Origin of the sequence: Acidisoma silvae, from assembly GCF_020618775.1 — a bacterium.
Lineage (GTDB): Bacteria > Pseudomonadota > Alphaproteobacteria > Acetobacterales > Acetobacteraceae > Acidisoma > Acidisoma silvae.
In genome coordinates this window covers 506993-731650 of the sequence record NZ_JAESVB010000001.1, presented here as the reverse complement: position 1 = coordinate 731650, position 224658 = coordinate 506993, and the positions used below count along the sequence as shown (strand labels likewise).

At 64.4% G+C, this 224658-nt stretch carries 217 protein-coding genes, 1 tRNA gene and 1 other RNA gene (2 of these 219 only partly in view); 123 read left to right on the top strand and 96 right to left on the bottom strand.

Translation table 11 applies throughout. The features are described 5' to 3' along the window. The 4 genes in view from ASILVAE211_RS03500 to ASILVAE211_RS03485 are tightly spaced (at most 11 nt apart) and all read right to left on the bottom strand, a layout consistent with a single transcriptional unit that may run on beyond the window. Positions 1-514: the 5' portion of an ATP-binding SpoIIE family protein phosphatase gene (locus tag ASILVAE211_RS03500; RefSeq protein WP_227319884.1), read on the bottom strand. It extends 491 nt beyond the left edge of the window; 514 of the gene's 1005 nt are visible here — the first part of the coding sequence; its start codon is at positions 512-514; its stop codon lies beyond the left edge, outside the window. A gap of 4 nt (positions 515-518) precedes the next feature. Beyond that, the gene (locus ASILVAE211_RS03495) at positions 519-923 is read right to left on the bottom strand and encodes an ATP-binding protein (protein WP_227319883.1); all 405 of its coding nucleotides are present in this window, start codon (positions 921-923) and stop codon (positions 519-521) included. Next, positions 904-1323 carry an STAS domain-containing protein gene (locus ASILVAE211_RS03490; RefSeq protein ID WP_227319882.1) on the bottom strand — a complete coding sequence of 140 codons (420 nt, stop codon included), beginning with the start codon at positions 1321-1323 and terminating at the stop codon, positions 904-906. The genes ASILVAE211_RS03495 and ASILVAE211_RS03490 overlap by 20 nt, the downstream gene beginning before the upstream one ends. An 11-nt stretch (positions 1324-1334) precedes the next feature. Then, a complete protein-coding gene (locus tag ASILVAE211_RS03485; RefSeq protein ID WP_227319881.1) occupies positions 1335-2210 on the bottom strand; it encodes an STAS domain-containing protein in 876 nt (291 codons plus the stop codon). A gap of 246 nt (positions 2211-2456) precedes the next feature. On the opposite strand from ASILVAE211_RS03485, the gene ASILVAE211_RS03480 reads away from it, so the two are divergent. From ASILVAE211_RS03480 to ASILVAE211_RS03465, 4 genes are all read left to right on the top strand, one after another. Further along, on the top strand, positions 2457-3335 hold the full coding sequence (locus tag ASILVAE211_RS03480) for a phytanoyl-CoA dioxygenase family protein (RefSeq protein ID WP_227319880.1): 879 nt from the start codon (positions 2457-2459) through the stop codon (positions 3333-3335). Positions 3336-3440: 105 nt separating this feature from the next. Continuing rightward, a complete protein-coding gene (locus ASILVAE211_RS03475) occupies positions 3441-4367 on the top strand; it encodes an ABC transporter substrate-binding protein (protein WP_227319879.1) in 927 nt (308 codons plus the stop codon). A 57-nt stretch (positions 4368-4424) separates the two neighbouring features. Beyond that, positions 4425-5633, top strand: coding sequence for an anhydro-N-acetylmuramic acid kinase (locus ASILVAE211_RS03470; protein WP_227319878.1), 1209 nt, complete (start codon positions 4425-4427; stop codon positions 5631-5633). Between the two features lie 95 nt (positions 5634-5728). After that, the gene (locus ASILVAE211_RS03465; protein WP_227319877.1) at positions 5729-6802 is read left to right on the top strand and encodes a LacI family DNA-binding transcriptional regulator; all 1074 of its coding nucleotides are present in this window, start codon (positions 5729-5731) and stop codon (positions 6800-6802) included. Here ASILVAE211_RS03465 and ASILVAE211_RS03460 read toward each other — a convergent pair. Next, positions 6774-7658, bottom strand: a complete 885-nt coding sequence (locus tag ASILVAE211_RS03460; RefSeq protein WP_227319876.1) for a LysR family transcriptional regulator — start codon at positions 7656-7658, stop codon at positions 6774-6776. The two genes, ASILVAE211_RS03465 and ASILVAE211_RS03460, sit on opposite strands and share 29 nt — an antisense overlap. 93 nt (positions 7659-7751) lie before the next feature. On the opposite strand from ASILVAE211_RS03460, the gene ASILVAE211_RS03455 reads away from it, so the two are divergent. Genes ASILVAE211_RS03455 through ASILVAE211_RS03445 form a run of 3 tightly spaced genes read left to right on the top strand, consistent with a single transcriptional unit; the run spans position 7752 to position 11491 of the window. Beyond that, positions 7752-9017 (top strand): MFS transporter, encoded by a 1266-nt coding sequence (locus ASILVAE211_RS03455; protein ID WP_227319875.1) that lies wholly within the window; start codon positions 7752-7754, stop codon positions 9015-9017. 53 nt (positions 9018-9070) lie between these two features. Next, a complete protein-coding gene (locus ASILVAE211_RS03450) occupies positions 9071-9847 on the top strand; it encodes a bestrophin-like domain (protein WP_227319874.1) in 777 nt (258 codons plus the stop codon). Positions 9848-9856: 9 nt separating this feature from the next. After that, positions 9857-11491 (top strand): NAD(P)/FAD-dependent oxidoreductase, encoded by a 1635-nt coding sequence (locus ASILVAE211_RS03445; protein WP_227319873.1) that lies wholly within the window; start codon positions 9857-9859, stop codon positions 11489-11491. A gap of 107 nt (positions 11492-11598) precedes the next feature. Here the strand turns inward: ASILVAE211_RS03445 and ASILVAE211_RS03440 are convergent, their stop codons facing one another. Together ASILVAE211_RS03440 and phaR are read right to left on the bottom strand one after the other, a co-directional pair. Beyond that, on the bottom strand, positions 11599-12312 hold the full coding sequence (locus ASILVAE211_RS03440) for an SDR family oxidoreductase (protein WP_227319872.1): 714 nt from the start codon (positions 12310-12312) through the stop codon (positions 11599-11601). Between the two features lie 69 nt (positions 12313-12381). Next, positions 12382-13038 (bottom strand): polyhydroxyalkanoate synthesis repressor PhaR, encoded by a 657-nt coding sequence (gene phaR, locus ASILVAE211_RS03435; RefSeq protein ID WP_227319871.1) that lies wholly within the window; start codon positions 13036-13038, stop codon positions 12382-12384. A 110-nt stretch (positions 13039-13148) separates the two neighbouring features. Here phaR and ASILVAE211_RS03430 point away from each other — a divergent pair, with 110 nt between their 5' ends. The 5 genes from ASILVAE211_RS03430 (at position 13149) to ASILVAE211_RS03410 (ending at position 18691) form a co-directional block, all read left to right on the top strand. Continuing rightward, positions 13149-13685, top strand: a complete 537-nt coding sequence (locus ASILVAE211_RS03430) for a hypothetical protein (protein ID WP_227319870.1) — start codon at positions 13149-13151, stop codon at positions 13683-13685. Then, positions 13573-14706, top strand: coding sequence for an alpha/beta fold hydrolase (locus tag ASILVAE211_RS03425; protein ID WP_227319869.1), 1134 nt, complete (start codon positions 13573-13575; stop codon positions 14704-14706). The genes ASILVAE211_RS03430 and ASILVAE211_RS03425 overlap by 113 nt, the downstream gene beginning before the upstream one ends. 135 nt (positions 14707-14841) lie before the next feature. Continuing rightward, a complete protein-coding gene (locus ASILVAE211_RS03420) occupies positions 14842-16014 on the top strand; it encodes an acetyl-CoA C-acetyltransferase (RefSeq protein ID WP_227319868.1) in 1173 nt (390 codons plus the stop codon). 101 nt (positions 16015-16115) lie between these two features. Continuing rightward, complete coding sequence (locus tag ASILVAE211_RS03415) at positions 16116-17318, top strand: pyridoxal phosphate-dependent aminotransferase (protein ID WP_227319867.1); 1203 nt, start codon at positions 16116-16118, stop codon at positions 17316-17318. A 164-nt stretch (positions 17319-17482) separates the two neighbouring features. Beyond that, positions 17483-18691 (top strand): pyridoxal phosphate-dependent aminotransferase, encoded by a 1209-nt coding sequence (locus ASILVAE211_RS03410; RefSeq protein WP_227319866.1) that lies wholly within the window; start codon positions 17483-17485, stop codon positions 18689-18691. Positions 18692-18893: 202 nt separating this feature from the next. Here ASILVAE211_RS03410 and ASILVAE211_RS03405 read toward each other — a convergent pair whose 3' ends face one another. Then, complete coding sequence (locus tag ASILVAE211_RS03405) at positions 18894-19094, bottom strand: GNAT family N-acetyltransferase (protein ID WP_227319865.1); 201 nt, start codon at positions 19092-19094, stop codon at positions 18894-18896. Between the two features lie 235 nt (positions 19095-19329). Here ASILVAE211_RS03405 and ASILVAE211_RS03400 point away from each other — a divergent pair, with 235 nt between their 5' ends. Beyond that, positions 19330-19743 carry a VOC family protein gene (locus ASILVAE211_RS03400; RefSeq protein ID WP_227319864.1) on the top strand — a complete coding sequence of 138 codons (414 nt, stop codon included), beginning with the start codon at positions 19330-19332 and terminating at the stop codon, positions 19741-19743. Positions 19744-19749: 6 nt separating this feature from the next. On the opposite strand, the gene ASILVAE211_RS03395 is transcribed toward ASILVAE211_RS03400, so the two are convergent. The 7 genes from ASILVAE211_RS03395 to ASILVAE211_RS03365 all read right to left on the bottom strand — a co-directional run bounded on the left by ASILVAE211_RS03395 (position 19750) and on the right by ASILVAE211_RS03365 (position 25367). Beyond that, on the bottom strand, positions 19750-20901 hold the full coding sequence (locus tag ASILVAE211_RS03395) for a GNAT family N-acetyltransferase (protein ID WP_227319863.1): 1152 nt from the start codon (positions 20899-20901) through the stop codon (positions 19750-19752). A 50-nt stretch (positions 20902-20951) separates the two neighbouring features. Next, positions 20952-21197, bottom strand: coding sequence for a hypothetical protein (locus ASILVAE211_RS03390; RefSeq protein WP_227319862.1), 246 nt, complete (start codon positions 21195-21197; stop codon positions 20952-20954). 11 nt (positions 21198-21208) lie between these two features. After that, positions 21209-21454, bottom strand: coding sequence for a hypothetical protein (locus ASILVAE211_RS03385; protein ID WP_227319861.1), 246 nt, complete (start codon positions 21452-21454; stop codon positions 21209-21211). Between the two features lie 106 nt (positions 21455-21560). Further along, positions 21561-22025: a RidA family protein gene (locus ASILVAE211_RS03380; protein ID WP_406566006.1), complete on the bottom strand. Its 465-nt coding sequence runs from the start codon at positions 22023-22025 to the stop codon at positions 21561-21563. Beyond that, entirely contained in the window at positions 22025-22357 is a 333-nt protein-coding gene (fdxA, locus tag ASILVAE211_RS03375) for a ferredoxin FdxA (protein WP_227319860.1), read from the bottom strand. The genes ASILVAE211_RS03380 and fdxA overlap by 1 nt, the downstream gene beginning before the upstream one ends. A gap of 128 nt (positions 22358-22485) precedes the next feature. Then, on the bottom strand, positions 22486-22842 hold the full coding sequence (locus tag ASILVAE211_RS03370; protein WP_227319859.1) for an RNA-binding S4 domain-containing protein: 357 nt from the start codon (positions 22840-22842) through the stop codon (positions 22486-22488). Beyond that, positions 22839-25367 (bottom strand): helicase-related protein, encoded by a 2529-nt coding sequence (locus tag ASILVAE211_RS03365; RefSeq protein WP_227319858.1) that lies wholly within the window; start codon positions 25365-25367, stop codon positions 22839-22841. Before ASILVAE211_RS03365 ends, ASILVAE211_RS03370 begins: the two co-directional genes overlap by 4 nt. 178 nt (positions 25368-25545) lie before the next feature. Here ASILVAE211_RS03365 and htpG point away from each other — a divergent pair, with 178 nt between their 5' ends. The 4 genes from htpG to ASILVAE211_RS03345 all read left to right on the top strand — a co-directional run bounded on the left by htpG (position 25546) and on the right by ASILVAE211_RS03345 (position 29701). After that, complete coding sequence (htpG, locus tag ASILVAE211_RS03360) at positions 25546-27462, top strand: molecular chaperone HtpG (RefSeq protein WP_227319857.1); 1917 nt, start codon at positions 25546-25548, stop codon at positions 27460-27462. Next, a complete protein-coding gene (locus ASILVAE211_RS03355; RefSeq protein WP_227319856.1) occupies positions 27462-28868 on the top strand; it encodes a leucyl aminopeptidase family protein in 1407 nt (468 codons plus the stop codon). The genes htpG and ASILVAE211_RS03355 overlap by 1 nt, the downstream gene beginning before the upstream one ends. Positions 28869-29085: 217 nt before the next feature. Beyond that, entirely contained in the window at positions 29086-29463 is a 378-nt protein-coding gene (locus tag ASILVAE211_RS03350; protein ID WP_227319855.1) for a MarR family transcriptional regulator, read from the top strand. Between the two features lie 162 nt (positions 29464-29625). Then, a tRNA-Lys gene (locus tag ASILVAE211_RS03345) sits at positions 29626-29701 on the top strand. A 160-nt stretch (positions 29702-29861) separates the two neighbouring features. Here ASILVAE211_RS03345 and ASILVAE211_RS03340 read toward each other — a convergent pair. From ASILVAE211_RS03340 to fzlA, 4 genes are all read right to left on the bottom strand, one after another. Next, positions 29862-30428, bottom strand: a complete 567-nt coding sequence (locus tag ASILVAE211_RS03340) for a fasciclin domain-containing protein (protein ID WP_227319854.1) — start codon at positions 30426-30428, stop codon at positions 29862-29864. Positions 30429-30619: 191 nt separating this feature from the next. After that, positions 30620-30928, bottom strand: coding sequence for a hypothetical protein (locus tag ASILVAE211_RS03335; protein ID WP_227319853.1), 309 nt, complete (start codon positions 30926-30928; stop codon positions 30620-30622). Between the two features lie 102 nt (positions 30929-31030). Further along, positions 31031-31906 carry a Rossmann-fold NAD(P)-binding domain-containing protein gene (locus ASILVAE211_RS03330; RefSeq protein ID WP_227319852.1) on the bottom strand — a complete coding sequence of 292 codons (876 nt, stop codon included), beginning with the start codon at positions 31904-31906 and terminating at the stop codon, positions 31031-31033. Positions 31907-31914: 8 nt separating this feature from the next. Further along, positions 31915-32583, bottom strand: a complete 669-nt coding sequence (gene fzlA / locus ASILVAE211_RS03325; protein ID WP_227319851.1) for an FtsZ-binding protein FzlA — start codon at positions 32581-32583, stop codon at positions 31915-31917. Here fzlA and fdhD point away from each other — a divergent pair. Then, positions 32582-33457: a formate dehydrogenase accessory sulfurtransferase FdhD gene (fdhD, locus tag ASILVAE211_RS03320; protein WP_227319850.1), complete on the top strand. Its 876-nt coding sequence runs from the start codon at positions 32582-32584 to the stop codon at positions 33455-33457. The two genes, fzlA and fdhD, sit on opposite strands and share 2 nt — an antisense overlap. Here fdhD and mobA read toward each other — a convergent pair. Together mobA and mobB are read right to left on the bottom strand one after the other, a co-directional pair. After that, entirely contained in the window at positions 33341-34060 is a 720-nt protein-coding gene (mobA, locus tag ASILVAE211_RS03315; protein WP_227319849.1) for a molybdenum cofactor guanylyltransferase MobA, read from the bottom strand. The genes fdhD and mobA overlap by 117 nt on opposite strands. Next, positions 34044-34544, bottom strand: coding sequence for a molybdopterin-guanine dinucleotide biosynthesis protein B (mobB, locus tag ASILVAE211_RS03310; protein WP_227319848.1), 501 nt, complete (start codon positions 34542-34544; stop codon positions 34044-34046). Before mobB ends, mobA begins: the two co-directional genes overlap by 17 nt. A gap of 93 nt (positions 34545-34637) precedes the next feature. Between mobB and ASILVAE211_RS03305 the strand changes: the two genes are divergently transcribed. Continuing rightward, positions 34638-34862 carry a hypothetical protein gene (locus tag ASILVAE211_RS03305; RefSeq protein WP_227319847.1) on the top strand — a complete coding sequence of 75 codons (225 nt, stop codon included), beginning with the start codon at positions 34638-34640 and terminating at the stop codon, positions 34860-34862. A gap of 90 nt (positions 34863-34952) precedes the next feature. Further along, positions 34953-36041, top strand: a complete 1089-nt coding sequence (locus ASILVAE211_RS03300) for a sensor histidine kinase (RefSeq protein WP_227319846.1) — start codon at positions 34953-34955, stop codon at positions 36039-36041. A 6-nt stretch (positions 36042-36047) separates the two neighbouring features. Here ASILVAE211_RS03300 and ASILVAE211_RS03295 read toward each other — a convergent pair whose 3' ends face one another. Then, positions 36048-36854 carry a class I SAM-dependent methyltransferase gene (locus ASILVAE211_RS03295; RefSeq protein WP_227319845.1) on the bottom strand — a complete coding sequence of 269 codons (807 nt, stop codon included), beginning with the start codon at positions 36852-36854 and terminating at the stop codon, positions 36048-36050. A 170-nt stretch (positions 36855-37024) separates the two neighbouring features. Between ASILVAE211_RS03295 and ASILVAE211_RS03290 the strand changes: the two genes are divergently transcribed. Together ASILVAE211_RS03290 and ASILVAE211_RS03285 are read left to right on the top strand one after the other, a co-directional pair. Further along, the gene (locus ASILVAE211_RS03290) at positions 37025-37981 is read left to right on the top strand and encodes a metallophosphoesterase family protein (RefSeq protein WP_227319844.1); all 957 of its coding nucleotides are present in this window, start codon (positions 37025-37027) and stop codon (positions 37979-37981) included. An 11-nt stretch (positions 37982-37992) separates the two neighbouring features. After that, a complete protein-coding gene (locus tag ASILVAE211_RS03285; protein ID WP_227319843.1) occupies positions 37993-38313 on the top strand; it encodes a cupredoxin domain-containing protein in 321 nt (106 codons plus the stop codon). Between the two features lie 354 nt (positions 38314-38667). Here the strand turns inward: ASILVAE211_RS03285 and ASILVAE211_RS03280 are convergent, their stop codons facing one another. After that, complete coding sequence (locus ASILVAE211_RS03280) at positions 38668-39267, bottom strand: RecX family transcriptional regulator (protein WP_227319842.1); 600 nt, start codon at positions 39265-39267, stop codon at positions 38668-38670. An 83-nt stretch (positions 39268-39350) separates the two neighbouring features. Between ASILVAE211_RS03280 and ASILVAE211_RS03275 the strand changes: the two genes are divergently transcribed. From ASILVAE211_RS03275 to ydiK, 7 genes are all read left to right on the top strand, one after another. Beyond that, entirely contained in the window at positions 39351-40559 is a 1209-nt protein-coding gene (locus tag ASILVAE211_RS03275) for an aspartate aminotransferase family protein (RefSeq protein WP_227319841.1), read from the top strand. Continuing rightward, the gene (gene argF / locus ASILVAE211_RS03270) at positions 40556-41524 is read left to right on the top strand and encodes an ornithine carbamoyltransferase (protein ID WP_227319840.1); all 969 of its coding nucleotides are present in this window, start codon (positions 40556-40558) and stop codon (positions 41522-41524) included. The genes ASILVAE211_RS03275 and argF overlap by 4 nt, the downstream gene beginning before the upstream one ends. A 1-nt stretch (position 41525) precedes the next feature. Continuing rightward, on the top strand, positions 41526-42362 hold the full coding sequence (locus ASILVAE211_RS03265) for an SDR family NAD(P)-dependent oxidoreductase (protein WP_227319839.1): 837 nt from the start codon (positions 41526-41528) through the stop codon (positions 42360-42362). A gap of 290 nt (positions 42363-42652) precedes the next feature. Next, entirely contained in the window at positions 42653-44101 is a 1449-nt protein-coding gene (locus ASILVAE211_RS03260; RefSeq protein ID WP_227319838.1) for an NAD(P)-dependent oxidoreductase, read from the top strand. Continuing rightward, positions 44098-44697, top strand: coding sequence for a DUF2059 domain-containing protein (locus tag ASILVAE211_RS03255; protein WP_227319837.1), 600 nt, complete (start codon positions 44098-44100; stop codon positions 44695-44697). Before ASILVAE211_RS03260 ends, ASILVAE211_RS03255 begins: the two co-directional genes overlap by 4 nt. A 104-nt stretch (positions 44698-44801) precedes the next feature. Next, entirely contained in the window at positions 44802-49331 is a 4530-nt protein-coding gene (gene gltB, locus ASILVAE211_RS03250) for a glutamate synthase large subunit (protein WP_406566010.1), read from the top strand. A gap of 19 nt (positions 49332-49350) precedes the next feature. Continuing rightward, a complete protein-coding gene (gene ydiK / locus ASILVAE211_RS03245; protein WP_227319835.1) occupies positions 49351-50559 on the top strand; it encodes an AI-2E family transporter YdiK in 1209 nt (402 codons plus the stop codon). Between the two features lie 137 nt (positions 50560-50696). Here the strand turns inward: ydiK and mgrA are convergent, their stop codons facing one another. From mgrA to ASILVAE211_RS03230, 3 genes are all read right to left on the bottom strand, one after another. Next, positions 50697-51728, bottom strand: coding sequence for an L-glyceraldehyde 3-phosphate reductase (gene mgrA, locus ASILVAE211_RS03240; protein ID WP_227319834.1), 1032 nt, complete (start codon positions 51726-51728; stop codon positions 50697-50699). A 112-nt stretch (positions 51729-51840) separates the two neighbouring features. Then, positions 51841-53325: an MFS transporter gene (locus ASILVAE211_RS03235; RefSeq protein ID WP_227319833.1), complete on the bottom strand. Its 1485-nt coding sequence runs from the start codon at positions 53323-53325 to the stop codon at positions 51841-51843. 4 nt (positions 53326-53329) lie between these two features. Then, the gene (locus tag ASILVAE211_RS03230) at positions 53330-56188 is read right to left on the bottom strand and encodes an ATP-dependent DNA helicase (protein ID WP_227319832.1); all 2859 of its coding nucleotides are present in this window, start codon (positions 56186-56188) and stop codon (positions 53330-53332) included. Between the two features lie 51 nt (positions 56189-56239). On the opposite strand from ASILVAE211_RS03230, the gene ASILVAE211_RS03225 reads away from it, so the two are divergent. Beyond that, on the top strand, positions 56240-57805 hold the full coding sequence (locus ASILVAE211_RS03225; protein WP_227319831.1) for a lysine--tRNA ligase: 1566 nt from the start codon (positions 56240-56242) through the stop codon (positions 57803-57805). A gap of 221 nt (positions 57806-58026) precedes the next feature. Here ASILVAE211_RS03225 and ASILVAE211_RS03220 read toward each other — a convergent pair whose 3' ends face one another. Together ASILVAE211_RS03220 and ASILVAE211_RS03215 are read right to left on the bottom strand one after the other, a co-directional pair. Beyond that, positions 58027-58974, bottom strand: a complete 948-nt coding sequence (locus ASILVAE211_RS03220) for an SDR family oxidoreductase (RefSeq protein ID WP_227319830.1) — start codon at positions 58972-58974, stop codon at positions 58027-58029. A gap of 33 nt (positions 58975-59007) precedes the next feature. Beyond that, positions 59008-59481 (bottom strand): hypothetical protein, encoded by a 474-nt coding sequence (locus ASILVAE211_RS03215; RefSeq protein ID WP_227319829.1) that lies wholly within the window; start codon positions 59479-59481, stop codon positions 59008-59010. Positions 59482-59592: 111 nt separating this feature from the next. On the opposite strand from ASILVAE211_RS03215, the gene ASILVAE211_RS03210 reads away from it, so the two are divergent. The 4 genes from ASILVAE211_RS03210 to ASILVAE211_RS03195 are packed head-to-tail and all read left to right on the top strand — an operon-like array spanning position 59593 to position 63789. Next, complete coding sequence (locus ASILVAE211_RS03210) at positions 59593-60171, top strand: YqaA family protein (protein ID WP_227319828.1); 579 nt, start codon at positions 59593-59595, stop codon at positions 60169-60171. Between the two features lie 9 nt (positions 60172-60180). Beyond that, entirely contained in the window at positions 60181-61236 is a 1056-nt protein-coding gene (locus tag ASILVAE211_RS03205) for a DMT family transporter (protein ID WP_227319827.1), read from the top strand. A gap of 25 nt (positions 61237-61261) precedes the next feature. After that, positions 61262-61918, top strand: coding sequence for a glutathione-regulated potassium-efflux system oxidoreductase KefF (gene kefF / locus ASILVAE211_RS03200; protein WP_227319826.1), 657 nt, complete (start codon positions 61262-61264; stop codon positions 61916-61918). Further along, positions 61915-63789 (top strand): monovalent cation:proton antiporter-2 (CPA2) family protein, encoded by a 1875-nt coding sequence (locus tag ASILVAE211_RS03195; protein WP_227319825.1) that lies wholly within the window; start codon positions 61915-61917, stop codon positions 63787-63789. The genes kefF and ASILVAE211_RS03195 overlap by 4 nt, the downstream gene beginning before the upstream one ends. A 160-nt stretch (positions 63790-63949) precedes the next feature. Here the strand turns inward: ASILVAE211_RS03195 and ASILVAE211_RS03190 are convergent, their stop codons facing one another. The 4 genes from ASILVAE211_RS03190 to ASILVAE211_RS03175 form a co-directional block, all read right to left on the bottom strand. Then, a complete protein-coding gene (locus ASILVAE211_RS03190) occupies positions 63950-64705 on the bottom strand; it encodes a molybdopterin-dependent oxidoreductase (RefSeq protein WP_227319824.1) in 756 nt (251 codons plus the stop codon). After that, positions 64695-65351 carry a cytochrome b/b6 domain-containing protein gene (locus ASILVAE211_RS03185; protein WP_227319823.1) on the bottom strand — a complete coding sequence of 219 codons (657 nt, stop codon included), beginning with the start codon at positions 65349-65351 and terminating at the stop codon, positions 64695-64697. The genes ASILVAE211_RS03190 and ASILVAE211_RS03185 overlap by 11 nt, the downstream gene beginning before the upstream one ends. 55 nt (positions 65352-65406) lie before the next feature. Further along, positions 65407-66012: a hypothetical protein gene (locus ASILVAE211_RS03180; RefSeq protein ID WP_227319822.1), complete on the bottom strand. Its 606-nt coding sequence runs from the start codon at positions 66010-66012 to the stop codon at positions 65407-65409. 201 nt (positions 66013-66213) lie between these two features. Next, positions 66214-67584 (bottom strand): MFS transporter, encoded by a 1371-nt coding sequence (locus ASILVAE211_RS03175; protein WP_227319821.1) that lies wholly within the window; start codon positions 67582-67584, stop codon positions 66214-66216. A gap of 136 nt (positions 67585-67720) precedes the next feature. Between ASILVAE211_RS03175 and ASILVAE211_RS03170 the strand changes: the two genes are divergently transcribed. Continuing rightward, positions 67721-68650 (top strand): LysR family transcriptional regulator, encoded by a 930-nt coding sequence (locus tag ASILVAE211_RS03170; RefSeq protein WP_227319820.1) that lies wholly within the window; start codon positions 67721-67723, stop codon positions 68648-68650. A 47-nt stretch (positions 68651-68697) separates the two neighbouring features. Next, positions 68698-70893 carry an amylo-alpha-1,6-glucosidase gene (locus ASILVAE211_RS03165; protein ID WP_264478642.1) on the top strand — a complete coding sequence of 732 codons (2196 nt, stop codon included), beginning with the start codon at positions 68698-68700 and terminating at the stop codon, positions 70891-70893. A 142-nt stretch (positions 70894-71035) separates the two neighbouring features. Here ASILVAE211_RS03165 and ASILVAE211_RS03160 read toward each other — a convergent pair whose 3' ends face one another. Genes ASILVAE211_RS03160 through ASILVAE211_RS03150 form a run of 3 tightly spaced genes read right to left on the bottom strand, consistent with a single transcriptional unit; the run spans position 71036 to position 73213 of the window. After that, the gene (locus ASILVAE211_RS03160) at positions 71036-71566 is read right to left on the bottom strand and encodes a chromate transporter (protein WP_227319818.1); all 531 of its coding nucleotides are present in this window, start codon (positions 71564-71566) and stop codon (positions 71036-71038) included. Then, entirely contained in the window at positions 71563-72228 is a 666-nt protein-coding gene (locus ASILVAE211_RS03155) for a chromate transporter (RefSeq protein WP_227319817.1), read from the bottom strand. The genes ASILVAE211_RS03160 and ASILVAE211_RS03155 overlap by 4 nt, the downstream gene beginning before the upstream one ends. Continuing rightward, positions 72203-73213 carry a phospholipase D-like domain-containing protein gene (locus ASILVAE211_RS03150; protein ID WP_227319816.1) on the bottom strand — a complete coding sequence of 337 codons (1011 nt, stop codon included), beginning with the start codon at positions 73211-73213 and terminating at the stop codon, positions 72203-72205. The genes ASILVAE211_RS03155 and ASILVAE211_RS03150 overlap by 26 nt, the downstream gene beginning before the upstream one ends. A 165-nt stretch (positions 73214-73378) precedes the next feature. On the opposite strand from ASILVAE211_RS03150, the gene ASILVAE211_RS03145 reads away from it, so the two are divergent. Next, entirely contained in the window at positions 73379-73558 is a 180-nt protein-coding gene (locus tag ASILVAE211_RS03145) for a hypothetical protein (RefSeq protein WP_227319815.1), read from the top strand. On the opposite strand, the gene hutI is transcribed toward ASILVAE211_RS03145, so the two are convergent. From hutI to ASILVAE211_RS03115, 6 genes are all read right to left on the bottom strand, one after another. Further along, positions 73559-74785 carry an imidazolonepropionase gene (hutI, locus tag ASILVAE211_RS03140; protein ID WP_456304480.1) on the bottom strand — a complete coding sequence of 409 codons (1227 nt, stop codon included), beginning with the start codon at positions 74783-74785 and terminating at the stop codon, positions 73559-73561. It lies immediately after the preceding gene. Positions 74786-74818: 33 nt separating this feature from the next. Continuing rightward, positions 74819-75088, bottom strand: a complete 270-nt coding sequence (locus ASILVAE211_RS03135; RefSeq protein WP_227319814.1) for an HU family DNA-binding protein — start codon at positions 75086-75088, stop codon at positions 74819-74821. A gap of 240 nt (positions 75089-75328) precedes the next feature. After that, positions 75329-76171: an ABC transporter ATP-binding protein gene (locus tag ASILVAE211_RS03130; protein ID WP_227319813.1), complete on the bottom strand. Its 843-nt coding sequence runs from the start codon at positions 76169-76171 to the stop codon at positions 75329-75331. Then, a complete protein-coding gene (locus tag ASILVAE211_RS03125; protein ID WP_227319812.1) occupies positions 76164-77198 on the bottom strand; it encodes a taurine ABC transporter substrate-binding protein in 1035 nt (344 codons plus the stop codon). Before ASILVAE211_RS03125 ends, ASILVAE211_RS03130 begins: the two co-directional genes overlap by 8 nt. A 35-nt stretch (positions 77199-77233) precedes the next feature. Further along, positions 77234-78007 (bottom strand): ABC transporter permease, encoded by a 774-nt coding sequence (locus ASILVAE211_RS03120; RefSeq protein ID WP_227319811.1) that lies wholly within the window; start codon positions 78005-78007, stop codon positions 77234-77236. Next, entirely contained in the window at positions 78007-78801 is a 795-nt protein-coding gene (locus ASILVAE211_RS03115) for an ABC transporter permease (protein WP_227319810.1), read from the bottom strand. Before ASILVAE211_RS03115 ends, ASILVAE211_RS03120 begins: the two co-directional genes overlap by 1 nt. A gap of 184 nt (positions 78802-78985) precedes the next feature. On the opposite strand from ASILVAE211_RS03115, the gene gorA reads away from it, so the two are divergent. From gorA to ASILVAE211_RS03030, 16 genes are all read left to right on the top strand, one after another. Beyond that, positions 78986-80371: a glutathione-disulfide reductase gene (gorA, locus tag ASILVAE211_RS03110; protein WP_227319809.1), complete on the top strand. Its 1386-nt coding sequence runs from the start codon at positions 78986-78988 to the stop codon at positions 80369-80371. Positions 80372-80493: 122 nt separating this feature from the next. Further along, positions 80494-81912: a class II 3-deoxy-7-phosphoheptulonate synthase gene (locus ASILVAE211_RS03105; RefSeq protein WP_227319808.1), complete on the top strand. Its 1419-nt coding sequence runs from the start codon at positions 80494-80496 to the stop codon at positions 81910-81912. A 21-nt stretch (positions 81913-81933) separates the two neighbouring features. Then, on the top strand, positions 81934-83082 hold the full coding sequence (locus ASILVAE211_RS03100; RefSeq protein ID WP_227319807.1) for a nicotinate phosphoribosyltransferase: 1149 nt from the start codon (positions 81934-81936) through the stop codon (positions 83080-83082). Positions 83083-83203: 121 nt separating this feature from the next. Continuing rightward, positions 83204-84916: a methyl-accepting chemotaxis protein gene (locus ASILVAE211_RS26280; protein ID WP_319799526.1), complete on the top strand. Its 1713-nt coding sequence runs from the start codon at positions 83204-83206 to the stop codon at positions 84914-84916. An 86-nt stretch (positions 84917-85002) separates the two neighbouring features. Next, positions 85003-86349: a glutamate--tRNA ligase gene (gene gltX / locus ASILVAE211_RS03085; RefSeq protein WP_227319806.1), complete on the top strand. Its 1347-nt coding sequence runs from the start codon at positions 85003-85005 to the stop codon at positions 86347-86349. Positions 86350-86416: 67 nt separating this feature from the next. Continuing rightward, positions 86417-87109: a TIGR02466 family protein gene (locus ASILVAE211_RS03080; RefSeq protein ID WP_227319805.1), complete on the top strand. Its 693-nt coding sequence runs from the start codon at positions 86417-86419 to the stop codon at positions 87107-87109. Positions 87110-87114: 5 nt separating this feature from the next. Next, positions 87115-87903 carry a DeoR/GlpR family DNA-binding transcription regulator gene (locus tag ASILVAE211_RS03075; protein WP_227319804.1) on the top strand — a complete coding sequence of 263 codons (789 nt, stop codon included), beginning with the start codon at positions 87115-87117 and terminating at the stop codon, positions 87901-87903. A gap of 124 nt (positions 87904-88027) precedes the next feature. After that, positions 88028-89584: a glycerol-3-phosphate dehydrogenase gene (gene glpD, locus ASILVAE211_RS03070; RefSeq protein ID WP_227319803.1), complete on the top strand. Its 1557-nt coding sequence runs from the start codon at positions 88028-88030 to the stop codon at positions 89582-89584. After that, positions 89581-90684 carry an ABC transporter ATP-binding protein gene (locus ASILVAE211_RS03065; protein ID WP_227319802.1) on the top strand — a complete coding sequence of 368 codons (1104 nt, stop codon included), beginning with the start codon at positions 89581-89583 and terminating at the stop codon, positions 90682-90684. The genes glpD and ASILVAE211_RS03065 overlap by 4 nt, the downstream gene beginning before the upstream one ends. A 12-nt stretch (positions 90685-90696) precedes the next feature. Then, positions 90697-91782, top strand: coding sequence for an ABC transporter ATP-binding protein (locus ASILVAE211_RS03060; protein WP_227319801.1), 1086 nt, complete (start codon positions 90697-90699; stop codon positions 91780-91782). Next, positions 91779-92669 (top strand): carbohydrate ABC transporter permease, encoded by an 891-nt coding sequence (locus tag ASILVAE211_RS03055; RefSeq protein WP_406566005.1) that lies wholly within the window; start codon positions 91779-91781, stop codon positions 92667-92669. The genes ASILVAE211_RS03060 and ASILVAE211_RS03055 overlap by 4 nt, the downstream gene beginning before the upstream one ends. Continuing rightward, complete coding sequence (locus tag ASILVAE211_RS03050) at positions 92669-93472, top strand: carbohydrate ABC transporter permease (RefSeq protein WP_227319800.1); 804 nt, start codon at positions 92669-92671, stop codon at positions 93470-93472. The genes ASILVAE211_RS03055 and ASILVAE211_RS03050 overlap by 1 nt, the downstream gene beginning before the upstream one ends. 12 nt (positions 93473-93484) lie before the next feature. After that, positions 93485-93763: a DUF2160 domain-containing protein gene (locus tag ASILVAE211_RS03045; protein WP_227319799.1), complete on the top strand. Its 279-nt coding sequence runs from the start codon at positions 93485-93487 to the stop codon at positions 93761-93763. Positions 93764-93849: 86 nt separating this feature from the next. Further along, entirely contained in the window at positions 93850-95589 is a 1740-nt protein-coding gene (locus ASILVAE211_RS03040; RefSeq protein WP_264478641.1) for an ABC transporter substrate-binding protein, read from the top strand. A gap of 87 nt (positions 95590-95676) precedes the next feature. Beyond that, the gene (glpK, locus tag ASILVAE211_RS03035; protein ID WP_227319797.1) at positions 95677-97176 is read left to right on the top strand and encodes a glycerol kinase GlpK; all 1500 of its coding nucleotides are present in this window, start codon (positions 95677-95679) and stop codon (positions 97174-97176) included. 8 nt (positions 97177-97184) lie between these two features. Beyond that, a complete protein-coding gene (locus ASILVAE211_RS03030) occupies positions 97185-97913 on the top strand; it encodes a hypothetical protein (RefSeq protein WP_227319796.1) in 729 nt (242 codons plus the stop codon). On the opposite strand, the gene ASILVAE211_RS26275 is transcribed toward ASILVAE211_RS03030, so the two are convergent. The 5 genes from ASILVAE211_RS26275 to ASILVAE211_RS03005 all read right to left on the bottom strand — a co-directional run bounded on the left by ASILVAE211_RS26275 (position 97881) and on the right by ASILVAE211_RS03005 (position 101358). Further along, positions 97881-98501: a tetratricopeptide repeat protein gene (locus ASILVAE211_RS26275; protein ID WP_227319795.1), complete on the bottom strand. Its 621-nt coding sequence runs from the start codon at positions 98499-98501 to the stop codon at positions 97881-97883. The two genes, ASILVAE211_RS03030 and ASILVAE211_RS26275, sit on opposite strands and share 33 nt — an antisense overlap. A 172-nt stretch (positions 98502-98673) precedes the next feature. Next, the gene (locus ASILVAE211_RS03020) at positions 98674-99552 is read right to left on the bottom strand and encodes a GNAT family N-acetyltransferase (protein WP_227319794.1); all 879 of its coding nucleotides are present in this window, start codon (positions 99550-99552) and stop codon (positions 98674-98676) included. Then, a complete protein-coding gene (locus ASILVAE211_RS03015; protein ID WP_227319793.1) occupies positions 99488-99970 on the bottom strand; it encodes a hypothetical protein in 483 nt (160 codons plus the stop codon). Before ASILVAE211_RS03015 ends, ASILVAE211_RS03020 begins: the two co-directional genes overlap by 65 nt. A gap of 2 nt (positions 99971-99972) precedes the next feature. After that, on the bottom strand, positions 99973-100836 hold the full coding sequence (locus ASILVAE211_RS03010; protein ID WP_227319792.1) for a hypothetical protein: 864 nt from the start codon (positions 100834-100836) through the stop codon (positions 99973-99975). Between the two features lie 153 nt (positions 100837-100989). Continuing rightward, a complete protein-coding gene (locus ASILVAE211_RS03005; RefSeq protein WP_227319791.1) occupies positions 100990-101358 on the bottom strand; it encodes a DUF6481 family protein in 369 nt (122 codons plus the stop codon). Positions 101359-101594: 236 nt separating this feature from the next. On the opposite strand from ASILVAE211_RS03005, the gene ASILVAE211_RS03000 reads away from it, so the two are divergent. Both ASILVAE211_RS03000 and ASILVAE211_RS02995 read left to right on the top strand, forming a co-directional pair. After that, positions 101595-101798 (top strand): cold-shock protein, encoded by a 204-nt coding sequence (locus ASILVAE211_RS03000; RefSeq protein ID WP_227319790.1) that lies wholly within the window; start codon positions 101595-101597, stop codon positions 101796-101798. A 110-nt stretch (positions 101799-101908) separates the two neighbouring features. After that, on the top strand, positions 101909-102238 hold the full coding sequence (locus ASILVAE211_RS02995) for a hypothetical protein (protein WP_227319789.1): 330 nt from the start codon (positions 101909-101911) through the stop codon (positions 102236-102238). A gap of 179 nt (positions 102239-102417) precedes the next feature. On the opposite strand, the gene ASILVAE211_RS02990 is transcribed toward ASILVAE211_RS02995, so the two are convergent. The 3 genes from ASILVAE211_RS02990 to ASILVAE211_RS02980 are packed head-to-tail and all read right to left on the bottom strand — an operon-like array spanning position 102418 to position 106912. Then, positions 102418-102591, bottom strand: coding sequence for a hypothetical protein (locus ASILVAE211_RS02990; protein WP_227319788.1), 174 nt, complete (start codon positions 102589-102591; stop codon positions 102418-102420). 48 nt (positions 102592-102639) lie between these two features. Then, positions 102640-103533: a response regulator gene (locus ASILVAE211_RS02985; protein ID WP_227319787.1), complete on the bottom strand. Its 894-nt coding sequence runs from the start codon at positions 103531-103533 to the stop codon at positions 102640-102642. A gap of 1 nt (position 103534) precedes the next feature. After that, positions 103535-106912: a hybrid sensor histidine kinase/response regulator gene (locus ASILVAE211_RS02980; RefSeq protein ID WP_227319786.1), complete on the bottom strand. Its 3378-nt coding sequence runs from the start codon at positions 106910-106912 to the stop codon at positions 103535-103537. Between the two features lie 200 nt (positions 106913-107112). On the opposite strand from ASILVAE211_RS02980, the gene urtA reads away from it, so the two are divergent. The 6 genes from urtA to urtE all read left to right on the top strand — a co-directional run bounded on the left by urtA (position 107113) and on the right by urtE (position 113431). Further along, positions 107113-108495 (top strand): urea ABC transporter substrate-binding protein, encoded by a 1383-nt coding sequence (urtA, locus tag ASILVAE211_RS02975; protein WP_227319785.1) that lies wholly within the window; start codon positions 107113-107115, stop codon positions 108493-108495. A 214-nt stretch (positions 108496-108709) separates the two neighbouring features. Continuing rightward, positions 108710-110368, top strand: a complete 1659-nt coding sequence (urtB, locus tag ASILVAE211_RS02970) for an urea ABC transporter permease subunit UrtB (protein WP_227319784.1) — start codon at positions 108710-108712, stop codon at positions 110366-110368. Further along, positions 110365-111540 (top strand): urea ABC transporter permease subunit UrtC, encoded by a 1176-nt coding sequence (gene urtC / locus ASILVAE211_RS02965; protein WP_227319783.1) that lies wholly within the window; start codon positions 110365-110367, stop codon positions 111538-111540. Before urtB ends, urtC begins: the two co-directional genes overlap by 4 nt. After that, entirely contained in the window at positions 111537-112301 is a 765-nt protein-coding gene (urtD, locus tag ASILVAE211_RS02960) for an urea ABC transporter ATP-binding protein UrtD (RefSeq protein WP_227319782.1), read from the top strand. The genes urtC and urtD overlap by 4 nt, the downstream gene beginning before the upstream one ends. 58 nt (positions 112302-112359) lie before the next feature. Then, positions 112360-112650 (top strand): GIY-YIG nuclease family protein, encoded by a 291-nt coding sequence (locus ASILVAE211_RS02955; RefSeq protein WP_227319781.1) that lies wholly within the window; start codon positions 112360-112362, stop codon positions 112648-112650. A gap of 85 nt (positions 112651-112735) precedes the next feature. Then, a complete protein-coding gene (gene urtE, locus ASILVAE211_RS02950) occupies positions 112736-113431 on the top strand; it encodes an urea ABC transporter ATP-binding subunit UrtE (protein ID WP_227319780.1) in 696 nt (231 codons plus the stop codon). 6 nt (positions 113432-113437) lie between these two features. On the opposite strand, the gene ASILVAE211_RS02945 is transcribed toward urtE, so the two are convergent. Together ASILVAE211_RS02945 and relB are read right to left on the bottom strand one after the other, a co-directional pair. Beyond that, on the bottom strand, positions 113438-113713 hold the full coding sequence (locus ASILVAE211_RS02945) for a type II toxin-antitoxin system RelE/ParE family toxin (protein ID WP_227319779.1): 276 nt from the start codon (positions 113711-113713) through the stop codon (positions 113438-113440). Then, on the bottom strand, positions 113713-113880 hold the full coding sequence (gene relB / locus ASILVAE211_RS02940; RefSeq protein WP_227319778.1) for a type II toxin-antitoxin system RelB family antitoxin: 168 nt from the start codon (positions 113878-113880) through the stop codon (positions 113713-113715). Before relB ends, ASILVAE211_RS02945 begins: the two co-directional genes overlap by 1 nt. 94 nt (positions 113881-113974) lie before the next feature. Between relB and ASILVAE211_RS02935 the strand changes: the two genes are divergently transcribed. From ASILVAE211_RS02935 to ASILVAE211_RS02900, 8 genes are all read left to right on the top strand, one after another. Next, positions 113975-114832 (top strand): urease accessory protein UreD, encoded by an 858-nt coding sequence (locus ASILVAE211_RS02935; RefSeq protein ID WP_227319777.1) that lies wholly within the window; start codon positions 113975-113977, stop codon positions 114830-114832. An 18-nt stretch (positions 114833-114850) separates the two neighbouring features. Next, entirely contained in the window at positions 114851-115153 is a 303-nt protein-coding gene (locus tag ASILVAE211_RS02930) for an urease subunit gamma (protein ID WP_227319776.1), read from the top strand. 11 nt (positions 115154-115164) lie between these two features. Next, positions 115165-115476 (top strand): urease subunit beta, encoded by a 312-nt coding sequence (locus ASILVAE211_RS02925; RefSeq protein WP_227319775.1) that lies wholly within the window; start codon positions 115165-115167, stop codon positions 115474-115476. A 4-nt stretch (positions 115477-115480) separates the two neighbouring features. Further along, positions 115481-117187 carry an urease subunit alpha gene (gene ureC, locus ASILVAE211_RS02920; RefSeq protein WP_227319774.1) on the top strand — a complete coding sequence of 569 codons (1707 nt, stop codon included), beginning with the start codon at positions 115481-115483 and terminating at the stop codon, positions 117185-117187. Positions 117188-117347: 160 nt separating this feature from the next. Next, positions 117348-117839, top strand: a complete 492-nt coding sequence (locus tag ASILVAE211_RS02915; RefSeq protein WP_227319773.1) for an urease accessory protein UreE — start codon at positions 117348-117350, stop codon at positions 117837-117839. Beyond that, positions 117769-118506, top strand: coding sequence for an urease accessory protein UreF (locus ASILVAE211_RS02910; RefSeq protein ID WP_227319772.1), 738 nt, complete (start codon positions 117769-117771; stop codon positions 118504-118506). Before ASILVAE211_RS02915 ends, ASILVAE211_RS02910 begins: the two co-directional genes overlap by 71 nt. Beyond that, a complete protein-coding gene (gene ureG / locus ASILVAE211_RS02905; protein WP_227319771.1) occupies positions 118503-119129 on the top strand; it encodes an urease accessory protein UreG in 627 nt (208 codons plus the stop codon). The genes ASILVAE211_RS02910 and ureG overlap by 4 nt, the downstream gene beginning before the upstream one ends. A gap of 30 nt (positions 119130-119159) precedes the next feature. Then, positions 119160-119528: a cupin domain-containing protein gene (locus ASILVAE211_RS02900; protein ID WP_227319770.1), complete on the top strand. Its 369-nt coding sequence runs from the start codon at positions 119160-119162 to the stop codon at positions 119526-119528. Between the two features lie 54 nt (positions 119529-119582). Here the strand turns inward: ASILVAE211_RS02900 and ASILVAE211_RS02895 are convergent, their stop codons facing one another. Both ASILVAE211_RS02895 and ASILVAE211_RS02890 read right to left on the bottom strand, forming a co-directional pair. Further along, a complete protein-coding gene (locus ASILVAE211_RS02895; protein WP_227319769.1) occupies positions 119583-121082 on the bottom strand; it encodes a sensor domain-containing diguanylate cyclase in 1500 nt (499 codons plus the stop codon). Between the two features lie 189 nt (positions 121083-121271). Next, positions 121272-121610: a TIGR02300 family protein gene (locus ASILVAE211_RS02890; protein ID WP_227319768.1), complete on the bottom strand. Its 339-nt coding sequence runs from the start codon at positions 121608-121610 to the stop codon at positions 121272-121274. A 116-nt stretch (positions 121611-121726) separates the two neighbouring features. Here ASILVAE211_RS02890 and aroA point away from each other — a divergent pair, with 116 nt between their 5' ends. The 15 genes from aroA to ASILVAE211_RS26440 all read left to right on the top strand — a co-directional run bounded on the left by aroA (position 121727) and on the right by ASILVAE211_RS26440 (position 134161). After that, complete coding sequence (aroA, locus tag ASILVAE211_RS02885; protein WP_227319767.1) at positions 121727-123088, top strand: 3-phosphoshikimate 1-carboxyvinyltransferase; 1362 nt, start codon at positions 121727-121729, stop codon at positions 123086-123088. Next, the gene (cmk, locus tag ASILVAE211_RS02880) at positions 123085-123744 is read left to right on the top strand and encodes a (d)CMP kinase (RefSeq protein ID WP_227319766.1); all 660 of its coding nucleotides are present in this window, start codon (positions 123085-123087) and stop codon (positions 123742-123744) included. The genes aroA and cmk overlap by 4 nt, the downstream gene beginning before the upstream one ends. 267 nt (positions 123745-124011) lie before the next feature. Further along, positions 124012-125730, top strand: coding sequence for a 30S ribosomal protein S1 (gene rpsA, locus ASILVAE211_RS02875; RefSeq protein ID WP_227319765.1), 1719 nt, complete (start codon positions 124012-124014; stop codon positions 125728-125730). A gap of 97 nt (positions 125731-125827) precedes the next feature. Beyond that, positions 125828-126742, top strand: a complete 915-nt coding sequence (gene sppA / locus ASILVAE211_RS02870) for a signal peptide peptidase SppA (protein ID WP_227319764.1) — start codon at positions 125828-125830, stop codon at positions 126740-126742. 89 nt (positions 126743-126831) lie between these two features. After that, entirely contained in the window at positions 126832-127137 is a 306-nt protein-coding gene (gene ihfB / locus ASILVAE211_RS02865) for an integration host factor subunit beta (protein ID WP_227305188.1), read from the top strand. Positions 127138-127145: 8 nt separating this feature from the next. Beyond that, complete coding sequence (locus ASILVAE211_RS02860; protein ID WP_227319763.1) at positions 127146-127394, top strand: hypothetical protein; 249 nt, start codon at positions 127146-127148, stop codon at positions 127392-127394. 163 nt (positions 127395-127557) lie between these two features. Continuing rightward, positions 127558-127926, top strand: a complete 369-nt coding sequence (locus tag ASILVAE211_RS02855; RefSeq protein ID WP_227319762.1) for a lipopolysaccharide assembly protein LapA domain-containing protein — start codon at positions 127558-127560, stop codon at positions 127924-127926. A gap of 5 nt (positions 127927-127931) precedes the next feature. Then, a complete protein-coding gene (gene pyrF, locus ASILVAE211_RS02850; RefSeq protein WP_227319761.1) occupies positions 127932-128642 on the top strand; it encodes an orotidine-5'-phosphate decarboxylase in 711 nt (236 codons plus the stop codon). Beyond that, on the top strand, positions 128639-129328 hold the full coding sequence (locus ASILVAE211_RS02845; protein ID WP_227319760.1) for a phosphoribosylanthranilate isomerase: 690 nt from the start codon (positions 128639-128641) through the stop codon (positions 129326-129328). The genes pyrF and ASILVAE211_RS02845 overlap by 4 nt, the downstream gene beginning before the upstream one ends. 20 nt (positions 129329-129348) lie before the next feature. Further along, positions 129349-130560, top strand: coding sequence for a tryptophan synthase subunit beta (gene trpB / locus ASILVAE211_RS02840; protein WP_227320121.1), 1212 nt, complete (start codon positions 129349-129351; stop codon positions 130558-130560). Then, entirely contained in the window at positions 130557-131387 is an 831-nt protein-coding gene (trpA, locus tag ASILVAE211_RS02835; RefSeq protein WP_227319759.1) for a tryptophan synthase subunit alpha, read from the top strand. The genes trpB and trpA overlap by 4 nt, the downstream gene beginning before the upstream one ends. A gap of 37 nt (positions 131388-131424) precedes the next feature. Continuing rightward, positions 131425-132321, top strand: a complete 897-nt coding sequence (accD, locus tag ASILVAE211_RS02830; RefSeq protein ID WP_227319758.1) for an acetyl-CoA carboxylase, carboxyltransferase subunit beta — start codon at positions 131425-131427, stop codon at positions 132319-132321. A 14-nt stretch (positions 132322-132335) separates the two neighbouring features. Further along, a complete protein-coding gene (locus ASILVAE211_RS02825) occupies positions 132336-133643 on the top strand; it encodes a bifunctional folylpolyglutamate synthase/dihydrofolate synthase (RefSeq protein WP_227319757.1) in 1308 nt (435 codons plus the stop codon). Positions 133644-133699: 56 nt separating this feature from the next. After that, positions 133700-133879: a hypothetical protein gene (locus tag ASILVAE211_RS02820; protein ID WP_227319756.1), complete on the top strand. Its 180-nt coding sequence runs from the start codon at positions 133700-133702 to the stop codon at positions 133877-133879. 3 nt (positions 133880-133882) lie between these two features. After that, complete coding sequence (locus tag ASILVAE211_RS26440; protein WP_227319755.1) at positions 133883-134161, top strand: type II toxin-antitoxin system RelE/ParE family toxin; 279 nt, start codon at positions 133883-133885, stop codon at positions 134159-134161. 18 nt (positions 134162-134179) lie between these two features. Here ASILVAE211_RS26440 and ASILVAE211_RS02810 read toward each other — a convergent pair whose 3' ends face one another. Genes ASILVAE211_RS02810 through ASILVAE211_RS02800 form a run of 3 tightly spaced genes read right to left on the bottom strand, consistent with a single transcriptional unit; the run spans position 134180 to position 137931 of the window. Next, entirely contained in the window at positions 134180-135502 is a 1323-nt protein-coding gene (locus tag ASILVAE211_RS02810) for a cytochrome c (protein WP_227319754.1), read from the bottom strand. Between the two features lie 11 nt (positions 135503-135513). Beyond that, complete coding sequence (locus ASILVAE211_RS02805) at positions 135514-137292, bottom strand: GMC family oxidoreductase (protein ID WP_227319753.1); 1779 nt, start codon at positions 137290-137292, stop codon at positions 135514-135516. Positions 137293-137295: 3 nt separating this feature from the next. Continuing rightward, entirely contained in the window at positions 137296-137931 is a 636-nt protein-coding gene (locus ASILVAE211_RS02800) for a gluconate 2-dehydrogenase subunit 3 family protein (protein WP_227319752.1), read from the bottom strand. A gap of 276 nt (positions 137932-138207) precedes the next feature. Between ASILVAE211_RS02800 and ASILVAE211_RS02795 the strand changes: the two genes are divergently transcribed. Further along, positions 138208-139101 (top strand): LysR family transcriptional regulator, encoded by an 894-nt coding sequence (locus tag ASILVAE211_RS02795; protein WP_227319751.1) that lies wholly within the window; start codon positions 138208-138210, stop codon positions 139099-139101. Between the two features lie 21 nt (positions 139102-139122). On the opposite strand, the gene crcB is transcribed toward ASILVAE211_RS02795, so the two are convergent. The 4 genes from crcB to ASILVAE211_RS02775 all read right to left on the bottom strand — a co-directional run bounded on the left by crcB (position 139123) and on the right by ASILVAE211_RS02775 (position 141984). Beyond that, positions 139123-139518 (bottom strand): fluoride efflux transporter CrcB, encoded by a 396-nt coding sequence (gene crcB, locus ASILVAE211_RS02790; RefSeq protein WP_227319750.1) that lies wholly within the window; start codon positions 139516-139518, stop codon positions 139123-139125. Between the two features lie 18 nt (positions 139519-139536). Continuing rightward, on the bottom strand, positions 139537-140403 hold the full coding sequence (speE, locus tag ASILVAE211_RS02785; RefSeq protein WP_227319749.1) for a polyamine aminopropyltransferase: 867 nt from the start codon (positions 140401-140403) through the stop codon (positions 139537-139539). 102 nt (positions 140404-140505) lie between these two features. Then, positions 140506-140967 carry an adenosylmethionine decarboxylase gene (gene speD / locus ASILVAE211_RS02780; RefSeq protein WP_227319748.1) on the bottom strand — a complete coding sequence of 154 codons (462 nt, stop codon included), beginning with the start codon at positions 140965-140967 and terminating at the stop codon, positions 140506-140508. A 177-nt stretch (positions 140968-141144) separates the two neighbouring features. Then, positions 141145-141984, bottom strand: a complete 840-nt coding sequence (locus ASILVAE211_RS02775; RefSeq protein ID WP_227319747.1) for an alpha/beta fold hydrolase — start codon at positions 141982-141984, stop codon at positions 141145-141147. 240 nt (positions 141985-142224) lie between these two features. Between ASILVAE211_RS02775 and ASILVAE211_RS02770 the strand changes: the two genes are divergently transcribed. The 3 genes from ASILVAE211_RS02770 to ASILVAE211_RS02760 all read left to right on the top strand — a co-directional run bounded on the left by ASILVAE211_RS02770 (position 142225) and on the right by ASILVAE211_RS02760 (position 145891). After that, positions 142225-144549 carry a penicillin acylase family protein gene (locus ASILVAE211_RS02770; protein ID WP_227320120.1) on the top strand — a complete coding sequence of 775 codons (2325 nt, stop codon included), beginning with the start codon at positions 142225-142227 and terminating at the stop codon, positions 144547-144549. Continuing rightward, positions 144546-145013, top strand: coding sequence for an RDD family protein (locus ASILVAE211_RS02765; RefSeq protein WP_227319746.1), 468 nt, complete (start codon positions 144546-144548; stop codon positions 145011-145013). Before ASILVAE211_RS02770 ends, ASILVAE211_RS02765 begins: the two co-directional genes overlap by 4 nt. A 65-nt stretch (positions 145014-145078) precedes the next feature. Beyond that, positions 145079-145891: an arginyltransferase gene (locus ASILVAE211_RS02760; RefSeq protein ID WP_227319745.1), complete on the top strand. Its 813-nt coding sequence runs from the start codon at positions 145079-145081 to the stop codon at positions 145889-145891. Positions 145892-146012: 121 nt separating this feature from the next. Here ASILVAE211_RS02760 and ASILVAE211_RS02755 read toward each other — a convergent pair whose 3' ends face one another. The 6 genes from ASILVAE211_RS02755 to ffs form a co-directional block, all read right to left on the bottom strand. After that, positions 146013-146477 carry a CsbD family protein gene (locus tag ASILVAE211_RS02755; protein WP_227319744.1) on the bottom strand — a complete coding sequence of 155 codons (465 nt, stop codon included), beginning with the start codon at positions 146475-146477 and terminating at the stop codon, positions 146013-146015. 122 nt (positions 146478-146599) lie between these two features. Next, complete coding sequence (locus tag ASILVAE211_RS02750; protein ID WP_227319743.1) at positions 146600-147061, bottom strand: glycine zipper family protein; 462 nt, start codon at positions 147059-147061, stop codon at positions 146600-146602. A 132-nt stretch (positions 147062-147193) separates the two neighbouring features. Next, a complete protein-coding gene (recR, locus tag ASILVAE211_RS02745; protein ID WP_227319742.1) occupies positions 147194-147787 on the bottom strand; it encodes a recombination mediator RecR in 594 nt (197 codons plus the stop codon). A 25-nt stretch (positions 147788-147812) separates the two neighbouring features. Then, positions 147813-148136 carry a YbaB/EbfC family nucleoid-associated protein gene (locus tag ASILVAE211_RS02740; protein WP_227319741.1) on the bottom strand — a complete coding sequence of 108 codons (324 nt, stop codon included), beginning with the start codon at positions 148134-148136 and terminating at the stop codon, positions 147813-147815. Further along, positions 148136-150130, bottom strand: a complete 1995-nt coding sequence (locus ASILVAE211_RS02735; RefSeq protein ID WP_227319740.1) for a DNA polymerase III subunit gamma/tau — start codon at positions 150128-150130, stop codon at positions 148136-148138. The genes ASILVAE211_RS02740 and ASILVAE211_RS02735 overlap by 1 nt, the downstream gene beginning before the upstream one ends. 92 nt (positions 150131-150222) lie before the next feature. Next, an RNA gene (ffs, locus tag ASILVAE211_RS02730) (signal recognition particle sRNA small type) lies at positions 150223-150320 on the bottom strand. 71 nt (positions 150321-150391) lie between these two features. On the opposite strand from ffs, the gene nudC reads away from it, so the two are divergent. Beyond that, positions 150392-151336 carry an NAD(+) diphosphatase gene (gene nudC / locus ASILVAE211_RS02725; RefSeq protein WP_227319739.1) on the top strand — a complete coding sequence of 315 codons (945 nt, stop codon included), beginning with the start codon at positions 150392-150394 and terminating at the stop codon, positions 151334-151336. A 1-nt stretch (position 151337) separates the two neighbouring features. On the opposite strand, the gene ASILVAE211_RS02720 is transcribed toward nudC, so the two are convergent. Then, positions 151338-151940, bottom strand: a complete 603-nt coding sequence (locus ASILVAE211_RS02720) for a hypothetical protein (RefSeq protein WP_227319738.1) — start codon at positions 151938-151940, stop codon at positions 151338-151340. A 143-nt stretch (positions 151941-152083) separates the two neighbouring features. Here ASILVAE211_RS02720 and lptF point away from each other — a divergent pair, with 143 nt between their 5' ends. Genes lptF through rsmA form a run of 5 tightly spaced genes read left to right on the top strand, consistent with a single transcriptional unit; the run spans position 152084 to position 158888 of the window. Beyond that, entirely contained in the window at positions 152084-153256 is a 1173-nt protein-coding gene (gene lptF, locus ASILVAE211_RS02715; protein WP_227319737.1) for an LPS export ABC transporter permease LptF, read from the top strand. A gap of 5 nt (positions 153257-153261) precedes the next feature. After that, positions 153262-154374 (top strand): LPS export ABC transporter permease LptG, encoded by a 1113-nt coding sequence (gene lptG, locus ASILVAE211_RS02710; protein WP_227319736.1) that lies wholly within the window; start codon positions 153262-153264, stop codon positions 154372-154374. 11 nt (positions 154375-154385) lie between these two features. Beyond that, positions 154386-156683 (top strand): LPS-assembly protein LptD, encoded by a 2298-nt coding sequence (locus tag ASILVAE211_RS02705; RefSeq protein WP_227319735.1) that lies wholly within the window; start codon positions 154386-154388, stop codon positions 156681-156683. Between the two features lie 34 nt (positions 156684-156717). Beyond that, complete coding sequence (locus tag ASILVAE211_RS02700) at positions 156718-158028, top strand: peptidylprolyl isomerase (protein WP_227319734.1); 1311 nt, start codon at positions 156718-156720, stop codon at positions 158026-158028. Beyond that, a complete protein-coding gene (gene rsmA, locus ASILVAE211_RS02695) occupies positions 158025-158888 on the top strand; it encodes a 16S rRNA (adenine(1518)-N(6)/adenine(1519)-N(6))-dimethyltransferase RsmA (RefSeq protein WP_227319733.1) in 864 nt (287 codons plus the stop codon). The genes ASILVAE211_RS02700 and rsmA overlap by 4 nt, the downstream gene beginning before the upstream one ends. On the opposite strand, the gene ASILVAE211_RS02690 is transcribed toward rsmA, so the two are convergent. After that, positions 158879-159682 (bottom strand): DUF4142 domain-containing protein, encoded by an 804-nt coding sequence (locus tag ASILVAE211_RS02690; protein ID WP_227319732.1) that lies wholly within the window; start codon positions 159680-159682, stop codon positions 158879-158881. The two genes, rsmA and ASILVAE211_RS02690, sit on opposite strands and share 10 nt — an antisense overlap. A gap of 211 nt (positions 159683-159893) precedes the next feature. Here ASILVAE211_RS02690 and ASILVAE211_RS02685 point away from each other — a divergent pair, with 211 nt between their 5' ends. The 6 genes from ASILVAE211_RS02685 (at position 159894) to ASILVAE211_RS02660 (ending at position 166474) form a co-directional block, all read left to right on the top strand. Next, complete coding sequence (locus ASILVAE211_RS02685; protein ID WP_227319731.1) at positions 159894-161786, top strand: transketolase-like TK C-terminal-containing protein; 1893 nt, start codon at positions 159894-159896, stop codon at positions 161784-161786. A 38-nt stretch (positions 161787-161824) separates the two neighbouring features. After that, positions 161825-162838 (top strand): type I glyceraldehyde-3-phosphate dehydrogenase, encoded by a 1014-nt coding sequence (gene gap / locus ASILVAE211_RS02680; RefSeq protein ID WP_227319730.1) that lies wholly within the window; start codon positions 161825-161827, stop codon positions 162836-162838. Positions 162839-162874: 36 nt separating this feature from the next. Next, positions 162875-164062 carry a phosphoglycerate kinase gene (locus ASILVAE211_RS02675; protein WP_227319729.1) on the top strand — a complete coding sequence of 396 codons (1188 nt, stop codon included), beginning with the start codon at positions 162875-162877 and terminating at the stop codon, positions 164060-164062. A 2-nt stretch (positions 164063-164064) separates the two neighbouring features. Next, positions 164065-164754 carry a fumarylacetoacetate hydrolase family protein gene (locus ASILVAE211_RS02670; RefSeq protein ID WP_227319728.1) on the top strand — a complete coding sequence of 230 codons (690 nt, stop codon included), beginning with the start codon at positions 164065-164067 and terminating at the stop codon, positions 164752-164754. Between the two features lie 170 nt (positions 164755-164924). Further along, entirely contained in the window at positions 164925-165734 is an 810-nt protein-coding gene (locus ASILVAE211_RS02665) for an exodeoxyribonuclease III (RefSeq protein WP_227319727.1), read from the top strand. Further along, complete coding sequence (locus ASILVAE211_RS02660) at positions 165731-166474, top strand: SDR family oxidoreductase (protein ID WP_227319726.1); 744 nt, start codon at positions 165731-165733, stop codon at positions 166472-166474. Before ASILVAE211_RS02665 ends, ASILVAE211_RS02660 begins: the two co-directional genes overlap by 4 nt. Here ASILVAE211_RS02660 and ASILVAE211_RS02655 read toward each other — a convergent pair. Next, the gene (locus ASILVAE211_RS02655) at positions 166471-167184 is read right to left on the bottom strand and encodes a helix-turn-helix transcriptional regulator (RefSeq protein ID WP_227319725.1); all 714 of its coding nucleotides are present in this window, start codon (positions 167182-167184) and stop codon (positions 166471-166473) included. The genes ASILVAE211_RS02660 and ASILVAE211_RS02655 overlap by 4 nt on opposite strands. A gap of 91 nt (positions 167185-167275) precedes the next feature. On the opposite strand from ASILVAE211_RS02655, the gene ASILVAE211_RS02650 reads away from it, so the two are divergent. After that, positions 167276-167674 (top strand): VOC family protein, encoded by a 399-nt coding sequence (locus ASILVAE211_RS02650; protein ID WP_227319724.1) that lies wholly within the window; start codon positions 167276-167278, stop codon positions 167672-167674. Here the strand turns inward: ASILVAE211_RS02650 and ASILVAE211_RS02645 are convergent, their stop codons facing one another. From ASILVAE211_RS02645 to secD, 3 genes are read right to left on the bottom strand one after another with little or no spacing between them, the layout of a single operon-like run. Next, entirely contained in the window at positions 167675-169213 is a 1539-nt protein-coding gene (locus ASILVAE211_RS02645) for a tetratricopeptide repeat protein (RefSeq protein ID WP_227319723.1), read from the bottom strand. Between the two features lie 42 nt (positions 169214-169255). Continuing rightward, positions 169256-170230 carry a protein translocase subunit SecF gene (gene secF, locus ASILVAE211_RS02640; RefSeq protein WP_227319722.1) on the bottom strand — a complete coding sequence of 325 codons (975 nt, stop codon included), beginning with the start codon at positions 170228-170230 and terminating at the stop codon, positions 169256-169258. A gap of 11 nt (positions 170231-170241) precedes the next feature. Then, entirely contained in the window at positions 170242-171819 is a 1578-nt protein-coding gene (secD, locus tag ASILVAE211_RS02635) for a protein translocase subunit SecD (protein WP_227319721.1), read from the bottom strand. Between the two features lie 229 nt (positions 171820-172048). Here secD and ASILVAE211_RS02630 point away from each other — a divergent pair, with 229 nt between their 5' ends. Then, the gene (locus tag ASILVAE211_RS02630) at positions 172049-173032 is read left to right on the top strand and encodes a Gfo/Idh/MocA family protein (RefSeq protein ID WP_227319720.1); all 984 of its coding nucleotides are present in this window, start codon (positions 172049-172051) and stop codon (positions 173030-173032) included. On the opposite strand, the gene lpxB is transcribed toward ASILVAE211_RS02630, so the two are convergent. The 5 genes from lpxB to ASILVAE211_RS02605 are packed head-to-tail and all read right to left on the bottom strand — an operon-like array spanning position 173014 to position 176540. Then, a complete protein-coding gene (gene lpxB, locus ASILVAE211_RS02625) occupies positions 173014-174192 on the bottom strand; it encodes a lipid-A-disaccharide synthase (protein ID WP_227319719.1) in 1179 nt (392 codons plus the stop codon). The genes ASILVAE211_RS02630 and lpxB overlap by 19 nt on opposite strands. Further along, the gene (locus tag ASILVAE211_RS02620) at positions 174189-174647 is read right to left on the bottom strand and encodes a GNAT family N-acetyltransferase (RefSeq protein ID WP_227319718.1); all 459 of its coding nucleotides are present in this window, start codon (positions 174645-174647) and stop codon (positions 174189-174191) included. The genes lpxB and ASILVAE211_RS02620 overlap by 4 nt, the downstream gene beginning before the upstream one ends. Next, entirely contained in the window at positions 174647-175519 is an 873-nt protein-coding gene (locus ASILVAE211_RS02615) for a carbon-nitrogen hydrolase family protein (RefSeq protein ID WP_227319717.1), read from the bottom strand. Before ASILVAE211_RS02615 ends, ASILVAE211_RS02620 begins: the two co-directional genes overlap by 1 nt. Then, a complete protein-coding gene (locus tag ASILVAE211_RS02610; protein WP_227319716.1) occupies positions 175516-176133 on the bottom strand; it encodes a GNAT family N-acetyltransferase in 618 nt (205 codons plus the stop codon). The genes ASILVAE211_RS02615 and ASILVAE211_RS02610 overlap by 4 nt, the downstream gene beginning before the upstream one ends. Further along, on the bottom strand, positions 176130-176540 hold the full coding sequence (locus ASILVAE211_RS02605; RefSeq protein WP_227319715.1) for a hypothetical protein: 411 nt from the start codon (positions 176538-176540) through the stop codon (positions 176130-176132). The genes ASILVAE211_RS02610 and ASILVAE211_RS02605 overlap by 4 nt, the downstream gene beginning before the upstream one ends. Before the next feature lie 58 nt (positions 176541-176598). Between ASILVAE211_RS02605 and ASILVAE211_RS02600 the strand changes: the two genes are divergently transcribed. The 4 genes from ASILVAE211_RS02600 to ASILVAE211_RS02585 all read left to right on the top strand — a co-directional run bounded on the left by ASILVAE211_RS02600 (position 176599) and on the right by ASILVAE211_RS02585 (position 178629). Then, positions 176599-177180, top strand: coding sequence for a Uma2 family endonuclease (locus ASILVAE211_RS02600; protein WP_227319714.1), 582 nt, complete (start codon positions 176599-176601; stop codon positions 177178-177180). 114 nt (positions 177181-177294) lie between these two features. Beyond that, entirely contained in the window at positions 177295-177615 is a 321-nt protein-coding gene (locus tag ASILVAE211_RS02595) for a Tse2 family ADP-ribosyltransferase toxin (protein ID WP_227319713.1), read from the top strand. 22 nt (positions 177616-177637) lie between these two features. After that, complete coding sequence (locus ASILVAE211_RS02590; RefSeq protein WP_227319712.1) at positions 177638-177979, top strand: hypothetical protein; 342 nt, start codon at positions 177638-177640, stop codon at positions 177977-177979. A gap of 23 nt (positions 177980-178002) precedes the next feature. Then, positions 178003-178629, top strand: a complete 627-nt coding sequence (locus tag ASILVAE211_RS02585; protein WP_227319711.1) for a LysE family translocator — start codon at positions 178003-178005, stop codon at positions 178627-178629. A 12-nt stretch (positions 178630-178641) separates the two neighbouring features. Here ASILVAE211_RS02585 and ASILVAE211_RS02580 read toward each other — a convergent pair whose 3' ends face one another. From ASILVAE211_RS02580 to ASILVAE211_RS02540, 9 genes are all read right to left on the bottom strand, one after another. Next, the gene (locus tag ASILVAE211_RS02580; protein WP_227319710.1) at positions 178642-179406 is read right to left on the bottom strand and encodes an SDR family NAD(P)-dependent oxidoreductase; all 765 of its coding nucleotides are present in this window, start codon (positions 179404-179406) and stop codon (positions 178642-178644) included. A gap of 74 nt (positions 179407-179480) precedes the next feature. Next, positions 179481-180491: an EF-P lysine aminoacylase EpmA gene (epmA, locus tag ASILVAE211_RS02575; protein WP_227319709.1), complete on the bottom strand. Its 1011-nt coding sequence runs from the start codon at positions 180489-180491 to the stop codon at positions 179481-179483. Positions 180492-180494: 3 nt separating this feature from the next. Then, a complete protein-coding gene (locus ASILVAE211_RS02570) occupies positions 180495-181880 on the bottom strand; it encodes an FGGY-family carbohydrate kinase (protein WP_227319708.1) in 1386 nt (461 codons plus the stop codon). A 4-nt stretch (positions 181881-181884) separates the two neighbouring features. Next, a complete protein-coding gene (gene rhaM / locus ASILVAE211_RS02565) occupies positions 181885-182199 on the bottom strand; it encodes an L-rhamnose mutarotase (RefSeq protein WP_227319707.1) in 315 nt (104 codons plus the stop codon). A 10-nt stretch (positions 182200-182209) separates the two neighbouring features. Continuing rightward, positions 182210-183214 carry an ABC transporter permease gene (locus ASILVAE211_RS02560; protein ID WP_227319706.1) on the bottom strand — a complete coding sequence of 335 codons (1005 nt, stop codon included), beginning with the start codon at positions 183212-183214 and terminating at the stop codon, positions 182210-182212. Next, positions 183211-184209 (bottom strand): ABC transporter permease, encoded by a 999-nt coding sequence (locus ASILVAE211_RS02555; protein WP_227319705.1) that lies wholly within the window; start codon positions 184207-184209, stop codon positions 183211-183213. Before ASILVAE211_RS02555 ends, ASILVAE211_RS02560 begins: the two co-directional genes overlap by 4 nt. Continuing rightward, a complete protein-coding gene (locus ASILVAE211_RS02550) occupies positions 184202-185686 on the bottom strand; it encodes a sugar ABC transporter ATP-binding protein (RefSeq protein WP_227319704.1) in 1485 nt (494 codons plus the stop codon). Before ASILVAE211_RS02550 ends, ASILVAE211_RS02555 begins: the two co-directional genes overlap by 8 nt. 107 nt (positions 185687-185793) lie before the next feature. Beyond that, positions 185794-186801 carry a rhamnose ABC transporter substrate-binding protein gene (gene rhaS / locus ASILVAE211_RS02545; RefSeq protein WP_227319703.1) on the bottom strand — a complete coding sequence of 336 codons (1008 nt, stop codon included), beginning with the start codon at positions 186799-186801 and terminating at the stop codon, positions 185794-185796. A gap of 64 nt (positions 186802-186865) precedes the next feature. After that, positions 186866-187687, bottom strand: coding sequence for a DeoR/GlpR family DNA-binding transcription regulator (locus ASILVAE211_RS02540; protein WP_227319702.1), 822 nt, complete (start codon positions 187685-187687; stop codon positions 186866-186868). Positions 187688-187879: 192 nt separating this feature from the next. Here ASILVAE211_RS02540 and ASILVAE211_RS02535 point away from each other — a divergent pair, with 192 nt between their 5' ends. The 6 genes from ASILVAE211_RS02535 to ASILVAE211_RS02510 all read left to right on the top strand — a co-directional run bounded on the left by ASILVAE211_RS02535 (position 187880) and on the right by ASILVAE211_RS02510 (position 195012). Further along, on the top strand, positions 187880-189988 hold the full coding sequence (locus ASILVAE211_RS02535) for a bifunctional rhamnulose-1-phosphate aldolase/short-chain dehydrogenase (RefSeq protein ID WP_227319701.1): 2109 nt from the start codon (positions 187880-187882) through the stop codon (positions 189986-189988). A gap of 5 nt (positions 189989-189993) precedes the next feature. Continuing rightward, positions 189994-191307 (top strand): L-rhamnose catabolism isomerase, encoded by a 1314-nt coding sequence (rhaI, locus tag ASILVAE211_RS02530; RefSeq protein WP_227319700.1) that lies wholly within the window; start codon positions 189994-189996, stop codon positions 191305-191307. A gap of 116 nt (positions 191308-191423) precedes the next feature. Further along, positions 191424-192278, top strand: a complete 855-nt coding sequence (locus tag ASILVAE211_RS02525; protein WP_227319699.1) for a fumarylacetoacetate hydrolase family protein — start codon at positions 191424-191426, stop codon at positions 192276-192278. A 9-nt stretch (positions 192279-192287) separates the two neighbouring features. Continuing rightward, positions 192288-193031, top strand: coding sequence for a (Fe-S)-binding protein (locus ASILVAE211_RS02520; RefSeq protein ID WP_227319698.1), 744 nt, complete (start codon positions 192288-192290; stop codon positions 193029-193031). Further along, the gene (locus ASILVAE211_RS02515; RefSeq protein ID WP_227319697.1) at positions 193028-194434 is read left to right on the top strand and encodes a lactate utilization protein B; all 1407 of its coding nucleotides are present in this window, start codon (positions 193028-193030) and stop codon (positions 194432-194434) included. The genes ASILVAE211_RS02520 and ASILVAE211_RS02515 overlap by 4 nt, the downstream gene beginning before the upstream one ends. Further along, entirely contained in the window at positions 194398-195012 is a 615-nt protein-coding gene (locus tag ASILVAE211_RS02510; protein WP_227319696.1) for a LutC/YkgG family protein, read from the top strand. The genes ASILVAE211_RS02515 and ASILVAE211_RS02510 overlap by 37 nt, the downstream gene beginning before the upstream one ends. Positions 195013-195018: 6 nt before the next feature. Here ASILVAE211_RS02510 and ASILVAE211_RS02505 read toward each other — a convergent pair whose 3' ends face one another. The 3 genes from ASILVAE211_RS02505 to ASILVAE211_RS02495 all read right to left on the bottom strand — a co-directional run bounded on the left by ASILVAE211_RS02505 (position 195019) and on the right by ASILVAE211_RS02495 (position 196654). Next, positions 195019-195417: a type II toxin-antitoxin system VapC family toxin gene (locus tag ASILVAE211_RS02505; protein ID WP_227319695.1), complete on the bottom strand. Its 399-nt coding sequence runs from the start codon at positions 195415-195417 to the stop codon at positions 195019-195021. Continuing rightward, positions 195414-195671 (bottom strand): type II toxin-antitoxin system prevent-host-death family antitoxin, encoded by a 258-nt coding sequence (locus ASILVAE211_RS02500; protein ID WP_227319694.1) that lies wholly within the window; start codon positions 195669-195671, stop codon positions 195414-195416. Before ASILVAE211_RS02500 ends, ASILVAE211_RS02505 begins: the two co-directional genes overlap by 4 nt. Positions 195672-195757: 86 nt before the next feature. Further along, on the bottom strand, positions 195758-196654 hold the full coding sequence (locus ASILVAE211_RS02495) for a LysR family transcriptional regulator (RefSeq protein ID WP_227319693.1): 897 nt from the start codon (positions 196652-196654) through the stop codon (positions 195758-195760). A 96-nt stretch (positions 196655-196750) separates the two neighbouring features. Here ASILVAE211_RS02495 and ASILVAE211_RS02490 point away from each other — a divergent pair, with 96 nt between their 5' ends. Then, positions 196751-197485, top strand: coding sequence for an SDR family oxidoreductase (locus ASILVAE211_RS02490; protein ID WP_227319692.1), 735 nt, complete (start codon positions 196751-196753; stop codon positions 197483-197485). 9 nt (positions 197486-197494) lie between these two features. Here the strand turns inward: ASILVAE211_RS02490 and ASILVAE211_RS02485 are convergent, their stop codons facing one another. Further along, positions 197495-202114, bottom strand: coding sequence for a Hint domain-containing protein (locus ASILVAE211_RS02485; protein ID WP_227319691.1), 4620 nt, complete (start codon positions 202112-202114; stop codon positions 197495-197497). 143 nt (positions 202115-202257) lie between these two features. After that, positions 202258-204354 (bottom strand): elongation factor G, encoded by a 2097-nt coding sequence (fusA, locus tag ASILVAE211_RS02480; RefSeq protein ID WP_227319690.1) that lies wholly within the window; start codon positions 204352-204354, stop codon positions 202258-202260. Between the two features lie 212 nt (positions 204355-204566). Here fusA and ASILVAE211_RS02475 point away from each other — a divergent pair, with 212 nt between their 5' ends. From ASILVAE211_RS02475 to ASILVAE211_RS02445, 7 genes are all read left to right on the top strand, one after another. Further along, positions 204567-205805 (top strand): M20 family metallo-hydrolase, encoded by a 1239-nt coding sequence (locus ASILVAE211_RS02475; RefSeq protein WP_227319689.1) that lies wholly within the window; start codon positions 204567-204569, stop codon positions 205803-205805. Between the two features lie 262 nt (positions 205806-206067). Then, positions 206068-208329 (top strand): peptidase domain-containing ABC transporter, encoded by a 2262-nt coding sequence (locus ASILVAE211_RS02470; protein ID WP_227319688.1) that lies wholly within the window; start codon positions 206068-206070, stop codon positions 208327-208329. Then, entirely contained in the window at positions 208292-209683 is a 1392-nt protein-coding gene (locus tag ASILVAE211_RS02465) for an HlyD family type I secretion periplasmic adaptor subunit (protein ID WP_227319687.1), read from the top strand. Before ASILVAE211_RS02470 ends, ASILVAE211_RS02465 begins: the two co-directional genes overlap by 38 nt. Positions 209684-209802: 119 nt before the next feature. After that, positions 209803-211635: an SEL1-like repeat protein gene (locus tag ASILVAE211_RS02460; protein ID WP_227319686.1), complete on the top strand. Its 1833-nt coding sequence runs from the start codon at positions 209803-209805 to the stop codon at positions 211633-211635. A gap of 2 nt (positions 211636-211637) precedes the next feature. Continuing rightward, on the top strand, positions 211638-214679 hold the full coding sequence (locus ASILVAE211_RS26270; protein WP_227319685.1) for a glycosyltransferase: 3042 nt from the start codon (positions 211638-211640) through the stop codon (positions 214677-214679). 125 nt (positions 214680-214804) lie between these two features. Further along, positions 214805-215764, top strand: a complete 960-nt coding sequence (locus ASILVAE211_RS02450) for a hypothetical protein (protein ID WP_227319684.1) — start codon at positions 214805-214807, stop codon at positions 215762-215764. Positions 215765-215852: 88 nt separating this feature from the next. Next, positions 215853-217133 (top strand): glycosyltransferase, encoded by a 1281-nt coding sequence (locus ASILVAE211_RS02445; RefSeq protein WP_227319683.1) that lies wholly within the window; start codon positions 215853-215855, stop codon positions 217131-217133. On the opposite strand, the gene ASILVAE211_RS02440 is transcribed toward ASILVAE211_RS02445, so the two are convergent. Beyond that, positions 217130-218515, bottom strand: coding sequence for an MATE family efflux transporter (locus tag ASILVAE211_RS02440; RefSeq protein WP_227319682.1), 1386 nt, complete (start codon positions 218513-218515; stop codon positions 217130-217132). The two genes, ASILVAE211_RS02445 and ASILVAE211_RS02440, sit on opposite strands and share 4 nt — an antisense overlap. 404 nt (positions 218516-218919) lie before the next feature. On the opposite strand from ASILVAE211_RS02440, the gene ASILVAE211_RS02435 reads away from it, so the two are divergent. Beyond that, positions 218920-219981 carry a hypothetical protein gene (locus ASILVAE211_RS02435; protein ID WP_227319681.1) on the top strand — a complete coding sequence of 354 codons (1062 nt, stop codon included), beginning with the start codon at positions 218920-218922 and terminating at the stop codon, positions 219979-219981. Positions 219982-219996: 15 nt separating this feature from the next. Here ASILVAE211_RS02435 and ASILVAE211_RS02430 read toward each other — a convergent pair whose 3' ends face one another. Together ASILVAE211_RS02430 and gndA are read right to left on the bottom strand one after the other, a co-directional pair. Beyond that, positions 219997-221496, bottom strand: coding sequence for a DHA2 family efflux MFS transporter permease subunit (locus ASILVAE211_RS02430; protein ID WP_227319680.1), 1500 nt, complete (start codon positions 221494-221496; stop codon positions 219997-219999). A 4-nt stretch (positions 221497-221500) separates the two neighbouring features. Beyond that, a complete protein-coding gene (gene gndA / locus ASILVAE211_RS02425; RefSeq protein WP_227319679.1) occupies positions 221501-222946 on the bottom strand; it encodes an NADP-dependent phosphogluconate dehydrogenase in 1446 nt (481 codons plus the stop codon). 236 nt (positions 222947-223182) lie between these two features. On the opposite strand from gndA, the gene ASILVAE211_RS02420 reads away from it, so the two are divergent. Then, a complete protein-coding gene (locus tag ASILVAE211_RS02420) occupies positions 223183-223530 on the top strand; it encodes a 4a-hydroxytetrahydrobiopterin dehydratase (protein WP_227319678.1) in 348 nt (115 codons plus the stop codon). Here ASILVAE211_RS02420 and ASILVAE211_RS02415 read toward each other — a convergent pair. After that, positions 223514-224086, bottom strand: a complete 573-nt coding sequence (locus ASILVAE211_RS02415; protein ID WP_227319677.1) for a TetR-like C-terminal domain-containing protein — start codon at positions 224084-224086, stop codon at positions 223514-223516. The genes ASILVAE211_RS02420 and ASILVAE211_RS02415 overlap by 17 nt on opposite strands. 112 nt (positions 224087-224198) lie before the next feature. Between ASILVAE211_RS02415 and ASILVAE211_RS02410 the strand changes: the two genes are divergently transcribed. Next, positions 224199-224519 carry a DoxX family protein gene (locus ASILVAE211_RS02410; protein ID WP_227319676.1) on the top strand — a complete coding sequence of 107 codons (321 nt, stop codon included), beginning with the start codon at positions 224199-224201 and terminating at the stop codon, positions 224517-224519. A 19-nt stretch (positions 224520-224538) separates the two neighbouring features. On the opposite strand, the gene ubiM is transcribed toward ASILVAE211_RS02410, so the two are convergent. After that, on the bottom strand, positions 224539-224658 hold the 3' end of the coding sequence (gene ubiM / locus ASILVAE211_RS02405; protein WP_227319675.1) for a 5-demethoxyubiquinol-8 5-hydroxylase UbiM. 1071 nt of this gene lie beyond the right edge of the window; only the last 120 of its 1191 coding nucleotides appear in the window; its start codon lies off the right edge, out of view — the gene reads right to left on this strand; the stop codon is at positions 224539-224541.

Genomic DNA, 224658 nt, shown 5'->3' with positions numbered 1-224658 from the left:
CGAGCTTGTAGCCGCGCGCATGGGTGACACGAGACCAGGCATCGCCGCAGACATCCTCCCCCGTCTTGGGCAGGTTGATCGCGCCGACACGCGGCATGGATGACACCAGACCCGGTACCGGTCGTCCCTCCCGAAAGCGCACGAGAATGGCCGTGCCTGAGCCCATTGGCGCGAAGACGTCAACCTGATGGGAATTGCGGGCGATGGCACCCAGCCCGCTGCCCTGGCTGCCAGCAGTGGAATAACCATCCCGCGACGCGGCTTCGAAATCGCCAATGCCCGGCCCTTTGTCGAGGGCAAGGCATTCGACACCATTGCCCGTGCGGTCGCTATAGGAACCGACCAGCAATTCGCCACCGCCGCCATGCTTGATGAGGTTGGTGGCAAGCTCTGTCGCGACAATGGCGACACGACCGGCATCCTCCTCTCCGAAGCCGACGGCTTTCGCGACCAGGACCGCAGTGCGGCGTGCTTCAGCCACCTGAGAGACGTCTTTGACGGCGATGGCCCGCATGAGGCTATTTCCACCGGGCAATGGTGATACGCGTGCCTTCGCCGACGACGGAATGGATGTCGAATTCATTCGACAGCCGTTTGGCGCCGCTCAGGCCAAGGCCAAGGCCGCCCCCTGTCGTATAGCCGTCGGTCAGAGCAAGCTGCAGGTCCGGAATGCCCGGCCCCTTGTCTTCAAAGGTCAGCCGCAGGCCTTTGCGCGCACCGTTCTGCACCAGTTCCAGCCGCGCCGTACCGCCACCGCCATAATCAAGCGTGTTGCGGGCCAATTCGCTGGCAGCGGTTATGATTTTTGTCTGGTCAACAATACCGAACCCCGCCGCTATGGCCTGGACACGAACTTCCTTTCTGACCCTGACGACGTCTTCGGATGTGCGGATGGGAAGCGTATCATCCTTCAACACGGCCATCGGTGTCCTCCGACCCGACTCCGTCGTCATCCGCACCGTCATGGGCGCCGAAACCCGTCCCGATCAGCGCCATGCCACGGTCCACGTTCAGCGCGGTCTTCACGCCGGTCAGCGACAATCCAAGTTCGACCAGGGTGATGGCCACCGCCGGCCGCATGCCGACAACGACGGTATCGGCATCCAGCAGGCGCGAGACGGCGGCGATATTGTCCAGCATCCGCCCCATGAAGGAATCGACGATCTCGAGACCGGAAATGTCGATAAGCACGCCACGGGCATTGGTGGCGACGATTTTTTCCGACAGGTCTTCCTCGAGCGCCATGGCCAGGCGGTCATGCATATCGACCTGAACCGTGACAAGCAGCGCACGCCCAAGTTTCAGGATGGGGATACGATCCACGGCGAGCGGCCTTAGTGAGAGGTCGTGGAAGCGATGGGTGTCTTCACCCGCACCACGGCCCGGCCAGTGCGGGTCAAAGCCAGCGCCAGCGCATCCGCAAGCGAGGCCTTGGAAACGACATTGAGCTCCACGCCGAGGTGAACCATGGTCTGCGCGATCTGCGGGCGGATGCCCGAGACGATGCAATCGGCGCCCATGAGGCGCGCGGCGGCGATGGTCTTGAGCAGATGCTGGGCGACCAGCGTATCCACGGTCGGCACGCCGGTAATGTCGATGATGGCGATCTCCGCGCTCTGGTCGACGATCGACTGCAGCAGGGTTTCCATCACCGTCTGGGTGCGGGCGGAATCGAGCGTGCCGATCAAAGGCAGCGCCAGAATGCCATCCCAAAGCTTGACGACCGGCGTCGACAGCTCGGCGATTTCATCCTGCTGCCGGGCGACCACTTCTTCCCGGCTTTTCTGGTAGACTTCGGTTGTAAACAGGCCCAGTTGATCCAGCACCTGCGTCACCCGCCAGCTTTCGTCAGCCAGGGTCAATGCATCCTGGCTGAATTGCCGCAGCAATTCGAAAATCGGCTGCTTGAGGGAAAAGACGAAGGTCGCCGTTTCGGACGGGCTGAAGCCCTGGATCGCGCGCGAGCGTGAGACGTCGGACAGCAAGTCACGGACCCGCTCGAACGTATCGCTCTGAATATCGGTATCGCCACCCATATCGGCCGCCAGAGCTTGACGCAGAGCGGTCAGAAACTCCCGGCACTGCGCCTTGAGTTCGGCTTCCTTGATGCGTCCGCCGCCTGCGTTGGCGGAGGTCAAAAGCAGTTCCAGCCACTTCGCCAGAACGCCGCTTTCGTTGGTCTCAAGAATATTGGCCAGTGCCGACACCATGATCTACCCCTCGCCAGCGCAGTATTGCCCGGGCCACTGGCCCGTTTAGCACGGCTGCGGTTTTTGTCCTATCCGAAGCGCCCCAAAAACGAGGCGCTCCGGGGGCGTTTCAAATCCCGAGTTCCGTCCACTAAGCCACCGAACTTCGTGACGCTTGATCGCGGCTAATCGATTCGCTAGACTTGCCAAATCGATTAGCCGACGAGACAGACCGGCGTCGCAAGAAAAAGAACTCAGGAGGCTCAAATGTACACAAAACAGGCATTGCGTGAGCTTGGCGTCCCTTCCGGCAGTTTCACCAGCGCGCAGCAGGACGCTCTGGACAAGCAGGGCTTTTTTGTCGTGCCCGGCGTATTTTCGCGTGAGGACTGCCTGCGCATGGGCGCGGAATTCGACCGGCTGAGCAGCCTGGAACACGGTCAGGGCGGTCATGAAGTGCATGTCGAGCCCGGCGCGCCGCGCGTCTCCAATATCTTCAATAAAACCGAGGTCTACGATAGCTGCCTCAACTGCGCGCCGCTGCTGGCCGCCGCGCATTACTTGCTGGGCGAAGTCAAGCTGCATGGCGCCAATCTGCGCGAGCCCAATAAGGGCCAGGGCCACCAGAGCCTGCATACCGATGTGCCCAAGAAGTTCGACGATGACTGGTGGGTTCTGAATGCCTTGGTCCTGTTCGACGACATGACTTTGACGAACGGGCCGACACGCATGATCCCCGGATCGCATCATTGGGCGCCGCTCAACGTCGCCCATGTCAATATGGGCGATTGGGTACCGCAGCCTTTGTCTGCGGAAGATCAGGCGCGCGTGCCGGCCGACCTGGCTGCCCCCTATACGGGCGAGATCTATCTGACGGCGCCGGCGGGGTCCGTCGCCATCATGAATTCCTCCGTCTGGCATGGTGGCACACGCAATACGGACGGCGAACGCCGCCGCGTCCTGCATCTTACCTACACGCGGCGCGACCTGGCGCAGCAGTTGACGCAGCGGGACTATGTGACCGAGGCGCTTTATGAACGCATGAGCCCGGCACAGCGGTTTTTGATGGATATCGAGCCGCTGGGGGCCAGCGACGTCGTCATCCGTCAGCCAGAAAAACCCAAGAATGCGAGTTGGTGGAACTAAATTTCCTCTCACTCTCCCGCCTCACGCAGCACCGCCGGCAAAAAGCCGGCGGCCTAACAAAACTACCGTGCCACATAAGAAGCGCGGATAAAGAAAGTGAGTGCCATGAAGAACGCATTATTGCTGGCGTTGCCTTTGCTTGCGCTTGCAACTGTCTCCGCCCGTGCGGAGCCGCTGCAAGTCGGCATCTCCGTCGGCTCGCTCGGCAATCCCTTCTTCGTCGCGGCGAAGAACGGCGCCGTGACGGAAGCGCGGCTGGCCGATCCCAATGCCCAGATCACGACGGTCTCATCCGACTACGATCTGAACAAGCAGATCAACCAGATGCAGAATTTCATCTCCTCCGGAGACAAGATCATTCTGCTGAACGCGGCCGATCCTGAAGCCATCGCGCCGGCTGTCGCGAGTGCGAAGGCGCAGGGTATCGTCGTCGCGGCCTTCGACGTCGCGGCCAAGGGTGCGACGGTCACCGCCATGACGGATAACATCAAGGCCGGCGAAATGTCCTGCCAGTATCTGGCGGATAAGCTGGGCCACAAGGGCGATATCGTGATCATCAACGGCCCGCATGTCAGCTCGGTCATCGATCGCGTGAAAGGCTGCGAGCAAGTATTCGCGCAATATCCGGCGATGAAAGTGCTGAACGACAATCAGGACGCCAAGGGCTCGCGCGACGGCGGCTTTGCCGTGGCGCAGACCCTGCTCACCCGCTTCGGCCATATCGACGGCATGTTCGTCATCAATGAAGAGGAAGCTTTGGGCACCGATCTGGCCGCGCATCAGCAGGGCCGCCATGAGATGATCATCACCACCGTCGACGGCTCGCCCGCCGGCGTCGAAGCGCTGAAATCCTCGACCAGCCTGATCGTCGCGACAGCGGCGCAAAATCCCTTCGAAATTGCGCGTACGGCGCTGCGCCTTGGCCTGGACGTGCTGCATGGCAAGCCGCCCGCGCAGACAACCGTCCTGCTGCCGCCCGCGCTTGTGACCCGCGACAATGTCGCAAGCTACAACGGTTGGGTGAACAACTGACCGCAATAGGGCCGCGCCTTGGCGTCGCCCTACCTGCCCGCATCAGTGGAGAGAATAATGGTTCGCGTATTGGGCCTGAACAGCGGGTCATCCTTCGACGGCATCGATGTCGTTCTTGTCGATATCCAGAATGGCGCGGACGGCTATCCATCCCGCCCGACCTTCATCGCCGGTGAAAGCTATGACTGGCCGGAAGCGGTGGCCGAGCAGGTGCTGCGATCCTTCGAAAATCAGGTGAGCATTTTCGAGCTTTGCCGCCTCAACTATCTGGCCGGCGCCGTCTATGCCGAATCTGCCCGGTCCTTCATGCGCAAGCACAAGCTTGCGCCCGGCGATGTCGAAGTCATCGGCTATGACGGACAGACGATCTATCAGGAACCGCCGGACCATGCGCGGCTGAAGGACTATGCGGACGACACCGATCTCGTCGGGCGCTGGCTCAACGGTCCCTTCGGCTGTGGATTGCAGATCGGGGAACCGTCCATCGTCGCCGCCGCCTGCGAGACGCCGGTCGTGACGCAGTTCCGCCCCATGGACCATGCGCTCGGCGGCACCGGCGCGCCGCTGATGCAATATCTGGATTACGTCGCCTTCCGCGATATCGGGCCGGTTCTGACGCTCAATATCGGCGGCATTGCCAATTGCCAGCTGGCGGAGGCGGATCGCGGACGGATGATGGCCTTCGACACCGGGCCGGGCAATGTCATGCTGGATCATGTCGCGCGCCTCCGGCTCGGCAAGCCTTATGACGCCAATGGCGAAACCGCGGCACGTGGGCGCATCCATCAGCCCTTGCTGGATCAGGTGCTGGCGCATCCTTATTTCCATCGACCGGTTCCCCGCAGCGCCTGGCGGCTGGATTTCGGCTCGGCCTATGCCGATTCCCTGCTGGACGCCTATGCCACGCTGTCGACCGAGGATCTGCTGGCAACCTTCACGGAATTCACGGCCATCGCGATTACCCGGTCCATCACCGACCATGTCGAAAGGCTTCGCGACATCTCGGTGCTGATCGCGAGCGGCGGTGGCACGCGCAACGCCTTCCTGCTGGACAGGCTGCGGGCGTATCTGCCCGCATCGCTAAGGCTGGCGATATCGGATGAATTCGGGATGCCGCCGCAATTTAAGGAGGCGATCAAATTCGCGACCCTCGCCCATGCGACCGTAAACAGGCTGGCCAATAATATCCCGGCGGCGAGCGGTGCCACGCGCTTCGGCATTCTGGGCAAGCTGGTTCTGCCCCCAGGCCTGGCGCAAGGCATCTGACGCTACAGCGCAGGGGCAGCCTGCCGGTTGACCCCTGCCGTCGCGCCGGACCATGGTCGGGCCAAGATCCCGAACGCAATGGTATTCCAGGCCGCATGACGAACCGCCCGCCCGCGCCGACGATGAAGGATGTCGCCCAGCAGGCGGGCGTGTCCACGGCCACCGTCTCGGCCGTCATCAATGACAGCAGCTTCGTCAGCGAGCCGCTGAAGGCAAAGGTGCGGGCCACGATTGCCGCGCTGAACTACGCGCCGTCGCGGCTGGCGCGCAGCCTGCGCACCCAGACGACAGGATTGGTCGGGCTGATCGTTGCCGATATCACCAATCCCTATTTCACCCAGCTCGTCCGGTCGGTCGGCGCCCTGCTGCAAGGCGAAGGCTACAGCCTCCTGCTTTGCGAAACCGATCATGATCCGGTCCGTGAAACCGAGGCCTTGCAATTGCTGGCCGCCCAAGGCGTCGATGGCGTCATTCTGGCGCCGACAGCGCCAGCCGAGACCTATGCGCGCGGTATCGCGCGAGACTTTCCGCGTCCCATCGTCATGGTGGACCGGGCTTTGCCGAAACTGCCCTTCGATTCCGTTGTCATCGACAATCGCGCGGCGGCGATGGAGATTACCGACTACATCCTGTCTCTGGGGCATCGGCGCGTCGGCATCGTCTCGGGCGGGTTGCATCTGGCAGCGATGGAGGAGCGGCTGGAAGGCTTTCGGGCCGCGCTGACCGCCAAGGGCATCGGCCTGCTGCCGGACGACATCATCTATGCCGATCTGCGGCAGGAAGGCGCACGCATCCTGTGCCGGGAACGCCTGGCCGGGCCGGACCGGCCTTCCGCGCTTTTCGTGTCGAACAACCATATGGTGATCGGGGCGATGCGGGCGCTGGCCGATCTCGGCCTTCACTGCCCGGATGATATCTCGGTCGCGGCCATCGACGATTTTCCCTGGACCGAAGCCTTCGCGCCCCGGCTGACGGTGCAGGCGCAACCGATCGAGGACATCGCGGACCATGCCGCGCGGCTATTGTTGCGGCGCATGTCCTCTCCACGCGGCCAGCCACCCGCACCCGAACGCGTCGTGCTGCAAGCGCGGCTGATCATCCGGGATTCCTGCGCGCGCCTGAAAACGGCAGACAAGCTCCCTATAAAGCGCCGTTCAGCGTCTGGATAAGGTTGCGCAGCAAAGCCGGCTCACGCCCCATGCGCGTTGCCAAGGCAAGGCGCGCGACCGGCACCACGTCGGTGATGCGGCGATAGGCGATGCCCGGCACGCCGATGGCGGCGATGGATTGCGGCACGATGGCGATGCCGAGTTCAGCCGCGACCAGGGCCAGGCCCGAGGAAATCTGCGGCGCGATCTGGCTGGTGATAGGGTCGAACCCCGCCATGCGGCAGGCCGACAGCACCTCATGATACAGGCTCAGGCCGATGGCGGGCGGAAACAGGATCAGCGGCTCCTGCGCCAGTCCGGCAAGCGTGATGCTGCGTGCCTTCGCTAATGGATGCGCTTTCGGGATGGCCGCGACCATCGGCTCATCCGGCAGGCGATGCAGGTGCAGCCCCTCCAATTCCTCCAGGCCCGGCCGCAGGAAGATGGCGTCCAGTTCTTCCCGCCGCAGCATCTCCAGCAGCCGCATGGTGTTCAGTTCTTCCAGCACCACCTGCACCTTCGGGTAGCGCCTGCGGAAATTGCGGATGGTGCGGGTGACGATAGGGTGGAAAGCGGCCGACCCGGTGAGGCCCAGCGTCAGCAGCCCCGCCTCCCCCCGTGCGGCGCGCTGGGCCGCGACCCGCGCGCGTTCGGCGGCGGCGATGACGCTCTCGGCCTCCACCAGAAAGGCTCGCCCCGATTCCGTCAGTTCCGCGCCATGCGGCAGGCGATGAAACAGCGGCGCACCCAGCTCCGTTTCCAGCTGCCGGATCTGCTGGCTGAGCGGCGGCTGGCCGATGCCCAGGCGCGCTGCCGCGCGGGTAAAATTCCGCTCCTCAGCGACGGCCAGGAAGTAGCGGATGTGGCGCAGCTCCACCGGTATCTCCAAAACATATCAAGATCGACAGCACCATATATTGGACAAATGGAGGCAGCCTGACCAGTTTGCCTGGCGAAGGATTGCCGCCCCATGCTCAAGACAGCCGAAACCGCCCCGATCGGAGACACTGCCATCCGGCCCGATATGCCGCCCCAGAAGGTGCGCCTGGGTACACCGGATTACCGGCGCATTTCCCTCGCTTTGTTCCTGGCGGGTTTCGCGACCTTCTCGCTGCTGTATTGCACCCAGCCGCTGCTGCCGCTGTTCTCGCATCATTTCCATATTACCCCGGCCTCCAGCTCCCTGGCCCTGTCGCTGTCCACCGGCGCGCTGGCCGGCGCCATCATGCTGGCGGCCGTGGTGTCTGAGACCTCCGGGCGGCGCGCGCTGATGTTCGTCTCGATGACGGCAGCCTCGGTGATGAATATCGTCGCTGGGCTCGCCCCAAGCTGGCCACTGCTGCTGATCGCCCGCGCGCTCGAAGGCTTCGTGCTCGGCGGCGTGCCGGCGGTCGCCATGGCCTATCTGGCGGAGGAGATCGAGGGCAAAAGCCTGGGCCTCGCTATGGGCCGCTATGTCGCAGGCACCGCTTTCGGCGGCATGTCCGGCCGTGTCGCGGAAGCCTTCCTGGCGGAATTCGTGGGCTGGCGGGCGGCGCTCTGCACCATGGGCGTATTGGGCGTGCTGGCCGCCCTCGCGTTCTTTTTGCTGCTGCCGCGCTCACGCTATTTCGTGCGCAAGGATGGGTTCGATCCGGGCTTCCATTTTCGCGCCTGGGGCGGCCATCTGACATCCCGCGCGCTGCCGCTGCTGTTCGCCATCGGCTTCCTGGTCATGGGCGCCTTCGTGACGATCTATAACTATGCCGGCTTCCGCCTGATGGCCGCGCCCTATCACCTCAGCCCGACCGTGATCGGCCTTGTCTTCACCGTCTATCTCTTCGGCATTCTGGCGTCTTCGATGGCCGGGTCGGCCGCGGACAGGCTCGGCCGCGCGCGCGTACTGCCGATCGGCCTCATCCTGGCGCTGGCAGGGGCAATCTGCACCCTCTCGCCAGCCCTGCCGGTGATCATCCTCGGCATCATTCTGCTGACGGTCGGTTTTTTCGTCTCCCACTCCGTCGCCAGCGGCTGGGTCGGGCGGCTGGCGGCGGGGTCCAAAGGCCATGCCTCATCCCTCTATCTGCTGGCCTATTATCTGGGCTCCAGCCTGGCAGGCACGGCCGGTGGCTGGTTCTGGTCCCATTGGGGCTGGCATGGCGTCGTCGGTTTCGCCGGGACGTGCCTGACGCTCGCCTTGCTCTGCGGCATCGGCGTCGGCCGGCTGAGCCGCCAACAGGTGGCAGAAACCCGCTGACCGCCGCCGCTTTCGGCTGACGGCGGCGGCTCCGTCTGCTAAGGGCTGCGGCCATGTCCCTGTCCGTCGCACTTGCGATCGTCCTGGCCGCCACCCTGCTGGCCGGCATCGTCAGCCTGCTTGTGCATCGCTACGTGCATGTGGAATTGCGCCGCCGCCACAATGAAATCGGCACGGCGGTGTTTCTGCAACTGGGCGTGATTTTCGCCGTACTGCTGGCCTTCGTCTTCGGCGAGGTCTGGAGCGACTACAATAACGCGGGCAATGCCGTGCAGCTGGAATGCAGCGCCCTGCAAGGCGCGGCGGTCCTGGCCAGCGCCCTGCCCAAGGCCGAGGCATTGCCGATCCTGCAAGCGGAGCGGCATTACATCGACGGCGTCGTCCATCAGGAATGGACGACCATGAGCCTGTCGCGGGATGAGGATTCGGCCGTCGCCGAACGGCTTGCGAAGCTCATCCAGTCGGTGGCCCAGATGAAACCCGCCGATATGGCCGATCTTGGCACAAGGCAGCAGATTCTTACCTTCCTGGAAGACGCCAATACCGACCGATCGACCCGCCTGTTCCAGACCGGCAGCGGCGTGCCGGTGCTGCTCTGGTGTCTGCTGATCGGCTTCGGCGGGATCCTGGCGCTCTTCGTGACGCTGGCCGGCGTCGATCACCGCATCGCTCTGGTCAGCTTCTCCATTACCTTCGCGGTGGCCGTGGCCGCCATTCTCGTTCTCATCCATCTGCTCGATTATCCCTTCGAAGGCGCGCTTGCCATCGGCCCGCAGCCCTTCATGGTCGCGGCAGCGAAGGTGCAAGCCATGATCCAGATGGTGCGCTAAGGTCAGGCCATGTTACGCGTCACTGAAATCAAACTCCCCCTCGATCATGATCCGGCGGCCCTGCCCGCCGCCGTTGCCGGCCGGCTGCATCTGACGCCCGAGCAATTGGGTTCGCATGAGGTCATCCGCCGCGGCTATGACGCGCGGCGGCGGACCCGGATCGAACTGGTCTATACCGTCGATGTCGCGGTGCCGGATGAGGCCGGTGTGCTGGCGCGCGTGCAGGACGATAAGCATGTCGTCCGCGCGCCCGACATGGGCTACCGGCTGGTGGCGCAGGCGCCCGCCAATCTGCCGTCGCGTCCCATCGTCATCGGCGCCGGACCCTGCGGTCTGCTGGCAGCGCTCACTCTGGCGCAGATGGGTTTCCGCCCCATCGTTCTGGAACGCGGCAAGGTCGTGCGCGAACGCACCAAGGACACCTGGGCGCTGTGGCGGCGCGGCGTGCTGACGCCGGAATCGAATGTGCAATTCGGCGAGGGTGGCGCCGGCACCTTCTCGGACGGCAAGCTCTATTCCGGCATCAAAGACCCGCTGCATCTGGGCCGCCGGGTGCTGTCGGAATTCGTCGCCGCCGGTGCGCCGGACGAGATCATGTATGTCAGCAAGCCGCATATCGGCACCTTCCGTCTGGTGACGGTGGTGGAAACCATGCGCCGGCAGATTGAGGCGCTGGGCGGCGAATACCGCTTCGAAAGCCGGGTCGAGGATATCGAGATTGCGGAAGGCGCAGGCGGCGCTCGGCAGGTGACGGGCGTGGTGCTGGCCAATGGCGAGCGGCTGGCGACGAACCATGTTGTGCTGGCGGTCGGGCATAGCGCGCGCGATACCTTTCCCATGCTGGAAGCGCGCGGCGTCGCCATGGTCGCGAAGCCCTTCTCGCTCGGCTTTCGCATCGAGCATCCGCAGGCGCTGATCGATACCTGCCGCTTCGGCGCCCATGCCGGAAATCCGATCTTGGGCGCGGCCGATTACAAAATCGTCCATCACGCCAAGAACGGCCGGTCGGTCTATAGCTTCTGCATGTGCCCCGGCGGGCAGGTGGTGGCCGCGACCTCGGAACCCGGCCTGGTCGTCACCAACGGCATGAGCCAGTATTCGCGCGCCGAGCGGAATGCCAATGCCGGAATCGTCGTCGGCATCACGCCCGAGGATTATCCCGGCGGCCCGCTGGCCGGCATCGCCTTTCAGCGCCATTGGGAACGCCAAGCCTTCATCGCCGGTGGCGGCGACTATCGCGCCCCCGCGCAATTGGTGGGGGATTTCCTGGCGGGCCGCGCGTCCACCACGCTCGGCAGCGTCACCCCATCCTACAAGCCTGGCGTCACGCCCACCGACCTGTCGACCTGCCTGCCGGATTACGCCATTGCCGCGATCCGCGAGGCGCTGCCGGCCTTCGACCGGCAGATCAAAGGCTTTTCGATGAATGACGCGGTGCTGACGGGGGTGGAGACGCGCACGTCATCGCCCTTGCGCATCAGCCGGGGCGAGACCTTCCAGAGCATCAATACGCAGGGCCTCTATCCGGCCGGTGAAGGTGCCGGTTTCGCGGGCGGCATTCTGTCGGCGGGCGTGGACGGTATTCGCGTCGCGGAAGCGGTGGCCCTCTCCATGACCAGCACGGTCGCTACGCCGGCCCTATAATCAGCTTCCACAGCCAGACGAGCAGGCGCCACCAGGCCCAGAGCACGGAGCGGCGAGACGGGTCATCCGACGGCTTGGCCATAGGCTTGATCTCTGCCGTTCAGCCGTCACTCGGCATAGATCATCTTCCGCGTCATGCCGCCGTCGACGATGAATTCCGAACCCGTCACGAAGCGGCTTTCGCCCCCGGCCAGCCAGGCCGCCAGGCTGGCGATATCCTCCACGCGCCCGACGCGGCCGGCCGGATGCTGGGCGTGATCCTCTGCCGATAGCGTGCCGCCATGGGTGTCGATCCAGCCCGGGCTGATGCAATTGACGCGGATATCAGGCCCCAAACTGACGGCGAGCGCATGGGTCAGCGCCAGGATGCCGCCCTTGGACGCCGCATAGCTTTCGGTATCGGGCTCGGACTGATGCGCGCGGGTGGAGGCGATGGTGACGATGGCGCCCTTGGCCTGCCGCAGCAGCGGTGCTGCCGCGCGGGCCAGCAGGAAGGCGCTGGTCAGATTGGTGCCGATGACCGCTTGCCATTCGGCAAGGCTGAGCTGTTCCAGCGGCTTGCGGATCATGAAACCGGCATTGCAGATGAGCGCGTCCAGCCGTCCCTCGCCAGCCGCCACGCTATCGACCAGGGCCGCGACGGCGGCCTCATCCGAGACATCGATTTCCAGGAAGCGATGCGCGAAGGGCAGCGGCTCGGCCGGTGCGGCACGGTCTGCAATGACGGCACGCCATCCCTGTCCGACCAGATGCGCGGCGATGCCGCGCCCGATGCCACGGGCGCCCCCGGTGATAAGGACGACGGGGTCCGCTGCGGTCATGACGTCTCTCCAATTCGGGCCGGACCTAGATATCGCCCGAACCGGAGAAAGACCAGTTGGTGCGGCCGCTTAATCGGCGGCGCTGCGGCCGTCCAGCTTGGTTTTGGGGGCCGGCTGATCGGCCAACTGGGCGCGGGTCTCGCCCAATTCCTTCTGCAAACGCGCCAGTTCGCCGCGCAACAGCGTCAGCTCATGCTCGACATTCGGATGCTTGGCAGGGGCTTCCGCCGCCGGTTCGGCCGCAGGATAGAAGGGCGTGAACATGGACATCGCGCGTTCCATCATCGCCATGTTCTGGCGGCTGACTTGCTCGATATCGAAAGGAAACAGTGTACCCACCGTCTGCTGCATGGCCTGGCGGACCTGCTGCTGTTGCTGGGTGAAATTGGCCATCGACTGCTCAAGGTAACGGGGCAGCGCGCCCTGCATGCTGTCGCCGTAAAAGCCGATGAGATTGCGCAGGAAAGCGGTCGGCAGCAGCGCACTGCCCTTGCTTTCCTCTTCGACGATGATCTGGGTGAGCACGCTACGCGTGATATCCTCGCCCGATTTCGCGTCATAGACGATGAAATCCCGGCCTTCCCGTACCATCGTGGCGAGGTTGTCCAGCGTGATGTAGCTGGAACTCTCGGTATTGTACAATCGCCTATTGGCGTATTTCTTGACGACGACGGGAGGCTTGGCCGGTGCTTCAGGCGCCCCGGCAGGCATTTCACCTTGCGACATCATTCACTCCACTACCGGCTTGTCATTGGACGGTAGCATGACCATGCATACCCCGCGATAGTCGCCGATTCCTGTTCACTATAAAGCTGATCTGCGGCGAAGGACAGGATTTGTCGGCGGCTCTGGGGTATGACGACGGCATGGATGAGCGTGACGACAAGCGACAGGGCGAAGCGGCGGCCGACAGGCCTGCGGCGGCGGATGCGGATTTTCAGGCCCTTGCCGAGGATTGGATTGCCATATGGCAAAGCGAACTGACCGCCTATCTGACGGACCCCGAGAGCCAGGCGCATTGGGTGGCCATGCTGGCGCTGTGGGGCGAGGCCGCGCAGGCGATGACACGCGCCATGCCGCATCCCCCCGGCTTTGCACCCGGCTCTGCGCCGGGTTTTGCTGCGGGCTTCGCTCCCGCGCATGAGCATCGGAGATCCGCCAAACCCGCCGCCGCGCAGCAACCCGCCGGGGCCGATGCTGCGGCGCGGCCCGCGCCCGCTGCTGATGCATCTGGGTCTCGCGATGATGAGGTCCGGCGCCTTGAACAGCGCGTGGCCGAGCTGGAACGCCGGCTGGCCGCAGACAGCACCAGCAAGCGCGGCGCCGCTGGCGCAGATCGCGGCCCGCGTCGCGGCAGCCGGGCCCGGGGCTGAAGCCAGCTTCGCCGAGACCATTCTGCGGCAGGTCTGGGCGCAGGACCGCGCCTTTCTGGCCGGCATCGCCCGCTACCGCCGCCATTCTTATCAGCGCAATGTCGCGGAACCACCCTGCCTCTGGCAGGAGGGGAACAGTCGGCTGCTGGATTATGCGCCCGATAGCACCGATCCGGTGGTGCTGGTGGTACCCAGCCTGGTCAACCGCGCCTATGTGCTGGATCTGAAGCCGCAGACATCGCTGCTGCGCTTCCTGGCCGGCGCGGGCCTGCGGCCATTGCTGCTGGACTGGGGCGACCCCGGCGCGGTCGAAAAAAGCTTCACGCTGACCGATTACATCGCCGGCCGGCTGGAGCGTGCGATCACGGCCATCGGCAAGCCCGTCATTCTGGCCGGCTATTGCATGGGCGGCTTGCTGACGCTCGGCGCCGCGCTGCGCCGCCCCGAGGCCGTCCGAGGTCTTGCCCTGCTCGCCACCCCCTGGGATTTTCATGCCGAGGATGCCGCCCGCGCACAGTCCCTGGCCAGGCTGCTGCCGGCGCTGGAACCGGCCATGCACGTCACCGGCACTCTGCCGACCGATCTGCTGCAAATGCTGTTCACCTGCCTTTCCCCTTTCGAGACGCCCGCGAAATACCGCGCCTTCGCGAAACTGGACGAGGCCGGCGCCTCGGCCGAACGTTTCGTCGCCTTGGAAGACTGGCTGAATGACGGCGTCCCCCTCGCGGCCCCCGTCGCCCGCACCTGCCTTGGCGAATGGTATGGCGAGAACCGGACTGCGATCGGCCTATGGACGGTGGCCGGCGCCCCGGTTGTGCCTGAAACCCTCAATGTGCCGAGTTTCGTCGCCATCCCGAACAAGGACCGCATCGTACCGCCGGCCTCGGCCCTGGCGCTGGCCAATGCCCTGCCCGGCGCCGTGATCCACCGGCCGGCGGCCGGGCATATCGGCATGGTCGCCGGCCGCCGCGCGGAAGCCGAATTGTGGCGGCCGCTGCGCGACTGGTGCCTGACGCTGTGACGCGGGCCCTCTGACGCGGGACTGTCATCGGCCTTGCCTATGGTGCCGATCAGGGTGACGCGCCTAGATTATGCCCGGTTCGACTAAGCTTACGACATCGAGACAAGGGACCGGCAAGGTCCAGGGAGCACAGCCATGGATGACATCGTCATCGTCTCCGCCGCCCGCACGCCCGTCGGCAGCTTCAACGGCGCCTTCGCGACCGTGCCGGCCCATCAGCTGGGCGACATCGCCATCCGCGCCGCGCTGGAACGTGCGAAGCTTTCGCCCGAAGAGATCGACGAGGTCATTCTGGGTCAGGTGCTGACCGCGGGCCAAGGCCAGAACCCGGCGCGCCAAGCCGCCATCCTGGCCGGCATCCCCGAAAGCCGCACGGCCTTCGGCATCAATCAGGTCTGCGGCTCCGGCCTGCGCGCCGTCGCCCTCGCCGCCCAGCAGATCCTGACCGGGCAGAGCGATATCGTGCTCGCCGGCGGGCAGGAAAGCATGACGCTGTCGACCCACTGCGCCTATCTGCGCGCCGGCACCAAGATGGGCGATCTCGGCCTGGTGGATACCATGATCAAGGACGGGCTGTGGGATGCCTTCAACGGCTATCACATGGGCATGACGGCCGAAAACGTGGCCCGGGAATTCCAGATTTCGCGTGAGCAGCAGGACGCTTTCGCGGTCGGCTCGCAGAACAAGGCTTCCGCCGCGCAGAAGGCCGGGCGCTTCAAGGATGAGATTGCCCCGGTAACGGTGAAGGGCCGCAAGGGCGATGTCGTGGTCTCGGACGACGAATATATCCGCCACGATGCCTCGCTGGAGACCATGGCCAAGCTGCGCCCGGCTTTCGCCAAGGACGGCTCCGTCACCGCCGCCAATGCCTCCGGCCTCAATGACGGCGCTGCCGCGCTGATCGTCATGTCGGCCAAGGAAGCGGCCAAACGCGGGCTTACGCCGCTGGCGCGCATCGCATCCTTCGCGACTGCCGGCGTCGACCCCAAGGTGATGGGCGCCGGCCCCATTCCCTCCTCCACCAAGGCGCTGGCCCGCGCGGGCTGGAAGGCCGCCGATCTCGACCTGATCGAGGCGAACGAGGCCTTCGCCGCCCAAGCCTGCGCCGTGAACCAGGAAATGGGCTGGGATACGGCGCGGGTGAACGTCAATGGCGGGGCAATCGCCATCGGCCATCCCATCGGCGCGTCCGGCGCGCGGGTTCTGACCACGCTGTTGCATGAAATGGGCAAGCGCGACGCCCATAAGGGCCTCGCCACCCTCTGCATCGGCGGCGGCATGGGTGTGGCCATGTGCGTGGAGCGATAAACGCTCTCTCCTTGGGCTTCTGCCTTGCGCAGCCTGCGTTTGAAACGGTGCGGCCACCCGGCCTAGGGTTCCGCACCGTTTCTACAAAGGTGTATTGAGCCGTGAGCCTGACTGCCGAACGACTGGACCGCGTGAGCCCCAGCCAGACCATCGCCATCACTTCCAAGGCCCGCGCCTTGAAAGCGGCCGGCCGGGACATCATTAGCCTGTCAGCCGGTGAGCCGGATTTCGATACCCCCGACAATATCAAGGCCGCCGCCATCCGCGCCATTGAGAATGGCGAGACGCGCTATACGGACGTGGCCGGCACCCCGGCGCTGCGCCAGGCGGTTGTCGCCAAGTTCAAGCGCGACCACGGGCTGGACTATGCCGTGAACGAAGTCATGGTCTCCACCGGCGGCAAGCAGGTCATCTTCAATGCGATGATCGCCACGCTGAATGCCGGTGACGAGGTCATTATCCCCGCGCCGTGTTGGGTGAGCTATCCGGATATCGTGGCGCTGGCCGACGGCAAGCCCGTCATCGTGCCCTGCGGCCAGAACAGCGGCTTCAAGCTGACGCCGGCCGATCTGGAAGCCGCCATCACGCCGAAGACGAAGTGGCTGATGTTGAACAGCCCCAGCAACCCCACGGGCGCCGCCTATTCGGCCGCCGACCTGAAGGCCCTGGCCGATGTGCTGCTGCGCCATCCGCATGTCTGGGTGATGTGCGACGATATCTACGAAAAGCTCGTCTATGACGATTTCGAATTCGCGACCATCGCAGAGGTCGAGCCGCGCCTGAAGGATCGCACGCTGACCTTGAACGGCTGCTCCAAGGCCTATGCCATGACCGGCTGGCGCATCGGCTTCGCCGGCGGCCCGGCCGCGCTGATCAAGGCCATGGACAAGCTCCAGAGCCAGTCGACCTCCAACACCTCCTCCATCTCCCAGGCCGCTGCCGTGGAAGCACTGAACGGTCCGCAGGAATTCCTGAAGGACTGGGTTGCCACCTACAAGGGCCGCCGCGATCTGGTGGTGGAGATGCTGAACAAGGCCGAGGGTCTGCATTGCCTGACGCCGGAAGGCGCTTTCTATGTCTTCCCGTCCATCGCGGGCTGCATCGGCAAGACCAGCCGCACCGGCATCGAAATCAAGGACGACGAGGCTTTCGTGACGGCGCTGCTGGAAGAAGAAGGCGTGGCCGCCGTGCATGGCGCGGCCTTCATGTTTCCCGGCTATTTCCGAATCAGCTACGCGACCGATACGGAATCTTTGACCAAGGCTTGCCAGCGCATCCAGAATTTCTGCGCCGGTTTGAAGTAAGACTACCTCACCAACAGGCGAAAGCCGTCATCCCCGGGCTTGGCCAGCCGCGCTTGTCCCGGGGATCTACCCGCTGGGCACCGCAACGGGTATATGCGCGGCATGAAGCCGCGCATGACGACTTCTAAATTGAACGCGGTGTCCAAAATAATCCGGTGATCTGAATGCCCGCTTTGTCGCAAAGGCTTGGCCGCGCCGAAACCGCCGCCGCGGTCGTGATGTCCACCCGCGCGCGGGAAATGCGGGCGGCCGGCCATAACGTCATTTCGCTGGCCATCGGCGAACCGGATTTCGCGACGCCGGATGTCGCGATCGAGGCTGCCGCCAAGGCGGCCCGCGACGGGCTGACGAAATACCCGCCTGTCGACGGCCTGCCCCTTCTCAAGCAAGCCATTCAAAGAAAGTTCGCCCGCGACCAGAAGATCGATTTCGCGCTCAACGAAATCATGGTCTCCAACGGCGGCAAGCAGGCGATCTTCAATGCCTTCGCCGCGACCCTGGATGAAGGCGATGAGGTCGTCATTCCCTCGCCCTATTGGTCGAGCTACGCCTTGACCGCGCAATTCCTGGGCGGCGTCGCAGTGCCCGTCTCCTGCCCCGAGAATAACGGCTTCCGGCTGCGCCCCGAAGATCTGGACGCGGCCATTACGCCGCGCACGAAATGGGTGGTGCTGAACGCGCCGAACAATCCGACCGGCGCCGCCTATTCAGCGGAGCAGTTGCGGGATCTGGCACAGGTGCTCGACAGGCATCCGCATGTCTGGATCTTCTCGGACGAGATCTACGAACATCTGCGCTATGACGGTCTCGGCTCGATCAGCATCGCCGCCGTCGCGCCGCAGCTGCGCGACCGCACACTGGTCATGTCCGGCGTTTCCAAGACCTATGCCATGACCGGCTGGCGCATCGGCTTCTCGGGCGCGCCCGCCACACTGACACGGGCGATGACGGTGGTGCAAAGCCACGCGACCGCAGGCATTTCGACCGTAGGCCAGGCGGCGGCGGCCGCCGTGCTGGACGCGCCGCAGGATATGGTGGGTGAGATGGTGGCCGCCTATCACCGCCGGCGGGATATGGTGGTTGCCATGCTGCGCCGCGCGCCGGGCCTGACCTGCGCCGTGCCGGAAGGCGCCTTCTATGTCTTCCCCTCGGTCGCCGGCTGCATCGGCCGCACCAGCGCCGGCGGCCGCCCGATCGCGACCGATAAGGATTTTGCGTTTGCATTGCTGGAAGAACAGCATGTGGCGCTGGTGCATGGCGCGGCCTTCGGCATGAGCCCGCATGTCCGCATCAGCTACGCGACGGATGATGCGTCCCTGGAAGAAGCCTGCAACCGCATCATCCGCTTCTGCGAGGGCCTAAGCGCCGGCTGAGGCAAAGGTCTCTGCTGCCTGCGCGACCCCGTGATATGTACGAAACCGAACGTCTCCGCGCCCGCAGTCGAACCAGGATTAGCCGGCTAGAGCTTGTCAGGTTTAGGGGGGGAAAACTCTCTACCGTCATGCCCGCGAAAGCGGGCATCTTGTCCTGGCGCTTGACCCAGAAGATACCCGCTTTCGCGGGTATGACGGTATTTCAATCAAAACCTAACGAACTCCGAGACCCGATTGTGCGCCGCTCCACAAAGGATCGATGCGCGTCCGGATCATCCCAGGGGCCTGCGACATGACGGATGACGCCCGGCGCCCGGTCCATCACCAGACAAGCGTCCGTATCGGCCAGTGACCTTGGCGCAAGGCGCAGCCGGGGCGTTTCAAAATCCGGTAGACCCGTCATCTTTCTCCCGCCTCGACACCGCACGACATCACCGGGAGGCAAAGCCGCGCCGAAGCCGCTTGCCTGCGGCCCAATATTTTCGCAACCTCTCGCTCCGTGCCATGCGCATGAGACAAAGCGATTGAAAGGGGCTCCATGCCCGACCGAGCCCCAGCGGCCTCCGCGCCGTATAGCCTAGCCTGCCCCAAGAAGACCGAGGCCGGAAAACCGGCCCGAACCGCCATCGGAGGCTAAGATGGATTTCAGTCAATTGCAGTCGATCAGCGATATCTGCCTGCTGGTCCAGGACCTGGACCGCTCGGTCGTTTTCTATACCGAGAAGCTGGGCTTCACGGTGACACGGCGGACGGAAGGCTTTGCGGCCTTCAACAGCCGCAGCGTCAGCCTGGTGGTGTGGCAAACGAACCATGTGCCGGACGAGCCGCGCGCGCCCAGCCTGACACCGGCTCTCCGCGAGGAGCACAAGGCCTGCCTGTCGGTGAAGCTGCCCTCGGCCGCCGAGGTCGATGCTTTATATGCGGGGCTTTCCGAACGCGGCATTCCCTTCACGCGGCCGCCCGCCGATTACCCCTGGGGGGCGCGCTGCTGCTATTTCACCGACCCCGACCACTATATGTGGGAAATCTATTCCGACATTCCGGCCGGCTGAGGGCGCTCAGCCTTCGTCCTTGAAGGGGGACAATTCGGACAGCTCTTCCATATGCTGCAATATGGAAGGGCGTTCTTCTTCCAGGAAGGATGCGACAGCCTGCCGCAGTCCGGAATGGGTGAGCCAGTGGGCAGAGAAGGTCGGTACCGGCAGATAGCCGCGCTGGATCTTGTGCTCGCCCTGAGCGCCCGCCTCGACCCGGGCGATACCGTGTTCGATCGCAAAATCGATCGCCCGGTAATAACAAAGCTCGAAATGCAGGAAGGGCCAGTCGCCGTCGCAGCCCCAGTTGCGGCCGTAAAGCGCATCCGCGCCGACGAGGTTGAGGGCGGCGGCCACCGGCTTGTCGCCGTTGAAGGCCATCATCAGCACCACCCGGTCACCCAGCCGCTCGGACAGCATGGGGAAAAAGCGCCGGGTCAGATAGGCGCTGCCCCATTTGCGGTCGACGGTCGATTGATAGAAGCCGAAGAACGCGTCCCATAGCGGCCGGGTGATCTCGGCCCCGCGCAGCGTGCGGAAGGTAAGGCCGGCCGCCTGCGCGTCCCGCCGTTCCCGCCGGATCGATTTCCGTTTCCGGGACGACATAGCCCCCAGAAAATCATCGAAACTGCCATAGCCGGCATTGGTCCAATGGAATTGCGTGCCGATGCGCTGTAGCCAGCCGGCCTGACCCAGCGCCTGCCAATCCTCCTGCTCGCAGAAGGTGACATGGACGGAGGAGAGGTCCAGTTCCTCGCAGGCCTGGACCAGCGTCTGGGCCAAAGCCGCCGCCGGCACCGTGGAGCCCGGCCGGCGCAGCAGGCGCGGCCCCGGCACCGGGCTGAAGGGTACGGCGGCCTGCAGCTTCGGGTAATAGCTGCCGCCCGCGCGCTCGAAGGCGCTGGCCCAGCCGTGATCGAAGACATATTCGCCGTAGGAATGCGACTTGGCGTAGAGCGGCACGATGCCCTGAATGACATTCGCCTCGTCCCGCAGCACGGCATGCTGGGGCAGCCAGCCGGTGCGGCTGCCGGCCGAGCCGCTGTCTTCCACCGCGCTCAGGAATTCGTGGGAGACGAAGGGATTGTCCGCGCCCGCGCAGGCATTCCAGTCCCGTGCGTCGATATCATGGATGGAGCTGTGAAGGCTGAGGGAGAAGCTGGGACTATCCGTCATGAAGCCAGGATACTGCACCGCAACGCGAAATGCGATGCCGGCCTCGCGGATCAGGCTTCGATGAGACCCAGCCGGCGCTCGATGCGGTCCAAACGTTCATCAACACGATCGAAACGGAGGCCCATGAGCGCCACGGCTTCCGCGTCACTGGCCTGATCCCGGCGAAGCCCTGCCATCCCGATTTCAATTCGGGCGAGACGATGACCATGCTCAGTCAGGATTTCGTTCGTCCTCGCGTTCTCGGCACGGATGGCACGGAGCAGTTCGAGAACAAGATTGTCCGGTGCGTCAGACATGTCGTGCTGTCCTAAACCTCGATCAGTCCAAGCCGTTTTTCGATGCGGTCGAGGCGCTTATCTGCCCGGTCCAGGCGGACGCCAAGCAGAGCGATACCCTCCGCATGTTGCACCATATCGCGACGCAAACCCACGAGTCCGAACTCAAGCTGACTCAGATGACTTGAATGCTCAGTTTGCACGTCGATCACCCGGTCGAGCTTTTCATCGAACCGGCGCATATAGGCGAGAAGGATGTTATCAGGCGCGTCGGACATGATGGCCTCCTGCGGCCACAGTATGCCTGACAAATGGTGACGAATTCACCAAAGAAAAAGGCGCCCGGATGGGGCGCCTTTTTTCAAAGCTCATGACCATCGCGCATCAAGCGATGGCGAAAAGCCCTTCGACCTCGACGGCCGCGCCCAAAGGCAGGCCGGCGACGCCGACGGTGGAGCGCGCATGGCGGCCGACATCGCCGAAAACCTCGACCGCCAGATCGGACGCGCCGTTCATGACGCCGGCATGGGCCGTGAAATCAGGTGTGGAAGCAATGAAACCGCCCAGGCGCAGCACGCCCGTCACGCGATCCAGATTGCCGCCGGTCGCGGCCCGCAGCTGCGCCAGCAGATTGATGAAGCAGAGGCGCGCGGCATAGCGGCCGGTATCGGCGTCGATCTCGCCGCCCAGCTTGCCGATGGCGAAAATCTTGCCGTCCTGCAACGGCAGCTGGCCGGAGATGGTCACCAGCCCGTTATGGGTGGTGAAGGGCACGTAATTGGCCACCGGTACCGCAGGTTCCGGCAGCACGATGCCGAGGGCGGCGAGACGGTCGTCGATCTTGCTCATCAGGGCGTTCCTGGCTCGGGGGAAAACAGCGCTTCCTTGCCGGGCTTGTCCTTCCACTCATCGGCATCGGCCGGAGCGGTACCCTTGCGGCTGATATTGGGCCAAGAGGCGGAGAAGCTGCGATTGCGCTCGGCCCAGGCGGTGGCGCGGTCGTCGCTGTCCGGGAAGATCGCCTCGGCCGGGCATTCGGGCTCGCAGACGCCGCAATCGATGCATTCGTCGGGATTAATCACCAGCATGTTCTCGCCGACATAGAAGCAGTCGACGGGGCAAACCTCGACGCAGTCCATGTATTTGCAGCGGATACAGTTCTCAGTGACGATGTAACTCATGCAATGCTCCTGGTGCGGTCATCGCGGCTGGCCAGGCGTGTCACTCCGCCCCGCTGCGACTGCCGATCTCACGGCTCTTTCTGGAAAAGGCCGGAGTCCGGCACTTCATCGGGGCCTTCCTATGCCGCTCAGTCGTCTTTCGCGCAAGGCCCGGAGCTTCCATCACCAGCCTCGATCGCGTCGTTTTCCAGCACTTCCTCGTAAAGCAGGCGCGCTTCCGGCGCCGGGCCGCGACGGCTGGCCAAAGCCCGCACGCGCCACACGCGCACCTCGCCGCGCAGTGCCAGGGTCAGCACATCCCCCACGCGCAGCTTGGCATGCGGTTTCAGCGTCGGCTGCCGGTTAAGGCGCAGCGCCCCCTCCTCCACCAGCTTCGCGCAATCGGATCGCGCCTTGCCGGCGCGCGCGCACCACAGCCACATATCCAGACGCTGGAAGGCGATTCCCTCGACCTCCCCGCCACTTTTCGGGGCCTTGCCGTTCATCGCCGGCCGCCACCCGCTTTGGCCCTCGCCAGCCGGAACTGCGCGAGCGACGCGAAAGGACTGTCGGGTCGCGGCTCGGGCGCACGCGGCTCGGCTTCCGCCCGGCCACGGGCGCGGCCGGGGCTGAGCGGGGCCAGCATGGGCGGCACCGGCGGACCGTATTCCCCGGCCGTCAGGCCCGGGCTCGGGATCAGCCGGAAGCCGAGGCTGCGCAGCACCACCGGCAGCGCTTCAGCCTTCACCGAAAGGCGGGACGACAGCCCGCGCGGCAGCAGCATCCGGCCGCCCAAAGCGCGCGCGCCTCGGCGGAGTTCCTGCGTCAGCTTCTCGGCGACATCCAGGCGCAGCATGACCGGACCGGCGGAAACCCAGCCCAGGGCTTCCGCGAAACCACGCGGCCAGGGCTGCTCGGCCGGGATGGCCGTCAGGCTCGGCGTCGGCAGGCGCGGCACCGGCACGCCGATGGACAAGGCCAGCAAGGCCGCCCGCAGCGCGGCGGGCTGAGGCTTGAGCAGCGCGGGCAGGAACCAGGCCGTGCCGCCACCTTCCAAGCGCACCGGCCCTGCCTTCGGCTGGTCATCCGGCTCGGCACGGGCGATGCCCATGCCCTCACCCAGCCGGTGCAGCAAACCACGGCCGGCCGGCGCGGTACGACCGGCTTCCAGTGCCGCCAGCAGCGGCGCGAAACCGGTCGCGATCTCGGCATCGATAAAGGCCTGGCAGCGCCGGCGCACACGCTCACGCAATGGCCCGTCCAGATAATCGCTCGCGATCACCTCCACCTGAGGCCGCAGCACGGAATGGCCGGGGCGGAGCTTTGCCACCGGCTGATCCTGCCACAGCAGCCGATGCTGATCGGTGCGGGTGATCTCGCTGTCCGGCGCCGCCTCGAACTGGCCGACGCGGCGCGGCATCTCCTCCCCCAGCGCGCGACGGGCGGCGCGCATGACCATGCGCTTCTCGTCGCCGACGGCCGACGGATCGGGCAGGAAGGCAAAGGCCGCGACATGCCCCACGGAATGGCCTTCGACCACGACCTCCCCCCGGCCGGTGACGGCGGAGAGCAGATCCTGGCCTTCCTTCTCCTCCAGCCGGCGCATCAGCAAGGCCGCGCGGCGGTCGACGAAGCGCTGCATCAGCTTTTCATGCAGGCTGTCGGAGATCATGTCCTCCACGGCGCGCGCCCGGCCCTGCCAATGCGCGGCGTCGCGCACCCAGTCGTCCCGCGCCACGATATAGGACCAGATCCGCACGCCCGAGAGGCGCTGCATCAGCGTATCGATATCGCCTTCGACCTTGGCCAGCCGGTCGATCTGGCCGCCGATCCAGTCAGCCGGCAGATGGCCGTGTTCCACGACATGGCGAAACACCCGCGCGCAAAGCGCCGCGTGACTGTCATCCGCGATTTTGCGGAAATCCGGAATTTGGCAGGCATCCCATAGCTGGCGCACGCGCCGGCGCCCGATCGCACGGTTGCGCACCTCGATATCCCGGGCCAGGGTCATCAGCGTTTCGAGGTCAGAGGCGTCATTGCCGCGCACCAGCCCCCGGCGCGGCGGGGCGGCCAGAAGACTGGCCAGCAGCGCGTCGATGGAGGTGAAGTCCAACTCGCTATTGCGCCAGCAGATCTGGGCGATCGACTCGAAATCATGGCTCTCGACGGCACGCACCATCTCATCCGGCAGCGGCGGGCAGTCACCCGTGCTGCCGAAGGTGCCGTCGCGCATGCCGCGCCCGGCGCGCCCGGCGATCTGGGCGGCTTCCGGCGCCGTCAGCCGTCGCAGCTTATGGCCGTCGAATTTCGAAATGCCGGCAAAGGCGACATGATCGACATCCATATTGAGGCCCATGCCGATGGCATCGGTCGCCACCAGGAAATCGACTTCCTTTTCCTGATAGAGCGCCACCTGCGCATTGCGCGTGCGTGGCGACAGGCGGCCCATGACGACCGCGCAGCCGCCGCGCCGCCGGCGGATCATTTCGGCAATCGCATAGACCTCGGCCGCCGAGAAAGCGACAACGGCGCTGCGCGGCGGCAGGCGCGTCAGTTTGGCAGGGCCGGCGTGATGGAGTCGCGACAGGCGCGGCCGGGTTTCGATCACCGCGTCCGGCACCAGTTGCTCGATGAGCGGCCGGATCGTTTCGGCGCCCATAAACATCGTTTCCACCATGCCACGTGCACGCAGAAGCCGGTCAGTGAAAATATGGCCGCGATCGGGATCGGCACAGAGCTGGATTTCATCCACGGCGACGAATTCGACATGCCGGTCGAGCGGCATGGCCTCCACCGTGCAGGCAAACCATCGCGCCTCTGGTGGAATAATTTTCTCTTCACCAGTGATCAAACCAACCAGACGAGCCCCTTTTTGGGCCACCATCCGATCATAATTTTCTCTGGCCAGGAGTCGCAACGGGAAACCGATGATCCCTGACGCATGCGCCAGCATCCGTTCCAAGGCCAGATGCGTTTTGCCCGTGTTGGTCGGTCCCAAGACCGCCTTCACGCGCGGGGCGAATCCCTGCATGCGAGAAATGTCAGCGCTGGGTCGAACAAATGCAAGAGGCATTGCGCATTTGGCCATTGCATGCCCTTTTTGGTTCGTTGCAATTAACTGACTCGGTGACACATACGGGATTGCAACGGCCTGCCGCCCATTTGGGGGCACCGGCCTTTGGATTAACGTGACCGACGGGATTATGGACATGGATCAGACAGCTCCCACCGCCCCTCACGCCAATACGGAAACCAAGGAGTTTAGCGCCGAAGTCGGCCGCCTTCTCGACCTTGTCGTCAATGCCCTCTATTCCGAGCGTGAAATTTTCCTCCGCGAACTGGTCGCCAATGCGGCGGACGCCGTCGACCGTCGCCGCTTTCTGGCGCTGACGGACTCCAGCCTCGCTTTGCCGCCGGATGCCGGCGTCATCATCACGCCCGACAAAGATACGCGTCAGATCACCATCAGCGACGATGGGCTGGGCATGACGCGCGATGAACTGGTCGCCAATCTGGGCACCATCGCCCGATCCGGCACCCGCGCCTTCGGTGAGACCGTGCAGGACGCCAAGCCGGAAGAACGGCCGAGCCTGATCGGCCAGTTCGGCGTCGGCTTCTATTCCGCCTTCATGGTCGCCGAGCGCGTCGAGGTCATCTCGCGCCGCGCCGGCAGCGAGGAGGCCTGGAGCTGGCGCTCGGCCGGACGCGGCAGTTTCGATGTATCGCCCGCGACGCGCGAGACGGTGGGCACCGATATCATTCTCCATATCAAGGCCGACGCGGACGAGTTCCTGGAACCCATGCGTCTACAGACCATCATCCGCAAATGGGCCGACCATATCAGCGTGCCCATCAAGCTGGTGCGCGACGGCAAGGCCGAGGCCGCCAACGAGGGTACGGCGCTGTGGCGCAAGTCCAAGTCCGAAGTGACGCCGGCCGAGTATGAGGATTTCTATCGCCATCTGGGCCATTTCTTCGACAAGCCCTGGACCACGATCCATTGGAAGGCTGAAGGCGCGCTGGAATATTCGGCGCTTCTCTTCGTCCCCGAGCAGCCGCCCTTCGATCCTGTCGAAGGCGAGCGCCGCTCCAAGGTGCGCCTGCATGTGCGGCGCATGTTCATTACCGACGAGGCCGATCTGCTGCCGCCCTGGCTGCGCTTCGTGCAGGGCGTGGTCGATACGGAAGACCTGCCGCTGAATGTCAGCCGTGAAATGCTACAGACCACGCCGGTCATGGCCCGCATCCGCAAGGCCGTACAGAACCGCGTGCTGACCGAGCTGAAATCCAAGGCGAAAGAGGAAGCGAAGGCCGAGGCCGCCCCCGTCGCCGCCGAGGGCGAGGACGCCCCCGCCGCTGATACGGCGAAGGACGGCTATATCCGCTTCTGGGAAAGTTTCGGCACTGTCCTGAAAGAAGGATTGTGGGAAGACGCCAGCGCGCGGGCCGATATCGCGCCGCTGCTGCGCTTCCACTCCTCGACCGAAGACGGCTGGACCTCGCTCGCCGATTATGTCGGGCGGATGAAACCTGACCAGACGGGAATTTATTTCCTGGCCGGCGACAGCCTGGAGCAATTGCGTCATACGCCGGTGCTGGAAGGCTATCGCGCGCGCGGCTTCGAGGTCCTGCTGATGACGGACTCGATCGACGCTTTCTGGCCCGAACGCATGGAAAGTTTCGAAGACAAGCCGCTGCGCAACGCGCGCCAGTCGCTGGCGGATCTCGGCGATACGGCCGAAGCACCGGAGACGCTGAAGCCGCTGATCGACGCCCTGAAGGCGGCGCTGGCGGAAGACATTGCCGAAGTGCAACCCGCGGCACATCTCAGCGAAAGCCCCGTCATGTTGGTGTCAGGCGCGGAAGGCGCTGACCTGCATATGCAGAAGCTGCTTCGCCGTGCCGGCCGCCCGGCTTGGGGCGGCAAACCGAATTTGACCATCAATCCGCGCCACCCGTGGATCGAGGCTTTGGCGGCACGTGCCGCAGAGGGTGAATCCGTGGAAGACGAAGCACGCCTGTTGTTGGATCTTGCCCGCGTGCAGGAAGGGGAAGGTCCGGTGGACGCCTCGGCCTTCGTCCGTCGCGTTGTCGGCGCAATTACGGCTGGCCGGACCGCCCGCTGATGCGCGAGATAGACTGCCTGTTCGATCTTCTGGCCGCCGCCGATAGCGGCCAGAAGACCCACAGCATCCACGCGGTCTCGGCGGACGGTCTGAGCGCTTTCCTGGCCGATCTTCCGGCCGTGCAGCGGGAGTACCTGACCTTCACCGGCTTCGCCGCCAAGGCGGGAGCGGTGGTCCTGCTGCCGCCCGCCGGGGACGGGCCGAAGGACGCGGTCCTCGGCCTGGGCAAGGACGACAGTCACGCCCCATACGGTGCCCTGCCCTATGCGCTGCCGGCCGAGACGCTGTGGCAGATCGTCACCCCCGGCATCGACATGGCGCAGGCGACGCTCGGTTTTTGCCTTGGCGCCTATCGTTTCAATGACTTGAAAGGTAGCGCAACCAAGCCGGCGCGGCTCGCGAAAGTGGATACAGCGCAAAATGCCGTCGATCAGGCCTGGGCCGCCTGGATGGGCCGCGATCTCATCAATCAGCCGGCCAATCTTCTGGGGCCGGCGGAACTGGCGGAGTCTGTTTCGTTTCTTGCGCAACGCTTTCACGCGACATGCGATATCAGTCGCGACGAGGCGCTGACACGGAACTATCCGACGATCGCGGCCGTCGGCCGGGGCTCGGCACGCCCGCCGCACGTCGCCATTCTGCGCTGGTCCGGCAGCGACGCCGATGTCGACGCGCCGCTGGTCTCGCTCTGCGGAAAAGGGGTCTGTTTCGACTCGGGTGGCTATGACCTGAAGCCCTCGGCCGGAATGTTGCGCATGAAAAAGGATATGGGCGGTGCCGCCGCCATGATGGCGCTGGCCGCGCAGATCATGGCGGCGGATCTGCCCATCCGGCTGGTGCTGCGTGTGGGCTGTGTCGAGAACAGCGTATCGGGGGACGCCATGCGCCCGCTCGACGTCATCCGCACGCGCAGCGGCAAGACTGTCGAGATTGGCAATACCGATGCGGAAGGCCGCCTGGTTCTGTGCGATCTGCTGGATGAGGCCGCTGCCGAGCAACCGGATATTCTGATCGACGCGGCAACGCTGACGGGTGCGGCGCGCACCGCGCTCGGCCCCGAACTTCCTGCGCTGTTCTCAAACAATCTCGAATGGTCCAACGCCGTCGTCGCGGCGGGCACTGCCGTTCATGACCCGGTCTGGCCGCTGCCGCTGTGGGCCGGATACGATCATTGGCTGGACAGTCCCATCGCGGATTCGAATAACGTATCGACCAGCGGCTTTGCAGGCGCCATTACTGCCGCCCTCTTTTTGCAACGGTTTGTTACTTCCACGCAAAATTGGATTCACTTGGACCTCTATGCCTGGAATGATCGCACACGCCTCGCATCCCCCGAAGGCGGCGAAGTTCAAGCTGCACGTGGGCTCTTTCAAGCGTTGCGTAAACGGTACAAATTTGCGTTATAGGCGTTTTGACCCGACTTCGTGACGTTTTGTTACCACGAACCCTGTATATTTAAGGCCATCAGCGCAGTAATGACCTATATCGTTGTATCGTTGTCTCGATTTATGCGACAGGTATGTCCCGATACGGTTCGACCAGGAAAAATCTAAGTATTTAGACTTAGATTTTGACCTCGTCACAGTGTTTACCGTGATTTCTAATCCGAAAGGAGAAAGCCAAATGGCGAATTCAGCTGCTACAGATCAACTTGTGGGTGTCCTGCGTGATACCATCGTTGCCCTCGTCCGCCGCGACGGTCCCGATCTTTCCGCGCGCCAGCTCGGAGTCTTCCTGACCTGCTATCTAAACGAGAAGGCCCATACCGTGCGCGGGCTGGCCGCCGATCTGGAAGTCTCCAAGCCCGCCATCACGCGCGCGCTTGACCGTCTGTCCGAATTCGAACTCGTGCGCCGCAAGGTCGATCCCGCCGATCGCCGCAGCGTCCTCGTTCAGCGCACGCTGAAGGGCTCCGCCTTCCTGCGCGAGTTGCGCTCGATCATGTCCGAAGCCGGCGCCGGCAAGCTGGTCGAAGCCGGCAGCCGTCGCGCTGCGAGCTAATAGGAACGCTGCCTGACCTGCGACGCGGTGGCGGAGGCGCATGCCTTCCCCCGCGAGCAGCGTTAGGCGCAGACCTCCCCTGCTGAACCCCCGCCTCGTCTAAAATCTGTCATAGGGGGCTTCACAGAGCGATCAGGGGTCGGTATACGCCGGTCCCACGGAGGGCGCATAGCTCAGTTGGTAGAGCAGCTGACTCTTAATCAGCGGGTCGTAGGTTCGAATCCTACTGCGCCCACCACCTCCGCTTTCCACCATGACGGTGCGATCCGATAGCGTTCAGCTTGGATCAGACGAATTCCCGACGATACAATCTCATCGACGCGTTTGCGGCCGCCAGCGGCGCGGTTTCCCGCGCCGCAATGACGGCCGCATTGTCATGATGGCAGGCTGATCAAGCCTCAGGCGCCAGGCATCAGAACCTTGTCGATGACCTGAATAACGCCGTTCGACTGCGTGACGTCGGCGATGGTGATATCGGCCATATTGCCCTTGGCATCATCGACCATAATGTTGCTGGAACCGTTCATGGTGAAGGTCAGCATGCCGCCTTCCAAGGTCTTCAGCTCGGCCTTGCCGCCACCAGCCAGGATCAGAGCCCGCAGCTTGGTGGTGTTATAATCGCCCGGGACGACGTGATAGGTCAGGATCTTGGTCAGCGTCGCCTTGTTCTCAGGCTTCACCAGCGTGGCAACGGTGCCGGCCGGCAGAGCGTCGAAAGCTTCATTGGTGGGCGCGAAGACCGTGAAGGGGCCAGGGCCACTCAGCGCGCCAACCAGGCCGGCAGCCTTCACGGCGGCGACGAGCGTCGTGTGGTCGCCGGAATTGACGGCATTCGCGACGATGCTTTTGGACGGATACATGGCCATGCCGCCGACCATGACCGTGCTCGATTGCGCGAAGGCCATGGATGCCGGAAGCACGCCGAGAGCGGCCGCGACGAGCGCGACTTTAAGGGACTTGGACATTATTTATTTCCCACGCATGAAGCGATCTTGCTGACCGCTCCTGTCTTCGCGGGATAAACGCGGCGCGGATGCGCGCCGGGCCTGGGCCGAGACCGATTGGCCCCTTTTCAAAGGGTCACTTTAACGTGCTGAATTCAAACGGAAATTTCTAAAGCATTCTTGCATCCGGCAGAGAGCCGGCGGCGTAATGATCAATTGCCGCCGCTCACCTGCGGGGCACCGGCCGGCACTTTGGGCAGCGGATCGTTCATCAGCTGCTGGTCCAGCTTCTGTAGCTTATGATTGATCTTGTCCTGCTGCTTCATCGTGCCCTGCGGCACATCCGCTTCGGTCGGCTGATGGTCAGCCCCGCCCCAGACATTCCCCTCAGCGGACGGCACGGTGCCGTTGACCGTCGCGGCCGGGTTGGTGCTGCTGCTTTGCGCGAAGGCCGCAGGCGCCGTGGCCAGAGCCGTTCCGAGAAGGGCGGCGCCCGCCACCCGCATCATCGTCTGCAACATGATCGGTATCCTTCTCCGCCGCCGGCCTGACGGTTCCGAAAACTTAGGCACGGCCGGGGCTGCTGTCACGGGGAAGGATCAATGACAGAAACCGGGATCGTGTCAGGGCTGACCTGTCTCGGCAGCAAAGATGGCGGCGAGGCCCTCGCGATAGGTCGGGTAACGCCAGCGGCGGCCCAGCGCCTGCTGTGTGGCCGCGCTGGAGACGCGGCGGCTTTCCGCCCAGAAACTGCGGCCGATCGGGGTCATGCCCGGCGCCACATCCGCGAAGGCGATCAGCGGCGGCGGCGCGACATCCAGCAGCCGCGCGGCCTCCATAACGACATCGGCGGGTTCGGCCGGCAGATCATCGTTGAAATTCAGCGCCCGTAGGCCGAACAGGCTGTCCGCCTGCTTCATGGCCGCGACCGTACCCTCGGCGATATCCTGCCGATGGATGCGGCCGAAAGCATGGCCGGGCTTGTCGATCCGCCGCGCGCGTCCGGTGCGCAGATCATCGAAAACCGAGCGCCCCGGACCGTAGATGCCGGCAAGACGGATGAGGTCGACCGGCACGCCCCGTGCGGCGCCCGCCGCCGCCCAGGCCAGTTCGGCATCGCGCCGGGCGGTGGCCCGCAGCGACGTCGGGCGCGGTTCGCTGCTTTCATCCACCCAGCCGCCACCCCGGTCGCCATAGACGCCGGTGGAGGACAGGAATCCGATCCAGCCCAGCCGCGGTGCGACGGCAATCGCCGCCGCATAGCGCGCGAGGGCAGGATCGCCGTGTTCGGCAGGCGCTGCCGTCGGCACGATATGGGTGGCGGTTGCGATGGCGGCTTCCGCCGCATCGAAGGGAATAAGGGTGGCGCCCGGCGGCGGCGGCAGGCCCGGACGGCGGCTGGTGCCCGTCACCCGGAAGCCGGCGGCCAGTGCCGCCTCGGCAATCGCCGCCCCGCTATAGCCGAGTCCGAAAATCAGCAGATGGCCCGTCTCCGCCATCCTGCCGCTCAGAAGTCGAGATCGGCGTAATGCGCCGGGGGCGTCACGCCGCCCATACGGTCCGCCAGAATCGGGCGGAAGCTGGGGCGTGACTTGATGCGCGCATACCAATCCTTGGCCGGAGCCGAGATCGACCAGTCGACCTCGCCTGCGAAATCCAGCGCCGAGAGATGCGCGGCCGCCGCGAAATCCGCGAGGGAGAGATTGCCGCCCGCCAGCCATTTCCGGCTCTCGGCCAGATAGCCGAGATATTCCAGATGGCCCTTGAGATTGGCATAGCCCACGCGCAGCGCCCCGGTATCGGGCTGGCCACGACCGGCCACGCGCTTCATGATCTTCTCGCCCAGCAGATGGCGCGTCACATCATGATTGAATTTGAGATCGAACCAGGAGACCAGGCGGCGCACTTCCACCCGCTCGGCCAGCGTGCGGCCGATCAGCGGCACGTCCGGATAGGCTTCATCCAGATATTCGCAGATCGCCGAGGATTCGGAGATGATCAGCCCGTTCTCATCGGCCAGAACCGGCACGGTGCCGGCGGGGTTGAGTTCCAGAAACTCCTCCCGCCGTTCCCAGGTCTTTTCGACCCGCAGTTCAAACGGCAGGCGCTTTTCAGCCAGCACAAGACGGACTTTGCGGGAGAAAGGCGAGTGCGGGAGATGGTATAACAGTCGCATGTCTGCCGATTATCCCATTCCTCCGCCGCGGGCCAGCGCCGAAAGCCCCGAAGCGCATGATTTAACGCATGATTTTCCGGCACCTTTCGGTGACGTGCAGGCGTCCACCTGGCGTGAGGGCAGTTTCGCGCCTCGCCCGCGCGCCTTGCCCGAGGAAACGCCGGTCGCCATCACCTATAATCGCCTGTCGCATGCGGTGATGATGGCGACACCATCGGATCTGCGCGACTTTGCGCTTGGCTTCACCTTGAACGAGCGCATCGTCGAAGACCCCTCAGAGATAGAGGAGATCGAGATTGTGCCCGCACCGCGCGGCGCGGTGGAATTGCGGCTGTGGATTGCGCCCGCACGGATGGACGCTTTGGACCATCGCCGCCGCAACCTGACGGGAGCGATGGGCTGCGGTCTGTGCGGGCTGGACAGCCTGGAGGAGGCGATGCGCCCGCTGCCGCAAGTCGGTTCGACGCTGACCCTTTCCGCCGCGGACATTATGGCGGCGGTCGCCAGCCTCTATCCGGCGCAGACACTCGCGCAGACAACGCGCGCCGTTCACGCCGCCGGCTTCTGGCGGAAGGGTGCGGGATTGGTCGCCATTCGCGAGGATGTCGGCCGTCACAATGCGCTGGATAAGCTGACGGGCGGCTTGCGGCAGTTGGGGGAGACGCCGGCTGACGGTGTGCTGGTGATGACCAGCCGCATCTCCATCGAACTTATCCAGAAAGCCGCCGTCATGGGCGTTTCGGTGCTCGCCGCCGTCTCAGCCCCCACCCTGCTCGCTATCCGCGAGGCCGAGGCAATCGGCCTGACGTTGATCGGCATCGCGCGGGATGACGGGTTCGAGGTTTTCACGGGCGGCGATCGCATCCTCGGCTAAGGCGAGATCGGCCGGCGTATTGATATTGAAGAAGGGGTCCATCGCACCCGCCGGAACGCCGGCCACCGGAAAATCGCGGAAGGCATGCGAATAGGCTTCATAGAAACGGCGGACGGAGAGATCGGCGCCGGCCGCGACGACAGCGGCCAGATCGTCATGGAGTGAAATATCCCAGAGCGCTGCCGTCGGATGCGCCTGCCCGGCCGACCGAGCGATGACGACACGAGCCTCCACAGCACCCTCTAGCAGTATGGCGATCAGATCGGTCGGCACGAAAGGAGAGTCGACCGGCAGGCTGACCAGCCAGCGGCAACCCAGCGCCCCCGCCCAGGCCATGCCGGCCAGAATGCCGGCCAGCGGGCCGCGCCGGTCATCATGCGCGTCGGCCAGCAGCGGAAAGCCGAGCGCCAGTTGCCCCACTGCCAAGTCATTCGCGCTGATGGCGATGGCGCCGGTCTGAGGTGCAAGTCGCGCTAGAACATGGGTCAGCAGCGGCTGCCCCGCCAAAGGCAGCCGCGCCTTCAGCGCGCCACCCATGCGGACGCCCCGGCCCCCGGCCAGAATGATGGCCGCCGTGGCCGCGACGTCAGAGCCGCTGGGCATGGCGTTCCGCGAAGGTCGAAATGACCGCGACGTCGTCCAGCGGCAGAACCGGCCGCCCGCTGTCCGGGAAAGGCGTATCGCTGGCGATGGCGACGATGCTGCCGTCCTCGGGATGCAGTGGCGCCTTGCCGTTCGCGGCCCGAAACACCTCCATCTTTGGGAAGGCAATGCGCTTGAACCCTTCCACCAGCACAAGATCGGCGGGGGCCAACTTGCCGATCAGCTCAGGCAGGCTCGGCTCCGCCGCGCCGCGCAGCTCATGCATCAAGGCCCAGCGGCGGTCGGAGACGACCAGAACCTCGGCGGCCCCGGCCTGCCGATGCTCCCAGGAATCCTTGCCCGGTTGGTCGATATCGAAGTCATGATGGGCGTGCTTGATGGTGGCGACGCGCAGGCCCTGCCCCACCAGCCGCGCAATCACCTGACGAATGAGCGTCGTCTTGCCCGCCCCGCTCCAGCCCGCAAAGCCGAAAACTTTTGTCACCCGCCGCCCTCGCCTATCCAGCCGCGCTCGCTTGCGGCAGGCGCCAGGAAGACCCAAATATAGATCCACCACAAGAAGACGCGGAGCCGACCCATGACCTGCTGCCCCTGGCTGAAAGAGCACGGCTTCACCTGCGCGGGCGCCAGCCGCTTCGTCGACGAGCATGTGATACCCTGCGTCACAACGGCTTTCGAAAAGACGGATATCGCGGTGCAGGACCTGCGCGAGGAAGTGCGGGAAAGGCCGATCCGCGCGCTGGCCATTGCCGGGCTGGCCGGCCTGATTCTGGGCGTCAGCATCGCGGCCGCCCGCCGCTAGGCCGCTCGCCGCTAATAGCCCCTGATCTTTCGGGGAAGGTCTGCTAGGCTTGGGGACTAGGCACAATCCACCTGCAAAGTTCCCCGATCCATGTCTTCCGCCGAGCCCAATGCCGACAAGATCGAGACGCTGCTCTCCACCCCCGATCTGGCCCATGCGCTGGAAAGCGAGCATTTCCGCCGCTTTTTGGATCAGATCCCGATTGCCATCGCCGTCAGCGAAATGCAGACGGCCGAACCGATCGTCTATGCCAATCCGGAATTCGAGCGTCTGACCGGGCGGGAGACCGCCGGGATGGTGGGACGCTCCTGGGCGGCCATTGGCAATCTGGGACAGGCGGTGGACCGCGACCTGGGGCTCGGCCAGGCGATCCGGACCGAGAGCGATTTCATCGGCACTTTCCGGATCACACGGGGCGATGAGGCGGTCGTTATCGACGCCTATTCCAATGTCATCGAGGATGAGGACGGCAGACCCGCCTTTCGCCTTGCCGCTCTGGTGGATGTCACCGCGCATCAGGATAACGAGCCGAACACACTCGCTTTGCAGTTGCGGGAGAAGGACACGCTGCTGCGCGAGGTGCAGCACCGGGTCAAAAACAACCTGCAGATGATCACGGCGCTGATCCGCATCGAGGCACGGAACGCCCGACCGCAATCGGCGCCTGAGGCTTTCGAGCGTCTGGCCGGGCGGATTGAGGCCATCCGACTGCTCTACAGCCTGCTGTCGGACAATGTGACGGAGCAGGAAATCGACCTCGGCATCTATGTCAGCCAGGTCGCCGCCGCCGTGCTGCAGGCCCAGGGCAGCACCGGCATCCGGCTGGATATGAAAGTCGATATCTTCCCGGTCTCGGTCAATGTCGCTATGCCGACCGGCCTCGTGATTAACGAGTTGCTGACGAATTCGCTAAAACATGCCTTCGCCGGCCGCGACGGCGGCACCATCACCCTGCACAGCCTGGTCGACGAGCACGGTTGCCGCATCATCATCGCCGATGACGGCATCGGGCTGGCCGATGGTGCAACCTGGCCGCAGCCGGGCAAGCTCAGCTACGCCATCATGCAGTCTCTGAAGGAGAATGCGAAAGCGCAGGTGGAGGTGACGAACCAACCGGGTGAAGGCATGCGCGTCACCATTCTGTTCGCACGATCCAATGCGGCGGTCGCGGCAGAATAGGCGCGCCTACCAAGGAAAGCTCGGCTTCACCGCTATCGGCATAAAGGGATAGAACCACAGCGGCAGGTCCGGCCAGTCCAGGCAATTCCCGGTATCGAGCGGCGTCGGGTAATAGGTCTGCGACGGCGCGGGCCGCACCAGATCGCTGCGGATATAGGTCACCTCCAGCGTCTGTGGCACCGGAAAGCCGCTGACATTGGCGATGTGGCCGAAATTATTGGCGTGGACATGGCAAAGCGTGAAGGCCGAGGAGAGCGAGGCAAGCGCCCGCCAGACGAGGCCGCGAAAGCGCGCATCTTCCAGCTTTTCCAAGTCGTGCAGTTCCAGCACGATCTGTTCAAAACGGCGCATGACCAAGCTGGAAGTCTCGGTCAGCACGTCCCATTCCGCGCCTTCCACGTCCATCTTCAGGATCGGCGCCTCACTGGCTGGCGGCAGCTTGGCCATATGGTCGGCCAGGGTATGGAGTTGCCGCGCCGCATCGGCCTGCCCCGCGACACCTTCGGCGAACCAGGTGAAGCCCGCATGGTCTTCCGGCAGCCGGGCGATGGTGTGGTCGAACAGCAGAACCGGATGCCCGCGCCGGGCGAGGTCACGGTCAAAGCTGACATTGGGACCGACGCCGAAACTCATGACCGGCTGGCCGGGCCGAAGCCGATCGACCAGCACATAGCCGCCGTCACCGGGGTCACCGACACGGATCTTCCTGTCATCCGGCAGGTCCAGCGGGGTCAACAGCGCCAGCGCCTCGAAGACACCGCGCTGGCGGGCGATGCCGACGTCCAAAGGCTCTGTCACGGGGCGGAAGGTCATTGCGGCGGTCCGTCCTGAATAAGAACAAATTCGTTACTTGGTGAGCCAATCCCGTTCCGCCAGAGCGGAGAGAGCGTCCCCCGGCGAACCGGCAAAAATATTTGGCCCGAGCGGGAATAAATGGACGAAAGGTCCGGTCTTGGCAGGGTCACACAAGAAGGCCCAGGCCCATGCGGACGACAAGACCAGAGACGACAGAGACCGAAGGCGCCCCCCTCGACCGCCGCAGCGTCATGGAATGTGCGGCCTGGATCGGCACCGGATTGCTTTGGACCGTGGTGGGCGGGGTGCCGCGAACCCTCGGCCTGATCGGTACTGCCGAGGCGGACAGCGTGCAGGGCGGATTCACCTTCCTGCAAATGAGCGATAATCACATCGGCTTCAAAGCGGGGCCCTATCAGGATGTCCCGGGCACCCTGCAGGCAGCCATCGGCACGGCGCGCGCTTTGCCGCATCGGCCGTCAATGATGCTGCATACCGGCGATATCAGCCATTTCGCCAAGGAAGAGCAGTTCGACACCGCTGACGCCATCAATGCCACGCTGGGCGTCGATATCCATCATGTGCCCGGCGAGCACGATATGCTCGATCCCGGCCGTAAACTCTATCTGGCGCGCTATGGCAAAAAGACGAAAGGCGACGGTTGGTACAGCTTCGACGACCACGGCGTGCATTTCATCGGCCTGTCCAACGTCACTCATAACGGACCGGACGGGCAATGGCTGCTGGGCGCCGACCAGATCGCCTGGCTGGCCGACGATCTGCGCGCGGTCAGGAATTCCACGCCCATCGTCGTCTTCGCGCATGTGCCGCTATGGACGATTTACGCCAAATGGGGCTGGGGCACAGGCGATGCCAGCGCCGCTTTGCCGCTGTTCCGCCGTTTTGGATCCGTCACGTTTTTGAACGGCCATATCCATCAGATCGTGCAGAAGGTGGAAGGGGCAATCGTCTATCATACAGCGCGCTCCACGGCTTTTCCGCAGCCCGCACCGGGAACGGCAGCGCATGGAGGCCCGGTCATGACGATTCCGGCGGGTGACGTCGGCGGCTATCTGGGCATTACAACCGCGACGCTGTACCGCACGACTACGCGCCTTGCCGTCACCGATATCACACTCGGCTGAAAGAACCCGTCATGTTGAAACCCCTGGTTTTCGCAGCCGCAATGCTGACTGGCGCTCTGGCCATCCCGCTGGCGCAGGCGGCGACCGTCACCGTCACGGTTGATGACTATACCTTCTCGCCGGCCAGCGTCACCATCCATCCGGGCGATACGGTGACATGGCAGAACAAGGACTCCGTGCCGCATACGGCCACGGCGCTGGATGGAAAAAGTTTCGATTCAGGTACAATCGACCCCGATGCGAGCTGGAGCTTTTCATTCAAGGCTCCAGGCAGCTACCCGTACCGCTGTTCCATCCATCCCGATATGCGCGGCGCCGTTAACGTCCAATAAACCCGATCGCCATGAAGACCGATGACCCGTCATGTACAACAATTATTAACAATTGCTAGTACAAATCGTTTCGTGCAGTGCCGATTGTCGAAATTATCACGTTTTGTCATAGCACGCATTCGTGATGCGTTGATTGCACGACGACGGCACGCGACTCCTTTCTTGGCAGGTGATTAGCCGCAAAGGATGATAGCGTTACCTTCCATCAACCGATTGGGTAGGAAGCCAGGCCTACGCATTCCGTGTCATATCAATTGTCCGACGAATTGAGGGGCCTGCGCTAGGCGCGGAATGCGAGTTTCGACAGGGTGCAATGCCCAGTGGCTCCACCAATTCCTGGCACTGCGAGCGGCGTCAGCCGCCGCTGGTCTGGCGGTTTGCGAGCAACAGCTGCTCCGCCTCTTCCCGATCATAGGCAAGGATACGGCGCGCGACCGCGCCACTGAAACCGGCACGGCCGAAAGCCGCCAAAACCCGCGCCGCCTGCTCCGGCGGCAGTTCATCCTCATGGACGGAAAACGGCCCAACCCGCCGCCGGCGCGCAAAAGCCAGGGCAGCGGCCAGTTCCGCCGCATCATCCTCCGGCACCGCCGCGCCGGCCTTATCGGCATCGACCCCCTTAGCCGCGAGATGCGCCAGCACCGCCCGGCGTGACCGCCCGGCCCTGCGCAGCCGCCGCGCGCGGCTTTCCGCGAAGGCCTGATCGTCGACCGCCCCCAGATCGGTCAGCGACGCGACCACTTTCGCGGCCTGCCGCCTCAGTATGGCCGCCTGCGCGCCAATCGCCTCACGATCCGCGCCCTCCAGGGCCAGATGCGCCTCAGCCCAGCGACGGATGCGCCGATCCAGCGCCCGCGACAGGGCCGCCTGCGTGCCGCCATAGCGCGCGACATAGGCCAAAGCAGCCTCGCGCAGCGCCGCGTCCGTCAGAGTTGCGGTTTTTGCCTGCGTCATCTGTGTGATGCTTTGTCCTCATTCATTGACGCGACCGGCCAGAGTTTCCATACATCACTGCTTTCCTTGACTGGAAGGCCAGTATGATCTCCGCCCTTATGCCGAACTACAACCGCGCCGACCTCGCTTTTGAGCGGGGCGAAGGCGCATGGCTGTATTCGACGGACGGCCGACGATTCCTGGATTTCGGGGGCGGCATCGCCAGTTCCTCGCTCGGCCATGGCCATCCGGGGCTGACGCGCGCCATTGCCGAACAGGCGGCGAAGGTCATGCATGTCTCCAACCTCTACCGGGTGCCGCAGGCGGAAAAGCTGGCGGCCCGGCTGGTTGAGAACAGCTTTGGCGACAGTGCCTTCTTCTGCAATTCCGGTGCGGAAGCGAATGAGGGCATGGTCAAGATGATCCGCAAATACCAGGCGGAGAACGGCCACCCGGAGCGCTGGCGCATCATCTGCTTCGACGGCGCCTTCCACGGCCGCACGCTGGCCATGATCTCGGCCACCGGCAACCCCAATTACATCAAGGGTTTCGGCCCGGCGGTGGATGGGTTCGACCATGTGCCGTTCAATAACCTGAACGCGCTCCGTGCCGCCATCACGCCCGAGACCGCCGGCATCATCCTGGAGCCGATCCAGGGCGAGAGCGGCATCCGCTCGGCGAATGACGACTTCCTGCCCGGCCTGCGCGCCGCCTGCGACGAATTCGGCCTGCTGCTGGGCGTGGACGAAATCCAGACCGGCATGGGCCGCACCGGCAAGATGTTCGCCTATGAGTGGTCCAGCGTCGAGCCCGATGTCATGTCCTTGGCCAAGGGCCTGGGCGGCGGCTTCCCGATCGGCGCTGTCGTCGCCCGCGCGGCGATCGCCGAGAATATGAAGCCCGGCACGCATGGCACCACTTTCGGCGGCAACCCGCTGGCCTGTGCGGCCGGCAATGCCGTGTTGGACGTGCTGCTGGAACCCGGCTTTCTCGCTCAGGTCAGCGCCCGCAGCGCCCTGCTGCGCGGCGAACTGGCGAAGCTGTCCCGCGAATTCCCCGATGTCGTGCAGGACATTCGCGGGCGCGGCCTGCTGATCGGCATCAAGCTCGGCGTCCCCAACACGGCCATGCAGGCGGCTTGCCTCGCCCATGGGCTGATGACGGTCGCGGCCGGCGACAATGTTCTGCGTCTGGTGCCGCCCCTGACCATCACCGAGCAAGACTGCCACGACGCCATCCGCCTGTTGCGGCTGGCGGTGCAGGACTTGGCCGCCCCCAAGGTCGCGGCTCAGCCGGTAGACGCGGCCCGATGAAAGACGTGACGGACGATCTGAATGACCTTGCCATGACCGATACCCCGAAAGCCCCGCGCCATTTCCTGGACATCCGCGACCTGGATGCGGCGACGCTGCGCGATATCCTGACGACGGCCGCCGTCTGCAAGGCCCATCGCCGGGACCATGCGCGTCCGCTGGAAGGCAAGTCGGTCGCGCTGATCTTCAGCAAGCCCAGCACGCGCACCCGCGTCAGTTTCGAAGTCGGTATCCGCGAAATGGGCGGCAATCCGGTGGTGCTGTCGGCCCAGGAAATGCAGCTCGGCCGGGGCGAAAGCATTGCGGACACGGCGCGCGTCCTGTCCCGCTATGTCGATGCCATCATGCTGCGCACGGATCGCGCCTCCAATCTGGAGGAACTGTCCCGCTTTGCCACCATCCCCGTCATCAATGGACTGACGGAAGCCTCTCACCCCTGCCAGATCATGGCCGATATCCTGACCTTCGAAGAGCTGCGCGGGCCGATTACCGGGCAGATCATCGCCTGGGTGGGTGACGGCAATAATGTCGCGCGCAGTTGGATCGAGGCGGCGGCGCGGTTCGACTTCACGCTGCGCCTGGCCTGCCCGGCGGAACTGGAACCGCCGGCCGCGATCCTGGCCTGGGCGAAGGCCGAGGGCGCAAAGGTTGAGGTGGTGCGTGACCCGCGCGCGGCCGTGCGCGGCGCCCGCTGCGTCGTGACCGATACCTGGGTCAGCATGTCCGACCCTGACGGTGAAAGCCGCCACAATATGCTGGCCCCCTATCAGGTCACCGCCAAGCTGATGGCGGAAGCCGCACCGGACGCGCTGTTCATGCATTGCCTGCCCGCCCATCGCGGCGAGGAAGTGACCGCCGAGGTGATCGACGGGCCGCAATCGGTCGTCTTCCAGGAGGCGGAAAACCGCCTGCACGCGCAAAAGGGCGTGCTGGCCTGGGTCTTCGAAACAGACGGCAAGAACTGACATGACGAACCCGGTGACACCGCTTCATGCCGTCGTCACCGGGGCCACCAGCGGCATCGGCCGCTGGATCGCGCGCGGGTTGGCGCAATCGGGCTTTTCCCTGACGCTCATCGCCCGCGATGACATGCGGGCGGACAGGGCCAGGCGCTGGATCACGGCGACCGTGCCGGATGCCGCGATCGACATCATCCGCGCCGACCTCTCCTCCCTGAAGGAGACGCGGGCGGCGGCGGCGGCCATTCTGTCCGCGCATCCCCGCATCGATCTCCTGGTCAATAATGCCGGCCTGCTCAGCCATGACCGTCAGGTGACGGCCGAGGGGCGGGAGAAGACGCTGGCGACCAATCTTCTGTCCCCGCTGGCGCTGACCGAGGCGCTGCTGCCGGCGATGCCGGCGACGGGGCGCATTGTCATGATTGGGTCATCGAGCGCCGACCGTGCGCGGATCGACCCGGATGACCTGGAACTCAAGCAGCATTGGCGCATGGCCCGCGCCTATGCGCGTTCGAAGCTCGCCTTGCTCATGATGAGCCGGAATCTGGCGGAAACGCTGAAGCCACGCGGCGTGACGGTCAATATCGTCCATCCCGGCCTGGTCGCCACCAGCATCGTGCGCCATGGCGGGATCGACGAATTTGTCTGGCAGCTGCTGGGCCGTTTCGCCCTTACCCCGGAACAGGGTGCGCAGACGCCGCTTTACGCCTGCCTCTCGCCCGATCTGGCCGGTCGCACCGGCCTCTATCTCAAGCGGCGGCGAGAGGCGAAGCCCAATGCCCTGGTCTTCGACAGGGCATTGGTCGCCCGGGTGGAAACGGCCGTGACCCGTCTGCTGGGCTGACAGGCACTCTCCTGCCAGACGTCATTACGCGACATCCCATTCCAAAGGTGTTTTCGTTCAATAGCCTATGGTCTGACATTGCGATTTTACCAAAAGTCTCAATTCGGTCCTATTTTCTTGCGAATTACTCGCAACTAGAGGTGGCGAGCGCCGACATGCAGGTGAAATAGGTCAGCATTGCTGTTTGTCTTTCGGATTGTACTTCGCATAAGGACAAAATCACGCTAGAGACCCAATTCAATCCATGGTCGCTCCCTCAGAGCGTCCGCATCCTGCAGGAGGACCGTTCCATGGCCGAGCGCATGCTGAAATTCGTGCACACGCCCCAGAAAATCCCGCAGAAGCGCACAGCCGACATGCGCGTTCAGGATTTCGACGAAATCTACAACCGCTTCGAGACGAACCGCGCGGCCGAACAGGCCAGCCGTTGCAGCCAATGCGGCGTGCCCTTCTGTTCCGTCCATTGCCCGCTCGGGAATAACATCCCCGACTGGCTGCGCCTGACGGCCGAAGGGCGTTTGCAGGAAGCCTATGAGGTCTCCTCCGCCACCAACAGCTTTCCCGAAATCTGCGGCCGCATCTGCCCGCAGGACCGCCTGTGCGAAGGCAATTGCGTCATCGAAAAGGGCTTCGAGAGCGTCACGATCGGCGCGGTCGAGCGCTATATTACCGACACCGCCTTCGAGAACGGCTGGGTGCAGCCGATCCAGCCGATAGCCGAACGCTCGGAATCCGTCGGCATCGTGGGCGCCGGCCCCGGCGGCCTTGCCGCCGCCGAACGCCTGCGCCGCCTCGGCTATCAGGTCCATGTCTATGACCGCTATGACCGGCCGGGCGGATTGATGATCTACGGCATTCCGGGCTTCAAGCTGGAGAAGGACGTCGTCCTGCGCCGCTGGAAGTATCTGGAAGATTGCGGCGTTCAGTTTCACCTGAACTGTGCCATCGGCGACGGCGCCGATGACACCATGTCCTTCGCCGAACTGCGCCAGACGCATGCGGCCGTGATCATCGCAACCGGCGTCTACAAGGCGCGCGACATCGGCGGCCCCGGCGCGGGTCTGGCCGGCATCGTGCCGGCGCTGGACTACCTCACGGCCTCGAATAAGCGTGGCCTGGGCGAGAGCGTGGCCGATTTCGACAGCGGTCTGCTCAATGCCGAAGGCAAGCGCGTCGTCGTCATCGGCGGCGGCGACACCGCCATGGATTGCGTGCGCACCGCCGTCCGCCAGGGCGCGACCTCGGTGCAGTGCCTCTATCGCCGCGACCGCGCCAATATGCCGGGCTCGCTGCGCGAGGTGAAGAATGCCGAGGAAGAAGGCGTGGATTTCGTCTGGCTCTCGGCCCCCGAGGCCTTCCTGGGCGACGATCATGTGACGGGCGTCCGCGCCGTGCGCATGCATCTGGGCCTGCCCGACACCTCCGGCCGCCAGTCGGTGGAGCCGTTGGCCGGCAGTCATTTCAATCTGGACGCCGATCTGGTCATCAAGGCTTTGGGTTTCGACCCCGAGGATCAGCCGAAGATGTTCGCGGAAAAGGGGCTGGAGATCAGCCGCTGGGGCACGCTGAAGATCAATCACCGCACCTTCATGACCTCGGTTCCGGGTGTCTTCGCGGCCGGCGATATCGTGCGTGGCGCCAGCCTCGTTGTCTGGGCCATCAAGGACGGCCAGGACGTGGCCGCCCAGGTGCATGACTTCATCAGCCAGCCGGTGCCTGTCGCGGTCGCAGCGGAATGAGCAGCCTTTTTTCCGTCATCCCCGGCCTTGTGCCGGGGATCCATACGACGCGGCGCCTCGACGGGTTGATCCGCGGGTCAAGCCCGCGGGTGACGAAAAAAATCCTGCTCGCCTTGGTGGCAAGCGTGGCGTTGGCGCCCATGGCCCACGCCGATACCGCGCCGCCGGCGCTGACCACGGATCAGATGCAGCTTGCCATGCAGGTGGTCCAGGCCATCGGCATCCAGCAGGTCGCGGATTCTGCGGTCGACGGGTTGAAGATCGTTCTGGTGCAAAGCCTTGCCGCCAATAGCAAGCAGACGCCGGAGAAGGTCGAGCCCATCGTCGATGCGGTGCTGATGCCCGACATCCGCGCGTCCGAGCCGCAATTCGTGGCGACCGTCGCCACGCTGTACGGCCAGGCGTTTACCGTGCCGGAAATGCAGCAGATCCTGGCCTTTTACCAGACGCCGGTCGGGCAGAAGCTGCAAGGCATCACGCCGGCGCTGACGCATCAGATGGTCGAAGCGGGCCACGCCTGGATCGGCCAGATCGGCGAGCAGGTGCTGAGACTGGATGCCGACAAGCTCACAGCCCAAGGGCTGAAAGTCGATTGAGATGATGCCGCCCTCATGGGGCGGCGCCCGGCCTGCTGACCCAGGCCGCTGACGAGGAGAGTGCCATGACCGACGGGATCGAAAGCCAGGCCCTGCCCAGCGAAATGCTGGAAACGGGCGCCGACTTCCTGAACGACTGGGCCCGCAACACGGAAGCCCTGGCGGGGTCGTACGACTTCAGCCAGGAGCATGACGCCTGCGGCGTCGGCATGATCGCGGCGCTGGACGGCAAGCGCCGCCGCGACGTGGTGCAGGCCGGTATCGATGCGCTGAAGGCCGTCTGGCATCGCGGCGCAGTCGACGCCGACGGCAAGACCGGCGACGGCGCCGGCATCCATATCGAAATCCCGCAGGATTTCTTCGCCGCCGCCGTCGAGCGCAGCGGCGCGTTGCTGCGCCCCGGCCCTATCGCGGTCGGCCAGGTCTTCATGCCCAAGACCGATCTGGGCGCGCAGGAACGCTGCCGCGAAATCGTGGAAACCGAAATCCTCGCCCTCGGCTACGAAATCTATGGCTGGCGTCAGGTACCGATCAACGTCGCCTGCATCGGCGAAAAGGCCAATGCGACGCGGCCCGAAATCGAGCAGATCATGCTGTGGAACGCGCGCGGCGTGTCCGAGGAAGAATTCGAGCGCGACCTGTATGTCATCCGCCGCCGCATCGAAAAGCAGACCATCGCCGCACAGATCGCTGATCTCTATTTCTGTTCGCTGTCCTGCCGGTCCATTGTCTACAAGGGCATGTTCCTGGCCGAGAGCCTGACGGAATTCTATCCGGATCTGCTCGACCCGCGCTTCGTCTCGCGCTTCGCGATCTATCATCAGCGCTATTCCACCAATACCTTCCCGACCTGGAAGCTGGCGCAGCCCTTCCGCTCGATCGCGCATAATGGCGAGATCAACACGATCAACGGCAATATCAACTGGATGAAGAGCCACGAGACGCGGCTCTCCTCCGATCTGCTCGACGCCTATATGGAAGACGTCAAGCCGGTCGTGCAGGCCCAGGGGTCCGACACGGCGTCGATGGACAATGTCTTCGAACTGCTGATCCGGTCGGGCCGCGATGCCGCCATGGTCAAGGCGATGATGATCCCGCCGTCGATCGGCGCGACCGCCTTCATGCCGGAAGCCCATCGCAGCATGATCGAATATTGCAACGCGGTGATGGAGCCGTGGGACGGCCCGGCTGCTGTGACGGCAACCGACGGCCGCTGGCTGATCGCGGGCCTGGACCGCAACGGCCTGCGCCCGCTGCGCTACACGGTCACCAGCCACAACATGCTCGTCGTCGGCTCCGAAACCGGCATGGTGAAGTTCGACGAATCGATGATCGTCGAGAAGGGCCGCGTCGGCCCCGGCCAGATGATCGCGGTCGATCTGGAAGAGCCGCGTTTCTATGACAACACGGCCATCATGGACCTGCTCTCCGCCCGCCACCCCTATGGCGACTGGGCGCAGCGCATCGTCAAGATCGACGAGATGGTCAAGGCCGATGCGGTCGAGCCCTGCACCTACGGCACCGAGGATCTGCGCCGCCGCCAGCTCGCTATCGGCATGACTCTGGAAGAGATGGAAGCGATCCTGCAACCGATGGTGGAGGACGCGAACGAGGCCACGGGCAGCATGGGTGACGACACACCCATCGCCGTGCTGTCGGATCGCTATCGCGGCCTGCACCACTATTTCCGCCAGAACTTCAGCCAGGTGACGAACCCACCCATCGACAGCCTGCGCGAAACCCGCGTGATGTCGATCAAGACGCGCCTCGGCAATCTCGGCAATGTGCTGGAGGAAGGCGAGCATCAGTTCGACATCCTCCAGCTCAACAGCCCGATTCTCTCGACCGGCGAATTCACCGCCATGCGCGAGAAAATGGGTTCGGCGGTCGTCGCCATCGACGCCACCTTCCCGCTGGCTGACGGCGAAACCGGCCTGCGCCGTGGCCTGGACCGTATTCGCCGGGAAGCGGAAGACGCGGTTCGCGCGGGTGCCACGCATCTCATCATCAGCGATGAAGCGATGGGGCCTGGCCAGGTGCCGATTCCGATGATCCTGGCGACGGGTGCGGTGCATACGCATCTGGTCCGCATGTCGCTGCGCACCTTCGCCAGCGTCAATGTGCGCACGGCGGAATGCCTGGACGTGCATTACGTCGCTGTCCTGGTCGGCGTCGGCGCCACCACCGTGAACCCCTATCTGGCGCAGGAATCGATTGCCGACCGCCAGCGGCGCGGCCTCTTCGGCGATATGAGCGTGAAGGCCGCCATCGGCCGCTACAAGAAGGCGCTGGACAAGGGCCTGCTCAAGATCATGGCGAAGATGGGCATCGGCGTCCTCTCCTCCTATCGCGGCGGCTATAATTTCGAAGCCATCGGCCTGTCCCGCGCGCTGGTGGGCGAGTTCTTCCCCGGCATGCAGTCGCGCATTTCCGGCATTGGCCTTTCGGGCATCGCGCGGAAGGTGCTGGAACTGCACAAGGTCGCTTGGGCCGAAGGCGTGCTGACGCTGCCCGTCGGCGGCAGCTACAAGATGCGCCGTGGCGGTGAGACGCACGCTTTCGACGGCAGCCTGATCCATGTGCTGCAAACGGCCGTCGGCACCGACAGCTACACGATGTTCCGCAAGTATTCGGAAGCCGTCCGCCGCCTGCCCCCCGTGGCTCTGCGTGACCTGCTCGACTTCCGTACCGACGGGCTGACGCCCATTCCGGTGGAAGACGTGGAAAGCATCACGGAAATCCGCAAGCGGCTGATCGCGCCCGGCATTTCGCTGGGGGCGCTTGGGCCGGAGGCGCATGAGACGCTGTCCATCGCCATGAACCGCATCGGCGCACGGTCCGACAGCGGCGAAGGCGGCGAAGACCCCGAGCGCTTCAAGCCGCGCCCGAACGGTGACAACGCATCCTCGGCGATCAAGCAGATCGCATCAGGCCGTTTCGGCGTTACCGCCGACTACCTGAACAACTGCAGCGAGATCGAGATCAAGGTCGCGCAGGGTGCGAAGCCCGGCGAAGGCGGGCAGCTGCCCGGCTTCAAGGTGACGGGGCTGATTGCGAAGCTGCGTCATTCGACGCCGGGCGTGATGCTCATCAGCCCGCCGCCGCATCACGACATCTATTCGATCGAGGATCTGGCGCAGCTCATCTATGACCTGAAGCAGATCAACCCGAAGGCGTCGGTCTGCGTGAAGCTGGTTTCGCGCTCGGGCATCGGTACCATCGCCGCCGGCGTTGCCAAGGCAAAGGCGGATGCGATCCTGATTTCCGGCCATTCCGGCGGCACCGGCGCGTCCGCGCTGACCTCGGTCAAATATGCCGGCCTGCCGTGGGAAATGGGCCTGTCGGAAGCGCATCAGGTGCTGATGCTCAACCGGCTGCGTCACCGCGTGAAGCTGCGCACCGATGGCGGCCTGAAGACCGGGCGCGATGTCGTCATCGCCGCCATGCTGGGCGCCGAGGAATTCGGCATCGGCACGGCAAGCCTGGTCGCCATGGGCTGCATCATGGTGCGCCAGTGCCACAGCAATACCTGCCCTGTCGGCGTCTGCACGCAGGACGAGGCGCTGCGCGCCAAGTTCGAAGGCACGCCCGAGAAGGTCATCAACCTCTTCTCCTTCATCGCGGAAGAGGTGCGTGAAATCCTGGCCGGCCTCGGCTTCCGCAAGCTGACCGACATCATCGGCCGCACCGATCTGCTGCAGCAGGTCAGCCGTGGCAGTTCGCTGCTGGACGATCTGGACCTCAACCCGATCCTGGCTCAGGCCGATCCTGGCCCCTATCCGCGCTATTGCACGCTGGAAGGCCGCAACGAAGTGCCGGAAACGCTGGACGCGCAGATGATCGCGGATGCCTCTCCCTTCTTCGAGCGGCGCGAGAAGATGCAGTTGCAGTACAATATCCGGAACACGCATCGCGCCATCGGCACGAAGTTCTCCGGCGCCATCGTCCGCGCCTTCGGACAGACCACCGTGCCGGCGGGGCATGTCAACGTTCGCCTGCGCGGCTCGGCCGGGCAGTCGCTGGGTGCCTTCGCGGTGCAGGGCCTGAAGCTGGAAGTTATCGGCGACGCCAATGACTATGTCGGCAAGGGCCTGTCGGGCGGCACCATCGTGGTCCGCACGGCGCCCTCCACCAAGATGCGCAGCAATGCCAATACCATCATCGGCAATACCTGCCTTTATGGTGCGACCGAGGGCTATCTCTTCGCGGCCGGCCAGGCGGGCGAGCGCTTCGCGGTGCGCAATTCGGGCGCGACGGCGGTGGTCGAAGGCTGCGGTTCCAATGGTTGCGAATACATGACCGGCGGCACGGTCGCGATCCTGGGCGATTTCGGCGATAATTTCGGCGCCGGCTTCACCGGGGGCGTCGCTTTCCTCTATGACCCCGAGAATACGCTGGAAAGCCGCATCAATCCGGAAAGCCTGACCTGGCAGCGCGTCTCCTCCGCCTATTGGGAGAGCCAGCTGCGTGGTCTCATCGAACGCCACGTCGAAGAGACCAGCAGCCGGTATGCGGCCATGCTGCTGCATAACTGGGACCAGACGCTGGCCAGCTTCTGGCAGGTGGTGCCGAAGGATTACGTCAAATACCTGCCGCATGGGCTGACCGACGAAAAGGCGCAGGCCCGCGCCTGATCGGCCGGACCCAGCGCGCATGACGGTGATCACCCCACCGCCGCCGATGCCTTCGCCCCAGGCGAGCGTATCGGCGGCGGAGCAGGACAGGCCCTTGCATGGGGGACGGCCCGACCCGACCCGCCTGATGCTGATGCTGTTCTTCATCGGCGGCATGACGCTGTGTTCCCTCTGGGTCATGCAGCCCTTCCTGCCGGCCAGCATCTGGGCCGCGACCATCGTGGTCGCGGTCTGGCCGCTGGTGCTGCGCTTGCAGAAACTGCTCTGGGGCAGTCGTGGCCTGGCCGTGACCTTGATGACGATCATCGTCGTCGTGCTGTTCGTGGTGCCCTTTTGGCTCGCCGTCACCACGATCCTCAATCACATCGATGCGCTGGTCGGCCTGGCCCATGCCGCCGTCGCCTTCCGCCTGCCGCCGCCGCCGCATTGGGCCGGCGACGTCCCGATTTTCGGCGATAAGATCGTTCAGGTCTGGACCAAGTTCCAGGGCGAGGGGCTGAGCACGGTGCTGCCCTCGACCACGCCCTATATCGGCTCCGCCGCGCAGTGGATTCTGGGTTCCATCGGCAGTTTCGGCCGGCTGCTGCTGCAATTCATCCTGACCACCGTCATCGTCGCCATCATGAGCACGCATGGCGAGGCCGGCGCTAACCTCGCGACCCAGTTCGGCTATCGCCTGGGCGGCAACCGGGGCGAGCAGATGGTGGTGCTGGCGGGCCGCGCCATCCGCGCCGTCGCACTCGGCGTCATGCTGACCTCGCTGGCCGACGCCATCATCGGCGGCATCGGACTGGTGATTGCCGGCGTGCCGCTGGCGACGCTGCTGACGGCGGTGATGTTCATCGCCTGCGTGGCGCAGGTGGGACCGGGCATCGTGCTGATCCCGGCCGATATCTGGATGTTCGTCTCCGGCCAATATGTCATGGGCGCGGTGCTGCTGGTGGTGACCGTCGTCGCCATAGCGGTCGACAACCTCATGCGGCCGCTGCTGATCCGCAAGGAGGCCAATCTGCCGATGCTGCTGGTGCTGGTCGGCGTGCTGGGCGGACTGGCCGCCTTCGGCCTGATCGGCCTGTTCATCGGGCCGGCGGTGCTGGCCGTCAGCTATACCATGCTGCGCGCCTGGATCGCGGAAGAGGCAAAGCCTGGCGCCCCGGCTCTGCCTCCCGATCCGCTGGCCGTGCTGCCGGACCCGGCGCTTGACCCCGAGAGCGTGACGAACCCGTAGCCTCTGTCAGGTCTTCATTGGAACACCGTCATACCCGCGAAAGCGGGTATCTTCTGGTTCAAGCGCGGGACCACGAAGAAGATGCCCGCTTTCGCGGGCATGACGGTTGAGGATTGATTCCAACCCAGGCTGACACACTAGCCCTTGAAGGACGAGACCTCGCGCCAGAGGTCGATGCCGCCGTCCTGCGCATGCACGTCGATGGCCGCCAGTTCCTCGGCCGAGAAGGCAAGGTTCTTGACGGCGTCCAGCGCATTGTCGAGCTGCGCCACATTGCGCGCGCCGATCAGCGCCGTCGTCACCGCCGGATTGCGCAGCACCCAGGCGATGGCCATCTGCGCCAAGCTCTGGCCGCGCTGTTCGGCAATGCCATGCAGCGCGCGCACGCGGGTGAGGTTTTCCTCGGTGATGAGATCCTTGCTGAAATAGCGGCCTTCGGCGGCACGCGATCCTTCCTTGACGCCGCCCAGATATTTGTCGGTGAGCAGGCCCTGGGCGAGCGGCGAGAAGGCGATGCAGCCGGTGCCGATGTCCGCCAGCGTTTCCAGCAGCCCGTCTTCCACCCAGCGGTTGAGCAGCGAATAGGACGGCTGATGGATCAGCAGCGGCACCTGACGGTCGCGCAGCAGCGCGGACATCGTCCGCGTCAGTTCCGGTCCGTAGGAGGAAATGCCGACATAGAGCGCCTTGCCCTGGCGAACCAGCTGGGCGAGGGCGTCGGCGGTTTCTTCCAGCGGCGTCTCAAAATCGGGGCGGTGCGAATAGAAGATATCGACGTAATCCAGGCCCATGCGCTTCAGGCTCTGGTCGCAGCTGGCAATGAGATATTTGCGGCTGCCGCCGATGCCGTAGGGGCCGGGCCACATGTCCCAGCCGGCTTTGGACGAGATGATCAGCTCGTCGCGATGAGGCAGAAAATCCTTTTTCAGCAGGATGCCGAAATTCTCTTCCGCCGTGCCATAGGGCGGGCCGTAATTATTGGCGAGGTCGAAATGCGTGACACCCCGGTCGAAGGCGCGGCGCAGAATGGCACGGCCGTTTTCCAGCACATCCGTGCCGCCGAAATGATGCCAGAGGCCGAGCGAAATCAGCGGCAGCTGAATGCCGGAGCGGCCGCAGCGGCGATAGGGAATGGCCTCGTAGCGGTTCGGGGCGGCGATATAGGTCATAAAATCTTCCCTGTCTCTGGCGTCTTGTTGGTCTTGGCGGGAGCCTAGCCGCAGGTCCAAGCCAAAGCCAGATCACCCGGTTCATCACTGAGCTGAAACGCGCTCAGCGGCATCAGGGGCTTTGGACAGAACGCTTCGGCGTGAAACAGGCGGCGATCAGCGCCCCGATGCCGATGATAGCGGCGAGCACAAAAACGCCATGCAGCGCATGACCCAGCCGCAAGGTGGCCGCCGCCAGATAGCCGGGCGACAGCGCGGCGCGCAGCGCCGGGTTCACAAGTTCCTGCATGACGTCATGACCCTTGGTCGCCGCGAGGCCCGCGTTCAACACGCCGCCGAAGGCGGCCGACCCCAGCGCCTGACCCATCAGCCGGCAGAAAAAGAACAAAGCGATGGACCGTCCGCGCTCATTGGCCGGCACGCCGCCCTGCACGGCCAGGGTGAAGACGATGCTGGTCAGGCCCATGCCGGCCCCGATGGGAATGGCGATCGCCGTCAGCCAGATCAGGCTGCCGCCGTCCGCGATCGGCACCAGCGCCGCCATGCCGGCCGCCATGGCGATGCCGCCGCTCACCGCCAGAAGGCGGTTGGACAGGCGGCCCACGGCCCGGCCGATGGTCATGCCGGTAATGGTCCAGGCGACGGTCAGCACGCCGATGACGATGCCGGAGTCGAGCGCATTGTCGCCCATCACACCCTGGATCAGCGGCGGCAGAAAGGCCGTGGTGCCGATCAGCAGCGCGCCTGACAGAAGCGAGGAGGCATTGGCCGTCATCAGCAGCGGCCGGAACATCAGATGCAGCGGCAGCAAGGGGTGACGCACCTGCCGCTCCCGCCAGCCGAACCCGGCCAGCGCGACGAAAGCCAGAGCCAGCAATAGAATCAGCGTCAGGGACGGCAGCGCCTCGAACTGCACCAGCGCGCCCATCATCAGGCCGAGGCCAAGGACGAGAAGACCGCAGCCCACCAGATCGATGGGCGCCCGGCTGCGCGTCTGCTGGCCGTCGCGCAGGTAGCGCCAGACCATGGCCATGGTGATCAGGCCGACGGGGAGATTGACCCAGAAGCAGAATTGCCAGCCCAGCGTATGGACGAAAAACGCGCCCAGCAGCGGGCCGGCGATGGCGGCTATGCCCCAGACGGCCGAGAGATAGCCCATGACGCGCGGACGATCCTCGGGCTTGCAGACATCGCCGATGATGGTGACGCCCAAGGGGGCCAGACCGCCGCCGCCGATCCCCTGAATCGCCCGGAAGATGATGAGCGCCACCATGCTATGGGCGCAGCCGCAGAGCAACGAGCCGACCAGAAACAGGCCGGTGCTGGCGAGATAGATAGGCTTGCGGCCGAAACTGTCGGCGATGCGGCCGTAAAGCGGCGTCATCACCGCCTGGGTCAGCAGATAGATGCCGAAAACCCAGGAAAACAGGTGAAAGCCGCCAAGCTTGCCGACGATGACCGGCATGGCCGTGCTGATGACGGTGACTTCCATCGCCGCCATGAAAGTCGCGACCAGTACGGCGGCGATGATCGGCCGGGCATGGCGGGGCCGTCCGGCCCGGCCTGCGGCGGGCACCGCCAAAGTCGCGTTACTCATGGCGTTACTCGTTTCCCTGCGGCCCTAAGAACGCGCGGGTCGTGGCGGCCGCTTCCGCAAGTCCGACCCGTTCCACCGCCACACCGGGCGGGAAGGCCGAGAGCAGCCGGGTTGGCGTGCGCCGGTCAAGCAGCACAAAGACACCCCTGTCATCCACACGGCGGATGAGGCGGCCGAAAGCCTGACGCAGCCTCAGGCGGGCGATGCGGTCGTCGAATTCCTTCGGCGCGCCGCCCGAGAGATGAATGCGCCGCTCGCGATGCAGAATATCCGGGCGCGGCCAGGGCACGCGCTCGAACACCACCAGCCGCAGGGCATTGCCCGGAACATCGACGCCGTCGCGCATGGCGTCCGTCCCCAGCAGGCAAGAATTTTCCTCAGCCCGGAAAATATCGACCAGCGTCGCATTGTTCATGGCGTCGATATGCTGGGCGTAGAGCGGCAGGCCGGCCTGCTCCAGCGCCGGCGCGATACGGCGATGGACGGAGCGCAGCCGGCCGATGGCCGTGAACAATCCCAGCCCGCCGCCGCCCGAGGACAGGAACAGCGTGCGATAGGCTGCCGCCAGCGAGGCCGGGTCACCGGTATCGACATCGTTGATGACGAAAGCGCGGGTGCGCTCGGCATAGTCGAAGGGGCTCGGCAGGCTGGCGCGAATGGCGGGCAGCGCCAGATGATTGGCGCCGACGCGGGCCTCGGCCTCGCTCCAGGCCTGTTCGGGATCATCCTCGCCACCGTCGCGGAGTGTCGCGGAGGTGATCAGCAGCCCATGCGCGGGTGCAGCGAGCGTGGTGGCGAAAGGCAGCGTCGGGTCCAGCCAGTGCCGCAGCAAAGCGACGTCCCGCACATGGCCTTCCGACCGATCCAGCCGCAGGAACTGAACATGGCCGCGAAAGGTGTCCGATACCGGCTGCGGCTCGATCAGTTCCGCCAGCATGGCGATCCAGGCCTTCAGCGGCTCCAAAGCGCGGCGGGCGATGGTGCGGCCCATGCCTTCGATGCGCGCGCGGGTGGCCTGATCCAGCTCGTCGGCCTCCTCATCCAGCCTTGCCAGCAGGCGCGCGCGCAGATTGGTCAAAGGCTCCGCGATGCGCATCAGCGCGCGTTTCAGCGTATCGGCGGCGCTGACGACATCATCGGAGGTCGGCAGCAGATCGCATTCGGCGGCAAAGCCGGCGCGCGCCTCGTCCTCCCCGCCCCGGCCGGACAGCCGCGCGAGCACTTGCGCGCGGAGCGCGACGAGGAAGACTTCAGAAGGATTCTGCGCCAAAGGTTCGGCGATGGCCGTTTCCGATACCGGCGGCGGCGCGGGATCATCCGTCAGCCGCGAACCCCAGCCCGGCGCCGGAAGGCTGCGAGCCGCCATCAGCGCGGCGTCGAGCGGCGCCATCAGGTCCGCGCGCTCGCCCACCAGATCGCCGATGCGCGACGTCAGGCCCTTGCCCCGGCTGCGCATCCCTTCCGCCCCCAGCAGCCAGCGGCGCAGTTCCGCCGCCTCCCGGCCCGAAAGCTCAGCCGAAAAAGCCGCGTCGGCGGCGTCGAAAATATGATGGCCTTCGTCGAAGACGTAGCGCGTCGGCACGTAATTGTCGTCCAGCCCGCCCCAGGCCGCCTGGGTCAGCACCAGGGCGTGATTGGCGACCACCAGATCGGCCTCGCGCGCCCGGCGGATGCCGTGCTCCACAAAGCAACGTTTCCAATGGTTGCAGGCCGCGTAAAGACATTCGCCGCGCCGGTCCGCCAGAGACCCCAGCAGCGGCGCGCCGAAGATTTCAATGAACCAGCCGGGCAGGTCGCCGCCCAGAATATCGCCATCACTGGTGACACTGGCCCAGCGCGCGATGAGACCGAGTGGAATGGTCAAAGCCGGATTGCTGCCGACCAGCATGGAGGTGACGGCGTCTTCCATGTTGAGCAGGCACAGATAGTTCTCGCGCCCTTTGCGCAGCACGACGCGGCGATGCCGTTCCTTCGGATCCGGAAACAGCCGTTCGAGTTCGCTTTCGACCTGCCGCTGCAAATGCCGCGTATAGGTGCTGATCCAGACCGGCGCATGATTGCGCTCGGCCCAGAGGCTGGCGGGGGCGACATAGCCCAGCGTCTTGCCCGTACCCGTGCCGGCCTCGGCCAGCACGATATTGGGCGCGCCTGCCGTCTCACGCGGGGTGAAGGCGGCCGCGGCGGCCGATGCGTAATCGGCCTGGCCCTGGCGGGTCTCCGCCCCCTCCCCCACCAGCCGTGCCAGGCGCGTGCGCGCTTCGACCGGGGAAACGGGCAGCGTGGACGGCTCGGGCGGCGGCGCACCCTCCTCCCATTCCGGCAGACGACGCCAGACGCGAAAGGCATTGCCGTCCTTGGCAGCGGGCGGGATGGCACCGCCACGGTCGAGCGCCGCCATCACTAGGGGTGCCCATAGCCAGCCGGCATCGCCCATGCGCTTCGCCAGCGCCGGCAGGTCACGGTTCGCGGGCAGGCCAGCGTCGCGGGTCAATTCCTGCAACAGGGCGAAGGCGAGATTGGGCAGGGCAGAGGCCGCGTTTTCCAGTCCCTGACGGACGGCCGGCAGATCGAGCGTCTGGGCCAGACCGCGCGCCGTCGGCACGGCGGGTTTGGCGGGACGGACGAAAGCGAAAAGCTCCAGCAGATCATAGGCCGGCATCGGCTTGAGGCCGAGACGCCGCCAGGTCGACGGCGCATGGATCAGCAGCGGCGGCTCGGACTGGTCCAGCAGCCGGGCCGTCTCGCGGCTGTCGCGCTGCACCAGTTCGCCATCCGCCGTCAGCACGGCGGCGGTGCCGGTACCGCTCGCCAGCGCAGGCCATTCCGGAAAGGAGACGGAACCCGGTCCGTGGGACACACTCATACCGCAAGCTTCATTGACCGGATACCGCGCCTTTCCTAGTGAGGAACCATCATGAACCAAGTCGTACGCACCACACCTGCCCCGAAAACCTGGCCCTTCGAGGAAGCGGCCAAAGTCGTCGCCCGCCTGGAAAAATCGGGCAAAGGTGAGGCCCTGTTCGAAACCGGCTACGGCCCCTCGGGCCTGCCGCATATCGGCACCTTCGGCGAGGTTGCCCGCACCAGCTGGGTGCGACAGGCTTTTACCGCGCTCACGGGCCTGCCGTCGCGCCTGATCGCCTTTTCGGACGATATGGATGGCATGCGCAAGGTGCCCGACAATGTTCCCAACCGGGACATGCTGCGCGAATTCATCGGCAAGCCGCTGACGGACGTGCCTGACCCCTTCGGCACGCATGAGAGTTTCGGCCATCACAATAACGCCCGCCTGCGCGCCTTTCTGGACGGTTTCGGCTTCGACTACGAGTTCATTTCCGCGACCGACTCCTATCGCTCCGGCGCTTTCGACCAGGCGCTGCGTGAAGCGCTGCGTAAGCATGAGGAAATCAAGGCCGTCGTGCTGCCGACGCTGGGGCCGGAACGCCGCGCCACCTATTCGCCCATCCTGCCCGTCCATCCCAAGACCGGCATCGTCATGCAGGTGCTGATCGAAAAGGTCGACCCCGATGCCGGTACCGTGTCCTGGCGCGACCCGGAGGACGGCACTTTCTATGAAACGCCCGTGACCGGCGGCGGCGCCAAGATGCAGTGGAAAGCCGATTGGGCCATGCGCTGGGCAGCACTCGGCGTCGATTACGAAATGGCCGGCAAGGATCATATCGAGGGCATCAAGCTCTCGGGCGAGATCTGCCGCATCCTGGGCGCGGAGCCGCCCGCCGGCTTCAATTACGAGCTGTTCCTGGACGACAAGGGCCAGAAGATTTCCAAGTCGAAGGGCAATGGCCTGTCGATCGACGAATGGCTGAAATATGCGCCGGAAGAGAGCCTGGCTCTTTTCATGTTCAACCAGCCGCAGCGCGCCAAGCGCCTGTTCTTCGATGTCATCCCCCGCGCGGTGGACGATTATCTGGCGCATGTCGCGAAGGCGCAGAAGGACGAGACCGTCGACGAAAGCAACCCGGCCTGGTTCATCGAAGCCGGCGCGGTGCCGGCGACCGCCGGCAGCCCGATCAGCTTCGGCATGCTGCTGAACCTGGCCTCTGTCGCGAATGCCGAGAACCCGGACATCCTCTGGGGCTTCATCCGCCGCTATGCGCCGGACCTGACGCCGGACAGCGCGCCTTTCCTGGCGAAGCTCGTCGGCTATGCCGTTGCCTATTACCAGGATTTCGTGAAGCCCAAGAAGGCCTTCCGCGACCCGACCGAGGTCGAGCGCGCGGCGCTTGCGGATCTGGCGACGTCACTGCGCGGCCTGTCGCCGGATACCTCAGCCGAGGATATCCAGACGCAGGTCTATGAGGTCGGCAAGCGCCACCCCTTCCCGGCGCTGAAGGACTGGTTCGGCTGTCTGTATCAGGTTCTGCTGGGCCAGAACGAAGGTCCGCGTTTTGGCGGTTTCGTGGCGCTGTACGGCGTCGCCGAGACGGTGGCGCTGATCGAGGGCGCGCTGGCGCGCTAAGGTTTTTCAGCCTTTCATTGAAGGAACGTCATCCCTGTGCTCGTCACGGGGATCTTCTTGTTATGTCGCCAAAGTAAGAAGATCCCGGTTCAAGGCCGGGATGACGGCTTGATTCCATTGTCTTCTGACACGTTCAAGGCACCTCATCTCCCTCGTCGAGACGCCGCAGCGGGTAGATCCGCGCAATGAAGGCGCGGATGACGAAAGAGGTGGCCGTAATCTCAGGAAAACAGTCTGCGGAGGGTCATTTGCAGGCTCCAGCGGCGGGCCTTTCGTCCGAAGACGCCATGCACGCATGACGCCTGGTCCGACGGCGCGAAAACCGTCGGCTGGGCCTGCTCCACCGCCGCGTCCTCCCGCGACCGCTGGCCGTCGACACCCAGGCGGCGGATGACGGCCCCGGTCCAGATCGGCGCGATGCGGCTGAGCAGCGCGAAACAGGCGACGGTGCCGCTGATCGTCATTTCCGGCCGGCCGCTGCGCGCCGCCATATAGATGCCGCGCGCAATCACATCCGGCTGATAGACCGGCGGCACCGGCCGCGCCGGCCAGCCCATATGGCTGATGGCATGGGCGAAGAAGGGCGTGTTCACGGCCGGTGGAAAGACGGTGCTGACGCGGATACGGCTTTTCTCGAACAACAGCTCGATCCGCAGCGCCTGACCGAAGCCCCGCACCGCTGCCTTGGCGCCGGAATAGGAGGTCATCAGCGGCAGGCCGTGAAAGACCACGCCGGAACAGACATTGACGATGCTGCCTTTGTTGCGCGGCCGCATCAGGGCCAGCGCGGCGCGGGTGCCGTTAACGGTGCCGAGATAGGTGACCTCGGTCACCTGCCGGAACTCCGCCTCCGGCACATCGACGAAGCGGCCATAGACGCCATTGCCGGCAGCATTGACCCAGGCCGTCACCGGGCCGAGTTCGGCTTCCAGCCCAGCCGCCGCGCGGGCCAGCGCCGCATTGTCGGTGACATCCGCGACCGCGACCGCGACGCGGGTTCCGGCGGCACGCACATCATCGGCCGCCGCCGCTAGGCCCGCGGCCCCGCGCGCAATCAGCCCGACGCGCCAGCCCTGTCCCGCAAAAATGCCGGCCGTGCAGCGGCCGATGCCGGAGGAGCCGCCGGTAATAACGACAACAGGCGGATGGGCCGGATAATCCTGGGGCATGGTCTGCTATCCCTTCCCCGGCCCATCACTGGATCAGCGCGCGTCCGGGCAGCGCACGAGCGGGCTCGGGAAGCCCTTGCAGTCCGGGAAGGCGATTTGGTTCGGCCCGACGCGCACCACGCGCAGCACATTGTCCTCCGGGCAGCCGAAACCAAGATCATCGGCCATACCCCCGGCATTATCCGGCTTGGTATCGGTGGGCGCGAGCAGGAAGACCGTGCCATTGGGCGTGCCACGCACGCTGGCGATCAGGTTCTGGATCGCGGTCGGATGGGTCAGCGTGCTGTGAATGATGGCGTCCTGCGTCACCACGAAGGTCGCCTGCAAGGCGCAGTCCTTGGCGCTCATGTTGCCGGAGGCAGGATAGATGCCGCCGGCCCACATGCCGAACAGCCAGGCATGCGGCGGCGCGCCCTGGGCTGCGGCCGGATGGGCAGGCACGGCTTGCGCCAGAAACGCGCCCGCCAAGAGGGTGGCAGCGACACGGCGCAGGGGCTTCAGCAACATTACAAATCCTCACAGAAGGTTCGCACGACGGACCATCATCCAATCGATCCATTGAAGGGCCGCCGCGAGCATGGCAAGTCCCCACCCTTATCCACGATGGAATCTGCCGCAATGCTCAAGCGCCTGTACGACCGGGTCATCGCCCTGGCGGGCCACCGCCACGCTGCTTGGTTCCTGGCAGCCGTCGCCTTCGCGGAAGCGAGCTTCTTTCCGATCCCGCCCGATCCGCTGCTGGTCGCCATGGGCCTGGCGCGGCCGCGCCGCGTCTGGCTCTACGCGCTGATCTGCACGCTGGCCAGCGTCGCCGGCGGCGCGCTGGGCTATCTGATCGGCTACGCCGTCTTCGATCAGCTGGCCCGGCCGATCATTCATCTTTACCACATGGACCACGCCTATCAGACCTTTCAGGACAAGTTCGCCCGCTACGGCCTTTATGTGATCCTGATCAAAGGCCTGACACCGATCCCCTACAAAATCGTGACAATCGCAGCCGGCGCCGCGAAGTTCCATTTCTGGGAATTCATGGCCGCCAGCCTGGTCACCCGTGGCGGCCGTTTCTTCCTGGTCGGCGCCATCATGCGCTTTGTGGGTGAGCCGGCGCGGGAATTCATCGAAAAGCGCCTGATGCTGGTCACAAGCCTGGTCGCCATCGGCGTCATCGGCGGCTTCGTCATCCTGCTCTACATCTAGGCGCCGCATATGGGCGCCCTGTCTGCCGCCACACCGGCGCTTCTGGCAGCGCTTCTGTTCGGCGCCAGCACGCCCTTCGCCAAGGCGCTGCTGGGAACGACCGACCCCTGGGCGCTGGCCGGGCTGCTGTATCTGGGCTCGGGCCTCGGCCTGGCCGTGGTGCTGGCCGTGCAGCGCCGGGGCGGCACGGTGGCTGCCAGCGAAGCGCCGATCCGGCGGGCTGACCTGCCTTGGCTTGCCGCCGTCGTGCTGATCGGCGGCGCTTTGGGGCCTGCGCTGCTGATGCTGGGCCTGACGCGCGTGCCGGCAGCCAGCGCCTCCCTCCTGCTCAATGCCGAGGGCATCGCCACCATGGTGATCGCCTGGGTCGTGTTTCATGAGAATGCCGACCGCCGCATCCTCATCGGCGCGGGCGCCATCGTCCTCGGTGCCGCCATCCTGTCCTGGCATCCCGACGCGGGCACCGGTTTCGGCTGGGGCGCCGGTTTCATCCTGGCCGCCTGCCTGGCCTGGGGCGCGGATAATAACCTCAGCCGCCGGTTGAGCGCCGCCGACCCGGTGCAGGTCGCCATGATCAAGGGCCTGGCCGCCGGGCTGGTGAACCTGCTGCTGGCGCTATGGCATGGCGCGGTGCTGCCGCCGCCGCATCTCATTCTGGCCGCCGGCCTGCTCGGCTTTCTGGGCTATGGCGCGAGCCTGGTTCTGTTCATGCGCGGCCTGCGCGCGCTCGGCGCGGCCCGCACCGGCGCCTATTTCTCGCTGGCCCCCTTCATCGGCGCGGTGATCGCCATCCTGATCTTCCACGACCACCTCACCTTGCAGCTTTGCGCCGCCGGGCTTTTGATGGCATTCGGTCTCTACCTGCACCTCGCTGAGCGTCATGCGCATGACCATGCGCACGAGGCGATGGAGCATGAGCACGCACATGTGCATGATGCGCATCATCAGCACGAGCACGACCCCAAGGATCCGCCGGGCGAGCCGCATAGCCATGGCCATCGGCACCGGCCTTTAACCCATAGCCACGCCCATTACCCGGATCTTCACCACCGTCATCGGCACTGACGGCAAAGACTGAAAGGCGGCCCGCGTGGCGCTTGGCTTCATCAAGACCCTGACCGGCAAGCGTGCCACCAAGACGCCGGCGCCCCGCCGCCTGGAGATTGTCGAGAATACCGGCTCGGCGATGGCGCAGTCCTATGCCGGGCGGGCGGCGCTGGTGCTGCTGTCACACCCGGCGATGCACCGGTCCCGCGTCAATGCCGCGCTGCTGGGCGCCGTCCGCGCACGGCCGGACGTGACGGTGCATGACCTCTACAAACATTATCCGGATTTCGTCATCGACGCGGATGCCGAGCAGAAGAAGCTGCTCGCCCATCGGCTGATTGTGCTGCAATTCCCCTTCTACTGGTATTCGACGCCCGCGCTTTTGAAGGAATGGATGGATACCGTGCTGCTGCACGGCTTCGCTTTCGGCCGTGGCGGCGACCAGCTACATGGCAAGACCGTGATGGTCGCGGCCAGCACCGGGGGTGACCCGGCCGCCTATCATGCCGAAGGCTATAACCGCTTCACCATTGCCGAGCTGCTGCGCCCGCTGGAAGCGACCGCGCATCTCTGCGGCCTGACCTGGGCCGAACCCTTCATCGTGCATGACGCCATCCATATCGATGCCGACGAACGCGAAAAGGCGGCCGCCGCCTATGATGCGCGGCTTTCTGCTTTGATCGAGGCCGACCGCGCATGAATACCGATACCGTTCTGATCCAGGCGCTGGTCTATCTGGCGGCCAGCGTCATCGCCGTGCCCATCGCCAAGCGCGCGGGCCTGGGCTCCGTCCTCGGCTATCTCATTGCCGGCGCCGTCATCGGCCCCTTCGCGCTGCATCTGGTCGGCGATCAGGCCGATGTCATGGGCTTCGCGGAATTCGGTGTCGTCATCCTGCTGTTCCTGATCGGGCTGGAAGTGCGGCCGGCGCTGCTGTGGACGATGCGCGCCGCCATCTTCGGCCTCGGCTTCGCGCAGCTGATCGGCATCGGCGCCTGCCTTGCCGTCGCCGCCATGATTCTGGGCCTGCCTTGGCAGCAGGCGATTGCCTGCGGCGCCGTGCTCGCCATGTCCTCCACCGCCATCGTCTTACAGACGCTGGATGAAAAGGGCCTGCGCCGGGGCGCGGTCGGCACCGCCGCCTTCGGCGTGCTGCTGTTCCAGGATCTGGCGGTGATTCCCCTGCTTGTGCTGCTGCCGCTGCTGGGCAATGCCCATGGCGCGGTTGCGGAAACCCGCGGTCTGCACGGCTGGGTGCATGGTGTCGCCGTGCTGGGGGCCGTCATCCTCATCATCGCGACCGGCCGGTATCTGGTCGGGCCGATCTTCCGCTTCATCGCCAAGACCCGGTTGCGCGAAACCTTTACGGCGACCGCTTTGCTGCTGGTCTTCGCGGTCACGGCCTTGATGCAGCTGGTCGGCGTTTCCCCCGCCCTCGGCGCCTTCCTGGCCGGCGTCATGCTGGCCGAGAACGAATTCCGCCGGGAGCTTGAAGCCGATATCGAGCCCTTCCGTGGCATCCTGCTGGGCCTGTTCTTCATCACGGTCGGCGCCAGCCTGGATTTCGGCCTCGTCGCCCGCCACCCTTTCCTGGTACTGGGGCTGACGGTCGGGCTGATGGCGATCAAGGCCGAGGCCATGACCCGTCTGGCGCAGTTGTTCCATATGCCGCGCGCCGACGCCCGCATGGTCGGCGTCTCGCTGTGTCAGGGCGGCGAATTCGCCTTCGTGCTGACGGGTTTCGTCGTCACCGCCCATGTCCTGCCGCATCATATCGGCGCGCTGCTCAATGCCGTGGTCGCCATGTCCATGGTCTTCACGCCGCTGGCCTTCATCGCGCATGAGCGGCTGATGACGCGGCCCGACAAGACCGACGGGCCGGTGCCGGAAGCGCCGAGTTTCGACGCCGATCCGGACGTCATCATCGCCGGTTACGGACGTTTCGGGCAGATCGCCGGACGCCTGATCCGGGGCAATGGCTTCAAGACTTCGGTGCTGGATATCAGCACGACGCAGATCGAACTGCTGCGCCGCTTCGGCCAGCGCGTGCAATATGGCGATGCCTCCCGCATCGACCTGTTGCAAGCGGCCGGCGCCGAAAAGGCGAAGCTGCTGATCGTCGCCATCGACGACCGCGAAAAGGCGCTGGAACTGGTGGCCGGTGCACGCCACGCCTTCCCCGATCTGCATATCATCGCCCGCGCCTGGGACCGCCGCGCCGCCTATGAACTGCTGGACCAGGGTGCCGACGAAGTGGAGCGCGAGACCTTCGAAGGGTCGCTGGCCCTCGGCCGTTCGGCGCTGGTTAAGCTTGGCGTGCATCCGCATCAGGCGCATCGCGCAGCCGCCATCTTCCGCCGCCAGGACAAGCGCTTCTTCCACAAGCTGCGGCCGCTTTACGGCGATGAGGAAGGCTTCGTTCTCGCGTCCCGCCAGAGCGCTATGACACTAGAGAAACTGCTGATGGCCGAGCGTCAGGGGTCACGCTTCGATGACGTGGACGTTGCCTGGGACAATACCGGCCGGGCCGAGGAATTGGAGAAGGTCCGCCAGAAGCAGGCCGGGGATTGAGTGCGTCAAAATCCTATTGAAACACCGTCATCCCCGTGCTTGTCACGGGGATCTTCTTCCTGAGCGCCAAAGTAAGAAGATCCGGGCTCAAGGCCGGGATGACGGGTTGAATCTGCCACGTTCTGACAAACTATAGCGACAGACCGGCGGACCGACTGGTTCAGCTGCCGCTGAACCAGTTATAACCCTGGTCTTCCCAATAGCCGCCGGGATTGTCGTTGGTGACGAAGATCGACGCGACATATTTGGGGTTCTTGAAGCCGAGCTTGGTCGGAATGCGCAGCCGCATGGGAAAGCCGAATTCCGTCGGCAGCGGCTTGCCCAGGAAATCGAGCGCCAGAATGGTCTGCGGATGCAGCGCGCTCGGCATGTCGATGCTGGAATAATAGCGGTCGCTGCATTTGAAGCCGACATATTTGGCGCGCGTATCGGCACCGATCTTTTTCAGAAACAGATGCAGCGGCACGCCGCTCCATTCGCCGATCTGGCTCCAACCCTCCACACAGATATGCCGGGTGATCTGGCTTTCCTGCGGCATGGCGCGCAGCCGCGCCAGCGTCCAGGGTGACTTGTCCGCGACGAGGCCTGAGACTTCCAGCTTCCAGTCCGAGGCATCGATCTCGGGCGCATCGTCCTCGTCATAGAAGGCGTTGAAGCGGAAAGGATTGGTGATGCGGCTGGCGGGGAAGGTCGCGGCCAGACGCGTCTGGCTGAAGAGGAAAGCCTGCACGCGGTCGTTAAAACGGGACATGGCGAACAGCGCGCGGTCGACATCGTCGCCGTCCGCCAGATTGCAGCCCGTCAGCATGGTCAGAGCGCCCAGCGACAGGCCCGATTTCAGCAGCAGGCGCCGCTCAACGCGCTTGAGTTCGGGGGCCGCGTCTTTCGGGCGGATCAGCCCCGGTTCACGCTTCATGATGCACTCCCGTTTCGTCATCCAGGCGCACGCGGCCGGTGATCATGCTCGGCAAGGTGCGCGGCACGATGATGACCAGCGCCAGATGGATGACAACGAAACCGACGATGCCGGTCATGGCGATGAAATGCAGCCAGCGCAGCGACGGGTAGCTGCCGAGGATGGCGGCCAGCCATTCGAACTGCACCGGCTTCCACATGGCGAGGCCGGAGAGGAAAGCCAGAATGCCCAGCAACAACACGCCGAGATAGAGCAGCTTCTGCACCGCATTATAGACGCCCGGCGTATGCGACAGATTGAAATGCAGGGCGGACCGGAAATCCGACCAGACGCCGCGCGCACTCAGCGGAAAGAACGACTTCTTGAAATGGCGCGAGGCCAGTCCGTAGCCGAGATAAAGGATGCCATTGGCGATCAGCAGCCACATCATCGCCAGATGCCAGGCGATGGCCCCGCCCAGCCAGCCGCCCAGCGTGATGGTGGGCGGAAAGACGAAGGGCAGCAGCGGCGAGGCATCGTAGATCTGCCAGCCGCTCATCACCATGCAGACGATCGCGAAGGCATTCACCCAATGCGTAATGCGCACGACGAGCGGGTGAACGATGACCGATCGACCCTTCCGGGTCTTCGCCGCAGCCTTGGACATTGTCAGTCTCCGTCAACGGGGGCCATACCGGCCCCCGTCTCACAAGGCCGGTTGCTTATTGCGGCGGCGTGATGCCGTTGCGGCCGAACAGCACGGCGGCAGCGGTCTTGGCGTCGCCCTTAGCAGGAACGACGATGACCTTGGTACCGCTGGTGACGTCGCTCATCGCGCCCGGGGCGATGGTGACGATGGGCACATCGGCCGGCACGACGATCATCTTCTCGCCGCCCTTGTATTTCACGGCCATCGTATTGCCGTTGGACATCATCAGGCTGCCCACCGTGCCGTTGGTCATGGAGCTGTTCTTGCCCAGATCCCAATCGTAATGGCCTTCGCCGACGCCGACCATGCTGGGCGGGAAGACCGTCACTTCGATGGCCTTCAGCTTGCCGCCGCCACCGGCCATCGGCACCGCAGCACTGCCGATATAGCTGCCGGATTTGATATCCGACATGCCGCCCGTGGTTTCGCCCAGGAAATGCGTATCGGCATTCAGCGCAAAGCTCTCCGCCGTGCCGCTGCGCGTGGTGACGCTGATCTCGGTTGCCGTGATGGCCGTGACCGTGCCACGGACGCGCTTGGGGGCTGCGGCATGGGCCAGGGCAATGCCGCCCATGAGCGCAAGGCCCATGGCCGCGGTCGCGATAATTTTGTGTCGCATCATCTGTCCTGTCTGACTGTGAGCCGTGACCGGCGGCAGTTCGGAGCCTCATCCACGCGGGACGCAAGACAAAGTTCCGTCACATCTTCCGCCCAGTGAAACGCCGCCCGGTGTGGTGACACCGGAACGCCTGTGGTTATTCCCGTGGCCGACACATTTTTTGCGCCGGCCCGGGTTAATTCGCAGGCACCACGTCATCGGTTACCTGCGGGCCGCACGGCTGCGGCGCACGCTGACAATCCCGGCCAGCACGGCGAGACCAGCGCCGACCGCGAGACCCAGCCGTGGCGCGACACCCGTACCGGCCGAGGCCAGCAGCAGGCTGATGATGACGGCGCCCATGGTCTGGCCGGTCAGCCGGGCGGTGCCCTGCATGCCGCCCGCCGCCCCGCTGCGCGCCCGTGGCGCCGACAACAGCATGTTGCGGTTATTCGGCGTCTGGAAAAACCCGAAGCCAAGGCCGCACAGCATGGTGCAGGCGATCAGTGGCAGCGGATCGCCACGCAGCGGCCAGACGGCGGCCAGAAACAGGCCCAGCGCCAGGCAGCCGGCCCCCGCTGCGCACAACCAGGCGGACGACACGCGATCGGCCAGACGGCCGGACAGCGGCCCCGCCACCGCCGTCATCAGCGGCCAGGGCGTCATATACAATCCCGTCATCAGCGCGCTCTGCCCCAGACCGTGCTGCAAATAGAAGGGCAGCCCGACGATGCCCGCCATCTGGCCCGCGAAGCAGCAGACCGAGGCGACGACCGACATTCGGAAGGCGCGGTTACGCAGCAGATCCAGCGGGATCAGCGGTGCTGCCTGCGGCATTTCTCGCCGGACCAGCGTCATGAGGCTGACGGCCGCGATGGCCAGCAGCGCGCCGCCGAGCACAGGCCGCGTTGCCAGCTGATCGGCGCCGACGACCAGAGGCGCGAAAGTGCCGGCATTCAGCAGCACGCTGATGCGGTCGATCTTGCGCCCCGTGCCTTTGATCTGCGGCAGGAAGCGGGATGCCAGCAGCACCACCGCGCCCACGGGCAGGTTGACGGCAAAGAGCCAGGGCCAGGAAGAAACCGACAGGATCGCGGCCCCCACCATGGGGCCGGCCGCCGCCGATAGCGCGATGAGCAGCGCGTTCCAGCCCAGGACGGCGCCCAGGCGATGCTGCGGCGTGGAGAAGCGCAGCAGCGCCACGCCCAGCGCCATGATGCCCGATCCGCCGATGCCCTGGACGAAGCGGGCCAGAACCAGGACCGGCAGTGACGGCGACAGCGCGCAGAACAGCGAGGCCGCCGTGAAGAGCGCCACACCGCCGATGAAAACGCGGCGATAGCCCCGGCTTTCACCCAGGGCTGCAGCCGGCAGCAGCGTCATGACCAGCGCCATCTGATAGCCGGTGACGACCCAGATGGAGGCCGCCGGCGCCACATGCAGGCGCGTGGACAGGGTCGGCAGCGCGATGGTGGCAATGGCGCCGTCCAGCACGACGAGCACGACAGCGGCCATGACCGCCGCCAGCACGTAATGCCGCTGGGGCGCCGGCATTCCGTCCTCGGCCATCTCCGCTTGTGAGGGATTGGGCATGAAACTCTCCACTTTCATTCTTACGGAGAGGATAGAGATGGCCGGGTAAGGCGGAAGGCGCAGGGGATGCAGTGAATAGCTGCGTCAGACGCCATGACACCTGCATCGACATGGAGACCTGTGATAGAACTGCGCCATGGCCGACGCCGACCTCAACCTGCTGACCGCGCTGGATGCGCTGCTGACGGAAGGCAGCGTTGCCGGCGCCGCGCGCCGCCTGGGGCTGAGCGGCTCGGCCATGAGCCGGACGCTGGCCCGTCTGCGCGCCGCGACCGGCGACCCTCTGCTGGTGCGGGCCGGTCGTGGTCTGGTGCCGACGCCCCATGCCGCTGCCCTGGCCGCCCGCGCGGGCGATCTGGCGCGCGAGGCCCATTCCGTGCTGAGCCCGGCGAGCGGTGTTCTGGACCTGACTGCGTTGGAACGCACCTTCACGCTGCGCGCGAATGAAGGCTTCGTGGACGCTTTCGGCGGCGCGCTGCTGGCTGCCATCCTGCGTCAGGCACCGGGCGTCTGCCTGCGCTTCGCGCCCAAGCCCGATAAGGATTTTCATCCCCTGCGCGAAGGAGCGATCGATCTGGAAATCGGGGTGCTGGGCGAATCGGGGCCTGAAATCCGGCTTCAAGCTCTGTTCGAGGATCGCTTCGTCGGTATCGTCCGGCGCGGCCATGCGCTGACATCGTCCCCGATGACCCCGGAACGCTACGCTGGCTGTGACCATGTGGTGACTTCGCGGCGCGGGCGCCTGCGCGGACCGGTGGACGATGCGCTGACCGCGCTCGGCCTCACGCGGCGGGTCGTCGCCATGGTGCCGGGCTTTCCGGCCGCGCTGGCTATGGTCGCGACCTCCGATCTGGTCGGGCTGGTGACGCAGTCCTTCGTTTCGGCGCAAAAAGACGCTCTTGTCGCAGTTTTCGATTTGCCGGTGGCGACCGCAAGCATCACGATCTCCCAGATGTGGCATCCCCGGATGGACGCCGACCCCGCGCATCGCTGGCTGCGGGGCGTACTGCTGTCGGTCTGCCGACCCGGCCTATCGCAGCCTGCCCTCAAACGTGATAGCCATTAATCCATTGAAAACTCTGTTCTTTAGCTAAGCCGGCCCTGAAGGAGTTGATGACCGTGAGCGCTGCCGTCCATCCAAAAGCCGATCAGGTCGAGCCGCCCTATGCTGTCGGGGCGACGCTGTCGCTCCAGGAGCGGCAATACCGGACGCTGAAGAACGGCGACATGTTCGGCATCTTCGATCTTTCGGGCAATAGCCTGCCCTATGACGGCGGCACCGAGGGACTTTACAACCGCGACACCCGCCATCTGTCGGTCTTCGACCTGACCATCGGCGGCGGCCGTCCGGTTTTATTGAGCTCCACGCTGCGGGAAGACAATACCGCGCTGATCTGCGACCTCGCCAACCCGGACCTGACCCGCGACGGAAAGGTCGTGCTGGATCACAGCATGGTGCATGTCCGCCGCGTACGTTTCATGATCAACGCAACGCTGTTCGAACGCATCCAGATCCGCAGCTTCGCGCATGAGCCGCAGCTGATCCGGCTGGAATTCGCCTTCGATTCGGATTTCGCCGATCTGTTCGAGGTGCGCGGCACGCCCCGCGCGCGGCGCGGGACCAAGCAGGCGCCGGACGTGGATGAGACAAGCGTGACCCTTGGCTATGTCGGGCTGGACGAGAAGCGCCGCAGCACCCGGCTGCGCTTTTCCCCGACACCGACCGCGCTGGACGGCGGCCGCGCGACATTCGACATGGAAATACAGCCCGGACAGCAGGCGCTGATCTATGTCGAAATCGACTGCAACGACACGCCCGCCGCCGGCACGCGTGACCTGCGCACGCATTATCTGATGAGCCTAGTCGAATCACGCCGCTGGATGCGCACGCGCTCTGCCCGCGCGGCGGCCATGGAAAGCTCGAACGAGCTGTTCAACGAAGCCATCCGCCGGGCGATTGCCGATCTTTATATGCTGATCACCGAAAAGCCGACCGGGCTTTACCCCTATGCCGGCATTCCCTGGTTCACCGCCGCCTTCGGCCGCGACGCGCTGATCACCGCCTATCAGGCGCTGTGGCTGGACCCGTCCATCGCGCGCGGCGTGCTCGCCTTCCTGGCCGAGGTTCAGGCGACCGAGACCAGTGCGGCGGCGGATTCCGAGCCCGGCAAGATCGTGCATGAAATGCGCAACGGCGAGATGGCGGAACTGGGCGAAGTGCCTTTCCACCGCTATTACGGAAGCGTTGATAGCACACCGCTATTCGTCATGCTGGCCGGCGCCTATTACGAACGCACGCATGACGCGCATAGCCTGCAAAAGCTGTGGCCGCATCTGCAAGCGGCGATGACCTGGGTCGCCCAATACGGCGACCGCGACGGCGACGGTTTCGTGGAATATTACCGCGCCACCGGATCAGGACTGCAAAACCAGGGCTGGAAAGACAGCTATGACAGCGTCTTCCATGCCAATGGCGACTTGGCGGAAGGGCCGATCGCCCTGTGTGAAGTGCAGGGCTATGTCTTTGCGGCCCACCGCGCCATGGCGGTGATCGGCCAGGCGCTGGGCCATACGGCGGTCGCGGCCTTGCATGACGAGAAGGCGGAGGCGCTGCGCATCGCCTTCGAAGACAAATTCTGGTGCGAGGAAATCGGCACCTATGCCATCGCCCTTGATGGCGACAAGAAGCCCTGCCGCATCCGCACCTCCAACCCAGGCCATCTGATGATGACCGGCATGATCGCGCCCGACCGTGCGGCGCGGATGGCCGAGGGCTTCATGGGCCATGATTTCTTTTCGGGCTGGGGCATCAGAACGGTCGCCAGCGGCGAGGCCCGCTATAACCCGATGGGCTATCACAATGGCTCGGTCTGGCCGCATGACAATGCCCTGATCGCCATGGGTCTGGCCCGCTACGGCCATACCGATGCTGTCGCAAAGATCTTCGAAGGCCAGTTCGATGCGGCGCTGAATATCGACATGCGCCGGCTGCCGGAACTGTTCTGCGGCTTCGCCCGCCGCCGCAACCAGGGGCCGACCTTCTATCCGGTCGCCTGCTCGCCCCAGGCCTGGGCGGCAGCGGCCCTGCCCGCCTTGCTACAGGCCTCACTCGGCCTGTCGATCGACCCCGCTGCTCGCGCCGTCATCTTCAACACGCCGAAACTGCCGAGCTTTCTGGATGAGATGATTTTGCACAATATCCGCATCGGCGATGCCCGCGTCACGGTGCGCATTCAGCGCATGGGCGATGAAGTGGCGATCAACGTGCGGGAACGCCAAGGCCAGATTCACGTGGTGGTGCGTAGTTAAAGCAACTCTGCAACTCTGACTTTTTACTTAATCGCTCTTAACCGTCATGCCCGCGAAAGCGGGCATTTCCTTGTCCTTGCTTGAAGCAAAGAAGATTCCCGCTTTCGCGGGAATCACGTCACTTTAAACAGACCCTAAAGTCTCACGCGCCAAGAAGATAACCCGCGAAACCGCAGCAGACGGCGACGATGAGCGGGTTGATCTTGGTGGCACATAAAACAATCGTTGCGACGACCGTCATGGCCACTTGCAGCCAATGGCTCTCGGCCTGGCGCGCGACGACAACACCGCCGGCCAGGATCAGCCCCACGGTGATCGGCGCCAGACCGTCCTGAAGCGCATGGCGAAAAGGCTTGTCGCCATGGCCACGGTCCCAGACCTTGGCCAACCCGTAAACGATCAGCCCGGTCGGTACCACCATGGCGGCGGTCGCGATCAGCGCGCCCCAGATGCCGCCGGCGCGATAGCCGAGCAGGCTGACGATCAGCGTGCTCGGCCCCGGCGCGGCCTGCGCGATGGCAAAGGAATCGGTGAATTGCTGCGCCGTCAGCCAGTGATAGACGCTGACCGTCTGCTGCTCGAATTGCGGAATGACGGCATTGCCGCCGCCGAAGGCAAGCAGCGAGGTGATGCCGAAGACCGAGCAAAGCTGAAGGGCGAGCATGAGGGTCATGATGCGGCTCCGGCAGATTTGACCGCGGCCTTGCGATGCGCTCGCCGCCAGGCCCAGCCGATACCCAAGGGCGCCGTCACGGCCAGAGTCCACCACAAAGGCCAGCGCAGAATGCCGTTCAGCGCGAAGGTCAGGGCAAACAGGATGATGGGCACGATGGAGGTCAGCGTCGTGCGACCTGTCTTCCAGACCATCTGCAAGGTCATGGCGACGGCGGCGGCGGCGAAACCGTCCAGCACATGCTGCACGACATGGGAATGCTGGAAGGCGGCATAGAGTGCGGCGATGCCCACCAGCAGCAGCGTCGGCATGGCGATCAGCCCCGCCAAGGCCGCCCCTGCCCCGCGCAAGCCGTTCAGCTTGGTACCGACGAAGACCGCGAGATTGACCTGATTGGCACCTGGCAGGATGCGGCAAATCGTCATCGCGCTCAGAAACTCGGCGTCATTCATCCATTTGCGGCGCGCGACCACCATTTCCCGCGACCAGGCGGACAAGCCGCCGCCGAAACTCGAGAGCGAAATCTCGTTAAAGGTGCGGGCAATATCCCAGGCCGTGGCGCGGATGGGCGGCGCTTCCGCTTCCGGCGCCGCCGCCACATTATCCGTCGTTACAGGCCCCGGAGAGTCCGCCACGTCATTCGTGGACGAGTTCGGAGTCATGCGGATGGTCATCTTCCTCGATCAGCTCGACGGTCAGCGGATCCGGCGGATCGTAGCGCTTGGCCTCGTGCCAGTCATCGGAGAAGGTCTGGGACAGACGCTCCACGGCGTTCAGATCGTTGATGAAACACCCTAACTCGCGGCGCAGGTCGAAAGCGCTGCGGTCGATATTCATCGAGCCGACAATGGCATGCTTGTCATCGGCCAGAAGCAGCTTGGCATGCAGGCGCAGGCCCTTCTGCTTGCGGATCTTGACGCCGTGCAGCTTCATCAGCCGCAGGGACGCGAAAGTGTCCAGCACGTCCCAGGTGCTGATGCCGTGCTTGCCGCCGCACAGCACGCGCACGCGCACGCCGCGCTCATTGGCCTGAATAATCCGGTCCAGCACCACGGCATCGACGAATTTCGGATGCTGCACATCCAGCGTGTGTTCGGCCATATCGATGAAATGGCACATCAGCGCGCGCGAGCCGCGATTGCTCCAGATCAGCGCGCTGCGGTCCTGCTGCACGAATTGCTTGCGGGACCAGTCAGCCTCGAAACAGGATTCCATTTCGGCGATGACCTCGGCATCCGTGGTCACGATGCCGTAGTCGCGCGTGGTGGTGAAATACTTGACGCCGAAATTGAAGGTGGCGATCAGCGCCACCCGGCTGTCGACGACCATGGATTTTTCATGCGTCACGGCGAAGGCCGGGCTGCTCCAGGCGACCGTGATGCCGCCTTTTTGCAGGCGCGCCTTCATATCGTCATTGGCGCGGCTGCCCGACGAGCGGGCGGGGTTGAGCATGATGCGAACCAATACGCCGCGCTGCTGCGCCGCAATAAGCGCCTCGGCGATATCATCGGCCGTGAAGGTGAACATCTTCAGGCAGATCGTCGTATGGGCGCCGTTGATCAGATCGAGCACCGGCTGAGTGGTGTCCTCGGGCTCGACAATCGCGCGTGCGGAGCCGATCCAGGCAATTTCGTGTTCGCTGTCCATGCCCGCTCTACCGCCGCTCCCGATACCAATCAGACTGTCTTACCAGAATGTCATCCGTCAGCGGAACATCCGTGAGAGGAAAACCGCTTGGCCGCAAGACCATGCTCGCCTTTCTTCTCACGCCACGCCACCCCATGTGAGGATTCCTGGCTAAAGGAGCCCATCATGCCGCCGGACGACCTGCCCATTCCCAGCACAGCCGATGACATCAGCGGCGTAAAGCCCGAGACGCTCAATAAACAGCACCCCGCGCGGAAAATAGGTCCGGAAAGCGAGGTGCGCGGCGGCCCCGAGGTCAGTGATGACCCGCCGCTGGATGAGAGCCGCCGCGATAAGAGGCGCTGATCAGCCCGGCTCGCCGGCAAAAACGCGGCTGTGAAGCGGGTTGGACCCGAGATTGTGAAAAATCTCGGCGGGATGGCCGACCGACCAGATGGCGAGGTCGCAAGCCTTGCCGGTTTCCAGCGATCCGATATCGTCGAATTTGCCGAGCGCACGGGCGGCTTCGCGCGTCGTGCCCAGCAGCGCCTCATGCACCGTCAGGCCGAACAGGGTCGCGGCCATATGCATGGTCAGCAGCAGCGAGGTCAGCGGCGAGGTGCCGGGGTTGCAATCGGTCGAGACCGCGATCGGCACGCCATGGCGGCGAAAGGCCGCGACATCCGGCGCCTTCTTTTCCCGCAATACATAATAGGCGCCGGGCAGCAGCACGGCGACGGTGCCGGCCGCCGCCATGGCGGCAGCCCCGGCATCATCGGTATATTCAAGGTGATCGGCCGATAGCGCGCCGAACCGGGCCGCGAGCGCCGCGCCGCCGCCATTGGTCAATTGATCGGCATGCAGCTTCACGGGCAGGCCCAGCGCCTGGGCGGCGGTGAACAGGCGCGCGACCTGATCGGGGGAAAAGGCAATGCTTTCGCAGAAGGCATCGACGGCGTCCGCCAGCCCCGCCTCGGCCACCGCCGGCAGCATGGTCGTGCAGACGAGATCCATATAGGCGTCGCGGTCGCCTTCCGCTTCCGGCGGCAAGGCATGGGCGCCGAGGAAACTGGTGAGCGCGCGCAGGCGGCGCTTTTCGGCGATGGTGCGGCCGGCCCGCAGCAGCTTCATCTCCTGCGCCAGATCAAGCCCGTAGCCGGATTTCGATTCGAGGGTGGTGACGCCTTCCGCGATCAGCCGATCGACCCGGCCCAGCGCCTGGGTGACAAGGGCGTCTTCCGAGGTTGCGCGGACCGACCGGACGGAGGAGACGATGCCGCCCCCAGCGCGGGCAATCGCCTCATAGGCCGCGCCATCCAGGCGCATTTCCCATTCGGCGGCGCGGTTATCGGCATAGACGATATGAGTGTGGCAATCGACGAGGCCGGGCGTCACCCAGCGGCCATCAAGGGCAATGGTTTCGACAGCATCGGCCCCGGCCGGCAGATCGGCCGCCGCGCCGACAAAGGCGATCCGGCCGTCACGGCTGGCAATGACGCCGTCTTCTATGACACCGAGACCGGGACGATCCATCGCCATGCTGGCCAGCCGGCCACCAGTCCAAATCCGATCGAAGGCCGGTCTCGTCGTCACAAGCGCTAATCCATAGCCATACAGAAGACTGGATTAGACGACCTTTTTGAGGGAAGGGGAAGCCTTGAAGCGCACGGTCTTGCCGGCCTTCACCTTGATCGCTTCGCCCGTGCGGGGGTTCAGACCCTTGCGCGCCTTGGTCTTGCGAACGATGAAGGTGCCGAAGCTCGGCAAAGTGAAGCGTCCGTTCTTCTTCAATTCACGGATGATGGCCTGCATCACATCGGTCGCCGCGCGATTGGCGGCAACGCCCGTGGTATCGGCTGATTCTTGAATGACCTGGGCAAGAAACGCTTTCGACATCAAAACCTCTATGGGTGTCAAAAAATCGGCTTAAGACTCTTTTAGGAAAGACAAAGCGAATCGGAAGCCAGCACGACCGGGCGCTAGGCTTCTTCCGCATCCTTATCGACACGTCAATGGTTTTTTGATGGGCGAGATCAACCAAGAGGACAGATCGTGCGTTTTCAAACGCAACCATGACCGGATCGTGTCGTTTCGACCCATGCTCGATCATGGCACGGCAGGGTGCCGGCGGGGCTGTCAGCCGCCGCCCTCTCCCCAAATCAAGGACAAAACACGTTCCCGAAGTGACACAAAATCACTTCCAGCCTTGATACGGCGAATATCGCGCTCCCCTGCCAGGCGGGCGAAGGGCGCGGGTATTCGTTGCAGGATGCACCCAGGTCGTTGCGACATGACAACAACTTCGGTGCCGAGATAGACCGCCTCATCGACACTATGGGTGATGAACAGTACCGTCATGCCGCGTCGCTTCCAGACAGCGTGCAACTCTTCCTGCATCTTCTCCCGCGTCAGTGCATCCAAAGCACCAAACGGTTCATCCATCAGCAGGATATCGGGCTCGTTGGCGAGCGCGCGCGCAATAGCCAGCCTTTGCTGCATCCCCCCCGAAAGCTGATAGGGATAGCGGTTGCGGAATTCCCATAGGCCGACGGAATTGAGCCAGTATTCCACGCGGGCGCGGCGCTCGGCGCGCGGCAGGCCGCGCATGGCGGGACCGAAACCGGCATTGCCGGCGACCGTCTTCCAGGGAAACAGCGCCGCATGCTGGAAGACAACCCCGCGATCCGGACCAGGCCCCGTCACTGGCACGTCGCCAACACTGACGGCGCCGCCTGTAGGCTTCAGGAACCCAGCGAGCGTCTGCATCAGCGTTGTCTTGCCGCAGCCGGACGGGCCGACGATGCAGACGAAATCCCCCCGCGCGAAGCCGAGATCGGTCGGCGTCAGGGCCAGAGTCGCCTGGGGCGTTCCTGCCCCATAGGTGACGGAGACCTGATCGAAGCGGACGAAATCGGAAGCCGCCCCCGCGAGGGGGGCGGCTTCACCAGAGACAGCAGGTATCACGAGGTGATCAGGCAACGGCCTTTTCCAGGTAGCTGGTGTCGATGCCCTTCTGATAGGCCGGCAGTTTCAGCGCGCGGCGGATGCTCTTCTGGCCGACGAGGAATTCCGCCGTGTGATGCAGCTGCTCGGCGAAGGCACCGGGATGGCCGGGCGTGCCCAGCCAGGCGGCGGTGAGCTGTTCCTTCTGCGGCACGAAGTCATATTCCTTCATATTGGCCGCCGCGACGGCGGCGGTGACGCCCGTCGCCTGGCCGACGATGGCGGCTGCATCATCGGGATTGGTCTGCCAATAGGTCAGCGCCTTGCCATAGGCCTTCAGAATGCCGACGACCGCATCGGAATGGGCGGTGGCGAAAGCATTGCGCGCGACGATCAGATCCGCGATCACATAGCCCTTCTCGTCCAGCTCCTTATAGGTCTCATAGACCTCGCCGCCATCGGCCAGGATTTCGGCCTTGGCCGGGCTCCAGACATAGGCGCCGTCGATATCGCCGCGCTTCCAGGCGGCCACGATCTGATCGGGCGGCAGGTCCAGCACCGTCACGTCGCTGAGCGAGAGGTTATTGGTCTTCAGAAAGCCGATGAGGCGGAAATGCGAGGTGGAGCCGAAGGGTGTGGCGATCTTCTTGCCCTTGAAATCCGCCGGGGTCTTGATATGGGCGGACGCACGCACCGTCAGTTCCTCGGCCGGGCCGATATTGTCGAGCAGGCCGATGACCTTATACGGAATGCCCTGGCTGATGCCCGAAGCGGAAGGCGAGGAGCCGATGCCGATGCCGATATCGATGCTGCCGCCGACGACGCCGGCGTTGATCTGGGCGCCGCTGCCGACTTCGATCCAGTTGATCTTTGCGCCGGATTCCTGCTCGAACCAGCCCTTCGCCTTGGCGATGGCGGTCGGCTTCGTCTCCACGAAATAAGCGATGTTGATGGTCGGCGCGTCCGCCGCGCGGGCGCGGAGGATGGGCAGGCTGGCGGCAAGGCCGAGGCCGGCGGCACCCGCGAGGAGCTTGCGGCGGCCAAGGCCGGAAATGTCACTCATGCGTCTCTCCTGATGATTGGTCATAGGTTTCGTTTTTATTTTCCTGCCCAGTGCACGATGCGGCGCTGGGCAAAAAGCAATCCGCGATCCAGAGCGATGCCCATGGCCGCGATGATGAGGATGCCGGCAATCACGTAGTCGCTGCGCAGGAAGCGCCCGGCATCGAGAATGAGCCAGCCGATGCCGCTGGAGCCCGCGATCATTTCCGCCGCGATCAGCGTTGCATAGACAATGCCGATAGAGAGGCGCGCACCGATGAAGATCTCGCCCAGCGCCGAAGGCAGCACGACATGGCAGAAGATCTGCCACGGGCTGGCGCCGAGGGAACGGGCCGCCAGAATACGCTGGGGCGACACCTGCCGCACGCCGTCGCGGGCCGCGACCGCCGAGACCGGCAGGGCCGCCAGAAACAGAAGCACGATCTTGGGCGTCTCGCCGATGCCGAACCAGATGATGAGCAGAACGAGATAGGCGAGCTGCGGCAAGGGACGCAGGAATTCGATATAGGGCGCGGCCAGCGCGTCGAGCTTGCGCGAGACGCCCATGCCGAGGCCGAGCAGCGTGCCGATGATGGTGCCGAGGCCAAAGCCCAGGCCCACGCGCAACAGGCTGAGGCCGATATGCGCGCCGAGGCTGTAGCCTTTGTAGCCGTTGAGCACGAGATCGGCGGCGCCGTCCCACAGTTCATCCGGCGTCGGCAACAGCAGGTCGGACACCGCGCCGGTATAGGTCGCGATCGCCCAGGCGGCGATCACCGTGGCGATGCTGGCCAGCGTGACGATCCAGGGCCGGCGGCGAAGAAACGACATCAATCCCGCCCCCGCCAATGGATCAGGCCACGATCCAGCCCCAGCAGCAGGCTGTTCAGCCCCATGCCGAGCAGGCCCAGCAGAATGATGCCGAGCAGGATGATGTCATTGCGCAGGAACTGGCTGGCCGAAAAGATCATCCAGCCCAGCCCGTCGCTGCCGGCCATCAATTCGGCGGCGACGACGGTGGAGAACGCGGCGGCGAGCGCGATGCGCAGGCCGGTGGAGATCATCGGCAGGGCTGCCGGCAAAAGGACATGGCGGAAGATCTGGCCCGAACTGGCGCCCAGCGACTGGGCGGCCAGGATTTTCTGCTGCGGCACGGAACCGACAGCGGCATAGGTGGCGCTGGTGATGATGGGAAAGGCCGTCAGCGCCAGAAGCCCGACCTTGGCAAGATCGCCGGTGCCAAGCCACAGCGTCAGCAGCACGAGGAAGGAGAGCGGCGGCAGAGGCCGCAGGAATTGCACCAGCCAATCGGCCGCCGCCGCCGTCAGCCGACTCATGCCCATCCATAGCCCCAGCGGCACGCCAATGACGGTCGCAATGACGAAACCCGCCAAAGCGCGAAACAGGGTGGCGCCGATATCCTGGCCCAGGCTGGTGCCGCGATAGCCATGGCGCGAAATGTCGATCAGCGCCGCCCAAACCTCTTCAGGACTGGCCAGCAAGCCTGACGGAATGAGATGGAAGCTGCCAAGCGCCTGCCAGGCCGCCAGGCCGATGGCAACCGAGAGCGTGCCAAGACCAAGCCGCATCCAGCGCTCGCCCGAAGGGTCGCCCTGCCCGCTCATGCGTGATGTCGAGAATTGAACATGGGCAAAGAGTAAAATCCTTCTCCAAACCTGTCAATTATCTGTGACGGAGAGTTTAATTTTCCCCAATCCGTTCTTTCCACCACGCATGACAGCCCGCGTTTGATTGCACCCTGCTGCCGCCCTATGTGAGAGGCAACCTCACGTAAGCGGGAGCCTACCCTTGCCCTACGATTTCGATCTTTTCGTCATTGGCGGCGGTTCCGGCGGCACGCGCCTGTCCCGCATCTCGGCCGGGCACGGCGCCCGGGTAGGCGTCGCCGAGGAACGCTTTTGGGGCGGCACCTGCGTCAATGTCGGCTGCGTACCCAAGAAGCTGATGGTGCAGGCCGCCGAATACGGCAATTGGGCCGAGGACTCGCGCGGATTTGGCTGGGACATCCAGAAGGGCGCGCATGACTGGACGGCCTTCATCGCCGCCAAGGACCGTGAGATCGACCGGCTTCAGGGCATCTATGCCGCGATGCTGGGGAAGGCCGGGGCAAAGACCTTCGACGCCCATGCCACCTTCATCGACCCGCATACGCTGGACGTCGGCGGCGAGCACGTGACGGCGGCCAATATCGTCATCGCGACCGGCAGCACGCCGCATAAGGCCGATATTCCCGGCGCCGATCTGGCCGGCATTACCGACGACCTCTTCTACCTGCCGAAGCGGCCGCAGCGGCTGGTGATCGTCGGCGGCGGCTATAGCGCAGTCGAATTCGCCGGTATTTTCGCGGGTCTCGGGTCAGAGGTGCATCTGGTCTATCGCCAGCCCTGGCCGCTGCGCGGCTTCGACCAGGATCTGCGCGAAGCGCTGGCCGAAGCGATGGCGGCCGGCAGCATTCATCTGCATCCCGGCGTCTCGCCCACGCATATCCGCGCTTCGGGCGCGGACGGCCAGGGCCGCCACGTCACCTTGTCGGATGGCGCCGAGATCGAGGCCGATTTCATCGTGCTGACCACCGGCCGCGTGCCGAACCTCAACGGGCTCAACCTCGCGGCGTCCGGCGTCGCCCTGAATGCGGCCGGTGCGGTCGCCGTCGATAATGGCAGCCGCACCAATGTCGGGCATATCTACGCCATCGGCGACGTGACCGACCGCCTCAACCTGACCCCGGTCGCCATCGCCGAAGGCCATGCTCTGGCGGATACGCTCTTCGGCGGCCTTCCGCGCGAGGCGAGCCTGGAGAATGTGCCGACGGCCGTCTTCTCCGACCCGCCGCTGGCGACCGTGGGCCTGACCGAGGAAGAGGCCGCGAAACAAGGGCCAATGGATATCTATGTCAGCCGCTTCACGCCGATGCGCCACACGCTCACCAAGCGGGCCGGCCGGAAGGCGCTGCTGAAGCTCGTCGTCGACCAGAAAACCCAGAAGGTGCTGGGCGCGCATATGCTGGGCGAGGACGCGGCCGAGATCATGCAGGGGCTTGGCATCGCCGTGCGCATGGGCGCGACGAAGCAGGATTTTGACCGCACCATCGGCATTCACCCGACGGCGGCGGAAGAATTCGTAACGATGCGCACGCGGACCCGCGTTGCGGGCGCCGCAGATACCGGCGAGTAGCTTTTCGCACGTTTTCAGCCGATAACCGCCGGCCGTGCCAGGCCAGCTGACGCCCGGCACAAGACCAGAGCGCGACGCCCAAGCACAGGAAACCGGGCGCCGCCCATACGAGGAAGAGACCGATGAGCCAGACGGGCAATAACCGTCCTCTCGAAAACGGGACCGCCGATCTGTGGACCCCGGCGAGCTGGCGCAACAAGCCGGTGCGGCAGATCCCTGCCTATCCGGATGTCGAACGCCTGGCTGCCGTCGAAGGGCGCCTGCGGCGATACCCTCCTCTGGTCTTTGCGGGCGAGGCCCGGCGGCTGAAGGCCTCCCTTGCGGAAGTCGCGGCCGGCCGCGCCTTCGTGCTGCAGGGCGGCGATTGCGCCGAAAGCTATGACGATTTCACCGCCAATGTGATTCGCGACACGTTCCGCGTATTGTTGCAGATGGCGGTTGTGCTGACCTTCGGCAGCAGCGTACCCGTGGTGAAGATGGGCCGCATGGCCGGGCAATATGCCAAGCCGCGCAGCGCCGAGATGGAAACCGTGGGCGATGAGACGCTGCCCAGCTATCGCGGCGATATCATCAACGGGCCGGCCTTCACGCCGGAATCCCGCATCCCTGATCCGGCCCGCATGGAGACCGGCTATTTCCAATCAGCCGGCACGCTGAACCTGCTGCGCGCTTTCGCGACCGGCGGCTATGCCGATCTGCACAGCGTCCATCGCTGGAATCTCGGCTTCGTCGAACGCAGTCCGCTCGGCGCCCGCTACCAGGATCTGGCGGCGCGGATCGACGAGACGCTGAACTTCATGCGCGCGTGCGGCATGACGGCGGAAACCGCGCCCCAGATCCGGGAGACGGAATTCTATACGAGCCATGAGGCGCTGCTGCTGCCCTATGAGGAAGCGCTGGCCCGCGTCGATTCCACGACCGGCGATACCTATGCCTGTTCGGCGCATTTCGTCTGGATCGGTGACCGCACCCGGCAGCTGGACGGCGCGCATGTGGAATTCATGCGCGGCATCAAGAACCCGATCGGCCTCAAGGTGGGTCCGTCTACCGAGCCCGAGGATCTCCTGCGCCTGATCGAGACGCTGAACCCGACCAACGAGGCCGGCCGCCTGACCCTGATCAGCCGCATGGGCGTGGAAAAGCTGGAAAGCAAATTCCCCCGCCTGCTGCGCGCCGTGAAGGAATCCGGGGCCAATGTCGTCTGGCTCTGCGACCCGATGCACGGCAACACCATCTCCACAAGCCATGGCCGCAAGACCCGCCGTTTCGACGCCATTCTGGGCGAAGTGCGCGGCTTCTTCGAAGCCCATGCGGCGGAAGGCACTTGGCCGGGCGGCATTCATGTCGAGATGACCGGGCAGGACGTGACGGAATGCGTGGGCGGTGCCCATCGCCTGACGGAGGCTGATCTGGGCCGGCGTTACGAGTCCTTCTGCGACCCGAGGCTGAATGCTGAACAGTCGCTGGAACTCGCCTTCCTGGTGGCGGAGGAGCTGAAGGCGCGACGCCTTCCCTCCGCCGCTGCCGTCGCCGCCGAATAACAAGAAAAAAGGCGACACGGGATGGATACGCTCTCGGCTCAGGATCTGGTGCAGGCGGAAACGATCGCTGCCTATACCGATACTTATTTCAACAAGACCAAGGCCATCGTCAGCCGCTTTGGGGACAAGACCGTGACATACGCGGTCTTTCTCCGGCGGCCGGTGATCTCGGCCCCGAAGCTGATGCTGGACTGGCTGGAAGAGGTGGCCGTCGCCCGCGACACCACCTTCCAGTTCGAGATTCTGCATGAGGAAGGCGAATGGGTCGGCGCCGGCGAGCCGCTGCTCTATATCACCGGCAGCTACGTTCACCTGAGCGACCTTGAGACGCTGCTGTTGCAGAAGCTGGGTTCGGTCTGCGTCGCCGCCCATCACGCCTATCAGATGTGTATCGGCCTGCCCCATGTCACCTTCCTGGCCATGGAAGCGCGGCATTGCGCGGGCACCGAAATGCAGTCGATGATGGCCTATGGCGCGGCTGTCGGCAGCCGCGCGGCGCAGCGTGAGGGCGCGAAAGGCTTCGTCGGCAATGCCAATGATGCGACCGCGCATTTCTTTGGCGCGACGCGTGGCCTGGGCACCATGCCCCATGCCCTGATCGGCTATGCCGGCTCCACCGTCCGCGCGGCCGAGATGTATCATGAGACATTCCCGGACGATAACCTGACCGTGCTGGTCGATTACTTCGGCCGCGAGATCACCGACGGTCTGGCCGTCTGCCGCCGCTTTGCGGGGCTTGCGGCGGCAGGAAAGATGTCCGTCCGGCTCGACACCCATGGCGGCCGTTTTCTGGAAGGGCTGGACCCGGCCGAGAGCTATGCCGTGCTGGAGCGCCGCAGCCCCGGCGCCATCCGCCGCTACCGGTCGGACGCCGAGTTGCGCCATCTGGTCGGCACCGGCGTGTCGGCAGCCGCAATCTGGCGGATGCGCGAGGCGCTGGACGAGGCCGGGTTCGATAAGGTGAAGATCGTCGCCTCCTCCGGCTTCGGCGTCGATAAATGCCGCGTCATGGCCGACGCCCATGCGCCGATCGACGTCGTCGGCACCGGCAGTTTCATTCCGGACCATTGGCATGAGACCTACGCGACCGCCGATATCATCGCCTATGACGGCGAAGCCCGCGTGAAGCTCGGTCGCGAGTTTTTGCTGCAACGGCGCCAGCAGCCGTAACGGCGGCTGACCCTTTCCGGCAAAGAATGAATGACACGGGCAGTATCGCCCGCGTCATTCATCCGCGCTTAACTCCCTGCCCTGTAGCGTCCCCGATCAGGCCTGAATCTATGGGGACGCGATGCCATTCGGTTGGTTCGGACGGAGCGAAAAAGCGGCGCGGCTAGCGGCGCTCGATCAATGGCCGATGCATGTCATGCTGGCCGATGCCCGGCTGACCATCACCTATATCAACCAGTCCCTGCGCAGCTTTCTGAAAGACGCAGAAGCCGAGTTGCGGAAGGACAATCCGCAATTCACGGTCGAGACCGTCATCGGCAGCCATCTCGACCTGTTTCTGAAAGGCCAGACGGCCAATCTGTCCGCGCTGGCCAAACCCCTGGTCACGTCGATCGCCATCGGTCCACTGACGGTCGATCTGACAATCGCGCCCGTCGCCGCCGGCACGCGCGTTTCAGGTTTCAGCATCACCTGGGCGGATGCGGCGATGCGCCAGATCAACATCGACTATGCCGCGCAGCTCGACGCCTTTTCGCGCGGCCAAGCCATCATCGCGTTTTCGCCGGATGGCATTATCCGCAGTGCCAATGAGAATTTCCTCAAGACCATGGGCTATACGCTGGACGAGCTGGTCGGCCGCCATCACAGCCTTTTCGTCGGGCCGGCCGAAGCCGAAACCGCGCATTACCAGGATTTCTGGAAGGCGCTGCGAACCGGCCAGTTCCAGTCGGGTGATTTCAAGCGCTTCGGCAAAGGCGGCCGAACCATCTGGATTCATGGCGCCTATAACCCCATCCGCGACGAGACCGGCGCTGTCGTCAAGGTTGTGAAATTCTGCTCCGACATCACGCCGCGCATGGAAAGCGTCCGCCGCATCGGCGACGCGCTGAACGCCCTCGCCCGCGGCGTGCTCAACCAGCAGCTGGATAAACCCCTGTCACCGGAGCTGGATCAGCTGCGCATCGACCTCAACAGCGCGCTGGCGGCCTTGCAGCGGACCATGGGGCAGGTCGGGCAGAACGCGCTCTCCGTCCGCCATACGACGGAGGAAATCCGCACCTCCACCAATGACCTGTCGCGCCGTACCGAACAGCAGGCGGCCAGCCTGGAAGAAACCGCCGCCGCGCTGGATCAGTTGACCGCGACGGTCCGCAAAGCCGCCGAAGGCGCCCGCCACGCCCGTGCTGTCGTCAGCGGCGCCAAGGTCGATGCCGAGAAATCCGGTGGCATCGTGCGCGAGGCCGTGAAATCCATGGACGGGATCGAGGCCTCTTCCAACAAGATCAGCCAGATCATCGGCGTGATCGACGAAATCGCCTTCCAAACCAATCTTCTGGCGCTGAATGCCGGGGTGGAGGCCGCCCGCGCGGGCGATGCCGGGCGCGGCTTCGCCGTCGTGGCACAGGAAGTCCGCGCCTTGGCGCAACGCTCGGCCGATGCCGCGAAGGAAATCAAAGCGCTGATCTCCACCTCCACGCAGCAGGTCTCGGCGGGGGTGAATTTCGTCGGCCAGACCGGCCAGGCACTGGACCGCATTATCGCCCAGGTGGGCGAGATCGACACCGCCGTCTCGGAAATCGCGGCTAGCGCCCAGGAGCAATCAATCACGCTGGGTGAGATCAATACGGCCGTCAACCAGATGGACCGCACCACCCAGCAGAATGCCGCCATGGTGGAACAGGCGACCGCCGCCTGCCATGGGCTGGCCAATGACGCGGGCGAGCTTTCCGCCCTGATCGACGCCTTCACCGTGACCGGCGAGGCCGAGACGCCGGGGGCCAGCGTCACCCGCCTGCACGACCCGGCAGCCCTCCGCAGCCGCGTCTCCGCCTGAGATCGGCGGTTGCGGCAGGTCTGAGACCCGGCCGGATGGCGCCTGGGGCTTTGACGAAGACACAGAGCCTAGGGCATGGGGGGAGCATGAACGCCAGCACCCCTCGCCTTCGCTTTGCCCCCAGCCCCACGGGCTTCCTGCATGTCGGCAATTTGCGCACCGCCGTTGCCAATTACCTCTTCGCGCGCCGCCATGGCGGGCAGCTCATGCTGCGCATGGACGATACGGATGTCGCGCGGTCGAAGCCGGAATATGAGGCGGGAATCCAGGAAGACCTGCGCTGGCTGGGCATTCACTGGGACGAATACGCGCGCCAGTCCGACCGCATGGCGCAGTACGAAGCCGCCGCCGACAGGCTGAAAGCGCTCGGCCTGCTCTATCCCTGTTTCGAAAGCGAAGAGGAGCTGGCCGCCAAGCGCGCCTTGCGCCTGAAGCGTAAACTGCCCCCGGTCTATGACCGGGAGATGCTGCGGCTGACGCCCGAGCAGCGCGCGGCGGCCGAAGCCAATGGCAAGACCCCCTATTGGCGCTTCAAGCTCTCGGACGGCGTCGTCACCTGGAACGACCTGGTCTTCGGCGAACGCCGGGTGAAACTTCCTAGCGTCTCCGACCCGGTGCTGATCCGCGCCGACGGCACCTTCCTTTATACCTTCACCTCGGTCGTCGATGATCTGGAGTTCGGCGTGACGCACATCATCCGCGGCGAGGATCATGTGACGAATACCGGCATCCAGATCGACCTGATGCGGGCCTTAAGCGGCAAGCCGGAGAAGATCGGCTTCGCCCATCTGCCACTGCTGACGGATGCCGAGGGCGGCAAGCTGTCCAAGCGTTTCGACAGCCTTTCGGTCCGCAGCCTGCGCAAGGACGGGCTGGAGCCTGACGCCATCATCGCCTATCTGGCGCGCCTTGGTTCGGCCGACGATATGGCGCCGCTGACGCGGGATGAGGTGACGGCCACATTCGACCTCGGCCGCATGTCCCATTCCGCCGCCGTCTTCGATCCGCGCCAGCTGCTCGGCATCAATCGCCAGATGATCCACCGTCTGGCCTTCGCCGATGTGGTCAGCCGCCTGCCGCAGGGCGCGACGGAAGACTTCTGGCTGTCCATTCGCGGCAATCTGGACCTGCTGTCCGAAGCCCGTGTCTGGTGGGAAATCGTGGCCGAGGAAATCTCCCCGCCGGAACAGCCGGATGACGCAGACTTCCTGCGCGCGGCGGCTGACGCCCTGCCGGCGGAGCCCTGGGACAAGAATACGGCCGGGATCTGGACCAAGGCGCTGGCAACCGCCACCGGCCGCAAGGGGCGTGGCCTCTATCATCCTTTGCGCCTGGCTTTGACGGGCGAGGAAAGCGGCCCGGACATGAAAGATTTGCTGCCGCTGATTGGGCGGGATAAGGCCGCGCGCCGGCTGCTGGTCTCCGCCGGCTAAGGCGCGTTTCGTTCGCTCTTGACAGGAGCAAGAGGCACGCGCACAGGCTGACGCGGGAGAAACGAAAATGGCGCGCGTCGAAATCAACATTCGCGGTCTCTTTGCGACGCCCGTCGCGGCTGTCGAATTGCCGGATGCCGCGGCGCGGAATGCCGAGCTTCGCCGCATTATCTTGGACCGCCGCGCCTCCCACCCTTCTGTTCAGGCCTCCAATGCCGGCGGCTGGCATTCCGACCGCGACATTTTGGACTGGGGCGGTGCCGGCATGACAGAGGTCATCGCCGCCGCCAAGCAGGTCGCCAATCGCATGACGGCGGATCGCGCCGGGCAGCCGCTGCACCCCAATTGGACCGTGCAGGCCTGGGCCAATGTCAACGGACCCGGCGACGGCAATATCGCCCATTACCATCCCGGCAGTTTCTGGTCCGGCACCTATTACGTCGATGACGGCGGCTGTGCCGATGACCCGTCATTGGGCGGCGAATTCGAAATGATGGACCCGCGCGGACCCGGGCCTGGCATGTATGCGCCGGCCCTTAAATTCGCGGGCGAGGACGGTGCCTCGGTCGGCGCCGGAGAGATGATCCGGCCGCGCCCGGGGCTTTTGTTTCTGTTCCCGTCCTTCCTGTTTCATCAGGTGCGGCCCTATCGCGGCCAGGACTTGCGCATTTCCATCGCGTTCAATCTTGGCGTGTCCACGCAGGGCGTCCCCACGCCGGGCGTCTCCACGCCGGGCGTCTCTTCCACCGCATCTGTTTGAGAAAAATGGACATTTTGCGTCCGGCCTCGCGCCGCCAACAGGAAATCGTCACGCTTGTGCGCGAGACGGGACGTGTGTCGGTCGAAGACCTCGTCGCTCGTTTCGGCGTGACACCACAGACCATCCGCCGTGACCTGAACGATCTGGGCGAGGCGCGGCTGATCACCCGCACCCATGGCGGCGCAGTGGTGGCGTCCGGTGTCGAGAACCTCGCCTATGAGGCGCGCAAACTCGTCGCGCAATCAAACAAGCGGCGCATCGGAGAGGCCGCAGCGAAGCTGATCCCCGACCATTCCTCGCTCTTTATCAACCTCGGCACGACGACCGAGGAAGTGGCCCAGGCGCTGGTGAACCATACCGGCCTGCTGGTGATCACCAATAATATCAATGTCGCGAATCTTCTCTACCGCAACAGCTCGATCAATGTGGTCATCGCGGGCGGCACCATTCGCCCGACCGATGGCGGCGTCGTCGGCCAGATGGCGGCCGATATCATTCGCCAGTTCAAGGTCGATCTGGCGATCATCGGCACCTCGGCCATCGACGAGGACGGCACGCTGCTGGACTACGATGTGCGCGAAGTGCAGGTTTCGCGCGCGATTATCGAAAATGCGCGTCAGGTCGTGCTGGTCACCGACCAGACCAAGTTCAATCGCCGCGCCCCGGTGCGCATTGCGCGGCTGGATGAGATCCATACCCTGGTAACCGACCGCATTCCGCCAAAAATGTCTGAGCTTTTGCAACGGCTTGGCACCGAGGTTATCGAAACCGGCGGCGAGCTCGACGAAGACTGAGAGCCTTTCGATAGAAACGATTTTCGCTATGCGCGCATTTTGATCGCTTGCACATTCGAAAGTTTCGTGTTTCTGTTCCGTTACCAAGACGCTCATCAAGAGCGCCGGCCGGAACGATGCCAATTTGGAAACATACGCACACCCTGAGAGCTCTGCCGAGACCTACGACCTTGCCGTGATCGGCGGTGGGATCAATGGCTGCGGCATTGCGCGCGACGCGGTGGGGCGCGGCTGGCGGGTGTTCCTGGCCGAGAAGAACGATCTCGCCTCCGGCACCTCCTCGGCCTCCACCAAGCTGATCCATGGCGGGCTGCGCTATCTGGAATATTACGAGTTCCGCCTGGTGCGCGAAGCGCTGATGGAGCGCGAGGTGCTGTGGGGCGTAGCACCCCATATCGTCTGGCCACTGCGCTTCGTCCTGCCCTATCACAAGAAGCTGCGCCCGCGCTGGCTGCTGCGCCTGGGCCTGTTTCTCTATGACTATATCGGCGGGCGGAAGAAGCTGCCGCCGACCCGCTCGGTCAATCTGCGGCGGGACGTCACCGGCCAGCCGCTGAAGCCCGACTATGTCCATGCCTTCGAATATTCCGATTGCTGGGTCGAGGATTCCCGCCTCGTCGTGCTCAATGCCATGGATGCGGCCGCGCGGGGCGCTGTCATCCGCACCCGCACGCGCTGCCTGGAGGCGGTGCGGGAGAGCGGGGCTTGGCGCGTGACCTTGCAGGACGAGGCGACCGGCCAGACCTACGCCATTCGCGCCCGCGCCCTGGTCAATGCCGCCGGCCCCTGGGTCGGCGATGTCGGGCAGAGCGTGCTGCACAACAACACCCGTGCGCCCGTCCGCCTGGTCCAGGGCAGCCATATCGTGGTGCCCAAGCTGTACGATCATCCCGGCTGCTACATCTTCCAGAATGACGACCGCCGCATCTTCTTCGTCATTCCCTATGAGCAGGATTTCACGCTCATCGGCACCACCGATCAGGACTATAAGGGCGACCCAGCGGATGTGCGGGCAAGCACGGAAGAAATTGCCTATCTCTGCCGCTCGGCAAGCGATTATCTGGCCAAGGCGATTACGCCCGACATGGTGGTCTGGACCTATTCCGGCGTGCGGCCGCTGTATAACGAGGACAGCGACACGGCGGCCCAGGCGGCGACGCGGGATTATGTGCTGAAGCTGGACGCGCCTGACGGTGCGCCCGCTTTATTGTCCGTCTATGGCGGCAAGATCACGACCTTTCGCCGGCTGGCGGAATCGGCGCTGGCGCAATTGGCGCCGCATCTGCCGCCCGCGACGGGCAAGGCCGCAGGCTGGACGGGCAAAGAAAACCTGCCGGGTGGGGATTTTCCCATGCAGGGTTTTCCGGCCCTCAAGGCGGAGATGGCACGGCGCTACCCTTTCCTGTCCGACCGTCATCTGCATCGCCTGCTGCGCGCCTATGGCACGCGCGTCACGATCCTGCTGGGTGACGCCGCATCCATGGCCGATCTGGGCGAAACCTTCGGCGCCGATATCACCGAAGCCGAACTCCGCTACCTCGTCCAATACGAATGGGTCCGCACCAGCCAGGATATCCTCTGGCGCCGTTCCAAACTCGGTTTGCGGATCAGCACAACAGACCAAGCCCGTATCGACGATGCCTTGACTGAAATCGTCCCGGCAAGGGAGCCCGCCGCGTGAGTCTCGAACTTCGCAATGTCAGCCTGAAACAAGGCCAGGACAGCATCATCGATGATGTGTCGCTGCTCTTTGAGCGCGGCACCATGAATGTGCTGTTGGGGCCGACGCTTGCCGGTAAAACCACGCTCATGCGGCTGATGGCAGGGCTGGACAAGCCGACCAGCGGCGATGTGCTGGTGGATGGCGTATCCGTGCTGCAAGTACCTGTGCGCCGCCGCAGCGTCGCCATGGTCTATCAGCAATTCGTCAATTATCCGTCGCTCACGGTCTATGAGAATATCGCCTCGCCGCTCCGCGTCGCCGGATTGCCCAAGGCCGAGATTGAAAAGCGCGTGGCGGATGCTTCGCGCGTTTTGCGGCTCGATCCTTTCCTTAAGCGCCTGCCGGCGCAACTCTCCGGCGGCCAGCAGCAACGCACGGCGATTGCCCGCGCATTGGTGAAACATGCAGAACTCGTCCTGCTGGATGAGCCGCTGGCCAATCTGGACTATAAGCTGCGCGAGGAATTGCGGGAAGAATTGCCGAAACTCTTCGCTGCCACCGGCACCATTCTGGTCTATGCTACGACGGAGCCGACCGAGGCGCTGCTGCTGGGCGGCACCACGGCAACCCTGTGGCAGGGCCGCGTGACGCAAGTGGGGCCAACGCCGTCTGTCTATCGCAGCCCCGCCAATATCGATGCCGCACGCGTCTTCTCCGATCCGCCGCTGAACGAATTCACCACCACGCTGTCAGGACCCCGCGCTACCTTGCCGCGCGGCGGCGATATCGATGCGCAGTCTCTGCTGCCGAACCTGCCGGACGGCATCTATCGCATCGGCTTCCGGGTAGAGGACGCCAAGCTCGGCACCGTCTCCGGCGCGCCCCTCGCCTTTCCCGGCCAGGTTGCGGTGACGGAAATCAGCGGTTCGGAAAGCTTCGTGCATCTGGATATCGGATCCGGCACCTGGGTCAGCCTCGTGCTGGGCGTGCATGACTGGAAGCCGGGCGCCCCTGCCGAAATTCGCATCGACCCTGCCCGCATCTTCGTTTTTGACGAGGGCGGCCGATTGGTCCGCGCCCCGGAAGCGCGCATTGCCCGCACAAGCGCTTTGGTCTGAGGGGAAAGCATCATGGCCAGTATCACCCTCGACCATATCGCCCATGCCTATCCCGGCGCGCCGGGTGCGGCACCGCATTACGCGCTGAAGCCGATCAACCATGTCTGGCAGCAAGGCCGCGCCTATGCGCTGCTGGGTCCGTCCGGCTGCGGCAAGACGACTCTGCTGAACATCATTTCCGGCCTCGTCATCCCGTCCGAAGGGCGGCTGCTGTTCGACGCCACGGATGTCACGCGCCTGTCCACGGAGAAGCGCAATATCGCGCAGGTCTTCCAGTTTCCGGTCATTTACGACACCATGACGGTGGCGGAAAATCTCGCTTTTCCGCTCAAGAATCGCGGTGTCGAGAAAAACGCCATCAAGCGCCGCGTCGATGAAATCGCTGATCTGCTCGACCTCAGGCCTGTTCTGGGCCGCCGCGCGCGGGGCCTGACGGCGGATGCCAAGCAGAAGATTTCGCTCGGGCGTGGTCTGGTGCGGTCGGATGTTTCCGCCGTGCTGTTCGATGAGCCGCTGACGGTGATCGACCCGGCGCTGAAATGGGAATTGCGCTCCAAACTCAAAGCTGTCCATCAGGCGCTGGACCTTCTCATGATCTATGTCACGCATGATCAGGTGGAGGCGCTGACCTTCGCCGACGAGGTCGTGGTGATGAAGGACGGAGCGGTTTTGCAGATCGGCACGCCGGCCGAATTGTTCGAGCGTCCGGCCCATAGTTTCGTGGGCTATTTCATCGGCAGTCCGGGCATGAATTTTCTGCCCGCGACGGTCGCCGGCCGCGAGGCGCGCGTCCAGGGCACCGTGTTCGACCTCGGCGCGTCCTATGCCGCGCCGGCCAATGGCGCAAAGGTCGAAATCGGCTTCCGTCCGGATTACGCGATGCTGCATGCAAACGGCGGCATTGCGGTGCAAATGCTGAAGGTGGAAGACCTTGGCCGCCGCCGTTTGGGCCGCTTCGCCATCGGCGGCGGGGAGGCCATCGCGACGCTGGCGGCGGACGCCGATCTTCAGCCTGGCGATACCGCCGGCCTCACCATCGAACCCGGCCATGTGCATCTTTTCGTGGATGACCTTCGTGTCGAGGGAGCGCGCGCATGATGGACAAACCCTGGAACAACCGGGCCTGGCTTTTCGTCGTGCCGGTTCTGATCATCGTGCTGTTTTCATCGCTCGTGCCGATGATGACGGTGGTCAACTACTCCGTTCAGGACACGATGGGGCAGAACAATTTCTTCTGGAACGGCGTCGCCTGGTTCCAGGGACTGCTGGACCCGACGACCGATATTGGTGGCCGTTTTGCCAGCGCCCTTGTGCGCAACCTGATCTTTTCCATCGTCATCCTGTGCCTGGAATTGCCGCTGGGCATTGCCGTCGCGCTCTGCATCCCGAAACAGGGCTGGAAGGTCGGCGCGACCCTGGTGCTGATCGCCCTGCCGCTGCTGATCCCCTGGACGGTGGTCGGCACCATCTGGCAGATTTTCGCCCGCCAGGATATCGGGCTTCTGGGTGCGGCGCTCAACGCCATCGGCATCCATTACAATGACACGCAAGACCCGACCTCGGCCTGGGCCACCATCGTCATTATGGATGTCTGGCATTGGACGGGCATGATCGCGCTGCTGTCCTATGCCGGATTGAAGGCGATACCGGATGCCTTCTATCAGGCCGCGCGCATCGACGGCGCCAGCCGCTGGTCGGTCTTCCGCAATATCGAATTGCCCAAGCTGCAAAAGGTTCTGGTGATTGCCGTGCTGCTGCGCTTCATGGAAAGCTTCATGATCTATACAGAGCCTTCCGTCGTTACCGGCGGCGGGCCTGGCGAGGCGACCAGCTTTCTGTCGCTCGATCTTGTCAAGATCGCGCTCGGGCAGGTCGATCTGGGTAATGCGGCGGCGATGTCGATCGTCTATTATCTGATCACGCTGACGATCTGCTATGTCTTCTTCACGATCATGACCCAGCTCGACCAGAGAAAGGGTGTGTGATGCGCATCCAGACCCGCACCATCGTCATCACTGCCTATCTGCTGCTCCTGTTCCTGCCGATCTATTGGCTGGTCAATATGAGCTTCAAGACCAATGCCGAAATCACCGGCCATCTCAGCTTCTGGCCGCATCATCCGACGCTCGGCAATTACGGCCATATCTTCTCGGACCCCGTTTGGTACAATGGTTTCCTGCATTCCTTGTCCTATGTCTTTCTCAATACCATCATCTCTGTGGCGCTGGCCCTGCCGGCAGCCTATGCTTTCAGCCGCTATCGTTTCATCGGCGACAAGCATCTGTTCTTCTGGCTGCTGTCGAACCTGATGGCGCCCCCAGCCGTTTTCGCCATGCCTTTCTTCAATCTTTATTATTCGGTCGGGCTATTCGATACCGTCTGGGCCGTGGCGCTGGCGCATTGCCTGTTCAATGTTCCCTTGGCAGTCTGGATTCTGGAAGGCTTCATCTCGGGCGTGCCGCGCGAAATCGACGAGACGGCGGCGCTGGACGGCTATTCCTTCCCGCGCTTCTTCGTGAAGATCTTTCTGCCGCTGATCGCCAATGGTATCGGTGTCGCCGCCTTCTTCTGCTTCATGTTTTCCTGGGTCGAGCAGCTGCTGGCGACCACGCTGACGACCATTCATGCCAAGCCCATCGTTGCCGTCATGACGCAGGTCTATTCGGCGGCCGGCATGGATTGGGGCCTGCTCTCGGCGGTCGGTGTTCTGACCATGATCCCGGGCGCGATCGTCATCTGGTTCGTGCGCAACCACATCGCCAAGGGCTTCGCCCTTGGCCGCGTGTAAGGAGGCTGGCACATGTTCGGTTGGATGGCTTGGACCTGGGCGACGGCGGGATTTTTCGCGGTTATCCTCGCCTGTCTGGTGGTTCTGACGCTGCTGGCGGTCTTTCGGCCGGAAACGCCGAAGCGCGGGGTCTTGGGTTTTCCGACGACGAGGGGCGACCGCTTCTTCGTCTCGCTTATCGGTAGTGCGATCATCTTTGTGCTGTGGATCAGGATCACGGGCGGAGACAATCTCTACTACCCGACTGGAATTTCGCTGCTTTACGGAGTTGCGATGTTCCGCTTCGCCTGAACAATTCGCCGGCACTAACGATCCTGCGTGATGGCACGCCGGGCACCGGCACAAGGGAGAACAAGAAAATGAAAAGGCGCGACTTGATGAAAGGCAGTGCGGCCGCCGCCGCCAGTGCCGCCATCCTGACCCATGCGACGCCATCCCATGCCCAGCAGATGGATGCGGCGAAGAAATGGATCGACAGCGAATTCCAGCCTTCCACGCTGAGCAAAGACGCTCAGATGCAGGAAATGGAATGGTTCATCAATGCGGCGAAGCCCTTCAAGGGCATGCAGGTGAGCTGCGTTTCCGAAATCCTGAATATCCATCAGTATGAATCGAAGGTTCTGACCCAGGCTTTCGGCGAGATCACCGGCATCAAGGTCAATCATGACCTGATGGACGAGGGCCTGCTGGTCGACAAGATCGAAGTCGAGATGCAGTCCGGCCATCCGATCTACGATTTCTGGATGAACGATTCGGACTTCATCGGCACGCATCCGCGCTACAATGACATCGTCGACGGTTCGCTGACCGATTTCATGGCGAATAACGGCAAGGATGTCACCAATCCCAATCTGGACCTGAACGATTTCGTCGGTCTTTCCTTCGGCACTTTCACGGACGGCAAGCTGTATCAGCTGCCCGACCAGCAATTCGCGAACCTGTACTGGTTCCGGTATGACTGGTTCAAGCGTCCCGAACTGAAGGCGCAGTTCAAGGCCAAGTTCGGCTATGACCTGGGCGTGCCGGTGAACTGGTCCGCCTATGAAGACATCGCCGATTTCTTCACCAATGACGTGAAGGAAATCGATGGCGTGCGCGTCTATGGCCATATGGATTACGGCAAGAAAGACCCGTCGCTCGGCTGGCGCTTCACCGATGCCTGGCTGTCCATGGCCGGCGCCGGCGATCGTGGACTGCCCAACGGCCTGCCGGTCGATGAATGGGGTATTCGCAATGTGGACGGTCGTCCGCGCGGTTCCTCCATCACGCGCGGCGGTGACGCCAATGGCCCGGCGGCGGTCTATGCGCTGACCAAATATGTCGAATGGCTCAAGAAATATGCCCCGCCGGAAGCGGCCGGCATGGACTTCCTGGAAGCCGGACCGGTGCCGGGCCAGGGCCATATCGCGCAGCAGATTTTCTGGTACACCACCTTCTCCGCCACCATGAACCAGCCCGGCTCGCCGATGATGAATTCGGACGGCACGCCGAAATGGCGCATGGCCCCCTCCCCGCATGGGCCTTATTGGAAAGAGGGCATGAAGCTCGGCTACCAGGATTGCGGCTGCTGGACGATGCTGAAATACGCGCCGATGGAGAAGATCAAGGCCGGCTGGCTCTATGCCCAGTTCAGCGTCTCCAAGACTGTCAGCCTCAAGAAGTCGCTGACCACGCAGCATCTTATCCGAAAGAGCGATATCGACGCGGACGCGATGACGCAGGCGGCGCCCAGCATGGGCGGTCTGGTCGAATTCTATCGTGGCCCGGCGGTGAAGCAGTGGACGCCGACCGGCGTCAACGTGCCGGACTACGGCAAGATGGCGCAGGTCTGGTGGCAGAACGTCTCCAACGCCATCGCGGGTTCGGTGACCCCGCAACAGGCGATGGACGGTCTGGCGCGCGACCAGGATGCGATCATGACGCGCATCCAGCGCTCCGGCGTGCAGGGCGATCGCGGCCCGATCATGAACAAGCCGCAATCGGCCGAATACTGGTATCAGCAGGCCGAGACCAACAAGACGCTGGCACCGCAGCGGAAGCTCGCCAATGAGAAGCCGCAAGGACAGACGGTGGACTATGACGAGCTGATCAAGAGCTGGCAGCCCGCGACGAAGTAAGGCTGATACTGCTAAACTCTTTGCTAAGCCTGACCGGGAAGGGGCCGAACACCCCTTCCCGCTTGCCTTTTGAGACGGATGCCGCCCATGCCCGCGCATATTCTGGTGATCGACCAAGGCACCACCTCCACTCGCGCCATCGTCTTCGACGCGGCGATGAAGCCGGTGGCATCGGCGCAGGAAGAATTCCCCCAGATTTTCCCGCATCCCGGCTGGGTTGAGCATAATCCCGAGACGCTTTGGGCGACGACGCTGGGCACGGCCCGCGCAGCAATCGCCGAAGCGGGCCTCTCGGCCGCCGATATCGCGGGCTTGGGCATCGCCAATCAGCGCGAGACGGCGCTGATCTGGGAACGCGCCACCGGCCGCCCCATTGCGAATGCCATTGTCTGGCAGGATCGGCGCACGGCCGATTTCTGCCAGCAGCTTGAGGCAGACGGGCATGAGGCCTTAGTTGCCGAGCGCACCGGCCTGCGGCTGGACCCCTATTTTTCGGCCACAAAAATCGCCTGGCTGCTGGATCATGTGCCGGGCGCCCGCGCCCAGGCCGAGGCCGGCAAGCTGGCCTTCGGCACGGTCGATACCTTTCTGCTGTGGCGCCTGACGGGCGGCCAGGTCCATGCGACGGACGCGACCAATGCGTCCCGCACGCTGCTCTGCGACATTCGTACTGCTACCTGGGACGATGATCTGCTGCGGCTGTTTAACGTTCCCGCCAGCCTGCTGCCGGAGATACGCGACTGCGCGGGGGAATTCGGTGTGACGCAGGCCGATTTTTTCGGCGGCCCCATTACCATTCGCGGCATTGCCGGGGACCAGCAGGCGGCGCTGATCGGCCAGGGCTGTTTCACGCCCGGCACGGTGAAGGCGACTTACGGCACTGGCGGTTTCGTGCTGCTCAATATCGGACCGACGCCCAAACCCTCCCGCCATCGGCTGCTGACGACCATCGCCTGGGCGCGCGGCGGCGAGCGTGCCTATGCGCTGGAAGGCTCCATCTTCTCGGCCGGCGCCAGCGTGCAATGGCTGCGCGACGGGCTGGGCCTGGTTGAGAACTCAGCCGAAACCGGACGGTTGGCGGAAGCCGCCGACCCAGGCCAATCCGTCTATCTGGTGCCGGCCTTCACCGGCCTCGGCGCGCCGCATTGGAACAGCCACGCGCGCGCCTTGGTCAGCGGCATCAGCCGCGGCACGACGAAGCGGGAACTCGCGCGCGCGGTGCTGGAAAGCATCGGCTATCAGACGCGCGACCTGTTGCAGGCCATGCTGGCCGATTACGGCGAGCCGATCGAAAACCTCGCCTTCCGCGTCGATGGCGGCATGTCCGCCAGCGATTGGACCATGCAGTTTCTGGCCGATATGCTGGGCCAGGCGGTGGAACGCCCGGCCTTTCGGGAAACGACGGCCATGGGCGCCGCCTATCTGGCCGGTCTCGATGCCGGGCTTTACCCCGAGCCGACAGATTTCGCGAAAAGCCGGGCGGTGGATAGGCGCTTCACGCCCAACCTGGAAGAGGATGCGCGGGCCGCCAAATATCGCGGCTGGCTGCATGCCGTGAAGCTGGCCACCCTGCCCGAAGACGGCTGAGGCGGGGCATGCGGATTCTCTTCCGCTGCGATCCGGCGCTGATCGGTCATCTGCCGCGCCCCATGCCCGCCCGGCAGGCTTTGCCCGATTGGCTGCGCACCATGCCCCGCCATGCGGTCTCCGACATGCATGGCGAGCCGGTGCGCACGGTGAAGCATTGCCCGCCCTTCGTGGACGCGATGAGCCATGGCTTCGTGGTGCCGCTGCCCTGCGATGTCACGGTACGCGACGGTCAGATGACCTGGCAATGGGATCTGCCGGGGCTTGCCGCCCACCATCACCCCAAAAGCCCGATCAGCTTCCATCATCCGGCACAGGTTGAGGGGACACCGCTGTGGAGCGCCGATCAGGTGGTGGTGAAATTCAACAGTTTCTGGACCATCGAGCTGCCGGATGGCTTTTCACTCTTTGCCATGCATCCGGCCAACCGGCCCGATCTGCCCTTCCGCCTGCTGTCGGGCCTCGTCGACGCCGACCGCTTTCATGACGTCGGCATCCTGTTTCCGGCGGTCTGGCTCGACCCGGACTTTTCCGGCGTCCTGGCGAAGGGCACGCCCATCGCCCAATGCATCCCCGTGCGGCGAGAAGCGCTCACGCTCGATTACGAACCGCTGACGGATGCCGGGGCCAAGCAATATGATGAGACAGCGCAGAAGCTTTTGACGGAAACCGGCGTGTACCGGAAAGACTTCCGAGCGGCGCGCTCAGCGGGCGGCGAGGACAGCGCGGAGAGCTGAGGGCCGCAGAAACAGCGCGCCGGTGGGGGAAGCGATCAGCGCTTGGGCGATGCGCCCAAAACTGTCGGATTTCATACGGTAGGCCGCCGCATAGGCGTCCATCGCCGCGTCCATCTGTCCCGCCTGCTGCCAGGCGATGCCGGTATTGAAGGCGGCTTCATGAAAATCCGGTTTCAGCGTCCAAGCGCGGCCGAAAGCCGCTGCCGCATTCGGGAAATGCCGCGCATCCTGAAGCACCAGACCCAAGCTGTACCAGACAGGCGCAAGACCGGAATCAAGCGCGACCGCACGCTGAAAGGCGGCAATGGCAGCATCCCGCTGACCGAGCTGCGCCAGCACCTGCCCCGCCTGATGCAGCATCGGCGCGGTGGCGGATGCCGCGCGGGCCGCGCGCTGCAAGGTGAGGATCGCGGCCCGAACCTGCCCCCGGTCGCGCAGCACGGCGGCCAAGGCCAGCCAGCCCGGCGCGAAATCGGCATGCCTGTCGAGCCCCGGCAAAAGCTGTGCTGCCACCGGATCACCGGCCTTCAATGCCGCGATAGCCGCTCTGAAAAGGGGCGCAGGCCCCTGCGCTTTCGTCTCCGCCACCCTTGCCCTCCCCGTTTATGAAGGCAGCTTAGGGCGTTTCAGGCTTTTACTGAAACAACGTCATTCCCGCGAAGGCAGGAATCTTCTCCGTTTTGCACTGCGATGAAGGGCAGACGATGCCCGCCTTCGCGGGCATGACGGCTGGGGTGATGCCACTCAAGGCAGACAAACCCTAGCCGATCCTCTTCGAAAAGAAGGTGCGATTATGGCCGCCGGGATAGGCGTCCAGCCGCCCGAAAGGCACAAAGCCGTGACGCGGGTAGAAGTCCGGCGCCTGGAAGCTGAAGGTATCCAGCCAGATGCCGTGGGCGCCGATGGACCGCGCCTCCTCCTCGGCCAGCGCCAGCAATTGCGATCCGACGCCCTGGCCGCGCAGGCTGTCCGGCACGAAAAGCAGGCCGACATAAAGCCAGTCGTAATAGCTGCGCGCGGACAGGCCGCCGATCGTGGCGCCCGCCTCATCGGTCAGCGCGAAGGCGTGGCGGCGCTCGGGCCATTCGCCGCCGCCGAGCTTCACGTCATTGAAGGCGCTGAGCGGATTGCCGATGGCATCCCGCAGGTCGCGCGGCGGATCGAGAATTTCCTCCACCAGCGGATGCGTCACCGCCGGTGCAGAACCATTGTCCAGACGCTTCTGGAGGAAAAAACGGGCATGTCCCGCCGGGTAGTCGGCAATATCCCCGAACACCGCAAAACCGTGCTTTTCGTAGAAGCCGCGCGCTTGAAAGCTGAAGGTGTCGAGCCAGACGCCGACCGCGCCCCAGGCTCGGGCGCGGGCCTCCGCCATGGCCAGCAGGGCGGTGCCCAGGTCCTGGCCGCGCAGATCGTCCGGAATATAGATCAGTTCGATGAACAGCCAGTCGTAGTAGAACCGGCCCCAGAGGCCGCCGCGCACTGCCCCATCCGGCCCGCGAATGGCCAGGCAAAGCGTTTCCTCCGGCCAGAACCGGTCTCCCGCACGCGGGTCGCTATAGGCGTCCAGCAGGTCAAGCAGGGTCCGGCGATGGGCTTCGGTCGGCTGATCGATCCGAGTGATGCGTGATGTGATCATATTTGTCTTTTGCCTGAGGCAGGCAGGCTTCGCCAGTCCACCCGCGCGCGAAGACAGCGGAAACCCAGGCGAACATCAGGCTGGCCGTGGTCGCGATCAGGGTATTGTCGGTCGCGGCATGCAGCGCGAAGGCCAGGAAAACGAGGCGCATAACCCAGGCCTCGGGCCGTGGCAGGCGTCTGGCCGAATGCCTCAGCCAGAGGATGAACAGCAGGATGAGCAGCGCCAGGCCCAACGTTCCGCCTTCGACCGCAATGCGCAGATATTCGTCATGGGCCGCATTGGTGCCGAGCAGGCGCCACAGCAGGGTGCCGACCGGCACCAGCACCTTATCCGTGCCAAGCCCCCAGCCGAGCCAGGGCGACCGGAGGACGGCAGCCTCATAGACCGACCAGATCAGCAGGTGGTGGCTGAGCACCGCTATGTCGCCCTGCTGGGCAAGGGCGAGCAGACGGACAAAGCCGAGCCAGGGGGCCGCCAGGATAGCGGTGGCGGGTGCGGCACTGTGATGGTGACGAGCAGGATCAGGCCCAGGCCGATGGCCAGCGGTGCCCGCGCGCCCGTCGCCAAAAGAATCAGGATATCGCCCGCAAGCAGAACCAGCAGGCCGAACCTCGGCCGGCGCACCTGTTCCACCAGCAGCGCATAGAGGCTGATGAGGGTGAAGCCGGCCAGAAAGGCCGGAAGGGTGGAGGCGCCCAGCCGCAGCGCGCCGGTCTCGAATCCGTAAAGCGGCCGCAGGCCGGCGCTCGCCAGAATACCGCCAAAGCCGAGGATGATGATGGGGCTTGCGATGGTGGTGCGAATGACGAGCCGGCACCAGACCGGCGGCAGGCGGACGAAGGAAAAAGCGAAGGGCGCCATGGATCCGATCAGGCTGCGCAGCGAATCGGACCAGATCAAACCCGGCCATACGCCATGCACATAGCCCGCGACCCACATAAACGGAAAAGCAAGGCACGGGTTAAACCCGTCCCATCGCGCGCCGTAGCGGAAAAGGCAGAAGACCAGGAGAAGCAGCCCAGCCGCCTTGTCGAGGTCGATGATCGCCGAAGTCTGGCGGATGATATCGCCCAGCCACATTTCCGGGCATGTCGCCAGCAGCCCCAGCCAAAGGGCTGTCGCCTGAGCTGGGAAGCGGGCCGTCAAAGCGAGCGCCACGGCTGCCGGGGCAAGCGGCAAGGCATAAAGCAACCACGCGGGCGTGAACCAGGCCAGAGCCAGCCCAATGGACGCCGACAGACAAGCCAGGATCAGCCAGGCAGCGGGCAGATAATATTTCATTTCGAAATAGTATCATACGCAGCCAAGTAATGAGGAGAGCTTAGCCGAACTCACCCGTCTCTATCTTGAAAAATCAAATCGCTAAGAAATGATCTTCATACGCCGGGATTGGGGAGGGCCGCGCGAGCGCAGCCCTCATGCACCTGCGAACTCTTAGCGGCGGCGCAGCTTGCGCGCGGCGTAGCGGGCGTCGCGGGCTTCCTTCTGCTTCACCTTCAGTTCTTCCTCGGCCAAAATCGCTGCCTCAGCCGCCAGCTTTTCGGCTTCCAGACGGGCGAGTTCCTCGGCCACACGGCGCAACTCTTCCTCGGCCTCACGCGCCAAGCGCTCCTGGCGGCGCACTTCGCGCTCGGCATCGCGAATGGCGCGCGCTTCGGCGACGCGCGTGCGCTCTTCGGCCAAGGCCACAAGCCGCGGATGATCCGGGGCAGGCCGCGCCTTGAATTTTTCCAACAAGGCCTCTTTGGCCTTCGAAGCCGCGTCGCGGCGGTCATTAAAGCTATTTGCCTTGAAGCCAGCCATACTCTCTCTCTCTAGCGCCAACAAAGGCCCCGATCACACTGACCGGAGCCTTGCAGTCGTCGGTTTTCGTGCGTGCCGCTTCTTACACTGTCTAAACCAGAGTGGAAGCGCACTTTTGTGACGGGGGAGGTCCGCGTTCATCAGGCATCTATTACAGATCACCCTCAGAACTGGGGTAGCCGTCAGGGCAGAGCGAGGTTATTTCTTCGGTTCTGCAACTCTGAGAGTAGGCTGTCATGTCGAGTGGTACTGTTAAGTGGTTCAACATGGAGAAGGGCTACGGCTTCATTACGCCGCAGGAAGGCGGCAAGGACGTGTTCCTTCACATCACGGCGGTCCAGGCGGCCGGCCTCAAGAGCGTGACCGAGGGTGACCGGGTCAGCTACGACATCATTACCGAGCGCGGCAAGCAGGCCGCTTCGAACCTCGAAAAGCTCTGACCGAGCCAACCGCCCTGGGGAGATCCCAAGGGCGGTTTTCTTTTTGCGATCCGCCGCCATCTAGCCTGCGGGTGGATCGCCGATCCGCCCATCCTGAACGGAGAGACGGAATGAAAACCGGTTTGTCTTTGTGCGGTATCGCCGCCACCCTGATGCTGATGGGTACCAGTGCCGCCATGGCCGCGCCCAGCCTGCCCGCCTGCGACAGCCCCGAGGCCCGCACCGGCATCGATGTCGCGCTGAAAAAATCCAACGCCCCCTTCGCCGTCACCGATCTGGCCGGCATCACGACGGATAAGCAGAGCGACAGCCAGATCGCCTGCATCGCCATCGCGACCTTCGCCAACGGCTCCCACCAGCCGATCGGCTATAAGTTCCGCATCAATAACGGCAAGCTGCAGAGCTGGGTCGGCCTCTTCGTCATGAAGGGCTCGAAGTAAGCACTTCGACGCCGGACATTCCGGGCGTTAAAAAGATCTGTCCGGCTTTGTTTGAAATAGCGCCAATCTAGTAAAAATTCGTCATCCCCGGCCTCTGTGCCGGGGATCCACACGGTCAGGCGCCCAAACGCCTGGATGCCCGGCTCGGGGGCCGGGCATGACGACTTTTTAACGCGATTTCAATAAATTCTGGCAAATTCTAGAGAGTCGCCTTCACGCTTCATGCGATCAATGCTGGCCTTTAACCGGCTCATGAACGGCTCCAGCGGCATGCTTTCCCCCCGCTCGGCCTGGGCTTTACTGCGGACAAGCGAGGCGAGCCAATCCGGCGGAATCTGCTCACGGTCATCCATGGCGTGATTCCAAACCGACTAAGGCTGGCTTTTCCACATATTCGCCCCTCACCCCACCGTGCGGATGGCGATGGCCGCCGCGGCCGCGCGGTTCTCCACCCCCAGCTTGGCGTAGATCTGCTCCAGATGTTTCTGCACCGTGCGCGGGCTCATGCCCAGGATATCCGCAATATCGCGCGTGCCCTTGCCGTGACCGACCCAGAGCAGCACCTCGGCCTCCCGCGCCGTCAGGCCCAGACGTTCCCGCAGCTGCGCTTCCTCGGTCGAGGTCCGCGTTTCCTGGATGCGGAACATCACCTCATCGGGCGCCATGCGGCCGACATAGACGAATTGCAGAACCGGCGCCTCGCCCAGCGCGATAGCCACCTGCCCGGGCGCCTGCTCGGGCGACTCCACCAGCCAATCAGCAACCCAGGGGCAGGCCGGGGCGCCGTCCTGGGCCGGCACCAGCCGCGCCAGCAGGCCGGCCGCCTGGGGCGTCGCCCATTGCAGTTCCCCTTCGGTATCGGTTGCCAGAAGAAAGCGTCCTGCCGTGTCCAGCGCCGCCTGGGCGCTTTGCGTGCGCCGCGCCCCGGTGAGATGGACGCGAATGCGGGCGATGACCTCGGCCAGTTGCAATGGCTTGGTGACGTAATCGACACCACCGGCCTCAAGCCCGCGCACCACATCCTCGCTTTCCGTCAGCCCCGTCATGAAAATGATGGGGACCGAGGCCAGCGCCGGATTGCGCTTCATCCGCCGGCAGGCCTCGAACCCGTCCATGCCGGGCATGACGGCGTCGATCAGGATAACATCCGGCAGCACGCGCTCCAGCACGATCATGGCGGCCGCCGCCGATTGCGCCATCAGCACCGTATAGCCGGCATCCTCCAGCACCTCGTTCAGCACGCCGAGCGTGCCGGGCGTGTCGTCCACGACCAGAATGATGTCCCGGCGTTTCACGTCACGGTCTCCGCCCGGCCATCTCATCCAGGGCCGCGATAAAAGCATCCAGCCGGTAATCGGCGATCAGCGCGCGCAAGGGCGTCAGCGTCGGGTCCAGCGCCGGCTGCTCCTCCACCAGGGCGTCCAGCCGCTGGCGGATGCCGCGCACATAGCCGATGGCGGCGAGTTCGCGGAGTTCGCCCAATTGCTGCGCGGTCAGGTCGGCCCCCTCGTCCGCCGTGGCAGGCAGCGCCTCGGTCTCCAGCCTTGTCCAGTCCAGCGCCAGAAGCCGGCCGATGCTCTCCAGCAGCAGATCCAGCCGCACAGGCTTGGCCATGACATCATCATGAAATTGCCCCTCGCGCGGGGCGACTTCCAATTCGCGGGCATTGGCCGAGACGATGACGATGGGCGCCTTCGCCCGCACCTCCTCCCGCAGGCGCTGGGCCAGATCCCAGCCCGTGGCATCGGGCATCGAGAGGTCGAGCAGGAACAGGTCGGGGCGCCATTGCTCGGTCAGCGCCAGGCATTCGGCGCCGCCGGCCGCCCCGACAACGGTAAAGCCCAAAGGCGTCAGCAGATCGAGCATCAGTGACCGCTGGGTCGCGTCGTCATCGGCCACCAGCACCGTCAGGCGTCGGCCGCGATAGCCGGTGATTTCCAGCGCCGGCGGGCTGGGCTTCAGCGTCTCGGCCGCTTCCGACAGCAGCAGGCGCAGGCGGAAGCGGCTGCCCTCGCCCAGCGTGCTGGTGGCCGTCACCTCTCCGCCCATCACCTCCGTCAGTAGGCGCACGATGGTCAGCCCCAGGCCGGTGCCAGGCACCGACTGATCACCTGCACGCTGAAAAGGCTCGAAAATGCGGATGAGGTCGGCTTCCGCGATGCCGCGCCCGGTATCCGTGACATCGAATTCCGCGACCTGGCTGCGGTAGCGCACCGTGAAGGTGACGCTGCCTTCGGTCGTGAACTTGATGGCGTTCGACAGAAGATTGATGAGCACCTGCCGCAGCCGATGCTCATCCGCATAGACCAGGCGCGGCAGCGGATCGGCCCGGTAATGCAGCGCGATGCCTTTGGTCTCGGCCTGCAAGCGCATCATCTGCACCAGATGATCGAGAAATTCCGGCAGGCGGATTTCATCCCGATACAGCTCGATATGCCCGGCCTCGATTTTGGAAATGTCGAGCAGGCCGCCGATCAGCGCTGTCAGATGCTCGCCCGAGCGGCGGATGATGCGCAGACCCTCCCGCTTGCGGGCTGGGATATCGGCGTCCTTCTCCAAGAGCTGGGCATAGCCAAGGATGGCGTTCAGCGGACTGCGGAGTTCGTGGCTGATGCCGACGACATAGCGGCTTTTGGCGCGGGAGGCGGCCTCGGCCGTTTCCTTGGCCCGCTGCAATTCGGCATCCGTCTGGCGATGGGCGCTGATTTCGTCCAGCAGCAGCACGGTCTGGCGGCGCGTCTCTTCCTCCGCCGCGCGCCGGCTTTCTTGCGCCAGCACGGCCAGCCAGGAGACGACGCCGCCAATGACGAGCATGACCAGGAAGGTCTTCCAGAAGGCGGCATTGGCGGCAGCCTTGCTGATCGGGCCACTACTCACGGTCTGCGCGTCGATGGCGATCAGCAGCAGGCCGGTGCCGGCCGCGAACAGGAACAGCACGCCGATGAAACGCGCCACCCGCACGCGCATGAGCGCGATGACGGGCGCGGGCATGACGAAGCGGAAGCTTTTCGCGACCTGCTCGGCCACCCGCCCATGCGGTTTGCAGGCGTCATGGCAGCGGGCGTCGAGCGAACAGCAGAGCGAGCAAATGGGGCCGGTATAGACCGGGCAATAGGCCATGTCCTCGGGCTCGAAAGCATGTTCGCAGACGGAGCAGGCGATGGTGCCGCGCGAGGCCCAGGCGGCGCGGCCCCGCCGGGCCAGATAGGTGCGGCCGCCGGTGCCCCAGGCGATCAGCGGGGCCACAAGAAAGGCCCCGCCGAAGGCGATGAAGGTGGAGAGTGCTGCCGGCCCCCGCCCCAGCAGCCCGGCATAGGCCGAGAGCGAGACGATGACAGCCAGCAGCATGGCGCCGACACCGACCGGATTGATGTCGAAGAGATGCGCGCGCTTGAACTCGATGCCCTTCGGACTGAGGCCGAGCCGCTTGTTGACCACCAGATCGGCGACCAGCGCGCCCATCCAGGCGGCGGCGACATTGGAATAGACGACCAGCGTGTGCTGGATGGTCTTGGTTACCCCGGTTTCCATCAGCAGCAGGGCAATGACGATATTGAAGATCAGCCAGATGACGCGGCCGGGATGGCTGTGCGTCAGGCGCGAAAAGAAATTCGACCAGGCGAGCGACCCGGCATAGGCATTGGTGATGTTGATCTTGACCTGAGAGACCACGACCAGAGCGCAGGTCAGCATGATGGCGACGGGCGACGATGCGATGGTCTGGAAAGCCAGCCGGTACATCTGCGCCGGCTGCACGGCATCATCCGGCAGCATTCCGCTTTGCAGGGCGACATAGGCCAGCAGGGAGCCCGCCAGCAGCTTGATGACGTCGATCGCGATCCAGCCTGGACCGCCGAGGATCAGCGCCGTCCACCAGCGCCGCGCGCCGATGGCCGATTGCGGTGGCAGGAAGCGGATGAAATCCACCTGCTCGGCGGTTTGCGTGATCATGGCAAAAAGGATGGAGGCGGCGGCGCCGAAGCCTGCCAGATCGAACCCGGCCGCGCGGCCATGCTGGCCCGCAAACCGGGTCCAGCCCGGAAGCCAGTCCGGATGCGTGACCAGCACCGCGATGATCGGCACCAGGTTGAGGACGAACCAGATCGGCTGGGTCCAGAGCTGGAAGCGGCTGATGAAGGTGATGCCGTGGGTGACCAGCGGCAGGATGACGATGGCGCACAGAATATAGCCCAGCCATTCCGGCACGCCGAAAAAGCTTTGCAGCATGGAGGCGAGAATCACGGCCTCGATGCCGAAAAAGATGAAGGTGAAACTCGCATAAATCAGCGAGGTGATGGTGGAGCCGATATAGCCGAAACCCGCACCGCGCGTCAGCAGATCGACATCCACGCCCGCCCGCGCGGCATGGGCGCAGATGGGAATGCTGATCAGAAAGATCATGACGCTGACGAAGGCGATGGCCAGAATCGAATTCTGGAAGCCGTAGGCCAGCGTGATGGTGCCGCCGATCGCTTCCAGCGCGAGGAAGGAGACGGCACCCAGGGCGGTATTGGCCACCCGCAGCGCCGTCCATTTGCGCGCGCTTTTGGCCGTGAAGCGGAGCGCGTAATCCTCCAGCGTCTGGTTGGCGACCCAGCGGTTATATTCCCGCCTGGTGCGGGTGATGCGCTGCCGCGCCAGCCGCGCGGAGCCTGAAGGTGTCGTTATCCTCACCGCGCCGCCTTAATGTAGGTCTCTCTCAGGCGGGGCCGCCCGGCCATGACGAATAAACCGATTCCTATCAAAGCATAGACCGCGCGCCCGGTCATACGCGCTTTTGCGTATGGTCCCGGACGACCAGTCAACGTCACTCTCCGCCCCAGGTCGCGTTTGCCGACATGGAATTTTCTGACAACGAGAGAGGAACCGAGACGATGACGGACGAAATCAAGCCGGCGCTGCCGGAAACCGACGCCGCCCCGCAAATCGAGATGGGCCGCCGTTCGCTGGGCGGCCTGGGCCTTGCCGCCGCTGCCGCCGCCACCATCGGCACCGCCGCCGTCGGCACGGTCGCGACCACCCGCCCGGCCCGCGCCCAGGCCGCCGGCACCATCAAAGTCGGCATCATGCACTCCCTGTCCGGCACCATGGCCATCAGCGAAACCCCGCTGAAGGAAGTGATGCTGATGCTGATCGACCAGCAGAATGCCAATGGCGGCCTGCTGGGCCAGAAGCTGGAAGCCGTCGTCGTCGACCCTGCCTCCAACTGGCCGCTGTTTGCCGAAAAGGCGAAGCAGCTTCTGTCCGTCGACAAATGCGCCGCCGTCTTCGGCTGCTGGACCTCGGTTTCCCGCAAGTCCGTGCTGCCGGTCTTCGAGCAGCTGAACGGCATCCTGTTCTACCCGGTCCAGTATGAGGGCCAGGAATGCAGCCGCAATATCTTCTACACCGGCGCTGCCCCGAACCAGCAGGCCATTCCGGCCGTCGACTATCTGATGGACACGATGCATGTGAAGCGTTGGGTTCTGGCCGGCACCGATTACGTCTATCCGCGCACGACCAACAAGATCCTGGAAGCCTATCTGAAGTCCAAGGGCGTCGCCGCCTCCGACATCATGATCAACTACACGCCCTTCGGCTATTCCGACTGGCAGGGCATCGTCTCCCAGATCAAAAGCTTCGGCTCCTCGGGCGCCAAGACGGCCGTTGTCTCCACCATCAATGGTGACGCCAACGTGCCCTTCTACAAGGAACTGGGCAACCAGGGCATCAAGGCGACCGATATTCCGGTCGTGGCCTTCTCGGTCGGCGAGCAGGAACTGGCCGGCATCGACACCAAGCCGCTGGTCGGCCACCTCGCCGCCTGGAACTATTTCGAAAGCGTCGACAGCCCGGCCAATACGCAGTTCATCGCCGACTTCAAGAAATTCGCGAAGAACGACAAGCGCGTCACGAACGACCCGATGGAAGCGGCCTATATCGGCTTCAATATGTGGGTGAAGGCGGTCGAGAAGGCCAATACGACCGATACCGACGCCGTCATCGCCGCCCTGCCCGGCATCACCGCCGGCAACCTCTCGGGCGATTATTCCGCCATGATGCCGAACCACCACATCACCAAGCCGGTGCTGATCGGCGAAATTCAGGGCAACGGCCAGTTCAACATAGTCTACGAAACGCCGGGCACCGTCGTCGCCCAGCCCTGGTCGCCCTATCTGCCGGAATCGAAGGACCTGATCGGCGACTGGCTGCCGCCCATGAGCTGCGGCAACTACGACGTCGTGAAGGGCAAGTGCCTGGGCAGCAAGGCGAGCTGACACGCTCTCCGACCTGTCACCTCAATGAAGCCGTCACCCCCGGGCTTGTCCCGGGGGTCCACCCGGTCGCCCAGGCAAAACGCCGCCTGGGCGCTCGATCCACGTCTCGCACTCCCGAATGGGTAGATCCGCGGGACAAGCCCGCGGATGACGATAGAGCAGTCGGCGATTGGCTCGACCGCGCCATGACACCGCAGCGAGAGGAGCTTAGCCATTGAGCCAGTTCTTTCATCAACCCTGCCGTTGGCGGCCAGCCATCCTTGGTCTTCTGTTGGCTATGCTGGCTTTCGCTCCTCTCACACCCGCCCATGCCCAAAGCGCGCCGACCAGCCAGACGGCAGCCGACCCTTATCTGGGCCTGACCAGCCGCGACCTTGATGACGTGGTGAGCGCGGTCAACGCCATCTCCGTCTCGGGTGACGCACGAGCGCGCAAGGTGCTGGATGCGCTCGGCAATAACGAACTCTATACCTGGAAATATCCGCGCCCCGACGCCGGGCTTTTCATTCATGACACCGATTCCGGCGCTTGGCTGAATGCCCGCACCGGCGCCACCATTGCGGCACCGCCCTTCATGCAGGTGCGCCGCATCGTCGCCAGCGACATGGTGACCGGTGCGATTGCGACCGCCGAAGGCGTGCTTGACCTCTCCTCGCCCGACACCGCAACGCGCCAGAAGGCGGCAGAGGCGATTTTCGAATCACCCGCCGCAGGCACCTTGCCCATCGTGCAGCATGCGCTGAGCCATGAGCAGAACCCGCGCGTGCGGGCGACGTTGCTGCAGGCGGAAGCGGCAGACCAGCTTGCCTTGTCCACGACAGACCAGACGACACAGCTCGCGGCTGTGAACACCATCGCGGCGCGCGGCGACATGGCGGCGCGGAACGAGCTTGCCTCGCTCTCCGGCGCCCCGAAGGCGGTGGCAGTTGCGGCTGCCACCGCCATCAAACATATCGATTTTTCGCTGAAACTCTGGAGCTGGGGCGAAACCGTCTATTACGGCCTCAGCCTCGGCTCGGTGCTGCTGCTGGCCGCCGCGGGGCTCGCCATCACCTTCGGCGTCATGGGCGTCATCAACATGGCCCATGGCGAGATGGTGATGATCGGCGCCTATGCGACCTTCGTGGTGCAGCAGGTGTTTCGCGCCTATGCACCGGATCTCTTCGGTGCCAGCGTCATCGTCGCCATCCCGGTCGCCTTCGTCGTCGCTGGCGCCATCGGCATTCTGATCGAACGCTGCCTGATCCGCTTCCTGTACGGCCGTCCGCTCGAAACCCTGCTCGCGACCTGGGGTCTCAGCCTGGTGCTGCAACAGGCCGTGCGCTCGGGCTTCGGCGCCGAGAACCAGAACGTGGCCACGCCCGACTGGATGAGCGGCTTCTTCATGGTGGGTGGCCTCACCATCACGCTCAACCGGCTTTGCATCATCATCTTCGCCTTCGCGGTCGTGGGCGGGCTGATGGCGGTGATGCGCTTCACGCCGCTGGGCTTACGCATGCGCGCGGTGACGCAGAACCGCCGCATGGCGGCCAGCATGGGCATCCGCACGCCCTGGATCGATGCCATGACCTTCGGTCTGGGCTCAGGCATTGCGGGCGTCGCGGGCGTGGCACTCGCGCAGATCGACAATGTCTCTCCGAACCTCGGCCAGAACTACATCATCGACAGTTTCATGGTCGTGGTCTTCGGCGGCGTCGGCAATCTATGGGGTACCGTGCTGGCGGCGATGACCTTGGGCATCGTCAACAAGGGGCTGGAGCCGGTGGCGGGCGCGGTGCTCGGCAAGATCGTCGTCCTGGTCCTGATCATCCTCTTCATTCAGCGGCGTCCGCGCGGGTTGTTCCCCGTCAAGGGACGGGCGGTGGAAGCATGACCCGCCTTTCCCTGACCCTCACGCCGGTCATCATCATCGGCGTCGCGATCATCCTTGCCATCCTCAATCTGGCGACGCCCGCGACCAGCGCGCTGCATGTCTCGGATTTCGTCGTCGGTCTTGCCGGCAAATATCTCTGCTACGCCCTGCTGGCACTTGCCGTCGATCTGGTCTGGGGTTTTGCTGGCATTCTCACGCTCGGCCACGCCGCCTTCTTCGCGCTGGGCGGCTATTGCATGGGCATGTATCTGACGCGCGAGATCGGCGCGCGCGGCGTTTATGCCAATGCCAATCTGCCGGATTTCATGATCTTCATCGGCTGGAAGCAGCTGCCCTGGTATTGGCATGGTTTCGCCTGGTTCCCCTTCGCCATGGTGATGGTGCTGGTGGTGCCGGCGATCCTGGCCGCCGTCTTCGGCTTCCTGGCCTTCCGCAGCCGCGTCTCGGGCGTCTATCTCTCCATCATCACCCAGGCGCTGACCTATGCGCTGCTGCTGGCCTTTTTCCGCAACGACATGGGCTTCGGCGGCAATAACGGCATGACCGATTTCAAGGACATTATCGGTTTCCCGCTCAACCGCAGCAGCACGACGACGGCGCTGATGGTGATTTCGGCTATCTTCACGGCCGGTGCCTTCCTCTTCGCCCGCTGGCTGGTGGGCAGCCGCTACGGGCAGGTTCTGGTGGCTGTGCGCGACGCCGAAAGCCGCACGCGCTTCCTGGGCTACCGGCCGGAATACTACAAGCTTGTGGTCTGGGTTCTGTCCGCCGTCATCGCCGGCATCGGCGGCGCGCTGTACGTGCCGCAGGTCGGTATCATCAATCCCGGCGAATTCGCGCCTGCGAATTCCATCGAAGCGGTGATCTGGGTCGCGGTCGGTGGGCGCGGCACGCTGTCGGGCGCCATCCTCGGCGCGGTGCTGGTGAATTTCGGCAAGACGATCCTGACCGGCGCGCTGCCCGGCGCCTGGCTTTATGCGCTGGGTGGCCTTTTCATTCTCGTCACGCTGTTCCTGCCGAAAGGCATTGTCGGCACCTTTGCCCGGCGGACCGGGAATGACGCGGCGCTGCCGACCGCGCATGAGAAGCAGGGTCTGGCCGCCATCGACGGCCAGACGGCTGATCTGGCCGAGGCCGGCGCGGATATCGAGGATGGGGAGAAAACGGCATGAACGCGCAACCCATCGGGGCCGTCAGCGGTGACCTTCTGTATCTCAACGGCGTCAACAAAACCTTCGACGGGTTCAAGGCCATCAACAATCTGTCTCTCACCTTGGCGAAGGGCGAGATGCGGGCGGTGATCGGGCCGAACGGCGCCGGCAAAAGCACGATGATGGATATCATCACCGGAAAGACCAAGCCCGATACCGGGCAGGTCGTGTTCGGCGCTTCCACAGACCTCACGAAGATGGATGAGCCTGCGATTGCCAAGCTCGGCATCGGGCGGAAATTCCAGAAGCCGACGACCTTCGAGAATCATACCGTCTGGGACAATCTTCTGCTGGCCCTGGCCGGTGATCGCTCCCCCTGGTTCACGCTGCGGGCACGCAAGCAGAAGAGCGAGGAAGAGAAGATCGCGGAGCTGCTGGAGACGATAAGGCTGACCGATCATCGTCATCGCCGCGCCGCCAATCTGTCGCACGGGCAGAAGCAGTGGCTGGAAATCGGCATGCTGCTGGCTCAGGACCCGGAACTGCTGCTGGTGGATGAGCCGGTCGCCGGCATGACGGATGCCGAGACGGAACAGACCGCGCATTTGCTGCGCGACATCAACCGCACGCGCTCCGTCGTCGTCGTGGAACATGACATGACCTTCGTGCGCGCACTCGGCGTGAAGGTGACGGTGCTGCACGAAGGTTCGGTGCTGTCGGAAGGAACGCTTGATCATGTCAGCGCCGATCCGAAGGTGATCGACGTGTATCTGGGGCGGTGATTCGCGATGATTCCGTCATGCCCGCGAAAGCGGGCATCTTCTGGAGACGAGGCGCATCATGGAGAAAGGTGGCTGGGTCTATATCATGACCAACCGCCGCGACGGAGTTTTGTATATCGGCGTGACGTCCGATCTGATTGGCCGCTCAAGCCAGCATCGTTCTGGTGAAACAAGGAGCTTCACGCAGAGATATTGGCTGAAGCAACTGGTGTACTACGAACGGCACGATGAGATCGTGAATGCCATCGCCCGGGAAAAGGCGCTGAAGAAATGGCGTCGTGCCTGGAAGGTGGCCTTGATCGAGACAACTAACCCGGAATGGCATGACCTTTATGATTCTATTCTGTAGCGGCGCCCAAGAAGATGCCCGCATTCGCGGGCATGACGGCTATTTAGCGGTATGACGCTGCTTACGTTTGTGGAGGAGGACCGCAATGCTTGAAGTCCAGAACGTCAATCTGCATTACGGCGCCGCCATCGCGCTGCGTGGCGTCTCTATCAAGGCCGAGCTCGGCACCGTCACCTCCATCCTCGGCCGCAACGGTGTCGGCAAGACCAGCCTGCTGCGGGCGATAACGGGGGCGCATCCCATCTCGGGCGGCGATATCCGCTGGGAAGGCACCAGCATCGCCAAAATGCCGGCCTATGAGCGCGCCAAGCGCGGCATCGCCTGGGTGCCGCAGGGCCGCGACATCTTCCCTCTTCTCACCGTGCGGGAAAACCTGGAAACGGGTTTCGCCGTCCTACCCCGCCGCGAAAGAAAAATTCCGGAAGAGATTTTCGAACTCTTCCCGATCCTGAAAAGCATGATGGGCCGGCGCGGCGGTGATCTGTCAGGCGGCCAGCAGCAGCAGCTCGCCATCGGCCGCGCGCTTGTCATGCGCCCGCGCCTGCTGGTGCTGGATGAGCCGACCGAGGGTATTCAACCCAGCATCATCAAGGATATCGGCCGCGTCATTTCTCTGCTGCGCAGTCGCGGCACCATGGCGATCCTGCTGGTGGAGCAATATTACGATTTCGCCCATGAACTGGCGCAGACGCTGGCGGTGATGGATCGCGGGTCCATCGTCGTGGCAGGCGCGCGCGACAGCCTGGATGAGACCGAAGTGCGCAAGCATCTGTCGGTGTGAGGTTAGTCAGGGATAGCGCCGTCGCGCGTGAATTACCGAAATTATTTCAATATGATGAGGCTGAATTTTATATACGACAATATAGTTTGGATGCGCGACCAATTCGCGCGTTCCGGGAACGCGACCCGTTCTATAGAGGTAAGGATGCTTCGATAAAGGCAGAACAACGCTTACGATACGATCTCGCAAATGCGCGGCAGATCTTGGATTGGATTGCGCGATTTCGAAAATCAGCCGCTCGAGTTCTTCCAGCGCTTCTTCTCGCCATCGAATAGGCAGCATTATCCGCGCTTGGACGCTTGCCGGGCTTTTTCGATAATTGTCTCGATGCGCGCCATAGCCTCTTCATGGGAGACCGTCGGTCGTGTGTCAGCAAGACTGGCCTCGACCTTGGCACGAAACCAGCGGTCATAGGCCTCGGCTTCTTCAGCCGACACAAAGTCCGACATCTTGGGCGGAACTTCCTGCATCCCGCAATATTAGCACAAACGCCCTGAGAGACCCAGGGATTTGAACCCGCCGCCGTTCATGCCACAGAGAGACATGGATTCCGCCCAGCTCACTTATTCCGCCCGCGCCCAGCGCGCCTATGGCCGCTTGCGCGTCGCCTTCAACCGGCGCGGCACGGACACCGTGCTGGCGGTGCTGCGGCAGGAAGGCTGTTTCAAGGCCCGGCACCCGCGCCCTGAGCCAGGCGGCATCCCTGAGACCGTACTGCTCAATACTTCGGGCGGGATTACCGGCGGGGATGACCTGGCGGCCGTCATCGAGGCCGGACCGGGCAGCCATTTCGTCACCACCACCCAGGCGGCCGAGCGCTATTACAGGGCGAGCCCCGCCTCCCCGCCCGCCACCATCCGGTCCAACCTCACCATCGCCGAGGGCGCGCTGCTGGAATGGCTGCCGCAGGAGACGATCCTGTTCGACCGCTGCAAGCTGGACCGGACGCTGACGGTCGATATGGCCGCCGACGCCCGTTTCCTGGGCGTGGAAAGCCTCATCTTCGGGCGGCAGGCGATGGGCGAGACGGTGCAGGATATCAGCCTGCGTGACCGCATCGTCATCCGCCACGGCGGCAAGCTCATCCTGCATGACGCGACCCGGCTGGACGGCGAAGTGGCGACCCTTATGGGCAGGGCCAGCACCTTCGCCGATGCGCGGGCCATGGCAACCATCGTCGCCGTGCGGCCCGATGCCGGGGATTTCGTGGAACCCTTGCGCGCGGCCCTTGGCCCGGGGCTTCTGCCGGATCATAGTCTGGAAGCCGGCGTCTCGGCCTGGAATGGCCTTGTTCTTGCGAGACTGCTGGCCACCGACGGGGCCAATTTGCGCCGAGCGGTGATGACGGGTCTGGATATCCTGCGGGGCGGCGCTGCCTTGCCGCGCGTCTGGCAATTGTAGGTAGGGAGAGAGTTTCAGGTGAACCTGACGCCCAGAGAAAAAGACAAGCTGCTCATTGCCATGGCCGCCAATGTCGCGCGCCGCCGGCTGGAGCGTGGCGTGGTGCTCAACTATCCCGAGGCCATCGCGCTCATCACCGATTTCGTGGTCGAAGGCGCGCGCGACGGCCGCACCGTCGCCGATCTGATGGAAGCCGGCGCCCATGTCATCACCCGCGATCAGGTCATGGAAGGCATCCCCGAGATGATCCATGACGTGCAGGTGGAAGCGACCTTCCCCGACGGCACCAAGCTCGTCACCGTCCACCAGCCGATCCGCTGAAGGAGCCGCCCATGATCCCCGGAGAACTGATCCCGGCTGACGGCGATATCGCGCTGAATGCCGGTGCCGTGCCGATCACGCTGACCGTCGCCAATACCGGAGACCGCCCGGTGCAGGTCGGCAGCCACTACCATTTCGCGGAAACCAATCCGGGCCTCGCCTTCGACCGCGCCGCCGCGCGCGGCTATCGGCTGGATATCGCCGCCGGCACCGCCGTGCGGTTTGAGCCCGGACAATCCCGCGAGGTGACGCTGATCCCCATTCGCGGCGCCCGCGTCATTTATGGTTTCCGGGGCGATGTCTCCGGCAAACTGGAGGCCTGACCCCATGGCCCGTATGTCCCGCCATGCCTATGCGCATATGTTCGGCCCCACGGTGGGCGACCGCGTGCGTCTGGCCGATACCGAGCTTTTCGTCGAAGTGGAGAAGGATTTCACCACCTACGGCGAGGAAGTGAAATTCGGTGGCGGCAAGGTCATTCGTGACGGCATGGGCCAGTCCCAGGTCACCAATGCCGCAGGTGCCGCCGATACCGTCATCACCAACGCGCTGATCATCGACCATTGGGGCATCGTCAAAGCCGATGTCGCCATCAAGGGCGGGCGCATCGCCGGCATCGGCAAGGCCGGCAACCCGGACACGCAGCCGGGTGTGACCATCATCATCGGACCGGGAACGGAAATCATTGCCGGCGAAGGCCGCATTTTGACGGCCGGCGGCTTCGACAGCCATATCCATTTCATCTGCCCGCAGCAGGTGGATGAGGCGCTGACCTCGGGCCTGACGACCATGCTGGGCGGCGGCACCGGGCCGGCCACCGGCACGGCGGCCACGACCTGCACGCCCGGCCCCTTCCATCTCGCCCGCATGTTGCAGGCGGCCGAAGGCCTGCCGATGAACCTGGCTTTCGCCGGCAAGGGCAATGCGTCGCGCCCCGAAGCTCTGGAGGAGATGATCCGTGCCGGGGCCTGTGCCCTGAAACTGCATGAGGATTGGGGCACCACGCCTGCCGCCATCGACAACTGCCTGACGGTTGCCGACCGCTTCGACGTTCAGGTGATGATCCATACGGATACGCTGAACGAAAGCGGCTTCGTGGAGGACTCAATCGCCGCCATCGGCGGGCGCACCATCCACGCCTATCATACCGAGGGCGCGGGCGGCGGCCATGCGCCGGATATCATCCGCGTCGCCGGCCTGCCGAACGTCATTCCGTCCAGCACCAACCCGACGCGCCCGTATACGCGCAATACGCTGGACGAGCATCTGGACATGCTGATGGTGTGTCATCACCTGGACCCGGAAATCCCCGAAGATATCGCCTTCGCGGAAAGCCGCATCCGGCGCGAGACGATCGCCGCCGAAGACATCCTGCATGACCTCGGCGCCTTCTCGATCATCAGTTCCGACAGCCAGGCCATGGGCCGCGTGGGCGAGGTGATCACCCGCACATGGCAGACGGCGCATAAGATGAAGGTGCAGCGCGGATCGCTGGCGGGCGACGGCCCGGCCGACAACAACCGGGTGAAGCGCTATATCGCGAAATACACCATCAACCCGGCCATCGCGCATGGCATTTCCGAGCATATCGGCTCCATCGAACTCGGCAAGCTGGCTGACCTCGTGCTGTGGAATCCGGCCTTTTTCGGCGTGAAGCCGGATATGGTGCTGAAATCCGGCACCATCGCGACCGCGATGATGGGTGACCCGAATGCTTCCATCCCGACGCCGCAGCCGATCCATTCACGGCCGATGTTCGGCAGTTTCGGACGCAGCCTGACGCTGTCCTCCGTGCTCTTCGTCTCGGGTGCCGCGATCGACGCCGATATCGGCCGCAACCTTGGCCTGTCGCGCGAGCTTGTCGCCGTCAGCAACACGCGCGGCGGCATCGGCAAAGCCAGCATGGTGCATAACGATGCGACGCCGAATATCGAGGTTGACCCGGAAACCTATGAAGTGCGGGCCGACGGCGTGCTGTTGACCTGCGAACCGGCAACCGTGCTGCCCATGGCGCAGCGGTATTTCCTGTTTTGATGAGGGCACACCGCCCTGCCCTCCCTACTGTCATCCCCGGCCTTGTGCCGGGGATCCACCCGCTCGGGCGCTTGCACGACGTCAGGGCGCCGCAGCGGGTAGACCCGCGGGACAAGCCCGCGGGTGACGCGACCTTTGACGGTGGCTGGAAAGAGTAAATATGCGCGCGACTGAATATCTGGCGGCAGGAAGCTGGGCGAAGGACCAAGCGGCGGATGCCGTGCTGCTGGACCATGACCATCGGCATCGCCGCCGCTTTCTGCTCAAGACCGTCTCGGGCGCGGAATGCCTGCTGGACCTGCCGCAGGCCGTGGCCTTGAAGCATGGCGATGGGTTGCGCCTGGAAGACGGCCGCATTCTGGCCGTGCAGGCCATGCCGGAACGCGTGCTGGATATCCACGCCCATGACGAGGACGCGCTGATGCGCATCGCCTGGCACCTGGGCAACCGGCATCTGCCCGTGCAGTTCCTGCCCGGCGAAATCCGCATCCGCTACGATCACGTCATTGCCGAAATGGTCGAACTGCTCGGCGGCCATGCCGAGGAAAACGAAGCGCCTTTCGACCCGGAATCGGGTGCCTATGCGCCCGGCACCGGCGGCGGCCATCATCACCACCATCATGACGACGATGACCACCACCACCATGACTGAGGCGTCCCTCAGCGACGACGGCTTTCTGAAGCTGTTGACCTGGCTGTCGCCGGCCTTCCCCACGGGTGGCTTCGCTTATAGCCACGGCATCGAATGGGCCGTGGAAACGGGCGATGCGAAATCCACCGCCGGCATCGTCGGCTGGATCGTCGATATCCTGGAACAAGGCAGCGGGCGCACGGATGCTATTCTGCTGCGCCACGCCCATCGCGCGGCGGGTGACGCCGCCGCGCTGGCCGAGATCGCGGACCTGGCCGCTGCCCTGCCCGGCTGCCGCGAGCGACTGCTGGAGACGACAGCCCAGGGCAATGCCTTCCTCGCCGCCGCACGCGCCTGGCCACATCCTATATTGCAGCGGCTGGGCGACGATATCGCCTATCCGGTCGCGGTCGGCGCCGTGGCAGCTGCGCATGGCATTGCCGAGGACCGCGCAACTTTAGGCTTTCTGCACACATTCGCGGCCAATATGGTCTCCTCCGCCGTGCGCATCATTCCGCTGGGCCAGCAGGCGGGACTGCGCATCCTGGCAGCCCTTGAGCCCGTCCTCGTCGCGGTCTGCGATGAAAGCCGCGACCTGACATTGGACGATATCGGCAGCAGCGCCATCCGCGCTGACCTCGCCGCCATGCATCACGAAACGCAATATACGAGGTTGTTCCGCACATGAGTTCTTCACCCCACGGCCCGCTTCGCGTGGGCATCGGCGGCCCGGTCGGCACCGGCAAGACCGCGCTCATGGATGCGCTCTGCAAGACTTTGCGCGAGGCCTACAACATCGCGGCTATCACCAATGACATCTACACCAAGGAAGACGCGGAGTTTCTGACCCGCGCCGGCAGCCTGACGCCTGACCGCATCCTGGGCATCGAGACCGGCGGCTGCCCGCATACCGCCATCCGCGAGGATGCCAGCATCAATCTCGCCGGCGTCGCCGATCTCAACAAACGCTTCCCCGGCCTTGACGTGATCCTGATCGAAAGCGGCGGCGACAATCTGGCAGCCACCTTCAGCCCCGAGCTTGCGGACATCACCATCTATGTCATCGACGTTTCGGCCGGCGACAAGATCCCCCGCAAGGGCGGCCCGGGCATCACGCGCAGCGATCTTCTTGTCATCAACAAGATTGATCTGGCGCCCCATGTCGGCGCCAGCCTGGATGTGATGGACAGAGACTCGCGGAAGATGCGCGGCGAGCGGCCCTTCGTCTTCACCAATATCCGCGCGGGCCAGGGCGTGGCCGATATCGCGGCTTTCATCGAACGCCAGGGCGGCCTGTCCCGCGCGGCGTAACATTATCCCCAGGCAGACAGGGAGGCGGTCATGGCTGAGACGCTAAGGGCTTCTTTGAGCGCACACCTTGCCCGCCTGCCGGGGCCGCCGGATGCCATCTGGCCGGAAGGCGTGCCTTTTGCTGATGCCTTCCGCCACGGCACCATGTCGGTTGAAATCTTCGCCCCACGTGGCACGGACCGTCAGTCACCCCATGCGCAGGACGAGCTTTACGTCGTCGTCAGCGGCCGGGCGCGGTTCGACCATAACGGCACCGTCATGCCGGCCGAAACCGGCGACGTGCTCTTCGTGCCGGCCGGCAACCCGCATTTCTTTCTGGACATGAGCGACGATTTCGCGACCTGGGTGATTTTCTGGGGCCCCAGGGGCGGCGAGGTTCCCGAAACAGCGGCCGCCTGACGGCGGCGGGGTCCGCGTGCCGCCGCCTGCGGACAGGCCAGGATCAGGCCAGGATCAGGCCAGGGTAACGCGATTGCGGCCGGCGGCCTTGCTGCGATACAGCGCGGCATCGGCCTGCGCGACCAGCGCCTCGACGCTTTCGATCTCGCCGGCCTCGGCATAGGCCAACCCTACGCTGATGGTGACGATGTCGTTCCGCGGGGCATGCGCGAGCGCCAGAACCGACAGCTTCGTCCGGATTGTCTCGGCAATCATGACCGCGCCTTCGCGATGCGTATCCGGCAACACGACCGCGAATTCCTCACCGCCATAGCGGGCAGCGATATCGCCGGGCCTGCGTATGGTTTCTTCGATGCAGCGCGACAGCATCCGCAGAACGTTGTCGCCGGACTGGTGCCCGTAGTGGTCGTTATATTGCTTGAAATAATCGGCATCGATCATCAGCAGCGCGATGGGCTTGGCCGAACGCCGGCAGCGCCGCCATTCCCGCGCGATGCTTTCGTCGAAACCACGCCGGTTCAGCAATCCGGTCAGCGGATCCGTGCGCGCCAGTTCCTGCAATTGCAGATTCAATTCATGCAGCTGCCGGTCCTGCAGCAGTTTGCTTCGCAACTGCTGGATAACGGCGAGCATCAATGCCACCACGATCACCGCCAGAACGCCGACCGAAGCCAGCAGCACCAAAGCGCGGTTGTTCCAGCCGAGAAAAATATCCTGCTTGGACAGGCCAACGAAAACGTAAAGCGGCAAATCGCCGACGCGGCTTGCGGTAACAAGCCTGAAGTGGCCGTCGATCACCGATTTGCGTGATTCCCGGTAAATGCCGCCATTGGGTTCCTGCTCAAGCGCAGGCGGTACCGGCACGACCGCACAAATCTTTTCCGCGACCAAGGGCTTGCGGGCCAGCAGGATATGGTTGGCGTCGACCAGCCCGATGATGCCGTGATTGCCAAGCTTGATCTGGCTGAAGACACCTTGAATCCAGGACATCGGCAGCATCGCGATAACGTCGACAGTTTGGTTCGACCGCTGATCCTGCACCCGCCGGATCAGCGCCACCTCGGGCTCACGCGCCCGGGCTTTGACGACGCTGCTGATACCCAGCCCGTTGGCGCCAAAGCGCGCGCTGGATACGACGGTCGGGAGCACGCCGAGGTATTTGCTGGTCAGTTCCGGGCGCGAGCTCATCAGAACCTGCCCAGCGGCATTGACGACAATAATGTCACCGGCACTTTCGCGCTCGGCGATGCCACCGAAAAGATTGTCCACACCCGGCAGCATGCCGTCCTGCACCGACGACGACGCCAGCGTTGAGGCAATGTCCTGCAGACGGATATCGTAGCGGCTGACCTCAATCTGAACGGTCTGCTCGGCCAGGACGAGAATATTCTCGGCCATCATATTGGCGCGATAGATGAGGTCGGCCCGCCCTTCGAACAGGACGAGGATGCAGCCGGCGATCAGGACGACGATGGCGATGCCGATAACGGCGGCAATGCCGCGAAAGGACACCATCGCCGAGGCAAAGTTAGGCTTCAGCTTTGCCTCGGACATTGCCCCACGTCTCGGTTTCCCATTCCTGACAACTACGGCCGCCGTCGCGACAACCGATGCCAGCGCTTTGTAGCGGCTTGAGGCCGCATCGCCAAATAGGGAGATGCCTAGCCGATAGGGCAACAAGGCGAGACCTTGAAAAGGCTCCGCCCCGCGCGGCGAACCGGCGGGGCGGAGGGAAAGCCGACCTTACTGGTCGCGCTCGTCCGTGTCCTTCTCGACCTCGATCTCAGTCTCGATCGCGTCATCATCGTCGTCCAGGTCGGCGCTCTCGTCGAGCACGTCATCGTCCTCGGCGATTTCCTCGACCTCGACGGCTTCGACGTCGCCCTCTTCCTCACGGGCAGCCGGAACCGGCTTCTTCAGACGGCGGTCATCGACCGGCGTGCCGCCACGCTTCAGGCGCGGCTGCTCGGGCGGCTGTTCGGTGCCGCATTTCGGGCAGGTGGGCGTCGCCTTGCCCAGATCGTAGAAGCGCGTCCCGCAGGAGACGCACGTGCGCTTTGCGCCTAGTTCAGGCTTGACCATCGGGAGCCTCGTCAGGGGATTAGCCGTGTTCGGAAAGGGGGCGGCCTTGCCATCCTCAGACGCCGCTGTCAAACCCCATCTCCTCGCATGTGCCTTATTCGCGTCAAGAGAAGCTAATGGATCATTCCGCAAAAACCGCCCCTATCGCGGCACGCCCCCTGACAAGCCGGCGGGGACAGAGCGCTCTGACGGGCCGGATCCGCGTGCCAGGCGACAAGTCCATCAGCCACCGCGCGCTGATGTTCGGGGCGCTGGCCGAAGGCGAGACTCGCATCACCGGCCTGCTGGAGGGCGAGGATGTGCTCCGCACGGCGGACGCCATGCGGGCGCTGGGCGCCGAGGTCACGCAGTTGGGCAACGGCCATTGGCATGTTCGCGGGCAAGGGCGCGGCAAATTGCAGGAGCCGAAGGATGTGCTCGATATGGGCAATTCCGGCACGGCCGCGCGGCTGATTTGCGGCATTCTGGCCAGCCATCCGATTTTCGCGGTGCTGACCGGGGACGGCAGCCTGCGCAGCCGCCCCATGAAGCGCGTCACCGACCCGCTGTCCGGCACCGGCGCTCGGTTCGCGAGTCGCGCCGGCGGACGCCTGCCGCTGGCGATCGAAGGCACGGCAACGCCCTCGCCGCTGCACTACCGCCTGCCGGTGGCCTCCGCCCAAGTGAAGTCGGCGATCCTCCTCGCCGGCCTCAATGCCGAGGGCGAGACGGTGGTGGAAGAGCCGGAAGCGACGCGCGACCATACGGAAAACATGCTCCGTCATTTCGGCGCGACCGTCGCGGTCGAGGTGCAGGGCCATGGCCGCGTCGTCCGGTTGCAGGGCAAGCCCAGCCTGACGGCCGCCGATATCGTGGTGCCGGGTGACCCGTCCTCGGCCGCCTTCCCCATCGTCGCCGCCCTGATCGTGCCGGGCTCCGCCGTCACCATCGAGAATATCGGCCTCAACCCGCTGCGCACGGGCCTGTTCACGACCTTGCAGGACATGGGCGCGGACCTCACGATTGCGAATGAACGTATCGAAGGCGGCGAACCGGTAGGCGATCTCATCCTACGCGCCGGGCCGCTTCAGGCGGTCGAGGTGCCGCGCAGCCGCGTGCCCAGCATGGTCGACGAATTCCCGGTCCTGGCCGTCGCGGCCGCTTTCGCCCATGGCACCAGCCGCTTCCTTGGCCTGTCCGAACTGCGGGTCAAGGAAAGCGACCGGCTGGCGGCAACGGCGGCACTGCTGACCGTCAACGGCATCACGGTCGAGATCGAGGGCGATGATCTGATCATCCACGGCAGCGGTGGCGCGGCACCCGCCGGCGGCGGCACGGTGGAGACGCATATGGATCATCGCATCGCCATGTCCGCCCTCGTCCTCGGCCTCGCGACCCAGGCGCCGGTCACCGTGGACGACGCGGCTTTCATCGAAACCAGCTTCCCGAAATTCGTCGAACTCATGCACGGCCTCGGCGCGGATATCGGCGCGGCATGAGCGGCGCGATGCATGACCCCGCCGAACGGCCGCTGACGGTCGCGATCGACGGGCCGGCGGCCTCGGGCAAGGGAACTTTGGCGAAGCGTCTGGCCGTGGTGCTGGGCGTCCCGCATCTCGATACCGGCTTGCTGTATCGTGCGGTCGGCCGCCGTGTGCTGGACGCGGGCGCTGACCCCGCCGACGCCGCAGCAGCAACGGATGCCGCTGTGGCGCTCGTCCCGGAGGATCTCAGTCGTGCGGACCTGCGCGGCCCCGTGGCCGATGCCGCCGCCGCGAAGGTTGCATCGGTGCCCGGCGTACGCGCGGCCCTGCTGGATTTTCAACGTCGCTTTGCTCAAGGCGGCGCCGTTCTGGACGGGCGCGATATCGGAACCGTGGTGCTGCCGGATGCGCCGGTCAAACTCTTCGTGACGGCGGGGCTCGATGTCCGCGCGCAGCGCCGCTACCAGGAACTGGTCTCGCGCGGCGGCGCGGTGCCCGATTTCGAGACGATCCGTGCGGAAATGGCCGCGCGGGACGAGGCCGACCGCACACGGACGGCGGCACCCCTGCGCCCCGCAGAGGATGCCGCGATCCTGGATACCAGCGATCTCGACGCCGACGGCGCCTTGGCCCGGGCGGAAGCGATCATCCGCTGGAAACTGGGAGTCTGAGAGCTCAGCCCGCGGCCAAGCAATCGTTGCAACGGCGATGCGCCACCCGTCGCGTGGCTTTTGCTTGACTCATAGCCAACTCGGCGTATGTCTCCGCCCAAACCTCATGCGTTGTGTTGATACGCAGGCGGTTCGCTCTTTTAACCGGCCCGCGCGACAAGCGGGCAAGCCGTGTCGGCCGGGGATCGTCCCTTCAGGCCCCGATGCGCAGACCCTGTGCGGCTCCCCCTGGTGTCGCGCTATCTGATCAAGGACAGAAACAGCCACATGTCAGCCAGTTCCGACCTCCGCCCACGCGATATGTCCGCGGAGGAGGATTTTGCGTCCCTTCTTGACGAGACCCTCGGCCGCGACACCGGCTTCGACGGTTCCGTCGTTTCCGGCCGCGTGCTCCGCGTCACCGACGATGCCGTCATCGTCGATGTCGGCCTGAAGAGCGAAGGCCGCGTTCCTCTGAAGGAATTCGGCCCGCCGGGCCAGAAGCCGGAAGTCGCCATCGGCGATGTCGTCGAGCTTTATGTCGAACGCTACGAGGACCGTGACGGTTCCATCGTGCTGTCGCGTGAAAAGGCCCGCCGCGAGGAGTCCTGGACCAACCTTGAGAAGGCTCATGCCGCCAACCAGCGCGTGAACGGCACGATCTACAGCCGCGTCAAGGGTGGCTTCACCGTCGACCTCGGCGGCGCCGTGGCCTTCCTGCCGGGCAGCCAGGTCGATATCCGCCCCGTGCGCGACGTCGGCCCACTGATGGGCACGCCGCAGCCCTTCCAGATCCTGAAGATGGACCGCGCACGCGGCAACATCGTCGTCTCCCGCCGTGCTGTCCTCGAAGAGACCCGTGCGGAGCAGCGCAGCGAGCTGATCCAAGGCCTCAAGGAAGGCATGATCCTGGACGGCGTTGTGAAGAACATCACCGATTACGGCGCTTTCGTGGATCTGGGTGGCGTCGATGGCCTCCTGCATGTCACCGACATCGCCTGGCGCCGCATCAACCACCCGTCCGAAGCGCTCCAGATCGGCCAGCCCGTCAAGGTGCAGGTCATCCGCTTCAACCAGGACACGCAGCGCATCAGCCTCGGCATGAAGCAGCTTGAGATTGATCCGTGGGAAGGTGTGGCCGCGAAGTATCCGCCGGGTGCGAAGTTCACCGGCCGCGTCACCAACATCACCGACTACGGCGCCTTCGTGGAGCTGGAGCCGGGCGTCGAAGGTCTGGTGCACGTTTCCGAAATGTCCTGGACGAAGAAGAACGTCCATCCGGGCAAGATCGTCGCCACCAGCCAGGAAGTCGATGTTCTGGTGCTCGATGTCGATGCGTCCAAGCGCCGCATCTCCCTCGGCCTCAAGCAGGTTCAGCGCAACCCGTGGGAGCAGTTCGTCGAAGAGCATCCGGTCGGCACCGAGATCGAAGGCGAAATCCGCAACATCACGGAATTCGGCCTCTTCATCGCGATCACCGCGGATATCGACGGCATGGCCCACATGTCCGACCTGTCCTGGGACGAAGCCGGCGAGCAGGCGATCACCCGCTACAACAAGGGCGACGTCATCAAGGCGAAGGTTCTCGACGTCGATGTCGAGAAGGAGCGCATCAGCCTCGGCATCAAGCAGCTGCGTGATGATCCGGCGGCCGGCGTGTTCGATCGCGTCCACAAGGGCGATATCGTGACCTGCGTCGTGACGGCCGTGCAGGCCAATGGCGTCGAAGTCTCGGTTGACGAAGTCCTCACCGGCTTCATCCGCCGCGCCGAACTCGCCCGCGACAAGGGTGATCAGCGCCCCGACCGCTTCGCCGTCGGCGAAAAGGTCGATGCCAAGATCATCTCGGTGGACCGCGCTGCCCGCAAGCTCGCGCTCACCATCCGTGGCAAGGAAATGGACGAAGACAAGCAGGCCATTCAGGACTTCGGCTCCGCCGACTCCGGTGCCTCGCTGGGTGACATCCTGGGTGCGGCGATCCGTCGCCGTAACCAGCAGACCGACTGATCTCTCGACCTCGGCCTCACGGCCTGGGTAAAAGGGGCCGTGGGTGGCGCGAAAGCGCTGCCCACGGCCTTTTCTTTTGGTTTGGACAAATCCCTGCATGAGCCTTGAAACCGACCTCATTCTCGACCGGCGCCGGCTCAAGCGGCGGCTGATCACCTGGCGCGTCGTCGCGGTGCTGGCCGTGGTCCTGGCGGCCATCGCGGTCGTCGGCCGCATCGGCTTTCCGCTGCCGGGCAGCCGCTATGTCGCCGTGCTGCATGTGACCGGCATCATCACCGACGACGAGAAGCGGGTGCGGGCTGTCTCCGCCCTCGCCGCTGACCCCGATGTCGCGGCGCTGATGGTGGAGATCGACAGCCCGGGCGGGTCGGTCGCCGGCGGTGAGGCACTGCACGATGCCGTCGCGAAAGTGGCGGCCGTGAAGCCGGTCGTGACCGTCATGGGCGGTACAGCGGCCTCGGCCGGCTATATGATCGCCGTGCCGGCCGCCCGCATCTTTGCGCGGCAATCGACCATCACGGGTTCCATCGGCGTCATCATGGAAGCGCCGGAATTTTCCGGCCTCCTGGATAAGCTCGGGATCGATGTGCAGACCCTGGTCTCCGGCCCGCTGAAAGGCCAGCCGAGCTATTCCGCGCCGATGACACCGGCCGGCCATGTGGCGCTGCAATCCCTGCTCATGGACCTGTATGACCAATTCGTCGGCATGGTCGCCACGGGCCGCCATATGAGCTTCGATGACGTGAAAAAGCTGGCCGACGGCCGCGCCTATACCGGGCGGCAAGCGATCGGCTTGCACCTTGTCGATCAGATCGGTGGGGAGGATGACGCCCGAGCCTGGTTGGCCTCAGCCAAAAAAATTCCGACGGACCTGCCGACGCGTGATGTGCACGCGCGAAAGACAGGGGTCTCGTTTTTGGGATTTCGGCTGAACGGACTGGCTAATCTCTTGTTTTCCCAGACAGTTCCGCTTGACGGCGCCTTGGCACTCTGGCAGCCTTCCATCGACTGACGCGCCTTGGACAACGGGTCGGCATCGCGACCTCGTCTTGGCGCGTAACCTGATAGCGTTCCGCTGAGAAAAGGGTGAAGGCCAGCCGCATGACGAAGTCTGAGCTGATCGCCGCACTCGCTGAAGCCAATCAGCACCTGACCGCCAAGGATGTGGAAACCATCGTCGGCACCATTTTCGACCAGATCAGCGTGGCGCTGGCCCGGGGGGAACGGGTGGAACTGCGCGGCTTCGGGGCCTTCACGGTCAAGCAGCGGGTGGCCCGCACGGGCCGCAATCCGCGTACCGGTGAAGCGGTCGCGGTGGATGAGAAAGTCGTGCCCTTCTTCAAGGCCGGCAAGGAACTCCGCAGCCGGGTCAATCGCGGCCCGATTCCCGGCGGCAAGGGCGAGTAATCTGCGCCATGACGCGCCAACGCCCTTTGGGCAAAACGGCGCGCAATGAAAAGCTGAAGCTCGCTGCGAGCTTTTTCAACTCATTGGCGGTCAGCGCCGTCGTCGCCGCCTTCGTCGTGCCCGGGGTTGGTATTACTGAGCATCGTTCCCCAGATCCCTATAGATGGCATCTTGTTTTTGTGGTCGCCTGCTGGTGCTTTTTCGGCGTATGGTTGCATATTGTCGCACAAGCGTTCCCAGGGAGGCTCGTCGATTAAATGTCGGTTGACACCGTTGCTTGGGTTCTTCCGCTCGCACTCAGTGCGGTGGCTATTGTTGCTCAATGGTGGATTCGCCACCACTGACTGCGGTTCGCCTTTATCGTGAGAGTGTGAGCCGCGCATATTTCCCCCATCCGCGCTGATCGCTTACACTCCCGCCATGCTCCGCTTGATCCCCGCTCTCATCCTCGTCCTGATCCTCATCGTGTTCGGCCTGTCGAACCGGGAAACAGTGACGCTCGGCTTCTGGCCCACCGATTACGCGGCAAGCCTGCCGCTGTCGGTCGCTATCCTCATCGGTATGGCCCTCGCCTTTTTGCTGGGCGCTTTGATCGTCTGGCTGGACCATTTGGGTCTCGGTCGCCGCGCGCGCCGGGCGGAGGCGCAGGTGCGCCGCCTACAGGCGCAACTGGCCGAGGCCGAGCTGCGACACGCGCCCCCTATTATGCCGGTGACCATGATGCCGCCGGCTCGTACCCCCGTTATGGCCGGAACCGTTTCCGCTCCCCTGCCCCCGCCTGAGGCCTAAAGACCATGACCAAACCCGCCAACCCGATCATCGCGGCCATCGACACGACGGATCTCGCCACGGCCAAGCAGTGGTCCGCGCAATTGGGCGATCATGTCGGCCTGCTGAAACTCGGCCTCGCCTTCTATCTTGCCCATGGGCAGTCCGGCGTGCGCGCCGTGACCGACCGGCCGGTCTTCCTCGACCTCAAGCTGCATGACATCCCCAATACTGTCGCGGGCGGGGTGAAGGCCGTGCTGCCGCTGAGCGCCGCGATGCTGACGCTTCATGCCGGCGGCGGTTCGGCCATGATCGCCGCCGCGCGCAACGCCGCCGAGGCCGCCGGCCCGGCCCGGCCCAAACTGCTGGCCGTCACCGTTCTGACCAGCCTTTCGGCCGAGGCTTTGGCTGAGACCGGAGTCGCGGACAGTCCGGCGGCGCAGGTTCTGCGCCTCGCCAGGATGGCGCTGAAATCCGGCGCGGACGGGCTGGTGTGCAGCCCCCAGGAAGTCGCCATGCTTCGCGCCGAAATCGGGCCGGAGCCTTTGCTGGTCGTGCCGGGCATCCGTCCCCTGGGTGCCGATATCGGCGATCAGGCGCGCACGCTGACACCGCGCGAGGCGATGAGCGCCGGCGCCGATTGGCTGGTTATCGGCCGGCCGATTACGGGCGCTGCCGACCCGGCCGGCGCTGCCGCCGCCATTGCCGCCGATCTGGCGACTGGCGGATCGTCATGAAAGTCAAAATCTGCGGCCTGAACGATGCCACCGCCTATGAGGCGGCAGTCGAGGCCGGCGCGGATTACACGGGCTTCGTCTTCTTTCCGCGTTCCCCGCGTTTCGTGACGCCAGCCCAGGCGGCTGTCATCCGCGCCGTGCGGCCCGACGGGCCACCGGCCGTGGGCCTGTTCGTGAAACCCGAACTGGATCAGATCGCCGAAGTCCTGGAGTCGATGCCGCTGGATATCTTCCAGATCTATGGCACGCCGGATCTGGCGCAGGCTGTGCGCGCCCGCTTCGGCCGGCCGGTCTGGCTGGCGCGCGGCATCTCAGCCCGCGAGGAACTTGCCGCCGCCGAGGCGGCCGGCGTGGGGCTGGACGCGCTGATGATCGAAAGCAAGCCGCCACCGGGCGCGGACCGGCCGGGCGGCAATGCAACGGCGCTCGATTGGTCGATCCTCGCCGGCTGGACACCGTCCCTGCCCTGGCTGCTGGCGGGCGGGCTGACGCCCGAAAACGTCGGCGAGGCCATCATCGCGTCCGGTGCGACAGCGGTGGACGTCTCCTCCGGCGTCGAAAGCAGCCCTGGCATTAAGGATTTGGCGCGCATCAGGAATTTCATAACGGCGTCACGAAACGCGGGTCGCGGCCTTTCGGCCGGCAAGCCTGCGGAGTATGAGAGCACCGGTCAGGGGGTCTCGTGAACCAGCATTTCTCTTCAGGCATAGCCGGCGGCCAGAACAGCCTGCGCAATTACCCCGATGATCGTGGCCGGTTCGGCCAGTTCGGCGGGCGCTTCGTGGCCGAGACGCTGATGCCCGTCATCCGCGAGGTTGAGCGCGCCTATCTCGAAATCAAGGATGATGCCGAGTTCCATGCCGAGCTTGACGGCTACCTGAAGAACTATGTCGGCCGCCCCAGCGCCCTTTGGTATGCCGAGCGCCTGACGGAGCATCTGGGCGGCGCGAAGATTTATTTGAAGCGCGAAGACCTGAACCACACCGGCGCGCATAAGATCAATTCCTGCATGGGCCAGATTCTGCTGGCCCGCCGCATGGGCAAGACGCGCATCATCGCCGAGACCGGCGCCGGCCAGCATGGCGTGGCGACGGCCACCGTCTGCGCGCTGTTTGGCCTGCCCTGCGTCATTTATATGGGTGCCACCGACGTCGAGCGGCAGAAGCCCAATGTCTTCCGCATGAAGCTGCTCGGCGCCGAGGTCCGCCCGGTCGAAGCCGGGGCCGGCACGCTGAAGGATGCGATGAACGAGGCGCTGCGCGACTGGGTGACCAACGTGCACGACACCTATTACCTCATCGGCACCGCCGCCGGCCCGCATCCCTTCCCCGCCATGGTGCGCGATTTCCAATGCGTGATCGGCAATGAGGCGAAGGCCCAGCTGATGGAGGCCGAAGGCCGCCTGCCGGATGTCGCCATCGCCTGCGTCGGCGGCGGGTCGAACGCCATCGGCCTGTTCCATCCCTTCCTGGACGAGGCCGTGAAGCTGATCGGCGTCGAAGCCGGCGGTCACGGCATCGATACCGACAAGACCGCCGCCAGCCTGGCGCGCGGGAAGCCGGGCGTGCTGCATGGCAACCTGACCTATCTGCTGCAGAACGACGACGGCCAGATTCAGGAAGCGCATTCCATCAGCGCTGGCCTGGACTATCCGGGCCTTGGGCCGGAACATTCCTTTCTGTTCGAGAATGGCCGCGTCGAATACGTGCCGATCAATGACGACGAGGCGCTGGAAGCCTTCCAGCTTCTGTGCCGCGTCGAAGGCATCATCCCAGCGCTGGAAAGCGCTCATGCTTTGGCCCATGTCACCAAGCTGGCGCCGACGCTGGGACGCGACCAGATCATCCTCGTCAATCTCAGCGGCCGCGGCGACAAGGACATCTTCACGGTCGCCGCCCATACGGGGGTCACGCTGTGAGCCGGATTGCCGCACGTTTCGCCAGCCTGAAGAAGGAAGGGCGCGGCGCGCTTATCCCCTTCCTGGAAGCCTTCGACCCCGATCTGGAAACCAGCCAGGCGATTCTGGCCGGGATGCCGGCGGCCGGTGCCGATCTGATCGAAATCGGCATGCCCTTCACCGACCCGATGGCCGACGGCCCCATCATTCAGCTGGCCGGCCAGCGCGGCCTGAAGGCCGGCGCAACTCTCAAAGGCACGCTGGCCATGGTGCGCCGCTTCCGCGAGGCGGATGACCGTACGCCGATCGTGCTGATGGGCTATCTAAACCCGATCGTGGCTTACGGTCCCGAGGCCTTCTGCCAGGACGCTGCGGCCGCCGGTGTCGACGGGCTGATCGCGGTCGACCTGCCGCCCGAGGAAGCCGATCTGCTGGCCCCGCATGCGGCAGCCCAGGGAATCGACATCATCCGGCTGGTGGCGCCGACGACCGACGAGAGCCGGCTGCCCTATGTTCTCGAAGGCAGTTCCGGCTTCGTCTATTACGTCAGCATCGCCGGCATCACCGGCACGCGCACGGCGAGCTCCGCCGACCTGTCCGCTGCCATCCCGCGCGTGCGGAAATTCACCGATCTGCCGATCGCCATCGGCTTCGGCATCCGCACCCCCGAACAGGCGGCCAATGCGACCGAAATCGCGGATGCCGCCATCGTTGCTTCCGCCTTGATCGATACCCTCGCCCGCACCCTCGATGAGGACGGACGAGCCCTTCCCGGCACGGTCGATGCCGTGCTGGATCAGGTCCGCGCCTTGGCGGAGGCCGTGCGCGGCGTCCGCGTGGCGGCCTGACCCAGCCCTTCACCGTTATGGAGTTGAGAGACCGCAGATGAGCTGGCTCACCGATATCGTCCGCCCCAAGATCCGTACCCTGCTCGGCCGCAAGGAAGTGCCGGACAATCTCTGGCACCAATGCCCGGCCTGCCAGCAGATGATCTTCCAGCGCGATCTGGAAACCAATCTGAAGGTCTGCCCGCATTGCGGCCATCATATGCGCGCCTCGGCCAAGGAACGCCTGGCCTGGACCTTCGACGACGGCCAATTCACGCAGATCGACACGCCGCGCGTGCCGCAGGATCCGCTGCGCTTCCGCGACCAGAAGCGCTATACGGACAAGCTGAAGGACGCCCGCGACAAGACCAAGCTGGATGACGCGATCGTCGTCGGCCATGGTCTTCTCGGTGGCCGCAAGGCGGTCGTGGCGGCCATGGAATTCGGCTTCCTCGGTGGCTCCATGGGTGCCGCCGTCGGTGAAGGCATCGTCGCCGCCGCCAAGCTGGCGGTGCTGCAAAAGGCGCCGTTCATCATGTACACCGCCTCGGGCGGCGCGCGCATGATGGAAGGCGCCATCAGCCTGATGCAGATGCCGCGCACCACCATCGCGGCACAGATGGTGAAGGAAGCGGGGCTTCCCTATATCGTCGTTCTGTCCGACCCGACGACCGGCGGCGTGACCGCCAGCTTCGCCATGCTGGGCGATATCCAGATCGCCGAGCCGGGTGCCATGATCGGCTTTGCCGGTGCGCGCGTGATCGAACAGACGGTGCGCGAAAAGCTGCCGGACGGGTTCCAGCGCTCGGAATATCTGTATGACCACGGCATCATCGACATGATTTCGCGCCGCGCGGATCTGCGCGACACGCTGATCCGCGTGGCCAGCCTGCTGCTGCCGCCGGTGCCGGTGGACGTCCCTGTGCCGCCGACCTCATCCGACCTCGCCGCCTAAGGGGCGCAGAAACGATGGCCGGCCTCGCCATTCGCGAGCGGGAACGGAGCCAGGATCCGCGCGTCGACGGCATTCTGGAGCGGCTGCTCAGCCTCTATCCGCGTGCGATCGACCTCGATATGGGGCGCTTGCTCACCCTGCTGGGCAAGCTTGGCGATCCGCACCAGAAACTGGCGCCTGTGCTGCATGTCGCGGGCACCAACGGCAAGGGCAGTACCTGCGCCTTCGCCCGCGCCATCGCCGAAGCGGCCGGTTTGCGGGTTCAGGTCTATACCTCGCCGCATCTGGTCGATTTCAACGAACGCATCCGCTTGGCGGATGGGCTGGTTTCGCATCGCCGCCTGGCCGATACGCTGGAACTGGTGGAGCGCGCCAATGACGGTGCGCCGATCACCGTCTTCGAGGTCATTACCGCTGCCGCTTTCGTGCTCTTCGCCGAAGACCCGGCCGATCTCTGCATCCTGGAAGTGGGCCTGGGCGGACGCGGCGACGCCACCAATGTCGTGGACCGTCCGGCGGCCTGCGCCATCACCTCGATCTCCATCGACCATCGGGATTTCCTGGGCGACAGCCTGACCGGCATCGCCGCCGAAAAGGCCGGCATCATCAAGCCGGGCGTGCCGGTGGTGACGGGCGTGCAGAAGCCGGAGGTGCTGGCGGTCTTCACCCGTATCGCGGCCGAGCGCGGCGCGCCCTTTGCGGCTCGTGGCGAGGATTGGCATATCGCGCCCACGGCGGACGGGCTAGACTTCACCGATACCCATGGCAGCCTGGCGCTGCCTTTTCCGTCTCTGGTTGGGCCGCATCAATACGACAATGCCGGCATCGCGGTGGCCGCCCTGCGCGCCTCCGGCCTGATGATCCCCGACCGCGCCTTCGCCACAGGGCTGGCGCGGGCCGAATGGGCCGGGCGCATGCAGAGACTGGGCGGCCCCCTGGCCTCCTTGCTGCCGACCGATTGGGAGCTTTGGCTGGACGGCGCGCATAACCCCGGCGCCGGCGCCGCTTTGGCACAGCATTTGACAGGCTGGGCGGATCGCCCGCTGCATCTCGTCATCGGCATGAAGCAGGGCAAGGACGCGGCCGAATTCCTGAAACCCATCCTGCCTTTCGCCGCCTCCGTCTGGGCAGTGGCCGAGCCCGAGCAGCATCTGGCGCTGTCGGTGGAGGATGTAATCCTGGCCTCGGGCGGCGCGGCGCGTGCCGGCGGCACGGTGGCCGAGGCACTCAGCCAGTTGGCCGCCGAAGCGGCCGCCGCACCCGCCCGCGTGCTGGTCTGCGGCTCGCTTTATCTCGCGGGCGCGCTACTGCGGCAGGCGTAAGCTTCTTGCCATCTTCGACTTTGTGCTAAACTCGCTCCCGCAACGGAGGGTTTGCTATGGCCGATCCCGCACCGAAATCGGTTTTCGATCTAGAAGAAGATACAGCCTTGGAAGCCCGCCTAGATGCTGAGGCGGAAGCAGAGATTGCTGCCGGCAACACCGTGCCTCATCATAAAGTTCGTGTTTGGCTGAAAGACTTGGCCGAAGGCCGGAAATCGTCCCCGCCGAAACGCTGAGGCATGCGCGTCATTTGGACTGATGCGGCGCTGCGCGGTGTCAGCCGCGCCTATGACTATCTTTTTGAATTCAACCCTTACGCAGCACGGCACCTCGCCGACTCTCTTCTAAGAACAGGCGAAGCCCTCCACCACTTTCCGCATCGCGGGAGGATCGTCACGGGCTCTGCCTTGCGAGAGATTGTGGTGACGCATCCTTATATTCTGCGATACCGGGTACAGGGCGATGAGGTCGTCATCTTGCGGGTCCGACACGCCGCACGAAAACCGACGGCGCCGTAGCGCCGCCGGGTGTTTCGGTCAGGGCGAGACCGGCGTCGCCGTGTTCCGCATGGCCTTGACCTGATCGGCCGTGACCGTGCTGCCCTTATTGCCCCAGCTGGTCTGGATGAAGGTCACGACATCCGCGATCTCCTGGTCGTTCAGCACCTTCGCATAGGGCCCCATGACGAGGGAGGACGGTGCGGTCGCAATGCCGGGCAGGCGTGACCCGGACAGCACGATATGAATGATCGAGGTCGGGTCATTCGTCTGGAGAACCGGATTGCCGGCCAGGGCGGGGAAGGTGCGGGCATAGCCCTGCCCGTCCGTGCGATGGCAGGCGGCACAGCGATCGACATAGATCTGCGCGCCGCGTGCGCTGGCGTCACCCGCGAACAGCGCCTTGGATTGCGTGTCGTCATAGGTATAGGACGCGGCATCGGCGTGCTGCGCCGGCAGCGACTTCAGGTATTTGGCGATGCTGTGCAGGTCGTTGTCCGACATGAATTGCATCGAATCGGCCACGACGTCGTTCATGCCGCCGAAGATCGCCGTGTGCTGGTTGCGGCCGGTCTTGAGCAAAGCGACGATGTCATCCTCGCGCCATCGGCCGAGGCCCGTTGCATTGTCACCGCGCAGGCTCGGCGCCACCCAGCCGTCCACCGCGCCGCCGCCGGCCAGATAGTTGGGGCTTGTGCCGGTCAGCGCCGTTTCCTGCATGCCGATGCCGCGCGTCGTGTGGCAGGCGCCGCAATGGCCCAGACCCTCGACGAGATATTCGCCACGCGCGACGGAGGGCGCATCCGAACCGCCGATATCGGCCGATGTCGTGCTGGTCTCCGCCACGCCCGCACCGGGTCCAAAGATCCAGCCCCAGGCCCGCAGCGGATAGCGGCCGATCCCCAGCAGCGGAATGGTGGACGGCGTGTTCTGCTGCGCCACCGGCTGAACGCCCTGGTGGAAATAGGCGTAGAGCGCCTTCATGTCGGCGTCCGAGACACGCGCATAGGACGGATAGGGCATCGCGGGCAGCACCGCGCCGCCCGACGGCAGCACGCCCGTGCGCATCAGGCGCGCGAAATCCTGCTCGCTCCAATTGCCGATGCCGGTGTCCGCATCCGGCGTGATGTTGGAGGTGAAGACCTTGCCGAACGGCGTCTGGATCGGCAGGCCGCCCGCGAAGGGCTTGCCGCCCGGCGCGGTATGGCAGGCGGCGCAGTCCCCCGCGCGGGCCAGATACTGGCCCTGGGCGATGGTCGCCGCATCGGCGCTGCCGTTCGTCGTCTGCGCATTCGCGCCATGCGCGAAGGCAGGCAGGGACAGGGCGAGGGCGAAACCCGTGAGAAGATGGCGGAGTTTCATCGGTCTGCCCCTCATGCCTGCACCAGCGGGCCAGGGTTTTTGAGATAGGTTTCGCGGATGGCCTTGGCCGACCAATAGGTGAGCGCCGCGACCGTCCCTGTCGGGTTATAGCCCAGGCCCTGCGGGAAGGCAGATGATCCGACAACGAAGAGGTTGGAGACGTCCCAGCTTTGCAGATAGCGGTTGACGGCGCTGGTCTTGGGATTGTCACCCATGATGACGCCGCCGCCCATATGCGTGGTCTGGTAATGGGTCATATCGAAATGCTGGCCCGGTTTCTTGACCGAGACCTTCATCGCCTTCGGGTTCATCGCCTCGGCGATCTTCTTCATCTTGTCGACCGTGAAGGCCGCCATCTTATAGTCGTTGTCATGCCAATCGAAGGTCAGGCGCAGCAGCGGGCGGCCCAGATAGTCCTTATAGGTCGGGTCGAGATCGAGAAAATTGGCGCGGTTGGACATATTGGTGCCATGCGCGTTCATCGAGACGACATGGGTGAAGTTCTCCTTCACCGCCTTCTTCCAGCCCGAGCCCCATTCCGGCGTGCCGTCCGGCAGCGGGCCGCCGCCGATGGCCTTGGTGCCGGCCTGATTGACCCAGAAGGGCGCGCCGCCGACGAAGCCGAGCGGGCCGTGGTCGAAATGGTCGCTGTTGAAGTCATCGACCGCGACGCCATTGCCGCCCGCCCCGATGAAGGGATTGGTATAGGTCTTGTCGTCAAAGAAGGTCGCGATGCTGTTCTCGTTCTGATAGGCGAAGTTCTTGCCGATAACGCCTTCGCCCGTTGACGGGTCATAGGGCGTGCCGATCTTCGACAGCAGCAGCATATAGGCGTTGTTATAGGCGAAGGTGCCGAGGATCACGAGATCGGCCGGCTGCGTCACGCGGTTGCCGGCGGCATCGACATACAGCACGCCGGTCGCTTTCTTGCCTGTGCTGTCGGTCAGGATCTGCACGACGTCGCATTCTGCGCGCAGCTCGAAATGCGGTACCTGCCGCAGCGCGGGCAGGATGTTCACATTCGGCGAGGCCTTGGAATAATTGTAGCAGGCATAGCCCGAGCAGAAGCCGCAGAAGGTGCAAGGCCCCATCTGGCAGCCATAGGGATTGGTATAGGCCTGCGACGCATTGGCGGACGGGATATCGAAGGGATGATAGCCGACCTCGGCGGCGGCCTTGCCGAAGAGCGTCGCCGAATAGGTGTTCTTCATCGGCGGCAGGGGGAAAGGCGTCGAGCGATCGGCGTCGAAAGGATTGCCGGCGCCGACGATCTCACCATTGACCTTATAGGCCTGACCGGACGTGCCGAAGACCTTCTCGGCGAAGGTGAAATGCGGCTCCAGCTCCTCATAGGTCACGCCCCAATCCTGGATCGTGATGTCTTCGGGGATGAAGTTCTTGCCGTAACGCTCCTCGTAACGGCTGCGCAGGCGCAGTTCCTCCGGCGTGATGCGCCAATGGCAGCCGGACCAATGCAGGCCGGCGCCACCCACGCCCGTGCCGGGCAGGAAGGCCGCCAGCTGGCGATAGGGGACCGCCTCGTCATTGGCGGTGTAGCGGATGCTCAACGTGGTCTTGGCCAGGCGCTGGAACAATTCGCTGCGGCTGTTATGCGTCAGTTCGTCGATGGAGGACGGATAGGCGCCTTCGGGATAGGTGTCGCGATTGGGGCCACGCTCCAAAGCGACGACTTTCAGCCCCGCCTCCGTCAGTTCCTTGGCCATGATCGCGCCGGTCCAGCCGAAGCCGATGATGACGGCGTCGGTGTGTTTCATCGTAATGTCGCGCATGGGTCAGGCCCCGAGGTCGGTGATTGAAACAGGACCAAAGGGGTATTTGGCGCCGTAGCGATCCACCCAGTCCGTGAAATCGGCGCGCGCGCCGGGATAGCCGATCATCTTCCAGGCGGCCATGCCGCGATTGCCGCCATGGATGGGATCGCTGAAATAGCCTTCCTTAGTATTGGTCAGGAACTGGCCGAACAGCATGGAGGCCGGCACCGGCGCCATGGCCAGCGCCTTCTTCTGCATCGCGGTGATGACCGTATCGCGCTCGCCGGCAGTCATGTCGGTGAAACGCTTGCCGTATTTGGCCTGGATGGCGGTTTCGGCGGCGGCGATGCCCTGGCGGTAGATTTCGCGCGGCGGCAGGCCGAGTTGATTACCGAAGGTCGCCGGCGCCTGCCGGAAGGGCGGATGCATGTACCACAGGCCGCCATGGCCGTAGGTGGTGTTCATCTGAAGATCGATGAAGTTCGGCACATCAAGTTCGACGGCGCCGGGGCCTTCTTCGTCTGCCGGGATCAGGCGATCGACGAAGGCGGTGACAAAGGCGAATTCATCGGCGGTGAAGAAGCTCGGCGCATAGCCTGACGGCCCGCCATCAGCGGCCTGGGCAAGCCCCGCCAAAGCGGTTCCCGCCAAAGTCATGGCCGGGATCATGGCAACGGTTTTGAGAAGGAAAGCCCGTCGGGACGAACCCGGTGGAGAAATCGGCATAGGGGGAGCCTCTTCGCCTCAAGAACGATGAAATCCGTGATTTCTTGGAGTTTCCCTTACAGTTTTGTCACCTAACCGGGTTTCCATTACCTGTCTAAGTCATAATTTGACTTGATCAATTCAAACATTGGATCAATAACGCGCGCCATATTTTATTGCGCGGAGCGGGGCTCTCGAAGTCCTGATGATCCGTGTGGCGGAGCGAAAATGTTCGAGTTGAACCAATTGCGCTGTTTCCTGGCTGTTGCCGAGGAATTGCATTTCGGCCGTGCAGCGCAGCGCCTGAACATGACGCAGCCGCCGCTCAGCCGGCAGATCAGAATTCTGGAAACCGCAATCGACGTAAAACTGCTGGAGCGCACCAGCCGGTCCGTCCGGCTGACCTCGGCCGGTCGCAGTTTCATGAAAGAGGCGCGTCAGATCATCAGACTTGCGGATAGCGCCGTCCGGTCGGCGCGGCTGATGTCACAGGGCGTGTCCGGCACCATCACCGTCGGCTTCACGCAAGGGTCCAGCTATCGCTTTCTGCCCCAGCTTGCCTATCTCGCCAGGAACGATTTGCCGGACGTCAAAATCACCCTGAACGAATTGCCGACGGCCGCGCAGATCGAAGCGCTGCGCTACAATAGAATTGATCTGGCAATCGTCCAGGCGCCCTTCGATCGCACGGGGATGGATGTCTGCCGCGTCATCAGAGAACCGTTCATTTTGGCCGCGCATGCCGATCACCCTCTGGCGACCGGCCCGACGCCAAGACTACGCTATCTGACGGATCAGGATCTGATCATGTATGCGGCCGACAGCAATCCCTATCTGCATGGGCGCGTCAGCGAAGTTCTGTCACGCGCGGAAGTTGCTCCGCGCATCGTCCAATATGTTGGCCAGACGCACACGATGGTCAGTCTTGTCGGTGTCGGGCTTGGACTGGCGATCGTTCCCTACTCCACCCAGAAACTGAGGGCGCAGGACGTCGTTTTCCGCAATTTCGAGGAGGAGCCTGAAACCCAGGCCGAGTTACATACCGCCTGGCTGAGCGACAACGACAATCCTGCCTTCCGTCACCTGCGGCGATTGATCCTGGAGCGTTTCGCCATTCTGTGAATGACGCGGCAGGTACAGCGGTTAGCGCGACAGCAGCGACGCGGTACCCAGATAGCCGACGGCGGTGACGATCAGGCAAATGACAACGGAGAGCGCGACATTCGCGAAGGCCGCCGCCGCACGCCCTTCCCGCAGCAATTCAAATGTCTGCAAGCTGAAGGATGAGAAGGTCGTGAAACCGCCGCAGATGCCGACCATGAGGAAGACGCGGAGTTCTGGGCCGACGATCGAGCGGCTGGACGGCAGCGCCGTCGCCGCCACGATGCCGATAACGGCCGAGCCCAGGATATTGATGATCAGCGTTCCCAAGGGAAAGCCGAAGCCCAGCGTGCGGCCGACGAAAAGGCCGAGCCAGGCGCGGCCGACGGTGCCCAAGGCACCGCCCGCTGCCACCAAAAGATAGGTCGTCGCGTTCATATCGCCGACCTTCTTCGATCAGGCCGGCAGATGCTCGGCGATATAAGGCGGCAGTTGGAAGGCCGAGAAATGCACTTCCGGCGTCCAGTAGCGGGTGTTGCCCAAAATGCCCGCCGTCTCGGCCCGCGCACGGATGGTTGACACATCGACCGTAGCGGTACCGGGCTGCTTGCCGGCCCAGCCCAGCGTCATGAAGCCTCCCACATAGGTCGGCACGGCCGCGACATAGGCGCCGACATGCGGAAAGAACTGGCGGCGGCGCAGGCTGGTTTCACGCAGCTCGTCGGCCTGCATGAAGGGCACGCCGCACTGATTCACGATCAGGCCGCCTTCCGTCAGGATGCGGGCGCTGTTCTGATAGAATTCATCGGTGAACAGAACCTCGCCGACGCCGATCGGATCGGTGGAATCGACAATGATGACGTCGAAGCTCGCATCCGGCGCACGCCGCACATAGTCGATGCCGTCACCGATGATCACTTCGCCGCGCGGATTGGTCCAGGCGTCGCCCGCGATCGAGGGCAGAAATTCCTTCGACAGGCGCACGACTTCGCCGTCGATCTCGCACATCACAGCCTTTTCGACGGTGCTGTGTTCCAGCACACGGCGCAGCACGCCGCCGTCACCGGCGCCGATGATGAGCACGCGCTTCGCATTGCCATGCGCGAGCAAAGGCACATGCGTCAGCATTTCCTGATAGACGAATTCATCGCCTTCGGTGATCTGGATAGCGCCGTCCAGCACCAGCACGCGGCCGTGGGATTCGCTTTCGAAGACCACGATGTCCTGAAAGTCGCTTTGCACACGCGCCAATTCGCGCGTGACGCGAAAACGCTGGCCCCAACCGGGGTACAGGGTCTCGTTCAGCCAGCTGTCAGTTGCCATGCCGGGGCTCCAGGTCGATAGGCGCTGGCCCGCCCGCCATGCGTATCATGGCGAACGGGACGGCCTGGTATTCGGTAGGGAGAGAGAGAGGCGTAGAAAGACTTATTCGCCGCGGCTGCCGCGGCGCTGCTCGTCCAGGTCAATGCGCGACGGCGAGAAGGCCGCTTCCAGCACCGGAATGCCGCGATTGGGGTCGCAGTCGCCGCACATGAACATGTCGATGGCAGCGAAGTTCTTCTCAGGCCAGGTGTGGATGGAGATATGGCTCTCCGCCAGCACCAGCACGCCGGACACGCCGCCGTTGGGCGAGAAGTGATGGAAGTGCGAATGCAGGATCGTCGCACCGGAAACCGTCGCGGCTTCGCGCAGCGCACGGTCGATATGATCCGGTTCGGCGAGGTTGCTCGCTCCCCAAAGATCGACCAGTAGATGGACGCCAGCAAAGCGCTGCCCGTCGCGTTCGATCCAATAATCCTTCTGCTCTTCAGCCTGATCGGCCGTTGCAGACGTCTGGTTCTCGCTCGGGAAATCCGAGACCATCCCCAGTCGGGCAAGTGCGTTCATGCGCATGCTCCCTCAACCAGTAGACGGCCTGTTGGACATGCCACCGTAGCATGTCCCCTGGGGCCAAGGCGGCGGGTTATGGGGTCCACAGCCCCCGGGCGCAAGTGAAATTATGGCTCATGCCCTCCCCCGGCTATGCGCTGGGGGAAGGAAGCTGTGCATTATGCGGGGGCCGCATCAATTTTCTAGCAGAAACCCCCGGATGGCGGAGATGGTTTTGTCATCCATCAGGGACGGCGCGTGGCCGATTTCGGGCAGAACCAGACTGCGCGATCCGGCTTTCTCCATCGCCGCCAGCGTCTCCGGCAAAAGGAGATCGCTCAACGCGCCACGGATCGTGAAAGTCGGTATCGTGATCTTTTCCCAGAACATGCTCAGGTCAACGTCGGCGGCGGGCTGCCCGTTAAAGGCCTCGCCGATCGCTGGGTCGTAGTGAAGCGTGATGCCGCCTTCCGCCAGGTCACGGCCGGAATGCTCCGCCATCTCGGCCCAGCCGTCATCGTCCGGCACGCCGAAGGAAGCATGGATGACGCGCAGCAACGCTTCCAGCGCGCCCCTGTCAGGCAAAACAGGCGCCGGCTGCATGTAGTGCTGGATGCGCGCGATGGCCGCCGCCGGGATGAAGGGACCGACATCGTTCAGCACCAGTTTGGTCAGCGGCGTCTTGCCTTGCGCCGCCAGGATCATGCCGCAGATGCCGCCCAAGGAAGTACCAACCCAATGCACAGCCGGCGGCAGGGTGGCCAGCAAGGCGGCCAGCGCGGTCACATAGGTCAGCGGCTGATAGAAATCCGGCCCGGCCAGCCAGTCCGACCGGCCGCGACCCGGCAGGTCCGGGCAAAGAACATAAAAATCGGATGCCAAGGCCCGCGCCAGCCGGTCGAAATCCCGCCCCTGGCGGGTCAGCCCATGGACACAGACGACGGGCGGGCGATCCGGCTCTCCCCAAGCCACATAGGCCATGTCATGAAAGCCATCAGCGAGGAGATAGCGCAGGGTCTTCTGGCGCGGCTGCATGGAAAGCCTCCTGTGATCCGTCTGGTTCCGGCACCTGGCGGCGCCTGTCATGAAGACTGCGCTTGAATCTTCTGCGACACTCATGAACCTGACAAGCGGCCGCTTTCAACCACGGGGACCGAGACCATCGCTCAGAACGCGCCCAGGGCCAAAAAGCCAGGCAAACCCCGTCGTATCAGCCTTCTGCCGCGCCGCTGGCGACGCCGGCTGGCATGGGCCGGAGCCGTCGTCGGATTGCTGGTGGTGGGTCTGGCCGCGCTGATCTGGCGTATTCTGCCGCCGCAGGACGACACGCTGCAACTGGCCGCCGTCACCGACCCGGTCGGCGTCACCTTCGACAGCAACGACATTCCCTTCATCCGCGCGGGGTCGGATACCGATGCGGCGGCGGCGCTCGGCTATATCCACGCCCGCGACCGTTTCTTTCAAATGGATCTGATGCGCCGGGCCGCTGGCGGCGATCTGGCGCAATTGCTCGGGGCCGCCGCCCTCCCGAATGACCGCGAAATGCGGATGCTGGGCATCCGCGCCAGCGCCGAAGCCGATCTGCGCGACCTCTCGCCCAAGGCCAAGGCGGAGCTTCAGGCCTATGCGGATGGCGTGAATGCCTGGCTGCAAAAGCGCGGCCGCTTCACCGCGCCGGAATATTTGCTCCTCGGCAAGCCGGCGCCCTGGACGGTGGTCGACAGCCTGCTCTGGGGCAAGACCATGGGCCTGTGGCTTTCGGGCAATTGGCGCACCGAACTGGCCCGGCTCGCACTGTCCGGCAAGCTGCCGCAGGACAAGATCGAGTCCCTTTGGCCGGCGGCCAGTGCCGCCGTGCCGCCAGCCGATCAGGCGCTGGCAGGCCCAGCCTATCCGGTGTCTGTCACCAAGCTCGCGGCCAATGCGCTGAGCCAGATCCGGCAGTTCCCAGCCCCCTTCACGCTGCCGGCCCAGGCGTCGAACGAATGGGCCGTCTCTGGCGCGCATACCGATACCGGCCAGCCTTTGCTGGCGGGCGACCCGCATCTGGCCTTCGGCTTTCCCGGCATCTGGTATCTGGCGCGGATCGACACGCCCAGCGGCATGCTGGCCGGCGCCACCGTACCCGGCCTGCCCTTCGTGCTGATCGGCCATAACGACCATGTCGCCTGGACCTTCACCGATGCGGGTGGGGACACGCAGGACATTTTCATCGAACACGTGACGGCGGACGGGCAGCATTACGAGACACCCGGCGGGCCGCAGCCCTTCGGCCATCGCCGCGAGGTCATTCATGTGCGTGGCGCGGCCGATGTGGTGATGGACGTGCTGACGACCCGCCACGGGCCGGTGATTGCAGACGACCCTGCCGCCCATACGGTGCTGGCGGTGGATATGGGCAATCTTGCCCCGCATGACACCGACGCCGACGGTCTGCTGATGCTGGACCATGCCAGTCGCGTCGCGGATGTCGGGCGCGCGGCGCCGCAGATCACCAGCCCGGTGATGAATCTGATGGCGGTCGATACCGGCGGCAATATCGCCCTCTATACAACGGGGCGCATTCCCCTCCGCCGCGCCGGCGACGGCGCCTGGCCGCAGGACGGCGCGGACGGCGCGCATGACTGGACCGGCTGGGCGGCCGGCGAAGCCTTGCCCCATAGCGTCAATCCGCCCTCGGGCGTGCTGGTCAATGCCAATGAGCCGACGGTGCGCCCCGGCTTTCCGGTCAATATCAGCCGTGACGTCTATGGCGACTGGCGCAGCACCCGCATCCGCGACTTGCTGGCGGCGCAGCGCCCGCAGACCCTCGCCCGTTTTGCCGGCATGCAGATGGATGTGGTCAGCGACTATGCGCGCCGATTGCTGCCCGTGCTGACCGGCGTGACGGTGCCGGCCGATGACCCGGCCGCCAAGGCCCTCGGCCTGCTGCATCATTGGGACGGCAGCATGACGCGCGATCTGCCGCAGCCGCTGATCTTCAATGCCTGGATTCATGATTTCGGCAATGCGGTGCTGACGGCCGGCGGCGTGGACCCGGATAGTGCGCCGGTGCTGATGGACAGTTTCGTCCAGTCATTGCTGCTGCCCCCGCCGGCCGGCACCCCACCGGGCCATAGCGCGGCCGATCTATGGTGCCAGAGCGATTGCAGGCCGCTGCTGCACCAGTCGCTGGAACATGCGGTCGCCGATCTCAAGCATTTCTACGGCACCGACGCGGATGACTGGCGCTGGGGCAATGTGCATGCCGCGCTCTTCGCGCATCCCGTGCTGGCCCGGCTGCCGCTGCTGGGCTTTCTGGGCCGGACGATGATTTCGGTGGGCGGTGACGCAAGCACCATCAATGTCGCGGCCCCTGGCTTCGGCCCGCGCCGGCAGGAATTCACCGCCGTGCAAGGGCCGGAACTGCGCGGGGTCTATGACATCGCCAATCTGGACCGCAGTCTTTTCGTCATCGCGCCGGGTCAGTCCGGCGATATCCTGGACCCCCATGCTTTCGATTTCCTGCAACGCTGGCGCGCGGGCGGCCGCGTGCAACTCGGACCGGAACCGAATGTTGTTTCCCGCCAGATCAGGATCATGCCACAGTCGCATTCGTGACAACGATCAACGCCATGCCGATCGACGATGACAGCCTGACCTGGGGCGTGCCCAGCCGCCGGGTCGGCGCGTTCATCGCCGACAGCCTTCTGATCATGCTTCTGACGCTCAGCCTTTCCGTCAGTTTCGCCGTCATCCATGTCATGAGCCTGGGGCTTCTGCATGGACCGGCGCATCTCGTCCTGATCGTCGGACTGATCTACGAGGCCTGTTTCATGGCGAGCCCCGCTATGGCCACTCCAGGCCAGATGCTCGCCGGGCTTCAGACCCGCCGCGCGGACGATCTTGGCCGGCCGACGCTGCTGCAAGGCATCGCCTTTACGGTGTTGCTGTATCTGACGTTGCTGGCCGGTGTGATTTGGCTGGGTATCGCTTTTTTTACCCATCGCCGCCGGACCATCCATGACATGATCTCAGGACTCGTCGTCGTGCGCGCCGGTGCGGTGGCACCGCGCCGCTGGTGACGAAGATGCTGTGTGACAAGGGCCTGAGACAGCGTGACGCCTGAGGCGGGAGGCTTAAAGCGGCGATGAACTACCGGACGATCCGCCGACCGAATTTCTTCTACACGACCGCGCCTTTGCCCTGCCCCTATCTGCCGGGGCGCACTGAACGCAAGGTGGTGACGGAACTTACCGGCCCCGATTCGGAAGCCTTGCATGATCGGCTGTCCCGCGCCGGCTTTCGCCGCAGCCACAACATCGCCTATGCGCCGGTATGCCCGAGCTGCAAGGCCTGCGTGCCAATCCGGATTCCTGTAAACCTGTTCGAGCCTGATCGCGGGCTGCGCCGCATTGCGCGCGTCAATTTGGCGCTGACCGGCCGCGAGGTACCGGCCATCGCGACGGTGGAGCAGTTCCAGCTATTCCAGCGCTACCAGCGTGCGCGACATGGCGACGGCGATATGGCGGCGATGAGCTTCTACGATTACCGCGCCATGGTGGAAGATACGCCGATCGAAACTTTTCTGACGGAGTTTCGCGATCCGGCCCAGCGCCTGGTCGGCTGCTGCCTGGTGGACAAATTGGGAGACGGGCTCTCGGCCGTTTACAGCTTCTATGAAGCGGACGGAGCCTTCAAATCGCTCGGCACCTTCACGATACTCAATCTTGTGCATCAGGCGCGGGCGATGGGCCTGCCCTATGTCTATCTGGGCTATTGGGTCGCTGAGAGTCGCAAGATGGCCTATAAGACGCGCTTTCAGCCGTGCGAAATTCTGTCCGGGGGCGCCTGGCGCCCGATGCTGGCGGATGGCTCGGTGACAGAGATGCCGGACGCGGTTCAGTTCAGCGAAGCGGTTTCAAGCATTCTGCCTGCGGAAACCGAGATTTCTGAGGGTTAGTGTTTATCAGACTGTCGCGGGACCGCCCGTGACAGACGTCATCCCGGCTTTGAGCCGGGATCTTCTTATCTGGGCGTCGGCAAAAGAAGATCCCCGTGACAAGCACGGGGATGACGTTGTTTCAGCTCCAGCGGCGGATCGCGCGGCGGTAGCGGGGCTCGGGTTCGGCCGTGAACGGGCTGGACGGCGAATGCAGCAGATAGCCCGCCAGATAGCCGATGGCGGCCACGCCGATCAGGCTCAGCAGAGGCTGCTCCTTCACCGTGCTGGCGATGGTCTGACCGGCCGAGGAACCGGCCTCATAGACCTTGCTGCCGACCTGGCTGGCAGTCGCTTTCACGCTCTCCGCCGTGTCGCGGAACTTGCCGGGTGCATGGCTTGCGGCCTCGGAAACGGCCTCGGCAGCGGTTGCCGCTGCGGAATCGATCGCATCGCGAGCGTCGCCCCAGGTCTGCTGGGCGCGGCCGGCAAACTGATCGACCTTGCCCTCGGCTTCCGTCTTGGCATCGCCCGTCAGGTTACCGATACCTTCCTTGATGGTACCTTTCGCTTCGGAAAAGGCACCTTCGACGTGGTCCTGATTCATAGTGCAGCCCCTTCTTCCAGTTGCATTGCCATGCCCGTCACACCGGCATGGCCCATTGCAAACTAGATGGGGGCGATTTGCGCGGAGAGAACTCCCTCCGCGCATTAAAGCCCGTTTAGCGATTAATAACCGTAACCCGTGACGATGCCGTTGCCTTTGGACGTCATGCACTGCGCATAGGCGTTGTTGTAGATCTGCTGTAGGCCCTGGCCGGCCCGCTGGGTCTGGCCAGCGCCGACGGCCGAACCGCCGAGCAGACCGGCACCTGCGCCGATCGCCGCACCCATGCCCGCATTGCCTGCCGCCGCGCCCAGCAGCGCGCCGGCCGCCGCGCCGATGCCGGTGCCGACAGCCGCCGTTACCACACCGTTCTGCTGCGTCTTCTGCGTCGCCGCCGGATAGGCGACGGCCTGCTGCGCATAGTTGCGGCAGCTGTAATCCTCGTTCTGGAACAGGGTCAGATTTTTGCCCGCAGGCGGGACGGAGGTGATGGTGGGGCCGGTCGGCGTCGGTGCCGCGCAGCCGGCGAGCAGCGCCACCGCAGTCACAGGCACCGCGAAGCGCATAAGGTTAAGCCGTTTCATCTGTCGTCTCCCTGAAGGCCGTGCCGCAAATTGGCTGTGTCTGAAAACCAGATCAACCTATTCATTGTAAAACACATTAACACATCATATCGCTGGCCGCGCCGTCTTTGCCGGCCGGCCAATGACGACCGCTCATGCCGGACGGCGCGCCCGCAGGGCGGTGGACAGCGTGCCGTCATCCAGCACTTCCAGCGCCCCGCCGATCGGCACGCCCTGCGCGACCCGGCTGACGGTGACGCCACTTGCCGCCAGACGATCCGCCAGGAAATGCGCGGTCGCCGCACCGTCCACGGTCGCGCCCAGCGCCAGGATGACCTCCTGCACCGACCCATCGGCGACGCGCGACAATAAAGCCGGAATGGTGAGATCCTCGGGACCGACGCCGCCCAAAGGCGACAGCACGCCGCCCAGTACGTGATAGAGGCCGCGATGGGCCGATGCGCGCTCGATGGCCCAGAGATCGCCGATCCCTTCCACGACGCAGATCAGGCTGTGGTCCCGATGCCGGTCCGAGCAGATGGCGCAAGGGTTCTGCGCATCCAGATTGCCGCAGATGCGGCAGACGCGGACGGCGCCGGCGGCATCGACCAAGGCCTGGGCCAGCGGTAGCATCCGCGTTTCCGGCTGCTGCAACAATTTCAGCGCGGCCCGGCGCGCGCTGCGCGGCCCCAGGCCCGGCAGGCGCGACAACAGCCCGATCAGCCGCTCGACTTCAGGACCACCCACGCGACGGGTCTTACAGGCCGGTGGCTTAGAAAGGCAGCTTCATGCCGCCCGGCAGCTGCAATCCGCCGGTCGCTTTCTGCATCTCTTCCGCCGCCATCGCCTCGACCTTGCGGCGCGCATCGGCATGGGCTGCCAGGATGAGGTCTTCCAGCATTTCCATCTCGTTCGGATCGGCGAGCTTCTGGTCGATCTTGATGCGCTTGAGATCGCCCTTGCCGCTGAGCACGACGGTGATCATGCCGGCACCGGCCTGGCCTTCGACTTCGGCGGTTTCAAGCGCGGACTGCATGTCCTGCATCTTCTGCTGCATCTGGGAGGCCTGCTTCATCAGGCCGGCGAGGTTCTTCATCACTCAATCTCCATGTCGGTATCGTCCATCGGCTCCGCATCCGGCGGCGCGAAATCGGGCAGGTCGTCGGGCAGCAAGGCGCCCGGCCCGTTATCCTCCCCGGCATCGGCTTCCGCATCATCCGTCTGCGGCAAGGGCGGCAGGCGGTATTCGTCGGCCATCGGGTCGCGCACGCCTTCAAGCCTGGCCCCCGGAAAGGCGTCCATGATGGCGAGCACCAGGGGATGCCGAGACGCCTCGGTCTCCCGCTGATTGTCGGCCGCCGTGCGCTGCTCGTCGATGGTGGGGTCGCCGTCCCCCGTCGAGATGGCGATGGTCCAGCGCTGGCCGGTCGCATCCTGCAACAAAGCCGCAAGCTTAGCCGAGACGTCGCGCGGGGCATCCGGCTTCGGCCGGATTTCGATCACGGGGGCGGCGAAACGGACCAGATGCACGGAATGCAGAAGATGGCCGTAGAGCTGCATCTCCTTCAGCTCCCGCACCAGAGAGATGACTTCGCGGAAGCTGGCCGGCATGGCCACGAAAGGCGCGGGTTCCGGCATCTCCGGCAGGGCCATCGCCTGCGGCGCGGCCGCGGGCATCACATCCATGGGCGCGGCATCCGGCACGGCGCGCAGCATGGCCATGCCGCCACCACCCCCCATGACGGCACGCGGGCCGCAATCGCCGCCCGCAGGCAGGCCGGGGATCGGCGACGACGAGCGCGGCATGTCTCCGCCGCCCGTCAGGCGCTTCACCAGATCGCCGGGTCCGGGCAGATCGGACAGGAAGCAGAGGCGGATCAGCACCATCTCGGCCGCCGCACGGCGGTCCGGCGCCTGTTCCACCTCGGCCACGCCTTTCAGCAGCATCTGCCAGGCCCGGCCGAGGACAGGGATAGACAGGCGATCGGCGAGGTCCGCGCCGCGCCCGCGCAGGATCTGCGGCAGGTCGGGGCTGTTCCGCAGGGTGGGCGAGGCCTTCAACCGGCTGAGATTATGGGTGAGCGACAGCAGATCCTGCAACACCAGCCCGGCATCGGCGCCGCGCTCATGCGCCTGGTCCAGCGCCGCCAGCACGGCAGCGGCCTCGCCGGTCATGATCCGCTCGAACAGGTCGAAAACCAGACCCTGATCGGCCAGGCCCAGCATATCGGCGACCGCCTCGGCGGTAATCGGCCCATCCTGCACCGCGCCCATGACGATCGCCTGATCGAGCAGGGACAGGCCGTCTCGCACCGAGCCGTCGGCCGCGCGGGCGATGATCTCCAAGGCCTCGGGTGAAACGGAGACGCCTTCGGCTTCGGCGATGCGGCCGAAATGGGCAGTGAGTTCGGTGGTGGAGATACGGCGAAGGTCGAATTTCTGGCAGCGCGACAGAACCGTGATCGGCACCTTGCGCAATTCGGTCGTCGCGAAGACGAATTTCACATGCGGCGGCGGCTCTTCCAGCGTCTTCAGCAACGCGTTGAAGGCATTGCGCGACAGCATATGCACTTCGTCGATGATGAAGACCTTCACCCGCGCTTCCATCGGGCGGAAGCGCGTCGCCTCGATGATTTCACGCACGTCATCGACGCCGGTGCGGCTGGCGGCATCCATCTCCACCACATCCGGATGGCGGTCGGCCATGATCGCCCGGCAATTGGAGCAGACACCGCATGGGTCGGCCGTCGGGCCGCCCTGCCCGTCCGCGCCGGTGCAGTTGAGGCAGCGGGCGATGATGCGGGCGGTGGTGGTTTTGCCGGTGCCGCGCACGCCCGTCAGCATGAAGGCATGGGCGATGCGCCCGGTCGCGAAGGCGCGCCGCAGGATGCGCACCATGGCGTCCTGGCCGATCAGATCCTCGAAGCGACTCGGGCGATAGGCGCGGGCCAGAACACGGTAGGGTGCCGCCTGCGCCGGCGCGGTCGACGGCGGCACAGCGGGTTGCGGCGGCTCATCGCCGAACAGGCCGGGGCCGGTGGCGGGCGGTTCCGGCAGCAGGTCTTCGGAAGTGGGATCGGTTTCGGTCACGCGACCTTCTAGACGATAGGACGACGGCCAAAGCAAGTGCCGAAGCATGGCACCCGACACACGGGTCTGAAGACGATCACGATTTCGGGAAAAGCGGGGGGCCGGACACCGACCCGAGCGGAACTCGTTGCGGCTGCTTCCTTCCGGACCTGACCGGGTTGGCAAGGCGCTCGTCCGTTGCCGACCCCCCTGACGCGGTTCTCTAGCCGCCAGGGCAGGCTTCGCGCAAGCGTCATGACGACTTGTCCGGTCGCCTGTGCCATGCGACGAACGCTTGTGCCCCAGACATCGCCCTTCTCCCGCATCCATCCCTCCCGCCCCAATGTCTATACGGGCAGCCCGCTCGACCGAGCCGCCGAGAGACGGGGCGACGATGACTATATCGCGTCGCTTCTTGCCTCATCCCAGGCGGTGGTCGCCCCCATCTGGCGAGCGCAGAGCCTGTTTCATGGGGAGGCCGTGCGCTTCTTCTCGCCCGCCGATACGGTGGGCTGGGGCATTACCGACCAGCATTGGATTTTTCTGGGCCTGTGGCAGGAAAAGCCCGTCTTCACGCTCGACCTGCATCATCTTGAAGACCCGCTGACGGTTCTTGCAGTGCCGGACGGCACCTTTGGCGACATCCGCCATCACGGCGGTTTGCTGACGCCGGACGAAGCCTCGATTCTCGCCCATGCGCGCGGGCTGGTGCATTGGCAAAGCCGCACCCGTTTCTGCGGCGTGTGCGGCAGTGCCTGCGTGCCGACCAGCGCCGGGCATGTCATGCATTGCAAGGGCTGCGGCACCGATCATTTCCCGCGCTCGGACCCCGCCGTGATCATGCTGGTGGTCAAGGACGACCGCGTGCTGCTGGGCCATGCCTCCCGCTTCAAGGAGGGCATGTATTCGACCCTCGCCGGCTTCGTGGAGCCGGGCGAAAGCCTAGAGGAAGCCGTGCGGCGCGAAGTTTTTGAGGAAACGGGCGTGCGCGTCGGCGCTGTCGGCTATCATTCCAGCCAACCCTGGCCCTTTCCGCAATCGCTGATGCTCGGCTTCTATGCCGAGGGGCTTTCGGAAGAGATCACCTTCCATGATGCCGAACTGGACGATGCACGGTGGTTCAGCCGCGATATGTGCCGGAATCCGGACGCGCATGGGTTCCTTCTGCCGGGGCCGGACAGCATTGCCCGCCGCCTGATCGAGGATTGGCTGGCGGCCGGCGCCTGACCTAGCGCCGCCAGCGCAAGCGGCTGAGCAGGCGGATGCGGATGGCGGCAAGGCGGCGGCCACTGTGGCGCGCGCCTGGTTCCAACGGGCGCGCCAAAAGCGTCGCCCGCACGCGCCGCATGGCCCGACGCAATTGTGACAAAGGGTGACGCATGCGCCCCATCGCCCAGTCGCGCGCTGCCTCAACCTTGCCATGCACCCATGCGAACCATCTGATCGTCATCAGGGCAGGACGGCAGGCTTGATAAATCCACAAGGCGATCAGCAGACCCACGCCCTTGACCAGGACGGCGACCAGGGTCGCCGCCAAAAGCTTGCGATGCGCCAGCAGATAGGCGGCGTAGAAGCCGCCGATATGGCTCATCGCTTCCGGGATGATGAACAGCGGCAAGATAGCCCAGGGCGGCAGCCGGCCAATCGTGAGCTCCAGCATCCGCACGGGTTTCCAGCGGCGCAGCACACGCGCGCCGGCCTGGAGGCCGATCTCGAAAGCGACGAGCAGCAGAGCCAGAGGAAGAAGCACGCCATCCCGCAGCCGACGCCCGAAAGAACGGCGCCCAGGAGATCGCAGCGACCGCGCGACCGGCGGCTTCGTTTTTGTCATCCGTCTCCTATAGCCGTAACTGCCGGCCGATGGCAGGCATCGGATCGGCTCGCAGGGTCTTTTTGTGAAATCCCGCAGGCTCCGATACAAGCGCGCCCTCCGGGTGGCGCTGCCGCGTCGAATCAAGGATATGATCACCGCTGATGGCCGCTGCCCCTTCCCTGTTCCGTAACCCGCTGACGCGGCTCGACACCTATATTCTGCGTCAGATCCTGGGCGCGCTGGTGGCCGTGACGCTGGCGCTGGTTGCCTTGATCTGGCTGACGCAGTCGCTCCGCTTCGTCGAGCTGATCGTCAATCGCGGCCTGTCGCCTTTCGTCTTCCTGCGGCTGACCGTGCTGCTGGTGCCAAGTTTCGTCGCCGTCATCCTGCCGATTACGATGTTCGTGGTCGTTCAGTTCATCTATCAGCGGCTGTCGGGCGACCGTGAATTGACCGTGATGCGCGCGGCCGGCCTGTCGCCCTTCGCACTCGCCAGGCCGACCCTGGTGCTGGCGGCCGGCGTCGCGGTGCTTTGCCTCTGGCTCAATATCTGGATCGTGCCGGCCAGTTTCACCGCCTTCCGCGAATATCAGTTCGAAATCCGCAACCGCATTGCGGCCTTCCTGATTCAGGAAGGCGTCTTCACCACGATTTCGAACAATCTGACTGTCTATGTCCGCAAGCGCGATCCCAGCGGCGACCTGCACGGCATCATGGTGGATGACGAGCGCAACCCTGCGAATCCGGCGACGATCATCGCCCAGAGCGGCCGGATCGAGCCCGGCCGCACGGGCCCGCAGGTGATCCTGTTCAATGGTGCGCGGCAGGAGGTGGACAAGAAGTCCGGCCGCCTGAACCTGCTGACCTTCAGCGAAAACACCATCAATCTGTCCTCCAGCGCCAGCGACGACGACCAGCGCTTTCGCGACGATTCCGAAGTCTCGCTGCATGACCTGCTGCATCCGACCCCCGGCGAATTGCTGCCGCAGGACATTCCCAAATGGCGGGCGGAAGCGCATCGGCGCCTGTCCGAGCCCTTCACCGTCATTTCCTACGCCCTGGTCGCACTTGCCTCGGTCCTGACCGGCGCCTTCCGCCGCCATGGCGGTTTCGCCCGGCCGGCGATTGCCGTCGGCATCACCGTGGGCCTGGTGGCGCTGGGGCTCAGCGTCGGCAATCTGGCCGCGCGCAGCAGCGCCTTTCTGCCGCTGGTATGGATCGCCGCCATTCTGCCCGGAGTCATCGCGGCCTGGCTGATGTTCCGCCCGGAACGGATTCGCGTGCCGCCGATGGCTGAGACCGTGACGCCCCCCACCGGCCGCGCCGAGGTCTGACGCCCGTGTTCCTGTCCCGCATCCTCGCCGTCTATATCAGCCGGCTTTTCATGTTCTCGGTCACCGCCATGCTCGGCGCGCTGACCGGGCTGGTATCGCTATTCGACTTCCTGGAACTGCTGCGCCGTTCGGCCACGCGGCCGGACGCCAGTTTCGCGCTGGTGGTCGAGATGGCGCTGCTGCGCATGCCCTGGGCGATTTTGGAAATCATGCCCTTCGCCGTGCTTCTGGGCGGTATCTGGGCCTTCTGGCGCCTGGCCCGCTCCTCCGAACTGGTGGTCGCCCGCGCGGCCGGGCTGTCCGCCTTCCAGTTCCTGCTCGGCCCAATTTTCTGTGCCTTCGGCCTTGGCGTTCTCGGGGTTGTCGCGGTAAGCCCGGTCTCGGCCGCGCTTTTTGCAAAGGCGAATGCGCTGGAGGAGACGTTCCTGGATGCCGGCGGCGGACCCCTTGCCCTCAACGGCGGCCAGCTTTGGCTGCGCCAGGGCGATGAAACCCGCCAGCATGGCGGCGTCGCCATCATTCACGCGACCAGCGTGATGATGCGCAAGGCCGTGCTGACGACGGGGCCGATGACCGTGTTTCGCATCGGCGCGAATGACAAGATGATCGACCGGATCGAGGCGCAGAGCGCCCGGCTGCTGCCGGGCGACTGGGTGCTGACCGACGCGCGCGTGCTGATTCCGGGACAGATTCCGACGGCGCCGCAATCCATGTCCCTGCCGACCGAGCTGAACGTCAATCGCATCCAGCAAAGCTTCGCCGCCCCTGATGCGCTGTCTTTCTGGCAATTGCCGGGCTTCATTCGCGTTCTGCAAAAGGCCGGGTTTTCGACCGTCGCCCATCGCCTGCGCTTCCAGGCCCTGCTGGCCTTGCCGCTGCTCTGCGCGACGATGTCTCTGGTCGCCGCCGGATTTTCAATGCAGACGAGCCGCCGAGGCGGTATTGCCCGCATGATCGGTGGCGGCGTCGCATCCGGCTTCGCGCTGTTCATGCTATCGCAGGTGGCGCAGCAATTCGGACAGTCCGGTGCCTTGCCGGTGGTGCTGGCCGCCTGGGCGCCAGCGGCTGCCGGTCTGATGCTTGCCTTGTCGCTGCTTCTGCACCTCGAAGACGGTTGAGGGTCCGCCTAATGTCTCAGACTTCTCCCCCTAAGCGGGGGCGCAAGACCCGAAGCCTCGCTGGCCCGCGCCTCGCTGGCGAACGGCTGCCGCGCCGTCAGGCCTTGCGGCAGGCGCTTTGCCGCCGCGTGCTGCTGGGTGCCGTATCGCTGCTGTCGCTGACCGCCGTCGCGCCGCAGCTGATTCAGGATGCCCGCGCCGCCGGACCGGTTTTTGACCGCAAGCAGCCGGTGACCTTCAAGGCGGACCGGATCGACTACAATCAGAAGACGAATATCGTCACGCTGTCCGGCCATGTCGAAGCCTGGCAGGCGGGGCATGTGCTATTTGCCGACCGCGTGCTGTTCGACCGCAATACCAATATCGCGGATGCGGTGGGCCATGTCGTGCTGGTCTCACCCGACGGTCAGGTGGTCTATTCCAACTATGCCGAGCTGAGCCAGGATATGACCAACGGCGTGATGAGCGCCATGAACATCACCCTGCCGCTGAACGCCAAGCTGGCGGCCAATGGCGGCCGCCGGACCGAAGGCAAGGTCAACGAACTCAGCCGCGCCGTATATACGGCCTGCGACGTCTGCGACAAGCACCCCAACAGCTACCCGCTGTGGCAGGTGACGGCGCGTTCGGCGACGCAGGACATCCAGCATCACATGATCGAATACAAAGATGCGACGATGGAGCTGTACGGCGTGCCATTCCTCTGGCTGCCGTATTTCGCGCATCCCGATCCGACCGCACCGCGCACCAGCGGCCTGCTGATCCCGAGCGCCGGCTATAACAGTCATATCGGCGCCTTCGCCGAGATTCCCTATTACTGGGTCGTCGACAAATCGACCGACGCCATCATCACGCCGATCCTGTCGAGCGACGAAGGCCTGGCCGGAGACCTGAAGGTCCGCCACAGCTTCAATTTCGGCGAAATGAATATCGACGCCTCCGCCGGCCTGGATAAGGGCAATATGCAGGGCGCGCTGTTCGCGAACGGCACCTTCGACCTGGATAGCGCCTGGCACGCCGGCTTCAATGTGTCCCGCGCGTCCTCCGTCGCCTATCTGAACGACTACTCGATCCTGCCGAATACGAACGAGTTGGAAAGCGAGCTTTACCTGGAAGGCTTCGGCCACGGGTCATACGCGCGCATCGAGTCGAGCTTCTACCAGGGCCTTGTCGGCAGCGTGACGGACAGCGAACTGCCGCTGGTCCTGCCCTATGCCGCCTATGCCTATAAGGGCGATCCGGACGGCTGGGGCGGCACCACCAGCATCAATGCCAGCGCCTTCAATATCCTGCGCACCTCCGGCACCAATACCCAGCGCGCGGCCATCAGCGGCGACTACAACCTGCCCTTCCAGGACGGCATCGGCGAACAATGGAGCGCCGAGGCCCATGTCGATCTTGCCGGCTATAACGCCGACAATATCAACGAGTTCCCGAACTACGACACGTCGAACACGCATGCGTCCGAGCTGCGCGGCCTGCCGCAATTCGCGGTCAACTACCGCTATCCGATCATGAACGAATCCGGCGCGCTGGGGTCGCAGCTGTTCGAGCCGATCATTCAGCTCATTGCCGCGCCCATCATCAGCAACGACGTCAACGTCACCAATATTCCGAACGAAGACAGCTACGACTTCCAGTTCACGGATGCGAACCTCTTCGGCTTCAACAAATACCCTGGCATCGACCGGCTGGAAAACGGCATGCGCGCCAATGTCGGCTTCGAAAGCGCGTGGTATTTCAACAATGGCTCGCGCCTGGAAGGCCTGGTCGGCCAGTCCTACCGGACGCATGCGGATGATACATTCGCGCCCGATTCGGGCCTGACCGGCAATGTCTCGGACATCGTGGCGCGGTTGACCTATACGCCGACGAGCTGGCTGGACTTCACCTACCGCACCCGGCTGGATCACACGAGCCTGCAGGATAAATACACGGATACCTTCGTCTCAGCAGGTGTCCCGGCGTTGCGCGTGACCGCCGGCTATCTCTATTCGGCGGTCGATCCCTATTATTATTACGACGGCAGCCCGCCGCCGTCCGAATATTACACCCCGCGCAGCGAAGTGACTTTTGGCCTCACCGCCCAGCACGGCGGCTGGAACTTCAACGGCGCGGTGCAGCAGAATATTGAGACCAGCAAGCTGGACAGCACCAATGTCGGCATCGGCTGGCAGAATGACTGCCTGGGACTCAATCTCAGCTATATCCACACCAATACGACCATCGCGGGTGAGAACGGGTCCACCACCGTTCTTTTCACCGTCACTTTCAAGACAATCGGCGCCATTGGGTTTAACGCACTCTAGCATGCCAAGGTTTCCAGGAGCTTCGAACGCAGCCATGTCCTTCCGCCTGAAACTTCTTTGCCTGGCGGCGGTGCCGGCATGGCTCGCGCTGGCCAGCATGACCGTACCCCGCGCGGAAGCGCAGACCGCCTCGATCGCCGCCGTGGTCAATGGCGACGTCATCACCAATGACGATGTCGACAACCGCGCCCGCTTCTTTGCGCTGGCCACCGGCCAGCAGGGCGGCACGGATGTCGTCGATCGGCTGAAGCCGCAGATTTTGCAGCAGCTGATCAACGAGCGGCTGGAACTTCAGGAAATCCTGCGGCGCGGTATCGTCGTCAACGACAAGCAGGTCGCCTCGGCCCTGGGCGAGATCGAGCACAACAACAACATGGCGCCCGGCGTGCTGCAGCAGAAGCTGCGCGCGCTCGGGGTCGATCCCGGCACGCTGATCTCCCAGATCCGCACGCAGATCGGCTGGAACCAGGTTCTGCGGCAGGTGGTCGGCGGCATGGGCCGCCCGACGGATGCCGATATCAATCGCCAGCTCAAGCTGATGACGGACAAGAAAGGCGCCCCGCAATATAACGTGGGCGAGATTTTTATCCCCATCAACAGCCCGGCCGCCGCCCCGGGCGCCGATCGCTTTGCCCAGTCGGTCATCCAGCAGCTTCGTGCCGGCGCCCCCTTCCCCATCATCGCCGCCCAGTTCAGCCAAGGCGAAACCGCGCTGCAAGGCGGCGCGCTTGGCTGGGTCGGAGCCGATCAGCTCGACCCGGCGGTCGCCCAGCTGGTCACGCAGATGCCCATCGGCGCCGTCAGCAACCCGGTGCCTGTCGCCGGGGGCATCGTCATCGTGCAGCTACGCGGCACGCAGCAGGCCGGCCAGACGAATAACGGCGCGAGCGCCAATATCATCCTGAACGTCCGTCAGGTGTTCCTGCCCTTCTCCTCGCCCCTAAACGAACAGAACCCGACGCAGCAGCAGCGCGACACGATGGCGAAGCTGCACGCGATCGAAGTCTCGGCCAAAAGCTGCGATGACGTGGAAGCGGCGAATAAGGCGGCCGGCAACGTGAAGCCGGCCAATCCCGGTCCCGTCAATCTGGCCCAGGTGACGCCGGCGGCCTTCCAGACGCTGCTATCCAACCTGCCCGTGGGCCGGGTCAGCCCGCCCTTGATCGCCGATAACGGCGTGTCGGCGGTCATGATCTGCTCACGCGACACCCAAGCTGCTGTGGGTCCGACACGCACCCAGATCGCCGACCAGCTGTTTCAGTCCCGCGTCGGCCTGGCCGCGCAGCAGACGCTGGATGACCTGCATCGCCAGGGTTCCATCCAGATCATGCAAGACAAAGAATGACCGAGACCCAGCCTTCGGCGGCGCCTGTTCTGCCGCCGCTGAAGGATGTCATTTCGCGGCATTCCTTCCGCGCGAAACACGCTTTGGGGCAGCATTTTCTGCTAGACCTCAACCTGACCGCGCGCATTGCCAGCATGGCGGGCGATCTGACCGGGCGGCATGTGATCGAAGTGGGGCCTGGCCCCGGCGGTCTGACGCGCGCCCTGTTGGAGACGCCGGCCGAGACGGTCACCGCCATCGAAATCGATCCGCGCGGCGTGGCCGTGGCAGAAGAACTTGCGGAATTTTATCCGGGGCGGCTGAAGGTCGTGAGCGGCGACGCATTGAAACTGCGGGCCGCCGATCTGACACCCGCACCGCGGCAGGTCATCGCCAATCTGCCCTATAATGTCGGCACGCCGCTGCTGATCGGCTGGCTGCGCGACATCCGCGCCTATGAACAGCTGGTTTTGATGTTCCAGGAAGAGGTCGCGCAAAGAATCGCGGCCGCCCCCGATACGGATGCCTACGGCCGCCTGTCCATCCTTGCGCAATGGACCTGCCGCACGGTGCTGGCGATGCGCTTGCCGCCGGAGGCCTTCACGCCGCCGCCCAAAGTCTGGTCGGCCGTGGTGCGGATGATCCCGCACGAGGTTCAGCCTGAACCGGCGCTTTTCGCCGCCATGGAAAAAGTCACGCAGCATGCCTTCGGCCAGCGCCGGAAGATGCTGCGCGCCTCGCTTAAGCCGCTGGGCGGCGAGGCCCTGCTGCGCCGCGCCGGAATCGAGCCGACGCGGCGCGCGGAAACCCTATCGGTCGCTGAATTCGACACGCTGGCCCGGCTTGTCGCCGAGCCAGGTATCGCCACCGATCAGGACTGACCGTTGAACTGAAGCACCCGCCCGTTCAGCTGATCAGCCGAACTGTCGGGATTGCCCGAGACCGGGGGATTGACCACAGATGACGGCGGCGGCACGTCGACCGGAGCCGGGGCCATGGATGCCATAGCCGGTCCCGGCATCGGCATCGGGCTCATGCTCTGCGCGAGTTGGAGATGATTTTCCAGCGCCGGCAGCGTCTGATGCGCATAGGCGCGCAGCTGCGGATTTTGCCCCGCCATGGCCTCCTGGCGGAAGACCGCGATGGCATGCTGATGAGCACGGACCATGGCCTGATTGAAGGTCATATCAAACTGATCCGCCGGCACCGATTGGAGCTGTTGCAGAAGCGAGATCTGCATCGGGCTCAGACCCGGCGAGGTCTTCAGCATCAGCGTTTCCGCGATGGGCGTCAGCGCCTGCTCGGAATTTGCGTGATCGGCTTGCAGCATCTGGCCGAAATTCTGCTCGTTGGTCGTCTGGCCTCGCGCCTGGGCTAGTTTGCCGAATTCAACCTCGGCCTGATTCGTAGCCGACGCCGCCCAGACGAAATGGGCATCCTGGGTCGATGCCGCCGGATTGGGCGCCGTGTCGGAGGCACTGACGGTCGGTGTGCCCGCTTCCTGGCCGGGCTTGAGCAGGATGACCTGGGTCGCGGCACCTGAGCCCTGCGGGGCCGTCGCGTCGGTCGTCGGCACGTTCTGCGCGAGCGCCGCGGTACCGGATGCCGTCAGCAAGGCGAGGCCACAGGCCGTCGAAAGAAGCCAGCGATTGCTATGAGTCTGATCGTTCCTCATGGAATTACCCCTTTTTAATCTTGATCGCGCGCCTTCCCTAAGACGCTGCGGTGAGCTGCATTTTGGCGGCGGATACCGGCTTCACAGGCCGGGTCGCGTGAAGGTGAGGCGGCTCGCGGAGCCGTGCGATCGCGCGGCAGGGCTTGCTCATCGGCTAGGCCCGGCTAAAAACCCTCATGCGACGCGCCCAAAAGACCGTTGAGGAGGTTTGGTGACCCGTCTGGCGGATATATTCGCCCGCAAGGTCCCGCACGGGGCGGAGCCGACTCCGCTCGCCCAGCTTCGACAGCCCGAACGCCAGCTCCGCATGGCCGAGACCGTGCGCACGGTTCTTGTCGCGCGCGCCGCCATGCCCCTGATCGACGCCGACAGCCAGCCCATTCCGCCGGAACTCGTCGTTGCCACAGAGACGGCGCAAAGCCCGGTGGTGGAGGTCGCAACCACGCTCTGGACCCGCGTTCTGCGCTTCGACGCGGCGGCCTCGGCCTGGGCGGATCGCGACCGTGTCGTCGTCTCCTGCCGGCAGCAGGGGCAGATCATCCGGGTAATCCTGGAACTCTGCGGCATCGAACCGGCGGAACTCGCCCACGGCATGCCCGGCGTCGACCAGGTTTTCGGCATTCCGGGCCAGGCCCTGGCTTTCGCGGTCGGCGAGGCTTTGGCGGAACGCATGATGGCCGCCCGTTTTGGCAAAAGCCTGGTCGATCATCGCGTCTGGCTATGGTCCTCCCCCGACGATCTGGCCGGCGGGCTGAGCTACGAAGCCGCATCGCTGGCCGGGGATCTGAAACTCGCCAAATTGGTGGTGATGGTGGAAGAACCGCCGGCCGCCGAGGCCGATGAGGTCAATGCCATGCTGGAACGCTTCGCGAGCTGGGGCTGGGCCACGCGCCGCGTGGCGGCGCAAGACCCGGCCGCTGTCGCCTCCGCGCTCAGCATCGCGCTGCGCGCACGCAAGCCCCTGCTGATTTCCTGCCGGCGGCCGGCGACCCCGCCGAAGCTGCTGGAGCGCGCCATTGCCGAGGATGTCCGCGAAGCCTGGCGCGCCGCCGGGTCGCATACCACCACGGCCCGGCGCGGCTGGCTGAAGCGCCTGGCCCGCCACGCTCAGGTGGCGGAGTTCGAGCGCGTGCTGGCCGGCCGTCTGCCTGACGGCTGGCGTGACGAGGTGCGCGCCGAGCGCGTGCGCATGGCCGAAATCACCGAACCGCTGTCGCCTCTGGCCGCCGGGCGTCTGTGCGTCACCTCCATGGCGAGTGCCATCCCGGACCTGACGGGTGCGGCACCCGGCAGGAAGGTCGAGCCGATCGAAGGCATGACCGCCGTCGATTCCGGCGATTTCTCGGGCCGCCATGTCGCTTTCGGCGCTGCCGCGACAGCCTTGCCGGGCGTCCTGGCCGGGGCCGCGACCCACGGCGGATTGACGCTGGTCGCCGAGACCAAATCGACGGCGGCGGATGCTTTGCCGCAGACGCTGCGCGCCCTCGCCCGGGAGGGCCGGCGTGCCATCCATATCCTGTCCGAAGACTACAATGATCCGGCAGCAGCGGCCGCCTTGCCCCTGCCCTCGCTGCGCGCCATTCCCAACCTGCTCGTCTTCCGCCCGGCCTGCGCCATAGAGACGGCGGAATGCTGGGAACTGGCCTTGCAGAGGGATGACGGGCCCAGCGTTCTGCTGCATACGGCCAAGCCCATGGCGCGCTGGCGGCAGGACACGACAGAAAACGCATGCGCGCGGGGCGGCTATGTCGCGGCGGGCTTGTATGATGCGCGCGCTGCGACTTTGATCGCGAGTGGCGCGGAACTGACGGTCGCCATGGAAGCCAGGCGTCTGCTGGCTGACGCAGGAATTTCCGTTGCAGTCGTCTCTCTGCCGTGCTGGTCCCTATTTGCCAACCAGAACGATGCCTATCGGGCCGATGTCCTGGGCGACGCCCCCCGTCTAGCGGTGGAGGCAGGGTCCGATTTCGGCTGGGGCCGCTGGCTTGGCGAGCGCGGACAGTTTATCGGAGCTGCGAGCCTGGGGCTTTCGGCCGCCCGGCCGGGTGAATATTTCGAGGTCACGGCGGAAGCGCTGGTGATCGCGGTAAAAAAGAAGCTTTGATGCCCCGAACGGGCATTCAACATGAGGAGAAGCAGACTATGGCAGTGACGGTAGCGATCAATGGTTTCGGCCGTATCGGGCGGCTCGTGCTGCGCGCCCTGATCGAAAGCGGCCGGACCGACGTCACCCCGGTCCTGATCAACGACCTCGGCTCGGTCGAGGCGAATGCCCATATGTTCCGCTATGACAGCGTTCATGGCCGCTTCCCCGGCGACGTGAAGGTCGAAGGCGACAGCCTCGTCATCACCCATCAGGGTCGCACCTATGCACCCATCAAAGTTTCCGCCGAGCGCGATCCGTCCAAGGTGCCGCTGCAGGGCGTCGATGTGGCCATGGAGTGTACCGGCATCTTCACCAGCAAGGAAAAGGCGCTGCCGCTGCTGGCCGCCGGCGCCCGCAAGGTGATCATCTCGGCCCCGGCCGATGGCGTCGACGCGACCATCGTCTATGGCGTCAACGACAAGACGCTGACGTCCGACATGACCGTCATCTCCAACGCGTCCTGCACCACAAACTGCCTGGCGCCGGTGGCCAAGGTTCTGAACGACAATTTCGGCATCCTGCGCGGCTATATGGTGACGATCCACAGCTACACGGGCGACCAGAAGACGGTCGACACCCTGCACAAGGACCTGCACCGCGCCCGCGCCGCCGCTCTGTCCCTGATCCCGACGTCGACCGGTGCCGCGCGCGCCGTCGGCCTCGTGCTGCCGGAACTGAAGGGCAAGCTGGACGGCACCGCCATCCGCGTACCGACGCCGAACGTGTCGCTGGTTTCTCTCGACGTGAACCTCGCCAAGAAGGCCACGAAGGAAGAGATCAACGCGGTCATGAAGGAAGCGTCGGAAGGCGCTCTGAAGGGCATCCTCGGCTACAATACCGACCCGCTGGTCAGCTCCGACTTCAACCACAACCCGGCTTCCAGCACCTTCGACGCGCCGCAGACGGCCGTGGTCGATGGCGATCTGGTCCGCGTTCTGGCCTGGTACGACAATGAATGGGGCTTCTCTAACCGCATGTCCGACACCGCCGCCGCTTTCGGCGCGCTGTGATCTGACGCTGCACAACTGACGCTCAGGGACCGCGCCATGACTTTCAAGACGCTCGATCAGGCTGACGTAAAGGGAAAGCGCGTGCTTGTGCGCGCCGACCTGAACGTGCCGATGCGGGACGGCCATATCAGCGACATGACCCGCGTGGAGCGTGTCGCGCCGACGATCCAGGACATCGCCGACCGCGGTGGCCGGGTCATCGTCCTCTCGCATTTCGAGCGGCCGAAGGGCAAGCGCGTCCCTGAAATGTCCCTCGCCCCGCTGGCGGAAGCGCTGGCGGAGGTGCTGCGCAAGCCGGTGGCTTTCGCCGATGACTGCATCGGCGCGGTCGCCGAGGAAGCGGTTGCGAAAATGCAGGACGGCGACGTGCTGCTGCTGGAGAACACCCGCTTCCACAAGGGCGAGGAAGAGAACGACCCGGCTTTCGCTGCCGCTCTCGCCAAGCTCGGCGATCTTTATGTGAACGACGCCTTCTCGGCCGCCCATCGCGCCCATGGCAGCACCGCAGGCGTCGCCCATCACCTGCCGAGCTATGCCGGCCGGCTGATGCAGGCGGAGCTGGAAGCGCTGGAAGCCGCCCTCTCCAAGCCGGAACGGCCGGTGATGGCCATCGTCGGCGGGTCCAAGGTTTCGACCAAGCTCGACCTGCTGGGCAATCTGGTCGGGAAAGTCGATGTTCTGGTGATCGTCGGCGCCATGGCCAATACCTTCCTGGCCGCCAAGGGCATGCCGGTCGGCCGATCCTTGCAGGAAAAAGACCTGCATGAGACGGCACGGCAGGTCATGGCCCAGGCAGCCGCGGGTTCCTGCGAGATTCTGCTGCCGGTGGACGGCACGGTGGCCCAGGAATTCAAGGCGCATGCCGCGACCGAAATCCTGCCCGTCGATGCCGAGCATGACGGCATGGCGCTGGATGTGGGTCCGGCTTCCGCCGACCTCATCATTGCCCGCCTTCAGGACATGAAGACCCTGGTCTGGAACGGTCCGCTGGGCGCTTTCGAGATTCAGCCCTTCGATGCCTCGACCATGAAGGTGGCCAAGGCCGTCGCCGATCTGACGCAGGAAGGCAAGCTCCGCTCCGTCGCCGGTGGCGGCGATACGGTGTCCGCCCTTCGCCAGGCCGGCGTCATCGACGAGCTGAGCTATGTCTCCTCGGCCGGCGGCGCCTTCCTCGAATGGCTGGAAGGCAAGACGCTGCCCGGCGTCGCCGCTCTGGAGTCCTGAGCATGGCCTATGTGATCCCTCAGCCGCCCCAGGCGGCCGTGCCGGTACGTGGCGGCGGGGAATTCCCCGTCCGCCGCATCTTCTGCGTCGGCCGCAACTACGCGGCCCATGCGCGCGAAATGGGCGCGGACCCGGATCGCGAGCCGCCCTTCTTCTTCACCAAGCCGGCCGATGCCATCCTGACGGGCGGCGCCGACATGCCCTATCCGCCGCAGACGGCCGACCTGCATCATGAGGTCGAGCTGGTGGTCGCCATCGGTACGGGCGGCGCGAATATTCCGGTCGAAACGGCCAAAACCCATATCTGGGGCTATGCCGCCGGGCTGGACATGACCCGCCGCGATCTCCAGGGGGCTGCCAAGAAAGCCGGCAAACCCTGGGACATGGGCAAGGGTTTCGACCATTCCGCGCCGATCGGCGCGATGGTTCCGGCCAAGGAACTGGGCCCGAAATACGGCGAGGACGGCCATGTGCTGCTCAACGTCAATGGCGAAGAACGCCAGTCGGGCGACCTCGCCGATATGATCTGGAGCATTCCGGAGATTGTCGCGACGCTCTCGACCTTCGTGACGCTCGCCCCCGGCGACCTGATCATGACCGGCACGCCGGAAGGTGTCGCCGCCGTGACGGCAGGCGATGTGCTGGAAGGCATCATCTCCGGCCTGCCGCCGGTGACCGTGAAGATCGTCTGATTTCCACGCGGTTAACTTAATCCGTCATGCGCGGCTTCATGCCGCGCATCTACCCGGTGTGGCGCCTAGACGATGTTTGGGGGCCGCAGCGGGTAGATCCGCGTGACGAGCACGCGGATGACGTCGGGAAGGGATTTCCCTAAGCCCAGGGCCGGGCTATCCCTTTGATCATGGCCAAAACACTCCGCATTCTCACCTGGAACATCAACTCCGTCCGCCTGCGGCAGGGGCTGCTCAAGGACGTGGTCGACAAGCTCGCCCCCGACGTCGTTTGTCTTCAGGAAACCAAATGCCCGGATGACCTGTTCCCGCTGGACCTGCCCAAGGTGCTGGGCATGGACCACGTGCTGTTCCGGGGCATGAAGGGCTATAACGGCGTCGCCGTCTTCTCGAAAACGCCCATGCGCCGGCATGAGGATACGCAGGACTGGGTGGGAAAAGAGGATTGCCGCCATCTGGCCGTGGAACTGGACCTGCCCGGCGGCCCGCTTGTCATCCATAATTTTTACGTACCCGCCGGCGGCGATATTCCGGATACCGAACTCAATCCGAAATTCGCCCATAAGCTCGATTTCGTCGCTGCCGCGCGCGACCATTTCGCCAAGACGCCCAAACTGACGCGCGCCGTTCTGGTCGGCGACCTCAATATCGCGCCTCTGGAGCATGATGTCTGGAGCCATAAGCAGCTGCTCAAGATCGTCTCGCACACGCCGGTCGAAACCGCGCTGCTGACGGAATGGCAGGATACCTGCTGGCATGACGGGCTGCGGCATTTCGTGCCAGCCGACCAGAAGCTCTATACGTGGTGGTCGTATCGCGCCAAGGATTGGGAAGCGGCCAATAAGGGCCGCAGGCTGGATCACGTCTGGGTCACGCATGATCTGAAAGGCGCCCTCACGCGCCACGAAATTTTAAAAGAGGCACGAGGCTGGACCCAGGCTTCGGATCACGTGCCCGTATTGGTGGAGCTCGCCCTATGAACCGTATTTGTCTTGTCACCGGTGCCGGCAGCGGCGTCGGCCAGTCCGCCGCCCTCGCTTTGCTGGGTGACGGTGATACCGTCTATCTCGCCGGCCGGCGGATGGAAGCGCTGCAGGAAACTGCGGCACTGGCCAAGGCCGGGACGGCTATCCCGGTGGCGGCCGATGTCACCGATCCGGCGAGCGTCGATGCCCTGTTCGCGCGTATTGCCGCAGACCATGGCCGGCTGGATGTGCTGTTCAACAATGCCGGCATTTCCGCCCGCTCGATCAATTTCGGCGACCTGACCTGGGACAATTGGCGGGATACGATGTCCGTCAATCTGGACGGCATGTTTCTCTGCGCCAGCGCTGCGTTCCGGCTGATGCGCGATCAGGCGCCGCAGGGCGGCCGCATCATCAATAACGGCTCCATCTCGGCCTATGCGCCGCGTCCGGGCTCGGCCCCCTATACTGCCAGCAAACACGCGGTGACCGGCCTGACCAAATCGATCTCGCTGGACGGCCGCGCTTTCGATATCGCCTGCGGGCAGATCGATATCGGCAATGCCGCAACCGCCATGACGAAGGTCATGACGGCGGGCGTGCCGCAGGCCGACGGGCGCATGGCGATCGAGCCGCGCATGGATGTGGACGATGTCGGCCGCACCATCCTGTTCATGGCCGGCATGCCGGCGGACGCCAATGTGCAGTTCATCACCGTCATGGCGACGAATATGCCCTTCATCGGGCGCGGCTAAGCGCTTTCCGCGAGGCGCGAGGCGGTAAGACGAGCCTCGCGCCAGAGCCGGTAGCGGCGCCTGAGTTCGCCAGCGTGCAGGCCGTGGCTTTCGTCCAGCATCTCCGCGCCCATAATCCGCTCGCCGCGAAAGTGCCGAAAATCCTTCCGCAATTCGCACCAGGCGATGAGCAGGCAATGCGAGTCGGAATAGCCCAGCAGCACCGGCCAGACGGTGCGCGTGCTGTCCTGGCAGGCTTCCGAGTGATAGTGCAGGCTTAGCTTGCGGCCATGGCGGATGGCCGAGCGCAGCATTGTCGTATCGACGCCGCTAACCTGCTCCCCGATAGCTGGTTTTGCGCCCACACTCGGAACCTCGGCGAAAGGGTGCAGATGTTCGGGGATGACCGCCGCGATCTTGGCCATGACATCACGCGCGGCCTTGGACAGATCGGGATCGGATCGGCCGATGACCCATTGCGCGCCAAGCATGATCGCCTCGATCTCGTCAGGCGTGAACATCAGCGGCGGCAGGTCATAGTCTGACGCCAGCACATAGCCGAAGCCTGCTTCGCCTTCGATCGGAATGCGCTGGCCGATCAGCTGGGCGATGTCGCGATAGACGGTGCGTTTCGACACCTCCAGCTCCTCCGCCAAAGCGGCAGCCGTGGTCGGCTGGGTCGACCGGCGCAGGATCTGGATAATCTGGAACAATCGGTCTGTCGGGCGCATGGGCTCACTCCTGCTGCCAGGATGCTGTCAGCAGGGCTGTGGGACAAGAAGCCGCCGCCGTCCTTGGCTGGCCTGCTTCAAAGGATTGACCATGAAACTCGCATCCGTGCGCCTCATCACCGCCGACATCCAGCGCACGGTCTCGTTTTACGAGATGGTGACCGGGCTTAGCGCCGACTGGCTGGCCCCGGTTTTCGCCGAGATCGTCACCCCCGCCGCAACGCTCGCCATCGGCGCGGTCGAAACCGTGGCTTTGTGGCAGGCGGGCAGCGCGGAACCCGCCGCCAATCGCACCGCATACATCGAATTTCAGGTCGCGGATATCGATGCCGATTACGCGCGGCTGAAAGACAAAGTGCCCCTCGTCCATGAATTGAAGACGATGCCCTGGGGCAACAAGACCTTTCAGTTCCGCGACCCCGAAGGCACGGCCGTATCGCTGTATATGCCGGCGACCGAGGCGGCGCGGCAGCGCTTCGGGTCGCGGTAGCTAACCCACCAGCGCCGCCGCGACGGCGGCCAGCGGCGCATCCCATTGCCCATGCGCCTGCTGGCGGAACAGGCGCAGAGACGGATACCAGGGCGTGTCCGTCCTCTCCCGCAGCCAGCGCCAATCGGGCGTGAAGGGCAGCAGCACCCAGCCCGGCTTGCCGACCAGGCCGGTGAGATGCGCGACCGAGGTATCGACCGTCACGACGACGTCCAGCGCCGCGATGGCGGCTGCCGTATCCTCATAGGTCTCAATATGCGGGGCCGCGTCGAAGAGCGGCGCCGCCCCCTGATAGCCGGCGAGGTCTGCCGTGCGGTCCCCCTTCTGCAGGCTGACGAAGGCGATGCCGGGAAGATTGCCGAGCGTTGCCATCAGTGTCGCGAAAGCGATGGAGCGGTTGCGGTCATTCTTGTGGGTCGGGCGGCCGGCCCAGACGATGCCGACGCGCTTCAGGCCCAAAGGTAGGCTGTCGTTCAGGCGCGCGGTCCAGGCCTCGGCCCGCTCGGGGTCCAGTGGCAGCGGCACGACCGGCGGGATGGTGTCGATCCGCGTGCCGCAAAGGCGCGGCAGGCCGGACAGCGGAATATAGGCCGCGAAATCGCTGCAATCCGCCCAGCGCGTCTGGATTTCCAGATCGGGAAACATGCGGCGGATGGCGGGCGCCATTTCCTTGCTGGTGGCCAAAAAGGTCGGCTGGCCACGACCGACCGCCCAAGGGATATAGCGGCTGAATTGCAGCACATCGCCGAAACCCTGATCGCCGATCATCATCAGGCGGCCCGTTTCCAATCGGCTCCCGCCCCATTGCGGCCGATCCCGCTTCACGGCGGCTGGCATCACCGGCGGCACGCCGGCCATGCGGAAGCGCCACTCGTATTCCTCCCAGCCCTCCGCAAACTCGCCGAGCAGAAGCTGCGCCTCGGCAATCGCGAAATGGGCGCCCGGCATGTCGTGCTTGAGCGCAGCGGTGCGGCGCGAACTGGCCAGACCCTCGGCGATGCGGCCGCTTTCATGCAGGATGACGGCCTGGTTGTGATAGCAGACAGCGTCATCGGGCCGCAGCGCGATGGCCCGGCTGATGGCGCGCATAGCCGCGTCCAGCCGGCCGGTGACGCGATACATTTCGGCGATATTGCGGACATAGAGCGGGTTGGCCGGCTCCTGCGTGATCGCCCGCTCCAGAAGTTGGATGCCCAGAGGCTGCCGATTGCCCTTGAAGGCGATAATGCCCGCCAGATGCAGAACGCGCCCGTCCTGCGGCGCGGCGCGGAGAAGGTTGGAGGCGATAGCCTCGGCTTCCTGGGCCTTGCCTGCCTCATGCGCGCGCATGCCGAGCTGTAGCATGAGGCCGAGCGGCATGGGGACCATGACATCGGGCGGGCGGACCGGCTGGGGCGCCCCCGGCTGGGGCGCCGCCGGCGCGGATGCCCCCGGCGCGGATGCCGCTGGCTGCGGAGGCACCGGCGCAGGCCCCCCTGGCTGGGGCGCCTCCGTCAGATCAAGGTCGATATCGGTCTGCGTATCTGCTTGTGCGCCCATAGGCGCGAGCTTAGCGCCGGAACATACCGGCGGATAATAGGGTCAGCGGGCGCGGGCCTGAACTTTCTTCGGATCTTCCGATTTCGCCGGACGGGTATCGCGCCGCAGCCGCTTCTCCCCCAGGAACAGCAGGATGGGGGCTGCGATGAAGATGGAGGAGGAGGTGCCGACGACGATGCCGAACAGCATGACGATGGCGAAATCCTCGATGGAGGAGCCGCCGAAGATCGCCAGCGGCAGGGCCGCCAGAAAGACCGTCATGGATGTGCCGAGCGTCCGGTTCAGCGTCTCGTTGATCGACATGTCGATCAACTCGCGCAGCGGCATGCTTTTGTATTTGCGCAGGTTTTCGCGCATCCGGTCATAGACCACCACCTTGTCGTTGGTGGAATAGCCGAGCACGGTCAGGATCGCCGCGACCATCACCAGGTCGAATTGCAGGCGCGTGATGACCAGGAAGCCGATCGTCTTGGTGATGTCGAGCAGCAGCGTCACCACCGCGCCGACGGCGAACTGCCATTCGAACCGGAACCAGATATAGATCAGGATCATCAGCAGGCTGAGACCAAGCGCCATCAGCCCCTGGCGGAACAGCTGGGACGAGACCGAGGCGCCGACCGCACTGGTGCTGAGCACCTGATTGCCGGGCGAAACCTGATCCAGCGCGGCATGAACGCGGGCGACCGCCGCATCCGTCGCCTGGGCATTCGCCCGGCTTTCGAGGCGGATCATGATTTCGTTCTTGCCACCCAAAGCCTGAAGACCGGCATCCGGCAGGTCATGCCCGGCCAGCGCCGCGCGCACCGCCGGGAAGCTGACCGGCTGCGCGGTGCGGACTTCCATAACGACGCCGCCCTTGAAATCGATGCCGAGGCGCAGGCCGGGATAGAAGAACAGCCCAATGGAGGCGAGCGAGAGGACGGCCGAGACCATCAGACCCGCGAAGCGGCCCCGCATGAACTTGATGCGGGTATCGTCCGGCACCAGGCGGAAGAGCGGCCGATAGAAGAAGCGCATCTCTGTAGTCCTTAAACCGGCAGCGCCGTGGGGCGCCGGCGGATATACCAGCGCGAGGTCAGAAGCCGGGCAAAAACCGTCGCGGTGAACAGCGTGGTGACGATGCCGACCGTGATGGTGACGGCAAAGCCGCGCACCGGGCCGGAGCCGAAGATGAACAGCATGACGTGGGCCAGAAGCGCCGTCACGTTACTGTCGATGATGGTGCCATAGGCGCGCTTATAGCCGGCTTCCAAAGCCTGGAGCGGGCTGCGGCCGTTCTTCACCTCTTCGCGGACGCGCTCGTTGATCAGGATATTGGCGTCGACCGCCATGCCCAGCGTCAGCAGGATGCCGGCCATGCCGGGCAGGGTCAGCGTCGCGCCGATGAGCGACAGGATGCCCATCATCAGGATCAGGTTGGCGACGAGGGAGATATTGGCGAACCAGCCGAACAGGCCATAGGCGCCGGCCATGAAAAAGATGACCAGCAGGAAGCCGACGATCAGCGAAATGGCACCGGCGCGGATGGAATCCGCACCCAGTTCGGGCCCGACGCTCTGCTCCTCGATCACCGTCAGCGGTGCCGGCAGGGCGCCCGCGCGCAGCAGCAAAGCCAGATCGGTCGCGGCCTGGGCATTGGCGCTGCCGCTGATCTGGGCGCTTCCACCGGTGATGGCCTCGCGGATGACGGGGGCGCTGATGACCTCGTTATCCAGCACGATGGCGAAGGGGTGGCCGACATTGGCGCTGGTGACATCGGCGAACTGACGCGAGCCGAGGCTGTCGAAGGTGATATTCACCACCCAGCCGCCGGTCTGCGGATCCTGCCCCGCCTGGGCATTCGTCAGATCCGCGCCATCGACCATGACGGCCTGCTGGATGGCGATCTTGTTATTGGGGTCGCCCTGCATGGGCAGGAAGGCGTCACCGATGGGCGCCGGACCGCCGCCATTGGCGTTCGCACTTTCATCGACGAGATGAAAGGTCATATGCGCCGTCTCGCCCAGCAGCTTCTTGATATGCTGCGGGTCGGTGATGCCGGGCAACTGCACCATGATGCGGTTGTCGCCCTGCTGGGCGATCTGCGGATCGACGATGCCGGTGCTGTCGATGCGGCGGCGGACGATTTCGATCGACTGCGTGACAGCGGCCGTGGCGCGCGCCTGCATGGCGGGCTGCGACAAGGTCAGGATGAGGTTGGTGCCCTCGCCGCTGACGTTGAAATCCGCCAGGCTGCCGGGGCCATTGGGCGGCACCAGCAGGTCATTCAGGGCGGCGATGGCGGCCGGGCGCTGGGTCGGGTCCAGAAGCCCGATCTGCACCTGATTGGCGGCAACGTCTGCGGCCAGGCGCGTATAGCCGATGCTGGACTTGCGGAAATCCTGACGCACCTCATCGACCGTGCTGCCCAGCTTTTCCTTCGCCACGGCATCCATATCGACCTGCATGAGCAGAAAGCTGCCCCCGCGCAGATCGAGGCCCAGATGAATCTGAGGCCAAGGCATCCCGTTCTTCGGCGCAGACCAGAAATTGGGCAGGCACAACAGGATGCCGATCAGGCAGGCCCCGAACACGGCGGCGGCCTTGAGCCGGCTGAAATAAAGCATAGCGGCGGAAGGCCCCCGGTTATCAGACTCTGCTAGACTATATTTGGCGCGGAGGTATGGCGGCCAGATGACAGCATGGCAAGTGCTGGCATCGTTCGGGCTGATTTCCGCCACGATGCTCCGTTTGGTTAACGGCACGATTGGTTGACGGATGGCTGTCAGGTGCTAGTCCTGCGGCCCGACGTCACCGGCCCCCTTGGGGCCTCATGCGACTGGACGGATACGACCGATGGAAACCGTGAAGCTTGGTGTGGCCGGGGTCGGGCATTTCGGGCGCTACCATGCCCTGAAGGCTGCAAGCACCCCCCGCGCGCAGCTTGTCGGCGTTTTTGACCGCGACCCGGAGCGGGCGCGCAGCGTGGGCTGGGAAGCCGGCGCGCCGCCTCTGCCGCTGGATGAGTTGATCGCGGCGTCGGACGCCGTCATCGTCGCGACGCCCGCCGAAGCCCATTACGAGATCGCGGCCCGCGCCATTCGCGCCGGCCGCCATGTGCTGATCGAAAAGCCGATCGCCTCCACCCTGGAAGAGGCCGATAGTCTGGCGGCGCTGGCCCGCGAGCATGACGTCGTGCTGCAGGTCGGCCATCTGGAGCGGTTTTCGGCCGCTCATGGTGCCGTCTCGGCCCGGATGGGCAAGCCACTGTATCTGGAAGCCGTGCGCGTCGCGCCCTTTAAGCCGCGCGGCACGGATGTTTCGGTCATCCTCGACCTTATGATCCATGACCTCGACCTCATCCTGGCGCTGGTCGATGCGCCGATCGAAAGCGTGGACGCCGTGGGCGCGGCCGTCGCCAGCGCGCATGAGGATATCGCCAATGCCCGCGTGCGCTTCACCAATGGCTGCGTCGCCACCATCACCGCCAGCCGCATTTCGCTGAAGACCGAACGGCGGATGCGTATCTTCGCGCAGAGCGGCTATCTGGCGGTCGATTTCGCCGGCCGCAAGCTGACGGCCATCGTGCGCGGCCAGGGCGGCGGCTTTCCGGTGCCGGGCATGCCGGAATTTTCGATGAAGGACATGGCCTGGGAAGATCATGACAGCCTCGCCGCCGAGCATGAGGCCTTCTATGCCTCCGTCCTCGACGGCGCCCCTGTCCTGGTCGATGCAGCCGCCGGGCGCCGCGCGCTGGCGGCGGCGATTGCCGTGAAAGAGGCGATGGACCGCTCCAACGCCCTTGTCACCGCTTCCGGCCTCTATAACCCGGCGGAGTGACCGGCCGGCCCTGCCATCAGGGCCAGCACGGCATCGGCCGCCGCTTCCGAGGGCAGCCCATGGGCGGGCGTCAGGCTGTGCATGACGGCAGCGAAGGCGGCCTTTTGCGCTTCGGCCGCCCCTGAATCGTTCAGCAGCCGGGCAACCTCGTCGGCCAGTCGCGTCGGCGTGCAGGTCTGCTGGATCAGTTCCGGCACCACCTCCCGCCCCGCCAGCAGATTGACCATGGCGGCGTAGGAGACCTTCACCACGCGTTTGACGATGGCCGCCGTGATCGGGTTGACCTTGTAGGTCACCACCATCGGCACGCCCGCCAGCGCCAGTTCCAGCGTCGATGTGCCGGATTTCGTCAGCGCCACATGGGCGGCGGCGAAGGCATCATGCTTGCCATCGACATCCGTCACCAGGATCGGCTTCACCGGCCAGGACGCGACGGCGGCCGTCACCTTGGGCGCGACCGAGGCCGCCACCGGCATGACCGGCACCAGATGCGGAAAGCGGGCCGCCAGCATGGCCAAGGCTTCCGCGAAAACCGGCATCAGCCGCGTAATCTCGGTCACCCGGCTGCCGGGCATGAGAATGACGGGCATCGCTTCCGGCGGCAGATGATGCGCGGCGCGAAAGCGCGCGCCGTCCCCCTTGTCGGCCCCTGATTCCAGCACCGGGTGTCCCACGAAATCCGCCGGCAGGTTATGCCCGGCGAAAAAAGCGGGCTCGAAGGGCAGCAGGCAGAGCAGCTTGTCCCAGAGGCCCGGATATTTTTTCACCCGATGCTCACGCCAGGCCCAGACCTGCGGGGCGACGTAATGCGCGCGCTTGAGGCCGAGCGGCGCGATGCGCTTGAGCAGCCGCAGCGTAAAACCGGGACTGTCGATGGTGACGATGACATCCGGCCGGCGCGCGGTGACATCGGCCACCGTCTCCTCCATCCGCCGCTTGAGTTTGCGCAGTTTCGGCAAAACCTCGGCCAGTCCCATCAGCGCCAGTTCATGCATGGGAAACAGGCTTTGAAAGCCGAGTTCGGCCATGCGCGCCCCGCCGATGCCGGCAAAGCGCGCGCCGGGCATCCGCGCCGTGATGGCGCGCATCAGCCGGGCGCCGAGCACGTCACCGCTCGCCTCCCCCGCCACGATATAGATCAGCGGGCTTTGATCGCTCATCGCAGAGCCTTTTCCATGAAGACACTCAAAGGGTCGTCCCGATACGAACCGAAGGGCGGAATGCGGCGGAAGCCCGTCGCCTCATACAGCCCAATGGCTTCCGGCTGGCGGATGCCCGTCTCCAACCGCAGCAGTGCAAGCCCCTGCCCTAACGCCTCCGCTTCGATGGCGGTCAGCACAGCCCGGGCGAGACCCAGGCCACGCGCCGAGGGATCGACAAAGAGGCTTTTAATTTCGCCATAGATCTCATCGACGCGCATCAGCGCGCCGCAGCCCAGCGCCTGGCCATTTCGACGCGCGACAAAGAAAGACACCTGCGGCACGTCGAGTTCGCTTTCATCCAGGTGATGATTGCTCTCCGCCGGGTACAAGGCATCCGACAGCGCCCAGGACTGTTCCAGCAAAGCGCGCACCGCCGGCTGGCGGACGGCTTCCTGTGCGACAGTGACCGTCATCAGAAGCCGACGACCCGGCATTCGGCCGGGTGGGCCGGCCAGTCCCGATGATTGCGCACGCCACCATTTTCGCGCACCGCTTCGATCAGGTCCGGGTCAAGCTCCGCGAAGACAAGGCCGGGTTCGTCCAGTTGTCCTTTGGCAATGACGCCGTCATCCGGAAAGCCACGGTCGCAGGGGCCGAAAACGCCGGCATAGCCGCGATTGACGTCCAGCGTCGCGGACCAGGGGGCTTCCCCCACCGTCGGCGTGATGGCAACGAAACACTGGTTTTCGATGGCCCGCGCGCGGGCCGATAGATGCACGCGATTGAAACCCCATAGCGTATCGGTGCAGGAGGGTGACAGGATCAGCCAGGCGCCGGCTTCCACCTGCGCGCGGGCCAGCATCGGAAATTCGACATCGTAGCAGATGGCAATGCCGATACGGCCCCAGGGCGTCTCGAAGACCTGCGGCTCATCACCGGCCGCGACATGCCATGCCTCATTCTCGAAACGGGTCATGACCCGCTTTTCCTGGAACTGCACGACGCCATCGGCTGAGATGAAAGGCGCGCGGTTGCGTACCGCGCCGTCACGCAGCATGGGCACCGAACTGCCCAGCAGCCAGATGCGATGGCGCTGCGCGGCCTGCCGCATGATCTCGACAATGCTGTCCGCCCGGGCAACGATCGCATCGCGTTCGGACACCGCATCGCCGGCGTCCGTGAAGGCCGCCGCCAGTTCCATGGCCGCGTATTCGGGCAGAACCAGCATCTCAGCCCCGTCTTCCTTGGCGCTGCGGATAATATCGTCGATCTTGACCTCGAAATCATCCAGGCTGCGCAGGCGCTCGATGGGATATTGCGCCAAGGCGAGACGAAGGCGGGTCACGGCAATGCTGCTCCTGTCAGGGATTTGAGCCAGAAGGACAAACGATGGGCGGTTTCTTCATCATCGCCCACATCGCGCCAATGCATCATGCAACGCATGTGCGGATAGGGCGTGAAGCCGCGCTTCTGCCAGAAGGCATCCAGCGGCACGGCATCCGCCGGCCGCGCCGGATGATCGTCCGGGCGCTGCACCGCGCAGAAGGCGGCGATATCGCAGTCGGAAACGGCGCGCGCATGCGCCTCGCGCTCGGCAAAGAAGCGCAGGCCCGCACCCGTGCCGCGATAATGCCGCAGCAGAACGGACTCGCCGAAATAGAAGACGCGCTCGACCGCAATGCCCTTGGCGCGGAAGGGCGCCTGCACATTGGCCGTTTCATCCGCCAACGGCAGGCAGGTTGATGCGCCAACCACCGCGTCACCGTCGAACGCCAGAACGATCGCGGCGCGCGGGCTTTCGGCATAGGTGCGGAGATAGGTCTCCTCATAGGTCTGGTCCCCTTCATAGAGATAGGGCCAGTCGCGGAAGACCGTGATGCGCAGCCGGGCCAGTGCCGGAACATAGGGCAGGATATCCGCGCCCGTGGCGGTGCGGATGGTCAAGGCTGTCTCGCTCATTCGCAGGCATTGCCACGCAGAATAACGGCGACCGCCACTTCGCCCGCGCCGGTGCCGGAGGGGCCCATCTGAAAGGTCGCCTCGCAGGCCGTTGTGACGACCGTGGTCGGCTGGTACCAGCCGCCGCCCCAGCCACCACCCCATGGCCCCCAGGGTCCGCCGCCCCAGCCCCAGCCGGGTCCGCCGCCGGGAATGACCGCAGTGCTCTGCCAGTCATAGGCGAGGTATTTGATACCGCCCGTGGTGATGGCGCGCTGGGGTATGCCCAGGCCCTGGACGATGGCTGTTTCCGGCTGGCCGATATAGGCATGCAGCCGCTGCGAGAGCGTCGGCCCGGTCTGGCACCCAGCGAGGCCGAGGAGCGAAAGGGCACCGAAGGCGCCGAGGCAACGAGTGGAATAGCGCATCCGAATATCCTACCGGCAAGCGAGGTCTGGCTGCTAGCATAGCGCCATGAACGTCGCCATGCGCAAACCCATGAGCATGATCATGAGCTTGGCCGAGTTCCTGACCTGGGAAAACCGGCAGGAGCTGCGCTATGAATTCGACGGTTTCCGGCCCGTCGCCATGACCGGCGGGACGATCGCGCATTCAGCTATCCAGCGGAACGTCCTGTTCTCATTGACGGGCCGACTGCGCGGCAGGCCCTGCCAACCTTACGGCAGCCACCTCAAGATCGAAGTCGCCGGGCGCGTCCGCTACCCGGACGCCTTCGTGACCTGCACGGCCTTCCCGCCCGATGCGCACGTGGTGACCGAACCGGTGGTGGTTTTCGAGGTCTTGAGCGACAGCACGGCGGATACCGACCTTTTCACCAAGAATGCCGAATATCGCGCGACACCCAGCATTCAGCGCTATGTCATTCTCGCGCAAAGCGAGGCTGCCGCCACCGTCTTTCGCCGTCAGGGCGAGGATTGGCTGTCGGAGGTCCTACTGGACGGTGCCGTGCTATCCATGCCGGAAATCGGCATCGATATCCCGCTCGCGGAATTCTACGCCGATATCGACCTCAGCCCGCCACCCGAAAGCCAGATGGAACCGATTTAGCCGCTCTCCCAACTTGCAGCGGTGCCTCAGGGACGTTATTTTATTCTAAAATCGATACAATAAGGCGGTTCATAAGCGCTGGGTGAGGCTGGCTAAGATAATATGGAGCGCGATTTGGGGATCACGACCGTCGATCTCTATCGGCTTGGCAATAACGCCAGCGCTCGTCTCGATAATGTCAGGTCGCAGGACGTAACACATTATCAAAACAGCGGAATGACATGGGTCAAGGCCGGCACCGGCGGGATATCGACTTTCGACAAGCCGATCCATGGCAAGGGCCGGCTATGGCATCTGCCGGCCGGCCACGACTACGGAACTCTTCTGCTGGTATGGAACGATCACGGGCAGCACTGGTCCTGGGAACCGACCCAGGACATGCCGCTTGACGACTACAAACGCCTTCTCTGCGTCTCGAACGCAGCCTTCATGTAAAATCTATGTTATAGGGTTTTCCATGGTCCAATTGTCCCCCAAGGCCCTGCGGTTTGCTGAATTTGCCGCCGAGGAAGCGGCCGATAGGCATGCTTTGGCCCATGACGAACTGCGAATGTGGGAAAATTGGCGGGCCAATCGCGATTTTGAGCCGCACCGTCCTGGCCCGCAACACATACCCAAAGACGCCGCCGCCATGTTCCTGCACGCGATTGATCGCGTGATTTCTTTGGAAATCGATGGAAAACGCCCGATCTCCTTTATTGAAGACGGCAACGACCTTGAACTGCTCAAGGCCATCAAAGACAGCCTCGCGCTTGATCTTCGCCTTGATAAAGGCGCTCCTTTTCCACCCCGGCGATAGATACCTGCCGGCATCCCCCTGGCATGACCCTCGCCTCGGACCTTCTCACCTTCACGTTGGCGGCGTCCCTGCTGACGATCACGCCCGGACTGGATACGGCGCTGGTGCTGCGCACCCTTGCCGCGAACGGGCCCGCACAAGCCTTCAAGGCCGCCTGCGGCGTGGCGCTGGGCTGCCTCGCCTGGGGGTTGATCGTCGCCGCAGGCCTCGGTGCCCTTTTGGCAGCCTCCCGCCTCGCCTATGACGCGCTGCGCTGGGTCGGCGCCGTTTATCTGTTCTATCTCGGGGCGAAACTGATCCTGTCGCCGCGCCGGCAGGGCCTTGCCGCGAGCATGGCGAACCAGCCCGCCGCGTCCCGCGCCTGGGCGCGCGGCTTTCTGACCAATATCCTCAACCCCAAGGTCGGTATCTTCTACGTATCCTTCCTGCCGCAATTCATCCCAGCGCACATGAATGTATCGGCGATGATCGTGGCGCTGGCCTCCATCCATGTCCTGCTCGGGATCGCCTGGTTCGGCCTGCTGATTGCCGGCGCGCGCGCTATGCTGCCGGTGCTGCAGAAGCCGCGCGTGGTGGCTGCCATGGACCGGCTGACGGGCTGCGTCTTCATCGCCTTCGGCCTGAAACTGGCGCTGGGCGACCGCGCCTGACGCGGGCTCGGCCTATTGCGCCAGAAAGCCGCCGTCGATGGGCAGAATGGCACCGGTGATGAAAGACGCCTCATCGGAGGCCAGAAACAGGATGCCCCAGGCAACCTCCTCCGCTTTGCCGATACGGCCCAAAGGATGCTTGGCGATGCCTTTCGCAATGCCTTCCGGCGACATTGCGGCCACCGCCGGTGTCTCGATCGTGCCGGGTGCCACGGCATTGACGCGCACGCCTTTGGGCGCCAGTTCGATGGCCAGATGCTTGGTCAAGCCTGAGGCCACGAATTTCGCCGGCCCGTAGACCACCTGCCCGAGCTGGCCGATCTGACCGGAAATGGATGATAGCAAAACGATCGCACCCGACCCGGCCTTGACCATTTCCAGACCCGCATATTTGGCCGACAGAAACATGCCGCGCGCATCGACCGCCATGGTGTCATCCCAAAGCTCTGCGGTCGCATCGGCCAGAAAGGCTTCCGGAATAATGCCGGCATTGGCGACCAGAATATCCAGACGACCGAAGCGGTTAACGGCTGTCGCCATCAGGTTTTGAATATCCGTCTCATGCCGCACATCGCAGACGACGCCGACAACATCGCCCTCGGGCGACAAAGCGGCAGCGGTCGCGGTGACGTCCTCAAAACTCAAGTCTCCGATGACGACCTTCGCGCCCTGCTCGGCGAAAAGCTTTGCCGTCGCACGGCCGATGCCTTTGGCCCCGCCCGTAATGACCGCAACCTTTCCGGCAAGGCGGCGTCCGTGATCGATTGATTGTGCCATGATGTTCCTCCTATGGCTTGGCCGAGCCATAGGCCGGGCAGGAGAAGCCTATCACCGGCCTGAAGGGCCTGTCGCTAGGCCTCGCGCTCCGGCAGCCATTGCACCTGATCGATGCGATCCGCGCCCGAGGCGATCATGGCCAGACGGTCGAAGCCGAGTGCGATGCCGGCGGCGGGCGGCATGCCGTGTTCGAGTGCTGCCAGAAAATCCTCGTCCAGCGCCCAGCCTTCATCGCCGTAAATGGCGCGGCGCCGAGCGCGATCCTCCAGGAAGCGCGCGCGCTGCTCGGCGGCGTCCGTCAGTTCCACGAAGGCGTTGGCCAGTTCCATGCCGCAGACGAAGAGTTCGAACCGCTCGGCCACGCGCGGATCGGCCGGGTCACGCCGCGCCAGCGCCGCTTGGGCTGCCGGCCAATGCGTGAGGAAGGTGGGGTTGGCCTGACCGATGGCGGGTTCGATCTTGGCCAGCAGCAGACGGAAGAATAAGTCCTCCCAATCCTCGCCGGGACGCAGCCCGACCCCGGCGGAGGCCGCCAGCGCCGCCGCATCCCCCGCCTTGTCCAGCAGATCAGCGCCGTAATGGCGGCGGAAGGCATCGGCCACCGTCAGGTGTTCCATGTGGGACAGATCGGTCGTGATGCCCTGGGATGTCACCACGGGCGGTAGCACGGCCCGCAGGAAGGCCGACGTCTCTGCCATCAGATCATTCATGCCGGCACCGGGATTATACCATTCCAGCATAGTGAATTCGGCCGCATGGCGGCGGCTACCCTCCCCATTGCGCCAGACACGGGCGATCTGGAAAATCGGTCCCGCGCCCGCCACCAGCAGGCGCTTCATGGCGAATTCCGGACTGGTATTGAGGAAAAGCGGCGTGCGGCTGCCATCGACCCCGATGCGTTCGGTGCGGAAGGCCGAGAGATGCACCTCCTCCCCCGGCACCGGCACCGCATAGGGCGTCTCGACCTCGGTATAGCCGCGCGCCGTGAAGAAGGCGCGGGTCGCGGCCAGCAACAGGGACCGCCGGCGCAGGAAGGGCTGCCGGGCGGCGAGGCTTTCAGGATGCCAGACGGGTAAGGAGGCCATGCCTCAGGCGGTTAGCATGTCCCGCCAGCGATCACGATAGGCGCGCAGGTCTTCCGCCTGAGGCAGCGGCGCGGCCCCCGCGGCGTGATGCTCCGGCGGCGGCGCGAAACCCGCCAGCCACAGCACGGCGGCCGTAATGCCGCCGCGCGTGCCGCCGGGCAGCACGCTGTCAGCCGGGCGCAGGCTGGCGAGCAGACCGGGGAAGAGCGGATTGGCGGCGAAAGGCCCATCGACCAGAATGGCCCCGGCGGTCCCCAGGTGATCGAGAATGAAATCGGCCATCAGCGCGCAGTACAGCGTGGCCAGCGCCGCGCGGCCGGCGGCCGACAGGCCCTGATCCGCGATCAGCTTGCCTTCCCTGCCCTGACAGGGACCGGCGAGCGCGAAACTGGGCAGCGCCATGGCCCCCGCCGCCAGCACTTCGGCCAATGCCGGCGCATCGGGCGGCACGGCACGACCGGCTTCCCCGGCGATGGCAGCATATTCCCGCCCGCCCATGAAGCGCGCCGTGGGGGTCGGCACGCCCAGCGCATCGACATTGGCCAGCATGTCTTCCGTCTCATGCAGCAGCGCCAGATCGGCCCCTTTGGCGAGGATGATGCACCAAGTGCCGCTGGAAACGACGGAGAAGTTTTCCGCCGCATCCCGCGCCACGCGATGGGAGAGATAGGAGGCGTTGGAATCATGAATGCCACAGATGACCGTGCAATCGTCCGGCAGGCCAGCGGCCCGCACGATCTCTGTTCGCACCGGCCCCAGCGCCGCCCGCGCCGGATGAATGGGCGGTATCAGCGGCCCCCAGCCCTGCCGCGCCACCAGCGTTGAAAAGCCCGCCTTGGCAGGATTCCACAGATCCGTATGGCAGCCGAGGGAGGTGACTTCGGAGGCCGCCACACCGCTCAGCCGATAGGACCAATATTGCGGATAGGGCAGGATGTATTGCGTGCGGAGGAAAAGCGCCGGCAGCAGGCTTTGCACGGCGAAAATCTGCGTGCCGAGATTGAGCCCGGCCGGCAGGCCCGGCGATAGCGTTTCCGCGAAATCCGGCCGCACAAGGCGATAGGCGGGCAGAACCGAATCATAGACGCTGTCTTCATAGTCCGGCGCCAGAAGCACCGCGCCGTCGCGCCCAACCAGCACCATGGCCGCGCCATGGGCTACTGGTACGATAGCGCGAATGCGATGCTTGTCCGGTGCCGCTGCCAGTTGCGCGATCAGCCAGGATTCGATGCCGTGGACATCAAGCTGCTTCATGAAAGGTGCCGTATCCGGCGTGGCTACGGCCGGCGACGGCCGCTCGGCCGACCAGAGCGTGCGACCGCTTTCCTCCACCAGCATCAGCTTGGCATTGGTCTTGCCGATATCGATCACGGCCACCAAAGCAGACATGCGCTCAATCCAGGTGAAAGACAGGGGTGAGCGGCACGACGACCGGCGAGGAATCGGCGTTCGTCGCCATGATATCCCCCATATGCCGCCACCAGCGCTGCATCACCTCATGGGCCGGCAGTTCCGCCATGCGGTGATCGACATTGCGGCGCAGGACGGCAAACAGCGCGTGGGTTTCGGGATCAAGGAAAATCGAATAATCGCTGATCCCGGCTTCATGCAGCAGCGCCACCAGATCGGGCCAGATCGCGTCATGCCGGCGGGTATACTCCGCTGCCTGCCCGGCATTGAGCTGCATCCGAAAGGCGACCTGTTCCATGGCCCGCGCCCTAATGCCGCCGCCGCCGGCCCGAATAGCCGACGATGGAGGAGAGTGCGACGACGCCGATCAACAGCCCGCCGGTGACGATGGCCAGCACGATGCCCGGCACATTGAGCAGCGACAAGCCGAAGGTGACGCAGCCGATGAGCAGCGCCGATAGCACGACGCCAAGGATGGAACCCTGGCCGCCATCGATGGAAATGCCACCCAGGATGACCATTGTGATGACTTCCAGCTCCCAGCCCGTCGCGATGGATGGGCGGGTGGAGCCAAGGCGCGAGGTCAGCAACACCGAGGCCAGACCGGAGACGGCACCGAGGAGAACGAAAATCCAGAATTTATAGGCATCGACGCGAATGCCCGAGAGGCGCGCCGCGATCGGATTGGCGCCGATGGCGAAAATACGCCGGCCGGTGACGGTCGTATGCAGCACGATCGCGAAGATGATCGCCAGAACCAGGAACAGGACAAGTTCGAAGGACACCGGCCCCCAGACATAGCCTTGGCCGAAATAGGCGAAATCCGGCTTGTAGGATTTCAGCACGCCGTCGCCGATGACGGCGTAAGCCACGCCACGGAACAGGCTGAGCGTGCCGATGGTCGCCACGATGGACGGCACGCGAAAAACCGTGACCAGCACGCCATTGATGCCGCCCGCGATCAATCCCACGACGACGCCGGTAAGGCAGACCATGGGCGTGCCGAAACCGGCCTGGGCGACAAGACCCATCAGCACCGAAGCCATGGCCATGGTGGAGCCGACCGAAATATCGATCTCACCCGCGATGATCAGCAGCGCCATAGGCAGCGCCATAATGGCGCGCTCGGTAAAATTAAAGCTGGCGTCAGAGAGGGTCCAAGGGCTCAAGAAATAGGGTGAGAGTTTCGCATTGAGCAGAAAGTCGAGGATGACGACGAGGCCGAGCAGCGTTTCCCAGCGCAGCAGCTTCTTCCAGCCGAAAGCTTTGCGCGCTGGCTCGCGCGCCTGAACTGAGGAGGAGAGCGTGCTCATGACGAGGCCTCCGCGCGTTCCAATATCTTGCGGCCGTGATTTTTGCGGTAGCTGCCGGCGTTCAGAATGACAGCGACGGTGATGACGAAGCCGCTGACGGCCATCTGGAAGAAGGGCGAGATGCCAACGACCGGCAGCGCGTTCTTGATGATGCCAAGAAACAAGCCGCCGATGACGACGCCGACCACGCCGCCAACGCCACCGGTGATGGAAACGCCGCCGATGACGCAAGCTGCGATCACCTGAAGCTCGAAGCCTGAAGCGACATCGGTATAGGCGACGGCGAAACGCGCCACCCAAAGATAACCGGCGAGGCCCGCAATCGCGCCCGAGAGCACAAAGGCCAGGCATTGCATCCGCCCGACATCGATACCGGCATAGCCGGCCGCATTCGGGTTATTGCCTGCGGCATAAAGATTGCGGCCTGCTATCGTAAAGCGCAGGAACAGGAAGGCCAGCACCGCGACCAGCAGGCCGATCCAGCTCAGCACGGAAATACCGAGAATGGGAAAGCGCACGAAGCTGAGGAAGAAGGGCGACATCTGGCCGCTATTCACCCAGGCACCACCCGAAACCAGATAGACGCAGCCGCGATAGACCGAGAGCGTGCCGAGCGTGACGACGATGGACGGAATGCGCACCTTCCAGACCAGAAAGCCGTTGAACAGGCCCAAGGCCGCGCCCATGACGATGGCGATGACGATCACCGGCAGAATGCCCGCGCCCGGATAATGCGCATTGAATAGCGCCACCACCATGCCGGTGAGCGCCGCATTGGCCGCGACCGACAGGTCAACCCCGCGCGTCAGCAGCACGAACATCTCCCCCACCGCCAGCATGATCAGCAGGGCCGTGTCATCGACCAGAGATTTGAGATTGTCGATGACGAGGAAACGCGGAAAGGCGATGGTGACGAGCGCCAACAAGGCGAGCGTCAGCAGGCCGAGCCCCACTTCATGCGGCAGGCCACGGCGGGCGCCAAAAATCTTAGGCATCGGTTGCTGCCTTCACAATGCTTTCGGGCGTCGCTTCCGCGCGCGTGAATGTCGCGCGCAGCCGGCCGCGCCGCATGACGAGAATACGGTCCGCCAGCCCCATCACTTCGGGCAATTCGGAGGAGATCATGATGATGCCAAGGCCGCGCGCGACGATCTCGCCCATCAAGCGATAGACGGCCGTCTTGGCTCCGACATCGATGCCCTTGGTCGGCTCATCCATGATCAGCACACGCGGATTGGTGGCCAGCCATTTGGCGATGACGACTTTCTGCTGATTACCGCCCGAGAGTTCTTCCAGCCGCTGGCCGACGCCGGAGGTCTTGATCTGCAATTGCGTCACATAATCCTCGGCCAGCGCCCGCTCATCCGCCCGGCGCATGAAGCCGCGATGCGACAGATGGCTGAGCGACGGCAGGGCGATATTGCTGGCGATGGGAAAGCGCAGAATGCCGCCCTGAATCTGCCGATCTTCCGGCACATAGGCGATGCCGGCGCCAATGGCATCTTCCGGCGCGCGGATTTTCAGGCTGCGGCCTTCCAGATTGATCTCTCCATGATCAGGCCGCGTCAGGCCGAAAATCGCCTGCATGACTTCGCTGCGGCCGGCACCGACCAGACCATAGACGCCCAGAATCTCGCCGCGCTTGAGGCCGAAGCTGACATCGGCGAATTCCTCGCCGCGCGACAGACCAGCGACATGGAACAATTCCTCGCCAATGGGAACAACGGTCTTCGGAAAAACCTGATCCACCGAACGGCCGACCATCATGGCAATCAGCTGGTCGCGGGAGACATCGCGGATCAGCCCCTGCCCCACCGCCGCGCCATCGCGAAACACCGCGAAGCGATCGGCGACATCGAAAATTTCCTCGAATTTGTGGCTGATGAACAGAATGGCGCGGCCTTCCGCCTTCAGCCGGCGCACGATGGTGAAGAGCTCTTCCACCTCGCGATGCGAGAGGGCAGCCGTCGGCTCATCCATGATGACGATGCGGGCTTCGTTGGACAGCGCGCGGGCAATCTGCACCAGATGCTTCTGAGCCACGCTCAACTGCCGCATGGGCATGCGCGGATCGATACGCGGATCAAGCTCGGCCAGAATGACGCGCGCACGCTCGCGCATGGTCGCCCAGTCAACCATGCCGCGCTTGCGCGGACGGTCGGTGACGAAGATATTCTCGGCGACCGACAGATCGTCGAAGACCACCGCTTCCTGGTGAATGGCGCTGATGCCAAGCCGGCCAGCATTATCGGCCGAGCCGATATGCACGGGCTCGCCATTGAAACGGATGTCGCCGCCATCGGCATGGTGCACGCCCGTGAGAATCTTCACGAGCGTGGATTTGCCGGCACCATTCTCGCCGATCAGCGCTGTGACTTCGCCAGGATAGAGGTCAATCTCGCCCTTTACCAAAGCGCGCACGCCGGCAAAGGATTTGGTGACACCCGCCAGGCTGAGTATCGGTTCGCTCATGAGAGCATTCACCTTTGTTAGTCATGCGCGGGCTTGACCCGCGCATCCACCCGTCCGGGTAGATCCCCAGGTCAAGCCTTGCCGGCCGCACCCGGGGATGACTTTGCTCAGAAGATCTTCGCGAATTGCTCGACGTTCGACTTGTCATAGGTGAAAGGCACGGCCATCGCGCCGACGCCATTGGCGTCGAAGCTGATCTTGCCCATGCGGCCGTCCGGCAGGCTGTTGCCCGGTCCCTTGGCGCCATTGACGAGATCGACGGCGACATAGGTCGTGGCATAGCCAAGATCGATCGGATTCCAGATGGCGAAGCTCTTGATCGACCCGGCTTCGACATGGCCCGCGCATTCGGACGGCAGGCCGAGGCCGGTGACATAGACCTGGCCGACCTTCTTGGCGTCTTCCACGGCCTTGGCGCTGGCGACGATGCCGACGGAGCTGGGCGAGACGATGACCTTGAGGTCCGGATATTTTTGCAGCAGCGCGGTCGCTTCGCGGTAGCTGTCATCGGCCAAATCATTGCCGTAGACGGTGGAGACAAGTTCAAGTCCCGGATACTGCGACAAATACTTCTTCATGACCGCGATCCAGGCATTCTGGTTGGTCGAGGTCGGTGTCGCGGAGACGATGGCGAATTTGCCCTTGCCGTCCGGCGCGGCGGCGGCGGCCAGCTTGTCCAGCGCCTGGCCGATCAGCTCATCCGAAGACGGGGCCACATGCACGATGCGGCCATCCTGGCCGACCGCGGAATCATAGGAAATGACCTTGATGCCGCGCGCCATGGCGCGCTTGCAGATAGGCACCAGCGCATCCGGGTCATTGGCGGAAATCGCGATGGCATCGACATGCTGATCGATCAGCGACTGAATGACCTCGATCTGCCCTTCCGCCGTGGTCGAGGTCGGGCCGGTGAAGATGATCTTCACATTGCCGATCTGCTTGGCGGCCTCTTCCGCGCCTTTGTCAACGGCGACGAAGAAGCCATTGCCGAGGGACTTCGCGACGAGGCCGACGCGAATTTCGCCCGCCGCGCGCGCCGAGCCGGCAAAGCCTGCCGGGACTGCGGCCGCGCCCAGAACGGCAGCCGTGGTCTTGATGAATCCTCTACGGTCCATGATCATTCCTCCCTTTATTGTTTCGACGTTTTTCGTCGTTTAGGCGATCATCTTGCGGCGAATACTAGGCGACGTGCAACAGTCCTTTTACTGCGGGCTCGACGCCCGTTTCGTCCGGTTCCACGACGATCGTTTCTATGCCGGCCGCACGCAGAACCTCCAAATCCTCCGGCGCCGCCCCGCTATCGGTGATCACCGTGGTGATCCGCGTGAGGGGGGCCACAACCATGGAGGAGCGCTGGCGCAGCTTGCGGCTGTCCGCCAGAATAACGAGCTTTTCGGCGCATTCCAGCAGCTTGATCTGCGCCTGCACGATCAGCGGATCGGTCTCCATCATGCCGAAACTATTGAGCCCATAGCAGCCGGTCAGCAATAACCGGCCCGCGAAATGCTTCGTCGTGTCATGGTCGAAAGGACTGAGCACGATATTCTGCTGCGGATAGATGGTGCCGCCGGGAATGGTGATGCGATGACGATTGCCCTGCATCAGTTCCGAGGCCAGCGAAAAGGAATTCGTCAGAATATCGAGCTTCAGATCGTCCAGAAATTCGACCAGCCGGTAGGTGGTGGTGCCGCCATTGATGACGATGCTATCGCCGTCTTCCAGCAAAGCCGCTGCCGCGCGGGCGATGGCGCGCTTTTCGGCGAAGCACACCCGCTCCTCCGTCGCGAAATGCACGGCGCCGAGATGGGCCTGGTGGCGTGGCCGTAAAGCTTCTGCCCCGCCGCGCACGCGCCGCAGTTCGCCCCGATCCGCCATGGCCGCGATATCGCGCCGGATGGTGGCTTCCGAGGCCACCAGCAGTTCGACAAGCTCCGTCACCGAGACGACCGAGCGGTCCTCGACCAGATTCAGAATGATGCGATGGCGCTCACGCTCAAGCACAGATGGCTGTTTCCCCGGATTTGACCGCAGGAAGCGTCAGAATCGCGCATCCGTCAAGCATGTTCTTTCAGATAATGATCGTTTTTTATCGAAGATGGTTGATCATGACCGAAGTTGGGGCTAGGAGAGACATAACGCTTAGCGGAAACCGGCCGCATCTACCGGTGAAAAACGGACCAGCGGGAGGATCGAATGGACGCGCACGACCAAGTATCTGTGCTTGAAAATCGGTGGGATGACGCGACGGCAGCGGGGCTGAGCCCTGAGGCCTTGCTGGTCTACCGGTCTAACCTGCTCGGCTCCGACAAGCGCATCACCAATTACGGCGGCGGCAATACATCGTCCAAAATCGCCATGCGCGATCCGCTGACCGGCGAGACGGTCGAGGTTCTGTGGGTGAAAGGCTCGGGCGGCGATATCGGCAGCATCAAGCTGGATGGTTTCGCGACGCTCTACATGGACAAGCTCCATGCGCTGCGCGGCATCTATAAAGGCACCGACCAGGAAGACGAAATGGTCGGCCTGTACAATCATTGCACATTCAACCTCAATCCGCGTGCCACCAGCATCGACACCGCACTGCATGGTTTCATCAATCACCCGCATGTCGATCACGTCCACCCGGATGCCATCATCGCCATCGCCGCCTCCGCCGACAGCCGCGCCCTGACGCAGGAGATTTTCGGCGATGAGATCGGCTGGGTGCCCTGGCGCCGGCCGGGTTTTGAACTTGGCTTTTGGCTCAAAAAATTTGCCGATGAGAACCCGAAGGCCAAGGGCCTCGTGCTGGAAGCGCACGGCCTTTTCACCTGGGGCGAGACGCAGAAAGATTGCTACGAAACGACGGTCGGCACCATCAATAAGGCGATTGCCTTCCTGGCCGAGCGCAGCCGTGGCAAAGTGATATTCGGTGGTGAGCGCATTGCCCCGGCGGCACCGGAAGAACGGCGCGCGGTCGCCGCCAGCCTGATGCCGGTCATTCGCGGCCTGATCAGCCGTGAAGGCCCGCTCAAGCTCGGGCATTTCGACGACAGTCCGGAAGTGCTGGAATTCGTCGGCTCCAAGGCCCTGGCGGCGCTCGCGCCGCTCGGCACCTCCTGCCCCGATCATTTCCTGCGCACCAAGATCGCGCCGCTGGTGCTGGATTTCGATCCCGCGACCCAGACGGTGGCGGACCTTCTGCCCGGCCTGCCGGCAGCGCTGGAAACCTATCGTGCCGGCTACACGGCCTATTACGAGCGCTGCAAACACGCCAATAGCCCGAAGCTGCGCGACCCCAATGCGGTCGTCTATCTCATCCCCGGCATCGGCATGCTGACCTTCGCGGCCGACAAGGCCACCGCGCGCATTGCCGGCGAATTCTACCGCAATGCCATCAATGTCATGCGCGGCGCTTCCACCATTTCCACCTATCGCGGTCTACCAGAGCAGGAAGCCTTCGACATCGAATACTGGCTGCTGGAAGAAGCGAAACTGCAGCGGATGCCCAAGCCCCGCTCCTTGGCCGGCAAGATCGCCTTCATCACCGGCGGCGCCGGCGGTATCGGCATGGCCTCTGCCCGCCGGCTGATGCAGGACGGTGCCTGCGTCATGATTTGCGATATCGACCGCGAGGTGCTGGAAACATCGCGCCAGGAACTGGCGAAAACCTTTGGCGCCGATACTGTCGGCACGGTCTGGGCCGATGTCACCAAGGAGGACGCCATCATCGCGGCCTTCCGGGAGACGGCGGCCACCTTCGGCGGCCTGGACGTTTGCGTCTGCAATGCCGGCATCGCCTCGGCCGCGCCGCTGGAAGATACGTCTTTGGCCCTGTGGCAGAAGAATATCGATATCCTGTCCACCGGCTATTTCCTGACCTCGCGCGAAGCCTTCAGGCTAATGAAGGATCAGGCCATCGGCGGGTCCATCATCATGGTCGCCAGCAAGAACGCCCTGGTCGCCTCCCCCGGCGCGTCCGCCTATTGCACGGCCAAGGCCTCGGAACTGCATCTGTCCCGCTGCGTGGCTTTGGAAGGCGCGCCGCTCGGCATCCGCTCCAATGTCGTCAACCCTGACGCCGTGCTGCGTGGCAGCCGCATCTGGAAGGGTGAATGGGGCGATCAGCGCGCGGCCTCCTACCAGAAATCCTCTCTGGAGGAGCTGGACGAAGTCTACCGCCAGCGGTCCTTGCTCAAGCGCAGCGTGTACCCCGAGGATATCGCGGAAGGCATCGCCTTCTTCGCCTCCGAAATCTCCTCCAAATCCACCGGCAATATCATCAATATCGATGCCGGCAACGCCAACGCCTTTTCGCGGTGAGCATCATGGATCAGATCATCTCTCCGGCGCTGGACCAGGATTTCATTGCAAGCGAGAACGCCGCGCTGACAGCGGGCGTTGAGGAAGACTATGACGCGCTCGGCCGCGCGCTCGACCGTCGCGGCATCGATATCGAGGCGATCACCCGCGCCGTCGCGGCCTTCGCCGTTGCCGCGCCCAGCTGGGCGGTGGGGTCCGGCGGCACCCGTTTCGCGCGCTTTCCCATGGGGGGCGAGCCGCGCAATATCTTCGACAAGCTGGAGGATTGCGCGGTCGTCAACCGTCTGGCCGGCGCCACGCCAACCGTCTCGCTGCATTTCCCCTGGGATGAGGTAGACGACTACAAGGGGTTGACGGAATTCGCGGGCGCCCTCGGCCTTGGCTTTGACGTCGTCAATTCCAACACCTTTCAGGACCACCCCGGCAATGCGCTGCATCCGCTGTCCTATAAATACGGCAGCCTGAGTCATACCGACCCGGCCGTGCGGGCGCAGGCGGTGGCACACAACATCCATTGCGCGGAGCTGGCTGCCAAGATCGGCGCTCCGGCGCTGACCATCTGGCTGGGTGATGGGTCAAACTTCCCGGGCCAGTCCAACTTCACGCGGGCGTTTGAGCGTTATATCGACAGCGTCACAACCGTCTATGCGGCCGTGCCTGGTGGTTTCAAACTGTTCCTTGAACACAAGATGTATGAGCCGGCTTTCTATTCGACCGTGATTCAGGACTGGGGTTCCTCTCTCCTCGCCGCGCAGGCGGTGGGCGATAACTGCCTTTGCCTGGTCGATCTCGGCCATCATGCGCCCAATGTGAATATCGAGATGATCGTGGCGCGGCTGGTTCATGCCGGTAAGTTGGCAGGGTTTCACTTCAACGATTCGAAATACGGCGATGACGATCTGGATGCCGGAGCGATCGAACCCTATCGTCTCTTCCTCGTCTTCAACGAATTGGTGGATGCCGAATATCGCAAAGCACCCGGCTTCGCGCCCTCCTATATGCTGGACCAGTCGCATAACGTCACCGATCCGATCGAAAGCCTGATGACGAGTGCCGTGGAAGTGCAGCGCGCCTATGCCCAGGCGCTTCTGGTGGATCGCGCAGCGCTGGAAGGCTTTCAGGACGCGAATGACCCGATGATGGCAAGCCAGACGCTGAAGCGCGCCTTTACCACCGATGTGCAGCCCATCCTGGCCATGGCGCGGCTGCGCAAGGATGCCGCCATCGACCCGGTGGGCGCTTATCGCGCCAGCGGCTATCGCTCGGCCGTGACGCGCATCCGCCCGGCGAAGGCAGGTGGTTCAGGCGGGATTGTGTAACGGTCTTCCGCTGGCTTTGATCCGGGACGGGCGGCCGGCGGGTTGTCGGCTGACCCTCTCGGGTCCAATAATCACCCCGAACGGGCGCAGGCCCAGGAAACGGGAGACGGAATTCCATGAAACTGCTGCGTTTTGGCCCCTCGGGCTCGGAAAAACCTGGCCTTCTGGACGCTGACGGCCAGATTCGTGATCTTTCGGGCGTCATCGCCGATATCACGCCGGACGTGCTCTCCCCCATCTCCCTCGCCAAGCTGGCGGCGCTGGAGCCCACCAGCCTGCCGCTGGTCGAAGGCAGCCCGCGCCATGGCGTGCCGGTGAAGAATGCCGGCAAGTTCATCGCCATCGGCCTGAACTATGCCGATCACGCGGCGGAATCGAATATGCCGATCCCGAAGGAGCCGATCGTCTTCACCAAGGCCATCACCTCCCTCTGCGGTCCGAATGACACGGTTGTGATCCCCAAGGGTTCGGTGAAATCCGATTGGGAAGTGGAGCTCGGCATCATTATCGGCACCAAGGCGCAATATGTGGATGAGGCGTCGGCACTCGATCATGTCGCCGGTTATTGCCTGATCAATGACGTATCCGAGCGCGAATGGCAGCTGGAACGCGGCGGCACCTGGGACAAGGGCAAGGGCTGCGATACGTTCGGCCCTACCGGCCCCTGGCTGGTGACGAAGGATGAAGTGGGTGACGTGCAGGCCTTGGATATGTGGCTGGACGTGAACGGCCGCCGCATGCAGACCGGCAACACCAAAACCATGATCTTCGGTGCCGCGACCCTCGTTTCCTATCTCAGCCAGTTCATGACCCTGCTGCCCGGCGATATCATCACCACCGGCACGCCGCCCGGCGTCGGCATGGGCATGAAACCCGAAGCCGTCTATCTCAAGCCCGGCGATGTCATCACGCTTGGCATCGAAAAGCTGGGCGAGCAGCGGCAGGACGTCGTTGCCTGGTCTGCCAAGTAGTCTGAGCCGATGACCGTCGCCCTGGCCATTCCCTGCTTCATCGATGCCTTCTTCCCCGAAGTCGGCATTGCAACGCTGGAGCTGCTGGAACGGCTGGGGGTCGATGTCGTCTATCCGCAGGGGCAGACCTGCTGCGGCCAGCCCATGGCGAATAATGGCTGCCAAAGCGCGGCAGCCGGGGTGGAGGCGCATTTCGTCGATCTCTTTGGCGATTTCGATGCCGTCGTCATGCCGTCTGGCAGTTGCGTGCATCATCTGCGCGAGCATCTGGATGCCGTGCCGCAAACCGACCGCGTGCGGCATCTTCGTGCCCATACCTATGAACTCGTCGAATATCTGCATGATGTTCTGAAGGTCTCGGATTTTCCCTGGGCGGAATTTCCGCACAAGGTCGGGCTGCATAATAGCTGCGGCACCTTGCGCAGCTTGCGCACCGCCAGCATGAGTGAACTGGGGGAGACGCCCTTCTCCAAGCCAATGGATCTGCTGCGCGGCGTGCGCGGCATCGCATTCGTGACGCCGGCCCGGCCCGATGAATGCTGCGGCTTCGGCGGCACCTTTTCGGTCGCCGAAGATGCCGTCTCCGGCCGCATGGGATTGGACAAGGTGCGCGACCATGAACAGGCCGGGGCGGAGTACATCGTCTCGGCCGATACCTCCTGCCTCATGCACCAGCAGGGCTGTGCCAAGCGCGCCGGGGTGCCGCTGCGCTTCATCCATATCGCGCAAATCCTGAACGGAGCGCGGGCATGAGCGCGTCTGCCGGAGACAAATCAAAGCCGGTCGACCATGCCGGTGCGGCGGCGGCCTTCGTGGCCGATACGCCGCATCTGGCCTTTCATGACCGGCGCTTGTGGGAGCTGCGGCAGAAGCGTGACGGACAGATGCATGTCCTGCCCGAATGGCAGGCGCTGCGCAGCCTCGCCTCCGCCATCAAGGAACATACGCTGAGCCGCCTGGCGGATTATCTGGAGCAGTTCGAGGCGCAGGTCACGGCGCGGGGTGTGACCGTGCATTGGGCGCGCGACGCCGAGGAACACAATGCCATCGTGCTGCGCATCATGCGCGACCACAAGGCAAAGACGATTGCCAAGTCAAAGTCGATGCTGACCGAGGAATGTGAGATGGTGCCCTATCTGGCGCGCCATGGCATTACCACGACGGAGACCGACCTGGGCGAGCGCATTCAGCAATTGGACGGGGAAGCGCCGAGCCATATCGTCGTGCCTTCCGTGCATAAGCTGCGCGAGGACGTCGCACGGGTCTTCGCCCGCACCATCGGCGGCGATCCGAATAACGCCGACCCCCATGCCTTGGCCGAACATGCGCGCGTCACCACGCGGCCGCTGATGCTGGATGCCGATATCGGCATGACCGGCGCTAATTTTCTGGTGGCGGAAACCGGTGCCGTCGTTGTCTGCACCAATGAGGGCAATGCCGATCTGTCGGCCAATCTGCCGAAAGTGCACATTGTCTCGGCCGGAATCGAAAAGCTCGTACCGCGTCAAGCGGACTTGGGCGTCTTCGTGCGCCTGCTGTCGCGTAGTGCGCTGGGTTCCCCCATCACGCAATATACCTCGCATTTTCGGGGGCCGCGCGTGGGGGCGGAGATGCATATCATCCTCGTCGATAACGGCCGGTCGCAAAGACTGGGCGAGGACGATTTCTGGACCAGTTTGAAATGCATTCGCTGCGGTGCCTGCATGAATACCTGCCCGGTCTATCGTCGTTCCGGCGGCCTCAGCTACGGCGCCGTCTATTCCGGCCCCATCGGCGCCATCATCAACCCATCTTACGACCCGGTGCGCTATTCCACCCTGCCATTCGCCTCCACGCTCAACGGCAGCTGCACCAATGTTTGTCCGGTCAAGATCAATATCCACGACCAGCTTTATAAATGGCGACGGGTGATTGCCGAGCGCGGATTGCTGCCGAAGAACAAGAGTCTGTCGCTGCGCATCGCCGGCCATGTTCTGGCCTCCCCGCGCCTGTACCGGCTGGCGACCGGCGCCGCGCGCCTGGCGGTGCGCTACCTGCCGCGCGCGCTGCTCTACAGCAAGCTCAATTCCTGGGGCCGTGACCGTGAAGTGCCCGCCGCCCCACAGGAGAGTTTTGCGGCATGGGCCGCGCGCAACCGTCCGGCGAAAAAGCCGTGAGCGCGCGTGACGATATTCTGGCGCGCATCCGCGCCCGCAGGCCCGAGGGCGACTTCCCACTGCCCACCCTGCCGCAATTTCCCGGCGTCATGGGCGATCTGCTGGAGGTTTTTACGACCAATCTGGCGGTGATGGGTGGGCAATGCGTGCATCTGCCGGCGGGCGAGCCGCTGGGGCCGTTCCTCCGCGCCCGCCTGGGGCGCGGCCGCCTGATCAGAAGCTCCACCGATGAATTGCCGGAATTTTCCCGAACGGATGACGTGGCATCGCCCGGCGGTCTGAAAGACGTGCATACCGGCATCGTGCGCGCGCGCTTCGGCGTGGCCGAGACCGGATCAGTCTTCCTCAGCGACCGCGAATTGCGCGTCAATACTATTGCTTACCTCGCGCAGCATCTGGTCGTGCTGCTGGACCCGGCTGCCATCATCCCCGGCATCGCAGACGCCTATCTGCGCGATGACTTTACATCCGCAAATTACGTGTCGCTGATGACAGGCCCTTCGGCCACCGCCGATATCGAAGGCGTTCTGATTCGCGGCGCGCAGGGCGTGCGCAGCCTGACGGTTGTGTTTGCCTAACCTGCTTTACAGGCTTGGCACGACCAAGGGATGGCCAGCCAACTTGGCGTCTCGCGTCAGCAGGCGCATGTCTTCTGCTTGTGCCTGGACAAGCAGTAATTCATCGAACGGATTTTTGTGACCGATCGGGTCAGCCAGCGCTGTAACGGCGTGCCGGGCTGTCAAAGATATAAATTCCCAGCCGATCGCCTCAGCAAAAGCAATGATCGTCGCGGGGTCAAGCGGACCCTTGCGCCCGCCCGAAACGTGAAAACTGTGCCATTTAAGGCGAAGTTCCCATACCGACACTGCTGAAAGCACAAGCGGACTGTCGACCCCCGCCATCAATCTGCGTTCCGCCGCGGTCAGCGCATCGGGATCGAGCGCAGCCCAAACGGCGATATGTGTGTCGAGCAGCAGCCTCACTCGTCCAGCCCAAGCACCTGCCGGCTGAAAGCCGGGTCATCGAAATCGGCCGGCATTGTGACAGTGACGCCATCCAGCCCGAGTTGGCGACGAATGCGCTCAGCCTTTTCGAAATCCATTCCGGCTGCCGGCTGGACGGCAACCAGGGCGACGAAAGGCACGCCATGCTTGGTCACGATCACACGCTCCCCGCGCGCCGCAGCGGCGGCGGCCTCGGCGAAACGCGCTTTGACTTCACGGATCGATAGTTCCAACGGCGCGCTCCCTTACGATGAGGATGTACTCGGCCTTCTCTCCAAGCTTAGCATGGTGGCGCATTGAGGTCACCAAGTGACTACATTTACTCCCGTCTGCGCCGCAGCGTCGCCACCAGCGCCGACAGCACCGCTGGCATCTGGCGGCGCGACGGGTAATAGAGAAAATATCCCGGAAAGGGCGGCAGCCAGTCTTCCAGCAGCCGCACCAGCCGGCCGGACGCGATATAGGCTTGCGCCGAGCCTTCGATGACATAGGCGATGCCAAGCCCGGCCACGGCCGCGTCCAGCATCACCAGCGGCTCGTTGAAGGTCAGCGGCCCCGGCACCCGGATGTCGAGCACCCGTCCCTCGCGCTCGAACTCCCATTCCAGCGTCGCGCCGCCAGCCGTCATGCGGGCATTGATGCAGGCATGCTGCATCAGATCGGCCGGAACCTGCGGCACGCCCCGCGCCGCCAGATAGGCGGGCGAGGCCACCACCGCCATGCGCAGTTCCGGACTGACACTGACGGCGATCATGTCCTGGTCCAGCTTCTCACCGATGCGGATGCCGGCATCGAGGCGCTCGGCGATAATGTCCCGCTTCTGGTAGTCGATCAGCACCTCCACCCCCGCCTTGGGATGACTGGCCAGGAATTCCGGCAAAATGGGGCGAATCACCGTCTCATAGCCGTGCCGGGTCGCGGTGATGCGCACCGTGCCGGCCACGGCCCCCCGCTCCTGCCCCAGCCGGTCCAGCGCGCCGCCGATCTCCTCCAACGCCGGCGCCAGGGTACGCAGCAATTGCGCACCGGCTTCGGTGACGGAAACGCTGCGGCTGCTCCGCTGCAACAGCCGGATGCCGAGGCGGCCCTCCATCCCCTTAATCTTGTGGCTCAGCGCCGAGGTCGACAGTTGCAACTCGGCCGCCGCACGGGTGAAGCTCAGCGTTCGCGCGACGGCTGCAAAGGCCGCCAGGTCATCCAGGCCCGTCGGGTTCATCGTTTTATCCTGCTCAACGTCTCATCTCGATCATAGCATCTAATCGGATGATCCTTCGATACCTATTCTGAGGCTGACATCATCAAGGAGGGCGAGATGCAGAAGGTTCAAGACAAGGTCGTGCTGATCACCGGCGCGTCGAGCGGCATCGGCGAAGGCACGGCGCGCATATTGGCGGCAGCCGGTGCGCGTGTGGTGCTGGGGGCGCGGCGGGTGGACAAGCTGGAGGCACTGGCGGCCGAGATTACCGCTGGCGGCGGCAGCGTGCGCGTCCGCGCGCTGGACGTGACGATGCGTGACGATGTCGAAGCCTTCGTCGCCTATGCGGTGCAGGAATTCGGCCGGGTCGATGTCATCGTCAATAATGCCGGCGTCATGCCACTGTCGCCGCTATCGGCTTTGCTGGTCGATGAGTGGAACTGGATGATCGACGTGAATATCCGTGGCGTGCTGCATGGCATCGCCGCCGTGCTGCCGCGCATGGAGGCGCAGGGGTCTGGGCAGATCATCAATGTCTCCTCCATCGGCGGCTTCGTCGTGCAGCCGACAGGCGCCGTCTATTCCGCAACGAAATTCGCCGTGCGCGCGATTTCGGAAGGTCTGCGCAAGGAGAACGGCACCATCCGCTGCACCTGCATCTACCCGGGCGTGGTGGAATCCGAACTGGCCGAGACGATCACGGACCCGGTGGCCCGCGACCGCATGATCGCCTATCGCAAGACAGCCATTGGGGCGGACGCCATCGGCCGGGCCGTGCTCTATGCCATCGCACAGCCGGGCGACGTCGACGTGAACGAAATCGTGGTGCGCCCGACCGCGACGCAGGTCTGACGCCGTCCGTTACCGAACAGACTCGACCGCAGCGGGGGTGGCGCGTGCCTTCATGCCCGCCTCCGCCGCGCGCGCGGCAAGCTGCGTACGCAGGCGGTCAACCTCAGGTCCGGCCACGCGCAGCGGCGCATAGCCCAGGCTATCGAAGATGAAGGCGGTATCCTGCCGTTCATTGCCCCAGGTCGGATGCAGGGTCATCGCCGTGCCGGCGAAACTCATCCTATTCCCCGTATCGAGATAGGATTCAGCCGGCAGGCCTTCTGCCAAAACAATGCCATGCTGCGGCAATTCGATATGGAAATAGGTGACTTCGGAGATCGGCTCCTGCCGGATGCTGAACCCGTTGATGAGATGCTTCACGGGAATCAGCACGCCTTCGGCAAAGACCGCATGATCGGGCGAAAGCCATAGCGGGCGGCGCGGCAGTCCGGGGCCGAAAGCGTCAGCGGCAATGCGGACAGGATGCACGCTCTCGGGCTTTGGATGCTTCGCGCAATCCACACGCCTGTGGCCGCACCAGTCGATGGGAACGGCCTTACCCTCGGGCGTCAGCACGTCATCGCCGGCCACAAGCTGCTCCACCCGTCTGTCGCCGTCCGGCGTCGCGATCATCGTGCCGGCCGCAAAACAGGCCAGGGTGACAATCGTGGCAGACCCTGCATTGCCGGACAACAGCGTGAAGGACGCACCGGCATAATCGCCCGCAAGCTGGACATTATAGGCGCTGTTATTTTCGCTGACGGTGAGAATGCCGCCACTGCCGAGCGTGACCGATCCCGCGGAACTATAAGCGACATTGGCCAACTCAATCTCATCACCGGCCGCAAAGCCGCTGATGGCGACTGTCGGCATGGCCTGACCGCCGATTTCCAGCACGGCCGCGCCACCGCTGAAAACAATGGCCCCGGCGGCACTTCCACCGGATTCGATGGCCATCAGGCCGGATGTTCCGATGACCGTGCCAATCGCGACGCCGCCGGAACTGACGACCTGATCGCCACCCGTCACGACAGTTGCACTGGCAATACCGTTCACGACCTCGACGCCGCCGGCCAGCACTTGGGTATCGAAACTCTGTCCCCAGACCACGAGGCCGCCGCTGACGACCGTGGCACTTACGGTGGCATCGGCCAGGACAAAGGCCGAGGCCTCACCGGCAATCGTCGTGCCGGTCTGGGTTTGACCGAGTTCCGTGTAACCGCCGCCGGATTGGTGGAAGACGATGCCGGAGGACAGAACAGTGCCGCCGGAAAGGGTGGTGCTGACGGCCCCACCGCTGGAAACGACAATGAGCACGCCGCCGCTTTCCACTGTCGTATTGGTGGCAGTGCCGCCGCCGGACACAAGAAGATAGCCGCCGCTGGAAACCGTCGTGCCCGAAACCTGGCCGTAGGCCGCGACTTCCGCAACGCCACCGCTGCCGACGATATCCGCCTGAGCAAACGCGCCCTGGCTGACCACCTGCACGCCACCCGAAGCGATCACGGTTGCTTCAGCAACGCCCGCATTGCTCAACACTTGAAAACCACCGGCCTCGACAATGCTGCCAGACGCATAGCCGCCGTAGAAAATAGTCTGGGTTCCGCCGGACAAGGTAATGGACTCGACGTCGCCGCCATTGCTGATCATCTGATTGCCGGCAGAGGCCACCGTACCGCTCAGCGCAGTTCCACCGTCCAGGATCACCTGAAGGCCACCAGCTTGCACGGTCGCGCCGGTATCCAGCCCGCCACTGCTGACGATTTCGTAGCCGGATTGCAGAACTGTCCCGATCGCCGAACCGCTGACGCCGATGAATTCACCGCCGCCGCTCGTCACGACCGTATCCATCGCGGTGCCGCCCGAAAGGATAAGCTGGACACCGCCGCTGAGGACGTCATCAGCCAGGGCGGTTCCACCGACATTGACGATCTCGGTGCCACCCGCCTCGATCTGCGTGGCGCTGACCTCTCCGGTCAGGGAGGCCAGACCGCCGCTCAGCTCCGTTCCGGTCGCGGTGGCACCGGAAAAGACGACCAGCATGCTGGTCGAGCCGACAGTCACGCCGCTCGCATTCGCGGCCAAGGTCGAAAAGGATTGCAGTCCGCCGCTGATGGTTTCCAGGAAGATGCCACCGGTGATGACCTCGCCACCGTCCTGGATGATATCGGATGTCTGCGCACCGGGCGCCAGAATCAGCGTGCCGCCACTGTCGACCGTCACGCCCGAGGCACTGCCGGCCGCATCGACAAAAACATAGCCGCCGCTGTTGACGGTGGTGCTGATAGCCGTGCCATGCGCCGAGACGACTTGCAGCGCACCGCTATTGACCGTGGCGCCTGTCTCCGTGCCGCCGGATTTGACCCAGGCCACACCGCCGGGCAGCAGCACGCTGCCGGATGCCGAGGCGCCTGCCGATATCTCCTCGACGCCCCCCCGGCCCACGAAGCTAGCCTCGCTCTCGCCGCCTGATGAAAGGAGTTGCACGCCGGAAGAGCCGATGATTGTGCCGCTGGCCGATCCTCCGGCGACGACGACCTCAACACCGCCGGAATCGACCAGCGTGTCTGTGCTGCTGCCGCCCGAGGAGACGACCAGATAGCCGCCGCTATTGATGTAATCAGCGAAGGCCGTGCCACCGTCCTTCACGGTCTGGACGGCAGCCGCATTTATGGTGGTGCTGATGGCCGTGCCGCCGGACAGCACGGTGTCGCGCGCTGCCGCCAGCACCGTGTCGACGCTCTCGCCATAGAGCAATTCCGTGCCATTCGCGCTGATAACGCTGCCGCTGACGATGCCATAGGTGATGGCGCTGCCACCGCTGACGGTCATCGCCTCCGACACACTGCCGGACAGCACATAAACGGTTTGCTCCGTGCCTATGACCAGGCCGGAGGTGGCAGACCCATAGAGATCGGCGCTATGATTTGATGAGTCATAAAGAACGATACCGGTCGAAACCAGATTGCCCCCGTCAGCGACCGTCGCGCTGACGGTCGCGCCCGGCAATACGACCAAATCGGCACCGCTGCCGACCGTGATACCGCTGGCGACGCCGCCTGCGGAGACGACCGCGAAAGCGCCGCTGTCCAGCGTTGTCGCGAGCGCCGTGCCGCCCGCTGAAACCGCGAGGAAACCCTGCGCACTGACGACAGCCGACAGGCTTTCGCCGTCATGATAGACGATTTCGGAACCGCCGCTGAGTACCAGCGTATCCATCGCGGTGCCACCGCTGCTGACGGCATCGGCGCCTGCCGCCGATACCGTCGTGCTGACAACGCTGCCGCCTGCGGACAGCATCTGCGTGCCGCCGCCTGTCACAACAGTGCCGACGGCCGTTCCGCCGGAAAAGACATCGGCATAGCCACCGGACAGCACGAGGCCGCTGGCCAGGCCCTCGACGGTTGCCAAAGCAACGTCGCCGACCGTGAAATCGATCGCCGTGCCGCCCGCCGATACCGTAAGGCGATCGCTGTCGACCAGACTGCCGCCGCTGACGACGGTGCCGGAGGAAATGGTGCTGTAGGTGATGGGCTTGAGCAGAACCTCGTCATCCGCGACGTCGAACATCACGGTGTAGCTGAGATAGAGATTGTAGCCGGGATTATCGCGGTCGCCATAGCTTTCCGGCGTTGAGAGCCCACTGGTATGGCCGCCGGCGGGCAGCGCCACGGAACCCGAGGCCGTATAGGACAGAACGGTTGAACTGCTACCGCCGGAAACACCCGGCTCGGACAGAAGATAGGCGATATCTTCCAGCTTGCCGCTCGCCCAGGATGGCAGGTTGATATCGCCCGTATCGTAGATGTTATTGCTCGATCCACCGTCAGTATCGATGACCATACCCATGTCGAAGGACACCGACTGGCCGCCGCTTGTCAGCGTAACAACCGTATCGGCCGCCTGGGCCTTGTTAAAACTAGCCCAGGCGGTTGTGCCGTCCGGACTGGGCAAAGCACCGCCCTTCGGCGGCATCGAGAGGATGAGGGTGTCGGGGTCGCTTTTCCAGGCCGCGATAGTGGCCGCCGTCAGGCCGATGGTGACGATGCCGGGTGAAACGGCGGAAACGGTGGAAGCGGTCCCGGATGTCGTGGTGCTTGTCGTGATGATGGCGCTCGGCGCTTCGACGATGAAGCCGGCTTCTAGATCGGAGGACAGCGAGACCTGGGACAGAATCGTTCCAAGTTCCGAATCGCCGTAAAGCCCGGCGCCGAAATCGCCGTAGGTGTCATTGGTAAGCGGGAAAGCCCCCTGCGCGGCTCTGGCCCAGTTATCGAAACTGGTCTCGACGGACGGTCCGTTGCCGTAGACGGTGATATTGGTGACCTGCGCCACAGTCGCCCCGGTCACCGTGAAAGCAGGCGTGCCCGCCGCATTCGTCACCGTTACCGAGGCGGATGTGGACTGGTAATAATAGGTCGGCTCCTGGGCGAAGGTGAAATTGCCGCTGCCGGAGACGCTGACTTCGGATGTGCCCGGCCACCACGCGCCATAGGTCGGGAAAAATTCCGGCGCGCCCGTATCGAAACTATAGGGTTCAACGAGTCCCCCGTTGAGGGAGACGTAGATTTCGAGCTGCGGGCCCATCGTTACGGGGTTGAAGTAGACAGGGACAACAACAGCGGAACCGTCGCCGACTGAAACAGACATCCCCGACCCTCTCGAAATCAATAACGATTTCGTTATTAGTACCCAGAAATAATTACACCCACAAGTGACAGGTCATTGACGCAATAAAAAACCGGCGGAGGTTGCCCTCCGCCGGTTTTTGTCGTCCCGAAAGGGAAAAGCGCTTACGCGCTTTTCGCCATGATCTCGTCCGCAACGTTGCGCGGAACCGGATCGTAGTGATGGAACTGCATGGTGAAGGACGCACGGCCCTTCGTCATGCTGCGCAGATGGGAAATATAGCCGAACATTTCCTTCAGCGGCACATGGGCACGAACGATGACCGTGGAACCCGAGCTTTCCTGGTTCTGGATCATGCCGCGACGGCGGTTAAGATCGCCCACGACGTCACCGACATGGTCATTCGGGGTCGTCACTTCCACGTCCATGATGGGTTCGAGGATGATCGGGCCGGCCTTCTTCATGCCTTCGCGGAAGCAGGCCTTGGCAGCGATTTCGAAGGCCAGCGCCGAGGAGTCGACGTCATGGTACTTGCCGTCGACCAGCGTGTATTTGAAGTCGACGGTCTGGAAGCCCGCGAGCACGCCGGTATCGGCCTGCATCTTGATGCCCTTTTCGACCGCCGGAATGTATTCGCGGGGCACGGTGCCGCCGACAACCTTGTTCTCGAACAGGATGCCTTCGTTACGTTCCTGCGGCGTGAAGATGATCTTCACTTCGGCGAACTGACCGGAACCGCCCGACTGCTTTTTGTGGGTATAGGTTTCGGTATGCTCACGCGAGATCGTCTCACGATAGGCCACCTGCGGCGCACCGATATTGGCGTCCACGCCATATTCGCGGCGAAGACGGTCGATGATGATTTCCAGATGCAACTCGCCCATGCCGGACAGAATGGTCTGGCCGGTTTCCTGGTCGGTCTTCAGGCGCAGCGACGGATCTTCGCCGGCCAGCTTCTGCAGGCCGATCGTCATCTTTTCGACGCCTTCCTTTGTCTTCGGCTCGACGGAGATGTCGATAACCGGAACCGGGAAAGCCATACGCTCGAGCACGACCGGGTCTTCAGACGCAGCCAAAGTGTCACCCGTGCCGGTATCCTTGAGACCGACGAAGGCCGCGATATCACCGGCCTGCACTTCCTTGATTTCCACGCGCTTGTCGGCGTGCATCTGGAACATGCGGCCGATACGTTCCTTATGGCCCTTGGTCGTGTTCATCACGCTGTCCGAGGACTTCAGCGTGCCGGAATAGACGCGGACGAAGGTCAGCGTGCCGTATTTGTCGTTGATAATCTTGAAGGCGAGGCCAGCGAAAGGCGCGGCCGGGTCAACCGGGATGACGCGGCGCTTCGCAACGTTCTCGGGGGTATCTTCCTCGTCTTCCTCACCCGCAACGCGGATGCCTTCAACGTCGACCGGGGACGGCAGATAGTCGAGCACGGCGTCGAGCAAAGGCTGCACGCCCTTGTTCTTGAAGGCCGTGCCGCACAGGACGGGGCGGAAGGCGCCGGAGATGGCGCCCAGCTTGATGCAGCGCTTCAGCGTCTCGACCGAAACCTCGCCCTTCTCGAAATACTCTTCCATGGCGACCGTATCGACCGAGAGCGCGGTATCCAGCAGCAGCTCGCGATATTCGGCGGCCTTGTCGGCCAGCTCAGCCGGAATTTCTTCATCATGGAACTTCGCGCCGAGTTCGCCGCCTTCCCAGATGATCGCCTTCATCTCGACCAGATCGACGACGCCGATGAAGTTTTCCTCGATGCCGATCGGCAGCTGCAGCGGCAGCGCGATGATGTCGAGCTTTTCCTTCAGGGTGTCGAAGGCGCGGTAGAAGTCAGCGCCCGTGCGGTCCAGCTTGTTGATGAAGATGATGCGCGGGACATTGTAGCGGTCGGCCAGACGCCAGTTGGTCTCGGACTGCGGCTGAACGCCCGCCACACCCTCGATGATGAAAATGGCGCCGTCGAGCACGCGCAGCGAACGGTTCACTTCGATGTTGAAATCGATATGGCCGGGCGTGTCGATGATATTGATGCGGTGGTCTTTCCACTCGCAGGTAACGGCGGCGGAGGTGATGGTGATGCCGCGTTCACGCTCCTGGTCCATGTAATCGGTCGTGGTATTGCCGTCGTGGACTTCGCCGATCTTATGCGAAACGCCGGTGTAGTACAGGATACGCTCGGTCGTCGTCGTCTTGCCGGCGTCGATATGCGCGGTGATACCGATATTCCGGATCAAACCAAGCGGCGAGGTGCTGGTCACGATTTGTCTCCATGCAAGAAAAGCGCGGCAGAGGGGCGGCCCCGCGCGCTCAGTCACGTCCCAGCCCATTGCCGGTGGTTTCGTGCGCGTCTTTTGCGCTAGCGCCAGCCGAATATCAAGTCGCGCGGTGATGCGACTGGCGAAAGGCAGCCCGGCCGCTAAGATGCCTGAGACTAGATAGAAAAGGAATGCCGGTGGATCAAGGCTTGAGATTGGCGGAATCCGTAAGCGAAACGCGCCAATGGGACCGGCTGATGGAACTCGCCCGGATCGGCGCCATTCCGGGCGACGGCGTCAATCGGCAGGCCCTGACGGCCCTGGACCGGCAGGCGCGGCGGCTGATGATCGCCTGGGCCGAGGAGGCCGGGGCCACAGTCTCCGTCGACGATGCGGCCAATCTCTGGTTCCGGGTCGAAGGGCGGATACCCGGTGCCACGCCCCTCCTCACCGGCAGCCATATGGACAGCCAGCCGGCCGGCGGCAGGTTCGACGGCATCTATGGCGTCATGGCCGGGCTGGAAATCCTCTGCGCCTTGAAGGACAGCGGCCTCACGCTCGACCGGCCGCTGGAAGTGGTCGCCTGGACCAATGAGGAAGGCAGCCGTTTCGCGCCCGGCTGCATGGGCAGCATGGCCTGGGCCGGCACCAAGCCGCTGGCGGCCTTCGCCGAGACGCGCGATGCCGAGGGCATCCGCTTCGCCGATGCGCTGGCCGAGCAATTGGCGGCGGAGGCCGATCTGCCGCGCCGGCCGCTGGGCGGGCAAGCGCATGCCTATATAGAGGCCCATATCGAGCAGGGACCGAAGCTGGAAACCGAAGCGCTTGATATCGGCGTCGTCACCGGCATTCAGGGCAGCCGCTGGTTGACGGTGACGATCACCGGGGCCTCGGCCCATGCCGGGACCACGCCAGTCTCCCTCCGCCGCGACGCGATGCAGGCCACGATGCGGGCGATCGCGGCGCTCAATACGCTGACCGCGGACCCGACCGACGTGCTGCGCTTCACCGTGGGCAGCCTGACGGTGGAACCCGGTTCATCCAACAGCGTCGCCGGAATGGTGCGGTTTACCATCGACCTGCGCCATCCTGATGCGGTCGTGCTGGCGGCGATCGGCGATGCGGTCGCGGCCACAGTGGCAGAGGCTGCCCTGCCTTGCGTCGCGACGATCGAAGAACGGTTTTCCGCCGCCCCGCTCGACTTCGACGCTGACCTGGTGACGGCGGTGCGGGAAGCGGCCGAGACCTTGGGCCAAAGCTGGAGCCTGATGCCGTCGGGTGCTTTCCATGATGCCCAGCTTGTAGCCGGGGCCGTGCCGAGCGCGATGATCTTCGTCCCCAGTCGCGCCGGCATCAGTCACAATCCGGCGGAATTCACGTCCGCCGCACAACTCGCCGCCGGAACCCGGGTTCTCGCCGCAGCATTGGCGTCTCAAAGCCGAGTCACGAACTAGTTAACTTTACGCAATATTAAAGCTAAGTCTTTGTATGACCGCGATATGAAACCGTCACCGGCTTTTAGCCTTTCGCTCCATTTGTGCACTTATTTGTATCGGGCGTAACAAGAAATAGGTATAGGGGATGGGCTCGTATTGAGGCCGTTGCCATGGCCTATGCCGCGCCTGAGCCGTGATCGGCTGGCTTGGTTGCCATCTACTCGGATCGAGCTTTGGTGCGGCCCCGAAAGGAACGCCGTCCTGTTGAAGGGTGAGAAATATGGATGCTGCAGATCCGCACGCGCCTGAGGGATCGGGCCGCATTAACGAGGCCTCGCTGAGCCGGGAGCCGGGACTTCATACCTGGCTTGTGGGTGCGCTCGCGATCGCGCGGTATCACGGCATCGACCTCGACCCGACGACCTTCCGGCTGGATCCGGCGACCCCGGTGCCGTCACCGGCGGTGCTGGTGGAATGGGTGCGCGAGCAGGGCATGTGGGCCAAGGCCGTGCGATTGAAATGGCAGCAGCTTCTGCGCCTGGAATCCTCCGGCCCGGTCATGCTGCTGATGAAGGACGGCGGCGCCGTCCTCATGGTCGAGGCGGATGCGTCCCGCAACGTAGTTTTCGTCAAGGAACCGACGGTTTCCGGCGCCGGTGTCGCCGTTCCGGTGGATGAACTGCGCCTGTCCCAGGTCTGGGAAGGCGAAGTCGTCATGATGCGCCCGCAGCGCAACGAGGAAGAACAGGACACCCCGCTGAGCTTCGGCTTTCTGACCAAGCTGGTGATGCAGGAGCGCAGCATTCTGCGCACGGTGGGCTTCGCTTCCCTGATCATCACCTTCCTGACCATCGTTCCTATCCTGATCGTCTACTCGGCGGTCCAGCGCGTCATAGAATACGGCAGCATGAGCACGCTGCTGCTGATCACCATCGTTCTGGTCGTGACGACGGTGCTGGATGCCATTCTGGAACATGCCCGCGGCAATCTGCTGCAGGTCGCCTCCACCCGCATCGACGCCAAGATTCAGCTTTTCGTCTTTAAGCGCCTGCTGTCGCTGCCGCTCGACTATTTCGAGCGCACGCAGTCCGGCGTCATCGGCCAGGCCATCGGCAAGGTCTATCAGATCCGTGAATTCATCACCGGCCGCCTGCTCAGCACCTTCATCGACGCGTCGATGCTGCTGATCCTGCTGCCGCTGATGTTCTTCATGCAGGCGACTTTGGCATGGACGATCGTCGCGGCCGCCGGCCTCATCATGCTGGTCATCGCCTGCTTCCTGCGGCCGATCCGCGTGCTGACGGGCCGGCTGTCGGCGGCGGAATCCCGCAAATTCTCGGTGCTGGTCGAAACCCTGCACGGCATCAAGACCGTGAAGTCCCTGGCCCTCGAATCCGCCCGCTACAGCCAGTGGGACGAATTCGTGGCCCAGGCCGGCGATGTCCGTCTGCAGGCTGGCCGACTGGCCCTTTGGCCTGCGACGCTGACCCTGCCGATGCAGCGTTATTGCCAGTTCGGCGTCATGCTGCTGGGCGCCTATCTGGCCGTGATCTCCAAGAACGCCGCCGAAATCGGCTCGCTGATGGCCTTCACGATGATTTCCATGCGTGTTGCCGGTCCGCTGATCGGCTTCACCAAGCTCATGCAGGATTTCGAGGATGTGCGCGCCACCATGGGCGAAGCCCAGGCGGTTCTGAACAATCCGCCGGAAATCCGTGGCATTGACCGCGGCCTGCGCCCGGCCTTCGCCGGCGCCATCGAATTCGACAGCGTTGCCTTCACCTATCAGGGCTCGCAGCGCCCGGCCCTGAACGAAGTCAACTTCTCCGTGCCGCCCGGCACCATGCTGGGCCTGGTCGGCCGCAGCGGCTCCGGCAAGTCCACCATTACCCGACTGCTACAGGGTATCAGCCGCGACTATACGGGTTTCGTGAAGATCGACGGCGTCGAGCTGCGCTCCATCAATCTGCGCCATCTGCGCCGTAATTTCGGTGTCGTGCTACAGGAGAACTTCCTGTTCCGTGGCAGCATCCGCGACAATATCATCAGCGGCCGTGCCGGCCTGACGATGGAAGACGTGGTGCGTGCGGCCCGCCTGGCCGGCGCCGAGGAATTCATCGAGCGCATGCCGCATGGCTATGACACCTTCATTCAGGAAGGCTCGCCGAACCTTTCGGGCGGCCAGCGGCAGCGCCTTGCCATTGCCCGCGCCCTGATCGTCGACCCGCGCCTCATGATTCTTGACGAGGCGACCTCCGCGCTCGACCCCGAGAGCGAAGCGCTGGTCAACGCCAACCTCAAGCGGATCGGTGCGGGCCGGACGATGGTCATCGTCTCTCACCGCCTCGCCTCACTCGTCGATTGTACTGCCATCATCGTCATGGATCAGGGCAAGGTGCTGGATGTCGGCACCCATCCTGAACTCGTCGAACGCTGCTCCGTCTATCGTATGCTTTGGTTGCAGCAGAACCGTCACATGACCGATAACCAGGGAAATACGCGCCATGGCTCGCCAACTCCTGTCCTCGCGCAAGGCGACTGATCCGCAGGGTGACGCGCTGGCGGTTCTGGAATTCCAGTCTCCGACCAGCGCGCTGATCGCGACCCCTGTTCCGAGATCGGCACGCAGCGTGCCGATCTGGATTGGCGTGGCCGTGGTTGCCAGCATCGTCGCGGCATCTGTGATCAAGATCGACAAGGTCGTGACCGGCCAGGGCAAGCTCGTCTCGACGCAGCCGACGACGCTGATTCAGCCGCTGGATACCTCCATCGTCCGCGCGATCTATGTGCAGCCGGGGCAGCGCGTGAAGCAGGGCGACCTTCTGGCCGAACTGGACCCGACCTTTGCCTCGGCCAATCTCAAGGCCGATCAGGAGCAGGTTGACAGCTATTCCGCGCAGATCGCCCGGATCGAGGCCCAGCTGGCCGACAAGCCCTATGTGCCGAGCACCGCCAATTCCAATACGGCTTTGCAGCTGGAGACCTATAACCAGTTGCAGGCGCAGTACACGGCCGGCGTTGCGAATTTCGACCAGCAGATCGAAAGCCTGAAGGCCCAGCTGGCACAGGCTGAATCCGATATGCGGCAATATGCCCAGCGGCTTGAACTGGCCAATAGTGTCGAAGCGATGCGCAAGCAGCTGCAAAAGATGCAGGTCGGCAGCCGACTCGATTCTCTTTCCGCCGCCGATAACCGCCTCAGCATGGCCGGCCAGCTGGCCGATGCGCAGGCCAGCGCCAATAAGGCGGTTGGCGATATCGCCTCCATTCAGGCGCAGCGCGATACCTATATCCAGCAGTGGTATTCCAATCTGTCCCAGCAGATGCAGCAGGCCCGGAACTACCTGGCGCCGGCCCAGCAGAGCCTGACCAAGGATCTGCGCATGCATCAGCTGGTGATGATCAAGGCGCCCACGGATTCCATCGTGCTGAATTTGGGTCAGGCTTCGGTCGGCTCGGTCCTGCAGGCCGGGCAGCAGTTCATCAACCTGACACCGCTGAACACGCCGCTTGAAGCCGATGTCGATCTCAGCGGCCAGGACACCGGTTACGTGAATGCCGGCGATAAGGTCGATCTGAAGCTGACCAGCCTGCCCTATATGCAATATGGCGCGCTCAAAGGCGTGGTCGAATATGTCAGTTCCGACAGCTTCGATCCGCAGCAGGTCCAGGCCGGGTCCGTCAGCGATGTCGCGGGCACGGCGCCGCAGGGTCTTTTCTACCGGGCCCGCATCCGTATCCTGCAGAACGAGCTGCATAACGTCCCGCCGGGTTTCCAGCTCTCCCCCGGCATGCCGCTGGCCGCTGACATCAAGATCGGCAAACGCACGGTCACGGGCTATATGTTGAAGCGCGTCCTGCCCGCCTTTACCGAAGGCATGCGTGAACCCAACTAAGATCTGGCTTTTTTCAAAGTCAGACCGTTTCGCTCTATCTGGCAGGAGATCCGTCCCTTAGTCTGGACAACCGGCACAGGCCCGGATCTCCCTCCCCGGCATGACAGAGGAAAAGAGCTTTGGTTTTCGGCTGGCTGAATCTCGGGGGCGCGAGCGGACTTCTTAAGAAGGGAGAGGCCGCGCTTGAAGCCGGGGATGTGGAGGCCGGGTTCAAGCTCGTCGCCCGTGCCGCCCAGGCCAAACTGCCCGCCGCCGAATACCGCGTCGGCCTTTGCTATCTGCAAGGCAAAGGCGTTCCCGCCAGTCGCAAGGAAGGCCGTCGCTGGCTGGAGCTTGCCGCGACCCAGGGCCATGGCGACGCCCAATCCGCCATCGCCACGCTGCTGATCACCGGCGAGGTCGACGACCATCCAGGCCGGCGTATCGGCGGGCTATTTGCCGATTCCGCCCCGACACAGCCGGATTTCATTGCCGCCGAAGGCTGGGCGCGACGGGCCGCCGAAGGCGGTTCGGCCGAAGCCCAGGCGCTGCTCGGCTATATCCTGACGGCCGGGCCGGAAGCGATCCGCAACCTGGATCAGGCGGAACATTGGTATCGCCGTTCCTCGGAAGGCGGCAATCCGCAGGGCAAGCTCGGCCTCGGCCTTGCCGTTCTGCGCCGCGCCGGCACCGACGCCGAACAGCAAAAACCCGGAATCGAGGCCATCACCGCCGCAGCCGAGCTTGGCCTGCCGATGGCGCAATATCTCCAGGGCGTGCTGCTGGAACATGGCGTCGGCCTGCCGCAGGACGCGCCGATGGCCGTTGTCCTGTATCAGAAAGCGGCCAATACCGGCCTGCGCTCCGCCATGGCACGGCTCGGCCTGGCCTTGCTGGAGGGACGCGGCGGCAAGAAGCCCGACCCGATCACCGGCGAATCCTGGCTGCGCCGTGCGGCGCTGGCCGGTGACGTCGAAGCGGCCGCCATGGTGGGCGATCTCTACGCCAAGGGCGGCGACCTGCCACCGAATTTCGCGGAAGCGGCGGTCTGGTTCCAGCGCGCGGCGGAAGGCGGACACGCCATGGCCGCCCGCGCCCTCGGCATGCTGTATCTGACCGGTGCCGGCGTCCCCCGCAACGCGGACGAAGCCGCCGTCTGGTTCGACCGCGCCGCAGCCTCGGGCAATACCGCCTCCCAGGTCGATCTCGCCAATCTCGTCCTGCAGGGATCGGTGCGCGACGGCGACCCAGACCGCATGCGCTCCTGGTTCGAACAGGCAGCGGAAAGCGGCGATCTGGTCGCGGCTTTCAATTTCAGTGTCTGTCTTGCCCGCGGTTTCGGCGTCGACCGCGACCCGGAACGCGCCGCCTTCTGGATGCATCGCGCGGCTGACGGCATCGTTAATGCCCAATTCCATTACGGCCGCATGCTGCTGGACGGGTCCGGCGTGCCGATGGACCCGGTGGCGGCGCGCGCCTGGTTCGCCAAAGCTTCCGACGCCGGCATGGCCGACGCGCAGGTCGCCCTGGCCGAGATGCTGGTCAATGGGCGCGGCGGCGACCGCAATCATTTCGAGGCCGCCCGCATGTTCCAGCGCGCCGCCGACCTTGGGCATGGCGGCGCCATGTTCGGCTTGGGCGCGCTTTATGGCGGCGGCCATGACGTGCCGGTCGACCGCGCGGCGGCGCTGCACTGGTTCCGCCAGGCGGCTGAGCGCAGCCACCCGACGGCGCAGTTGATGTTGGGCCGCTATCTGCATCGCGGTCTGGCCAGCCCGCCCGACCGAGAGCAGGCGCGGATCTGGTTCAAGCGCGCGCTCGACAGCGGCGTCGCGGAAGCCGCGGCAGAACTGGCCCAGCTCAATGCCGAGCAGGCGAGCGAAACCCCGGCCGCGCCTGGCGGCTTGGACCAGCCTGCCGCAGACATCGGCACGGCAACGCGTGCAACAGGCCCGCAGCTCATCCATAACTGATCGTGCCCCCGCCGGACCGAACCACAACCGCGCCGAAAGCGCCGGATTCCACGCAGGCTGACTGGCTTCTGTCGGGCAATCGCAAGACCGAACGCCCTGAAGTCATCGCGCTGGCCATCGAAGCCTGGGAGCAAGGCGAGAAAGCTCTGGCGGCCGGCGATCTGGCCACCGCCCGTTTTGCCCTGGAACGGGCCAGCCGCCTTGGCCCTGACGATACGCAGGTGCGATTCCTGCTCGGCATCACCCTGCTGCGGCAAAATAATCCGTCCTGCATCGGCATCTTTCGCAGTCTTCTGACCAGCTCAGACACGCAGCCCGTCCATCGCGGCCTGCTATCGGCGCTTGGCCTCGGCGGTCAGTTGGCGGAACAGGTCGCTGCCGCGCAGGCGTTGCTGTCCCGGTTCGCCGCCCCCATCGACGGTGATTTCAGCCGTCTGGCCAAGCAGATCGCGACACGCGCCGGGCTTGCCGGCTGGTGCGCCGGCAATGCGCGCGGCGAGGTTACCCTGGCCTGTGCGGAGCCAGTGCAATTCCGGCTGGACGATGCGCCGCTCCGGCTAAAGCCCGGCCGCGACGGGCGCTATCGCTTGCCCGCCCGCTGGATAAGCGCGCGCCACTTGCATGTCACCGCCGGCGGTCTGGACCTTCTCGGCAGCCCCATCGACCTCGCCCGGCATCGCGCGGTCGAAGGCTTTGTGGAGGCCGAAGACGGCGGCCTCAGCGGCTGGGCCTGCTATCCGGGCAGCCCCGAAATTGCGGTGACGCTGCATGTCGAGACATCGGGTGGCCGCAAGCTGCCTTTGACGATCACCACCGGGGCGCTCGCGACATTTCCCGACCGCGACGGGCTTGCCGCACCTTTGGCCTTTCACGTGCCGACGGAAAGCCTGACGGCGCATCCAGGCCTTTTGCATATCCGCGACGCCGAAGGACGCGACATCACCGGCAGCCCGCTCGATCCCAGCCAGTGGACGCGGTCGGCCGGTATCGCCGCCCAGCTCATCGGCCAGGGTGCGGGCAGGACAAGGGCAGCGACCACGGTCAATCGCCCGGTTTTGCCAATCTGGGCAGATACGCCCGCGCCCATGCGAACGCTGCCAGAACGATCGACGCGCGAACTAGCCCCGGCCGTCGTCATCCCGGTCTATCGCGGGCTGGAGATGACGCTGCGCTGTCTGGCACGCGTCTTTGCCACGGTGCCGCGCGGGACCGAAATCATCGTCGTTGATGATGCAAGCCCAGAACCTGCGCTGTCGGAAGCGCTGGACGGGCTGGCGGCCAGGCGGCGCATCCGCCTGATCCGCAATCCGCGCAATCTGGGCTTTCCCGGCAGCGCCAATCGCGGCATGGCGGCGGCCGGCAACCGCGACGTGGTGCTCCTGAACAGCGATGCGCTGGTGCCGCCCGGCTGGCTGGCGCGGCTGCGCGATGCCGCGCGCGCCGCCCCCGATATCGGCACCGTCGCGCCGCTGTCGAATGATGCCACCATCCTCAGCTATCCGCGCGTCAACGGCCTACAGGCGCCGCCCGACGATGCGCAGCTGGATGAGATCGACGCCTTCGCCCAAAAAGCGAATGGCGCGGATATGGTGGAAATACCGACCAGCGTCGGCTTTTGCATGTATATCCGCCGCGCCTGCCTGGAAGAGACAGGGCCGTTCCGCGAGGATGTTTTTGCCCAGGGCTATGGCGAGGAAAATGACTTCTGCCTGCGCGCCCGCCATCTCGGCTGGCGCCATATGGCCGCCACCGGCGTTTTCGTCAGCCATATCGGCGGCCAGTCCTTCCGCATGGCGCGCAATCATCTTCTGAGACGCAATCAGGCGATTCTCGAACGTCTACACCCCGGCTACGGCGCCCTCATCGCCCGGCATGTCGCTTCCGATCCGCTGGCCGCGGCGCGCGCGCGGCTTGACCTGATCCGCTGGCAGGGCTGGCGAAGGCCAAGACGCCGGCCGCCATCCGTCATCATCATCACGCATGACGAAGGCGGTGGCGTCGAGCGGCAGATCCGCGCGCGCATCCGCGATCTGGCGGCGGAAGGATTGGCCGCCGTTATCCTGCGCCCGCAGCCGGATGGCTTTTGTCAGATCGAGCCTGGCCGCCTGGAGGGCAGTCCCTGGCAGGACGATTTCCCCAATCTCCGATTCCAGATTCCCAGCGAACTGGCATCGCTCGCGCAGTTCCTGAAGCGCGAACGCCCGCAGCATATCGAATTGCATCATCGCCTGGGGCATGACCACGCGCTGCTCGACCTGCCTGGGCGGCTGGGCATACCGCTCGACATTTACGTCCATGACTATGCGGCGATCTGCCCGCGCGTCACGCTCGTCACCACCACCCAGCGCTATTGCGGCGAGCCGGACACGGTGGAGTGCGAGGCCTGTATCGCCGATCTCGGCAGCCGCCTGCGGGAAAAAATCTCGGTCGCAGATTTACGGGCGCGGACAGCAGTGGATTTTGCCGCCGCGCGACAGGTGGTCTTTCCCTCCGCCGAAGTCGAGAAGCGTTTCCGCCGTTATATCGGGCCTTTCGACAGCCTTGTCCGCCCCTGGGAAGAGGACGGGCCGGTGGCGAAGCGCCGCCCCTCTGCCCGGCGCACGCAAGGCCGCAGCCGGGTGCGCATCGCCGTCATCGGCGCAATCGGCACTGAAAAAGGCTATGATGTGCTACTGGCCTGCGCGCGTGACGCGGCCCGGCGGCAGTTGCCGATCGATTTCATCGTCATCGGCTTCACCCATGACGATGTCCGCCTCGGCGAGACGGGACAGGTGCAGATCACCTATCGCTTCGCGCAGGAACGCGCGGTCGAGGAAATCGTTGCGCAGGACTGCGATCTTGCGTTTATCCCGTCGATCTGGCCGGAAACCTGGTGTTTTGCTTTAAGCGATGCCTGGAAAGCCGGGTTGAAGACTGCGGTTTTCGACATAGGTACACCTTCGCAACGGGTGCATGCGACCGGCAATGGTTGGGTGCTGCCCTTGGCACTCCCGCCTTCAAACCTTAACAACATGCTGATTTCTTTGGCCCAATCTGAAAATTAGGGCTTTCAGCATATTGCCGCCGCGCCGATGGCAAGGCACAAATCTAATCTGATTACGTGACGGTTGCCGGATTTGTCCGCGTCCGTCCGCCCGAGACCGCAGTCGATCCGTATAAAGAGGCCTCCATGTCACAATCAGACCGGCAAAGCCCAGCGCCCGCAGCCGATAACCGGGTGCAGGAAATCCGTGCCTCCGCCCATCTCATGTCGCTCGACAGCGGTGTCTTCTGCCTTGTGAACGGCTCTCCCAAATCGGCGGACTCGCCGCTGACCGGGGTGCGGGTCTCGGCGGTCGATCCGAACGACAGCGATATCAGCATCGTCACTTTCCGTCCGGACGGCTGGTTGACCGGCGGTGGCGACTCAGCCTTGATCCGCGTTCTGTCCGATGCCGCGCAGATCCTCATCACCATCTATCAGGCGGTCGGCAGCACCGAAGGTGCGCCCAAGCTGCGCGTGCTGCGTCTGTCCGAGGCGGCCGAGGGCAATGCCGCCGCTGCCGGCGCCGCACCCGCTGGCATCCGCAAGCCGGTGGCCCTGCTCACCGGTTCGCATGACATCATCGCGCATGTTCAGCGCATGGGCGACCTTGGCAAAAGCTTCGGGGAATGGATGGGCGAACCCGGCAGCCAGCTGGCAGTCGAAGGCTTCAGCCTCGCGGCGCCCGAGGGGCTGGAACCCGGCGACATCACCTATCAGGCGGTGCTGGGTCGCGGCTGGCTCTCCCCCTGGAACGAAGCCGGCCAGTTCTGTGGCAGCCGCGGCATGGCGCTGCCCATCCTGGGCTTCAAGGTGAAGCTGAGCGATGCCGCCGCGAAGCGCTTCACGCTGTCCATTTCGGCCTCGTTCCTGGACGGCACGAAGCTTGACGATCTCGGCAGCGAAGAAAGCGTGGAAGCGCCATCGCTGTCGCCGCTTGAAGCCTTCCTGATCGATCTGGCACCAAAAGCCGGTGCCAAGAAAGCGCCTGTGGCGGTCGCGCCGGTTGTCGCCAAGGCGAAGCCCGTCGTCCCCGCCCCAGCCGCGAAGCCGGTCGCCAAACCCATCGTGAAGACACCGATGAAACCTGCCAAGCGGTCGCGCTGACCCTTTTTTGGCCTGACGGCGGATTTCCCGGTCCGGCGTCAGGCTGAAGGCAGCCCCCCGAACAGAACCGGGACTAGGACTGGCGTCGTTGCGCTTTCTTTTCGTTCACCAGAATTTCCCCGGCCAGTATCTGCATATCGTGCGGTATTTGGTCGACCGCGAACACGACGTCGCGTTCCTGTCCGAGCCGAACGCCAATCACATGGCGAATGTGCGCAAGATTTCCTATGTCTCGCCTCGCGCCTCGGACGCGCGCATTCACGAACATGCCCGCGAATTCGAGCTGGCGATCCGCCGGGCGGAAGCGGCGGCCACCGCCGGCCGCCAGATCAAGGCGCTGGGGTTCCAGCCCGATATCATCATCGGCCACCACGGCTGGGGCGAGTTGCTGAACATGCCGGATGTTTTTCCCGGCGTGCCGATCCTGGGCTATTTCGAGTTCTTTTATAATCTCGTCGGCCAGGACGTGGGCTTCGAGCCCGAATTCCCCATGGACGAGAGCCGCCGGCCGATGGTGCGGACGAAGAACGGCGTCAATCTGATGGCGCTGTCCCTGCCGGACGCCTGGGGGCAGTCTCCGACGCAATGGCAGCTCGGCACTTATCCCGAATGGGCGCACAGCAAAATCACGCTGCTGCCGGAAGGCGTCGACCTCACGGCCTGTAGCCCGGCTCCCCCGCGCGCCAGCCGACGCATGACGCTGCCCAATGGCGTGCAACTTGGCGCCCGCGACAAGCTCGTCACTTTCGTCGCCCGCAATCTGGAACCCTATCGCGGCTTCCATATTCTGCTGCGCGCCCTGCCCGCCTTGCAGGCGGCGCGGCCGGATGTTCATGTCAGCTTCGTGGGCTTCGAGTTGCAAGGCTATGGCGCAATGCCGGAAGATGGCTCGACCTGGCGCGAATTCCTGATGCGCGAGATGGAAGGCAGGCTCGATATGAGCCGGGTCCATTTTCTGGGCCAGGTGCCCTACGACACGCATATCGCCCTGCTGCGCCGGTCCGACGCGCATGTGTATTTCAGCTATCCCTTCGTCGCCTCCTGGTCGCTGCGCGAGGCGATGGCGACGGGCTGCGTCATCGTCGGCAGCGATACCGCGCCGGTCAGCGAATTCATCACTCATGAACAGACAGGGCTGCTGACCCCGTTTCTGGAGCCGGGCAAGCTGGCCGACAGCATCCTGCGCGTGCTGGAGGAGCCCAAGCTGGCTGAGCGTCTGCGGCACAATGCCCGCGCCTGGGCAGAAGCGAATCTCGACCGCGACGCCTATCTTAAAGCCTATGCCGGGCTGATCGAACGCATGACCGGCCAATCCGTCGAACCGCGCTCTACTCCGGCGAAGGCGAAGACGCGGGCGGCCAAGCGCTAGCCGCGCCTGAGCGCCCGCGTCTTCCAGAAGAACCGCGCCGTCAGCATCAGCGCCGCCAGGATCAGCCCGCTCATCAGGCCGAACCAGACGCCGCGCACGCCCAGGTGAAAACCGAAGGCAAAGACCGCACCCAGCGGAATGCCGCACAGCCAATAGGCCAGAACGGCCAGCAGCATCGGCACGCGCGTATCCTCCAGGCCCCGCAATGCCCCCATGGCCACCACCTGCGTACCGTCGGCGAACTGAAAAAATCCAGCCAGCGCCAGCAGACTTGCGCCCAGGGTCGCGACCGCCGGTATGTCGGTAAAGGCGCCGGCAATCGCATGGGGCGCCAATTCCATGCAAAGCCCGCTGATGGTCTGGGCGCAGAGCATCACCGTGAAACCCGCCAGACCGGCGCGGAGGATGGCGGCCTTGTCGCGTGCGCCGACCGCTCGGCCGACCCGCACCGTCACCGCCAGCGAGAGGCCGAGCGGCACCATGAAGAACAGGGCCGATGTCATCAGCGCGACCTGATGGCCGGCGACGGCGACGGCGCCGAACTGGCCCACCATCAGGGTCGCGACCGAGAACATGCAGGCTTCCATGACGATGGCGACCGCGATCGGCGCGCCGACGCGAACCAGCCTGCCGATGACGGCGGGATCGACGCGAAAGGCCGCGCTGGTCCATGCGACCATCGGATAACGGCCGGACAGACCGACCCAAAGAAGGTAGAGCACGGCTTCCATCGCCAGGACGAAGGCAATGGCGATGCCCGCGCCCAATGGCCCGTAGCCGCCGACATGACCGAGGATCGGCAGGCTGGCGCCTTCCATCAGCAGCCAGGCCGCCGGCACCAGAAAGACCAGGCCAAGCGCGCCGACCAGCATGGTGGGGCGCGTCATGGACAGGCCTTCGGACAGGCCACGACAGGCCGCGACGATGCCGAGCCCCGGCAAGGAGAAGGCTGCGCCATGCAGGAAGGCACGCACGCCCGGCAGCACCACAGGCGGCAGATGCAGCAGCGTTGCGAAAAGCGGCCCGACCAGCGCGAGCACGACGCCGCTGAACGTGCCGAAGCACAGGCCCAGCATGAGCGCCTGGGCAAAGACATGGCCCGCCTCATGCTCCCGCCCCGCACCGTGAAGCCGGGCAATGGCGGGCTGCGCCGACATCATGAGGCCGATCACCGCCATGAAGACGACGATCCAAAGGCTGCTGCCCAGCGCGACGGCGGCCATGACGGTGGCACCCATATGGCCGCCGAAGATGGTCAGGATGACATCGGTGCCGATGCCGAAGAGCTGCCCCAGGATCAGCGGCAGCGCGAGCAGGATGAGCGTTCCCACATCGCGGGCGAAGGGGCGCGCCTGGCGGGCGCGCAGACTATCGGTCGTCATTGGGTAACCTGTCGTTCAAGCCAGCATGCGAAAGGGACGCTGGCAAACCATGTGAGCCTTGGCAGAGGCGGATTTCGCGCAGCGAATCGCTCTGGGCCTGAAATGCGTCAGCCGGGGATCAAACTGATCCGAGGGAAAACCTCAGCCGCGCGCGGGCCAATCGGCGGTCGGATGACGCATGGTTCCGAAGGATCGGCGGCGGTCGGCTTCGATGTAGTTATCCATCTGCGACCCTCCGCCATTTCCAAAGTTGAACGAATTTTTCATAGCGATAGTCAGGGGCCTGGGGCAAGAGGCACGAATGCAGGGCACCCAGCCCGGCTAAGGTCACTGCTCTGCGATTTGGGCTGGCCGGCGGATCGGGCTAAGGCTTCGCCTGTCCGCCGTTCCGCCTAGGAGAGACGATGCCGCGTTTCCGTTTCCGCTTCCGCTCCCATTCCATCGCCGCCGGCCTGATGGCGATGACCGTGCTATCCCCTCTGGCTGCTCGGGCGCAGGCCACCGCAGCCGCGCCGGCATCGAACCCCGCGCCGGCCACAGTGCCAACCTCAGTGCCAACCTCAGTGCCGGCCGCCGCACCGCCCGGCCTGATCGGCGCCTGGGGATCGGACAGCAGCTGCACCAGCGATGTCGCGATTTTCCGCGCGGACGGCCTGGTGATCAATCCGGCCGCGCCAAGCGGCACGCCGCCGCTGGCCTATGCGGTAAGCGGCGGCGGCATCACGCTCAGTGACGGCAAGCAGAGCGGCACCTTCGCCTTTGCCTTGTCCGATCAGGCCGTCGCCTGGTCCAATGGCGCGTCCATGGTGCTGAAGGAACGCTGCGCCGATCAGGCGCCTTTCGCGAGCGCCATGACTGCCGCCCCTGGCTTGCCGGCCGCCGCCCCGGCCGCCATCCCGGCTGGTCCGCTGCCCGATCAGCTTCGCGCGCTGGCGGGCCGGCCGCTGCCCTATCAGGGCAGCCTGGTGCAGATCCAATCCGTGCTGAGCCAGACCCCGCAAAGGGCGATCTATACGGATGTCACCGCCCTGCCCGACAGCCAAGCCATTCCTGGTGCGGCGAAGCTTTTCTATCGCGTCTTCCCGACGGCGGCGGCGGCGGCGAGCTATGTCTCGCTGGCGAACGACGATCAGGCCAGCTTCGTGCGGGAACCGCGCGGCGCGGGCTTCTTTTCGACGGCTTCGGCGGTCGACGAAGGCCCCGGGGACAGCAAATCCGCCCCCATCACTATCAGCTGCCTGCGCTTCCACCCCAAGCGGCTACAGGCAATCGTGGTCTCCTGCTTCGCCCAAATGCCCGGAAGCCGTCTGGTGGCCGGTGCGCAGCGCAATTTCGCCTTGCCACGGGTCCAAACGGCCGGGGCGAAGGACATGGGACCGCAGGACGACCTGACGCAGACCCTGGCGCTAACGGGTTCCGTCATCGGCCAGCTGCGCGGCTTTCTGGCAGCCTATCCGCAACCCTAAATCGGTCGCATAGCGTCAGCGGCGCGACGTTCCGTGGCCGGACATCTCATCACCGGCCGAGGCCGGCAGGCGCAGCGCCAGCAGCGCCGCCGGCACCATGAACAGAGCGACCGTGACGAAGGCGACGGAGAAATCCGTCAGCCTCGGATGCGGTTTGCCGGCAATGGCGCCTGATACGGCCAGGGCGGCCGCACCGACGGTGACGCCCATGGTGATCGAAAGCTGCTGCAAGGTGCTGTAAAAGCTGGTCGCCCCGCTCATCCGCTCCGGGCTGATATCGGCATAGGCGATGGTATTATAGGCCGTGAATTGCAGGGAGCGGAACACGCCGCCGATCAGCAATACCGCGTAGATGGCGATGATCGGCCAGTCCGGACGGAAGGCCGCCGACAGCCCCAGCACCACCGCCGAGATCGCCGCATTGACCGACAGCACGCTGCGGAAGCCGAATTTTTGCAGCATGGGCCGAGCGACCGGCTTCGTCACCAGGGCGCCTGCCGCGCTGATGAAGGTGATCAATCCGCTCTGAAAGGCCGTGAAGCCAAAACCCAATTGCAGCATCAGCGGCAGCAGGAAGGGCATGGCGCCGATACCGATGCGAAACAGCGAGCCCGCCGTCACCGAAATCGCGAAGGTCGGGATGCGCATCAGGCTGAGATCGAGCAGCGGATGGGCATGGCGCCGCGCGTGGATGGCATAGCCGAGCGCGCCCAGCGCTCCCATGACGGTCAGCGCCACGGCTTCCGACGGCGGCAGGGCACCGCGTCCGAAGGAGGACAGGCCCATGATCAGCCCGGCCATGCCGATGCCCGCCAGAATCTGGCCGACGAAATCGAACTGACCCGGATCGGTCCGCTCATCCTCCCGGATGAAGCGGGTGACGAGCAGAACGCCGACGATGCCGATCGGGATATTGATGTCGAAAATCCAGTGCCAGGACAGCGTCGTGACCAGGAAACCGCCGACCGGCGGCCCGATGACCGGCCCCAGCAGCGCCGGCATGGTCAGCCAGGACATGGCGGCCACCAGATTGGCCTTGCCGACGCGGCGCAGCAGCAGCAGACGCCCGACCGGCACCATCATTGCCCCGCCCAGGCCTTGCAGGATGCGCGCGGCGACCAGCATGGCCAGCGACTGCGAGAGGCTGCACAGGACCGAGGCAAGGGTGAAAACGATGATCGCCGCGCGGAAGACGCTGCGGGCGCCGTAGCGGTCCGCGACCCAGCCGCTGGCCGGGATGAAGGCGGCCAGGCTGACGAGATAGGACGTGATGGCGATATTCATCGTCACCGGAGAGACGTCGAAGACTTTCGCCATGGCCGGCAAGGCTGTGGCGACGACCGTCGAATCCAGATTCTGCATGAAAAGGGCGCTGGCGACGATCACCGCCGCCAAGCGCATTTCGGGCGGCAGACCTTGTCTGGCCGGCCTGGATGATCCGGGTTTTGCGCCCGGATCATCCTTGTCTTTCAGGCGGCCGCGCGCCGCGAAACGGGTGCGGAGCGCCGCCAGCAAGCCGTCAGGCCTCCACTTCGGTGCCGTCCTGGCTCCAACGGGTATGGAAGGAGCCTTCCTTGTCGAGGCGGCGATAGGTATGCGCGCCGAAATAGTCGCGCAGGCCCTGCAGCAGATTGGCCGGACCGCGCGCCCGGCGCAGACCGTCGTAATAGGCAAGCGCGGAAGAGAAGGCCGGCACGGCAACGCCGTTCTGCACCGCCAGCACGATGACGCGGCGCCAGGCGTCTTCCGCCTTCACCACCGCATCGCGGAAATAATCGTCCAGCAGCAGGTTGGAGAGTTTGTCGTCACGGTCATAGGCTTCCTTGATGCGGTCGAGGAAGCGGGCGCGGATGATGCAGCCGCCGCGCCAGATCGTCGCCATATCGCCCAGCGTGAGGTTCCAGCCGTATTGGTTGGACGCGACGGCCATCTGCTCAAAGCCCTGCGCGTAAGCCACGATCTTGGAGGCGTAGAGCGCGTCGCGGATGGCGTCGATTTCGGCGCGATCCGGCTTGCGGGTGGCAACCGCCGCATGGGGCAGCTTCTTCTCGGCCTCGCCGCGCATGGCGCGACGGCCCGACAATGCGCGGGCGAAGACGGCCTCGGTAATGGCCGTGACCGGCACGCCCAGTTCCAGCGCGTTCTGCGCCGTCCAACGGCCTGTGCCCTTCTGCTCGGCCTCGTCGACGATGGAATCGACCAACGGCTTGCCGGTGCTGTCGGTCTTGCGCAGCACCGCGGCGGTGATTTCGATCAGATAGCTGTCGAGATCGCCTGCCTTCCAATCGGTGAAGATGTCGCTCATGGCCTTCGCGTCCAGGCCATATAGCGTCTTCATCAGGTCATAGGCTTCGGTGATGAGCTGCATATCGGCATATTCGATGCCGTTATGAACCATCTTCACGTAATGGCCGGCGCCGTCCGGGCCGATATAGGTGCAGCAGGGCGTGCCATCGACCGAGACCGCCATCTTGGTGACGATCGGCGCGATACGCTCATAGGCCGCGCGGTCGCCACCCGGCATCATCGACGGGCCTTCCAGCGCGCCTTCCTCACCACCCGAGACGCCCATGCCGACGAAGCGGATATTGGCGTCCTCGCAGCGCTTAAAGCGGCGGGCGGTATCGGTATAAAGCGAATTGCCGCCGTCGATGATGATGTCATCCGGCTCCAGCTGCGCGATCAGATCCTCGATCATGTCATCCACCGGCTTGCCGGCCTTCACCATGATGATGACAGCGCGCGGCTTGGCCAAAGATGCCACGAAATCTTCAATGTTTTTGGATGGGAAGAAGCGACCTTCCGAACCGTACTCGGCGATCAACTTTTCGGTGCGCTCGTGGTTGCGGTTGAAGACCGCGACGCCGAAGCCCTTGCGGGCGGCATTGCGGGCCAGGTTGGCGCCCATGACGGCGAGGCCGAGAACGCCGATATCGGCAAGACCGGCGGCAGATTGGTTAGTCATGTGTTCGAGGTCTCCCTTGGGGTCAGACATTTTGCCGCGCTCGAGTGCAGCCCGTATGTGGGGGAATTGTCGCGCGGAGGTGGCATGGGCCCAGCCTAGCGCGACTGCACTGAGATGCCAGGGGGGTTGGCCGCATACTACCTCGGCGGAAGCGATCGGTATCTTCGGATATCGTGATTGGACAGGGCCTGCCGCCGCCCCAGGTCCAGGCCAGCCACCCCATATGGAGGAACGATATGTCCGACCTCGCGAAAGAAACCTGCATTCCCTGCCGCGGCGGTGTGCCGCCCTTGCCGCGTGACGAGGCTGAGACCCTGCTGCGGCAGGTGCCGGGCTGGCGGCTGAATGCCGAGGCCACCCAGATTGCCCGCGACTTCACCTTTCCGGATTTCGGAACGACGCTTGCTTTCGTCGTTCATATCGGCGCGACCGCCGAGGGAGCCGGGCATCATCCCGACATCGCCTTTGGCTGGGGTTATGCCAATATCGCCCTGCAAACGCATGCCATCGGCGGGCTGACGCGGGCGGATTTCGTGCTGGCCGCCAAGATCGACGCCCTGCCGCTGGCTAAGCTGTCTGACTGATCGCGCCGACCAGCAGCGCGACACGGGCGTCGCGCGCGCCGGGCCGGATGCGGCCGGATCGCTCAAGCTCGGCGAAACCATGCAGGGCGGCCCAGAAGGTCTCGGTCACCAATTCTACATCGGCGCAAAACGGCGCAACCACTGCTGCCAGCGCCGCGAAGGCGGCGCGCAATTCCGGCTGTGTGTCCGACTTCGCGAAGCGCAGGTCGGTGGGCAGGACGAACATGGCCTCGTAGAGCGCCGCGTGGCTGCGCGCGAAGGTGAGGTAAGCTGAGGCCACGGCCTCCAGCGCGATTGTCTGTTCACCGGCACAGGCGGCCGCATCCGTGAGAGCTGCCGAGAATTCCCGAAAGCCTTCGATGGCGACGGCGGCGACGATCGCCGCCCTGTTCGCGAAATGGGAATAGAGCACCGGCTGGCTGTATTCGATCTCATCGGCCAGTCGGCGGATGGTGACGGCGTCCCAGCCCTCCCGCGCCGCGATGACGCGCGCCGCCGCGACGATGCGCTGCTCGCGCTCGGCCCGGTCCCTGCCCTTCCGCTCAGCAATGCTCAATCCACGATCCTCCATAGAGCGCGAAACCATACCGGCGCTTGACGATCTAGCAATGCTATATTATTTATCTAGCAACGCTAGATAATATCATTCCGATGAAGGTCTTTTTGAGATGGTTCACATAATTTCCGTCTGGCTGCTGGCCGCCGGGTTCCTGGGCGCGGGTATTTTCAACGCCATCGGCACGACAGGGACGAAGACCGACTTCGCGCGCTGGGGCTATCCAGGCTGGTGGCATGTTTTGACCGGCGCGCTGGAAGTCTTGACCGCCCTATTGATTGCGCTGCCCGCCAGCCGCATCCCAGGTCTGGCGTTGGGCGCCATCATCATCCTGGCCGGAATCGCGACCGTTCTGCGCCATCGCGATTTTTCGCACCTGCCGCCGCTGGCGCTCTTCGCCGCCGTCATCGCTGTCGCCGCGCTATCGTCCTGAGGATCGGCGCGGCTGCCTCCTACAACGCGGTGGCAAGGCCCCCGTCGCGGCGGTCGGTCAGCATGGCTGAAATGGCGCGGCGCGCCGGCGGCAAGGCAGAGCCGAGACCGATAATGGCATGGCGCGCGATACGCGCCGG

What these genes read in the sequence shown, in the direction of transcription:
- ASILVAE211_RS03495 (WP_227319883.1), bottom strand. Translation starts at nt 923, where the DNA reads ATGGCCGTGTTGAAGGATGATACGCTTCCCATCCGCACATCCGAAGAC.
- ASILVAE211_RS03485 (WP_227319881.1), bottom strand. Translation starts at nt 2,210, where the DNA reads ATGGTGTCGGCACTGGCCAATATTCTTGAGACCAACGAAAGCGGCGTT.
- ASILVAE211_RS03480 (WP_227319880.1), top strand. Translation starts at nt 2,457, where the DNA reads ATGTACACAAAACAGGCATTGCGTGAGCTTGGCGTCCCTTCCGGCAGT.
- ASILVAE211_RS03475 (WP_227319879.1), top strand. Translation starts at nt 3,441, where the DNA reads ATGAAGAACGCATTATTGCTGGCGTTGCCTTTGCTTGCGCTTGCAACT.
- ASILVAE211_RS03470 (WP_227319878.1), top strand. Translation starts at nt 4,425, where the DNA reads ATGGTTCGCGTATTGGGCCTGAACAGCGGGTCATCCTTCGACGGCATC.
- ASILVAE211_RS03465 (WP_227319877.1), top strand. Translation starts at nt 5,729, where the DNA reads ATGACGAACCGCCCGCCCGCGCCGACGATGAAGGATGTCGCCCAGCAG.
- ASILVAE211_RS03455 (WP_227319875.1), top strand. Translation starts at nt 7,752, where the DNA reads ATGCTCAAGACAGCCGAAACCGCCCCGATCGGAGACACTGCCATCCGG.
- ASILVAE211_RS03450 (WP_227319874.1), top strand. Translation starts at nt 9,071, where the DNA reads ATGTCCCTGTCCGTCGCACTTGCGATCGTCCTGGCCGCCACCCTGCTG.
- ASILVAE211_RS03445 (WP_227319873.1), top strand. Translation starts at nt 9,857, where the DNA reads ATGTTACGCGTCACTGAAATCAAACTCCCCCTCGATCATGATCCGGCG.
- ASILVAE211_RS03440 (WP_227319872.1), bottom strand. Translation starts at nt 12,312, where the DNA reads ATGACCGCAGCGGACCCCGTCGTCCTTATCACCGGGGGCGCCCGTGGC.
- phaR (WP_227319871.1), bottom strand. Translation starts at nt 13,038, where the DNA reads ATGTCGCAAGGTGAAATGCCTGCCGGGGCGCCTGAAGCACCGGCCAAG.
- ASILVAE211_RS03420 (WP_227319868.1), top strand. Translation starts at nt 14,842, where the DNA reads ATGGATGACATCGTCATCGTCTCCGCCGCCCGCACGCCCGTCGGCAGC.
- ASILVAE211_RS03410 (WP_227319866.1), top strand. Translation starts at nt 17,483, where the DNA reads ATGCCCGCTTTGTCGCAAAGGCTTGGCCGCGCCGAAACCGCCGCCGCG.
- ASILVAE211_RS03405 (WP_227319865.1), bottom strand. Translation starts at nt 19,094, where the DNA reads ATGACGGGTCTACCGGATTTTGAAACGCCCCGGCTGCGCCTTGCGCCA.
- ASILVAE211_RS03400 (WP_227319864.1), top strand. Translation starts at nt 19,330, where the DNA reads ATGGATTTCAGTCAATTGCAGTCGATCAGCGATATCTGCCTGCTGGTC.
- ASILVAE211_RS03395 (WP_227319863.1), bottom strand. Translation starts at nt 20,901, where the DNA reads ATGACGGATAGTCCCAGCTTCTCCCTCAGCCTTCACAGCTCCATCCAT.
- ASILVAE211_RS03390 (WP_227319862.1), bottom strand. Translation starts at nt 21,197, where the DNA reads ATGTCTGACGCACCGGACAATCTTGTTCTCGAACTGCTCCGTGCCATC.
- ASILVAE211_RS03385 (WP_227319861.1), bottom strand. Translation starts at nt 21,454, where the DNA reads ATGTCCGACGCGCCTGATAACATCCTTCTCGCCTATATGCGCCGGTTC.
- ASILVAE211_RS03380 (WP_406566006.1), bottom strand. Translation starts at nt 22,025, where the DNA reads ATGAGCAAGATCGACGACCGTCTCGCCGCCCTCGGCATCGTGCTGCCG.
- fdxA (WP_227319860.1), bottom strand. Translation starts at nt 22,357, where the DNA reads ATGAGTTACATCGTCACTGAGAACTGTATCCGCTGCAAATACATGGAC.
- ASILVAE211_RS03370 (WP_227319859.1), bottom strand. Translation starts at nt 22,842, where the DNA reads ATGAACGGCAAGGCCCCGAAAAGTGGCGGGGAGGTCGAGGGAATCGCC.
- ASILVAE211_RS03365 (WP_227319858.1), bottom strand. Translation starts at nt 25,367, where the DNA reads ATGCAGGGATTCGCCCCGCGCGTGAAGGCGGTCTTGGGACCGACCAAC.
- htpG (WP_227319857.1), top strand. Translation starts at nt 25,546, where the DNA reads ATGGATCAGACAGCTCCCACCGCCCCTCACGCCAATACGGAAACCAAG.
- ASILVAE211_RS03355 (WP_227319856.1), top strand. Translation starts at nt 27,462, where the DNA reads ATGCGCGAGATAGACTGCCTGTTCGATCTTCTGGCCGCCGCCGATAGC.
- ASILVAE211_RS03350 (WP_227319855.1), top strand. Translation starts at nt 29,086, where the DNA reads ATGGCGAATTCAGCTGCTACAGATCAACTTGTGGGTGTCCTGCGTGAT.
- ASILVAE211_RS03340 (WP_227319854.1), bottom strand. Translation starts at nt 30,428, where the DNA reads ATGTCCAAGTCCCTTAAAGTCGCGCTCGTCGCGGCCGCTCTCGGCGTG.
- ASILVAE211_RS03335 (WP_227319853.1), bottom strand. Translation starts at nt 30,928, where the DNA reads ATGTTGCAGACGATGATGCGGGTGGCGGGCGCCGCCCTTCTCGGAACG.
- ASILVAE211_RS03330 (WP_227319852.1), bottom strand. Translation starts at nt 31,906, where the DNA reads ATGGCGGAGACGGGCCATCTGCTGATTTTCGGACTCGGCTATAGCGGG.
- fdhD (WP_227319850.1), top strand. Translation starts at nt 32,582, where the DNA reads ATGTCTGCCGATTATCCCATTCCTCCGCCGCGGGCCAGCGCCGAAAGC.
- fzlA (WP_227319851.1), bottom strand. Translation starts at nt 32,583, where the DNA reads ATGCGACTGTTATACCATCTCCCGCACTCGCCTTTCTCCCGCAAAGTC.
- mobA (WP_227319849.1), bottom strand. Translation starts at nt 34,060, where the DNA reads ATGCCCAGCGGCTCTGACGTCGCGGCCACGGCGGCCATCATTCTGGCC.
- ASILVAE211_RS03305 (WP_227319847.1), top strand. Translation starts at nt 34,638, where the DNA reads ATGACCTGCTGCCCCTGGCTGAAAGAGCACGGCTTCACCTGCGCGGGC.
- ASILVAE211_RS03300 (WP_227319846.1), top strand. Translation starts at nt 34,953, where the DNA reads ATGTCTTCCGCCGAGCCCAATGCCGACAAGATCGAGACGCTGCTCTCC.
- ASILVAE211_RS03295 (WP_227319845.1), bottom strand. Translation starts at nt 36,854, where the DNA reads ATGACCTTCCGCCCCGTGACAGAGCCTTTGGACGTCGGCATCGCCCGC.
- ASILVAE211_RS03290 (WP_227319844.1), top strand. Translation starts at nt 37,025, where the DNA reads ATGCGGACGACAAGACCAGAGACGACAGAGACCGAAGGCGCCCCCCTC.
- ASILVAE211_RS03285 (WP_227319843.1), top strand. Translation starts at nt 37,993, where the DNA reads ATGTTGAAACCCCTGGTTTTCGCAGCCGCAATGCTGACTGGCGCTCTG.
- ASILVAE211_RS03280 (WP_227319842.1), bottom strand. Translation starts at nt 39,267, where the DNA reads ATGACGCAGGCAAAAACCGCAACTCTGACGGACGCGGCGCTGCGCGAG.
- ASILVAE211_RS03275 (WP_227319841.1), top strand. Translation starts at nt 39,351, where the DNA reads ATGATCTCCGCCCTTATGCCGAACTACAACCGCGCCGACCTCGCTTTT.
- argF (WP_227319840.1), top strand. Translation starts at nt 40,556, where the DNA reads ATGAAAGACGTGACGGACGATCTGAATGACCTTGCCATGACCGATACC.
- ASILVAE211_RS03265 (WP_227319839.1), top strand. Translation starts at nt 41,526, where the DNA reads ATGACGAACCCGGTGACACCGCTTCATGCCGTCGTCACCGGGGCCACC.
- ASILVAE211_RS03260 (WP_227319838.1), top strand. Translation starts at nt 42,653, where the DNA reads ATGGCCGAGCGCATGCTGAAATTCGTGCACACGCCCCAGAAAATCCCG.
- ASILVAE211_RS03255 (WP_227319837.1), top strand. Translation starts at nt 44,098, where the DNA reads ATGAGCAGCCTTTTTTCCGTCATCCCCGGCCTTGTGCCGGGGATCCAT.
- gltB (WP_406566010.1), top strand. Translation starts at nt 44,802, where the DNA reads ATGCTGGAAACGGGCGCCGACTTCCTGAACGACTGGGCCCGCAACACG.
- ydiK (WP_227319835.1), top strand. Translation starts at nt 49,351, where the DNA reads ATGACGGTGATCACCCCACCGCCGCCGATGCCTTCGCCCCAGGCGAGC.
- mgrA (WP_227319834.1), bottom strand. Translation starts at nt 51,728, where the DNA reads ATGACCTATATCGCCGCCCCGAACCGCTACGAGGCCATTCCCTATCGC.
- ASILVAE211_RS03235 (WP_227319833.1), bottom strand. Translation starts at nt 53,325, where the DNA reads ATGAGTAACGCGACTTTGGCGGTGCCCGCCGCAGGCCGGGCCGGACGG.
- ASILVAE211_RS03230 (WP_227319832.1), bottom strand. Translation starts at nt 56,188, where the DNA reads ATGAGTGTGTCCCACGGACCGGGTTCCGTCTCCTTTCCGGAATGGCCT.
- ASILVAE211_RS03225 (WP_227319831.1), top strand. Translation starts at nt 56,240, where the DNA reads ATGAACCAAGTCGTACGCACCACACCTGCCCCGAAAACCTGGCCCTTC.
- ASILVAE211_RS03220 (WP_227319830.1), bottom strand. Translation starts at nt 58,974, where the DNA reads ATGCCCCAGGATTATCCGGCCCATCCGCCTGTTGTCGTTATTACCGGC.
- ASILVAE211_RS03215 (WP_227319829.1), bottom strand. Translation starts at nt 59,481, where the DNA reads ATGTTGCTGAAGCCCCTGCGCCGTGTCGCTGCCACCCTCTTGGCGGGC.
- ASILVAE211_RS03210 (WP_227319828.1), top strand. Translation starts at nt 59,593, where the DNA reads ATGCTCAAGCGCCTGTACGACCGGGTCATCGCCCTGGCGGGCCACCGC.
- ASILVAE211_RS03205 (WP_227319827.1), top strand. Translation starts at nt 60,181, where the DNA reads ATGGGCGCCCTGTCTGCCGCCACACCGGCGCTTCTGGCAGCGCTTCTG.
- ASILVAE211_RS03195 (WP_227319825.1), top strand. Translation starts at nt 61,915, where the DNA reads ATGAATACCGATACCGTTCTGATCCAGGCGCTGGTCTATCTGGCGGCC.
- ASILVAE211_RS03190 (WP_227319824.1), bottom strand. Translation starts at nt 64,705, where the DNA reads ATGAAGCGTGAACCGGGGCTGATCCGCCCGAAAGACGCGGCCCCCGAA.
- ASILVAE211_RS03185 (WP_227319823.1), bottom strand. Translation starts at nt 65,351, where the DNA reads ATGTCCAAGGCTGCGGCGAAGACCCGGAAGGGTCGATCGGTCATCGTT.
- ASILVAE211_RS03180 (WP_227319822.1), bottom strand. Translation starts at nt 66,012, where the DNA reads ATGCGACACAAAATTATCGCGACCGCGGCCATGGGCCTTGCGCTCATG.
- ASILVAE211_RS03175 (WP_227319821.1), bottom strand. Translation starts at nt 67,584, where the DNA reads ATGCCCAATCCCTCACAAGCGGAGATGGCCGAGGACGGAATGCCGGCG.
- ASILVAE211_RS03170 (WP_227319820.1), top strand. Translation starts at nt 67,721, where the DNA reads ATGGCCGACGCCGACCTCAACCTGCTGACCGCGCTGGATGCGCTGCTG.
- ASILVAE211_RS03165 (WP_264478642.1), top strand. Translation starts at nt 68,698, where the DNA reads ATGACCGTGAGCGCTGCCGTCCATCCAAAAGCCGATCAGGTCGAGCCG.
- ASILVAE211_RS03160 (WP_227319818.1), bottom strand. Translation starts at nt 71,566, where the DNA reads ATGACCCTCATGCTCGCCCTTCAGCTTTGCTCGGTCTTCGGCATCACC.
- ASILVAE211_RS03155 (WP_227319817.1), bottom strand. Translation starts at nt 72,228, where the DNA reads ATGACTCCGAACTCGTCCACGAATGACGTGGCGGACTCTCCGGGGCCT.
- ASILVAE211_RS03150 (WP_227319816.1), bottom strand. Translation starts at nt 73,213, where the DNA reads ATGGACAGCGAACACGAAATTGCCTGGATCGGCTCCGCACGCGCGATT.
- ASILVAE211_RS03145 (WP_227319815.1), top strand. Translation starts at nt 73,379, where the DNA reads ATGCCGCCGGACGACCTGCCCATTCCCAGCACAGCCGATGACATCAGC.
- ASILVAE211_RS03135 (WP_227319814.1), bottom strand. Translation starts at nt 75,088, where the DNA reads ATGTCGAAAGCGTTTCTTGCCCAGGTCATTCAAGAATCAGCCGATACC.
- ASILVAE211_RS03125 (WP_227319812.1), bottom strand. Translation starts at nt 77,198, where the DNA reads ATGAGTGACATTTCCGGCCTTGGCCGCCGCAAGCTCCTCGCGGGTGCC.
- ASILVAE211_RS03120 (WP_227319811.1), bottom strand. Translation starts at nt 78,007, where the DNA reads ATGTCGTTTCTTCGCCGCCGGCCCTGGATCGTCACGCTGGCCAGCATC.
- ASILVAE211_RS03115 (WP_227319810.1), bottom strand. Translation starts at nt 78,801, where the DNA reads ATGAGCGGGCAGGGCGACCCTTCGGGCGAGCGCTGGATGCGGCTTGGT.
- ASILVAE211_RS03105 (WP_227319808.1), top strand. Translation starts at nt 80,494, where the DNA reads ATGAGCCAGACGGGCAATAACCGTCCTCTCGAAAACGGGACCGCCGAT.
- ASILVAE211_RS03100 (WP_227319807.1), top strand. Translation starts at nt 81,934, where the DNA reads ATGGATACGCTCTCGGCTCAGGATCTGGTGCAGGCGGAAACGATCGCT.
- ASILVAE211_RS26280 (WP_319799526.1), top strand. Translation starts at nt 83,204, where the DNA reads ATGCCATTCGGTTGGTTCGGACGGAGCGAAAAAGCGGCGCGGCTAGCG.
- gltX (WP_227319806.1), top strand. Translation starts at nt 85,003, where the DNA reads ATGAACGCCAGCACCCCTCGCCTTCGCTTTGCCCCCAGCCCCACGGGC.
- ASILVAE211_RS03080 (WP_227319805.1), top strand. Translation starts at nt 86,417, where the DNA reads ATGGCGCGCGTCGAAATCAACATTCGCGGTCTCTTTGCGACGCCCGTC.
- ASILVAE211_RS03075 (WP_227319804.1), top strand. Translation starts at nt 87,115, where the DNA reads ATGGACATTTTGCGTCCGGCCTCGCGCCGCCAACAGGAAATCGTCACG.
- ASILVAE211_RS03060 (WP_227319801.1), top strand. Translation starts at nt 90,697, where the DNA reads ATGGCCAGTATCACCCTCGACCATATCGCCCATGCCTATCCCGGCGCG.
- ASILVAE211_RS03055 (WP_406566005.1), top strand. Translation starts at nt 91,779, where the DNA reads ATGATGGACAAACCCTGGAACAACCGGGCCTGGCTTTTCGTCGTGCCG.
- ASILVAE211_RS03050 (WP_227319800.1), top strand. Translation starts at nt 92,669, where the DNA reads ATGCGCATCCAGACCCGCACCATCGTCATCACTGCCTATCTGCTGCTC.
- ASILVAE211_RS03045 (WP_227319799.1), top strand. Translation starts at nt 93,485, where the DNA reads ATGTTCGGTTGGATGGCTTGGACCTGGGCGACGGCGGGATTTTTCGCG.
- ASILVAE211_RS03040 (WP_264478641.1), top strand. Translation starts at nt 93,850, where the DNA reads ATGAAAGGCAGTGCGGCCGCCGCCGCCAGTGCCGCCATCCTGACCCAT.
- glpK (WP_227319797.1), top strand. Translation starts at nt 95,677, where the DNA reads ATGCCCGCGCATATTCTGGTGATCGACCAAGGCACCACCTCCACTCGC.
- ASILVAE211_RS03030 (WP_227319796.1), top strand. Translation starts at nt 97,185, where the DNA reads ATGCGGATTCTCTTCCGCTGCGATCCGGCGCTGATCGGTCATCTGCCG.
- ASILVAE211_RS03020 (WP_227319794.1), bottom strand. Translation starts at nt 99,552, where the DNA reads ATGATCACATCACGCATCACTCGGATCGATCAGCCGACCGAAGCCCAT.
- ASILVAE211_RS03010 (WP_227319792.1), bottom strand. Translation starts at nt 100,836, where the DNA reads ATGAAATATTATCTGCCCGCTGCCTGGCTGATCCTGGCTTGTCTGTCG.
- ASILVAE211_RS03005 (WP_227319791.1), bottom strand. Translation starts at nt 101,358, where the DNA reads ATGGCTGGCTTCAAGGCAAATAGCTTTAATGACCGCCGCGACGCGGCT.
- ASILVAE211_RS03000 (WP_227319790.1), top strand. Translation starts at nt 101,595, where the DNA reads ATGTCGAGTGGTACTGTTAAGTGGTTCAACATGGAGAAGGGCTACGGC.
- ASILVAE211_RS02995 (WP_227319789.1), top strand. Translation starts at nt 101,909, where the DNA reads ATGAAAACCGGTTTGTCTTTGTGCGGTATCGCCGCCACCCTGATGCTG.
- ASILVAE211_RS02990 (WP_227319788.1), bottom strand. Translation starts at nt 102,591, where the DNA reads ATGGATGACCGTGAGCAGATTCCGCCGGATTGGCTCGCCTCGCTTGTC.
- urtA (WP_227319785.1), top strand. Translation starts at nt 107,113, where the DNA reads ATGACGGACGAAATCAAGCCGGCGCTGCCGGAAACCGACGCCGCCCCG.
- urtC (WP_227319783.1), top strand. Translation starts at nt 110,365, where the DNA reads ATGACCCGCCTTTCCCTGACCCTCACGCCGGTCATCATCATCGGCGTC.
- urtD (WP_227319782.1), top strand. Translation starts at nt 111,537, where the DNA reads ATGAACGCGCAACCCATCGGGGCCGTCAGCGGTGACCTTCTGTATCTC.
- ASILVAE211_RS02955 (WP_227319781.1), top strand. Translation starts at nt 112,360, where the DNA reads ATGGAGAAAGGTGGCTGGGTCTATATCATGACCAACCGCCGCGACGGA.
- urtE (WP_227319780.1), top strand. Translation starts at nt 112,736, where the DNA reads ATGCTTGAAGTCCAGAACGTCAATCTGCATTACGGCGCCGCCATCGCG.
- ASILVAE211_RS02945 (WP_227319779.1), bottom strand. Translation starts at nt 113,713, where the DNA reads ATGCTGCCTATTCGATGGCGAGAAGAAGCGCTGGAAGAACTCGAGCGG.
- relB (WP_227319778.1), bottom strand. Translation starts at nt 113,880, where the DNA reads ATGTCGGACTTTGTGTCGGCTGAAGAAGCCGAGGCCTATGACCGCTGG.
- ASILVAE211_RS02935 (WP_227319777.1), top strand. Translation starts at nt 113,975, where the DNA reads ATGGATTCCGCCCAGCTCACTTATTCCGCCCGCGCCCAGCGCGCCTAT.
- ASILVAE211_RS02925 (WP_227319775.1), top strand. Translation starts at nt 115,165, where the DNA reads ATGATCCCCGGAGAACTGATCCCGGCTGACGGCGATATCGCGCTGAAT.
- ureC (WP_227319774.1), top strand. Translation starts at nt 115,481, where the DNA reads ATGGCCCGTATGTCCCGCCATGCCTATGCGCATATGTTCGGCCCCACG.
- ASILVAE211_RS02915 (WP_227319773.1), top strand. Translation starts at nt 117,348, where the DNA reads ATGCGCGCGACTGAATATCTGGCGGCAGGAAGCTGGGCGAAGGACCAA.
- ASILVAE211_RS02910 (WP_227319772.1), top strand. Translation starts at nt 117,769, where the DNA reads ATGCGCCCGGCACCGGCGGCGGCCATCATCACCACCATCATGACGACG.
- ureG (WP_227319771.1), top strand. Translation starts at nt 118,503, where the DNA reads ATGAGTTCTTCACCCCACGGCCCGCTTCGCGTGGGCATCGGCGGCCCG.
- ASILVAE211_RS02900 (WP_227319770.1), top strand. Translation starts at nt 119,160, where the DNA reads ATGGCTGAGACGCTAAGGGCTTCTTTGAGCGCACACCTTGCCCGCCTG.
- ASILVAE211_RS02895 (WP_227319769.1), bottom strand. Translation starts at nt 121,082, where the DNA reads ATGTCCGAGGCAAAGCTGAAGCCTAACTTTGCCTCGGCGATGGTGTCC.
- ASILVAE211_RS02890 (WP_227319768.1), bottom strand. Translation starts at nt 121,610, where the DNA reads ATGGTCAAGCCTGAACTAGGCGCAAAGCGCACGTGCGTCTCCTGCGGG.
- aroA (WP_227319767.1), top strand. Translation starts at nt 121,727, where the DNA reads ATGGATCATTCCGCAAAAACCGCCCCTATCGCGGCACGCCCCCTGACA.
- cmk (WP_227319766.1), top strand. Translation starts at nt 123,085, where the DNA reads ATGAGCGGCGCGATGCATGACCCCGCCGAACGGCCGCTGACGGTCGCG.
- rpsA (WP_227319765.1), top strand. Translation starts at nt 124,012, where the DNA reads ATGTCAGCCAGTTCCGACCTCCGCCCACGCGATATGTCCGCGGAGGAG.
- sppA (WP_227319764.1), top strand. Translation starts at nt 125,828, where the DNA reads ATGAGCCTTGAAACCGACCTCATTCTCGACCGGCGCCGGCTCAAGCGG.
- ihfB (WP_227305188.1), top strand. Translation starts at nt 126,832, where the DNA reads ATGACGAAGTCTGAGCTGATCGCCGCACTCGCTGAAGCCAATCAGCAC.
- ASILVAE211_RS02860 (WP_227319763.1), top strand. Translation starts at nt 127,146, where the DNA reads ATGACGCGCCAACGCCCTTTGGGCAAAACGGCGCGCAATGAAAAGCTG.
- ASILVAE211_RS02855 (WP_227319762.1), top strand. Translation starts at nt 127,558, where the DNA reads ATGCTCCGCTTGATCCCCGCTCTCATCCTCGTCCTGATCCTCATCGTG.
- pyrF (WP_227319761.1), top strand. Translation starts at nt 127,932, where the DNA reads ATGACCAAACCCGCCAACCCGATCATCGCGGCCATCGACACGACGGAT.
- ASILVAE211_RS02845 (WP_227319760.1), top strand. Translation starts at nt 128,639, where the DNA reads ATGAAAGTCAAAATCTGCGGCCTGAACGATGCCACCGCCTATGAGGCG.
- accD (WP_227319758.1), top strand. Translation starts at nt 131,425, where the DNA reads ATGAGCTGGCTCACCGATATCGTCCGCCCCAAGATCCGTACCCTGCTC.
- ASILVAE211_RS02825 (WP_227319757.1), top strand. Translation starts at nt 132,336, where the DNA reads ATGGCCGGCCTCGCCATTCGCGAGCGGGAACGGAGCCAGGATCCGCGC.
- ASILVAE211_RS02820 (WP_227319756.1), top strand. Translation starts at nt 133,700, where the DNA reads ATGGCCGATCCCGCACCGAAATCGGTTTTCGATCTAGAAGAAGATACA.
- ASILVAE211_RS26440 (WP_227319755.1), top strand. Translation starts at nt 133,883, where the DNA reads ATGCGCGTCATTTGGACTGATGCGGCGCTGCGCGGTGTCAGCCGCGCC.
- ASILVAE211_RS02810 (WP_227319754.1), bottom strand. Translation starts at nt 135,502, where the DNA reads ATGAAACTCCGCCATCTTCTCACGGGTTTCGCCCTCGCCCTGTCCCTG.
- ASILVAE211_RS02805 (WP_227319753.1), bottom strand. Translation starts at nt 137,292, where the DNA reads ATGCGCGACATTACGATGAAACACACCGACGCCGTCATCATCGGCTTC.
- ASILVAE211_RS02800 (WP_227319752.1), bottom strand. Translation starts at nt 137,931, where the DNA reads ATGACTTTGGCGGGAACCGCTTTGGCGGGGCTTGCCCAGGCCGCTGAT.
- ASILVAE211_RS02795 (WP_227319751.1), top strand. Translation starts at nt 138,208, where the DNA reads ATGTTCGAGTTGAACCAATTGCGCTGTTTCCTGGCTGTTGCCGAGGAA.
- crcB (WP_227319750.1), bottom strand. Translation starts at nt 139,518, where the DNA reads ATGAACGCGACGACCTATCTTTTGGTGGCAGCGGGCGGTGCCTTGGGC.
- speE (WP_227319749.1), bottom strand. Translation starts at nt 140,403, where the DNA reads ATGGCAACTGACAGCTGGCTGAACGAGACCCTGTACCCCGGTTGGGGC.
- speD (WP_227319748.1), bottom strand. Translation starts at nt 140,967, where the DNA reads ATGAACGCACTTGCCCGACTGGGGATGGTCTCGGATTTCCCGAGCGAG.
- ASILVAE211_RS02775 (WP_227319747.1), bottom strand. Translation starts at nt 141,984, where the DNA reads ATGCAGCCGCGCCAGAAGACCCTGCGCTATCTCCTCGCTGATGGCTTT.
- ASILVAE211_RS02760 (WP_227319745.1), top strand. Translation starts at nt 145,079, where the DNA reads ATGAACTACCGGACGATCCGCCGACCGAATTTCTTCTACACGACCGCG.
- ASILVAE211_RS02755 (WP_227319744.1), bottom strand. Translation starts at nt 146,477, where the DNA reads ATGAATCAGGACCACGTCGAAGGTGCCTTTTCCGAAGCGAAAGGTACC.
- ASILVAE211_RS02750 (WP_227319743.1), bottom strand. Translation starts at nt 147,061, where the DNA reads ATGAAACGGCTTAACCTTATGCGCTTCGCGGTGCCTGTGACTGCGGTG.
- ASILVAE211_RS02740 (WP_227319741.1), bottom strand. Translation starts at nt 148,136, where the DNA reads ATGAAGAACCTCGCCGGCCTGATGAAGCAGGCCTCCCAGATGCAGCAG.
- nudC (WP_227319739.1), top strand. Translation starts at nt 150,392, where the DNA reads ATGCGACGAACGCTTGTGCCCCAGACATCGCCCTTCTCCCGCATCCAT.
- ASILVAE211_RS02720 (WP_227319738.1), bottom strand. Translation starts at nt 151,940, where the DNA reads ATGACAAAAACGAAGCCGCCGGTCGCGCGGTCGCTGCGATCTCCTGGG.
- lptF (WP_227319737.1), top strand. Translation starts at nt 152,084, where the DNA reads ATGGCCGCTGCCCCTTCCCTGTTCCGTAACCCGCTGACGCGGCTCGAC.
- ASILVAE211_RS02705 (WP_227319735.1), top strand. Translation starts at nt 154,386, where the DNA reads ATGTCTCAGACTTCTCCCCCTAAGCGGGGGCGCAAGACCCGAAGCCTC.
- ASILVAE211_RS02700 (WP_227319734.1), top strand. Translation starts at nt 156,718, where the DNA reads ATGTCCTTCCGCCTGAAACTTCTTTGCCTGGCGGCGGTGCCGGCATGG.
- rsmA (WP_227319733.1), top strand. Translation starts at nt 158,025, where the DNA reads ATGACCGAGACCCAGCCTTCGGCGGCGCCTGTTCTGCCGCCGCTGAAG.
- ASILVAE211_RS02690 (WP_227319732.1), bottom strand. Translation starts at nt 159,682, where the DNA reads ATGAGGAACGATCAGACTCATAGCAATCGCTGGCTTCTTTCGACGGCC.
- gap (WP_227319730.1), top strand. Translation starts at nt 161,825, where the DNA reads ATGGCAGTGACGGTAGCGATCAATGGTTTCGGCCGTATCGGGCGGCTC.
- ASILVAE211_RS02675 (WP_227319729.1), top strand. Translation starts at nt 162,875, where the DNA reads ATGACTTTCAAGACGCTCGATCAGGCTGACGTAAAGGGAAAGCGCGTG.
- ASILVAE211_RS02670 (WP_227319728.1), top strand. Translation starts at nt 164,065, where the DNA reads ATGGCCTATGTGATCCCTCAGCCGCCCCAGGCGGCCGTGCCGGTACGT.
- ASILVAE211_RS02665 (WP_227319727.1), top strand. Translation starts at nt 164,925, where the DNA reads ATGGCCAAAACACTCCGCATTCTCACCTGGAACATCAACTCCGTCCGC.
- ASILVAE211_RS02660 (WP_227319726.1), top strand. Translation starts at nt 165,731, where the DNA reads ATGAACCGTATTTGTCTTGTCACCGGTGCCGGCAGCGGCGTCGGCCAG.
- ASILVAE211_RS02655 (WP_227319725.1), bottom strand. Translation starts at nt 167,184, where the DNA reads ATGCGCCCGACAGACCGATTGTTCCAGATTATCCAGATCCTGCGCCGG.
- ASILVAE211_RS02650 (WP_227319724.1), top strand. Translation starts at nt 167,276, where the DNA reads ATGAAACTCGCATCCGTGCGCCTCATCACCGCCGACATCCAGCGCACG.
- ASILVAE211_RS02645 (WP_227319723.1), bottom strand. Translation starts at nt 169,213, where the DNA reads ATGGGCGCACAAGCAGATACGCAGACCGATATCGACCTTGATCTGACG.
- secF (WP_227319722.1), bottom strand. Translation starts at nt 170,230, where the DNA reads ATGCGCTTCTTCTATCGGCCGCTCTTCCGCCTGGTGCCGGACGATACC.
- secD (WP_227319721.1), bottom strand. Translation starts at nt 171,819, where the DNA reads ATGCTTTATTTCAGCCGGCTCAAGGCCGCCGCCGTGTTCGGGGCCTGC.
- ASILVAE211_RS02630 (WP_227319720.1), top strand. Translation starts at nt 172,049, where the DNA reads ATGGAAACCGTGAAGCTTGGTGTGGCCGGGGTCGGGCATTTCGGGCGC.
- lpxB (WP_227319719.1), bottom strand. Translation starts at nt 174,192, where the DNA reads ATGAGCGATCAAAGCCCGCTGATCTATATCGTGGCGGGGGAGGCGAGC.
- ASILVAE211_RS02620 (WP_227319718.1), bottom strand. Translation starts at nt 174,647, where the DNA reads ATGACGGTCACTGTCGCACAGGAAGCCGTCCGCCAGCCGGCGGTGCGC.
- ASILVAE211_RS02610 (WP_227319716.1), bottom strand. Translation starts at nt 176,133, where the DNA reads ATGAGCGAGACAGCCTTGACCATCCGCACCGCCACGGGCGCGGATATC.
- ASILVAE211_RS02605 (WP_227319715.1), bottom strand. Translation starts at nt 176,540, where the DNA reads ATGCGCTATTCCACTCGTTGCCTCGGCGCCTTCGGTGCCCTTTCGCTC.
- ASILVAE211_RS02600 (WP_227319714.1), top strand. Translation starts at nt 176,599, where the DNA reads ATGCGCAAACCCATGAGCATGATCATGAGCTTGGCCGAGTTCCTGACC.
- ASILVAE211_RS02590 (WP_227319712.1), top strand. Translation starts at nt 177,638, where the DNA reads ATGGTCCAATTGTCCCCCAAGGCCCTGCGGTTTGCTGAATTTGCCGCC.
- ASILVAE211_RS02585 (WP_227319711.1), top strand. Translation starts at nt 178,003, where the DNA reads ATGACCCTCGCCTCGGACCTTCTCACCTTCACGTTGGCGGCGTCCCTG.
- ASILVAE211_RS02580 (WP_227319710.1), bottom strand. Translation starts at nt 179,406, where the DNA reads ATGGCACAATCAATCGATCACGGACGCCGCCTTGCCGGAAAGGTTGCG.
- epmA (WP_227319709.1), bottom strand. Translation starts at nt 180,491, where the DNA reads ATGGCCTCCTTACCCGTCTGGCATCCTGAAAGCCTCGCCGCCCGGCAG.
- ASILVAE211_RS02570 (WP_227319708.1), bottom strand. Translation starts at nt 181,880, where the DNA reads ATGTCTGCTTTGGTGGCCGTGATCGATATCGGCAAGACCAATGCCAAG.
- rhaM (WP_227319707.1), bottom strand. Translation starts at nt 182,199, where the DNA reads ATGGAACAGGTCGCCTTTCGGATGCAGCTCAATGCCGGGCAGGCAGCG.
- ASILVAE211_RS02560 (WP_227319706.1), bottom strand. Translation starts at nt 183,214, where the DNA reads ATGAGCACGCTCTCCTCCTCAGTTCAGGCGCGCGAGCCAGCGCGCAAA.
- ASILVAE211_RS02555 (WP_227319705.1), bottom strand. Translation starts at nt 184,209, where the DNA reads ATGCCTAAGATTTTTGGCGCCCGCCGTGGCCTGCCGCATGAAGTGGGG.
- ASILVAE211_RS02550 (WP_227319704.1), bottom strand. Translation starts at nt 185,686, where the DNA reads ATGAGCGAACCGATACTCAGCCTGGCGGGTGTCACCAAATCCTTTGCC.
- rhaS (WP_227319703.1), bottom strand. Translation starts at nt 186,801, where the DNA reads ATGGACCGTAGAGGATTCATCAAGACCACGGCTGCCGTTCTGGGCGCG.
- ASILVAE211_RS02535 (WP_227319701.1), top strand. Translation starts at nt 187,880, where the DNA reads ATGGACGCGCACGACCAAGTATCTGTGCTTGAAAATCGGTGGGATGAC.
- rhaI (WP_227319700.1), top strand. Translation starts at nt 189,994, where the DNA reads ATGGATCAGATCATCTCTCCGGCGCTGGACCAGGATTTCATTGCAAGC.
- ASILVAE211_RS02525 (WP_227319699.1), top strand. Translation starts at nt 191,424, where the DNA reads ATGAAACTGCTGCGTTTTGGCCCCTCGGGCTCGGAAAAACCTGGCCTT.
- ASILVAE211_RS02520 (WP_227319698.1), top strand. Translation starts at nt 192,288, where the DNA reads ATGACCGTCGCCCTGGCCATTCCCTGCTTCATCGATGCCTTCTTCCCC.
- ASILVAE211_RS02515 (WP_227319697.1), top strand. Translation starts at nt 193,028, where the DNA reads ATGAGCGCGTCTGCCGGAGACAAATCAAAGCCGGTCGACCATGCCGGT.
- ASILVAE211_RS02510 (WP_227319696.1), top strand. Translation starts at nt 194,398, where the DNA reads ATGGGCCGCGCGCAACCGTCCGGCGAAAAAGCCGTGAGCGCGCGTGAC.
- ASILVAE211_RS02495 (WP_227319693.1), bottom strand. Translation starts at nt 196,654, where the DNA reads ATGAACCCGACGGGCCTGGATGACCTGGCGGCCTTTGCAGCCGTCGCG.
- ASILVAE211_RS02490 (WP_227319692.1), top strand. Translation starts at nt 196,751, where the DNA reads ATGCAGAAGGTTCAAGACAAGGTCGTGCTGATCACCGGCGCGTCGAGC.
- ASILVAE211_RS02485 (WP_227319691.1), bottom strand. Translation starts at nt 202,114, where the DNA reads ATGTCTGTTTCAGTCGGCGACGGTTCCGCTGTTGTTGTCCCTGTCTAC.
- ASILVAE211_RS02470 (WP_227319688.1), top strand. Translation starts at nt 206,068, where the DNA reads ATGGATGCTGCAGATCCGCACGCGCCTGAGGGATCGGGCCGCATTAAC.
- ASILVAE211_RS02465 (WP_227319687.1), top strand. Translation starts at nt 208,292, where the DNA reads ATGGCTCGCCAACTCCTGTCCTCGCGCAAGGCGACTGATCCGCAGGGT.
- ASILVAE211_RS02450 (WP_227319684.1), top strand. Translation starts at nt 214,805, where the DNA reads ATGTCACAATCAGACCGGCAAAGCCCAGCGCCCGCAGCCGATAACCGG.
- ASILVAE211_RS02440 (WP_227319682.1), bottom strand. Translation starts at nt 218,515, where the DNA reads ATGACGACCGATAGTCTGCGCGCCCGCCAGGCGCGCCCCTTCGCCCGC.
- ASILVAE211_RS02435 (WP_227319681.1), top strand. Translation starts at nt 218,920, where the DNA reads ATGCCGCGTTTCCGTTTCCGCTTCCGCTCCCATTCCATCGCCGCCGGC.
- gndA (WP_227319679.1), bottom strand. Translation starts at nt 222,946, where the DNA reads ATGACTAACCAATCTGCCGCCGGTCTTGCCGATATCGGCGTTCTCGGC.
- ASILVAE211_RS02420 (WP_227319678.1), top strand. Translation starts at nt 223,183, where the DNA reads ATGTCCGACCTCGCGAAAGAAACCTGCATTCCCTGCCGCGGCGGTGTG.
- ASILVAE211_RS02410 (WP_227319676.1), top strand. Translation starts at nt 224,199, where the DNA reads ATGGTTCACATAATTTCCGTCTGGCTGCTGGCCGCCGGGTTCCTGGGC.